Genomic DNA, 217,613 nt, shown 5'->3' with positions numbered 1-217,613 from the left:
CTTCTACGAAGACCACTGAACCCGGCGTGAACCGCTTATCCAGCGCCTGCCGGCTCATACAAACAGCCTCCTGCTGCCATAGCTTCAGGCTGTGTTGCTGCAGGCTTGCCGCTCCATACTCATACTGATCAAACAACAACATCCGCACAAAACTCTCCACGCCCAATTTGCGTTTACGTTGGATCAATCCTGTTTGAAGTGCCAACGCATTTAACTGCTGCGGTGAAAAAATGGCGCTTAACTTACCGGCTATCTCATTGATCGCTTTCAGACTCAGTTCCCTTGAAACAAACCGTTTCTTCCTCTAACACTAAGTTGACGGCTATGGTGTATACACGAACCATGGATTGGAATGTATGCTTTGGGTGGCTCTCGCAGAGATGTGTAAATCTGAATTGGCGAAGATCACCAGCCGTTTTCACTACCTCGTCTCTCTCTTATTGCATTCGAGGGTAGCCGATTATTAGCCAGCGAAACATTTATCTTTTTATTTTTTCTCACGTTGCCGCTTGAAGAAATAAAAACCTGCTTTGATCCCACTAAACAGATACTGCCCGTTTTTCAAATACCTGTCCTGCCCGCTTTCCAGGCTCTGCGCTCCCGTACTCAGGTTCAACTCCAGGTAAAACCGGTTAAAATCCCAGCCTGCACCCAACCCGTAAAACAAACCAAATTCCGATGGCCGCGCATAGTCCCCGCCGATATCATAACGCCCACCTATTTCCCCTACACCTACTTTCGGCTCTATATAAAACGCACCCATACTATATTTATAACCTGCCATTACAGGAACCAGACGCACCTGGTCATTTTTACCGGTGTTTTTATTGTCCTGGCCAAATGACAGATATCCTGCCGACAACGTCACCGATGAACGGTTGCCAAGCCCCAATTGTCCTTTTAAAAATACGCCTCCGCCAATAGCGCCTCCATCCCGCCAACTGATGCCGGCATTCGGTTCGATACTAAACGCACTTGTACCGTGCTGAGCACTTACATAAAGTACGTTGATTAACAGCAACATTAAAAGAAGCAGGTTCTTTTTCATTTTTGGTGGTTTACGTGTTATTTAATAGCTGATAACTTTTAAACCGGCAACGCTGCATCCCCATGCTGTTTCTTATCGAAACGGCAAAATTCATTACGGAAAGTACATTTCTCTATTTTTGTACCCCGCTCATGATAAACGAATCTGAAGTTGCCGCCAGGCTTGAATTAAGCAATTCCCGCATGAAAGAATTCATGTCGGTTACTACTGTCAGGCGTTACCGAAAAAACGATTTAATAGTACAACAAGGCGTTACCTGCGATTGGCTGGGCTATGTTTCCGAAGGTGCTATCCGCACTTATTGCATTACAGACGACGGCGCCGATGTCAGCTTCCTGTTGCAGGTGAACGGCGACTTTTTCGGCGATTATGAGAGTTTTATTTCGGGCAAACCATCCGACTTCAGGCTGGAAGCAATGCTGGATACCGAAGTATTGGTGTTCCATAAAGCAGGACTTCAGCAGCTGATTGACCGCGATCTTTTCTGGCTGCACTTCAGTAAAAAAACGGCCGACATCGTTTTTCTCGATGCAAAACGCCGGATCAAAGAGTTACTGTTTTATAACCCGGAACAACGTTATCACAACCTGCTTCAGAAATCTCCCGAAATTATCCGGAAAATTCCTCAGAAATATATCTCCAGTTATCTGGGTATCACTCCTCAGTCACTCAGCCGAATCCGTAAAAGAATTACTAATTAACTTAAGTGAACGTTTTTGCTACCGTACCAAAGGAATTTTGCAGCACAAAACAGCCCATGCACATGCAAATAGCCATCATCGGCGCCGGAATAGGCGGATTAACCACAGCTATCGCGTTGAAACACGCAAATATTCATTACAGGATTTATGAAGCAGCACCAGAACTCAAACCGGTTGGTGCCGGCATCATTCTCGCCAATAATGCCATGCAGGTACTGCGCCATTTCGGTGTTGACGGGAAAGTGATAAAACATGGCAACCGCATTTCCATGATCCATCTTACCCGGCCCGGTCTGAAACCTATTTCCACAACAGACCTGCACCTGTTCGAGAAAAAATTCAAGGTCTTTAACCTGGCTATTCACCGCTCCGACCTTCACAATATACTGGCCGGTGAAGCCGGTTACCAAAACATTTCACTCAACAAAAAGGTGAAAAACATCATCCCCGGGAAAAACTACCAGATTGAATTTGAAGACGGAACTACCTGCCAGCATGAATATGTAATTGCAGCCGACGGGCTGCGTTCGAAAGTCCGGACTATTTTATTCGAAGAAAATGAATTGCGCAATTCCGGACAGCTTTGCTGGCGGGGCGTGACGGATATTCCTCTCCCGGGAAAATATGAACACGAAGCCAACGAAGCCTGGGGAAAGGGTAAACGTTTCGGGTTTGTTAAGTTAAACAACAAACAGGTTTATTGGTATTTTGTACTCAATGAAGAGATGGCCGGAAACAATACCGATATCAGGCCTTTTCTCAACGATTTTCATCCGCTGGTCCGCGACATCGTGGATACAACACCGCAGGAGCGTATCAACATTGCTCCGCTTTTAGACCTTAAGCCGTTTAATAACTGGTTCAAAGAAAATCTCTGCCTGCTCGGGGATGCCGCTCATGCCACCACGCCCAATCTTGGTCAGGGTGCCTGCCAGGCCATCGAAGACGCCTATGTTTTAGGAGAATTACTGAAAAAACATTCGATCAAAAAAGCATTTGAACTTTACCCGGAACTCAGAAGAGAAAAAACACACGGGATTGTTAACGTAAGCTGGAAAATCGGCAAGCTTTCTCACCTGAAAAATCCGTTAGGCATCGCCCTCCGGAATTTTATCATGCGTACGACACCCGCCCGCATCACCAATAAACAATTAGAAAAAATTTTCACACTGAATAAATTATAACCATCACCTCAACCGGGAATTCAGCAATTCCAGTGTCAACATGCCTTTTTCATCCAGCGTGAAACAGGTTATCGAAGAGTTTTGCTGCACTAACTGCCGGTAATTACTTAATGGCATCCCCAATTTATACGCCATATACAGCCGGTTGATGCCATTGTGCGCCACCACCATGATATTACCCTGCTGGTACTTTTCCTGTACCGACCGGAAAAAGTCATCCACACGCGCTACAATTTCCGCCCCGGTCTCCCCCGTTTCTCCGGCGCGACAAGACGAAGGATCACGCAGCCAGTTATCCCAGCCCGCAGCATTTTCTGCAATAAATTCTTCTTTGGTTTTTCCTTCCCAACTACCAAAGTCCGCTTCTATGAGACGCTGGTCTTTTTCCACTTCACCACCCGATGCTATCTGCGCCGTCGTATACGCACGTTGCAGCGGCGACGAATACACATTCGCAAATTCAATTCCTTCCAGCTGATAACGGACCTCCTGCGCCTGCGCCATCCCTTTTTCCGTCAATGATATATCGGTGCGGCCGCAATAACGGTTGTTATCGGCATTCCATGCCGTTTGTCCATGACGTAACAAATAAACGGTTAACATATTCAGGGAAGTATTTTTCTTTTAGTCAATTCGTCGATAAACAGCTGGTATTTTTTTCTATACGGTTCTATCAGTGCCGGGTCTGGCTCTACTGTCAATTCCGGATGCACCATCCTGGCAGCGGCTTCTTCCAGCGACTGGAAATGTGTTTTCGATGCCGCCAGTACAGCCGCGCCCGCAGCGCCTGTTACATTTTTCATTTTCTTCACCGGTTTGTTGAGCACTGCACTGCGTATGCGCAACCAGGTATCACTGTTGCTTCCACCACCTGCCGAAAATATATTATCAATTTTTTCACCCGACAAGCGTTTGATCTGTAAGTAGGCATACCGCTCGATGAACGCCACACCTTCCATACAGGCCGCAAAGATAAGTTCCGCCGGTTGATCATCGGGCCAGAAGCCCCGCGCCCCGGGTGCCACAAACGGAAACCGCTCTCCGGGCTGCAGCAATGGCCACGCCATCACCTCCACCGGTAACAACTGTCCTGCTTTTTTTCCCAGTTCATTCAGATCCTGTCCTTCAAATAAGCGACTCACCCAGTCTGCACCCGTATTACTTGCTCCACCCGGCATCCAGTAACCCGATGGGTGACGATGATTATAGATGGCTCCGGACGGATCAATCAGTTCTTTAGCTGTTACACCTTTTATCACCAGTGTTGTACCGATAGTGGTATTCCATTGACCAGGACTCACCGCACCGGAGGCTACCTGTGATGCACATCCGTCCGTCATGCCGGTGGTGATTACCACATCTGCTTTCACCCCCCACTGTCTGGCCAACTCAGGAAGGATAAAGGCTACCGGTTCACCCGATGGTCTTACTTTTTGCAACCACAAGGGACTTATACACAATTCTTCACTGATATATGCGGGCCAGTTGTTGTTATGCAAATCGTAACCCGACTTCATCGCATTCGTATAATCCGTCACTTCATAAATACCACTCAGCCGCCCGTTGATAAAATCGGCGGCGTGAATGAATTGATGGAGTGCTTCTTTTTTTTCAGGGAAATGACGCAGGTACCAACACATCTTCGGCAGCCCGCTGGATGCATTAAAGGCCTTGTAACCTTTTACATTGCTTCGCTCCGCAATATCCTTACATCGCTTCGCTTCTTCCGCCGATCGCGGATCGCTGTACATGATCGCGGGATGAAGCGGGTTGTATTGTTTATCGATGGGAATGATAGTACCCGATGTAGACGTTACAGCAATGGCTTTCACTTGTTCCCGATCGGGCAATTGAGACAGCGCAACCGGCACCAGTCGTAGACAACTTTCCCACCATTCCACCGGCGATTGTTCTTCACGCGAGCGCCCGCTTAGCTGAAAAACTTCCTCTGCCGCGGCGTGCTGCCTGCCTGTTTCGTCCAATATCACTACCCGCGCACCTTGCGTGCCGATATCTATTCCGATAAAATATATACTGCTCATGTTTTATTTAACTGATGGCGCGGCATTGTTCACGCGCTTCTTTCCATTGCTGATAGAAGGAACGGTATTTTTCCGCTTCCCCGTTATCCGGGAGAATGCTGTCTGTTTTTTCATTTTCCGGTTGATCAGATGATACCTGCAACGCTTCATTGCACAGCAGGGCTGCACCCGCAACTGACGCCTGTTCAAAACCCGCTTTCACTCTCACCTCTTTACCCGTGATGGCAGCGATCATTGCGCGCAGCGTTTTGCTTTGCAACCCTCCGCCGCACGCCCAGATATGTGCCGCTTCATGCCCCGACACATCCGCCAGTACTTTATAATTTTCTGCTATGGAGAATGCAATATCCATCAGGGTTGCCCATACAAAGCTGCCTCTTGTTAATTCATGTGCAACGGGGACGGGGAACAGAAATCCTCCGCGGATAACAGGCTTTTTATCGCCAGCCACCAACGAGCCTAACGATGCGACACATTGTGTGTACGTACACGCATGTAACTCCTGTTCGATTACTTCATACCCTTCATTCGGATAAAATATTTCTTTCAATCGCTGATAGTTCAGTCCTGTTACACCGGCATTGGCTTCAAATACAAATCGCCCGTTCTCAATGTCGCGGCTTGTCCAGGTACGCTCCTGCTTATCCGTGATATATGTTCCTTCTAGTTTCACCACGGGTGTGGTCGTGCCGGATACGATCACCACGTCGCCAACCGAGGGGCCGGTGCTTTTGATCGCCATCTGCGTATCTCCGCCGCCTGTCACGATCTGCATGTCTTTATCGATACCCCAGGCAGTCGCCACACCGGTTTTTATTTTTCCTACCACCGATCCTGACAAACTCAATGCCGGCAACATTTTTTGATCGATGTTAAACATCGTTGCCAGCTCGGCGCTCCATTGCCCGGCCGCCACATCATACAATAATGTCTCTGATGCCTGTGAATGTTCGTATACGGCCATGCCGCTCAACTCCCAGGCCGCCCAATCGCTGATACTCAGGAAAAACGCGGTATCCTGCCATATTGCCGCTCTTTTCTCCCGTACACCAATTAATTTATACACAGAGAACAAAGAGGTCGGATACCTTCCGCTTAGTTGATAAATACGGCTTTTACCGGGGAAATGATCTTCCCATTCGCGACCGCGGTGATCGATGTTGGGCAAACCAATGAGCGCCTTGCCTGAATGATCAGTCAACACAATTCCTTCACGTTGGCTGGTGGTGGTAGCAGCCTTCAGTACCACCGGCCCTGCCTGGTCCAGCGCTTCGCGTGTGAGTGATTGCAATTGCTGCCACAATTCACCCGGCTCGAAATAAATCGATTCGGGATAATGTTCATCGCGGTAGTAACGGATATCTGCGCGTGCCACGCCTAGTATTTTTCCCGACGGGGTAACTACGGCAGACCTTACATTTCCTGTACCGATATCCAATACCAGGTATGCTTCCTGTTTTTGCATATAAAAATTTTATTACTGGATGTAGCTGGATAAAATGTCGCGATTGGCAAGGCGAAGCGCACTGTGTTGTTTATGCACAAACCAGTTTTCCAGTACTTCATTCAGTATATCAACATGATGATCTTCCACTTCATGCGTGGCACCTGCAATATGCGGCGTTGCCAGTACATTGGGCAGGTCGATGATCTTATAGTCGAGCTCATCCGGCGGCTCATTGTCAAATACATCCAGGATGGCTCCCTGGATAGCGCCGGTTGACAACACCTCGTAAAGATCTTCCCGGTTTACCACTACCGCTCTTGCGGTGTTCACGAACAAGGCATCGGGTTTCATCCGTTGCAGCAGGTGCGCATCGACCATTCCTTTGGTATCGGCTGTTACGGGCAGGTGTATGGAAACGATATCACAAGTGCTGAAGAGTTCTTCGAGATTCATTTTTTCATAACCGGGAAAGGCGCCGGCTTCTACAAACGGATCATAGAAAGCGATGCGGCAGGGATAATGCTCGACCATGCGTGCGATCAACTGCCCGATCGCTCCAAAGCCTACCATGCCGATCTTTTTTCCGGCGAGCTCATTGCCTTTAAATTGCAGGTAAGAAGTATGGGCACCATGATCCCATTGGCGGTCTTTCAACCATTGTATAGCGGGCAGGGTGCGGCGGAGAAAAGTGATGACGTTGGCAATAAACAATTCTGCTACGGCCTGCGCATTTCTTGCCGGCGTATAAAATACAGGAATGCCGTGCGCGCTTGCAGCTTCGAGCGCCACATTGGAAGGTGTACCGCGGCATACGCCGATAAACTGCAGATGCGCATTTTTATTGATCACCGTGGCAGTCACATGATCGTGTTCCGTGATGAGTGCCTCGGCTTCGGTTTCGTATAAAAGTGCCAGCAATTCTTCTTCGTTGTAGGCACGGCCATTTTCTTTCCAGGGACGATAGATCACCTCACCCAGCCCCTGCTTCACATCAAACAATCCTTTTTCATGATAAGGGGCAGTTACAAGTACTCGCATATTTCTCATTAAATATTTTAAAAAATAGTCCGCCTTCGGCGGGACTGATCAGTCAAACTTCATCGTAAACTCATTGCGCACATCTTTCTTCCAGGCAAGTGATTGTGTGGAAGGTGAGATAGCGAACAAGGGTGAGAAGGTTTTTACCTTAACAGTTTTGCCATCGGGGAAAAACTCGAAGATGCGCAGCCAGCCATCTCCTCCATTCCCGTTACGGTGACCACCACCCATCGACTGTGCGTCGAACAATACCTGGTGCACGGTTTTGCCGGAGGCATTTTTATCCTGCCGGTAACCTTCACCTGAGATGTGCCCGCAAAGCACCATTTCAATATTCGAAGCGGGCTGCACGAGTTTTTCCCATATCTGTGTGCCGTTGTTGGCAAAGGGCATTTTGATGCGGTCAGATTTCTGGATTTTATTATCGATGGCAAAAGGTTCGTAGATGATCCAGCGGATTTCACCGGATGTGCGCTGATCCTTCTCACTGAGGAATGCGTGTGTGAGTAATACGATACGATGATCTTTGTATTGTTTCATCTCCGCTACCCGTCGCGCCCAGGCCAGCACCGTATCGCGCGGACCAAACTCAACGGTGATAAAGAGATAATCCTTTCCGTTCATCGACTTCAGTTCATAAGCGGAGTTCTCAATCGTCGGCTGCCCGGCTTCATTGGTCGTGTTCTGCACGATCAGTTTGCGGTTCTGCCAGTTTTTATCAATGGAGAAAAAATCATTGAACCTGGTATTGCGGTTACCCTGGCGATCGATGCTGTAATCATGATTGCCGGTAGCCGTGATATAGGGAACTTTGCCGTCGAGACGGGAAAATGCGCGCGCTGATGTTTCCCATTGACGTTGGGCAGACTGATCACCATCTTCGCCCCGGTTGATGATATCATTTTGTTCCACGAGGTCGCCGGTGCAAACCACCATCTTGATGTTGAGCGTATCGATATTGTCCTCGATCCAGGCCATCATCATGTCGAGCACGGGCTGGTTACGGTTCCATTTAACATAGTTCTGGATATCGGGTATCATGATCATGGACCATGATCCTTTTTGTTCCAGTGCGGGTTTGCTGTATTTCTCCTGTGCAAACAGCAGATTGCCGGTAAGCAACAACAACAAAAGCCAGCTTAGTTTTTTTGTTTTCATACACTGCTTATTCGATAATCAGATCGGTTTGTAAAAAATAATGATCGCTCGGATATTTACCCTTGATAGAATCCCTGATGATGCCTGCGGCAACAGACTTCACTTTTCCACGATACCATACAAAATCGATACGGCCCTTTGAAGCTCCTTTGGGATAATTTTCTCCGTTGAATTCATGGGTAGTGTATCCGGCTTCCACTTCTCCGTGAATGGTTTCATACGCTTCTTTCCAGGCCGCGGTTTTTATAGATGCAAATACCTCACTCTCACGGCGTGCATTGAAATCGCCCGCGAGCAGCTGCGGAAAACCGGGCTGATATTGCGCGCTTTCCTCCACCACCATTTTCAGTTGGCGGATCTTTGCATTTTCGGAAACGTGATCGAGATGCAGGTTCACCACCCTGAATTCTTTGCCGGTATTGCGTTCGCGCAGTCGCACCCAGTTGGCATGCCTGGCTCTCGCGGTGTCCCATGATTTGCTGCCCGCAACTAATGGAGTTTCAGAAAGCCAGTAAGTACCGGCGCCCAGCAGTTCATATCTTTCGCGGGAAAAAAGAATGGGATTTTTGGCGATACCGTGGTACCCTGTGGTATGTTCATCCATTTCAGGGCCATCAAATCCGAGCAGTTGAAAGTTTTTAAAATATTGACGGAAGTCTTCTGCCTGCACTGTCAGCACTTCCTGCAAGGCAATGATATCAGGCTTTTTGTTTTTTATAATTTGTAAACAAATGTCTTTTCGTTGCGGCCAGCCTACTCCTTTTTCCACGTCTTCATCTAAGGCAACGCGGATGTTTGCCGTGAGCAGGCGATGATATTTTTCCTGTTTACCATCTCCTGTATTTGCCCCAAACGATGGCAGCACGGGCAATAATGCAGCGGCACTCAGGCCTTTGATAAAATTTCTTCTGGTTGAACACATAGCGCGTGAATTGTGAATCGTGATCCCGATGCTTCGGGAGTCAATCGTCAATCGTGAATAGTGAATGGTGAATAGTGAATCAACCTTACACCTTCTCCCTTACACCTTATACCTTATACCTTACACCTTCTCTCAAATAAGCGCCCTTCTCTCTCAGTTCTTCCTGCAATTTCTTTACATCGATATCTGCCGGTTGAACGCCTTCGCGGATCGCCATCTTTGCCGCGCGGCCGGCTGCTTCGCCCATGGCCATGCAGGGCGCCATCACGCGGATGGCAGACATCGCTTCATGGGAGGTGGAAATGCAACGTCCCGCAACGATCAGGTTTTTCACCTGCTGCGGAATCAGTGAGCGGTAAGGAATATCATAACAGTCGCCACACCATTCCAATGTACAGCCACCTCCCTGCGGATGATGGATATCCAGCGGATAACTCGCTACAGCGATCGCATCATCAAAATGACGGCAGGACAAGATGTCTTCACGCGTCATGGTATATTGACCTTCTATGCGTCTGGTTTCGCGGATGCCGAGGAAGGGTGCGGTTTTGAGGAAGTAAGCATTTTCAAAACCCGGCACATATTTAATCAGGTATTCCTGGATATCGTGTATCTGGTTGCGGCCTTCTATCTCGCCATGCGAGAGGCTTCCGGGATCAGTTCCGTTTACGCCATTCACCCGTGTCATGTTCACCCACACTTCTCCTTTGCGTAAACCGGTGATCAGGATCGTTCTCTCGGTTGTTAAGGTCAGTCCGTCTTCCTGCGCTTTTTTTACGAGGTTGCGCATACCTACCAATACAAACTGGTTGTTTTGTCCGAAGTATTCGGCAGGTATGAAGTCCGTGAGGTAAGTGCGTGGTTCTTCCGCAACGCTGGTACGCAATTTTTCCGTGTCTACACCGCCCAGGCAGAACATCAGTGTCGGCGGTTGTACGCCGCCTTGTTCATTGCCATACTCGCAGGGAACGCCCGCTCGGTAAGCCACGTCGGCATCACCACTACAGTCGATGATCGTTTTGGCCAGCATCACTTCGCGGCCGGCTTTGCTTTCGATGATTACGCCTTTGAGCTCGTCTTCTTCTTTCACTACGCCTGCACAGAAGGCATAAAACAAGACATCTACTTTTGCTTCGGTCAGCATTTGCAGCGCTACGGTCTTTACTGCTTCCGGCTCTACCAGGGTAAGACTCATGTGCAGCGGACAGGGACGGTGTTCACTCGAAGCCTGCACGGCTTTCAGGCGATCGATCAGTTTTTGCGGCAGCCCTTTGATGATCTGGTTTCCTTTTTGTCCCAGAAAACCCAATATCGGCAAGCCGATGGTAAGGTTACCGCCTACAAAACTTCTGCTCTCGATTAACGTAACATCGAGTCCGTCTTCCGCTGCAGCCAGCGCGGCCATGATACCTGAAGGGCCACCGCCGATCACGAGTACATCTGTTTCTTTTCTTACCGGTATCTCTCTTGCCGGCTCCGTGATGGTATTCACTGTTGTATTTTTCATCTGATCGTATTTTTATAAATTATTTCACTACCGGTTGAACCGATGGCTTTTCGGGTCGCACCATGGTCCAGAGTATCAGTATGGCGATGGGATGCAGGAAAGCCATTGCCATAAATATTTTACCTGCACCCAATGTACCCATGAACTGCCCTACGAAATAGTTGAACAACACCGCGCCCAGTGCGCCGAAACCTCCGGCGATCCCCAATACACTCGCTACATTTTTCACCGGAAAAGCCTCTGCTACCACTACACTGATGGTAAATAACCAACTCAAACAAGCGATCGCCACGATGCTGAAAACCAGCAGGGTTGACCAGGCGCTGCTTAGGTAAGGCGTAAGCGCGCAAAGCGGACTTACACAGGCAACGGTAGTGAGCATGATCTTTCTTGCACGCAAGGGAGCATAACCTTTTCTTACCAATTTATCCGACCAGGCCGAAGTGCCGATAGCGCCCAGATCTGCGAATAAAAAAGGAATCCATCCAAACATGCCTACCTGTGCCAGGGTGAGACCTGATTGCTCCTGCAAGTAGCCCGGCAGCCAGAACAAACAGAAATACCAGACCGGGTCGCTCACAAAACGGATGAGCAAAATGCCCCAGAGGCTTTTTGTTTTCCAGAGATCTTTCCATTTGAAAGCAACCTCCTCCGCAACGGGTGCTGATCCGGTGGCTTCCTGTAAAATATCTTTTGGCGGATCGCGGTATACCAGCCGCCACAAGATGGCGATGAGTAAACCGATAGCACCCATGGCGATGAAAGCCGTCTGCCAGCTATAACTTATCGCGATCCAGGCAATGACCGGCGGAGCGATGATGGCACCAATCGAACTTCCTGCTACGCAAAGGCTATTGGCCGTGGCGCGGAGTTTTCCGGGAAACCATACCGTTACCACTTTCAATTGTGCGGGAAAATTTGTCGGCTCGGCCGCGCCAAGCAATCCTCTGAAAAAACCGAACTGTCCGATCGTGCGTGAAATACCGCCACCTATACAGGCAAGCGACCAGGTGATGATGCCGAAAAACATCACCAACCGCGCACCAAAGCGGTCAACCATCCATCCCGTTACCGGATACATTACTGCGTAACAGATGGTGAATATGTTCAGAATAACAGCATAACCGCTATCATCGAGGCTGAACTCCGCCTTGAGCACCGGTTTCAGGATCGATACAATCTGCCTGTCCACGTAATTGAATACGATGGCAATGAAGATCACGGCGATGATCAGCCAACGTCTTTTCGACGGCGGCATCTTCCATCTGCTTGCTGTTATTGCTTTAATCATTGCTTATATTAATAGCCTGGATTCTGTGTCAGGTTGCGGTTGATGATCACTTCTTTTGAAGGGATCGGCCACAGGTACTGACGTGTTTTGTCGAAGTTACGTGCTACCATCAGTTTGATGAGACCGGTGCTGTGCATGGGGCCAAAATCCGGCAGCCATTCGTCATCGATTTCCGTTACCGAAGGGAAAAACCAGAGTCCGCGATCCACCACTTTTGTTTTGAGATCATTGGGATCCAGCATGCCGTAGATCGGTTTGGTCAACACCTTCTCCGCTATTCTCCAACGGATGATGTCATCGAAGCGACGGTTTTCCCAGGCCAGCTCCACTCTTCTTTCATTGCGTAAAATTTTCCTGAGTGCCGGTTGCGTAGTTGCTGTTACCGCGGGATAACGTGTCGTTTCCGTGATCGCCACTTTATAAGCGCGTGCACGTACACGGTTGATGGCATCGCGGACAGACTGATCGATCTCGTTCAATTCAATTTTTGCTTCCGCATACATCAGCAGCACATCTGCATAGCGCATGATGCGGATATCAAAATCGGAACGTTTGTCATCGGACCATTCTTCGTCTACCCCTTTTTTCAACGCAAGGCCGTTGTAAGCGGCAAACTGGTCTACGCTGCGCGTGTCTTTGTTGCTGACCAATGCGCCGGTTGCGGTGTTCTGTACACGTATGCTGTACGGGTTGGGATCATAAATAAATCCAAGGAAAGGCGTATTGAATTCCACGATGGTCATCGCACAACGCGGATCACGGTTCACAAAAGGATTACGCGGATTGTATAAGGGTGACTCATCGATCGGTAAACCGTCGGTGCAGGAGAAGGCGGCAAACAATTCCCAGGAAGGTTGCGCTACCGCACCACCGCCGGGTGTACGCGGATAGAAATTGGTCGTGGCCCAAAACTGTCCCAGTGCCAGTGATTGGGGCAGAGCAAAAATTGTTTCGTTTGAATTACGTGTTCTGGATAAGAAATATTCAGCAAAGTCGGGATGCAGGCTGTAAACGTTCAGGTCCATACAACCTTTGGCAGCATCACGCGCCATGGCCCACTCGCCCATGTAAAGCGCGGTGCGTGCCTTGAAAGCATACGCAGCACCTTTGGTCGCTCTTTTCAATTCAGACGTACTGTAACTTACCGGAAGATTGGCGATGGCATAATCGAAATCGCTGTATACCTGTTGCAATACCGTATTCTTGTCGGTACGTCCGAGGCGGAACGCCGCTTCAATATCAATGTAATCAGTATAAAAGGGCACATCACCATACAGGAAAACCAAACGGCCATAGAACACCGCGCGCATGAAACGCGCTTCAGCCGCCAGTTGTTTCAGTTTGGTTTCTGAAATCTGTCCTGCTGCGTTATCAAGACTATTAAGAATCGTGTTGGCGCGGGTAATGCCTTTATATGTATTAAGCCAGGTATCCTCTGCCAAAGTCCACTCACTGGTTACAGAACCGGCTGCAAACGCATGCACCGCCTGGCGCTGGCTCCAGTTATCAGTCATCCGTTCTGTTTCAAGATTTTGTTCAAGCCCCCAGACGTAGGTCCTGTAGAGATCGTTTAGTGCGAGTGTGATCTCCGTTTCGTCGGAATACCAGTTTTCGCTTGAACCTTCCGACAGCGGATTCAGATCCAGTTTGGTGCAGGAATTAAGGAAGCATCCTGCGAGTAGAAGAAAAAATATCTTTTTCATGATCATTAGAATTTGATGGTTACACCGAAATTGTAAGAGCTGCTGATATAAGTGCTGTAAGTGGATTCAGGATCCCATCCCTTCGGCAGATGATTGATCGAAAACAGGTCTGTTACGGAAGCAAACAGGCGAACATTGTTCAGTTTTGCTTTGCGCGACAAACGCTGCGGAATGGAATAACCCAGCATTACATTCTTCAGCCGGAAATAAGCACCGTTCACCAACCAGAAATCAGAATTCACATAGTTGTTGTTTTCGGCGGCGGTATAAGAAAGACGCGGATAACGCACCTGTTCATTTCTTTCTTTGGAATTATACACGCTCCAGTAATCACCGTCGATGATTGCCGGCGCATTGGTCCAGGCGCTGAAGAAGGGTTTTACCATTTCAGGTGTCAGGCGGGAAGTTTGTTTGCCTACGCCCTGGAAAGCCAGCGCGATATCAAACCCTCTGTATTCTGCATTGATCATACCACTGTACAGAAAACGGGGCAGTGATCCGCCGAGTGGTACGCGGTCATAATCAGGTGTGATCTTGCCATCGGGTACGCCGTTGGGACCACTGATATCGCGGTACCTGATATCACCGGGCTTAACGGATGAATACAATTTCGGAGAACCGTTCACTTCCTCCTGTGTCTGGAACAATCCGTCGGATATATAACCAAACCATTCATTGTATTCGCTGCCCATGCGGATGATCTTGGCACCATCGAGTACGATACCGCCGAGGTCGCCCATTTTGGAACGGGAATCGGAAAGATTGAAAACAAAAGAATATTTCAGGCCGCGATAACGGTCACGCCAGCCGAGTTGGAAATCCCAGCCGTTGGTAAACATCTTACCTGTATTCTGCTGAGGGTTTTCGAAGCCCATGTAATCGGGGATCTCAAGCTCCAGCAACATGTCTTTTGTTTTCTTGCGAAACACTTCGCCCGAAACAGAAAGACGGTTGTTGAGGAAACTGGCGTCCACACCGAAGTTGGTGGTTTCGGTTATTTCCCAGGTAATATCGCGGATGGCGTAGGCGAATTGTGCAGCGGTGATCGCCGACACAGCCGTATTTCCCTGGTAAAATAAAGCGTTGGAGTAACCGATAGAAGACTGGTAAGGATAATCGCCGATGCGTTCGTTGCCCAACTGTCCCCACGCAGCACGTAATTTCAGGTGAGAAAAAATGCGGTTGTTGTCCATGAATTTCTCTTCCGACACTGTCCAGCCTGCGGATATCGAAGGAAAACTTCCCCAGCGGTAATCGGGATGAAAACGGGAGGAACCGTCATAGCGGATGTTTGCCTGCAGGAAATACTTGTTGTCGTAGTCATACATCAAACGGCCGAAATAAGAGCGGTAAGCCGTTTCGCTTGCATCGCCGGTATTGTTCATGTAATCCAGCGGGCCGAGATCGAGATAAGGAAAATTAGACAAGGTATAATTGGATGCTTTCGCGCCCAGATTTTCATTGAACGAATAAAAATCTTCATAACCGGCCAGCACATTCACGCGGTGAAAACCAAACTTCTTCTGGTAATTGGCCAGTAGCTGTTTGGTAAAGGTCTTTGCATCGTTGCGTGCTTCGGAGAGGTTCGTCGCCTGGTTGCCCGCGATAAAACCGGTGAACTGTGTAGGATCGTCGGCTGCAAACACTTTGATCTGTTTTACAAAACGTTTGGCTTTGGTACTGGCAAAATAAGGCGAGAAAACACCGGTGATAGTGAGTCCTTCAACTGGTTTAAACTGAAGAGAAGCGCGTCCCGTGAATTTGTTCTGCCAGCGGTTATCAAAACCACCGTAATGCAATTCAGCGTAAGCGTTGGAACCGTTCTTCCCTTCTGCCACGCGGCCATCCGCCCATGTGGCAGCGTAGATAGGTGCATAACGCTGCGCATCCCAGATCGGATTCAGCACGGGTTGTTTGGTCATCGAATAATTATAAGCGATATCAAACTGTGCGGTGATGTATTTATTAAAATTGAACGTATTGTTCAGGCGTGTCATGACGCGTTCGAAATTGAAATAATCATACAAGGCGTCGGCGCTTTCATAATTGATCGAAGCCTGCGTTTTTACTTTATCGGTTCCGGAAGAAAAGCTGAAGTAATGGCTTTGTCGCGGCGCTGTTTTGTTCATCAGCAGGTTGCGCCAATCGGTAACGGGATAACGGTTGGGATTGGTTTTGTTGTACTCCAGCCAGTTCTCTACATCGTCCTGCGTATACAGTGCGTACTCGCCGCCGGGCGTATTGCCGGCATCGTTCCAGGTAAACTCGTTAATCATTTCGAGGTAACGCTTCACGCCTACTACTTCGGGGAACTGGGTGGCTTTTTCAAAACCGAGGTTGGCGGTGTACTCGAAAGATTGCTGACCGGTTCTGGGGCGTTTGGTAGTGACGAGGATCACACCTGCAGCGGCGCGTGCGCCATAAATGGAAGCGGAAGCCGCATCTTTCAATACAGAAATATCCTGCACGTCGTCTGCATTTACATCGTCGAGGCTGTTAACGGGCACACCGTCTACGATCACGAGCGGGGCGCTGTTACCAATGGTGGTAACGCCGCGTACCAATATCGACGCGGAAGCACCCGGCAAGGTGTTGGTGCGGGTCACCATCACGCCGGGCATCGTGCCTTGTAATGCCTGTGAAATCTGTGTGGCGTTACGGTTGGCCAGTTCGGCGCCATCGATGTTGGACACGGAACCGATGAGGTCTTTTTTCTTCGCTACACCATAGCCAATGGCTACATACTCTTCGAGGCTTTTCACATCACCCTGAAGCATGACATTAATAATGGTGTTGCCTTCGAAGGCCACCTCTTCTGTCTTTTTTCCTACGTAGGAAAAAACGAGTGTACCGGAAGTAGCGGAAGTGTTGAGCGAATAATCGCCTTTGTCATTGGTTTGCGTGTTGAGCGCGGTGCCTTTGAGATTAACGCTCACGCCGCTGATGGGCTGACCGGTTTCATCTGTTACATTTCCTTTCAATGCCGGCGTATTACCCGGCTGTGCGAAAGAAATGGATGAAAAAAGTAAAATGCCCGCCCAGAAAAGGAATAATGTCTTGAAGGCTTTTTGCCAGGCACCCGGCGGCAGGGCGACAGTGCAGTAATTTTTTTTCATAACAGCTTAGTTTTTAGTTGTTACTAATTTTCTATACCCGATAACTCCTTATTTTTTGTTTCATTTTGTTTAATAAAGAATCATTTCAGGCAAAGAAATGCTCGCCATTTAAACAAATTGTTACCAGCCAATGAACAAATCATTAGGAAAACAGGCATAGAAAAGAGCAATCGTCCCTTTTAAAGTCAAAAAAATAACTGACCTTAGCTTTCAGTAGCAACAGGGATTGGAACCAAATGTAACAAAGTTTAACTTAAATAAACAAAAAATAATAAAATAAAACCTTTTGAAAGTTCGAGGAGAAGGAATAATGCGGGCAGTTTTACCAAATAGTAAAGTCTATGTAAGACTTTTAAAATATTGAAAAATAATAACATTTTTGCTGAACCAAACTTTATCGCGTGAAAACGATTACAGATCGCCATCAATTTATTTTAAAGAAGCTCCAGGAGAAAGGAAAAGTAAGCATCCCCCAACTGGTGGATGAAATGCAGGTAAGCGGCGTTACCATCCGCAAGGACTTGAAACTGCTGGAAGAAAAGAAACTCCTGTTTCGCACGCGTGGCGGAGGTTCCGTTGACAATCCGTACGCCATCGAGCGTCCCATCAATGAAAAGGAATTTATCCGCGCCGATGAAAAGAAAAAAATCGCCGCCGCAGCGCTTGGTCTCATCGGTCAAAATGATTCCATCATCATTGGCTCGGGTACCACCGTATTTGAAGTAGCGCGCCAGCTTTATCCCGAAAAAAGAATCGTCGTCATTACACCCGCACTGAAAGTGTCGCTCGAACTTTGTAACCGTCCCAATGTAGAAGTACTGCAATTGGGCGGGCTCGTACATCAGAGCTCCTCCTCTGCTGCCGGTTCGTTTGCAGAAAAAATCCTGGACGAACTTTCCTGCGGCGTTTTATTTATCGGCGTTGACGGCATCGATCTTGAACACGGACTCAGCATTACCAACATCATGGAAGCAAGCCTGAACCAGAAAATGATCGGCCTTGCACAAACCGTAGTGGTATTGGCCGACAGTTCAAAGTTTGATCGTCGCGGGCTTGGCAAGATCTGCAACCTCGACCAGATCGATTATATTATTACCGACAGCGAAGTAAGCCGCGAAGTAGTGAACAAAATCGAGAAAGCAGGTGTAAGGGTTATTATTGCAGAATAATGCTTTAAAAAAAAACACATGTTTACCATTGACCAAATCCGGCAGGCACATAGTAAAGTGCAATCCGGCGCTGATTTCCCTTCTTATATTAAGGAGATTAAAAACCTCGGCGTAACACATTACGAAGTATACGTTGCCGATGGCCGGGCAGACTATCATGGCAATGATAACACGGCAAGCTGGCCTTCGAAATATGCGGCTTTGTCCGTCGCCAACACGCCCGACAGGGAACATTTTCTTTCCATCCTGAAAGCGCATCAGCAGGGACAATCCGATTATCCCACCTTCTGCCGGCAATGCGCGGAAACAGGTGTATACAAGTGGATCGTTTCGCTTACAGACATGACCTGTACTTATTACGACCAGGCCGGCAACCAGTTGCTGACCGAACATATTCCCGGATAAGTAAGCTCACTTGCGTTAACTTAGCAGGTGTCATGCCCGGCCTCGATACGATATTACAATACACCCTTCCGGCTACGCCCCAATGGTCGATTTTCGGCAGCGCAGATGAGTTTAATAACTTACCGGATGCGACCAAAGACCAGGTTTCCTTCCTGAATAAGAAGGCCACGGATTACCTGTCAGACCTTTTGCATACAGCCAGGCTGATTACCGGCGGTGGTTGGGAACCGTTTCAGCAAAACTTTAAAATGGTCGAGACATTTGACCAATTCTACGCTGATGATGAAAGCCGCCAATTACTAAAAAAATGGTTGTACCATCGCGGCATTCCTTTTTCCAACCAGGTATTTTTATTGCAGACAAATGAAAATGCCGTTGTCACCACGTGGAAAATGATCCTTCGTTACTCACCTTTTATTTTCCCCGGGGACGATGTGGCCATATTCGATCAAACACTTAATTGGTGTTTGTTTTTTTACCATGAAAACAAACTCTTCTTCGTCCGTGACCGCCTTTATGATCCGGCGGAAGATGAGCAACGCATGCAGGAACTGAACGAGCGCAAAAAGAAATACCCGCAGTTCCGGCATCCTTATTTTTAAAATGCAAGCCATGAGTTATCTGAACAGTGTCACTGCTCAATTAAAGTATTACAAAACACTTGCTGAAAAGGCGATGGAGCAATTGCCGGATGAAAAACTATACTGGCAATTTAACGAAGAAAGCAACAGCATTGCCACGATCGTCCGGCACATGTCGGGCAACATGATCTCCCGTTTCACCGATTTTCTGGTGAGTGACGGAGAAAAATCCTGGCGTAAGCGTGATGAGGAATTTGAAAATCCTGTTTTCACCCGCGAAGAGTTGATGACCATCTGGGAAAAGGGCTGGCAATGTGTGCTGGATACGCTGGCTACACTCGACGAATCCCATTTAGAAAACATCGTGTATATAAGAAACGAAGCACACACCGTTACCGAAGCGTTGAACAGGCAGTTGGCGCATTATCCGTATCATGTAGGCCAGATCGTGTACATAGCCAGGATGGCGGCGAATGAACGGTGGAATAGTTTGACGATACCGAGGAAGAGGTGAATGGTGAATGGTGAATGGTGAATGGTGAATGGTGAATGGTGAATCGTCAATCGTCAATCGTCAATAACGCGCCCTGAGGCTCTCGAAGGGACGTCAATCGTCAATAACGCTCCCGAGGCTTCGGGACTGAGGCCGATACTTCGGCCTCTCGAAGGGACATCAATCGTCAATAACGCTCCCTGAGGCTCTCGAAGGGACGTCAATCGTCAATAACGCTCCCTGAGGCTCTCGAAGGGGCGTCGCCAGCTGTTTCACTTACACATTTCCACATTGGCTGTTAAAACCCACCACCCTGTTCCTCCACCGACTGGCCAAAGGTCAGCAGATTATGATCGGGATCGAGGAGTGAGAACTCCATCTGTCCCCAGGGCTTGGCATGCAAATGTCCCGCCTCGGGCATGCGAATATTTCGCTCGAGCGCGCTTTCATACCAATCAATAATATTATCGGTACGGATATAGATCTGGCCGTAATTCTCCAGCGGGTTGAGGTCTTTGAATAAGAAGAAATGAATTTCTATATCATCCTTTTTCAAGATCAGGTATTCCGGATAGTCGGCTGCGCCTATGTCTTCAAATCCCAGTTTATTCAAATAAAACTCGCGCGTAACGGCTTTGTCGCGCATCGGTATTTTCGGATTAACAGCGGTAAGCATGCTGAATAGTTTGCTGAAAAGATACGATTTTCATGCCATGACAAGCCTCCCTTTGTCGCATGATGCACATCAACTGGTGTGAACGTTCATTTGCTGATATTTGGATCATGTATGTGCATCGCCGGCTCTGGTTTATCAGGCTCCTCCATACGATCATCTGGATTTTCTTCAATATAGTGATCGGATACATGTTGTACGCTGTCATCGCCAACCGTCTCGACACCTTGCTGTGGGTTTGTTATGCGCTGGTGGCCGCCGAAGGGTTGATATTATGGTTGTGCGGCTGGCAATGTCCGCTCACCCTGCTGGCCCGCAGGTATTCGCATTCGTCCAAAGATAATTTCGATATTTTCCTTCCCGTATGGCTCGCTAAATACACCAAGACTATTTATACCAGCCTGACGATGGTTATTCTTCTTTTAACATTGTATCGTGTTTTAACCTGAGCACTTTTTCAAAAAAAACTGTCTGTCGCTGTAACAAATGTGTTTCGTCGCCAACTTACTGTTTAAACAAGCAACGTTTACACCCAAAAAAGAATGAGCGATGAAAAAATGGATTTGCCTGCTGCTCGCTGCCACACTCGGCTTAACCAGCATTTGTTCCGGCCAAAAAAATAAAAAAAGTCTGCTGTGGGAAATTTCGGGCAACGGCCTGAAAGAGTCGTCCTACCTGCTGGGCACCTTTCACCTGTTATGTGAAAAGGACTTTGAATTAAAGCCAAAAGTCGTATCAACATTATCCAAAATAAAAAAATTCGTAACCGAGATCGATTACACCGATCCCAAAGAAATGCAGGCCATGGCCGCCGCTCCGAAAGCTGAAAAAACACTGACGTCGCAGCTTTCCCCTGATGAAGCAACGCACTTGAATGAAGTATTGAAATCCTATGGCACCACGCTCGCTGAAATGGACACATTTAATACACAGTCCCTTTATTCATTGCTGGCCAAAAAAGCGATTACCTGTCCGGCCACGGAAGTAAAAATGTATGAAGTGGAATTATTGCGGCTCGCATTGGCTACCGGCAAAAAAACCGGCGGGCTGGAAAAAATAGCTTACCAGATGGATGCATTGGCAAAATCGTACGACCTCAAAGAAGCAATCCGCCAGCTATCAGCAGGTGACCTGTATGAAAAGCTTACACAAAAGATGATCCGCGCATTCAAAAATGAAGACCTTCCCGAACTCGACAAACTGCTCAAAGACAAAAGACTGATGAATGACAGCCAGGAATACTGGATGCTCACCGACAGAAATCAGAACTGGGCAAGCGACATGCCCGCGATGATGCAGACGGAAAGTATTTTATTTGCAGTCGGAGCCGGTCACCTGATGGGAGAGAAAGGACTGATTGAACTGCTGCGTGCAAAAGGATATACAGTAAAACCGGTTTTCCAATAAACATAATCGACGTGGATCAACTAACAGAACAGGAGTTTTTACGACTGATAGAAAAGCACAAAGGTATTCTGCACAAAGTGGCCAGGATGTACATGGATACCCCGCAGGACCGGGAGGATCTGCACCAGGAGATCATCATCCAGCTCTGGAAGTCATGTAACAGTTTTAAAGGTAATAGTGAGTTTTCGTCGTGGATGTATCGCGTAGCCATCAACACCGCCATTTCTTATTTCAGGAAGGAAAAAAAGAGAAATGATACGGTTGCTTATGAGCAGGCCGGAGAACCGGAAAACGAAAACTACGATCCTGCCAGAGACAGGCAACTGGAAATATTTTACCAGGCCGTACAACAATTAAATCCGGTGGAGAAGGCGCTCATCTTCTATTTCATGGAAGGATTGTCGCACCGCGAAACCGCCGCCCACCTGGGTATCAGTGAAGTAAACGTCCGGGTAAAACTGAACCGGACCAAGGAAAAACTACAGCTCATCATTAAACAATCAGGTTATGAATCTTGACGAATTAAAATCCGCCTGGAACACTGAAAAGACGGACGACGTACATATCCCTTCACGTATGGAACAATTAAGAAAAGCCAATCATCCGCTCGACAAGCTGAAACGTAATATGCGCAACGAATGGTACATGCAGTTGCTGGCATTGCTGGCATTGGGGCTTGTACCGTTCTTTTCCGACCTGCACGCTTCTACTTATATAATTTATTATGCCGCTTACGCCATGTGCCTGATCGTATCTGCTTATTACCTCACCGTATTCCGCCGCTTTTATCAGCAGGTCAATCATTATACGGCGGACACCAAAGACAACCTGACGGAAATCTATTATCAATTCCGTCTGAATATGGAACGTTACCATTCATTCGGATTCCTGCTGATACCGCTGGTGCTCGTCTGGGGAAGCGCGTCCGTTTACAGCAAACTGTTGCAATCCGGGCGGGATTTCTCAACGCTTACACCCACATTAAAGTATTCGCTGCTGATTCTTGCTGTAGGAATTACTGCGCTGATGGTATTGGCCATGCCGGCATGGACCAGGTTTTATTATGGAAAATATACGCGGCAATTGAAGCAGGTGCTGGATGAATTGAAAGAAGAGTGAAACGATAATAAGTGAATAAGCCAATAAGTGAATGGCGCGCTCTGAAGTTCCCGACGGGTTACCTTTGGAATAAAAAAAGCTCCCAATGGGAGCTTTTTTTATTTCGCTTTCCAGCCATCTTTCAATCCTACCGTGCGATTGAAGACCATGCCGCTGGTGCTGCTGTCTTTGTCCAATACAAAATATCCTTTGCGGATAAATTGATACGCTTCACCAAATACGGCATTGCGCATCGCAGGTTCCATATAAGCAGCTTTCACGAGTGTCAGCGAATCGGGATTAATGTATTCTTTGAAATCACCTTCTTCTGAAGACGGGTCTTCCACACGGAAGAGCCGGTCATATAAACGCAATTCCGCTGTCACGGCATGCTTCACACTTACCCAGTGCAAGGTTCCTTTCACATTGATACCCGATGTATCTGCACCGCTTTTGCTTTCGGGGATATAAGAGCAACGAAGTTCCGTTACATGACCATCTGCATCTTTTATCACCTCATCGCAACGGATGATATAAGCGCTTTTCAGGCGCACCATTTGTCCGGGTGCGAGACGGAAATATTTCTTCGGCGGATTTTCCATAAAATCTTCGCGCTCGATATAAAGTTCATTGGAGAACGGCACTTCGCGCTCGCCACCTGCCGGATCTTCCGGGTTGTTCTCGCTGTGCAGGATCTCTTCGCCGGCATCGCCGCCGTTGTAGTTGGTGATCACCACCTTCAGCGGGTCGAACACCACCATCCGTCGCAGGGCTGTTTTATTAAGGTCTTCGCGCACGAAAAATTCCACGAGACCGAGGTCAACGCTGTTTTCACGTTTGGCAATACCTACCCTGTCACAAAACTCACGTAAAGCAGACGCCGTATAACCGCGGCGGCGCATTCCGCTGATAGTAGGCATACGCGGATCATCCCAGCCGTTTACATGCTTTTCATTCACCAGTTGAAGCAGTTTGCGCTTGCTCATCACGGTATAGGTGAGGTTACGGCGCGCAAATTCATATTGGTGCGAAGGATAAATCCCCAGTTGCTCAATAAACCAATCGTACAACTCGCGGTGAGGTACAAATTCCAGCGTACAGATCGAGTGCGTTACTTCTTCGATCGCATCACTTTGTCCGTGTGCGAAGTCATACATCGGGTAAATGCACCATTTATCGCCTGTACGGTGATGGTGTGCATGTTTGATGCGGTACATGATCGGATCGCGCATCAGCATGTTGGTGTGCGCCATATCGATCTTTGCACGCAAGGTGCGGCTGCCATCGGCAAACTCACCGTTACGCATGCGTTGAAACAGATCGAGGTTCTCTTCTATTGAACGATTGCGGTACGGGCTGTTTTTGCCGGGCTCAGTGGGCGTACCTTTCAATGTCGCGATCTCTTCGCTGGTACTGTCGTCTACATAAGCCAGTCCTTTATTGATCAGTTGAATGGCAAACCCGTAGAGCTGATCGAAGTAATCAGACGCATAGAGTTCATTTTTCCATTCAAAGCCCAGCCATCTGACATCATCCTTGATGCTTTCCACATACTCGGTGTCTTCTGTTGTAGGATTGGTATCGTCAAAACGGAGATTGGTATAACCTCCGTACTTCTTGGTAAGACCAAAGTTGAGACAGATGCTGGTAGCATGTCCGATATGAAGATAACCGTTGGGTTCGGGCGGAAAGCGCGTGACAATGCTTTTATACTTACCGCTTTTCAGGTCGTCTTCAATGATTTCCTCCAGGAAATTGAGGCTTCTTTCTTCTTTTTTAAGTTCTTCTGACATAATGCGCGAAGATACAACAGAAAATGGCATAAAAAGGCCCGCATAAAGCGGGCCCCTGGTGTGGTTTATTCTGTCAACTATGCGATATCGTGGCAAATGCCGGTTTCTTACGTTTCATAAAATTACCGATATCATCCTGGAGGTGCTTGCTTCTGAGCGACCAGAATTCCGGTGGCGGCAGAGACTCCCCTTTTCTTTTGTAGCTGACTTTCCGCGTGGTACTATCGCTCTCAAAATAAACGGCTGCATCATCGGGGCGTACCGAATGCTCCAGATCCAGTACAAGTTTGGCGGTCTGTATCTGGCGGCCATCGTTCAGTTCCAGTTTAAAACCGGCACCTGATCGGTGGATACGCCGGATCTTTCCGGCTTCAACAATTTCCAGCTCCGACGACAACGAACGCAGGCTCTCTTTCACCTGCGCAGCTCCGCTCATCTCCGGATTTTGGATCAAAACTAATTTTTTCTGTTGGTCATTGCCGGCCATTACACGTGCAGGTGCAAGGGCCAGTACGGGCATAATAAGCCCTGTCTGGTAAAGAAAATCACGACGGCGCATAACGTTGGACGATTTTTGGTAAAGAGGCCGGGACGGCTAAATACCGGCCTCTTTTATGGACGAAAAATACAATATTATTTCACAAGTTTGTACGTAGCGGATTGTCCGCCGTACACGGCACTGAGTACATAAGTACCGCTTGCCAATCCCGATACTTCGGGCAGGATCAGCGTGCTGAAGCCACGCGGTGCATCTATGCTGCGGCTTACCATCACACGGCCCGTGATATCGGTGATCCTTACCAGTACCTTGCCGGCTGCAGGCAGGTTCAATCCAAGCTGCAACTGATCACGGAATGGGTTAGGACTCACGCGCGTCAGGAAACGTGCGGCCTGGTCAGGCGTCATGATGACTACATCGCTGTACTCCACCGCACCGGAAAGACTGACGATTTTGAGGCGGTAGTACAGGCGGGCAGCACCCGTGGCATCTGTATCGAGCCACATATAATTGCGCACACTCACACCCGCGCCGCCATTGAGACGTCCGAGCGCAGTATAGTTGATACCATCCAGGCTCTTCTCTACCTCGAAATAATCGTGGTTCACTTCCGCAGCGGTCTGCCATTGCAGCAGCACATCACTTCCCTGCCAGTTGCCACTGAAGAAGTTCAGTTGCACAGGCAGCGGGTTAGAACCGGTTTGGATAATGAAACCGCTGAAGCCTGTTACATCGAATGTTACTTCCCAGCGCGATGCTGTGGCATTCCATACGATGTTGGCATCAACCGGATCGATCACGGTGCGCTGACCGGTATAAGACGCGGGCAGACCTGTTCCGTTGTTGGTCTGGCCTGCATATTTTCCTACACGCAGGTTGGCTTTGCCCGTGTTGTCTGAAGGACCTGTTGGTAATTGCGGGCCTCCGCCAACAGCGGTATTGAAGGCGTTGAATTCAGCCTGTGTGAAATAAAGCGTCACAGTACCTGTTGCAGTAGCCGCGTTGGCTGTCGGGGTGATCTCGTAGTGACGTGCCACAAAAGGCTGACCAGCCACTGTAGGTACCGAACCTTCGATCCATACTCTTGCATTGACGTTACCGGTTATCGGTGAGCCGCCCGTTGCCTGCACACGTGTTATCAATGCGCAGGACCCGCCGTAGAACAAGCCATCCGGTGGTATTGTCTGCGTTACATTCTGTGCTGTGCCGGGCAATGTTGCCACAGTAACAGTAAGCAAAGCACCAGTACTGTTTACAGACCCGCATGAGTTGGTTACCACAGCACGGTAGTAACGACCATTGAATCCGGTTACATCAGAAATAGTGAGCGTGTTAGTAGTCGCACCGCTGTATACGCCGCCATCGGTGATATTGTTCGGCGTAGTGAATCCTGCATCGGTAGCCCACTGCCATGCATAAGTTGGAGCCGGAGTACCGGTAGCAGCAACGGTAAATGTAGCCGAGCGACCTGAACAGGTAGACACGGCAGCAGGTTGTGTCCCTATTACAACCGGTGAATTTACCAGGTAGGTACATTTAGCCGATGTTGTGCCGATTGCATAAGCGGTATTCGTCAGTAGCCAGTTTGCCGGGTTATTAATGGCCGTAAGATAGGCCGACGGACAGGTAGCGCCCGCAACGGTGCAATTATATTTTCCGTTATCCGATTCAACATCGGCTACTGATATAAAAACAGCCGTATTGCCACCAGAGAGCCCCGGAGGCATGCTGCTTTCGTTGCCACCAGTAGCTGCCGGGCCGTCCCATGCGGCGGCATTGCTTGTGCCCACAATTACGTTTGCGTGCAGACCGGCGATAAAGCGGCGGGTGCCGTCGTCGTAATTACCGGCCGGGCCTCCTACCGGACCAGTCTGGTAAATCAATACCTGGTCACCTGCGGTTGAAAACTCCATATTATCGGAAGTGGCTCTGGTTGCCGGAGTTCCAAGTTGAACGGTTCCCGCCTCATCGGAATAAGCGGTCCAGGTAACAATGGGATCTACATATGTGGAAATAAAAAAAACTTCAGCTCCCTGTGCGATGCCTGCAGCGGGAACAGTCCACCGGATGGTACCTTCGGTATTAACGATAAACGCGTTGCCCGAACCACTCCACCCGCGGTCGGTGATGTAGAGCACTGTGCCGGCAGCGAGACCACCGGGCTTTAATACCACAAATGAAAAACGATCCTCACGGTTTGTCGTTCCGCCAAACTGGTTATTCGACAGATCAAGATCACTCTGGTAACTCGTAAAAGCGAGATCGCCTGCAGCCAGGTTGTTTTGAGCAATCATGTTATTGCTGAAAAACAACGACCCGCAAAGCGCCAGAAAAGACAGGTAGAATTTATTCATAAAATCAAGGTTTAGATGTGCGTTTAATAAATAGGTAGCGTCTGGTTCGCGATGGGTGGGTGGGCTTGGTTGGTTGGGGGTGTTGGTTAGTGTTCATGTTTCTCTTATGTTCTCATTCAGTTTTTTCAGTTTAATTGTTGCCCGGCTTTCATGCCGGCCTGCAACATTTGTGTGACACCTAAAAATCCCTGCGGGGTGCAGATCACCCGTACACGGATTGTTGAGTTATCGCTGCAGGCTATCGTGAGGCCGTTTGTTTCGTCAACAGTGAGGATCATTCCGGGTTTTGCGCCGGCAGTCTCCTCTTCGTTCAAAAGATCAGCACAGGGAATGCAGATCACGCTTTGTCCCCAGCGTGTGCCTGCTCCTTTATTCCAGGGATTGCAGGCATTGATCATCCGCAGTACCTGTCGGCCGGTCATCGTCTGCCAATTGATCATCAAATTTGCTGCCGATATGCGTCCGTGGTATTGAGCCATTGACTCATCCTGTGCCTGCAACGGCAGCGGATGACCACTGATCAGCATCTGTAACACCGGCCCGCAGAGCTGTGCGCCCATCATACCGAGACGTCCCATTTGCATACCAAATGTATCCGTGTCGGCGATCGGCATTTTTTGCTGCAACACAACCGGGCCCTGATCGATACCGGCTGTCATCAGGTGAAGCGTGATGCCTCCTTCCGTTTCAAACGCCAGCATTTGCGACAGCACCGGATTTACGCCACGGTAACGGGGTAACAATCCGTAGTGAAAATTGATGAACCGCTCCGGTAGCAAAGCAAGTGTTTCCGCTTGCAATACATAAGGAAAAGTCATCGCAAAAACTGCCAGCGGATGGTGTTTGGTGATCAGCGCTTTCAGTGCTTCGTGAAGCGAACGGCGACCGGCCGTCACTACCTCCGCGCCCGAATTGGCCCAACCACTTTTAACTTCGGCTGTAAACGCTGCATTATTTTCCGGCAGTACAATTGCTTTCAGCAATCGCGCCATGGTCAGTTGCTGCAATGCAGGAACAGCGATCTCATTATTACAAAGAACAATAACGCCTGGCTGGTTCATATACACAGATAAGTATTAAGCCAGCTCGAAGAAGGACTATCCGGGATCAGCTCAAGCATTTGCCGGTGACCTTCCCCGGTTTCTTCAATCGTATCCTGTACCACCAGCAAACCGTCTTCAGCAGTGCTGACGAGATAAGCGGGCCCCGTAACGGTATAATCCGGCTGCAATCGCAATGCCCCACGCGGTGAATCGATCGTTTGCGTTTGCATTTCTCTGATCACATCCGGTACACGTTTTTTTGCCTCCTGTTTTTTCCAGGCATTCATCAGCAGCAAACCAACTTCCCAACCCTGCATGGAAAAAAGATTGGGGTCTTTTGCTTTGGTCTCTTTGTAAAACGCGTTGAAGGCCCGGTTGCTTTCGTTGTCCAGCTCCGGGAACCAACCCGTGTAACCACGCAAGTTTTGTGGCAGGGGTTGATCAAACGAAAAATCTCCCGGTGTCTGATCAAACATCATCATGGAACCGTACAGTTCAAGTGCGTACGCCTTTTGCAAAGAACCGATCTGTTCAAAAAAGAAACGTGCCACGTCGCCGGAATAAGTACATAACAGGCGGTGCGGTCCGGGTTGCGTTTTGAGAAAATCCTCGAGTGGCGCAACCGAAAAGTTTTCTTTTTTAAAATGTCCGACAAAGCGGTAGACAATTTGTTTGCCTACCGCTTCCAGACCAGTTTCTATTGCATGTGAATGCTTGTAACCTCCGTCGTAGTACGAGGTACAGTTAATCACATTGGTATTATCGTCTTCAATGGTTTTACCGCATAACCTGCCGGTGAGATGTGCATATACATTGCTGTTAAGCGAATGCTGAATCACATTCCGCGGCTGATAATTCTTATCAGGATAATTGGCACCGCCATTGGTCACTACGATCAGTTTGCCGGCTGTTAAGGCCAGTGCATCGAGCATGGGCACGGTACGATGTTCGGCATATACCACTACCATATCGGCCTGGTCTTCCAGTATCAGTTTTTCGGCCCGTAGTTTTATTTCATCTTCCTTTAGTCCATACCCGATCGAATACACTGCGAACTTGCAATCAGCGAACTGATGCATATCCAGACAGGCTTTCAATCCATCGAGAAAATCAAATCCGATGGATGGGTACAGCGTAGAAGAGGGTAACAGAATTCCTATTGTTGGCATTTCCCTTTTTAGTTTCTGGCCGGGAATACCCCGAACATGCAAATAATATAGTTAATGCCCAATACCGGTTGCCTGGACGAATAGGGTATACTGTTACCAGCCTGCCCTACTACCAGCGGACTAAGCTGCAGGGGCGCCATGGCACCATTACTGGCTGTATTGTAAGCCTCTGTGTCGGTAAAAAAAGCTGGGTAAGAACCCTGCGGAGCGTCCTTGTTGCCCAGTACTGTACTTGCCGGCATAAGAATAGATCCCGCTACCGGGTGGGTATGTGCCGGCAGGTTGGCAGACGTAAGAGTCCGGTTTTCCGTACCACTCGTCTGACCTATCTGGTAAAGTGAAAGACCGGGTCCCTGTCCGGCACCTACCGGTGTCCGTCCTGACATATTGGGTAATCCGAAATTAGTAGTTCCGTTTCCTCCGTACACTGTACCGAGTATGGCAAATAAAGCTGTATTACTTTGAATAGCTATAATCTGTCCCTGGCAATATGCCCAGTTTCTGGGAGCAAAATTGCCTGCAAACATCCGGATTTCGCCTACTGTTCCTTCCATAGTTTAAAAGTTGATAAGGTTTAGTTACGTGAAGGAAATATTCCCTCGACACAAATAATAAAGTTGACGCAGAGGTACGGCTTCATGTTGTCCACCGGCACATTACCGTTACCAGCAGCAGGCACTTGCAGATTTAAGGTTGCAGGAGCCATGGTGGTATTGTTGGTGGAACCGTAAATGTTATCGCCGTTTACCGCCGGATAGTTGTTAAGCGGACTGATGAGTCTTCCGTCTTCGCTGGACACCAAAATGCCTGCGGTCCCTGTTACCGTATGCCCATGACCAGCTATATTGGCCGGCGTAACAGTATAACTCTCGACGCCTGCTACCTGGCCGAGAACATAGTTGGGCTGTCCCGGCCCCTGGCCCGGATGAAGGGCTACCCGGCTGGCCAGGTTGGGTAAATTGAATGTATTGACACCATCACCACCGTAAATAGTACCAAGCAGTGCATATAAGGCATCGTAGTTGGAAATGGACAACTGTTGTCCCTGACAGAACATCCAGCCACGCGGATTGAAGTTGCCACCAAACATGCGGACTTCTCCAAGATATCCTTCCATAAGAAATAAGTTTTTTAGTTTCTTGACGGGAATATTCCCTGCAGACAAATAATGTAGTTGATGGCCAGGTACGGAACCATGTTATTAACAGGTTGTACGCTGCCCGGACCGGCAGAAAGTGATAATACTGCGGGAGCCATCGTCACGTTGTCGTGAGAGGCATCATACTTCGTGCTCCCATCATTGCCAAAGTACGCGCTGCCGGGAGTTTCCGCATTTCCCGGGGTGCCATTGCCCATCATAGCGGCGGTTCCTGTAAGATTGCCGTGGGTGTGCGGGGGAATGTTGGTGGTTAAAAGTGTTGTTGAGGGTGTCCCTGTCGGCATGCCGAGCGTGTAACTGGTCGTACCATTACTGCCTAGTCCTACTCCGGTTCTTCCGCGGAAATCGGGCAGGGCAAAATTAGTAGTACCATTTCCACCGAAGGTGGTGCCCAACAAAGAAAAAAGCGCCTGGTTCGTGTTGATGGCCAATATCTGGCCGTTGCACATAGCCCAGGTACGGGGAGCGAAATTAGGAGCAAACATCCTGATTTCAGCCATGGTTCCTTCCATAAGCAAGGTTTGGTTTAGAGGTGATTAAAATTCGATTGAGCTCGTTTTTATAAATTTATTCCCGCAACCATCGTTGCATTGCAGGATAGGGTTCTACGTTTTTTTCCGCTGCCTGTTTTTCTTCAAAGGTCATTCCCATCCATTGCAGTAAGGGCACGCCAAAATAATAACCGTTATCAAAATTATCGGCCAGGCTGCTGCCCCCTCCTTTGTAACCGTTATCATGGAATACAAAACGCGAGTCGATACCAAGATACCGGCACGCGGCATAAGACCAGGCAATAGCCGCCAGCTCCTCTCCTTCACGGAAAGCTCTGGCAGCAATAGTATATTGATTAAGGGAATGTCTTTCAGACGAGGGAACAACTGCAATATGTCCGGCTTCGTGCAGTATATCGCCGGGGTAAAGAAGATCGGGATAGTAAACATGTATGGCGCCATCGCGAATGGCCAGGCCCGCAAGAAAACCCTCCACCGGCGTGTCGCTGGTATAAACAGGTATTCCTATTTCGTCCAGGAACTGAAGACTTGTCTCCAACTCTGTTTCAATGTTCACCATACAATAAGGTTGTTTCAAAGCTAACAAAAGTTTTGATCAGACCAAGTATTGTTGGTGAATGTTTACCGAATACAGGTGAATAACACGCCGGTGAGGGTGAATACACCCTCTTAGTTCCAAAGTGGCTTTTTGCCCGAGGGCTTGATCGAACCTTTTGGTTTGGGAGAATATTGCAAATGCTGACGTGGATCATGCTTCTGCGTCGCCTTTGCCTGCGCATGAAGATCCACGGATGGCATCGGGGTATTAGTTTCCTGTTCGCCTCCCCCGGCAGGTATCGCTTGTTCTTCAACAGCCGGAGCCATTGGCGCCTCCACTGCTGTACTTGTGCGTTTTACCGTTTTCTTCGTAGCCGCTTTCTTTTTCGGCGCTGCTTTCTTAACCGCCGTTTTCTTCTTCGGTGCAGCCTTCTTCTTTGGCGCAGCTTTTTTAGCCGCTTTCTTTACTGCTGATTTTTTAGTCGCAGTCTTTTTAGCCGCCTGTTTTCCCGGCATCGATTTTTTCTTAGCTGCTTTCTTTTTCGGCGCTGCTTTCTTGGCGGCTTTCTTAGGGGCGGCTGATTTCTTCCGCGGTGCGGCCTTCTTTACCCCTTTTGAGGCTGTTTTCTTTGCTGATTTTTTCTTTGAAGTTGCCATATGTAAGCATTTAATGGGTGAGTAATACCAAACGTATTGAGTTATACGCTTCTCTGCAAACGGGCCAAAAACCATACCAGCCAGTAATCGCCCACAAACCCATGAGGGTATGCTTTTTGTCGCTTTTTATTGATGTCTTATTTCCTCATTTAAATGTTTATTACCATGAACAATATCACTTACCAGGCCTGTATAGATGCCTGCCTTGCCTGTGTAGCAGCCTGTCGTCATTGCGCATCCGCCTGTCTTCGTGAAGACGATGTGGCGCATATGAAAGATTGTATCCAATTGGACATGGAATGTGCCACGCTTTGCGATGCAACAGCAGCCATCCTTTCCGCAAGTGGCCGGCAGGCAAAAGAAATGGCCGCACTCTGCGCCGATATCTGCGATCAATGCGGGGCCGAATGCGAACGCCATCAACACGACCATTGTAAAGCCTGTGCCGAAGCATGCCGGATCTGTGCAGAGAAATGCCGCGCAGTAACTGCGGCGGAGACGAGGACTTCCATTGCCATTCGTTAAGTTTAACCTATGAATGACTACATTCCCGTTTTCGGGTCTGCATTCCTGCAACGCGCAGAGTTGATTGCCGTCGAAGCGCATGGATCACAAAAGCGCCAATTTGAGGAAGCACCTTACTGGCGGCATCTGCAACGCGTGGCTGAAACCGTGTTGCGCTATTCGGGTAATGAATCACTCACCGCCGCCGCGCTGTTTCACGACATATTGGAGGATACGTCCTGGAACGGGCAACAACTGAAAGAAAGGATTTCAGCCATTGCTTCTCCACAACATGCCGTGCTGATCCTTGGCTGGGTAAAGGAATTGACGGATCAATTCATTAAAAGCAATTACCCCGGATGGAACCGGAAACGTCGCAAACAGGCCGAAGCTGAACGATTGTCAAACGTCAGCAGTGAAGCGCAAACCATCAAGTATGCAGACATCATGGACAACAGCCGGAGTCTTCATACAGGTGGCCAATCCTTTGCACCGAAATACCTCAGTGAAGCGCAAACCATCAAGTATGCAGACATCATGGACAACAGCCGGAGTCTTCATACAGGTGACCAATCCTTTGCACCGAAATACCTCAGTGAAGCCCTGCATCTGCTGCAGGTAATGACAAAGGGAAATACTGCTTTGCGCGCAGAAGCTTTACAGGTTGTGACACAGGAAATGACGCGGCTGAATATAATAATCCCCTCACGTTAGCTGGCATATTTTGTGAACCGTAAAAGAAAAAAGGTTATGAGATATTTACTGTCGATAATGCTATTGTGGAGTGCGCCGGCATTTGCGCAAAACATGGATGCCGCGACTGTAAAAAGAATTGTGGAAGGGAAAAATTATGTCGTGCAGGCACAGATGGTCACTTCGCGTTACGGTCCTCCAACGCCCGGCCGCTCCCTGACATCTGATTATGACTTTACCGTAACGCCAGACTCGATCATCTCCTATCTTCCTTACTTCGGCCGCGCCTATACTGCGCCAACCAATCCGGCCAACAGTGGTATCATGTTTACGTCTACCCAATACGATTATACCGCCAAAAAAAGCAAAAAAGGTTGGGAGATTACAATACGGCCCAAAGACAACCGCGACATACAGGCTGTTTTTCTCGACATATCCGATTCCGGCAATTCCCAGATACGGGTCAATAGCTATAACCGGGAGTCCATATCCTTCTCCGGCACTTTGGTGGAAAGAGATAACAATGGCAAGAAAGCTTTTTAACCAAAAGCGGTTTATTTTTGTACTATGTTAAAAACCGTGCTCCTTGCCATGTTGCTGGTCGCGCTTCGTGCGACCGCACAAGACACGCTTACTTTTGCTACGTATAATGTGAGTATGGAGGCCGAGAACTATGTCCGACGAGGCACGCCGGGCATTTCTCAAGCCATACTGCAACAACAACTGGCAACCGATACCAATTCGCAGATTCGCAATATTGCCAGCATCATCAAGTCCGTACGTCCGGATGTATTGCTGTTAAACGAATTTGATTATATAAACGAGCCTGACTCAGGCGTTGGAGCATTTATACGACATTATCTCAATACCGGCCCCGACGCGATCGACTATCCTTATTTCTTTTATGCCACGGTGAATACCGGCCAGCCAAGTCCGTATGATCTTGACAACAATGGAAAAGCAACGGGTGTTGGGTCGGATGCCTGGGGATTCGGTAATTATCCCGGCCAGTACGGTATGGCGGTGCTCTCGCGCTATCCTTTCGATACCACCATCAGAACATTCCAGCGTTTTTTATGGAAAGACATGCCCGGCGCATTGATCACTAAAAAAGCCGACAGCACTAACTGGTACACACCCGAAGCCTGGGCGCAGATGCCGCTTTCCTCCAAATCGCACTGGGACATCCCTCTTAAAGTAGGCAATACCACTATTCATATTCTGGCCAGTCATCCGACACCTCCCACATTCGACGGACCGGAAGACCGCAACGGCAAACGCAATCATGACGAAATCCGTTTTTGGAACGACTACATTTCCGGCAACGCAAAATATATTTACGATGACCGCGGTAAACATGGTGGTCTGACAGCGAAACAACGATTTGTGATACTGGGTGACCAGAATGCTTCAGCCGATGAAGGAGATGCCATCCGGGAGGGAATCGCTTCTTTACTCCGCAATCCTTTGATCAATACACAACCCTTTCCGGCCAGTGAAGGTGGTGCGGCAAGCAGACCCAACAATCCCAATGCGCGTTTTCATACGGCCTTCTGGGGTATGCGCGCCGATTATGTATTGCCTTCCTCCTACGGTTTTAAAGTAATAGGTTCCGGTGTATGGTGGCCTGTTGCCGGTCAGCCCGGAGCGCAGTGGGTAGCAAAAAGAGAAAGCTCTTCCGATCACAGATTGGTGTGGGTGAAAGCGGTTGTGAGTGAATAAGACGTAAGGTATAAGGTATAAGGCGTAAGGTAATAAGTTTTAGGTAGTAAGTACTGTTGTTGGTGTTAACACCAGCAATGGCTGCTCCCATTCACTATTGACTATTGACCATTCACGACTCACGATTGCCGCATTGATCAATTGCGCGAATAATCGAAATGCATATTACGTCCGGAGTAATGCACGAGCACCAGCGCCATGATGCAAAGTATCAGGAGCAAAGATATTTCCAGGTAAAATTTAACGACGGACTGTTTGACGATGACTTCTGATTCACGCTGCAATACATTTCCTTCCGTCGTCTGTACCTCATTCAGGTGACGCAATGCCGTAAGCGCACCGCTCAATGGATTCAGAAAATCTTCCCGTGTATTCGCCGCTTTTGCGGACTTTTCCAATGCATTGTATGCATCCAGGTGTTGCCTGAAATCCTTCCAATAACGCGTTTCCGTTGTAGTGAGATAAGTCTTCTCATAAGCGTGGATAATGGAATCCATCTGCCGGTTCCAGTTGTTGATCTGTTCAGATACCAGCGCTCCCTCCGATAAATGAAATAACTGTTTCTGGTAAAGCAGGTCATTTAACCGGAATAAATAAGTAGCGGGCATGAGGCGGTCATGATAGATAGAGGTCATGTTTTCTTCCAGATCGAGATAACTTTTTCTGCTGGAAAAGTTATTCAGCAGCATGATCACAAAAATGATAAATAGTCCGAGCAGCAAGCGGCGCTTCGACAGGGTTTGCATACCTGCTTTCATAATGGCAAATTTTTCGTTCGTCGTAAGTGAACGATCAAGATACTGCAATTTGTGCAACAAAAAGCCCCCGCGTGATGCGGGGGCCTGGTTCCATTGGAATGGATGATAGTATATGATTAATAACGTCCGTCTTTTTTATCCATGTCGCGGCCGATCAGGTAACCAACACCTGCACCAACCACACCACCGATTACACCACCGGCTGCACGGTTCTTTTTATTGACGATGGCACCTGTTGCAGCACCGGTAGCCGTACCGATTACGGCACCTTTCGCTGCTTTGCTCCAACCCTTTTTCTTTGTGGTAGCGGTTGAATTAGATGCTACGGGAGCAGCCGTACCTGCAGAACTTTTGCTGGTAGTCGTACGACGCGCAGCGGGAGCTGCTGCCTGCTGTTGCTGGTTATAATAAGCTTCAGATTCTTTTAACTCGTTAAGCATTTTCCAACGTTGGAAATCTGCAAAACCTACGGTGTCGGCATATTTAACCGCACCGGCTGTCTGATCGTCCGGCTTCGATTTGGTGTTACATGCTGCAACACCCACCGCGAGCGTAACGATGAGTAATGTTCTTTTCATGAGGGGTGTTTTTGAAGGTTTCATAAAAAATCGTTTTATACCCTAACCTTTGAAAAAACTGTGCCGGGAGAACGGGGATTGTTAAAGAAGAAGCAGATTATGACAGAAAATTTTCAGAAACAACAAGTTATTTCAGGTCTTTTTTAACACTTAAAAGTTATCTCCTGCCTCGTATTACCTTGCCTTAACTAATTGATAACTTATACGATAAGACCTATTGCACGCGAATGAGCAATTGCCTCCGCACTGTGCGTAAACAAACACACTTTTATTCCTTTTTCTTCGAGCGATTGCAATGTTTGCTCCGTTACAGGCAAGCGTCGGCTGTTGACCACACGTATATAAACCGCGTGCACACGCGATCCGTATTTTTCAGCCAGTTTGAAATAAATATCCGGATCACTTTGGGAGTTATCACCCAGTAAAACAAACCGCTGATTGGGGAAAGCCTCGAATATCCTGGCGATACGTAACAACTTCCCCTGATGTTTTGTCTTCCCTGTTTTGATGATTGCGTACCACCGCTTGATCTGGTTCAGCAGGAAAGCCCCTTCCGGTAGTTTTCTGAAACGGAAAACATCCACGAGGTAATCATAAAGATTCCACTCACTGCTCGATACATAGAAGAAAGGATTGGGTGCTTCCGGTATGGTATGGGCAGCCGATAACATGGAATAGTGCAGCGCAACATCGGGGAATATTTTGCGCGTATGCGGACTATTAAACAATAATGTTTTCATGCGCTGCCATACCGTACCGGAATGCGACACCATGATGGTATCGTCGATGTCTGAAATAAAACCGAATTGTGTTTTGTGGGGAACAAAAACCAACCCCTGCCCCACTATCCCGCCGGCATCGTCGCCGGCTTTAACCATCACCTGGTGCCATCCTGCATCTACTTCTGTATCAGATTTCCAGTCTATGCGGAAAAAACCATCCGTTTCCGTCAGCGACGAAATAACCTTTTTATTCCATTGCAACATCACTTTTATACCGGGAAGTGGCCGCACGAAAAAAAGGCGCAACATTCTCCACATATTACGTAAAGGATTGCGCACATGACTGGCAGCATATTTGGTTGAATGGTTGAAAACATGTCCGAAGATGGTCATATCATGTGTATGGCCAAAACCGTGGTAAATCTTGACGTGCGCCTTAGGCGAACGTACACGGTCAGAAACGGACGATGTATGTTTAGCATATGTCACCAGCAACTATTCGTTTACTATTTATTATCAACCCGGGTGCCGGAAATAGCGATACGGACTGGGAAGAAGCCATCAGGACTTTTTTTTCTTCCCGTAAAGAGTATGAAATCCATCTCTATCCATTTCCCAACCCTTGTGATCCGGAGCAGATCTGCACGGTGATCAGGGAGGCGAAAGCCGACCGCGTAATTGCCGTTGGCGGCGACGGTACACTGAAACTCGTAGCGGAATGCGTACACGGCACCGACACGCCCGTGGGCATTCTCCCTGCCGGCTCAGCCAATGGCATGGCAACGGAACTGGGAATACCTGCAGATCCTGAGCAGGCATTGCACACCTTGATCGAAGGCGAAATAAAGCCCATCCACCTGACAAAAGTGAATGGAGAACTTTGTATTCACCTGGCCGATATCGGCTTCAATGCTTTTGTGATAAAAAAATTCGACGAAGAGAAAAAACGCGGGCAATGGGGTTATGTAAAAGCAGCCTGGAAAGTATTGTGGCAAACGAAATACATGGAAATAAAGCTGACCACTGACAAGGAAGAAGTAGTAAGAAGAGCCGCGATGGTAGTAATAGCGAATGCCACCCAATACGGAAACGGTGTAATGATTAATCCCGAAGGCAGTTTATACGACGAACGTTTTGAAGTGGTGGTGATCCGCAAAATCTCTTTTACCGAAATATTCAAAATGCGTTTCACTCATAAAAACTTCGATCCTGCGAAGACGGAATTTTTCCAGGCAAAAGCGATTGAGATCCGGTCGCGGCACAAAGCGCATTTCCAGGTAGACGGTGAATATCGTGGTAAAACAAATACCGTGGAAGCGGTTATTCAGCCGAAGGCGTTAAAGATGATCGTACCCAAAGGGTGAATGGTGAATCGTCAATCGTCAATCGTGAATCCGCCCCTTGTCGCGTATTTTCATAAACATTACGAGTCTGATGAAGGTTCAATGCGTTCCAGGTTGATTTACACAGATGGTCATTGACCATTCACCATTGACGATTCACCATTGACGATTCACGATTGACGACTCCTTCATCGCATAAAACAAAGCGGCCGTTCCCAACGAACGGCCTGCTCTATTTACTGTTTGCTGACAGATTACATCCTTACCGTATCACGCCACAGCCGATACGACCACCCGCATTACCTGTGGGCTGGGTTTTATAATCATCCACACCACCGTGAACGATCAATGCTTTGCCCAGAATATTGGAGGTTGTATCGCCACCCAATGTCCAGCGGTCTGTTTCTACGGTGATGGAACCTTTGCCTTTACCGTCGAGCTTCACGTTGCCGATATCGCCGAGGTGGTATTCACCTTCGCCCCATTTACCGTGTTTAACATTGGTCGGGTTCCAGTGACCGTGGCTCATATTACCATGATCGCCGCAATCGCCGTGTTGATGCAGGTGAACGGCTACACTTTTATTCGCTTTGGAGGGAACGGTGATATCGAGTACCATTTTTACTTTACCGTTGTCCGCATCAAACTTGGCCGAACCGGTTAAAGTGGTATCGGGATAAGTGGCTTCTATTGTTACTTCCGCATGTTTCACCATCGCCATCGGTGCTTCAGGACCGGAAGGGTTGTGTTGCATGTGACTGGCAGTATCCGGAGAAGTAGCCAGTGAATCTTCTTTTTTATCCTTGTTGTCTGCGTCGTTGTTGCAAGCTACCAGCCAGGCACTGCCTGTGGCCATTACAACGAGAGCAAGTCTGCGGAGAGAGAAAGCTGAATGCATAAACATGGTTTTAGAATTTGTTGAAAAAGGACAGAAAAGACCTTGCAAAAACAATACCTGTTGTGTTACAGGCATTCCGATGGGGATTTGGGAAGATTTATCCCCACAATAACTACTACACGGGAGGTATAGTAACCACAGGCACCGGTTACAACTGCCCGGTGGCAGGTTATTTGTTTCCTAAACACAAACAATACTTTATGCCTTTTATAGAATCTGCCGGCGGGCGTGATCCCGTAAAACTTTATTACGAAGACTGGGGAGAAGGAAAACCAGTCGTTTTTATACATGGTTGGCCATCCAGCCATCGCATGTGGGAAAACCAGTTACTGCATTTTGCAGCCAAGGGATACAGGGTGATAGCCTATGACCGTCGTGGTTTCGGGCAATCTTTCAAACCCTGGAGTGGTTATGACTATAATCATCTGGCAGACGATCTGAAGCTGGTGCTCGACACACTGGACCTGCAGGATGTGACGCTTGTTGGCTTCTCGATGGGCGGAGGCGAAGTGGTAAGATACTGCAGCCGTCATAATGCGGCGCGTGTGAAAAAGATTGCACTCATCTCTTCCATCATTCCATTCTTATTAAAAACCGCCGATCATCCCGAAGGGATCGATCAATCGGTATTTGATGGGTTTATTGAAAAGATTATTGACGACCGTCCGGCGTTCCTGACCGGATTTGGTAAAGACTTTTTCGGGGAAACCCTGTTGCATCATCCGGTGAGCCAGCCGCTGCTCGATTGGGCACATTCATTGACCTTGCCTGCATCTCCCAAGGCCACTATCGATTGCGTCGGCTCCTTTTCTGCAACGGATTTCCGCAGTGAACTATCCGCCATAAAAGTACCCACGTTAATCATTCATGGTGACGACGACAAGATTGTTCCGCACGATATTACGAGTGAACAAACGGCGAAAGCTGTATCCGGTTCGGTGTATAAAGTATATCCCGGCGCTCCGCATGGATTGTTCATCACCCATCGCGATGAATTGAATAAGGATCTTGAGGATTTTTTAGGAACAATTTGAAAATTTGACGATAATGGTTTTAATTTTCAAATTATCAAATCTTCAAATTATCAAATTCATAAAAAAGGGCCCATGGCCCTTTTTTATTTCTCTTCGTTAATAACCGTTACGGCTTCGTGCAGGCGCGCGCGTTGACGGGCTATGCGGCGGCCACGGAAGAACATGTAAAGATTGAGAAACAGCATACAGCCCAGGTAAATGCTGAAGCCGCCAAGTTTATAACTGAGCACTTCTGTCATTTCCCTACCGGTAAGAATTTCGCCCCTTATATGCAAAATCCACAGAGCGAAGCCCATGTTGAGCAGGTAAAACCCTGTTTCAAAAAGCCGGTTGGTAGAAAGCGCAATATCTGCGCGGCCATTGAAAATATCGAGCATAAATACACGGCTGTTGCGAAAAAGGGTGCGTGCCACGTACCAGGTGAGCAGTAAAGCAACGGGAAGATAGATGAGGTAGGCGGTAACATGAAAAGAGTGTCCCATAACCGGAGATTTAGGTTGAAGAAATAGATTGTTTACGAAGGCCGATCAGGTAGATCGCGCCCATATTCAAAAAATGTATGATGCCGAGCAGAAGAAAAATACCACCGCTTCTGAAAGCGATATAGCCGATCATCTGTGGTACCGTATGAATGGCCGGCCAGCTACGTAAGGTCAGGGCAAGATGACCAAGGTTCAACAGGTAATAACCGGTGAGTAATGCCTTGTTGATGAAATTTGTGAGTGATTCATCGCCATGTAACAACCGGAGGATGTAAAGGCGGCCGTGGTGATAAAACAACCAACCGGCCCTGATCGTAACCGCACCGGTTATCAACAGATACAGCAGGTAGGTAAGCGTGTTCATAAGCGAATTGTTGCACAAAACTAATCAACAATTCTATGTTTTCAATATTTTCTGAAAGTAAAATAATAAAAATATTTTACCGCTTGTCGTCTCTTTCTTAATTTTAGAGACAAACAGTCGTTATGTCGTTATTGAATCAGCAAAAAGGAAAGGATAAGAAGAAGGCCGATAAGAAGAAAGCAGGCTCAGGTCCGCAGGGTTCGAAATTTATTCAGAAACCCGCTTCTGGTTTTGTTTCCAAGCAAGCCAATACAGGTTCGCAGCGCGGCAGTTAATAGTTGTTATTAACGTGCGCCGAACAGCAGGCTGCCTACACGTACCAGTGTGCTGCCGCTTTCTACCGCAATTCTGAAATCAGCGCTCATCCCCATCGAAAGGGTATCAAATGCCGCATAACCGGCGAGGGATTGGTATTGCACAAACAGACTGTGCAGATGCTGGAATTCCGCTCTTACAACGGCCAGGTTATCGGTAAAAGATGCCATGCCCATCATCCCCCTGATGCGTACTCCCGTGAGTGGCTGGGCTGTTGTTTGTGCCCATAGTGCTGCCAATTCAGCCGCGTCCAGGCCAAATTTCGTTTCTTCATTGGCAATATGCATTTGCAACAGGCAATCAATCTGCCGTCCCGCTCTGAGCGCTTCTTTATGAATTTCATTTAAAAGACGGTAACTGTCCACACCATGAATCAAGTGTACAAAAGGCGCGATGGAGCGCACTTTATTCCGCTGTAAATGACCGATAAAATGCCAGCGTATATCTGAGGGAAGCACAGGTTGTTTCTCCAGCAGTTCCTGTACATAATTTTCGCCGAAATCCCGTTGGCCTGCATCATAGAGGACTTTGATGTCTTCAACCGGTTTGGTTTTAGACACCGCCACGAGGGTTACGTTTTTCGGAGCGAGCTCTTCGGCGAGGTGTTGATATTGTGCGAGATTTAAAGTCAAAATTCAAAAAGAGTGAATGGTCAATCGTGAATCGTCAATGGTGGATTGTTACTACCTATTACTTAATACCTAATACTTATTACCTAACACCTCATTTCCCCTTGAGGATCGAACGGCTGATAACAATCCGCTGCACTTCACTGGTGCCTTCATAAATCTGGGTGATCTTGGCATCACGCATCAGCCTTTCCACATGGTATTCTTTTACATAACCATAACCACCATGAATCTGTACGGCTTCAACGGTCGTCCACATGGCCGTTTCGGAAGAAAATACTTTGGCCATCGACGAGCTCAGGGTGTAATCGATTTTCTCGTCTTTTTCCCATGCAGCTTTCAGGCAAAGCAAACGCGACGCTTCGATGCGTGTAGCCATATCTGCCAGTTTGAATGCGATGGCCTGGTGATTCATGATCTCAGTGCCGAATGCTTTGCGGGTTTTGGCATATTCGCGTGCAAGTTCGTAAGCGCCACTGGCAATGCCGAGTGCCTGCGAAGCAATGCCGATGCGGCCACCGGCCAATGTCTTCATCGCAAAAGTGAATCCGAATCCATCGTCACCGATACGGTTTTCTTTCGGCACTTTTACGTCCGTGAACATCACGGTATGGGTATCGCTTCCGCGGATACCGAGTTTGTTTTCTTTGGCGGCAACGGTTACCCCGGGCCAGTTTTTTTCAACGATGAGCACGTTGATGCCTTTTGATCCTTTGCTGGCATCCGTTTGCGCAATAACCAGGTATACGGAAGCCGAGCCGCCGTTGGTGATCCAGTTTTTGGTGCCATTCAGCAGATAGTGATCGCCCATGTCTTCAGCCGTTGTACGCTGGCTGGTGGCATCGCTGCCTGCTTCAGGTTCACTGAGCATGAATGCGCCAATATATAATTCACCGTCCTTCTTGCCCTGGGCCAGGGGAACGAGGTATTGCTGTTTCTGTTCTTCCGATCCGTATTGCTGCAGGCCGTAACAAACCAGGCTGTTGTTGACGCTCATGGCCACGCTCACGCTTGCATCGATTTTGGAAATTTCTTCCATGGCCAGGACGTAACTGACCGTATCCAGACCGGCCCCACCATATTTTTCCTCGACCATCATTCCCAGGAATCCGAGGTCGGCGAGTTTGCTCAATTGTTCGCGGGGGAAAAGCTGTTTCTCGTCTCTTTCGATCACACCCGGAAGGCATTCCTGGCGGGCGAAATCACGGGCAGCCTGTTGGATCATGCGTTGCTCTTCGGTCAGTTCAAATTGCATACAATCGGTTGTTTGTTAGGGGTCAAAGATAAGGGGTGACGGGGAAAATTCCCCTTCTTTCGTTGTCGAAAGCGATCCGCGGACAGACCCTCATTTTCTCATAAGTATTGTCAGTAGCGGATTTAAGGCTGTCTTCGCCTGCACACGCAGTTTTTACGGCAGGCAGGGGTCTTTTCAAAAATAGTGTATGTGCTTATTTTTAAAGCAAACCTCTTCAATGAAAATTTTGAAACCGGCAGTTCCAGGCATGTTCTTGTTTTGCCTATTGTTTATTGCGGGTTGCCTGGAACGTCCGGGGTCCGGGCGCATCAAAGAGATTGATGCAGACACGGACACCATTTCAAGCCATTTTGGAAAATGCACTGCAGATACACTGTGTAAAGGCAATCAAAACAAAAGAACAACCAGTACTAAAACGGCAGCGAATAATACTACCTGCCTGGCGATTACCAGGAAAAAAACCAGGTGCAAGCGAAGTCCCCGCGCGGGCGGATATTGCTGGCAACATGCACGATGACTTATCAAGAATCAGTATAATCGCTTCCCAAAAATCCCGGCAGCCCTTCTGCCGGGATTTATTTTGTCTTTTTCCCAACAAAAGCATCCACAGCTTGTTAAGGAGGCGGTATATGACCAATTTTTGACGTAATTTTGCCGCACATTTAATAGAAAAGGGGCGCATGAAAAAGATCCACATTATTTTGCTTGTCGCAATTGCCGCAGCAGTTGCCGTTTTGGTTAGCTTCCTCCAGGCCACCTCTACCTACGATACCGTAGCCACTGCCAGATCCAAACCCGGTAAGTTCGTGCACCTGATGGCCAGTTGGGACAAAGGTTCGCCTCTCCAGTACGATGCCATCAACAACCCCAACTTCCTGAGCTTTACCGCTATCGATACCCTCGGTGAAAAAGTAAAAGTCATTTACAACAACCCCAAGCCCGAAAACTTTGAACAGGCCCCCCGGCTGGTTATGAAAGGTAAGTATGTAAACGGCGTTTTCGAGTGCAGCAACATCCAAACAAAATGCCCGTCCAAATACAAGGAAGAAGCGGGTAGCAACAATACGCAAACCACCCAGGCCGGTTCAAACGGAGCGCAGCCCGCCTCCACACGTACGATCAGCGAACTGTCCAAATAAGTTGACATGGAAAAATACATTGGCGAGTACCTGCTTCCGGGACAGCTAGGTCATTTCTTTATTATTCTGTCCCTCGTAGCATCATTGGTAGCGACCATCGCCTATTTTATGGACGTGCGCACGGTACGCCTGAATCCCGGTACCACTTTTTCGCCCTGGCGCACGCTCGCCCGTGGAGCTTTTATCACCGAAGTCATTTCGGTTATTTCCATTTTCGCCATCCTGTTTTACATTATTCACAATCACCGTTTCGAATATTATTACGCCTGGAAACACAGCAATCTCTCCCTGGAGTTTAAATACCTCCTCGCCTGCTTTTGGGAAGGACAGGAAGGTAGTTTTCTGCTCTGGTCATTCTGGCATTGCCTGCTGGGATTGGTAGTGATCAAAACCGCGAAGTCCTGGGAGTCTTCCGTCATGACCATCATCAGCGGCGCGCAGTTCGCGCTGGCGACCATGGTGCTTGGTATCTTTTTCTTCGGCAGCAAGATCGGCACCAACCCGTTCATCCTCCTGCGCGATACCGAAGGCTTTCTCAATAACCCAGACTTCCGTGTTAATGGCGACCTCTCCGGTCCGATCATGAACAACTATCTGTCGCACATCGTGGACGGTAATGGTCTCAACCCTTTGCTGCAAAACAGATGGATGGTGATCCACCCACCCGTGCTGTTCCTTGGGTTTGCCTCTACCCTCATTCCCTTTGCTTTTGCATTGGCCGGTTTGTGGACACGCCGGATCAGCGAGTGGATCAACCAGGCTTTGCCCTGGGCGCTTTTCTCCCTCGCCGTGTTTGGTGTTGGTATTATGATGGGCGCCTGGTGGGCTTACGAATCGCTCAATTTCGGCGGCTACTGGGCCTGGGACCCTGTAGAAAACGCTTCGCTCGTGCCATGGCTGATATTGGCCGCGGGCATTCACACTTTATTGATCTACAAACACAGCGGCTACTCGCTGCGTTCAACTTATCTGTTCCTCGTCCTCACCTTCATCTTTGTGCTCTACTCCACGTTCCTGACGCGCAGTGGCATTCTCGGTGAATCATCTGTTCACGCCTTCACTGACCTGGGCATGAACGTTCAACTGTTCCTTTTTCTTTACGGATTTGTATGGCTCGCGCCGATCCTGGCAGCCAATACGTTTAATAAACGCATCATTACCTTATTCTCGGCGGCGGTACTGGGACTTGCCTGCTATTTCCTCAACATTAGCTGGCTGCCTTTGATTGCGATGCTTGGCGGCGTGATCACTTTCATGGTTTTTGTTTTCCAGCAGGTGCCTTCCGTGAAAAAAGAGGAAGAAGGTTCTTCGCGCGAATTTTGGATGTTCATCGGTTCGCTGGTATTTTTCCTCTCGGCGATGGTGATCATTTTTAAAACCTCGCTGCCGGTTTTCAATAAATTATTCGGCATCAATACCGCCGCACCGGAAGATGTGGAATACAGTTATAACCAGATACAGGTGCTGGTAGCCGTTATCATCGGCTTATTGACAGGCGCAACGCAATACCTCCGCTATCGCAATACACCCACGAAAATGTTCTGGAAGAAAATGGCCCTGCCGCTTATTCTTTCCATTATTGCTTCGGCATTGGTGCTGGCGTTTGGCAAGGTTAACTATACTCAAAAAGGGTTAGGCTTCGAGATGGAGATCTGGCTGGCCGTGGCCGCCAGTGTTTATGCCATCATCGCCAACGCCGGTTATATCTGGATCGGCATGCGCGGCAAACTGAACCTGAGCGGCGGTTCTGTGGCGCACCTCGGTTTTGGCCTGGTATTGCTGGGCATTCTGTTGTCCTCCGCGAAAAAAGAAGTGCTTTCTTATAATACCAGCGGCATTGCGGTTTCCTTTGGGGAAAAGAGCGACCAGAAACCCGGAGAAAACCTGACGCTTGTCAAAGGCATGACCATGAAAATGGGTAAGTACGATGTTACTTACCGCGGCGACTCATTGCATCCCAAAAAACCAACGCAACGTTATTTCCGCATCGATTTCCGTCAGCGTGAAACCGGTGAACAATTCACCTTATGGCCGGATGCTTTTATCAATGACAAAGAGAATGCGCTCATGTCCAGCCCGGATGCGCGTCATTACCTGAGCCACGACGTATTCGTATATGTATCTTCCATGCCCGATCCCGGAAAAAATACCGATACGTCTAAATTTGTAAGCCATGTTCGTTCCGTTGGCGATACCATCTTTTATTCAAAAGGATACATCATCCTGGAAGACCTTGCAGGAGCTGATAACATTCCGCTGGACAAACTGAGTCCGAAAGACAGTGCCTATACGGCCACCCTGCATGTGCACTCCTTTGCGCGCCAGGGTGATTACAAAAGAAACCTGCTGCTGGTGAAGCCGTTTGACAAGCCGTCTTACGCCGAGCCCGACACCGTAATGGCGGAAGGATTGATATTGCGCCTGGACGATTTAAATGGAGGTAAAGCCAATATCGGCGTACGGGAGTCCGACAATGTACTGGAGTATGTCACCCTGAAGGCTTACAAGTTCCCCTTTATCGGCGTGTTGTGGGGTGGGATCGTGATTACGGCCTTTGGTACGTTTATGAGCATGGCGCGCCGGATCCGGCTTAACCGTGCGGCACGCAATAAGACCGAAGCTGCTGCCGGTTCTTAAAATGGTTAAAAAGAACGAAAATCCGGGCCGGTTTCTCCTGCAATAACATTTGTGATGTAATTTAGTGGTGCATGCGCCCCACCCTGTCATACATGCTGCCGGTCATTCTGCTTTGTGTCACCTTAACCATAAAGGCGCAGAGTCCCCCCATTCCTCCGTTTGAAGAACGCGAAAAAAAATGGGGTCCCAATGACACCATCATCGTTGGTGCCGTATGGTATGGTTATACCGGCGATCCGGCTTCTTTCGAAATGCTCTCCTACCGCGAAGAAGAAAATATCTGGATTTCCAAACTTTCGCCCGCCCAATTGGCCCAACGCCAGGAAGAATGGACGCGTTTGCGCAGGGCTGTTCATGTTACTTATCCCTACGCCCGCGCAGCCGGTTATACGATCAATGAGATCAACCGTCAACTGGAAAATGTGAAAGACAAAAAAGCGCGTAAGGCCATCATCAAGTCGAAAGAGAAGGAACTCAAGAAACAGTTTGCTGATCCGCTTTCCAATTTATCCGTGTACCAAGGAAAAGTATTGATGAAACTCATCAACCGGCAAACGGGCAACAATTGTTACGAGATTATCAAAGAATTCAAAGGCGGGCTCAATGCCCGGATGTACCAGACCGTTGCCTTTTTCTTCGGCGGCAACCTCAAACAGCAATACGACTCAAACAACGATTCCTTTGACCGGCAGATAGAAACTTTCGTCAAAGAAATTGACGGTAGCTGGTATGGTAATTACCAACGCCGCTAATTCTCCCTATTCAGTATCTTGCAGCATGAAATTAGACATCCTCGCCATAGGCGTACACCCCGATGATGTTGAGTTGGGTTGTTCCGGTACGCTGATCAATGAAATACGCCGCGGCAAGACCGCCGGTATCGTAGATCTTACACAAGGAGAACTGGGCACACGCGGCACTGTTGAAACCCGCTACACAGAAGCAGCAGACGCTGCACGCATCATCGGTGTGGCTGTGCGCGAAAATTTAAAAATGCGTGATGGCTTTTTCCGCAACGACGAAGCACATCAGCTTCAGCTTATCCAAACCATCCGTAAATATCGTCCCGATATCATCATTGGCAACATTCTCAACGACCGCCACCCCGACCACGGCCGTGCCGGTCACCTGATCAGCGATGCCTGTTTTCTCTCAGGCCTTGCGCGCATCAGTACAAAAGACGAGCAGGGCAATGAACAGGAAAAATGGCGTCCCCGCTATTTTCTGCAATACATGCAGGACTGGTACCATGAACCCGATCTGCTCATCGACATCAGCGACTCGTTCGAACAACGGATGCAGGCCGTGCAGGCTTATGCTACCCAGTTCCACACCGCTCCCTCCGGCGAACAGGGGCCGCAGACCTATATTTCCACTCCGGACTTCCTCGACAGCATCATTGCACGGGCGCGGATGCTGGGCAAGCGAATCGGTGTGAAATATGCCGAAGGCTTCATTTCTGACAAAAAAATCGGCATCAGCAGCCTGGATGCGCTGATCCTGAACGAAACCTAATGTTAAATCGCCCTCAAAAAGGGCCTATTTATCCACTTAGTGGTCATCTATGGCGATCCCATGACGGATTTGCCACCAGAAAAGATTATCTTTGGCTATTCGCTAATCCCGTTTAATTAATTGTATTTCAAGATAAATCATGGCTAGTCCCAAATTCCCAAAGATCCAGGCTTCCTTTCATGGTGAGCTGAAAAGAAGAATCAGTGAGTATTTTTCACAAAAAGGTAAGAACCCGACGGGTAACTATAAACTGTACCTGAAAGCGGGCATATTGCTTACCGCTTTTATTGGTATCTATATTCACCTCGTTTTCTTTACGCCCGGAGTTTTATGGGGCGTATTGGAGTCCATTACCCTGGGTTGCCTGATTGCGGCGATCGGTTTCAACGTGATGCATGATGGTGCACACGGCAGCTTCAGCCGTTACAAATGGGTAAATAGTTTTGCCAGCAATGTAGCCAACTTCCTGGGTGCCAGCCAGCACATGTGGAAGACCAAGCACAATGTAATTCACCATACCTATACCAACATCCACGGTGTGGATGATGATATCGAGGCACGTCCCCTCCTGCGTCTTTGCGACGAGCAGGATCATTATAAAATTCACAAGTACCAGCACTACTATTTCTGGGCAGCTTATTCGCTGCTGTACCTGTGGTGGGTATTTGTTACCGACTACAAAAAATACTTCATGCTCAAAATCGGTTCTATTCCGCTTAAGAAAATGACCGCACAGGAGCATTTCTTCTTCTGGTTCTACAAATTCGCACACGCTGTGATCTTCGTGGTATTGCCGATCTATTTCGCCGGTGTAATTCCCTGGCTGGTTGGTTTCCTCACCATGGGTCTCGTAGCCGGTTTTGTACTCAGCATCGTATTCCAGTTGGCACATACCGTTGAACATACACATTTCCCCATGCCCAACGACGCCACTGGTAAAATGGAGGATGAGTGGGCTATTCACCAGTTGAAAACAACAGCAAACTTCGCCACCCGCAACCGTGTGGTAAGCTGGTTTGTCGGCGGATTGAATTTCCAGGTAGAGCACCATTTATTCCCCAAGATCTCTCACGTGCATTATCCTGCTATCAGCAAGATCATCCGTAAAGCCTGCGAAGAGTATGGCATCCAGTACATCGAGTATCCCCGTGTGCGTTATGCCGTAGCCTCGCACGTTTCTTTCCTGCGCCAGATGGGCCGCAAATAACCGGCTTGTTTTGCTTTGGTTAAATCTCAGATGAAAACCTTCTGAGGTGACGGATAGCCATGCAGATTTTCGTAAATTTGCGATTCAATATTTTTTAGCATGGCAAAAGTTAAAGTCGGTATCGTACAGATGAGCTGTACGGCGGATAAGGAAGCAAACCTTACTAAAGCAGTCGAACGCGTGCGCGAAGCAGCCGCCAAAGGTGCGCAGATCGTTTGTCTCCAGGAGCTGTTCACCTCATTGTATTTCTGTGATGTGGAAGACTACGCCAACTTCCAGCTTGCGGAAGCTATTCCCGGCCCTTCTACCGATCGCCTTACTGCTGTAGCCAGAGAACTGGGTGTAGTGATCATTGCTTCCCTGTTTGAAAAACGCGCAGAAGGCCTTTACCACAATACCACTGCCGTACTTGATGCCGACGGTACTTATTTGGGTAAATACCGGAAAATGCATATTCCGGACGATCCCGCTTACTACGAAAAATTCTACTTCACTCCCGGCGACCTGGGATATAAAGTTTTCAAAACAAAATTTGCCACCATCGGTGTACTCATCTGCTGGGACCAGTGGTATCCTGAAGGAGCCCGCATTACTTCACTGATGGGTGCAGAAATCCTTTTTTACCCAACCGCTATCGGCTGGGCGACTTCGCAGGATTCGCCGACCAACACGGAACAATACAATGCGTGGCAGACTATTCAACGCAGCCACTCCGTAGCAAATGGTGTACACGTGGTGAGCGTGAACCGTGTAGGGCTCGAGCAGCAGGGTGCCATGAAATTCTGGGGAGGTTCATTTATTACCAACCCATTCGGCAGCATTCTCTACCAGGCATCGCATGAAAACGAAGAAGTGCACGTGGAAGAGCTGGATCTTTCAAAAACCGATCAGTACCGCACACACTGGCCTTTCCTCCGTGATCGCCGTATCGACTCTTATCAACCTATTACCAAACGTTATATCGACGAAGGATAATCAATCCTAATAACTTGCTATGAGCGCATTATCACCTGCTTTTCCGGCCGGCGTAACACCGCGTGAGCTGGGCTACTATTTCCCCGCTGAATTTGCTCCGCATGTAGCTACGTGGCTGAGCTGGCCGCACAAAGAAGCCAGTTGGCCCGGCAAGATCAACGGAATCTATCCGGCTTATGCGCAGTTCATCAAAGAACTGACCGCAGGCGAACTGGTGCGCATCAACGTGGCGGATGACGGCATGAAGGCTTTTGCCATCGATCAGTTACAGAAAGCCAACGTAGACCTGACCAAAGTCGAATTTTTCTTTCACCCTACCAATGACGCCTGGTGCCGTGATCACGGTCCTGCCTTCCTGATCAACCCGGATGCAGAACATAAAAAGGTGATCGTCGATTGGGGCTATAATGCCTGGGGTGACAAATATCCTCCCTACGATCTCGACGATGTGATCCCTACGCGTATTGCCGAACATTTTCACCTGCCCGTATTTCATCCCGGCATCGTGATGGAAGGCGGCTCTGTTGAGTTCAATGGAAAAGGCACCCTGCTCACCTCCACGGCCTGCCTGCTCAATCCCAACCGCAATCCGCATCTCAATCAACAGCAGATCGAAAAATACCTTGCCGACTATTATGGCATTCAACAGGTGCTTTGGGTGGAGGAAGGAATCATTGGCGACGATACAGACGGGCATATCGACGATACGGTTCGTTTTGTGAACGAAGACACAGTATTGACTGTAGTTGAAAGCAACAAGCAGGATGAAAACTACGAACTGTTGCAGCAGAACCTGCGTCAGTTAAAACAAATGCGTTTGCTCAACGGACGTCAGCTAAACATCGTGGAACTGCCGATGCCGGACGCCGTGATCTGGGACGATCAGCGTCTCCCCGCTTCTTATGCTAATTTTTACATCGCTAATAAATCAGTGATCGTACCCACTTACCGTTGTGCGCAGGACGACAAGGCGCTGCAATTGATCCAGGAAGCATTTCCGGACCGCCGTGTGGTAGGTATCGATTCAACAGAGATCATCTGGGGCCTGGGAAGTTTTCATTGCCTGAGCCAGCAGGAACCAAGTGTGTAATTTGAAAATTTGATGATTTGAAAATTTGGGAATGAATAGGACGTCGCCAGCGTCACATTGTCAAATTTTCAAATTATCAAATTCGCCCTAAACACTATCCCTTAAAAACCAGTCTGTTACTGATCAAACAATTCCCGACTGCTCCGCCAAATGAAAAAGACGTAACTTGCACCCGTTTTTTTCAATACATAATCATGGTAGATTTATTGAATTACGATCCCAATGCGGTGAGTAATCCCAACAATAACATTTTCGGTCTGCCGACCGATGAAGAGACAGCCCGTTTGGTGATAGTGCCCGTGCCCTGGGAAGTGTCCGTGAGCTACGGTGCCGGTACTGCGCGCGCGCCTGAGGCCATTCTGAAAGCCTCCATGCAGGTGGATCTGTTTGACCCCGAAGTACCCGAAGGCTGGAAAAACGGCTACTATATGCGCCAGTGCGACCGTAAGGTGCTGATGAAAAGCGATTACCTGCGCAAAGAAGCCGAGTTATATATCGACTATATTTCCAAAGGACAGGAAGTAGCGGCCAACCAGTTCATGTGCAAGACCATGAGAGATGTGAACGAAGGGGGCAATTTCCTTAACCAATGGGTATACGATCAAACCAAAGCCTTGCTCGATAAAGGCAAGCTGGTGGCACTTCTCGGCGGCGATCATAGTATTTCCCTCGGCTACCTGAAAGCGATCGGTGAAAAGGAAGGCGACTACGGCATTCTCCAGATTGATGCACACTGTGATCTCCGCAAAGCGTACGAAGGTTTTAATTATTCGCACGCAAGTATCATGTACAATGCACTGGAAGAAATTCCACAGATCTCACGCATCGTGCAGGTGGGCGTACGCGATTATGGCAGCGACGAATGGGATTATTTGCGCAACAGCAACGGCAGGGTAGTCACCTATTTCGACCGCGATATCAAAAACCGTTTGTTTGAAGGAGATACCTGGAAACGCATTGCAGACGAAATCGTAAGCACACTGCCGCAAAAAGTATATGTGAGTTTCGATATAGATGGCCTGGACCGCAAATTGTGTCCGCATACGGGCACGCCGGTACCCGGCGGTTTTGAAATGGAAGAAACGTTTTATCTCTTCCGTAAAGTGATCGAAAGCGGACGCCAGCTCATCGGCTTCGATCTTTGTGAAGTAGGTATCTCCGATACGGATTGGAATGCCAACGTTGGTGCGCGCGTATTATTTAAATTATGTAACCTGCTTGTGGCCAGCAACAGCTAATTTCATGGTATGGAAAGTGGAAAGGATAAATATGAATTGGTGCTGAAGAACAACCGCGTGCGGCAATACAGGGTTTTTGCCATATTGATCATTCTGCTCAACCTCACCTTGCTGGCATTGCTCGCGTTTTATACCAGCAATCCGTCGCACAGAAGTTTTGCATTGACAGGACTGGTACTTTGCCCGCTTTCTTTTGCCGTCGCCTGGTTCATGGGACGCAGTAAAAGAAGTACGCGCAGCTGGGATCCGTTGGCCGCTTCTTTTTTCTACCTCATATTCAGCTGGGCGCTGATGACTTACTGGTTACCCGCCGCATTGAACTTTCTGCTGTTTGCTTTTTATATCATATCGCGCCGCCAGTTGATCGTGCAGGTGGCGGCTGATCATATATTTTATCCCTCCTTTCCTGCAAGAACCGTGTCGTGGAAGGAAATGAATAATGTAATACTGAAAGATGGTCTGCTGACGCTGGATTTCAAAAACAACAAAATCCTGCAGAACGAGATCGTCAACACTCCGGGTGATATTCCGGAGTCTGAATTCAATCGTTTTTGTCAGGCACGCATGAGCGCCTGATTAACTATTTAACTCATCGCATGGAATTATCCCATTCTCCCTACCTCCTGTATTCCGACGGCCAGGGAAATATATTTGAAGATACGTCGCTGTATGTGACCGGCCGGAGTGGTTGGGATGCAATGGAAGTGCCGGCAGACGAGTGGATCGAATTACCCGATGGCGGTTCATTGTATGAGCTGCCGGGACGTCGCGGCATTGGAATAGATGTGATGACCGGTGAAATGCGTCTTTGTGAAAAAGGATGGGCCGTGGCGGCCTTCATCCCTCCTGCGCATACCGGCTTTTACCTCGCGGCTTATGAAACTTCACCGGATGCGCCGACGCTTCCGTTGTTCTGCTATACCGCCGCAGGATGGTATGATGAAAAGTTTTATGTGCCTGCCATTCGCATCGAACAGGATATCCGCCAGGATTGTGAAGGGTATGACCAGCAAAAAGTACAGAAAGGTGTAGACCATTTGCTGAAAGCCTATCCGCATAATCGTCTTGTGCAACACCTTGCGAACAACTGTGCATTGACTTATCAATGCCCTGCTGCACGCAACTATTTTCTTGGAAGATGGGAATGTCCCATTCCTTCCTCGCCTGCCTGTAACGCAAACTGTGTAGGCTGCATCTCTCTTCAGCCCGATGAAGAAACGATCGTATCCACGCAGGACCGCCTGCAATTCAAACCGAGCAAGGAAGAGATTGTAGAGTTCACGGTTCCCCATCTGGAGGAAGCGCCCTTCCCGATCGTGAGTTTTGGCCAGGGTTGCGAAGGCGAACCATTGCTGATGTGGGAAACCATTCGCGAAGCCATCATTGAAATCCGGAAGCATACGCCCAAAGGCAGTATCAATATCAATACGAATGGCTCCAAGCCCGACGCCGTCCGCAAACTCTGCGAGGCAGGTCTTGATTCCATTCGTGTGAGCACCAACTCTGCACGTGCTGAAATATACATGCCTTATTACCGCCCCAACAACTACCACTTTGACGATATAGTTGAAAGCCTGAAAGTGGTTAACAGTTTCGGTGGCTGGACCTCCATTAATTATTTTGTATTCCCCGGCATGACGGATAGTGTTGCCGAGTATGAAGCCTTACGCAAATTGATTCGTGATACAGGTCTGAAGATGATTCAATGGAGAAATTTCAATATCGATCCCGATTGGTATCTTGGTAAGATCGGTGTGGGTGATACGGGTGAATGTATGGGCGTTAAACAATTACAGGAACTGATCCGCGAAGAATTCCCCGATTTAAAATACGGCTATTTCAATCCGCCGATGGAAAGGATCAAGGGAAATTATGATCTTGATTTTGCGCATCATTGAAAAATTCAAAAGTCAAAATTCAAAAGGCAAAAGTATGTGCGGCTGCAACGCAGAACTTTTTTGAGTTTTGACTTTTGAATTTTGAATTATTTATAGATCGCCACTTCACTGATACCATTGCTGCTTCTCACCCCTCTGTACATTCCCTCACTATTGAACAACAGCGCTGCATTGCCCGCTGCATCCACGCCAATCATACCGCCTTCGCCACCGATCTTTACCAGTTTATGCATCACAACCATACGCATGGCTTCTTCAAGCGTCATCCCTTTGTATTCCATCAGGCAACTTACATCGTAAGCTGCAATCGCCCGGATGAATAATTCACCGTGGCCGGTGCAACTGATCGCGCAGGTATGGTTACTGGCATACGTACCGCTGCCAATAATGGGACTGTCACCAATACGGCCCCAGCGCTTATTGGTCATACCGCCGGTGCTTGTTGCCGCGGCCACATTACCAGCATGATCACAGGCAACCGCACCTACTGTACCGAATTTCTTATCCTTTAGTTGAATGTTGTGATCGAGGGCTGTCTGTCCACTCTCCTGCGCCAGTTTCCATTGAGCATTGCGTTGTTCGGTAAAAAAATAATCAGGAGCGGCTTCGGGAATGCCGAGTGTTTTTGCCAATTCTTCTGCACCTGTTCCGGCCAGGAAAACATGTTCGGTATGTTGCATTACTGCGCGGGCAAGTTCAACAGGGTTCCGGATGCCGCGTACGCCAGCCACTGCGCCTGCCATGCCATTGCTTCCATCCATGATGGCCGCATCCATTTCATGTTCGCCGTTAAACGTAAACACGGAACCTTTCCCTGCGTTGAACAGAGGCTCGTCCTCCAGGTCTTTCACTGCAATTTCTACCGCATCCAGTGCAGTACCTTGTTTTTCCAGCACAGCATAACCTTTATCCAACGCGCGTTGTAAGGCCTGCTGATAAGCGGCTTCCAATGCCGGCGTCATGTGTTCACGAAGAATAGTACCGGCGCCGCCATGTATGGCAAGAGTGATCGTAGACATATCAATGAATTCAGCTTTCTGCTGATGGAGTTTGTTTTTTCCGGGAGAGATAATAAACAGGTATACCGAGCAACAATATTCCCAAACCAAATACTGATGTTTGCCACTGCGCGTAGATCAGTCCCACGGCCATCGTACCCGCCAGCAGGCAGTAGATAATAGGAACTACAGGATAGCCGAATGCCTTATAAGGCCGTTCTGCATCAGGACGCGTGCGGCGTAAACGGAAGATGCCGAGAATGGTGAGGATATAAAATAGTAAAGTGATAAATACAACATAGTTGAGCAGGGTTCCGTATTGTCCGCTCAGGCAAAGCAGACTTGTCCAGATACATTGTGCCCACAATGCCCAGCCCGGCACATCGTTTTTGTTGAGCTGTCCGGCCTGGCGCAGGAACAACCCGTCTTTTGCCATAGTATAATAAACGCGTGCACCACTCAGGATAAGTCCGTTGTTGCAGCCGAAGGTAGACACCATGATCATGATCGCGATGATCAGGGTACCATTGGCGCCAAAAATGTTGGTAGATACCGCGGTGGCTACCCTGTCCTGTACGGCGAAAGCAATATTGCCCGCTGCTTCGGTGGGAAATACAGCCGGAGCATCCCCTGCAGGAGGTGTCAATGGCAGCACGGATACATACATCAGGTTGGTCAATACATATACGACGGTAACGATAATGGTACCGAGGAATAAACTAAGGCCTACATTGCGTTTCGGATTGCGGATCTCGCCGGCGATGAAGGTTACGTTTTCCCAGGCCACGCTGCTGAACACGGAACCGACCATAGCTGAAGAAATCAATCCGATCGCCATCATCATGGTAGCCGGCGCCTGAAAGGCCGACCAGCCAATTTGTTTACCTGCTTCATCTTTTACGGCTTGCGTGTATTGCAGGTCGAAACCACTGCTCCAATTAAAATTCCACACATCGGCATCGGCTGCCAGCAGGAAACCAAATACAATGAGCCCGAAGATGGCGAGGAGTTTGGTGAGGGTAAAAATGCGTTGCACCAACTTCCCTTCCTTTACACCGCGCGTATTTACCCAGGTTAGAAAAATGACGAGTGCGATGGAAACCAATTGTGCGGGATAGATTTTAAATCCCCCTCCGGCATCAAAGAGCATGTTCTTTTCGTCCATGGTCAATGCGGGAATAAAATAACCGGCGAATTTACTGAAGGCTACACCTACAGCGGCGATGGTGCCCGTTTGTATGACGGTAAAGAAACTCCAGCCGTATAGAAATCCTGTTAAGGGATTATAGGCTTCTTTGAGATAAACGTATTGGCCGCCGGCTTTGGGAAACATAGAAGATAGTTCGCCATAGCTAACGGCTGCGAAGACGGTCATGATACCGGTGAGGACCCAGAGAAGAATGAGCCAACCGCCTGAACCAACGAGCCGCGTCATGTCGGCACTCACGATGAAAATGCCAGATCCGATCATGGAACCGGCTACGATCATGGTGCCGTCCAGCAGTCCCATGGACTGACGCAGAGAGGGTTGTTGGGTCATAAACAGTGTTTATGGTTCAAGATAATACATTCGTTTCATTTTTCGCCGAAGGCATTATAAACAAAAAACCTCCCGTTGCGCGGGAGGTTTTTGAAGAATATTGTATGCTCATTTACTTCTTGTCTTTACCTTTTTCGGAGCGGTACTTATCATTGAGTCCGCTGATCACATCTGCGGTGATGTTGAAAGAAGAATCTTTGTAATAGAAAATGCCGGGTTCGTCTGCGATGATATAAGTGAAGCCGCTGTTTTTGTTGTACTCAGCGATGAATTCTTCGATCTTTTTGCGCATGGTCAGGTTGCGCTGTGTCACTTTTTCGCCGTAGCTCTGCTCGAGTTGTTGTCTTTTTTGTGCGATGCTTTGCTCGGTAGCCTGGAGGTCTTCCATTGCGCGGTTGAGGTCGTCGGGTGTCATCTGACCTTTTTCCTGGCGTGCCTGGTAGCCTGAACGTTTTTCCTGGTACGATCGAACGAGGTTGTTGAGTTGAGCATTGATGCCTTCTTCCTCCTTGTTCATTTCAGCTTTTACGTCTTTCACCATTTCGCTGTGTTCCTGTACGGAGTCCATTTCAAAATAAGCGATGCGGAAAGGTTTGTTGGCGGTCGCTGAGTCTTTGTTAGGCTGACGATGTGCAGCTGCATCCTTTCTACCGGAATTAAAGAACAGGAAGAAAAGCACGCCCACTGCGATCAGTAAGACTACATTAAGAACCAGAGAGAGATTTTTCATTCAACGCTTTTTTTTGCAAGTTAACAATCAGGGGTGGCAAAGATAGGGATAATGGTCACTTTAGGAAACCCTTAACAGGTGTGGGGTGAATCGTGAATCGTCAATCGTCAATCGTGAATGGCTCAAATTGGTTTGTGTCCGCCCTTACTTATTACTTATCACTTAAAACCTTCTGCCCTACACCTTTTACCGTCTACCTTATAATAAAAAAAGGAGCAGAATAAATCTGCTCCTTGTATCGTGAAGCGAATAATCGCTTACTCTTCTTCGTCGAAGGTCATGGCTTCGCGGGTTGTTTGCAGCAATTCGTATTCTTCTTTGCTGCCCACGATCATGTTTTCGAATTCGCGGAGACCAGTACCGGCCGGGATCGGGTGACCTGTGATCACGTTCTCTTTCAGACCGAGCATTTCGTCGGTTTTGCCGTGGATGGCAGCCGAAGAAAGTACTTTGGTGGTTTCCTGGAATGATGCGGCCGAGATCCAGCTTTGTACACCAAGCGATGCTTTGGTGATACCGAGCAGGGTCGGTGAAGAGGTAGCCGCTTGTGTATCGCGGTACTCTACCGGCTTCTTGTCGTTGCGACGCAGGATAGAGTTCTCTTCGCGCAGTTCGCGGAGGCTGATGATCTGACCAGCACGGAGCTTGGTTGATTCACCCGGATCGGTTACTACCTTCTTGTCGAAGATGTAATCGTTCTCTTCCACGAACTCAAACTTATCTACCAGATCGTCCTCGAGGAAGCGGGTATCACCCGGATCCACGATGTTCACTTTACGCATCATCTGGCGCACGATCACTTCAATGTGTTTGTCATTGATCCGTACACCCTGCAGTCGGTATACTTCCTGGATCTCATTCACTACGTACTGCTGTACGGCGAATGGGCCCTGGATAGCAAGGATGTCCTGCGGAGATATCTGACCATCGCTGAGCGGAGAACCGGCTTTTACGAAGTCACCGTCCTGCGCCAGGATCTGGCGTGTGAGCGGTACCAGGTATTTTTTGGTTACACCGTCTTTTGCTTCGATCACGATCTCCCGGTTACCGCGTTTGATAGCGCCCATTCCTGCCACACCATCGATCTCGGATACAACGGCAGGGTTGCTTGGGTTACGTGCTTCAAACAATTCGGTTACACGAGGCAGACCACCCGTGATGTCACGCAGTTTACCCAACACGCGTGGAATCTTCACGAGTACTTTACCGGCTTTCACCTGTTCGCCTTCTTCTACCATGATATGGCTTCCGGTAGGCAGGTTATAAGATTTATTTTCTTTGCCTTCCACAACGATAGACGGGATCTTGGTCTTATCGCGGGTTTCGATAACCACTTTCTCACGGTGACCTGTTTGTTCGTCAGCTTCCTCGCGGTATGTAACACCTTCGATTACGTTTTCGAACTTCATGGTACCGTCGATCTCGGCAACGATAACGTTGTTATAAGGGTCCCATGTACAGATCACTTCGCCTTTGGTAATCTTCTGACCGTCTTTCACGTTCAGGGTAGAACCGTAAGGGATGTTGTTGGTAATCATCAGGCGGTCGTTCTTGGTGTCAACGATACGCACCTCACCGGTACGGCCGATAACAACCTGGATCTTGTCGCCTTCTGAATTTTCTGTGGTAACTGTACGCAGACCGTCGAACTGGATAGTACCGTCGAACTTGGCCAGCATGGTAGAGTCGGTAGCAGCAGAGCCCGCAACACCACCCACGTGGAAGGTACGGAGGGTCAACTGTGTACCTGGTTCACCGATTGACTGTGCAGCGATGATACCTGTTGCGTCGCCTCTCTGTGCCATTACACCTGAAGCCAGGTTACGGCCATAACATTTAACGCAGCATCCGCGCTTGCTTTCGCAGGTCAGTACAGAACGGATTTCTACAAATTCGATACCTGCATCTTCGATTTTACGGGCCAGTGAAGCGGTGATTTCGTCACCGGCAGCAATGATCAGTTCATCGGAAACAGGGTTATAGATATCGTGCAGCGAGGTACGACCTTCGATACGGTCGGCCAGCGGCTCGATGATGTCTTCGTTGTCTTTCAGTGCTGAAGTAGCAATACCACGGAGTGTACCGCAATCCTCTTCGGTGATTACCACGTCCTGGGCTACGTCTACGAGACGACGTGTCAGGTAACCGGCATCCGCCGTTTTAAGAGCGGTATCCGCCAGACCTTTACGGGCACCGTGCGTAGAGATAAAGTAATCCAATACGTTCAGACCGCCTTTGAAGTTGGAGAGGATCGGGTTTTCGATGATCTCGCTTCCGGTAGAACCGGATTTACGAGGCTTGGCCATCAGACCCCTGATACCGGCAAGCTGCTTGATCTGCTGTTTGGAACCACGGGCACCGGAATCCAACATCATGTATACGGAGTTGAAGCCTTGTTTGTCGGTTGCGAGCTCACGGATCAGTGTCTCGGTCAAACGTGTATCCACACGGCTCCAGATATCCACGATCTGGTTGTAACGTTCGTTGTTGGTGATGAGACCCATGTTATAGTTGTCCCATACTTCATCTACTTCACCTTTCGCATTTTCGAGCAATTGTTCTTTGATATCCGGAATGATCAGGTCATTGATAGAGAATGACAGACCACCCTGGAAGGCTGTACGGAAACCAAGTTGTTTGATATCGTCCAGGAACTTCGCCGTTTTCGGGATGTTGGTGATTTCGATGATGTCACCGATGATCTCACGGAGATTCTTCTTGGTCAGCAGGGCGTTTACAAAGCCCACTTCTACCGGTACAAACTGGTTGAAGATAACGCGGCCAACAGTGGTCTCGATGAGTTTATGTTCCAGCAGGCCGTCGGCATTACGGATATTGGCTTTCACCTTGATCCATGCGTGCAGGTCTACTTTTTTCTCGTTGTGAGCGATGATTACTTCCTCAGCAGAATAGAAAGCTTTGCCTTCGCCACGGATGGTTTCCGTTTCGTTGGTGCGTTTACCCTTGGTGATGTAGTACAGACCGAGTACCATGTCCTGTGAAGGAAGGGTAATAGGCGTACCGTTCTGCGGGTTGAGGATGTTGTGAGAAGCCAGCATCAGCAACTGTGCTTCAAGAACCGCTGCGTTGCTCAGAGGTACGTGAACCGCCATCTGGTCACCGTCAAAGTCGGCGTTGAACGCGGACGTTACGAGCGGGTGCAGCTGGATCGCTTTACCTTCGATCAGTTTAGGCTGGAAGGCCTGGATTGACAGACGGTGAAGCGTTGGGGCACGGTTGAGGAGAACCGGGTGTCCTTTCAGGATGTTTTCGAGGATATCCCAAACCACCGCTTCCTTCTTATCTACCAGTTTACGGGCAGATTTTACCGTTTTAACGATGCCTCTTTCGATCAGCTTACGGATGATAAATGGTTTGAAGAGTTCAGCTGCCATATCTTTCGGCAGACCGCACTCATGCAATTTCATTTCAGGACCTACCACGATTACGGAACGACCGGAATAGTCAACACGTTTACCGAGCAGGTTCTGACGGAAACGGCCTTGTTTGCCTTTCAGTACGTCAGACAGTGACTTCAGTGCACGGCCACCTTCGGCTTTCACCGCGTTGGATTTACGGCTGTTGTCGAACAGGCTGTCGATCGCTTCCTGCAGCATACGCTTTTCGTTACGCAGGATCACTTCGGGTGCCTTGATCTCCAGCAGACGCTTGAGACGGTTGTTACGGATGATCACACGACGGTAAAGGTCGTTGAGGTCGGAAGAAGCGAAACGGCCGCCGTCCAGGGGAACGAGCGGGCGCAGTTCCGGTGGAATAACCGGAATGTATTGCATCACCATCCACTCGGGGCGGTTGGTGATACGTGTATTGGCATCGCGGAAAGCTTCCACCACGCTCAGGCGCTTCAGGGCATCAGCTTTACGCTGTTGTGAAGTTTCGGTAGCAGCAGCATTGCGCAGATCGAAGGACAATTGGTCCAGGTCGATGCGCTGCAGCATGTCATGTACCGCTTCAGCACCCATTTTAGCAATGAATTTGTTTGCGTCGTCATCGGGCAGATACTGGTTGTCTTTCGGCAGGGTATCCAGGATGTCCAGGTATTCCTCTTCCGTCAGCAAATCACCATAATTCTGTCCTTTATCGGCACGGATACCGGGCTGGATTACCACATAACGTTCGTAGTAAATGATGGTCTCCAGTTTCTTGGAGCTCACACCCAGCAGGTAACCGATTTTGTTAGGCAGTGACTTGAAATACCAGATATGCACAACAGGTACAACAAGTTTGATGTGTCCCATTCTCTCGCGACGTACTTTCTTCTCGGTAACTTCAACACCGCAACGGTCGCAGACAATCCCTTTGTAACGGATACGCTTGTATTTACCGCAAGCACATTCGTAATCTTTTACAGGCCCGAAAATTCTCTCGCAGAACAAACCATCACGCTCAGGCTTGTAAGTACGATAGTTGATGGTTTCCGGCTTCAATACTTCACCATAGCTTCTTTCCAGGATATTATCCGGAGAAGCAAGACCGATGGTGATCTGTGAAAAAGCCGCTTTGGGACGATTTTCTTTTTTGATAGCCATATTTTGAATTAAAAAGTCAAAAGTAAAAAGTCAAAAATCAAAGGGTAAAAGTCAGTGACCGGTTGGTCACTGACTTTTACCTATGAAATGAATTAGTCGAACTTCAGATCGAGACCCAGACCGCGCAGTTCATGTACCAGTACGTTGAACGATTCAGGTACGCCTGCTCTCGGAACGTTATCACCTTTCACGATAGCCTCGTAGGTTTTCGCGCGACCGATGATATCATCTGATTTCAGGGTCAGCAATTCCTGCAGGATGTTGGAAGCACCGTAGGCTTCGAGTGCCCACACTTCCATTTCCCCGAAACGCTGGCCACCGAACTGAGCCTTACCACCAAGCGGCTGCTGGGTGATCAAGCTGTATGGTCCGATCGAACGGGCGTGCATCTTATCGTCCACCATGTGGTGCAGTTTGATCATATAGATCACACCAACGGTTGCTTTCTGGTGGAAGCGCTCTCCTGTTTCACCATCGTGCAGATAGGTGTGACCGAATTTAGGAATACCTGCTTCCGCACAATATTTCTCGATTTCTTCAGTGCTTGCACCGTCGAAGATCGGGGTGGCGAATTTCACACCCAATTGTACACCGGCCCATCCCAATACGGTTTCATAGATCTGTCCGAGGTTCATACGGCTTGGTACCCCGAGTGGGTTAAGCACGATATCAACCGGTGTTCCGTCTTCCAGGAACGGCATATCTTCTGCACGTACGATCTTGGCAACGATACCTTTGTTTCCGTGACGACCGGCCATCTTGTCCCCTACTTTCAGCTTACGCTTAACAGCCAGGTACACTTTAGCCAGTTTCAGTACACCGGCGGGCAGTTCGTCACCGATAGAGATGTTGAACTTCTCGCGTTTGTATCGACCCAGTTCTTCGTTGTACTTGATATTATAGTTGTGCAACAGGATGTTGATCTGATCATCCACTTTGGCATCGCCTGTCCATCCCAGCGGATTCATGTTGGCATAATCCAGGCCGGCCAGGTTTTTAGCAGTGAACTTGGCACCTTTACCGATCTGTACTTCACCGAAGTTGTTGGTAACACCGGTAGAAGAATGATCTTTCAGCAGGGTGGTCAGTTTGTCAAGCAATACCTGCAGCAGGTCAGCTTCGTTCTTCTCGTGAATTTTCTCGAGTTTCTCGATAGCAGCCTTTTCACGCACTTTTGCATTCTTATCCTTCTTGGCACGCTGGAAGAGTTTTTTGCCGATAACGATACCTTCCACACCGTTTGGTGCTTTCAGTGATGCGTCTTTTGCATCGCCGGCTTTGTCGCCGAAGATGGCACGGAGCAGTTTCTCTTCCGGAGTAGGATCAGATTCACCTTTAGGGGTGATCTTACCGATCAGGATATCACCTTCTTTGATCTGGGCGCCTACGCGGATGATACCGTTCTCATCGAGGTCGCGGGTAGCTTCCTCAGATACGTTTGGAATATCCGGTGTAAGTTCTTCTTCACCCAGTTTGGTGTCACGTACTTCGAGTTCATACTCGGAGATGTGCACGGAGGTGAACATATCTTCTTTCACTACACGCTCGCTGATTACGATGGCATCCTCGAAGTTGTAACCTTTCCATGGCATGAACGCCACTTTCAGGTTTTTACCGAGAGCCAGCTCGCCGGTGCGGGTAGCATATCCTTCCGTCAGGAAGTCGCCTCTTTTCACCTTCTGGCCTTTCTTCACGGCAGGCTTCAGGTTGATACAGGTTTCCTGGTTGGTTTTGATGAATTTGGTGAGGCGGTAAACGCGCAGGTCATCTTCGAAGGAAACCAGTTTCTCTTCCTCGTCGCGGTCATAGCGAACGTGAATTTCGTTGGCATCTACGAATTCAACCACACCCTCTCCTTCTGCGTGGATCTGGATACGTGCGTCGCGTGCAGCCTTGCCTTCCAGACCAGTACCTACAACAGGTACATCGGGACGCAGCAGGGGCACCGCCTGACGTTGCATGTTTGATCCCATGAGCGCACGGTTGGCGTCATCATGCTCGAGGAACGGAATCAGGGAAGCACTCAGACCAACGATCTGGTTGGGCGCAACGTCCATGTATTCCACTTCATTTTTATCGAGGATCGGGAAGTCACCTGTTTCGCGGCTTACGATACGATCTTCCAGGAAGTTTCCGTTGTCATCCAATGCGGAGTTTGCCTGGGCGATCTTGGCCGTATCTTCTTCTTCTGCACTCAGCAGTGCGAGCTGCTTCATGTTTACTTTACCGTTCTCTACTTTACGATAAGGCGTTTCGATAAAGCCCATATCGTTGATCTTTGCGTGTACGCAAAGTGTAGAGATCAGACCGATGTTTGGTCCTTCCGGTGTTTCGATGGTACACAGACGTCCGTAGTGGGAGTAGTGTACGTCACGCACCTCAAAGCCTGCACGCTCACGGCTCAGACCGCCTGGTCCGAGTGCGGAGATACGACGCTTGTGCGTGATCTCAGACAGCGGGTTGGTCTGGTCGAGGAACTGTGAAAGCTGTGATGTACCGAAGAAAGAGTTGATAACAGAGCTGAGGGTACGGGCGTTGATGAGGTCTACCGGGGTAAACACTTCATTATCGCGCACGTTCATACGCTCGCGGATGGTACGGGCCATACGGGCCAGCCCCACGCCGAATTGAGCGTACAATTGCTCACCTACCGTACGTACACGGCGATTGCTCAGGTGATCGATATCATCGATCTCAGCTTTACCGTTGGTAAGTCTTACCAGGTATTTGATGATAAGGATGATATCTTCCTTGGTCAGTACTTTTTTATCAAGCGGCTGATCGATGTTCAGCTTGCGGTTGATCTTGTAGCGTCCTACTTCACCCAGGTCATAGCGTTTGTCGCTGAAGAACAGTTTGTCGATGATACCGCGGGCGGTTTCGTTGTCCGGCGCGTCGGCACCACGCAACTGGCGGTAGATAAACTGTACCGCTTCCAGCTCGCTGTTGGAAGTGTCCTTATTGAGGGTGTTGTAGATAATCGCGTAGTCACCACCAACATCTTCGCGTTGAACGAAGACGCTTTTCACTTCCATGTCGGAGATGGTGTCGATGGCTTCTTCGTCGAGGATGGTATCGCGTTCCATAACGATCTCGTTACGTTCGATGGAAACCACTTCACCGGTATCCTCGTCAACGAAGTCTTCTACCCATGTGCGGAGTACGCGGGCAGCGAGGCGCTTGCCAACGTATTTGCCAAGGGATTTTTTATCACCCTTTACTTCGTCGGCCATGCCGAAGAGTTCGAGGATGTCTTTATCTGTTTCGTAACCGATAGCACGGAGCAGGGTGGTTACGGGGAATTTTTTCTTACGGTCGATGTAAGCGTACATCACGTTGTTGATGTCGGTAGCAAATTCCATCCACGCGCCTTTGAAGGGGATAACGCGGGCGGAATAAATCTTGGTACCGTTCGGGTGAACGGACTGACCGAAGAATACACCGGGTGAACGGTGCAACTGGCTAACGACAACACGCTCGGCTCCGTTGATCACGAAGGTACCGCGGGGAGTCATGTAAGGAATGTTACCCAGGAATACATCCTGTACGATGGTCTGAAAATCCACGTGCTCCTCGTCATTACAGCTGAGGCGAAGTTTCGCTTTCAGCGGTACGGCGTAGGTAAGACCACGCTCCATACACTCGTCAATAGAATAACGGGGAGGATCGATGAAGTAATCCAGGAATTCCAGCACAAAAATGTTGCGGGTGTCAGTAATAGGAAAGTTATCCTTGAACACACGGAAAAGGCCTTCGTTATTCCGTTTGTCAGGAGTCGTCTCTAACTGAAAAAATTCCTTAAAGGACTGAATTTGTACTTCAAGCAGATCGGGTGTTTCAGCCAGGTGCTTAATCTTACCGAAATCCACTCTTGCGTTCGCTTTTGTTGAAGACATATGCGTAAAAACCGGTTTAAATGAGTCTGGACGCGCAAACCACTTTCAGACCTTCATTTTAGAAAAAACGAAAGTAACTGATTACTAATTATTTAGAAATGGTTTGAAACGTCAAAATATATTTGGCCAAAATAAAGGACTGCAAAGGTAAGAAAATATATTTATCGGCAAAAAAAGTTTGCACACAACAATCTGGCCAAAACATCATGGTTTTCGGGCCGCCTGTTATTAATTTTCCGCAAACGGCCTTTTATGAAAAAACGATCTCCGGCCGCCTTCCTGCCCGGCTTCACGTACAAAGAACGTGTGGCCGTGTACAGTCTCCTGATTAGTATGCTGTTGCTCCTGTCGAGCCCTTCCTTTCTTCCGCCAAAGGATCCACCGCTGCGGGCTGACACAGCCTGGCTGGCGGCCGTATTGCTGCCTGACGAGCCGGAAGCAGCCACACCGGCGGAGCAATGGGCGCCCGCCCCGCTGTTCTATTTTGATCCCAATACACTTGACAGTGCCGGGTGGCTGAAGCTTGGGTTAAGAGAAAAAACGGTCCGCACGCTGATGCGTTTCCGCGCCCGTGGCGGACGTTTCCGTTCGCCGGAAGACATTGATCGCATCTATGGCTTATCTCCCGCAGATGCGGCGCGGATACGTCCCTACGTCAGCATAGCGCAAGCCGCGCCTCCTTCCCCACTTACCGGAAAAAAATCTTACAAACCTGTGCAGTTATCTGTTGATATCAACGCGGCCGACAGTGCATTGTTCGAATCATTGCCGGGTATCGGTCCGCGGCTCGCGGCCCGGATCATCAGCTTCCGCGAAAAACTCGGTGGATTCTGCCGGATAGAGCAGATCGCGGAAACCTATGGATTACCGGATTCGGTGTTCCGGAGAATACTCCCGCAACTGCGGATCGGTGAATTACGTTTGCGGCAGATCGCGGTCAATACTGCGTTGATGGAGGAATTGGCGCGGCACCCTTACATCCGGTATAAGTTGGCAAAGGCAATCGTTGCGTACCGGTCGCAGCATGGGCCCTTCCGGCAGCCCGGCGAGCTGCGGAAAATGGCGGTGATGGATGAGGAGACGATTGCGAAGCTTACACCTTACCTGCAATTGGAATAAAAAAAGCCCCCATCAAGTGGGGGCCATTTTATCTTTTGAGAGATGCGATTAAGCAACCTCTACGTCAGCACCGGCTTCTTTCAGCTTAGCTGCGATATCTTCAGCTTCTGCTTTAGATACACCTTCTTTAACGGGCTTCGGAGCTGTGTCAACCAGTTCTTTCGCTTCTTTCAGACCGAGACCAGTCAGATCTTTAACGATCTTAACTACGTTCAGTTTAGAAGCGCCACCGCTCTTCAGGATTACGTCAAATGCAGTTTTTTCTTCAGCAGCGGCTCCACCACCGTCGCCACCAGCAGCAACTACTACTGCAGCAGCAGCGGGTTCGATACCGTACTCTGATTTCAGAAAATCAGCCAGTTCTTGTACTTCTTTTACTGTCAAGCCTACCAGGCTTTCGGCTAATGCTTTTACGTCTGCCATTGTTTTGAATTTTTACCGTCTTCATCTCCGTGTTAAGGATCCGACGGCTTCTTTAAAAAAATTGTTTGTGCCTTTGTTTTATACCCTCAGGCCGGGTAGTTATATACGCAATCAGGCAAGCCTGATCATACGTCGGGGAATTACTCCGCTGTAGCGGGTGCCTCTGCTTCGGTGCTTCCGCCGGCTTGTTGCTCGTGATGGTGCAACAGGGCAGCCAGTACGCGCTTGGCAGGAGACTGAAGAAGACCGATAACTTCGCCGATGAGCTCGTTCTTGGTCTTGATCTGTGTGAGGGCTTTCAGTTGTGCATCACCTTCGTAGATGTCACCGTTGATGAAAGCGGCCTTCAGAACAGGCTTGTCGCCGTTGCTCTCCTTGCGGAAAGAACTCAGGATCAGGGCTGGTTCTTTGGGGTTTTCAGAGAACATCAGGGCAGTTACTTTGTGCAGTGAATCATAGATACCTGCATATTTTTCGCTGTCCAGCGATTCCAGTGCTTTACGGATGAGGGTGTTTTTAGCCACCTTCATCTCAACAGATTTGTCGAAGCAAGTGCGGCGCAGCTTGCCAACTTGTTCTACGCTCAGTGACTCGGTGTCAGTGATGTAGAAGTTGTTATATTGTTCGAACTTGCCTTTCAGCAGTTCAATCACTTCGTTTTTTTGATCTTTAGTCATTTTAGTAAGTTTTGACTTCGTTAAAGTTTGAAACTACTCCCCTTCTTTTGGTTGGGGAAAGCTGGTCAGCGCTTAGTGAATAAACGCTTTGGTATCTACGCTGATACCGGGGCTCATGGAGCTGGCCATGCTGATGCCTTTCAGGTAAGTACCTTTGGCAGTAGCAGGTTTTGCACGGATGATAGCATTCAGGAATTCCTGGCTGTTTTCCGCGAGTTTCTCTGGAGCAAAGCTCACACGACCGATAGAGGCGTGAATGATACCGGCTTTGTCAACTTTAAAAGCAATCTTACCACCTTTAACTTCGTTGACGGCAGCAGCTACATCATTTGTTACAGTGCCGGTCTTGGGGTTGGGCATCAGGTTACGTGGACCGAGTACTTTACCCAGTTTACCGATCTTAGGCATTACGGCAGGTGTAGCGATGATCACATCGATATCTACCCATCCGCCTTCGATTTTAGTGATGAACTCATCCAGTCCTACATAATCAGCGCCGGCTTCGTTGGCGGCAGCTTCTTTATCAGGAGTGCAGAGTACGAGTACGCGCTTTGTTTTACCGGTGCCGTGAGGGAGGGTAACAGTACCGCGGATTGCCTGGTCGGCTTTCTTGGGGTCTACACCCAGACGCACGTGCAGGTCAACAGAAGCGTCGAATTTTGTTGTGTTGATCTCTTTCACCAAAGAAGAAGCTTCTTTGAGCGAGTATGCTTTGTCAGCGTTCACTTTGGAGTTGACCGCCTTTCTTTTTTTGCTAATGAATGCCATTGTAATTCGTTTTAAAAGGTTCTAGTTAAAGCGGGAACGTATTAATTTTCCCAGGGAGCTTTCCCTTCTACGTTCAGACCCATGCTGCGGGCAGTACCGGCAACCATTTTCATGGCGCTTTCTACGGTGAAACAGTTCAGGTCGGGCATTTTGTCTTTCGCAATAGCCTCTACCTGATCCCAGCTCACTTTACCTACTTTGGCGCGGTTGCTTTCTTTGGAACCTTTCTGAATTTTAGCGGCTTCCATCAGCTGAATAGCTGCGGGAGGAGTTTTGATGACGAAATCAAAACTTTTGTCGCTGTAAACGGTGATGAGTACCGGAAGAACTTTTCCGGGTTTGTCCTGTGTGCGGGCATTGAACTGCTTACAGAATTCCATGATGTTCACACCTTTGGAACCCAGCGCAGGACCGATCGGGGGAGCCGGGTTGGCCTGGCCGCCCTTGCATTGCAGCTTTACATAGCCGCTGATTTCTTTTGCCATTTCTTTTTGATTTATTGGTTCAAGCGCCCTGGCATTATTGACCAGAGCTCCCAAATTCCTCACCCCCGGCAAAACCGGGATATCGAAAGAACTGATTGGGGGTGCAAAAGTAAGCCTGTCTGATCAGAATACCAAATTAAGGTGGAAGGCGTAAGGTGTAAGGTTTAAGGTGCTGGTTATTAAGCTGTAAGTAAAAGCCGATGTAAGTTTTGAGCAAAAAAAATCCGCTAAAACTTACATCGGCTTTACCCTTACTCGTTATTACTTAACACTTATTACTTAACACTTATAACTTAATACTTATTACTCACTACCTATCTGTACACCACTACCAACTTTGGATGCAACGTGGTATGCGTGGTATTATAGCTGGATACAAACAGACGGGATTTGTAGGCTGCTTCAGTCTGCATGCGCAATAAGAATCCATAATTCGCATTGCCGCTAACCATGCTCTGCACCATGTCTTTTACGTTCAGGTCGAGATCAAGCCGTGGCTGTGTAGTAGATGGCACTACTATCTGACCCGCAGTATTTACCGACGGCATGTTGTTTACCGTTACAGTAGAAGCCGACCAGTTGCTTGTAATCTGCTGAACAAGCATTGAATTGTCCGAACCAAAGTTCGCATCCTGGAGGTTGCCGTTGATCGTTGGACTTGGATAAGAATACAGATAAAGATTTGCACTTACTATAGTAGCGGCCGATGGAATTGTGCTCATGTCAAATTTCACGATCTCGCGGCCAATAAAGTTTCCGCCTCCTGTTGTCCAGGTCATCACAGGCAGATCAATTCCAGTGATCGTTCTGACCCAGCCCCCTTCATTCAGCAATTGCAATTCATTGGGATTGTTTGCAGGAGCAAACGTAGCGGTAGTGCTGGCCGGAGGAGCGGCTACAATAACTTTCATGGTATCAACACCTGTGGCACCGTCATTGTCCGTAACCATCAACTGGAAAATATATTCACCCTGGCGGAATCCTTTGATCTGGGTAGAAGGTGCACCCGGGTTTACGATCACCGTTTCTGCAGGGCCCGCTACCTGACTCCAGAGATAAGCCACAACCTGGCCGTCGCTGTCGGTACCTGTACCTGTTACAACGACATTGTCCTGAGGTAACACGATATTTTTGGATTGGCCGGCGTCAGCAACCGGAACTTTATTTTCATTCCCGATAAATTCGGTTTCTTTCTGACAACTAAAAGATGTGAAGATTACGGTCGAAAAGATCGTACCGATAAGGATTCGCAGTTTCATCAATGGTGGTTTGGTTAAACTTCGGCAAAGTTAGTCTAATCCCCAATATTCCTTTTCATAAAAATTAAGATGAGCACGTCTAATGCAAGCTATTACCCGACGGACTTAAAGGCTTTACCCGGAACAAAATCACTTCCTCGTTCCGCTGGTACTTATCTTTAAACGAATAGAGCACTTCGGGATTCAGTTGCCTTACGTCGGACCGGTAACCTATATAGGACTGTCCCGGTCTGAGTATCGTATCGTACTGCATGATCTGACCGCTGGAGAGATAATAATAATACGGCATCTCGTACGCGATATCGGGGATCACCGGTAGTTTACCTTCATTGATATCCACGATCTCCAGATCCATATCGAGATCGAGTGTATCAGGTTTTTTATAAAAACTGAGCGGACGGTTATCGTTGGCATCCGCTATGTTTTCCATTTCCTGGTCATATTTTATTTCGCGGGCTTCATAACGTACCGGTATCAGCACCACCGCATAGATCAGGCGCACCAGCGCAAGGCCCATGACGAAACATATAATTCCATAACGGATCGTCAACCGCCGGTAAATCACCAGGTATCCCGCCAGCAACAAGATGCATATTCCTGCCGCCACCTCGTTTACATCTTTTAAAAAAGGTAAGATGATGAGCCCCGCCAGCACCAATGCAAACAAAATAAACATATAGCGCAGCACCTTCTGCACAATCTCAGGATAACGCTCGCGGAATGAGGCATACAACCAGGTAAGAATCATCAAGGCAAAAGGTATGAACATGTACACATACCGCATCTTTGGCTTGCCGGTAAACCAGTACACCGGAATATTGAAAAGAATAAACAGTAAAGCAAAATAGACCAGCGGTGTGTGGCGAAGTTTAAGTTTTGTTTTGCGGATAAGAAAGAAAAGGAACAGCGACCACGGCAGCAGCAGCTTCAGGAATTCGGCGGGATACATCAATGTCTTTTTCCAGAGAGCCTGACGGTTCTCTCCTACTGCGGATTTATTCAACGATTCTTTCAGCAGGTTAACGAAAAATTTATCGGCCTGACCATAAAAACTATATACATAAAAATAACTTCCGACCAGCACGCCGAGTAAGGCGATGCCTGCAAAATGCGCCCAATGGAACAATATGCGCACCGATCTGTTGTAGACGCACAGTGCTGCAAGCGTGAGGCCCTGGAACAGCAGGGAAGGAAATCCTTTGGTAAGAAATCCGACTGCGCACAATGCATAAGAAAGCAGGTACATCGTGGTCCATCGCTTGTCCTGGTTGAAATAAAAAAGTGTCATGGCCTGCAGGTATACGATCAGGCTGTAGAACACATCGATCTCTCCGCCGTTGCTCAATCCCCAGAAGAAAAGATCGAGGCTGGTCATGAGAAAAAGAGAAGAAAGAACAGCGGTATAAGGGGAGATTAATTTTCTGACAAAATAATAATTGGCCAGTCCCCATGCGAGGATACTGAGCAATGAAGCGAGCCTTACAGCCAGTTCATCGGACGAACCCGTGAGTATCATGAGTCCGCTGATGATCCAGTTGTAAAGTGGTGGTTTGTTGTAATACTCCCAGCCCATGGTGGTGGGTCGGATGAAATTACCGGACTCCATCATTTCAATGGCGATGATGGCGCGTCGTGGTTCTTCGCCGTCGAGGGGAAAGTAACTGAGGTTGATGAGTACGGAGAGAACATAGCAAGCCAGGAAAATGACAAGCCAGATGCGGTCGGTTCGGGTTGATCCCTGCAGGGACGTTAATTTGTGCATAACGGTACCGGCGGAATGACAACGAGCCAACTGTTGAGGTTGGCTCGTTATGGTAAAAAGTTATTTCAGTATACTAGCTGATTTTTTCGACCTGCATATAATTCAGTTCTACAGGTGTGGATCGTCCGAAGATTTTCACGGTAACTTTCAGTTTCTTCTTCTCGTCGTTTACTTCTTCGATTACGCCGTTGAAATCGTTGAATGGTCCTTCGATGATCTTGATGGTTTCGCCAACGATGAACGGTTCGCTCATGCTTAAGCCACCGGTTTCGGTCATCTCGTCGATCTTACCGAGCATTTTATTCACTTCTGATTTGCGGAGGGCGATAGGATCGTCTTTACCGAGGAAGTGGATAACGCTGTTGGTGTTTTTGATAACGTCGCGCAGGTCGTCGTTGAGTTTGCCGTCTACGATCTCGATCATTACATAACCGGGATAATAGTTGCGTTCGCGCATGACTTTTTTGCCATTGGCAACCTTGTACACTTTCTCCACGGGCAGGAATACCTGTTTCACGATTTCACTCCAACCGCCACGGGAGATCTCTTTATCGAGGTACTCTTTAACCTTACGCTCCTTGCCGCTCACTACACGAAGCACGAACCATTTGGTTTCCTGTTCGGCAGGTTGCTGGGCATTATTGCTAGCTGTTGTTTCCATCGTCCGTTAAAAAAGGGTTTGATACAGAAAGTTTAATGCGCCGCCGGCCAGGAAGTCCATTACCCATACCAATGCTGTGATCAGCATGGTTGATACGAGTACGATCATAGTGGACTGCTGGAGTTGTGCCCATGTAGGCCAGGTCACCTTCTCGGTCAGCTCCTTGTAGCTCTCTCTGAAATAGTTTCCGATTTTGTTCATCGTTTCGATTTAAAAATCTGCGATTTAAGTCGCTCAAAAAGTAGCACGGGCACTAGGATTCGAACCCAGATCAAAGGTTTTGGAGACCTCTATACTAACCGTTGTACTATGCCCGTAGAAAGCTAAAAGCTATCCGCCATCCGGCGAACAGCTTTTAGCGTATTTCTTTGCAAATATATAGTTATTTGCGATCCTTGTTACAAGCTTGTGGCTTGTGACCGGACTTATTTCAAGATCTCAGTAACCTGTCCTGCACCTACGGTACGGCCACCTTCGCGGATCGCGAATTTCAGACCTTTTTCCATAGCGATCGGTTGGATCAGTTTAACGGTCAGGTTGGTGTTATCACCAGGCATAACCATTTCTGTTCCTGCGTTCAGTTCTACTTCACCTGTAACGTCAGTTGTACGGAAGTAGAATTGAGGACGGTATTTGTTGAAGAATGGAGTGTGACGGCCACCTTCGTCTTTGCTCAGTACGTAAACTTCGCCTTTGAAGTCCGTGTGCGGAGTGATGGAACCGGGTTTAACGATTACCATACCGCGACGGATCTGTGTTTTTTCAACACCACGGAGGAGGAGACCGGCGTTATCACCAGCTTCACCTTCGTCGAGGAGTTTGCGGAACATCTCAACACCTGTAACGGTAGAGTTCAGGGGAGACTCCTGCAGACCTACGATCTCAACAGGCTCACCAACTTTGATACGGCCACGCTCGATACGACCGGTAGCAACAGTACCACGACCAGTGATAGAGAATACGTCCTCTACGCTCATCAGGAACGGCAGATCAACCGGACGAGGAGGCAGTGGGATGTAGCTGTCAACAGCGTCCATCAGGTTTTCAATTTCTTTAACCCACTTTTCTTCACCAGCGAGGGCGCCTGTAGCGGAACCTTTGATGATTGGAGTGTTGTCGCCGTCGAAACCGCGTTTAGTCAGTTCTTCGCGAACCTCGATCTCAACCAGCTCCAGGAGCTCTTCGTCGTCAACGAGGTCAACTTTATTCAGAAACACAACCATTTTAGGTACACCTACCTGGGCAGCAAGCAGGATGTGTTCTTTTGTTTGAGGCATAGGACCGTCTGTAGCAGCCACAACTAAGATAGCACCGTCCATCTGGGCAGCACCGGTGATCATGTTTTTCACATAGTCAGCGTGACCAGGGCAGTCTACGTGTGCATAGTGACGATTAGCTGTTTCGTATTCTACGTGAGCGGTGTTGATAGTGATACCGCGCTCTTTTTCCTCAGGAGCTCCGTCGATTTCGTCATATTTTTTAGCCTGCGCCAGACCTTTCTTTGAAAGGATGTCTGTAATGGCGGCAGTCAGCGTGGTTTTACCATGGTCAACGTGGCCAATGGTACCAATGTTAACGTGAGGTTTTTCCCTCTTAAAGGTCTCTTTTGCCATTTTATCGGTTTTTAGTTGTGTTTTACCAATTATTGTTTGTGTATAATAATAAGCCAACAGTATCGTACTATTCGCTTCAATTATCACTGCTGTGTAGTTACCGGAATAAGCCACGGGCGATTATCACGGTTGACTGCGAGCCGTTAGTGAGAATCGAACTCACGACCTCTTCCCTACCAAGGAAGTGCTCTACCCCTGAGCTACAACGGCGTAGTTCAGTTTGTGAGTTACTGCTTTCGAATGCCTGCCTGATACAAAGCACCTGTCAGTGTTACAAACTGCCTGTGAGCGGGAGACCGGGCTCGAACCGGCCACCTGAAGCTTGGAAGGCTACCGCTCTACCAAATGAGCTACTCCCGCAGGAACTAATTTGATGATTTGATAATTTGAACATGTGACCATTGCAAACTATCAGACCACCCCATTAAAAGAACTTTTCCATCCGATATGCATTTTCAACTCAACACACCGGCTAATTAACTAACTGTGGGCAGAGAAGGATTCGAACCTCCGTACTCCGAAGAGAACAGATTTACAGTCTGTCGCCTTTAACCACTCGGCCATCTACCCATTCCATCAATAAACAGCGAACCGTTTACCGATTGAGCCGAAGAAGGGAGTCGAACCCCCGACCTACTGATTACAAATCAGTTGCTCTACCAACTGAGCTACTTCGGCTTATATCCTGAAAGAACTTCCGGAATTCCCGTCACTTGCGTAACAAATTATTCCGTTATTTTTTGGGAAGGCAAAGGTAAGGGAATTTGACAATTGCAAAAATTTTGATGCAGGATTTTTTTCTTTGTTTTCAAACAGTTGTGAATAAACTGTTCAAAGGCCCGCCAACACTGTATTTGCCCCACACACTTTTTTTACCTTTTTTCCAACCGGTTGCAAATTAAAGACAAAAAAAAGACTCCCGGAGGAGTCTTTTCTAAAATTCTGTCAGGCAGCTTGTTTTTCTTTCTTTCGTTTTATCTGATTGACAACGGAGTCAAGGGCAGCATCAAAAGATTCTTCAAAGGACTTACTGGTCGATTTGACAAAGAAGTTGTGCCGCGGTACATGTACACGGATTTCTGCGATCTTGTCCTTAATGGTGTGTACCACATTGTCCAGTTTTAAATATACCTGGACTTCAATGATGCGATCGTGAAACGTGCCGAGCTTTTGCAGTTTCCGCTGAACATACTCTACGAGCTTGTTGTCCGCATCAAAACGAACAGTCTGAATGTTTACATTCATAATCATCGCGTTTAATAAGTGAGACAATAATTAAAAGAGCTACCATGTTTTGAACATCTGTTCTCTGCTCTGAAGTTAGCTAATTTTCATACGGCTCCCAAGCAAAAAACGCTAATTTTTTTCCAACAATTCCACCCGCAAAAACCCGTAATCGACTCAGGCCCGGGGGTGCGCTTTGCGGTATACATCCTTCAATTTTTCGATCGTATTGTGCGTATAAACCTGCGTGGAGGCCAGGCTGCTGTGGCCCAGCAATTCCTTCACCGCATTTAACTCAGCGCCCTGATTCACAAGATGTGTGGCGAAGGTATGCCGCAGCACGTGGGGGCTTTTTTTGTCCAGCGTTGCCGCCTGCTCCAGGTGAGCCTGCACCAGCCGCTGCACATAACGCGGATACAGCTTTTTCCCCTTTTCCGTCACAAATAAGCTTTCATGCGGACCTTCAAATAGCCGACGCTTTTCCGCCATGTATTTCTTTAACTGATCCGCCATTTCACGGCTCACGGGAATGATCCGCTCCTTGTTGCCCTTGCCCAATACTTTTACCTGCAAACGCCCCGCATCCAGGTGATGCTCTTTGAGCTGGATCAACTCGCTGAGACGCATGCCGGTGGCATAAAACAAGGAAATGAGCGCATGGGCATTCAGGCTCTTCCAATCCTCCGTGTGCTGCTCCAGCGCCGTCAGCAACTGCCGGGTCTCCTCTTCTTTCACAAATACCGGTAACCGCTTACTCTTCCTGGGCACTACTACCCTTGTCAAGGGCAGTTGCGTAATATTTCCCTGGCGCAGATGATATTTGAAGAACGAACGAAGGGAAGATATTTTGCGCGCGATAGAAACCGCTTCAATACCCTCTCCCCGCAGCTCCGCCAGCCAGCTGCGCACAAATGCAGCGCTGATCTCTGTGAGGGTTACTGATCCATATCGGGTGAGCAAAAATTCGCTGAAATCGCGAAGGTCCGTGGCATAAGCCCGGATGGTGTGCGCCGAATACCTTTTTTCGAATTTAAGGTAGTCCAGGAACGGAATGATGGCATCATTAGCCGGCGCAGAAGAAGCTGTCATCTGATGAAGTTACGAAAATGCAAAAAAATAGCCGCAGGCAAAAGCCCACAGCTATTTCTTATATAACATTTAAAAGCGCTGAAAATATCAGGCTTCGATTTTTCCGCTCTGGATCTGCTGCTTGTAGATCGCTTTCAGCACCTGACCGCGACGCTTTACAGAAGGCTTCGTGAAGCTTTGACGCTCACGCAGTTGCAAAAGAACTTTTGATTTTTCAAATTTCTTCTTGTACTTCTTCAGTGCCTTGTCAATGTTTTCGCAGTCTTTAGAATCGATGATAAGCATAATTATATACCTCCTTCGGCATTTTTTTGAGACGGCAAAGATAAGCGTTTTTTATTTCCATGCAAAAAAAATCCATTTTTATCCTGCTATTTGCTCGTATGCACGGCTTTCTGGAACTTCGCGCCATGTTTACCGGTATCATTGAAACCATGGGCCGCATAGAATCCGTTGCCGAGGAAGGCAGCAACCGCACCTTCTGGGTCCGCTCTCCCCTTTCGTCTTCCTTTAAACCCGATCAAAGCGTCAGCCACAGCGGGGTGTGCCTTACCGTGGAGGAAGTCCGCGATGACCTGCACCGCGTAACCGCCATCCGCGAAACACTCGACAAAACCAATCTCGGCGACTGGCAACCTGGCCGCCTCGTCAATATCGAACGCTGTCTCCAGCTCAACGGCCGTCTCGACGGGCATTTTGTGCAGGGACACGTAGATACTACCGGCACCTGCATCACCCGGACCCCAAAAGACGGCAGCTTCGAGTTTGATATCCGTTTCCCCGAAGCATTTGCCCCGCTGGTAATCGAAAAAGGGTCCGTCTGCCTCAACGGCATCAGCCTTACCGCTTTCGCCGTTACACGTAACAGTTTTCGCGTTGCCATCATTCCTTTTACGTACGAACATACCAACCTCCAGGAGTTGAAAGAAGGCAATGTGGTGAACCTGGAGTTTGATATGATCGGTAAGTATTTGCTGAGAAGTCTGTCGTTGAGGGAGCAGGTATAAGGCGTAAGGTGGAAGGTTTAAGGTTATAGGTGAACAGCCAATTTACGGTTTAAGGTTAATTATTGCTTGCAACTAAATAGCGGGATGTTGATTAGTTAGTGAACGAACCAATACTACCATTCACGATTCACGATTCACGATTCACGATTCACGATTGACGATTGACAATTTCACCATTCACTCCTATATTTGAAGATGCCACCCACCAAAACCCATTACCCCGTGCTGGATGGCCTGCGCGGTCTGGCCATATTGCTGGTTGTCGTTTATCACAATTTCGGCTTCATTAATTATTTCTTCTTCGGATGGCTCGGCGTTGACCTGTTCTTCGTGCTGTCAGGTTTTCTTATCACCGACATCCTGATGAAAACAGTTAACCGCCCCCATTTCCTGCGCAATTTTTATATGCGGCGCGTGCTACGCATCTTCCCGCTTTATTATGGCAGTCTTGTATTATTCCTCCTCATCCTTCCCGCCTGCGGCATCCTCACCGCCCAACTCGCTTATTACCGCGACAATCAGTGGTGGTTGTGGACCTATTTGCAAAACTGGCTTTATATTTTTAAACCAACCGATGCCAATATTCTTCACCATTTCTGGTCGCTGGCCGTGGAAGAACAGTTTTATCTTATCTGGCCACTGACCATTCTCGTTCTCCGCAAGCCTTCGCGGTTGTTTGCTTTACTGGCCGTTGTACTGGTAGCAGTGGTAGTACTGCGCATCGTGGTGTGGAACTACCAGTTGGAAGAACTGGCTTATTTTAATTTTTATACGTTCTCGCGGATCGACGGTATTTGTATCGGCAGTATGCTCGCATTGCTTCGCACGATCCGGATCGATTTTCTGCGGAATTATACCGCACCGGTGGTGCTGAGCCTGGCACTCGCCAATTTTATTTTCTTTTTTATCAACCGCTATTACGGCTACACTTTTCCATTCCTCGCGTTTGTCGGTTATACGACCTTCGCAGTAATGTTTGCTTTGCTGGTAAATGAAGGGGTGGAAAATAAAAGCCGGTTGCTCCGGTTGCTTTTTGATAATGGGTTAATGAAATTTTTCGGGCGTATTTCCTACGGGCTTTATGTTTTTCACTGGCCCGTATTCATATTGACGGCCCCTTATTTTCAGGATCTTTTTACCCCCGCTTTGCCACTGGCTGAAGCGCGGATCGCCGCCTCCGTCACCGCTACTCTCGTGGGTATCGGGGTAAGCCTGATCAGCTTCCGCTATTTTGAACAGTATTTTATCCGAAAAAAGATTTCATACGAATAATCCTCCGGCTTTTTCAAGGTCTGCCAACCGGTTATTTGTATTATTGCGCACCGGCTTACAGCTATGGATATTACAGAACTCAGCAGAACAACATCCGCACAGTCATTGCGTCATCCGTGGGAGACCGCGCGTGTACGTGTTATCCGTTTTCTGCTGGGCAAAAATCACCAGCACCTTACCGATGTAGGCGCCGGCGATGCGTTCGTGATCGAAACACTCGCACAGGCCGGAGTTGCCAACCGTTATACGGCTATCGACACTGCCTATACACCGCAACTGATTCAGCAGTTACAACAACGTATTGCGGGTTTGCCTGTTGCGTTTTTGCAAACCACTTCTTCCGCACAGCCACACAGCGATGCCGCGATGCTCGCCGATGTGATCGAACATTGCGAAGATGATGCAGCCGTGCTGAATGATACCGTGCAAACTGTCCTGCAGCCTGGCGGCACGCTGTTGATAACGGTACCTGCATTCCAGGCATTGTTTTCACAACACGATCAATTATTGCTGCATTATCGCCGGTATACGCGCAAACAGCTAGTAAAACTGTGCCGCGAACAAAATCTCGAGGTTATCAGCAGCGGCTATTTTTTCTTTACCTTATTACCTCCGCGTCTTATTCGTTTGTTAGGAGAAAAAGCAGGATGGTGGAAAACAACACAATCCATCGACAATTGGAAGGGAAGCCCGGTTTTTTCTCGTATTATTTCGTCTATTTTGTGGTTCGATTTCCGGGTTAGCCATGCTTTTTCCCGTATTGGTATTCATTTGCCCGGACTCTCATGTTACTGCTTATGCAAAAAACGGCCATCATAGTTCCCTGTTATAAAGAAGCTGCGCGCCTGCAGCCGGAGATATTTGTCCGGTTCCTGCAGCAACGGTCCGATGCCGATTTTGTGATGGTCGACGATGGAAGTCCCGATAATACGGCGGAGGTATTAGCGACCCTTGCCGCCTCCGTGCCCGGCCGGATCCATATTATTTCTTTGAAACAAAACAGCGGCAAAGCTGAAGCTGTACGACAGGGATTATTGTATGCCATCAAAACACCGGATTACAGTTTTGCCGGTTATCTCGATGCAGACCTCTCTACCAGTCCCGAGGAATTTATCCGCCTGAAAGATATTCTTGCCAATGATTCGCTTGATTATGTACTCGGCTCCAGGATAAAAACCCTGCAGAGTTCTATTCAGCGCTCACAGTTCCGGCACGTAACCGGACGTTTTATTGCCACGCTTATCGATACAAAATATCGATTGGGTATTTACGATACGCAGTGCGGCGCAAAATGTTTCCGCATCGATTTGCTGCAGCAGATCATCGAACAACCTTTTACCACTAAATGGTTTTTTGATGTGGAACTGCTGTTGCGTATCCGTAATCTGCAGACAGCCTGCCGCGGTTCGGAGATCCCTTTACGTCGCTGGCATGATCCGGGCGGATCGCGCCTTTCCATCTGGAAGTCCCCTGAAGTAATGGCCGATATGTGGCGTTTGTTCAACCACTATAAACGTAACACGCATGAGTGAATTGCGCCAACGCAACCGCTATCGTCCTGATATTGCTTACCTGGCTTTGTTACTTTTGATAACAGCCATAGCGTACTGGCCGGTGAGCCTGCATATCTTCAGTTTAAAAAACGACGCACTCAATTATTTTCTGCCGGTGCGCCGGTTGGTAAGTGAATCTTTCCATAACGGACAATTATCCTTGTGGACGCCTTACCTCAATCTCGGGTATCCCCTCCACGGCGATATGCAATCCGGTGCCTGGAACTCCATCGTCCAATTGTTTTCTCTTTTCGGCCCCTATACCTTATATACGTTGCAACTGGAAACATTGCTCTATGTATTCCTGAGTGGCACGGGCATGTACTACCTGCTCAAGCATTTCAACGTGCACCCGCTGGCGAATATCATGGCTTCAGTTGCTTTTATGTTATGTGGATTCAACAGCGACTCGTGTCAGTTTCTCAACTGGATTTCCAGTGCCTCTTTCCTTCCCTATGTATTCTTGTTTTACTACCGATGCCTGGAAGAGCGTTCGATCAAACAGGGAATATATACTGCGGTAGCGCTTTATTTTCTTTTTAACTGTGCTTATCCTGCCGACTTTATCATTACTGCCTACCTGATGATCGCCATGCTGATACGTCGCATCATATTGGATTGGCGCAAGCCTATTCAATGGAAAAATCTGCTGCTTACACACGGAGCCATGATGCTGCTATTCCTCGTGTTGAGCCTGCCGGCTATTTTTTCTTTTTATCAAAGTCTCCTGCTGACCGAACGCGGCACCGGGGCTTCTTATGAGGATGTGATGAGCAATCCATTACACCCGGCTTTGCTTTCGTCTTATCTCACACCACTAGCGGTATGGAAAATGCCCGGCGTGGAAATAACCGATCCGCTCGAAAGAAATTCTTACATCGGTCTGCTGGCATTTATATTAATGCTGACGGCTTTTTTTTACCGCAAACTTCCCGCTCCCGCTTCCTTCTGTAAAGGGGCTATGCTGGTTTTCCTTTTATTCAGTTTGGGTGAAATGGGCGGCCTGCGGATCGTGGCCTATTATGTATTGCCGCTGATGGATTCTTTCCGTCATCCGGCCAATGCAAAACTTTTCACCTTGTTCTTTGGTTGCGTACTCGCAGGTTTGCTCTTCCATCAACTCATCACTTCCGGCGTAGACAAACGCTTCAAACGTGGCTGGGCGGTTTGTTTATTATTGTTGGTACTCTTGTTTGCTGTCGCCATCCTCAGTGGACCGACTTTGCTTTCTGCAAGTGGATGGGCGGCGGCCAAAGGTTCCCTGAGCGACCGCATCAAACAATTGCTGGAAAGCCTTTCGGCAGGCGATCTTATTTTACTGAACATATTGCTGCAGGTTCCCTTTCTGATCTTATTATTCCGGTTTATCCGGCAAAGGCAATTTGGTTATGCGACAACGGTCGGTATCCTGAACTGTATTGTTTTCACCATGTTGTTTCAGCCGTTTACGGTGGTAAAGAATACACGCGCGGCAGTTGTGCAGCAACGCATCAATGAAATTAAAAAAGACGGCTACCCCGTACCGGATCTGCGTTATACGCTGGCGCAAAACGGGGAAGGCAATGAGCAGTACATGCATGAGATTGGTGTACGGAATATGTACAGTAAACAGATCGGCCGCTCGGACTACCGCGTTTCGCCAAGCAATCTGCTGGTGCAAAATCAATTCTGGTTCAATGAACCATTGCGGCAACGTTTATTGCAACATCCGTTGTTATACAGTCCTGCCTTTATTTTCCCGATAGCGGATACGGCAACGCAGGCCAGGGATTCCACAGGTTTGATCGCTTTTATCGACGACATCAAGGCTCCGCTCCGTATCGACACCTCCATACAGGGAACGATCCAAATCAAAGATTTCGCGCCGCAGTCCATCCATTTTGAAACAAATGCGATTGGTGACAACTGGGGTGTGATCATGATCAACCGTCATCCGCGCTGGGAGTTGTACCGCTACGGGCAACGTGTAAAACTACTCGATGCCAACGTGGCCTTCATGGCGTTTGAAATACCACCCGGACCACAGGAATATGAATTGACGTATTATCAGACGGATCTGCAGATCGCCTGGTGGATCAGTACTGTTGTGTTGTTCTTGTTTATTGCTTTTGTTATCCTTACACGTTTGAGGAAGGCTTCAGCACCGGCGTTGGAAAATAACGATCCCGCCAGCTGAGGGCCGGCTTTTCGATGAGCCAGGTAAGCAGGATGCCCGTACCGATATTGGCCGCGGTTTTGAGCAGGAATACAGAAATTACAGGCAAGTCTCCCCGGAAAAAATATTGATTGATGAAGTTGCTGATGGCAGGGCCGGCCAACATATGCACCAGGTAAATGGCATAAGAATAACGGCCAATGAATGCCAGAGCGCGATACAATCCCTTTAACCTGGTTGCTGCCAATATTCTTTCAATCCGCCATTGAAAAATCAATCCCATCGCTAATGCCGCTCCAAACGCTGCATACAGTAAAGTAAATCCCGGTACAAGAATGAATTCATTTTCCGCCTCCATTAAAAATGCCGGCAACAAACCTGCTGCTACCACAATCAACAATGCCGGGTAATAACGGTGGACAAAATTTTTCGTTGCTTCATAATGGTAATGATAAAACCATGAAAGCAATACACCTGCCGTCAGCGAATCGATACGCAGATGCGTGGGAAAGAAATGGGTGTAAGGAGAAAAAGGCAGCCATGCATTCGTCAGCGCGCGGCCGGTAAGGCAAAGTAATATAATCAGGATACAGACCGCAGGCACCACTTTTCCTTTTACATAGCCCCGGGTCGCGGCCAGTGTCAACATTATTGCCAGCAATAAATAGAAATGTTCTTCGATCGCCAGCGACCAGGAAATGCCGATAATACCCGGATGATAGTTTTGAAAAAAGAACAGTTCAGCCAGCACCGATCCCGTTGTTACCGGTATTCCTTTCCACCAATTATAAAACAGGTAAATGATCACTACTGCATAGAACAGCGGATAGATTTTAAATGCGCGGCGCAGCAGGAATCTTCCTGCCCGCAAAGAACCATTGGCTGCATATTCGCGGAACAGCAGCCCGGAGACAAGAAATCCACTGAGTACAAAAAAGAGATCCACGCCGATCCAGCCCATGCGGGTGGTTATCTCCATAAGAGCCCCGTGACGCAGCAATACAAGGAAGATGGCTAGTCCTCTGAAAACATCGAGTAACAGGTTTCGCTGACTAACCATCTTCGCTTGCTGCTTATCGCATCAGGTACATTTTTCCGTAACCTTTATTGAAGTATTTATCGGTGTTGTCGTCTGATGATTTGTATTTATCCAGCGACTTACCATTGAGGTTGGTGATCACGCGATACAGGTACACGCCGTTTGCCAGCTTGTCGCCGTATTGATCCGTTCCATCCCATTTGAATTCTGTGATATTGCGTCCGATACGCAGGGGTCCCAATTCGTCTTTTGTGATTTCCCGCACCACTTTACCCGTGATCGTGAGGATTTGTATTCGAAGGTTCTGTGGTACTTCACTACCTGTGAGCGTAAATACAAATGCCGTTGATGTGGTAAAGGGGTTCGGATAGTTGAGCATGTTCGAGATCATCGGTTTATTGATCACCTGGAACGCCACGCGGTATTCAATATTACCGGCCGCATTCTCACTCCTGTCTTTACCACTTACGATCAGTTCATACTCACCGTCCTGCTGCAGCCATGGCTGTACAGTCACCGTAGCTGTGTTATCAGGGTTGGGTGCTTGTCCTGCCGGTGTAAAGCGGACCGTATCGGCATTATTGAAATAGTAACGGCGCAGTGAACCATCCGGATAACGGATATGCAGGTTCAGCAGGCTCGTATCGTTGAGCACCATCCAGCGTGCTTCATCTTTGAGTTTGATCAGGATGTCTGGTTTCGACGAAACGATATCCCTGTTCAGGATGTGCGTACCGTCGAAGGTTACATCCAGTAGCGGATTGAGACTATCCGGCCTTACATAAAGGTTTCTGAAAGCAAAATTGTTGAATACATGTTGCTCCGGCTGATCTTCATCGGGGTTGAAATTCACGAAGAGAATATTCTTTCCGGCGAGAGACTGGGTTGCTACGTTCACTTCCAGTTTGATGGTGTCGTTGGGCAACAGGTCTTTTTGTTTCGGTATGGGAATGATATTCTCAATGTTATTGCGGTCGGTGATCGACAGTTTGACTTTTATACTGTCAAACTGTGTCTGGCTCACGTTTTTGAAGCCGATACCGAAGCGGAAAGGTTCGCCTACATCAACCGTATCTTTTGTGGTAAAGAAAATATTGGGCGCAATGGCTCCTTCGGGTACCGGATCGTAATACAGGCGCCAGTAGTCCAGTTGATAAGGCGTCAGGTGCGAGGTATCTTTTGTATGCATATACATACGCAGATACGGATAGTCGGCTACGTCGATGGAGCTGATATCAGTGATCTGTTGTGATCTTGGAATGTTGCGGATCAGGGTATCTTCCTGACCCGAGCGGGTGATACCGATGATGTGTGCGTACACGCTGTCATCACTCGGTGTCTCCATGGAATAGCCGCCCCATTCGAATGTTTTCCATGCTTTGGAAGGGCCCATTGGCGGAGAAGAAAGTGCACCGTTGTCATCACGGCCCAGCAGTTCCGCAGAAAGAGTAACTACATCGTACACCCCATTCCCTACTATCCATTTGGGTGTAAAGCTGGGATCGTTCTTTTTATAAACAAGAATGAACGGACGCGCCCGATAGAATGAGTCAATTCCGGAAAGACCTGCATTCTTAAGATAATGATACAATGAGTTCCCCGCACCATAGATATTTTCATCAGCCTTCCAATCATCAGCCCAGGCTTGCGGGAAGCCCGGGAATGATTCGGGAGAAAGGGTAAAGTTGCGCACCACCACATACTGACCGTCGGGAACCGAATCTTTCATGAAGTTCATCATCAGCTTACGACGCTCCGGTGTATCATATCGCCATTCGAAGTTGATTTTACGGGATGGTGTACAGTTGTTACTCACACTGCCGAAACGGGCAAGACCAAGACCGCCGTTGGAAGTATTGTCCAATGTCACGTTGATCCATGGCGCCAGTGTTGCAGAATCCAATACGTTAAATACCAGCGAAGAGAACCAGCAGGTATTGGCACCAATAAGATTATCGTTCACCGAAATACCCACTGCGGTTTCCTGTACGGCTCCTGTTGCCCAGCAGCCATTGCTTGTGAATATATTGTTTACGGTAGTATTATAAACCCACTGACGTTTATCATTTAGCAGATGGGTATTGTAGTTGTTTGATTTTTCGTGCTGGAAATAATGCGACTGGTTAAAACCGGTTTCGGATCCCGGGATATATACGAAGGAAGAGCTGTTCCAAACCGGATCGCCCGTAACCGGCGTCGGGGATACGCGCCAGTAGTAAACCCTGTTGGCCGTAAACGTCATCGGTGCATCAAATTGTATCAGACCTCCCGTGCTGCTCACCGAACGGGCCACTTTGGCCGGAGAATTGAAGAGTTCCGTTGTATCCATTTCCACATTGTACTGCCGCATTTCGGCAAAAGCATTCGCAGAGGAAATACTGAATTTGATATTCTGCTGATTGACGATGGAGTATTGGTAAGGATAGATCGGACGCGCTTCATCTTCATAGATATACACATCCTTCGTTACCGTGTTATTCGATTCATATAACTCATCGATATTGTTGTCCGCATCCAGTGTAACGGTGATCTTGTTCAGTCCTTTATCTCTTGTAGGAACGATAGGCACATCGATCAGCACAGAGTCGGCATATTTGGTAAAGGCAAGCGTGTCTCTTTTAATGATCTCCGTGGTCAGGTCAGGATAGGTACGTTTTACTTCCACCACCATTTTCTTGTTGATCGACTTACCGAGGTTCACATATTTGGCATTGAGCTCAAAATGTGTTTCGGCTACTGAAATGAAAGAGGGGCTTACTTTCACCAGCGGATCTTCGATGGCATAGTCAGGTTTCTCACTGCTGTAAAAACGGATGGCAGGATCACCATGCAAAGTGAATTGTTCTACCTGGAAGCGCGCATAGAAATCGCCTGCAGGCGTAGCGGTCAGTACACGTGCAACAGCCTGGTCCATGATCTCTCCTAACGTTTTGCCGTAGTGAGTAGTGGACATAGCCGTATAATTCCACGTATTGTATACGTCGAGATAGTGCACGATACCAAGGTGCGTACTGGCAAGGAAGGCAATCGCGCCACGCTCGGGAGCCAGTACATATTTCTCCGACAAGGTTTCTTTTGTTACAAAACGCGCAGGGTTGAAATTATAGAAGTTACCTGCATTACAACCCATCACATTAAATACCGGGTATTTGCCGGCATTGTTATAGTTCATCGGGTTGTCGAGGTTGAACTCGAGTGTGCTGGAAGAAGAGTGACCGAAATAAGTCAACAGACCGATACCCTCTGTGAAAAGGTTGGCAATCCGGCTGCTGTTGAGTTGTTGTACTGCGTCTGCAGATGTCTTCACGAAACTGCTCACATTGCCCGCATAAGCTGTATCGCTGATGATATTGGCATGATTGTTCAAGGCTATCCGCAACAGGTTGCTGGTGTTGAAATCACTTGCACCTACCACATGGACCACATTTTTCATCCATGATTTATCTGCAATCGTCGGTGAGTTATAGCTATACAGTTGCTCATACTGCTTTACCTTGGTCAGGTACAGCGCTACTTCATCACCATTGATGGCAGACAAACGCCCGATTGGTGTCAGCGGAATAAAGTTACCTGGAGCAGCACTCATCAGGTTGTCAGATGCCGGCTGACCAAACGTTGGCACCAGGTTCAGCTTTTCTATATCCACATGGCTTTCAAACTGGCGGTACTGGTTATACATCACTCCTTTGCCTACCAGGAAAATACTCTTCAGCGGGCGGGTATAGTTGGCGCGTGCCCAGCGGATGAAATTGCGGACACTCAGCGGATGTTTTTTAATACCAAATGCAAACTGATCCACCAGTTCGTCGATCATGTAAAGATTGGCCACATAACCTCCGCCCTGTGCGGAACGGCGATAATTCTTATAATCTTCCACCGGCTGCGTACCACCTGTGCCGGTGAGTACATTCGGGTGTGTGATGATCAGGAAATCTCCCTGGTTGGCGGGAAGCAGGTAGTTAACAAAGTTGCGCTGCTGGAAACTGGTAATGTTGCGGATGTTGGCTGGCGCTGTGTTCATCAGTACCAGTTCACGTGCTGTGCCGGAAGGCTGCAGGAAGAAACGGATCGTGCCCGCCACAGCGGTGTTGCCTTCGTAGCGGCGGCCGTTGGTGATATCGTATAACACCGGAATGCCGGTATAAATAAAATTGGTAATCTCCAGGTAATTACCCGAAGGATTAGCGGGAAGACTGAAGGAGAAATTGGTATTGGCTCCGCCGAAATTGAATTGACGAGGATAGGTTACTTCCATCATGGCAATGTCGAGACGGTCAGGAAGCGGGGTCGCAGGAGGCAGCACGGGTTCGGTAGCGTTGGTTATCACGAGGCTCGCGCTGTTGCCGCTGATCAGCGAAACAGGAAATGTAGCGGAAAATTTCTGCGCGCTGAAAAAGTCGACGTGCTGATCGATAACCGCGTTGCCATTCAGACGCAATACCAGTCTGCGCGGATTCTCGGCATTGCCTGCGGCATTGACACGCACAGTACCGTCGGGTGCTCCGGCACCTGTATAGACAGCCAGGTTGTTGTCGGAAAAAGTGAGCGTGCCGTCACGCGGAATATCATCTGATACCCAGCCCTCCCCTTCATCGTATGAAGAAGAATAAGTGTACTCGTGTTCAACGGGAGAAGAATACCCCTGACCAATCTTGCTGCGGTAATAAATACCGGTTGTATGCATGAAGAAAGGCTCTGGTGAAACACCCGTGGGAAGATTATTGGCGGCAGGAACGAGACGAAGGTTGTTACCTGCTGTATTCACGGTAAGGAAGTACGCTGCCGTATCGGTCTGCAAACTCCATTTATCCGAAAGCTGAAAATCGGCGTTGCGGTATAATGGATTGTCGGCTTTGCCGTCGTTCATTTCGCCCCAGAACTCGATATAATCCGAAGCGCCGAGTGTACCGGTCTGAACGGATGTATATAAGGGAATTTCTTTACCATTGCGCCAGAGTTGAAACTGTGCAACAGGCGTTGTTTGCAGACCTATGCTGCCGAGCGCAGACTGACCGATCCGGTAAAGACCGGAAGCACCTACTTTGAATTTATAGTAGGTTTTGCTATAGTCGATCCACTCGTTATTGTATACCTGTGCAGATGCACTGAGGCAGCAGATAAGCAGAAATGGAAGTAAAAATCGTTTCATGAAAAAACGTTTTGTGCTTGTTGTACAGATTTAGTTTTTCTTCTTTTTATTCTTGTCCCCCGCCATATCCAGACGAAGCGAAAACACGTGGGTAAACAAGGGATTGGATTGATTGGCCAGGTTGGTGAATGCATAATCGATGGTTACGCTCTGAATGCGGAAACCAGCCCCGGCGCTTGGCTGATAGATCCACACTTTCTTTTGATTGAGCGTATCGCCATCGGCCAGCGCTTTCTGAAAATTGTTGATCCCTGCTCTCAGGAAAAATACATTGTTGAAGTTGCATTCGAGACCGATCTTGGGATCCACACTCACCGGATCGCCGATGATCACGGTATTACGTTTGCCATCGAACGTGAGATCAAAATTAGTCTCTGCCAGCAGGGTGGCTTTTTTGCTGATCCTGAATTCACGGCCGACACCCAACACGAGACGGGGCGCGGTCATTTCTGTTGACTTCACCGGAATTTCATTGTTGGTGAGGTACAACACTTCTTTTTCTCTTTCGGTAAAGCTGAATGACCAGGTGTTGAACGTGGACGTGATATCACGGCCCACCACACCGAAGCGCCATTTACCCTGATAGATTTGTAAACCTGCATCGAGACCAAAACCCCAGGCTTTGGCAAACTTGCCCACGTTGCGGTGGATCACTTTTGCATTCAGTCCGAAGTGTACTTTCTTCTTCTCCGTTTCTTTCAGCTTTTGAGAAAACGAAAGCATGAAGGCATAGTCTGCAGAAGAAAATGCCTGAATGTTATTGTAGTTAAGCGTACCGTCAGGTTCTACCAGGAACAAGGTATTCATGATATCATCTACGGCAAAACGCAGTCCTGTGATGCCGATGATGCGTTTATTATTTGCGGAGGGAAATGCAACGCTGACAAAATCATATTTGCCGATACCGGCAAAATACTCGGCGTGCATAAGATTAACCTGGGGATCGTCTTTGATGTTGACGAGACCGGCGGGGTTCCAATAACCGGCCGTACCATCTGCTACTCCGGCCACCTGTGCACCGCCCATGGATAGCCCACGCGCTCCCGCACCGATGTTGAGAAATTCATTCGAATATTTACGAAACTGAGCCCGGGAAGACAACGACACAAAAACGCAGCACAGGGTCAGGTATATACTGAAGCGGTTCATTCGGGTAATTTTCAGATAAGCGGTTATTAATTAGACAGTTTATTTGTCCTTAGGGCTGCCTGCAAAAGTAACATTTACCTTTGGAATATCATAGCCTCCTTCCTATTAAGGACGCCCGAAAACGCAGATAATGAAAAAATATTGCGCAATCGGCCGGCCTTGGCAGGGATGGCGTACTTTTGAGCCCAAATTTCGACTTAACACAATGAATCTCATAGAAGAACTACGCTGGAGAGGCATGATCCAGGATATCATGCCCGGCACCGAGGAGCAACTGCTGAAGGAAATGACCACGGCCTATATCGGGTTCGACCCCACGGCTGAAAGTCTGCATATCGGCAGCCTCGTCCCTATCCTGCTGCTGGTACACCTGCAAAAAGCCGGGCACAAACCCCTGGCACTGGTAGGTGGCGCCACCGGTATGATCGGTGACCCCAGTGGCAAAAGCGAAGAACGTAACCTGCTGGACGAGAACACACTGGCCCGCAATGTGGCCGGCATACGCGCCCAGCTTGAAAAGTTCCTCGACTTTGATGGCAGCAAACCAAACGCCGCGGAAATGGTAAACAACTACGACTGGTTCCGCGCCATTTCCTTCATCGATTTTCTGCGTGATACCGGCAAGCACATCACCGTTAACTACATGATGGCCAAGGATAGTGTGAAGAAACGCTTTGAAGGTGAAGTGGGCATCAGCTATACAGAATTTGCCTACCAGCTCATGCAGGGCTACGATTTCTACTGGCTTTACGAAAATAAAAACTGTAAACTGCAGATGGGCGGCAGTGATCAGTGGGGCAATATTACCACCGGCACCGAATTGATCCGCCGCAAGGCCGCCGGAGAAGCTTTTGCCTTCACCTGCCCGCTGATCCGCAAAGCCGACGGCACCAAATTCGGTAAAACCGAGTCCGGCAACGTCTGGCTCGATGCCTCCCGCACATCCCCTTATCAATTTTACCAGTTCTGGCTCAATGCCAGCGACAGTGATGCCGCCACCTGGCTGCCAATCTTCAGCTTCCTGGACCGCCTCACTGTCGAAGAACTGAAAAAACAACACGAAGCCGCACCCGAGCAACGTCTTCTCCAAAAGAAACTCGCCGAAGAAGTAACGTCTTTTGTACATGGCCGCGAAGAATTTGAAAAAGCCGTAGCCACCACCGAAAGACTCTTCGCCAATCAAAACGCGCCCGCCGAATCGTTAAGTCTCGAAGACCTCGAGTCAATGGAAGGTGTGGTGAAAGCATCGATCAGCCGCGACGAATTGAAAGCCGGTGTAGACGTGGTGAGTTTCCTGGCAACGACCCATGTCTTTGCCAGCAAGGGCGAAGCACGCAAACTGGTACAAGGTGGCGGAGTAAGCATCAACCGCCGCAAAGTGGAAGCTGTTACAGATGTGGTGAAAGAAGAACAGTTGTTACACGACCGTTATATACTGGTACAAAAAGGAAAGAAGAATTATTACCTGGTGGAAGCCCAGGGATAGTTTGAAAATTTTCGATAACGATTTTGAGCGCCCTGCATTCGTTTGGGGCGTTTCATATTAATGTTTGATTCGTAAACCCGCAAGATTGAGTATTCTGCAGACTAAGCGGCATCTTATCGGTGGTTCGTGAAGACACCATAAATGTTAAAAACATTTATCACCAAGAGTCACTTTTCATTTTTAAACGTAATGACGGCGTGAGGTATAAATTAGCGCCCTTGGTGGTCTCCCGACCAACTAGCATGCGTCACGTAGCTTTGATAGGTGAAGGCCAACTTCGTACATGACTCAAGGATGAGCAGGCCCGTTGGTCTGGAGACCAACGGTGGCGTGATATCGGATTGAGGGGTTTTAAAATCTTCCGAACATTTATGGCGAAGACACGAACCACGGCGGCTAACAGCCATTCACGATTGACGATTCACCATTCACCATTGACTATTCACCATTGACGATTCACCATTCACTACTGCCCATTCACGATTGACGATTGGCGATTCACCATTGACGATTCACGATTCACGTCCTCTGTGTTTTTCACGCGTTTACGGTAGTTTTTGAAAAGACTGTGCCAGCGGAGTTTAAGCACACCCAGAATGCCTTCCTTCACAATGCCTTTGTTCATTTTGGATACGCCATACGTGCGGTCCTGGAAAAGAATAGGCACTTCCCTGATCTTGAAACCAAGTTTCCATGCCGCAAATTTCATTTCAATCTGGAAAGCATATCCGACAAAGCGGATCTGATCGAGATTGATTGTTTCCAGTACTTCACGGCTGTAACACATGAATCCGGCCGTCGGATCTTTCACCGGCATCCAGGTAATGATGCGTGTATATATAGAAGCACCTTTTGATAAAGCGATACGATTAGCCGGCCAGTTGGTGACACCGCCACCTTTGGTATAACGTGAACCCACTGCCAGGTCGGCACCTCCATTTTTGCAGGCATCATACAGGCGGGGCAGGTCATTGGGGTTATGAGAGAAGTCGGCATCCATTTCAAAAATGTAAGCATAGCCGCGTGCGGTGGCCCATTTAAAGCCATGAATATAGGCTGTTCCTAAACCGAGTTTACCTTTCCGTTCTTCGATAAACAATTCACCGGGAAATTGCTGCATCATTTCCCGGACAATAGCAGCAGTGCCATCCGGCGATCCGTCATCGATCACCAGCACATGAAAATCCTGTTTCAGTCCAAAGATGGCATGAAGAATCCGGGAGATATTATCCCGCTCATTATAGGTTGGTATGACGACTAATTTCTCCAAAGGATATACTGTACGAATTTACAACAACGAAAGAGGTTCCATTGTTAAAAATTGTTCACAAAAAAGCAAGATCTTTTATGCTTTTTTCAGTTTTGTGCGGGTGAAAATTTCGGTGAGTTTCTGCTTGGTATTTTGCGGAAAATCGCCCTTCATCATCCAGTCATAGTACTGAGGCTCAGCCTTTAGTACTTCTGCTACAGACTTTCCTTTGTATTTACCGAAGTTGAAGATCTCTACCCCGTTTTCCATAATGAACCTGCGTGCGAAATCCACAATCACTTCTTCGCCGATGGTCTTATTGATGGAATCGAGTGTGGTACCGAGTTCGGGATAGCGCTCGAGTTGTGCAAGCAATATTTCGTAAGTAGCGGCGGCATCCACTTCGGCACCGTGTGCGCCTTCCAATATTTTGTTGCAATAGAAACGATAGGCCGCACTCAGGGTGCGTTGTTCCATTTTATGGAAAATATTCTGCACGTCCACCATGCGGCGTCCTTTCATTTCAAACACCACACCTGCGCGCAGAAATTCTTCGATGAGCAGTGGAATATCAAAACGGTTGGAGTTGTAACCGGCGAGATCGCAGCCGTCGAGCATTTGCTTCAGCTCCTGTGCTACCTGCCGGAACGGAGGTGCATCCTTCACCATTTCATCAGTAATCCCGTGAATGTCGGTCGACGTAGCGGGGATAGCAATTTCGGGATTGATCAGCTTGCGTTTCTGGATACGGGTGCCGTCGGGAAGTATCTTGACTACGGCAAATTCAATGATACGGTCCGTTCCGAGATTGACACCGGTTGTTTCCAGGTCAATAACAGCAAGCGGTTTGGTTAGTTGGAGCATCAATTTATGGTTTTCAGAACGGGCGTAAAGGTAAAGAAACTGACCTAGTTAACCACTTTTTTATCATGATGGCCCTTTTTTAACCGAACTTTTAATTAATACGTAGGTATATTTGCATACTATATTCTTATAATCCCACGTTTAACCAGTCAAACACGCATCATGAAAACGAAACTTTTTGCATTGGCCGCCCTGCTGACAGTTGTTATCGCAGCGACGTCCTGCTACTCTTCCAAGAAAACAGGCTGCCCCGGCAATCCCGGCACCAGCGCCCGTTTCCGTGGCTAACGTTCGTTAGACATTGATATTAATTTACTATTATCAGTCCATTATTTGACCGGATAAATTATATTTGCTCCGCAATGTTCAACAACACACATATTCATCATCATTTCTTACACAGCCGTAAGCCGTGAGATGTTTTATGTTTAATCATACTTGAAGGCTTACCAGTGGTAAGCCTTTTTTATTTGACCCGTATATCATTTTTATGGAAAAGAAAATTCGCATCGCTATTCAGAAATCAGGACGCCTGCACGACGATTCGATGCGGCTGCTCAAAGAATGTGGCATCGACGCCGGCAACAGCCGTAACCAACTCCGCGTGGCCGCCACCAATTTTCCCGCAGAGATATTTTTTCTCCGCGACGACGATATTCCCGAATACGTGCAGGACGGTGTGGCCGATATTGGCTTCGTTGGTGAAAACGTGGTGCTGGAAAAAAATAAAAAAGTCAACACCGTCGAAAAACTGGGTTTTGGTAAATGCCGGCTCTCTCTCGCCATTCCGGCCAACAAGCGCATCCGCTCCGCTGAAGACCTCGCCGGAAAAAAGATCGCCACCAGTTATCCGCATATTCTCTCCGGCTACCTGAAAAAGAAAAAGATCAAAGCCGATATTCACACCATCAGCGGCTCCGTGGAAATAGCCCCGCGTATCGGACTCGCCGATGCCATCTGCGATCTCGTAAGTTCGGGCAACACGCTTTTCTCCAACGAACTCACCGAATTGGAAACCATCCTGCAGTCAGAAGCGGTGATCATCAGCAATAACGACCTCTCTCCTGCCCTGCAGAAGATCCTGCATAAATTATTGTTCCGTATTCAATCCGTCAAACGTTCGCGCAACAATAAATATGTATTGCTGAACGCACCCAACGAAAAGCTCGATGCTATTTGCGGACTGCTTCCCGGTATGCGCAGCCCCACGGTATTGCCACTCGCAGAACCCGGCTGGAGCTCCGTACATTCCGTGATCACCGAAACCGATTTCTGGAATATCATTGAACAATTGAAACAACAGGGCGCAGAAGGCATCCTGGTTATACCGATCGAAAAAATGATCCTCTGATGATGCGTGTTTACAAATATCCCGCCGCTTCCCGCTGGCCATCTATTTTACAACGTCCCGCGCAACGCGCAGGCAACGTACAGCAAACCGTGGCAACCATCCTCGATGAGGTAAAAACCAACGGCGATAAAGCACTCCAGGTTTATGCACGCAAACTCGACAAATGGGAAGGCGGCAAGTTGGAAATATCCGCTAAAGAAATTCAAGCGGCCGCCAAACAACTTTCACCGGCATTACGCAAAGCCATTAAAACAGCAGCAGCCAATATCACCCGTTTCCACGAGGCACAGCAACTGCGGACCGAGATAATCGAAACGCAACCGGGTATCCGTTGCTGGCGCAAACGCGTGGCCATCGAACGCGTAGGTCTTTACATCCCCGGAGGTTCTGCACCGCTTTTCTCCACCGTATTAATGCTGGGCATTCCCGCACGTATCGCAGGTTGTGAAGAGATCATTCTCTGCACGCCCCCCAATGCGGATGGTACTGTTCATCCTGCCATTCTTTTTGCTGCGCAATGTTGCGGCATCACGCGCATCTTCCGCATCGGTGGCGCGCAGGCCATTGCAGCGATGGCTTATGGTACCAAAAGCGTTCCGCGTGTTTTCAAGATCTTTGGCCCCGGTAACCAATATGTAACAGCCGCCAAACAGCAGTTGCAACAGGTCGCCGCCATCGATATGCCCGCCGGCCCTTCCGAAGTATTGGTAATTGCCGACGAAACAGCCAACGCCGCCTTTGTGGCTGCAGATCTTTTGTCCCAGGCAGAACATGGCCCCGATTCACAAGTGGTGCTGGTGACAACAACGGAACAACTGATCGGGAAAGTAAAGGAAGAACTGGCCATACAATTGCAACAACTGGAACGACGGGATATCACGCGTGAAGCCCTGAAGCAAAGCCGGCTCGTGTTGGTAAAAACATTGGACGAAGCAATGGCCTTGTCCAATTATTACGCACCGGAACATTTGATTCTTGCCTGCGATAAGGCCACCACATTTGCGAATAAAGTGAAGTCTGCCGGTTCGGTTTTCATTGGCCACTATTCACCAGAGTCTGTTGGTGATTATGCAAGCGGCACCAATCACACGTTGCCAACAAGCGGATATGCCGCTATGTACAGCGGCGTCTCAGTAGAAAGTTTTTGCAAGACCATCAGCTTTCAACAGCTCAGCCGAAAAGGACTGGAAGGCATTGCCGGTACGGTGATGACCATGGCAGAAGGCGAAGGATTACAGGCACATAAAGAAGCCGTTGCAATCAGGCTCAACCGTTAATATTCTTTCAACCGTTTTATATTTTATCAGTAATGGACTCTTTTAATCTGGAAAATCTTGTCAGGAATAATATCCGTAAAATGCGGCCCTACTCTTCTGCGCGCCACGAGTTCAGCGGTGAAGCCACCGTTTTTCTCGACGCCAATGAAAACGCATTGGGCAGTCCGCTGCGGTTTGCCGTAAGCCGCGACTCATCACCGCTGAACCGCTATCCGGATCCGCTGCAACATCGCCTCAAAGAACAGATCGCCCGGATTAAAGGCATTTCGCCTTCACGCATTTTCCTGGGCAATGGCAGCGATGAAGCCATCGATCTGTTGTTCCGGATTTTTTGCGAACCGGTTACGGACAACGTGATTATTTGTCCGCCTACCTATGGCATGTATGAAGTGTGTGCTGACATCAATAATGTGAAAGTAAAAGAAGTGCCGCTTCAGTCCGATTACCAACTCGACCTCGAAGCGATTGCAGGATCGATCGATGTGTTTACCAAACTTATTTTTATCTGTTCACCCAACAACCCTACCGGTAACAGCATCTACCGCGAAGACATCGAACTATTGCTGAATAATTTCGATGGCATTGTAGTAGTTGACGAAGCCTATATCAATTATGCACGTCAACGTTCTTTCCTCCCCGAACTAACCGAGTACCCGAATCTGGTTGTATTGCAGACTTTCTCAAAAGCATGGGGGCTTGCAGGATTACGTCTTGGCATGGCCTTCGCATCGGAAGAAGTGATCCACTATTTTAACAAGGTAAAATATCCTTATAACCTTGGCGAGCACACGCAGGCGCTCGCACTCGAAGCTTTACAACAAATGGAACAGATCAACGACTGGACACGTCAGACGGTTGAACAACGCGAATGGCTGGCAAAACAATTGGCTGAACTGCCGGTAACCAAACATGTTTACCCCTCCGATGCCAACTTCCTGCTAGTGGCCATGGACAATGCCGATAAACTATTCAGTTACCTCACCGACACAGGTATCATCGTGCGCAACCGCTCCAAAGTGATCCTTTGCGACAACAGTCTTCGCATCACTGTCGGTACACCGGAAGAAAACCAACAACTACTCAACGCCTTAAAAGCATATAACGCATGAAAAAAATATTGTTCATCGATCGTGACGGTACTCTATTGAAAGAAGCACCACCGGATTACCAGGTAGATAGCTGGGAAAAGCTGGCCTTCTATCCGGATATGTTTACCTGGATGCGCCGCATTGCCCTGGAACTGGATTTTGAACTCGTAATGGTTACCAACCAGGACGGCTTAGGTACGGATAGTTTTCCTGAAAACACCTTCTGGCCTATTCATGAATTTGTGATGCAAAGCCTGGTCAACGAAGACATTCATTTCAGCGCGGTTCATATCGATAAAAGCTTTCCCGCCGACAACCTGCCTACCCGCAAGCCCGGCACCGGCATGCTAACTTCATACCTGGATAACCCCGGCTACGATATTCCCGGATCGTTTGTGATCGGCGATCGCATCACCGATGTACAACTCGCCAAAAATCTGGGTTGTAAAGCCATCTGGCTCAACAATGATCCCAACCTGGGCGCGGCAGAAGTAAACGATGACAACAACGCGTTACAGCCGTTCATCGAACTGGAAACATCGAGCTGGAAAGCCATCTATGAAAGATTGCGGCTGGGTCGTCGCGTAGCGGAGCACCGCCGCAATACACAGGAAACAAAAATCTATGTGCGCATCGACCTCGATGGCAGCGGACGTTCAGCTATCAGCACCGGTTTACCATTCTTCGATCACATGCTGGATCAATTGAGCCGCCACAGCGGAATGGACCTCACCATTCACACCAAAGGTGATCTCGAGATCGATGAACATCATACCATAGAAGATACGGCTATTGCTTTAGGCGAAACGCTGGCCAAAGCATTGGGCGACAAAAAAGGAATAGGCCGTTACGGTTTCACGTTGCCGATGGACGATTGCCTGGCACAGGTAGCACTCGACTTCAGCGGCCGCGCCTGGCTGGTCTGGGAGGCGGAATTCAAAAGAGAAAAGATCGGTGAAATGCCAACCGAAATGTTTTACCATTTCTTTAAATCATTCAGCGATGCCAGCCGCTCCAATCTGAATATTAAAGCAGAGGGGACAAACGAGCACCACAAGATCGAATCGATTTTCAAAGCACTGGCGCGCAGTGTGCGGCAAGCCATCCGCCGCGATGTGGACTACATGCAACTGCCCAGTACAAAAGGAACACTCTGATGAATATTGTTATTATAAAATACAATGCCGGCAATACGCAATCCGTGCTTTTTGCACTGGAGCGTATTGGCGCGCAGGCAACGGTTACGGATGACGAATCCCTGATTCGCAGCGCCGACCGTGTGATCTTTCCCGGCGTAGGTGAAGCGGCTACAGCCATGCAATATCTCCGCGAAAAAGGTTTGGATAAAGTAATCCCCACCCTGACACAACCGGTATTAGGCATTTGCCTCGGCATGCAATTGCTTTGCGCGCATTCGGAAGAAAGAGACACACCCTGCCTCAATATCATCCCGGTAACCGTACAAAAATTCAGCACAGCCAACGAATTGAAAGTGCCACAGATCGGCTGGAACACGATTCATCATCTGCGTTCACCGCTTTTCAATGACGTACCTGATAACAGTTATATCTACAATGTGCACGGCTACTACGCGCCTGAAAGCGCTTACGCCATCGCTCTTTGCGATTATGGCATACGTTACGCCGCCGCCCTTAACAAAGACAATTTCTACGGCATACAATTTCACGCAGAAAAAAGCGCCGCTACCGGCGAACAGATATTGAAGAACTTTTTATCCCTCTGAACATGAACGTACAGGTTGCTAAACTAGATGATGTATGGCCGTTAAGGCAGGAAGTAATGTATCCGGAACTGCCCATCGACGCGGTAAAGCTGCCCGATGATGCAGCAGGTTCACATTTTGGCATATATGAAGACAACCAGTTGCTCTCCGTTGTATCCGTATTTGAACGCAATGGTGAAATGCAATTCCGCAAACTCGCCACGCGCCGCGATAAACAGGGAAAAGGACTTGCCTGGATACTGCTGCAGCACGTGTTGAAATTGGCGGAACAGAAAAAAGTAACCCGTCTCTGGTGTAATGCGCGCCTCAGCGCCACCGGCCTGTATAAGAAAATGGGGCTGCAGCAGAGCGGAGCGCCCTGGAATAATCTCGGTCATGAGTTTGTAGTGATGGAAAGAAAATGGCGAACACAAAAGATGGAGATCATCCCTGCTATCGACATCATAGATGGTAAATGCGTAAGGCTGACGCAAGGTGACTACGAACAGAAAAAAGTATACAATGAACATCCGCTGGAAGTAGCACGTGCGTTTGAAGACGCGGGCTTAAAACGGCTGCATCTCGTTGACCTCGATGGCGCCAAAGCCAAAACAGTTAAAAACTGGAAAGTGCTGGAGGCCATCGCCGGCAAAACCAATCTGAGCATCGACTTCGGTGGCGGCATTGCCGAACTGGCAGATGTGCAGATTGTATTCAATTCCGGCGCGCACTATGCAACCGTCGGCAGCATTGCCGTAAAAAAGGAAGAAGAGTTTGCCCGTTGGTTGCTCGCATTTGGCGCGAACCGTTTTTTATTGGGAGCTGATGTAAAAGAAAAAAAGATCGCGATACACGGATGGCTGGAACAGACGGATATCGATGTAAAAGATTTTATCCGGAAATACCAGCAACGTGGTGTGCAGCAAGTATTCTGTACCGATGTAAGCAAGGACGGAAAACTGGAAGGACCATCGATTGAACTTTACAAAGAGATCATTGGTGAATTTCCGTCGCTGCATTTTATTGCGAGCGGCGGTGTGTCTTCGGCGGCCGACCTCGATGCCCTGCTGGAAGCAGGTTGTAAAGGTGTGATCATCGGAAAAGCAATTTATGAAAACCGGATCAGCCTGGCTGATCTTCAACGATACAATTGATATGCTGACCAAACGCATTATCCCGTGCCTGGATATAAAAGACGGGCGCACGGTGAAAGGGACCAATTTCGTGAACCTGCGCGATGCCGGAGATCCGGTAGAGCTTGGAGCTTTGTATGCCGCGGCTGGTGCCGACGAACTGGTGTTTCTCGATATTACAGCCACGGTAGAAAAACGCAGAACCTTGAGCGAACTCGTAAGAAAGATCGCGCGGGAGATCAATATTCCTTTTACCGTGGGCGGTGGCATCAGCAGTACCGATGAAGTGAGCCTGTTACTGGATCACGGTGCCGATAAGATTTCCGTTAATACGGCTGCTTTTAAAAATCCGGCTTTGATTTCGGCTATCGCCGATCGCTTCGGGAGTCAGTGTGTGGTGCTGGCCATCGACACCCGGCAGGAAGATGACGGCAATTGGTATGTGTATTTGCAAGGAGGGCGCACACGTACGCCGGTTCTTTGCCGTGACTGGGCAATAGAGGCCTGCCGCCTTGGTGCCGGTGAAATATTGCTAACATCGATGAACCACGATGGTACCAAACAGGGTTTCGCCTGTGAACTGACGGCTGAGATCGCCTCATCCGTATCTGTGCCGGTAATCGCCAGTGGTGGTGCAGGAACCGAAGCACATTTCGCAGAAGCTTTTACCAAAGGAAAAGCAGACGCCGCGTTGGCCGCCAGCATTTTTCACTTCCGTGAAATACAAATACCTGATCTTAAAAATTATCTTCGCCGCGAAGGAATTTCCGTGCGGCTCTGAATTAAAACTATTTAAACAAATGAACCCTGATTTTACCAAATACGCCGATGGACTGATGCCTGCCGTTGTACAAGACGTCAACTCCGGCAAGGTACTGATGCTCGGTTTTATGAACCAGGAAGCGCTTGATCAAACACGCACGGAAGGCAAAGTATGCTTTTTCAGCAGGAGCAAACAAAGGCTGTGGACCAAAGGCGAAACTTCGGGCAATTTCTTGTTGATGAAAGATATACTCCTCGATTGTGATCAGGATACTTTACTGATAAAAGCTGTTCCGGTCGGGCCTGTTTGTCATACCGGCGCGGATACTTGTTTCGAAGAAGCCAACCCCTCCTTTTCTCTTCAACAACTGGAAAATATCATCACGGACCGTTTGGCGAATCCCGATGAATCATCTTATACAACAAAGCTTTTTCAGAAAGGCATCAATAAAGTAGCACAGAAAGTAGGTGAAGAAGCGGTGGAACTGGTGATTGAAAGCAAAGACGATAATAAGGAATTGTTCCTCGGCGAAGCGGCTGATCTGCTGTATCACTACCTCATCCTGTTGCAGGCGAAACAATTCAAACTCGACGATGTGTTGCGGGTGCTGGCTGCAAGACATAAAGAAAAACAAAGGGGAACATAAGAATATGTCCCCCTAAGGCTTCATCCTGTGTAGTTGATCACTCAATTAATCAAAACCCGCACCGTTTTAAAGCGACTTTGTGTTTTGTCATAGATGTTGAGCCAATAGATGCCCGGAGTCAGCGATGCTGCCTGCGGAATAGTTTCCACCTGGTCGTGCTGGGTTACGTTCACTTGTCGTGTGAGCAACTCCTGACCTACACTATTGTGAAGTTTTAAGGTATACGATCCTTGTTCCAATCCCGTCATCTTCACGCGCATAGGCGCAGCTTTCAGCGGGTTGGGTGATACGATCACATCGCCCGGTACTTTCTCATTGAAGCGTACCATTACGATGTTGGAATAGGTATAGCGTGCGTCGTTGTCTTTTATTTTCAGGCGATAATAGTTTACGCCCATGTACGGGAATTTATCCGGGTACAGGTATTCATTGCGTTGTTCTCCTCTCGCAAATACCATCGCGATCGATTGGAAGTCCACACCATTGATACTGCGTTCCAGTTCATACCCGTTGAGGTTCATTTCGTGTGTTGACGTCCAATTCAGGTTTACAATTTTACCATTGATAGCGCCTTCAAATTCGAGCAACGAAGCCGGCAAGGTGATGTTACAATTGGTTGCAGTAAAAGTGTAAGATTTACCAAGGCCATTGTTATCGGCAGCAAAGCTGGTAAGTGTACCAAGCGTGGCGCCCAGATTCAGCAGGCCCGCACCAAAATCCAGTGAATTGCTCGAGCCGCCGATCAGCGCTCTCGAAGGTTTTGTTGGTCCCATTACGAAACCGGCATCAGATACGCTTTTGCCGATCATGGCCGTTGCGTTCACACCCAGCGTTGGCGAGGTTTCGCTGAATAACGACCAGGCCGGTGTGGTAGAATAAGTTCCTCCCGCATTACCATAATAGATGTAAGCAGATCCGCCCACTACATCTGTATTGACCAGTCCAACGGCGGTGGAGAGTGGCTCACCTACCACGAGGTCGGCAAAACCGTCGCAGTTGGCATCGCGCATGTTATCAAAGCTGCTTGCATACAACAATGACAGGTTAAGATTCTGTCCGCTGAGGATAGAAAGAATACTTGTTGAACGAGGAGAAGAAAGTACCTGGCTGGATGCAACGGGATTGGTAAATGCGCCGGTTCTGCGTGCGAATACATGCAGTTGCCCTGCTTTCACCTGGAGGTTTAACACTTGTGGCAATACACTTCCTGTGGGTGCACCCACAAGAATATTACCTGTGCGTGATCCGCTTTTATATTTTGCTCCTTTAACCTGGTAGCCAAAAAGGTTGGCTGCGTTGCTGAGAACTCCGCTGGTATTGGCCTGCAAACGTGCGACAGATGTTGTATTGATATCGGTACCTGTTCCGCTGTAAACATAAGCAGTGCCTGCCAGTACCTGGCCGCTGAGGATATCGAGCACCGTCTGTACCAACCCGCCAACACCGGCCGTCAATGCGCCGAGGTTTACACCCGCCGGAGCGCCTACTACCACGTCTTTGTGACCGTTGTTATCGAAATCGCCGGCACCATCAACACTAAAGCCAAACAGCAATCCATCTATTTGTCCGTTCAACACACCGGACAACAGCGGACCAGCTACTACCCAAAGTGTGCCACCTACAATAGGCACTGCCTGCACGAGTGAACCAACTGCTCCGTATAAACCAAGCAGCGAACCCGTTGGAGGTTCCAGTGAGCGGATAGTGGAAAACGTATTGCCTGCATCGCTCATGAAGACGAATGCGCCGCCTGTTTTGATTGAAGCTGCACCGTTGATGCGCGCGTAGGTTGGCGCACCTACGACGATTTCTCCTTTGCCGTCGCCGTTCATGTCTTCGGCTACTGCCATAGAGAAGCCAAATAATGGATTAATGGTTACCGTTGTGCTGTTGAAAAGACTACCGCCCGTGAGGTTGATACTTAAAAGCGGACTGGGATTGGTGCCGGTAAGCGGGCCACCCTGGTAAATATAAATTTTACCGACAGTTGCATTCACGACAGTACTGCCACCGACATTCACACTTGCCTGATCCAGTGGTGCGCTGATCAGCAGGTCATTTATACCGTCGCCGGTTACATCACCAGCGGTAATACTGAAACCAAACAGGCCGCCCGAAATAACAGTATTTGGTTGGAGTGTTTTGCTTGGTGCTGTAGGCAGACCGGTAGCTGATCCGAAATACAGGAACACAGCGCCGACGGAAACAAGGCTGCCGGAACCTGAAATAACATCGGCCATGGCAGGTGCGCTGATGGCCACGTCATCAAAACCATCGCCATTAACGTCGCCCACGCCTGCCACGGTGAAACCATATAAGGCCTGCACCTGCAGTGCGAGGCCGTTAAGCAGACCGGGCAGGACACCATCGGCAGAAGTAGCCCATTCCGAAGAATGGTTTAAGGGGTCTATCGTTACAGGATAAGTTGCGTCGCGGTCATCAACCCACAAAGTGAGTTTATTGCTGCGATCGTCGTAATACATTTTTGCCTTCAATTTTTTGTGATTCGCATCCCATACCACGAGATCATCATAAGCCATCTTGATGTCGTCGGTATTAGCGGGTGAATGAAAGAAAATTCGTCCATCACCTGCTGTGCGTACACCGAGGCTTGATTCTACTTCCATCTGCACTTCCAATCCGGAAGTAGCAGAGGAAGGACGGGAAGGAATAATAAAATTTTGTCGAAGGCCTTTCTTTTCGTGCACATACTCCACCATCATATTGGTATACGTATATGTCACTTTATTCTCGCCTGTCAAAGCTGGTTCTTTCAGTAATGAACCCGTGTTCAATACACGGAATCCTACTTGCCAGTAAGCTGCTTTGCCGGCTGTCATTTGTTTTACCGCATAACCTTTTTCGTCGATGCGGAAAGCCAATTGGTTATTAAGATTGACCGCGGCGTAAGTACCGCTGGCAGGAGAAGCAAATGCGATGGATGAATTTTCAAGATGTGTAACGGCATGTCCATACCAATCTTCCGAAGCAGATGCGGGTAATTTTTTGTCTTTTTTCGGGGGTTGAACAGCAGAAGGAGTTGTAGTTAAAAACGGTGACAGCTCTTGCGCGTCCACTTGTGATAGCAACGTGAACAGGCACAAGCAAACCATTGGGTAAAACTTGCGTTTCATAAATCGGGATTTTGAGTGATCAATAGATAAACAGGATTTCGAAAAAACACATGGTCTTTAGCCATGACTTGCCGGAGAAAGAAAGGGGCATGCGAGTTCCTTCAGTGAGGACCATAAAGATATACTACGGCCGGATAAGGGTACTGGCAGTTGACTTAATTCACAGACAAGGGTCAGGGTTGGCTCAGGCTATTGGGAGGTCTTTTGATAAGATATCGGTGGGTGAAGCTTCATAACAAATGTAGGATGGTACAGACGCGAAGACGTACCCTGATCAATCCAACAGATACCCTTAAACGGTCAATCTGTTTTTCTTAACAATAAATAATAGATGGAAGGTGTAAGGCGTAAGGAGGAAGGTGTAAGGTATAGGGTATAAGGTATAAGGTATAGGGTATAAGATGTAAGGCCTAAGTTGAAAGGTTCAAACAGCCGCCCGACACTTCGGGCATAAGTAGTAAGTCCTGCGTTTTAGGACGGGCTTACTTTATAGAAAGTACCCGCCCCGTGGTTCGTGTATACACGAACCATGGCATTGGATTGACCTATTGACTTATTCACTTATTCACGATTGACGCCCCTTCGAGAACCTCAGGGAGCGCTATTGACAATTCACTTGTATTCCCAGGGGATCTCCACACTGATCGTGGTGCCTTTGCCGGGCGCACTTTCAATGCTGTAATTACCGCCCATCATGCCGGCTCTTTCTTTCATGCCGAGGATGCCGTAGGTTTTGGAATGTTTGAGGCGTGAAGTATCCATGCCATTTCCATCATCGGTAATGTTCATGGCGATAGCTCCGTCGTGGTAAACAATCGTTACCACTACATGCGAAGCCTGCGCGTGGCGCGCTACGTTGGTGAGGGATTCCTGCAGTATGCGGAATAATGCGATGCGGATGCCATCCGGGAGTTCCGTATCAGGTATGTTTGAATCAAAATGCGTTTGCACACCACTGCGCTTTTCAAATTCTTTGAGGTGCCATTCCATTGCCGCGGAAAGACCGAGATCGTCCAGCAGGCTTGGGCGCAGTTCGGAAGCAATACGGCGGATACTGCCTACGGTTTCTTTCAACACATCCAGCAGTCCTTCCATTTTCTGCCGCACCAACGGACTCTCGGATTTGATTTCTGAAATCAACCAGGTGATTTCCATTTTCATCACCGTTACCTGTTGCCCGAGTTCGTCATGTATTTCACGGGCAATGGATTTGCGTTCTTCCTCACGTACCTGGTGCAGGTGATCACTGAGTTCCCGGATGGTACGGTAAGAATGCTCGAGTTCCTGCTGCGCTTCGCGTTGTTCGGTGATATTAACCATTGAACCGATCATGCGGACGGGTTCATTATGTTCGTCGAAAATAATATACCCCCTGTCGAAGATCGTCACATAACTGCCATCGGATTTAATGAAGCGGTATTCGGCCGTCCATATTTTGTCGCGGTTGATTACAGCCTGACGGATGCCGGCTGTAACACGTTCGCGGTCCTGCGGATGAATACAACTTTCCCAGAAGGAAATATGCTGATGGGTAATATTGCGTTCATAACCCAACATGGAGAAGAAGTTGTCATTCCAGGTGAGCTGTCCTGTTGCAAGCTCCCAATCCCAGATCACATCGTTCGTCGCTTTCATTACCAGGCCGTATAGTTCGCCGGCTTTCACCAGTTCTTCAATGATGCGTTTCTCTTTGGAAATATCGATCATCAGTCCTTTGAGCACCGTAGGACGGCCATCGGCTCTTTCCACGCTCACGATATCGCGCAGCCATACGGAGCGGCCGTCAGCCGCTATCATGCGGTAGGTAAATTCATAGTAATTGGTTACCTGCGAACGCGAGTGACAATAATTAATCACCCATTCGCGGTCATCGGGATGAATATGATCTTCCCAGAAATGGGATTCGTCCAACCAGGAGGACAACGGATAGCCTAACATTTTTTCCGCATGCCGGCTGACACAGCGAAAACGGTCGGCATCGGCTTCCATTTCCCATACAATACCATCTATGCTGTTGACCAATATGCGGTAATTGTCCTGCAGGCGGCTGCTTTCGAGCCGGGCCTCTTTGTCTTCCGTGATATCCTGCAGTACCAACAACCAGCCATCTTCCACCGCCCTTGCGGTAATCTTCAGCCAGATGGCGGATGGTTGCAGAAATTGTTCCCAGGTGCAGGTAGTACCAGGCGTGGTGATTGTACCGAGCTGAGCCGGTAAAGGCTCCGGTTGTCCGAGGTAACTATTAAGAAAGAAAACGGAGTTATCAGTTGTAAATGCCGAGGTCAGTTTTTGCGCTTCTGCATTCATCCATTTGAATGAACCGTCAAAGCCAACAAGGATAACCGCTTCAGGAAGTTGCTGAAGAATATCGGAAATAAAAACTGCGTCGGGTTGCATGATGCCCGCTGACCATTCACGATCCGCCATGTGTAAAGATTGATTAGGATGTCACACATCCATCCGGCTGATTAACACGGATGGTTCAGAGTCCATGGGCATTGATAAAGTTAACCAGCGAAGCAGTGTTGCGCAGGTTAAGCTTCTTGAGAATATTATAACGGTGAACTTCAACAGTTTTCAGAGAAATGTCCAGCTTCACGGCTATTTCCTTGGAAGAAAAACCATCCTTGATAAACTGAATGATGTCCAGCTCGCGGCGGGAGAGATTGTTCATGTCGGGTTGTCCCGGCTCGTCCTGGATCTCCTGCTGTGCAAGAATGTTTTTTACTTCTTCGCAAATATATTTTTTGCCGTTGTATACTTCGATGATCGCATGGATCATTTCTTCTTTGGATGAGTTTTTGGTAACATAGCCCATCGCTCCAAGCTGGATCAGCCGCTTGGCGTATGCAGGCATGCTGTGCATGGATACACCAATCACGCGCGAACCAGGTGACAATTTACGGATCTGCTTGGTGGCATCGAATCCGTTCATCGGACTCATGTTCACATCCATCAGCACAATATCGGGGCGGGTATTCCTGGAGATCTCCACGGCTTCTTCACCGCTGCCGGTAGAATCTACGACTTCAAAGCGGTCATCACTGTTAAGGATAAATGACCAGGAGTCGCGTATTAATTTGTGATCGTCAACAAGCAGTATAGTAATTTTTTCCATTTGGATATAGGGCTTATACGTTTCAGGATAGGTTTGTGTGGTCAAAAGTAAATGAAAAATACCTTAACAAGATTCAAAGCAACGACGACTGATGAAAGAAAGACAGGTGTAAGTGTTTTTACCTACAAAGTTTTACGATTTCATCTATCGTATTTTTACTTACTCCCTAATATAGTGATTTAATGGAAATTACCCATTAAAAAAGACGGTTTTCCCTCTTTTTTTTATTTGCGGTAAATGCCTAACGCGCCGTTGAGCGCCGCCATTCAAGGTGTGAAGGCAATACTCTTTTTTGTTCCCCCGGCAACAATTTTTTGCCTTCGATCAAGCGAAAAAGGATGCCGGCGGCTTCCTTCCCGATCTCATAGGCGGGTTGCACAACCGTTGTCAGCGGCGGGTTAAAGAGTGAAGCGACCGTCAGATTGGAGAAACCTGCCACACAAAGATCTTCCGGTATGTTCAATTCCATTTCTGCACACACTTCATAGGTGTCCACCGCCAGTTTCTCCACCGCCGCAAATACCGCATCGGGCCGTTGCGGACCGCTCAGGATTTTTTTCAATTGCTCACGGCTGTGGTCATCGGCAGCACTGCATTCCACAATAATGGATAAATGCTCCTTCCCTTTTTCTTTCAATGCCTGCAGATAACCATCCTGCCGGTGACGGCTGATGGAAAGATTACCGGCCATGGTAAGAAAAGCGATGCGTTCGCAACCGCTTTCGAGCAACCGGCGACAGGTCTGATAAGCCAATAATTTTTCGTCGGTGATCACCCGTGGCGCATCGATCTCATCCACTACCCGATCAAAAAATACAATGGGCAGTTCAGCTTCGCGGCAGGCTTCAAGATGGGGATAGGATTCAGCTTCGGTAACGGAGATCAGTAGTCCGTCTGCGCGTCCGTTTTGCAGCAACTGCACTACTTCGCGTTCCTGTTTACTGTTTTCATGCGTCAGGTAAATAAGTACATGATACCCTTTTTCCTGCGCCACCAGCTCGATGCCATTTATTGCCTGTGAAAAAAAGTTATTGCGGATCTCGGGCACTACCACTGCTATGGTGCGGCTTTTGGCCTGGCGGAGACTGCTGGCATGTGGGTTGGGACGAAACCCATATTTATCTGCCAGCGCTTTTACCCTCGCCTTGGTAGCAGCACTGATCTCGTGGCTGTCCCGCAGCGCTCTCGACACCGTCGACACGGCGAGATTGAGTTCCCGCGCCAGTTTTTTAAGATCAGTTCCAGCCATATCCGCAAAAATAACTATTCATCGGCTCGCAAACGTTTTCGCAAAAAAATCGACGGCCATTAATGTTTACTGTTCTTTTTGCTGCAACTTGCGGCAAGAGTGAATGGTCAATCGTGAATCGTCAATCGTGAATGGTCAATCGTGAATAAAACAGCCAGGCGATTAATTAAAACTTAATACTTATGCCCGAAGTGTCGGGCGGCTGTTTTAACCTTACGCCTTACGCCTTAGGCCGAAGCTTCGGCCCGAAGTGTCGGGCCCTACGCCTTAAACCTATAACCTAAAACTTAATACTCAATACTCCCATGTACCGCTTTCAACAAACAATGCGCTGGTTCGGACCGAATGACCCTGTAAGTCTCCAGGATATACGCCAGGCCGGATGCACGGGCATTGTATCCGCTCTCCATCATATTCCCAACGGACAAGTATGGACAAAAGAGGAAATTCTCAAACGCAAAGAAGAAATTGAAGCGGCAGGACTCTTATGGTCAGTAGTAGAAAGTATCCCCGTACACGAAGGCATCAAAACCCGCACGGGCAATTTTGAAGAATACATCATTAATTATAAGGAAAGCATCCGCAACCTGGCCGCCTGCGATATCCGCATCGTTACCTACAACTTCATGCCCGTGCTCGACTGGACGCGCACCGATCTCTCCTTCACCTGTGCCGATGGCAGCAAAGCTTTGCGTTTTGAACGCCTGGCTTATGTTGCTTTTGATGCACTCATGCTCCAGCGCCCGGGCTCAAAAGAAGAATACAGCGAAGAAGAATTGAAAAAAGCTGCCGATTACCTCGGTCAGCTAAGCGACGAAGACCGCCAGCAATTGCAACGCAACATTATTGCCGGCTTACCCGGCAGCGAAGAAAGCTTCACGCTGGCGCAATTCCAGCAGGCGCTCGATACTTACAAAGGCATTGACGCGGCCGGTTTACAACGAAACCTTATTGCGTTCCTCGGCGAGATTGCACCGGTTGCCGAACAGGAAGGCGTACTGCTGGCTATTCATCCCGACGACCCTCCTTATCCCATGTTCGGTCTGCCACGCGTGGTGAGCACACCCGGTCAGGTTTCCGCTTTGTTCAGCGCCGTTCCCTCGTCTTCCAACGGTCTTTGTTTTTGCACAGGTTCCTTCGGCGTTCGTGCAGATAATGATCTGCCCGCGATGGTGCACCAGTTTGGCGACCGTATTCATTTCGTTCACCTCCGCAGTACGCTGCGCGATGAGGAAGGCAATTTCTTCGAAGCCGACCATCTCGAAGGCGACGTTGATATGTATGAAGTGGTAAAGGCGCTGGTAGAGGTGATGCAAAAACAGGCAACCAACATTCCCATGCGTCCCGATCATGGCCACCAGATGCTCGACGACCTGAAAAAGAAAACGAACCCCGGCTACTCGGCTATCGGACGTTTACGTGGATTGGCAGAAATTCGCGGATTGGAGTTGGGCATCCGCAGAAACTTGCACGCTGATTAATTGGCCTGCGTAGCATTCAGCACGATCTGCTCCAGTTCCGCAATATCGAAAGGTTTCTGCAGCGCGTAATCTGCGCCCGCTTCCTGGGCCAGTTCCTGTATATTATTATTAGCGGTAAATAAAATCACCGGCACTCCCTTGTGTATGGGAGATCCTTTTACGATCTGTATCGCTTTTACCCCGCCGATGTCGGGGATCCAGTTGTCCATCAGGATCACATCCGGACTATGCGTGTCAATATCCTCGAGTATGCCGTTGCAGTTGTCTTTATTGATCACTTCAAAATTCCGCGCAGCGAGAATAATACTGCATACTTCCAGCAAATCCTTATCGTCGTCGTAAATAATGATTTTTTTCACGCGGTAAATATATGACAGAAGTTTTTCTTAATTTAAAGTCTCCGTCTGCCTTCGTTATTTTCCATAAACTGTTGTTTTTCTGTTCGGGTACAGAATTTGTAGGGCTAAATCCTTATTTTTATGCACTATGCTGCTAGCCTCAAAAAAAAATACACCGTAAAGGATCAGCATGATACTTATTGTCGATGACAAAGCGGAGAATATTTACTCACTGAAGGCCCTCCTCTCCATCCACTCCTTTCCCGTAGATACGGCAACAAGCGGTGAAGAGGCCCTCAAAAAAATACTGGCCAACTCGTATGCCCTCATCATCCTGGACGTTCAGATGCCGGGGATGGACGGTTTTGAGGTGGCTGAGATTTTATCGGGCTACAGCAAGTCGAAGGATATTCCCATTATCTTTCTTACGGCCGTTAACACTGATAAAAAATACATTACCCGGGGATATTCCTCGGGCGGGGTCGATTATATTACCAAACCCATCGATCCGGATATCCTGCTGCTTAAGGTGAAAACACTTTACCGGCTGTACGAGCAAAGCCGCCAGATGCAGGAAATGCATATCGACCTCGTGCAGGAAGTAGAAAACAGGAAGAAGGCAAAAAGGGAAGCCGACGAAAAAGCCGCCGAGTTCCGCTCCATTCTTGAGTCCATTCCACAGATCGCTTTTACCACTACGGCCGAAGGCGCCCTCGAATACAACAATACCCGTTGGCTCGACTATGCCGGCAGTGCCGGTGAATTCCCCCCTGTTCATGAGGAAGACGAAGATTTCCGCACCGCTCTGCTCCGCCAGATACCACGGGGTTTGCCCATCGAAATGGAGGCCCGCATCCGCCGCCGCGATGGGGGCGACTGGCGCTATCATCTCGTTCGCGTAATGCCGGTGAGAGAAAATGATAAAGTGGTGAAATGGGCCGGCACCTTTACCGACATCGAAGACCAGAAGCAGGCCGTGCAGAAAAAAGACGAATTCATCAGCATCGCCAGCCACGAACTGAAAACACCACTGACCAGCATCAAGGCTTACCTGCAGTTGCTGCAACGCGAAGCAATCGATAAAAACCCCTTGTCGCTTTATATCGATCGCACACTTACACAGGTTAAGAAACTCGACGGACTGATCGCCGAGTTACTCGATATTTCAAAACTCGAAAGCGGCAAACTGGTTTTCGACCAGACGACTTTTGATTTCGAATCCATGCTCACCACGCAGATCGAAATGTTCAAGCGCAGCTATCCCGATTACCTGATTGAACGGACAGGATTTGTACCAGTGCCCGTCTACGGCAACGAATCACGCCTGGACCAGGTAGTGACCAACTTCATCAACAACGCTATCAAGTATTCACCCGATGAACGCAAAGTGATCGTGGATGCGCGGGTGAAGGACAATGAACTCTGGCTTTCCGTTACCGACTTCGGTATCGGCATTTCGGATGTCGATCAGAAAAAACTGTTCAACAAATTTTACCGCGCGCCGCAAGCCGTGTCGAGTTTCCAGGGAATGGGAATCGGTTTGTATATCTGTGCTGAAATCATCCGGCGTCACGGCGGGCAGTATGGTGTGAACAGCGAACCGGGCAAAGGATCGACATTCTATTTTTCTATTCCGCTTAAAAAAGAAGCTTAATATGCCAACCAGCCACACGCGACGTACACTAACCGTGGGTTTCGGAATCTCACTCGCAATCCTGCTGCTGACTTCAGTAGCCTCCTTCATCAGCATCCGCAACCTTATTTATAGTGCCGGCGAGGTTAATCATACCAATACGGTATTGAAAGAACTGGAAAACGTGATTTCCTACACCAAGGATGCTGAAACCGGGCAGCGAGGCTACCTGCTCACCGGCGACTCCTCCTTTCTGACACCCTACTTCGGTGCACACGAAAGAACACAGGCATCACTCGATACGGTGAGAAGCCTGACGTCTGATAACCCCATACAACAGCGACGTGTGACAGATCTCGCCGCTATCATTACCGCGAGATTTGATTACCTGAATCGTTCGATCGTAATCAAACAAGCCGATGCTAATCAACTACGTTTAGGTAAAGCCGAAATGGACCGTGCACGCCGGCTGGTGATCCAGATGCAGGAAACAGAACAACAATTACTGATTCAACGAACAGATTCCGTACAGCGGTTCTCGGCTTTCACACCGGTACTGATCATTATTGCCGCATTGATCGCCGTGTTTACCACTGTTTACTTTTACCGAAAAGTCAGTGAAAGCTTCAGGCGTCAACGCGAGCTTACCCTGGAATTGCAGGCGAAAGACAAGGATATCACCACCCGTATCGACATCATCCAAGCACTGGCTGCACAAATTTCCAAAGGTGATTATAAAATACGTCTGAATGAAGAACAAAGCGACGGGCTCGGAAATCTTTCCTTCTCGCTGAATATGATGGCTGCGTCACTCGATCATTCCTTTACATTATTGGAAGACAAAGAATGGTTGCAGACAGGTTCCATGCAATTAAGTGAAAAAATGGCCGGTGAAAAAACAGTGATCGATCTCACCAGCGAAATACTGAATCATCTGGCGTCTTATACCAATGCACAGGCCGGCGCTTTTTATTTATTGGAAGAAAATGTGCTCACCTTCCAGAATGGTTATGCTGTAAAAGCCGATTCGATCCGGAATAAGATTGAATCCGGCAACGGCGTTACCGGACAGGCCGCTGAAAGCAAACGCACCGTTTTAGCTACTGACATACGGGAAGAAGATTTTGTGATCACCTTCGGGTTGGGCGAAGTCCGCCCCCGCAGCATTGTGGCCTTCCCGGTTATTTTCGAAGGCAGTGTAAAAGGTGTGATCGAACTCGGCGCATTCAACGACTTCACCGAACGCGACCTCCAATTGTTCAATACCATCGCGGAACCGGTAGGCATCGCACTCAATACCGCGCAGAGCCGCGCACGCCTGCAGGAATTGCTGGAAGAAACACAGGCGCAGTCTGAAGAGTTGCAAGCGCAACACAGCGAATTGGAAAACCTCAATACCGAACTCGAAGCGCAAGCTGAAAAACTCCAGGCTTCCGAAGAAGAACTCAAAGTGCAGCAGGAAGAGTTAATGGAAACCAACAGCGAACTGCAGGAACGTTCCAAATTACTGGAAGAGAAAAACGACCTCATTCTCCAGCGCAACCTCGAGATACAAAAGAAATCGGAAGAGCTTGCCCTGAGCGCCCGCTACAAGTCGGAGTTCCTCGCCAACATGTCGCACGAACTGCGCACGCCGCTCAACTCGATCCTCCTGCTCTCCCGTTTACTTGGTGAAAACAACGATGCCAATCTCAAACCTGAACAGGTTGAGTTTGCCAACGTCATTCAAAGCTCAGGCAACAGCCTGCTCATGCTCATCGACGATATCCTCGACCTGTCCAAGATCGAGTCGGGCAAAATGGAACTGGAATATGAAATGGTCCCCGTCAGCGAAATTGCGCGCGATATGCAGATGATGTTTGAACCAATGGCCCGTGAAAAAGGCGTTGAGTTCCGCATCGTGCGCGAGCAACGCGCGCCGGAGGAAATCGAAACCGATAAACTCCGCCTCGAGCAGATCATCAAAAACCTTATTTCCAACGCCATCAAGTTTACTGAAAAAGGCTCCGTGGAACTCGCTTTCTCCGCACCGGAAGAACTCAAAGGTTATCTCAACATCCGCGTAACCGATACGGGCATTGGCATTCCGCAGGAAAAACAATTACTCATCTTCGAAGCATTCCAGCAGGCCGATGGTTCCACCCGTCGCAAATACGGTGGCACTGGTCTCGGTCTGTCGATCAGCCGTCAACTGGCGCTGCTGCTGCGCGGCGATATCACTTTAACCAGCGAACATGGCAAGGGAAGTACGTTTATTCTTTCCATCCCTGTAAATCCCTCAACCGCGGAACAGGAGGAACCATTGGCACAATTACTTCCTGCCATCGAAACGGAAACAACCGAGCCGGAGGCCAACCTGCCCGAGCCGTATGAATTTATTGCCGGTCATATTCCGGCCGATATGCCCGATGACCGGGATGAAGTACAACCCGGCGACAAAGTGATGCTGATCGTGGAAGACGATACCGGTTTTGCACATGCACTGGTCGACTTTACCAGACGTAAAGGATACAAAGCCATCGTGGCCGTACGTGGCGACCATGGTGTAGAACTAGCACGCCGCTACCTGCCCGCAGGTATTCTGCTCGACATTCAGTTACCGGTCAAAAGCGGATGGGAAGTAATGGAAGAATTGAAAAAAGACAAACTCACCCGTCACATACCGGTGCATATCATGTCCTCCCATTCGGTAAAAAAACAAAGCATCAGCCTGGGAGCGATCGACTTCATCAACAAACCCGTTGCGCTCGATCAGATGAATTCGGTTTTTGAAAAAATCGAATACTACCTGAATAAAGACAACAAGCAGGTATTGATCATCGAAGACAATACCAAACATGCCGAGGCGCTCTCCTACTTCCTCAGCACACACAATATCAGCGCCCGGATATCTGCCAACATTGAAGAGGGCCTGGAAACGCTGCAGCAGAAAGAAGCGGATTGTGTGATCCTGGACATGGGCGTGCCTGACATGAATGCTTATTCAACGCTGGAAAGCCTGAAAAAAAATAAAGGACTCGAACACCTTCCCGTCATCATTTTCACAGGAAAAAGTTTGTCGCGCGGCGAAGAAATGCGTATCAAACAATATGCAGATTCGATTGTAGTAAAAACGGCGCACTCCTACCGCCGGATATTGGATGAAGTGTCCATTTTCCTGCATCTGATGGAAGAACACAAGAAAAAAGAAGGCGGTGCCCCTCCGAGGATGAAGCCATTGGCAGAAATATTGAAGGGACGTAAAGTACTGATGGCAGATGATGATGTGAGAAATATTTTCTCCCTCACACGCGTGCTGGAGCAGCACCAGATGCAGGTAGTGCCGGCCATTAACGGCAAGGAAGCGCTGGAATTGCTGAAGCGCGAGAAAGACATCGATATTGTGCTGATGGATATGATGATGCCTGAAATGGATGGTTATGAAACGATCAGCAAGATCAGGGCAAACAGTGTCTGGAAAAAACTGCCCGTCATCGCCATCACGGCCAAGGCCATGGCCGGCGACCGCGAAAAATGCATACAGGCCGGTGCCGACGATTACATTTCAAAACCCGTAGATATGGACCAGCTTGTATCCCTGCTGCGCATCTGGCTCTACGATCATTCAGCCAAAAGGAACAACTAACTACACTATGAGTAACCGTAAGATCCTCATCATCGATGATGACGCTAAGAACATTTTTGCACTGACAGCCACGCTCCGTTCGCGGGGTTACGAAAGTTCATCCGCCACCAGCGCAGAGGAGGGCATCCGGATGGCCGCCGCCGATCCGCTGACAGGTATCATATTGCTGGACATGATGATGCCCGGCACCGACGGATACCAGGCTTTGCGGATGATACGCAGCCACGAACAATTGCAAAAACTGCCCGTCATTGCCGTAACGGCGCAGGCAATGAAAGGCGATAAAGAAAAATGTCTCGAGGCCGGTGCCGATGATTATATTTCAAAACCGATAGACGTTGACCGCCTGATGGAAAGGCTCGCGCATTTTCTGGCGTGATGAATAAAAATGGAACCAACGAAGACCATATTTCTTTCGGATGAAGATATCGAGCTGCTGATAAACGATATGGCAGTTACCTATGGATACGACTTCTCCGATTACTCCAAAGCTTCGTTCAAAAGAAGGATCGAACGGCTACTCATGATCGATCACCTGTCGAGCTTCGCCGAGTTGCGTTACCGCATCCTGCATGACGAAAGTTATTTTCAACATGTGGTGGAAGAGATCAGCGTTACCGTAACCGAAATGCTGCGCGATCCGGGCTTTTACCGTATTTTAAGGGACACCGTGGTGCCGCTGCTGGCCACTTACCCTTTTATCAAAGTATGGCATGCAGGATGCGCCACCGGTGAAGAAGTTTATTCCATGGCGATCCTGCTGCAGGAAGCCGGGTTATTACACAAAACTTTATTGTATGCCACGGACATGAATCCTGCCGCGCTTGCCAAAGCCCGCAGTGGTATTTTTCCGCTGTCGCAGATGCAGCAATATTCAAAGAACTATGTAGCTTCCGGCGGTACACGCGATTTTTCCTCCTATTATACGGCAAGCTATCACCTGGCACAATTCGATCCCGCGCTCAGCGAAAAAATGATCTTTGCCACACATAATCTTGTTACGGATTTTTCGTTCAACTCATTCCAGCTGATTCTTTGCCGGAATGTGCTGATCTATTTTAATAAAAAACTGCAGGACCGGGTACTCAGTTTGTTTGATGAAAGCCTGGAGGCCAACGGTTTTCTGGCCCTGGGCACGAAAGAGTCGATTCGCTTTTCCTCGGTTGCACCGAAATACAAACAGATAGCCGGTAAGGAGAAATTATGGAAAAAGGTAAAATGACCTACCCTGCCTCGCTCGTAGCGATCGGCGGTTCCGCCGGCAGCCTGCAGGTGATACTCACCCTGCTGGATACCATCAATGCAGGATTCAGCATTCCTGTGTTACTCGTCCTTCACCGCGATCCGCAGGGGGAATCAAGACTCGAAGAGTTGCTCTCCTTCCGCTCCCACCTGGTGGTGAAGGAAGTGGAAGACAAAGACATTGTAGAACGTGGTCATCTTTATCTCTGTCCCGCAGATTATCATGTGCTGATCGAAGACGATGGCAGTTTCTCGCTCGATTATTCCGAAAAAGAACATTTTAGCCGCCCAAGTATCGACCTGGCCTTCCGCGCGGCCGCCGATGTGTACAAAGAAAAATTAGTCGGCATCCTGCTCTCCGGTGCCAATGCCGACGGAGCAGCCGGTCTCCGTTATATCAAGGAAAGAAAAGGCACTACCGTTGTGCAGCAACCGGCCGATGCGCTGGTCCGTTATATGCCCGACCAGGCACTGCAACAATCCTCCGCCGATTTTATCCTTACCGGTGCAGAACTCACCCATTTTCTCCAGCGACTTTATTATGTGTCTCCCTGAATGGAAGGCATGATTTTAGACTGAAATGTTTACCGTTAAAGAACCAAACATTCATTCTCATCATGAAGATTCCAGTTCAGTACAAAGGAAGCAGTTCCGATACCGAATTCAGCATACGTTGCCAGTCAGTGGCAGAAGCCGCTAAACTATACGCCGTTGCGCGTGGCAAACTTCTCAATGTCAATCTATGGGAACAATATGCCGGAGGCGGCGCCATCTTTCGGCTGCACGATACCGACGGTCACCGGTATCCCGGTAATGCGCGCAAACATCTTTATATAGCTATTGATATACCGGCTACACCCGGCCCCGAAGCCGGACAGGGACAGGAATGGGTAAAGATTGAATCAATCGATACACAGGAGGCGCCCGGTTATCAATACACCGTATTAACAGTACGACCCGTATCTCCGCATTTCATCAGCGGCGGTTCTACCGCGCATTTTTTCACCAGTGCCGCCACCAGTAGTTTTATCGTGTTACAGGAAAATAACAAGGTGATCGCACGCGTAAGCGGACGCAACGAAACGCCGAATACCGGCGCAAAAGCAATGCTGGATAAAATCCGGAATTTTGTATTGGGATTACTGGCCATGGCTGGAATGAACAAACCACAATGGCGAAAGCTGGTAAAAGGATTATTATCGACGGAGAAAGAGTGAAAATAGCCAAAGGCTATTACAGGCAATCAAAACGCTTCGCGTGAATATATCCCTCAGACTGCACGGGAATAACGGGAGGCTTCGACGATGGCGTCGGTACAGGAGGGGTAACCTGTTGGGCAGGTTTATTATTTTTGAGGACGTTCATCTGACGGCGCCGCCTGCGGGAGCCATCGGGTAAAACAAGCATCGGCACGTATTTCTTTTCCATAATCAAGGCTGTTAGATAAAACAAGCCGCCTAAATCATGCCGGATAACACACTATTAAAGAGCTGGTAAGAAAACCCGGGAAAATCCTGAGATATTAGTTTTTTGTCTCCCGCATCATTTCTTCAGCCATAGCATTCAACTTCATATCGAGTTCCTGCTCTTCCTGCCGGCTTGCCGTTAAGAGATCGGCAGCTTCAGTATAACCATACTTCCGGGAAATACGTGACAAATTACCATACCCGGCGATTTTGTAATGCAATAGCTGATGAGCAGTACCGATCAAAGCCAATTCACGGAAATGGGCATCATTATTTTTTTCCTGACGTAGTTTACTGATTTCCTGATCTATGTCTTCCAGCATCCCACAGGAGCCCTTCTCCATTGGTGTTTCGGTAATCTTGAATATATGTTCGAGCCGCGCCAGGTGATCGTTGGTAATGGTACGCGCATCCAGCAATAAAAGCGACAATTCGGCACTCATACAGGATTTGCGTAATTCGCCCAGTGTATGCGGCAGCAATTGTTCAGCAGAATACATATCCTTCAGTGTACGCTGAAACAACTGCATGATCGGAGAACCAGCAGCTGAAGTCATTGTAATAATTTTTTAATCCACTTATTATAGGGAAAATAGCGGGCCAGATTTCCCGCCCCGGAGGTGTTGCGCTGATTCCCCACTTTGTCAAACATTATTTACACAATGCGGGTAACAAAAGCTGGAAAACGGCAGAACGGGCGGTTATAAAAAATTGTTCCGCTACAGGACCTTTACAAATATTTGTCGGAGTTTCAGCCAACCCAATCAATGCAAGACGTTGCCCCGCAGGTGATAGCACCAATATTCCTTCATCCGTCGCGAATAATATATTGTCATTTACATCCACCACCATTCCATCCCCGTTTTGTTTTGCGAGTATACGCCGCTCCGTAATGCCGCCTTTCGGGGTAAGCGTATAGCGGTAAAATCGCGCTTCATCCGGATGATTACTACCGAGATACAGATATTTTTCATCGTTGGAAAAAGCGAGCCCATTCGGATATTTTAAGTCAGCCGAAAGCAGATCGATCTTCCCGTTGCGGTAGCAATAAAGTCCGCCAACCGGTTGAAAGTGTTCTTTGTGCAACACCTGCTCCTTGAGGCCATAAGGCGGATCGGTGAAGTAAATCACCCCATCAGACCGTACAGCGATATCATTGGGACTATTAAAAGGTTTTTGCTGAAAGTCACTGATCAGCGGCTCGGGATCATTCTCTCCATCCCAACTTGCAATGGCATGATTGCCATGCTGGCAAATCAGCAACTGTCCTGTTTTGTCGAAGGCCAATGCGTTGGAGCCCACCTGGTCCGACAACCATTCCTTTCCTTCTCCATTCCAGCCGCTTTTCTCGAGAAACACTTCCATCTCTCCGTCTTCGGTCATCCTGTAAATACGATTTGCGGGGGTGTCGCTGAACAGCAGGTAGCCCGAAGGATGCCAAACCGGCCCTTCGGTGAATTCGAATTTTTTGCCCAATTGTTTTACTTCGGCTCCCTCATAAGGAGCGCCTTTCTCTTCAAAAATGTCGGTCTTGATTTTCATAATTAAATATATTTTCAACGCCTTTGCCCCTGACGTAGCTTTGCATGAACCCTGCTGCTTTTCACTCAAAGCCGCAAAGAAATTAAGTCGCCAAGATCATTCACTTACTCACCATTGACGATTCACCATTCACCATTCACGATTGACGATTGACGATTCACGATTGACGATCACGGCTCCGTGAAAAAATGCAATGTCTCTTCCCGTACCCACACTGCTACGGCTCCGTCTCCCACATAAAACTCTGCCATTCCATGTTCGTCGATGGTAATCTTGCCGGCTTCGGGATTGCAGATATCGATAAATGTCTTGCCTGCATGCCGTTTCCCCACTTCCATTTTCTTATTTCCCGCCGATCCGTTGGTGATGACTACTGCACAGCCCGAATGTTCCCGGTCATCGACACCTTCGCGCGTCCAGCCGATCGTGTTTCCATGATCGAAATAATCACGTTGAAAACCGTAGGCCAGGTGGCAGCGTGTCCGCATCATTTTTTCCACGCAGGTAACACCCTGCAACTCGATGTAGATTTCCTTGTCGTCCTGGTAGTCTACATATTTCGCATCGTATAAGGCCGGATAAAAAACACAGGGAATACCCTGTTCGCGTAGTAAGATGAGGGCATACGCATGCGGCTGAAACCATTGCTGTACGGGCATTTGCAGCGACTGCAAAGGCTGTGTGTCGTGATTATCGACAAAGGTTACGCTGCGCGCCGGATTGATGCCGAGCAAACTGTGATGGAGAATATTGCGCATATCATAGTCATTGCCCTGCTCGGAAGCTTCATGAAAATTCATATGAAGTGGCACGTCGAACAACTGCACGCGACCTTCGGTTACCTCAATATAATGATTGAGTTTTTCCGGATCGTTGCGCCAATATTCGGCTACGCAAAACAACTCTTTACCTGCCACACCGCGAACGTGATCCAGCCATTCATTGTAAAAAGTATAAGGCATATGTTTCACCGCATCCAGCCGGAATCCATCAACATTGGTGGTTTTCAAATACCACTCACCCCAATGTTTTAATTCCTCCCGTACATAAGGATTGCGGAATTCGATATCGGCGCCCATCAGATAATCATAGTTTCCTTTTTCATCTTCGAGCATCTCGTCCCACTCGCCGTGTGTATGTTCATTAAGAATGACAAAAATGCTGTCTGCCGAAGTATCTACACCGGTGAAACAATTTTTATCCCATTTAAAAGAAGAGTATTTATCTCCCCTGCCGGGAAAGGTATATTTCGTATGCGCATCGATATCATGAGGTTCACCGATCTTTTCCATACGATTTTCGGGATCTACCTGTTGCACCCGTACTTTCTCGGTTTCGTCACCACCATGCATGTGGTTCAATACCACGTCTGCCAATACCTGGATGCCGTTTTCATGAAAGGCTTTGATAGCCTCGAGGTATTCATCCTTTGTGCCATAACGTGTACGGACTGTTCCTTTCTGATCGAATTCCCCCAGGTCATAGATATCGTATACAGCATATCCCGGGTCATTTTGTCCCTGGGCCGATTTAAAGGCAGGTGGCAGCCACACGTGCGTTACCCCAAGTGATGCCAGGTGCGGCGCTTTTTCGCGGGCATGTTGCCAGAGATTTCCTTCGGGAGAATAATACCAGTGGAAGAACTGGAATAAGGTTATGTTTTGCATAATATCAGTTGGTAGCCTGTTGATTTAATTGTTGTAGGGACATGGGAACCATCAGAGAAATTTCTTTCTCTTTCAGGTGGTCCATGATATGAAAAATAGCATCGTGCCGGGCGACCATATAACCAGGCGGCGCATGATTATCTATCCAATACCATACCGCCACCTTTATTGCGTTTTCCCTGAAGTCGTTGAAATAAATCTCGGGATCGCGGCCCGGAAACAAATAATGAAGTTTGGCCATTGCCTTCATTATCGCTTCCCGGAAAGCACGCAGATCAGTGGCCGAATCGATGAAAAACTCAAGTTCGATACGCCGTTCACGCGTCAGCGAATAATTGATCAACGGTTTCTGTATGATATCGCGGTTGGGAATCATGAGGTGCAGTCCGGAAAAGGTACGGATAGTAGTCGAACGCAACTGGATATCTTCCACATTACCGATAAAATCGTTGGTTTTGATCGTATGCCCGATATCGAACGGTTTCTTGATGGCGATATAAACACCGGATATAAAGTTGGAGGTAATATCCTGAAAGGCAAACCCGAGAATGATACCAATGATGCCTGCACCAGCCAGTAAAGACGAAACGGCTTTGTTTAATTGCAGAATATCGAGTGCAATAAACAAACCTGTCAGCAGCACCGCCAATTGTACGATCACCGCAAACAACCGCGCGACCGACGATTTTCCTGAGAAACGCTGTACCAGCCTGAATACACCTCTTCTTACCAGCCGGCCACAGCCCACCGCTACCAAAAAGATCAGCAGCGCCAGCAATATTTCCGGTAACATGTCCATAAATGAACGCCACCAGGAAACCGTCTTGTTATAAAACACATCGGTCCAGTGTTCCATCTCTTCTGTTTTTATTCATACATGTCATAGGTCACTTTTATCTGACGGCGTACTTCGTCCATTACTTCGAGCAGCATCAAACTGAATGCATGCGGCATTTGTTCACTTTCGTTTTTTCCCGCATGCAGGCAACGAAGCACTTCGCTTGTCTCATAGTGAAGCCCATGTCCCTCCCAGCTGCACGGATAAACTATTTTCCCTTGTCCATATACTTCTACTTCAATACCCGTGGCCTTTTCATACCAGGGATCCAGGATTTTGATCACGCCCTTCTCTCCTGTTATTTCAGCGGGCAGATCCGTATTGGCACGCAGCGAAGACTCCAGCACGGCATGTTGTCCGCTGCGGTAATGCAGCAGCATAGAACATTCTTCATCGATACCTTCTTCCGTCAACGTACCGATCGCTTTAATGGTATCGGGTTTACCGAATAGTAACAAAGACAGGAAAACCGGGTAAATGCCCAGATCAAGCAGCGAACCGCCGCCGAGTTCCGGATCGAAATAACGATTGTCGGGATCGCGGGGAGCTTTGTACCGCATCGACGCTTTTACCGTCGTTATTTTACCGATCACACCATCATTGATCAGTTCCAGTACCCTGGTGATGCTGGGCAGGAAGCGGATCCACATCCCTTCCATCAGGAAACGGCCTTTTTCTTTGGAAAGCTGCACCAGTTGCGTGCACTGTTCGCGATTGATGGTCATTGGTTTTTCGCAAAGCACATGTATGCCTTTTTCCAGGAATGCCATTGCCTGCGCGTGATGCAACGTATGCGGACTGGCCACATAGGCAACGTCGGCTTTTACATGGAGCAGCAGTTCATCCATGTCGGTATAGTAAGCCGGTATTTGATGCTGCTCCGCAAATTCTTTGGTGCTTTCTTCTGAATGACCAAGCACGGCTACCACTTCCTGTGGCACGCCCGTCAATGACAGATCGCGGATGAAACTGTGCGCGATGCTGCCCGTTCCGCTGATGATCCATTTAACCGGTTGATGCATATTTTTTTTATTTGTCAAAGGAGTTTTCTTCCATTAACATGCCACAGATGCCAGCATCTGCCTATTGTAGCAACGACAATACATTCGTCGTCTTCTGGCTTTATGAACAATTTGTGTTGGGGAAATAAATACACAAGATCAGGTTACATTCCGGAGCGCGAGGTAACGCGCGTAACCATCGGCATAAACACCGTGGCGACTTTCATCCGGATGAATGATCTTTTCATCGAGGATAAAACTGGCAGCTTCGTCCCAACTGCCGCGCAACCCGAGTGCATACAGTGCGGTAAAAATAGCGCCCATCGCTGATGCTTCAGGATTGGAAGGGACATTTACCCGCAGGCCGGTGATATCAGCCAGCAGCTGCACCCATTCGGCCGACTGAGTAAATCCACCCGAGGCGATCAGTTCAGTAACCACGTATTCATTGCTGCGCAATGCCTGCGATACTTCATGTAATCCATAACAAATACCTTCTACTATCGCGCGAACAAAATGTGCCCGGGTGTGATAAGCACGGAGGCCGGCAAAACTGCCGCTGATCTTTGCATCCCATACGGGAAATCTTTCTCCCTGCAGATAAGGTACGCAAAGCAAGCCGTCGCTGCCCGGAGCAATTGATTCGATTTCTTTTAATAAATCTTCAACCGGTTTATCGAATAAACCCGACAACCATTCGATGGCCAGGCCGCCATTGTTGATTGCACCTCCGGTAATCCAGGTATTTTCATCGAGCAGGTAAAAAAACAGTTGCCCCTTGCGGTCTGGCTTGTATCCTTCATGCAGCAGCCGTAATGCACCGCTGGTGCCGATCGTAACGGCTGCGCGGCCTTTGCCTACAGCGCCTGCACCAAGGTTCGCCATGGCGCCATCACTGCCGCCGATGATCAGTTTTACAGGTTCATTGTTGACGGACAGAAGAAGTTTATCGCCGGTGCATATATAAGTAACAGGTACAGGCTCGGCCAATCGTTCGGCTTTAATGCCTGCGAGTTCCAGCGCTTCAGGATCCCATTGCAGACGCTGCGAGTCGAACAAGCCCGTTGCTGAAGCCATGGAATAATCGACAAGCCAGTCACCAGTGAGATGATAAAAAAGAAATTCCTTGAAAGAGACAAAACGCGCGGCACGTTCAAAAAGCGCCGGTTCATTTTCACGGAACCAGATCAGTTTGCACAGGGGCGACATCGGGTGCAGCGGCGTGCCGGTTCGATGATACAGTTGCTCAACCGAAACGGTATTTTTCAACTCATCGGCCTGAGCGGTGCTGCGTATATCTGCCCATGTCAGCATCGGTGTAAGCGCACGTCCGTATTCGTCCGTTAGCAATAAACTGTGCATGGCCGTGCTGAAAGAAATAGCCAGCACCTGGTGCGTTTTTGCCGCTTCATCGAGCGCTATGTTGCAAAGATCGATAACGTCGCGGAAAATTTCTTCCGGTGACTGTTCATGAAACCCGGCAACAGGTTGCGAAGTGGTTACGGATCTTTTTAGCACGGAAAGCGTTTTTCCCGACGTGGTTGCCGTTACAACTTTTATATGTGTGGTACCGATATCCGCTCCCAGTATAACATCCATATTTATTATTACACAAAAAATGTACCCCGCGCAAAGTGGAATTATTACCCCCGGCCGACTGGCTGGTTTTTTGCGGTTTACTGCCTGACAACAAACCTCGATCTATGAGCACTGCATTTCCCATTGTATCCTGGGGCAACGGCACCAATATATATGAAGTCAATATCCGGCAATATACCCACGAAGGTACTTTTCGTGCCTTCATCGAACACATTCCCAGATTGTGCCGCATGAACGTGGAAATTCTCTGGCTGATGCCGGTAACACCGATCAGTGTAGAAAAAAGACAGGGCTCCTGGGGCAGTTATTACGCAGCCAGTTCCTACACCGATATTGATCCGCTCTATGGTTCTGCAGACGATTTCCGCGAACTGATCCGCAGTGCGCATGCCTGCGGCATGAAAGTAATCATCGATTGGGTAGCGAACCATACCGGCTATGATCATCAATGGACCATGCAATATCCCGACTGGTACCGAAAAGACGACGCAGGTAATTTTACCGGCCTCTACGGTTGGGTCGATGTGATCGACCTGAATTATGAAGTACCCGAACTCCGCCGCGAGATGATACGTGCCATGCAACATTGGATCCGCGAGTATGATATCGACGGTTTCCGTTGCGATATGGCACGCACCGTACCCCTTGATTTTTGGGTAGAAGCAAGGGCAGAATGCGATACTTTAAAAGAATTGTTCTGGCTGGCAGAATGTGAAATCCTCGAATACCACGAAGCCTTTGATGCCACCTACGGATGGGAGGCCATGCGCGCCGCCGATAAATACATGGCAGGTGAAGAAGGCGCCACACTCGCCAACGTGATACAGCTATTGGGTAACTATACCCGCTACCCGGTCGGCTCAAGAAAATTATTGTTTACCTCCAACCATGATGAGAACACGTACCACGGTACCGAGTATGAAAAATACGGAACCGCCGCACTTGCATGGGCCGTGTTCTCCTGTACATGGCCCGGCATTCCGCTGATCTATTCCGGTCAGGAAAAACCCAATAAAAAACGGCTTGCTTTTTTTGAAAAAGACGAGATCGACTGGTCAGGAGAAATAGAACTGGAAAGTTTTTATACTACTTTGCTCGGTTTACGTAAACACAATCTTGCATTGGAAGAAAGTGCCTCGGTATTGATATTACCTTCAGGGCACAACGATGTATTGGCTTACCTGTGCCGGCGCCAGAAAGACAAAGTACTGGTGTTGCTCAATTTCAGCAAAGAACAGGCAACCTTTACCATCGATCATCCGGCTATTCCGGATACGTATACCGATCTGTTTACACAGGCAACAAGAGCCATTTCGCGCAAAGCGAGTTTCTCGCTCAACGCAGGAGAATACCTCGTTTATCATATCACACATCCGGAGAGCAATACAAACGTTTGAGGTCTTGTCGGGTTGATTTTTATAGTAAATTCGCCAACCCGGTTACCGGGCCATCAATCCAAGACAGACATATGAACGGAACGCCTTCTTTTTCCCTGGACAAAAAAGTAATTATTGTAACCGGTGCTACCGGCGTGCTTGGTGAAGCCTTTGTGGAATCGATCGCCGCCAGCGGTGGACGCGTGGTCCTGATCGGACGTAATACGCAAACAGGCGAAGAAAGAGCCGCACGCATCCGCGAAAAAGGTGGCGAAGCTTTTTTTGCCGCTGCCGATGTATTGGACAAAGAAGCGCTGATCAACATACGTGAAGAAGTACTGGCCAAATGGGGCAGCATCGATGGCCTGGTGAATGCGGCCGGAGGCAATTTACCGGAAGCCGTGATCGGGCCTGATGCAGATATTTTCGACATCAATATCGACGGATTGAAAAAAGCGTTCGACCTGAACTTATTCGGAACGCTGTTGCCCGTAAGTGTATTTGGACCAGCGCTGCAGCAATCCGGCAATGGCAGCATCGTGAACATTTCGTCGATGGCTGCGCAAACGGCCATCACGCGCGTACTTGGTTATTCAATGGCCAAAGCAGCCATCGATAACTACACAAGATTCATGTGTGTGGAAACGGCAAAGCGGTACGGTACGCGTTTACGGGTGAATGCCATTGCACCAGGCTTTTTCATCACCCATCAGAACAGGGCGCTGCTCACCAATCCTGATGGCAGTTATACCGCGCGTGGCGAAGCAGTGATCCGCAATACTCCCTTCAACCGGTTTGGAGCGCCGGAAGAACTGAACGGTGCATTGATTTGGTTATTGAGTGATGCATCGTCGTTTGTAAGCGGTGAAGTGATCTGCATCGATGGCGGCTTTCATATTTATTCAGGCGTTTAAACTTTTCCCCGATGTTATTAAAAGAAACCTGGCGCTGGTTCGGCCCCTCCGATCCTGTAACGCTTCCGCAAATAATGCAGACCGGTGCGGCCGGTATCGTAACCGCACTGCATCATATTCCGCACGGCGAGGTATGGCCGCTGGAAGAAATCATCAAAAGAAAAGAAACGGTAGAAGCGGCAGGATTCAGCTGGGACGTGGTAGAAAGTGTGACCATTCACGAATCGATCAAAACGAGATCGGGCAACTACCAGCAGTACATCGATCAATATAAACAGACGATCCGTAATCTCGCCAAGGCTGGCATACCCGTACTTACGTACAACTTCATGCCGGTAAACGACTGGACGCGTACCGATCTGGCCTATAAAATGCGCGACGGATCGCTGGCACTTTATTTTAACTGGTCGGACCTGGCGGTATTTGATATTTACCTGCTCAAACGCGCGAATGCGGAAGCAGCTTATCCGGACGCCATTGTGGAAGAAGCGGCACGTAAAATAAAAACATACACCCAGGCCCAACTTGACGAGCTCGCAGGCATCATCATGTTTGGCATACCGGGTGAAGAAAAGCAAACGATCGCACAGATGCGGGAGAAACTCGCCGTGTACAATGAAATCGATCATGCTGCTTTGCGGAGCAACCTGCAATATTTTTTACAGGAAATAGCTCCGGTGGCTGCAGAGGAAGGTATCCGTCTGGCGATCCATCCTGACGATCCTCCATTCGATATTCTTGGACTGCCGCGCATCGTGAGTACGGCATCCGACCTTGATTTTATATTGAATGCGGAAAAATCGGAAAGCAACGGTATTTGTTTTTGTACGGGATCGCTTGGCGCTAATCCGAAAAACAATTTGCCTGAGATGGCAAAAGCCGTTGGTAAAAAAATTCATTTCGTTCACCTGCGCAATACCCGCCGCGACGAAGCCGGCAATTTCTTCGAAGCCGATCACCTCGACGGCGACACCGATATGTACGCGACCATTAAAGAGATTTTAAAAATACAACAGGAGGTTCCGCATATCATTCCCTTCCGTCCCGATCACGGCCATCAGATGTTGGACGATATGGGCAAACAAAACAATCCGGGTTATTCGTGTATCGGTCGTATGAGAGGGCTGGCCGAATTGAGAGGACTGCAGTTGGGAATTTATGAAGGATTAAGGCATAAGGCCTAAGGTTATAGGCGTAAGGCCCGACACTTCGGGCCGAAGCTTCGGCCTAAGGTTAAAAACAGCCGTTATAAGTAATAAGTTTTAAGTTAAGAGCCTGGCTGTTTTATTCACCATTGACGATTCACTATTCACTATTCACCATTCACGATTCACCATTCACGATTCACGAAAAAAAAACAGCCTCCTGGAAAGGAAGCCGTGTATACACTAACTGCTTAATGAGAAAAACTTGCCGCAAAAGTAGCGGGCTTCAATGATGTGTGCTAATAATGCAGATGATGAAATTATTAAGCCTTCACCGGACCACCCCAATACAATCTCGTTTCATACTCCATTTTCACAAAGCCATTCTCGTTGTGCGCCACAAATAACTGCACAAGACTTGAGATCATCGTATCATAAGTGGAATAACCCGGCAACGGTGCCTGCGATGACGACAACAGCTGCCCCTTCAGTCCGTCGAAGTCCAGCCACTGCACATTCGGAAATGTCTGCAATTGCATTTCTTCCGGTTCGAAGAATGTTTCCAATATTTCCTTGTCCATTTCATTGTTCACCCGTCCCTCAATCGCAAAATCTACTTTCAACTCGTTGTAGGCCTGCAAAAACGGTGAATTGTTCATGCGGATATTCCAAGCCAGCACACGATGCCCGCCCGGACGAAGAATACGCGCAAATTCCTGTTTGGTCAGCACCGGATCCATCCAGTGAAAGGCCTGTGCTACGGTAATCAGGTCAACAGATGAATCCTCCAGGCCTGTTTCTTCGGCCGCATGCTGCAAACTCTGAAAACCGGGGTAATGCCCGAGTTTGCGCACACCTGCCTGCCGCATTTCCTCATTCGGCTCCACACAGGTCACATTATAACCTCTTTTTAATAGTTGCTCTGCAAATAATCCGGTTCCCGAACCAATATCGGCAATAGTTTGCCCGCTGTGAAGTCCCAACTTTTCCTCAAAAAAATCCACAACTGCGGAAGGATAAGAGGGACGATAACGTACGTAGTTCTCTACACGATTAGAAAAGCGGGTGGTAGGCTGGTTTAGCACGCTATACGTGTTCATAATAGTGATTGTTCTTTTTTCTGCCGTGTTTCCTCCGGCAAAGCTCTGTTTTTTAATCGACGGTTTGTATCATTCATCAAAACTTAACCTGTTTTTCAAGAATGATACCGGATTAATAAAGAGGCATATTACTTGTGCTATCTGGTCAACACCGCAGATGAACAAATCATTATCACTGCGATGAGTTCCGCAACGGTTATCAACGCTGTATTAGTTTTATGCGTAACATGAATATAGCTGTTCCTATTCGTACACTTTCGTACGCGTCCAGGGTATGGTTGCTTATCCTGGGCTTTTCCCTGCTTCGTTTTTTATTGGCCAGTATGATGGAACTCGGCAACGACGAAAGCTATTATTGGTTGTACAGCAAACAGTTGCAGTGGAATTATTTCGATCACCCCCCGCTCGTTGCCATTGGTATCCGCATCTTTACGTTTAATCTTTTGCTGGAGGAACAGGAACTATTTGTGCGCCTCAGCAGCATCGTCAGTTGTGCGCTTGCTTCCTGGTTTGTGTATAAAGCCGTAACGCAGATCAGCTCCCAGCGCGCAGGGTGGTTTGCCGTTATCCTTTACAATATTTCTTTTTACACCAGCCTCGTTGCCGGTGTACTGGTAATGCCCGATTCTCCACAACTACTGTGGTGGACTTTCTCCATGTGGATGCTGGCCCGCATCTGGACCAATGACCGCGACTGGAAAAGCTGGTTGTTATTGGGATTGGGTTCCGGGCTTTGCATCATGAGCAAGGTACACGGTATTTTTATCTGGACCGGCATTGGTATGTTTGCCGTCTTCTCCGGCAGAAAGTGGCTCCGGCTCCCGCAATTCTATGCCGCGGCACTCCTGGCTATCCTCATTGCCAGTCCGTTGCTGTTCTGGAATATTCATTATGATTTTATCACCTGGCGTTTTCATAGCGAACGCGTAGACATTGCGCACGCCGTGCAGCAGAAAGATGGATTCTGGACCGAACTGCTGGGACAGATACTCCTCAACAATCCCATCAATTTTGTACTGATGACGATGGCGGTGTATGCATCGTGGACGCAACGTGGCGCCACACACCCGGTGATCAAGCTCTACCACTATATAGGCGTGCCCATGGCCGCGGTCTTTTTGTTTATCTCTGTGTTCAGGGATATCTGGCCGCACTGGAGCGGGCCCGCTTATACGACCCTGATACCTGTAACCGCGATCTGGCTCGCAGCGCGCAGCCGCCAGGCTTTCCCGACTTCTCTGCGGATCGGCACGCTGCTCTTTGTACTTTTTACCATCAGTTGGCCATTGATCGTCGAATTTTATCCCGGCACCTTCGGCAGCAAGGAACGGTTTCAACAAGGAAAAGGTGATGTATCACTCGATCGTTATGGCTGGGAAGAGGCCGGCCAGCGCTTTGAGGCTTTTTATTTGGCGGAACAACGGTCGGGTAAAATGCCGCCCGGAACGCCCGTGGTCTGTTCCTCCTGGTGGGGCGCCCATTTTGAATACTATTTCTGTAATCCCGCCGGTATCCCGGTAATCGGGCTGGGACGGATCGCAGACCTGCATCAGTACAGCTGGCTCAATGCGACCCGGCTGCGGCAAACAAATCTCCGGCAAGCCTACTGCATTGTTGCCTCCATCGAATACGCCGAAAAAGAGCACCGGTTGTCTGATTATTATAATAAGGTAGAACTGGCGGAAACCATCCCCGTATACCGCAACGGGCAACTCGCGCAGCTCTTTTATGTTTACCGCCTGAGCGGATGGAAACAGGTTCCTTTCGAAGAGCCCGCCCCCGGTAAAACCTCCCGCTACGCGTCGGTTCCGGCTTCCTGCGGACCTGTGGCGATCGCTAAAACCCGGAAAATGTTGAAATAAGGCGCCAGCCTCCTAAATTTGCAACTGCATTGCCCAATGGCAGGCAAATCACCCCATTAGCGCCTGAAACTGTTTGTATGCCCGAATTATCACTCGTCATTACCGTTTTCAACGAAGAAGAAAATATCCGCCCGCTTTTAGCGAAGATCAGGGAAGACCTCGGCACCGCCGACTATGAAGTAATACTGGTCGATGACGGCTCTACCGACAAAACAGTGGCGCAGATCCGCGAACACATGGACGACCGCGTGCTACTGGTAGAGCTTCGCAAAAATTACGGGCAAAGCACCGCCATGATGGCCGGTATCGATCATACCTCGGGCAAATATGTAGCCCTGCTCGATGGCGACCTGCAAAACGACCCGTCGGATGTGCTGCCCATGCTAGAACTGCTCATCCGCGAAGATTGGGATGTGGTGGCCGGCAACCGCAAAAACAGGCAGGACGGTTTCATCCTGCGCAAATTTCCCAGCCGCATCGCCAACGCGCTGATCCGCCGCATGACCGGCGTTTACATCCGCGACTATGGTTGCACACTGAAAGTATTCAAACGCGAAATAGCCACGGAACTCGGTTTGTATGGCGAATTGCACCGTTTCATTCCCGTATTGGCCAAACTGCAGGGCGCACGCATCACACAGGTTGATGTAAAACACCACCCGCGCCAATTTGGAAAAAGTAAATACGGCATCAACAGAACCTTTAAGGTAATGTCGGATTTGTTGCTGATGGTGTTCTTCCGTAAATACATGCAAAAGCCGATGCACCTCTTCGGAACAATCGGATTTATCAGCTTCGGATTGGGTATTCTGATCAACCTGTACCTGTTCATACTGAAAATATTGGGTCACGAGATCGGCGGAAAGCCCATGCTCATACTGGGGTTGATCTTATTGCTGGGCGGCATTCAGATGATCACGATCGGGCTGATTGCAGAGATCAGCATGCGTACTTACTATGAATCGCAGCATAAGAAAACTTATGCTGTGCGCCATCTCTATACCGCACAGGGAAAGACCGGCCCGAAACCGGTTGCCGATACTGTTTTGTAAAAACCAGAAATATTTTCCATGACGAACCCGCTGCAACAAAAACGGGAATACCGTATCCTGTTTCTATTCATGGCAGGATGGTTCCTGGTCAATAGTCTGCAGGCTGCACTCTCCGGCATCGACGGAGACGAAGCCTATTACTGGATGCTGTCTCAGCACCTCGGCTTTGGTTATTTCGACCACCCTCCTTTTGTGACGCTGCTGATGCGCATGGGCGAAACGTTTGGTCATGGCCCTTTCTTCACGAGGCTGGGAACGGTATTGGTGACAACATTGAGTATCGGTATCATTTATGCAGGTTTACCGCAACGATTGAGGTCGGTGAAATGGTATCTCCCCTTATTTGCAGCAACGCTCATCTTTAACGTTTATAGTTTCATCGCCACGCCGGATGCTCCGCTTTTTTTCTTTACAGCCATCTTTTTTTATGCTTATGGAAAATACCTGCAGCGGGCTTCCACCGGGGCGATTCTGCTCACAGCACTGGCCATAGCAGGAATGTTTTACAGCAAGTATCACGGTATATTGCCGGTGTTCTTCGTGTTATTGTCCAACCTCCGTTTGCTGACGCGCGGATCATTCTGGATGATCGTGTTGCTGGTGATCCTTTTATTTCTGCCGCATCTTTACTGGCAATATTCGCACGACTGGCCGACTGTCCGCTTTCATTTGGTGGAAAGAGCCACGCATATTTATAAAATAAAATACACCACGGCTTATATTTCCGGGCAGTTGCTGATATGGGGACCATTGATTTCGCTGCTGTTTTACTTCAAGTTGTTCCGGTTGAAAAAAGAAGACCTGCTCGGTCGCGCTCATCAATTTACTTTCCTTGGCACGCTGGCTTTTTTTCTTTTTTCTTCCTTTAAAAATAATGTGCAGCCGCACTGGACCCTGGTTGGCGGTGTCTCGTTCGTTTATCTTTTTCTCCAGATACTGGACCGCGGTACCGACAAATTACGTCGCATCTTTTTACGCCTGGCTATCGCGAATATTATACTCATCGTTATTGCCAGAATTTTGTTTCTTATTCCCGGTTCACCGGTTGCGAAGATCAAACACTATAAACCTTTCTTCCAGGCAAAAGCCTGGGCAGATACCATCTATCATAAAGCTGGTTCAACGCCCGTGATCTTCCCGAACAGTTATGCCTTCCCTTCCCTGTACCGGTTTTATCATCCCGATGTGACCACGATCGGTTATAATACCAAGAGTTACCGCAAAACACATTACGACCTGATTGCCGCCGATCAGCAATTGAACAACAAAGAAGTCTGGATCTACCGCGACGGTGATACCAGCAGCGCCAATATTAACGTGGCATCAGCGTTCCGCCCGGGTACGCTTGAAAGAGTAGATAGCTTTATAGCCGTAAGTACATTGAAGTTGACCCCGCTGAATCTGCCCAAAGAAGCAAAAGCAGGCTCACGTATTTCAGTTACCATAGAGCTGGCAAACGAAAGCCGGCAGACATTCAGCAACCGCGATCAACATTTACAGTTTGACTATTCATTCTCGCGTTATTCTTATCAGTTTGAAAATTCGCCACAGAGCTTCACCATTGCGGATAGCATTATTACGCCGGGCTATCGCAAACAATTTACCATTGAAGTGCAGATTCCTTCAGATCCCGGCACGCACCGGTTCCTGTTGTCGGTTGTCAATGGAAGTTTGCAGGGAAATTTCGCCAGCCCTTATTATCCGGTCAGGGTTCAGTAACGACGGGCGTTTCGGTCGCGGCCGTTTTCTTTTCGGGTTGAAATAAAAATATGGCAGCGGAAAGCGAAAGGATTGCAGAAAGGCAATAGAAGCAAAGACTGATCGACACACATAAAGCTTCGTTCAGTCCGAGTTGACCGGCTACCCAGACAATAGCGACTTCCCTGGCGCCTAATCCGCCTACACTGAAGGGAAACAGGGTAGCCAGCGACGACACAAGAAAGCTGAACATATAAGGCAGGTACTCGTCGGTAACACCTAATGCACGCAGTATAAAGATCACCGCTACCAATTGGCAGCCCTGCACACCCAGCGCCAGCAAATGTGTGCGGATGAAACGCGCGCTGTGATCACGGAAGAAACGGCGCAACACCCAATAGTAAGCAGCCGTTCCTGCGAAGAAGGCAATGGTTGCATACAAAGCATACTCCCTGAAAACAGGCAATGTCAACCCCATCAGCACCAGCAAACCGCCAAGCGCCCACAATCCGGCCAACCGATCGAAAAATACGGCGCTGAACACTTCTTTCGCAGGACGATTGTGTTCACGTTTGACCTTGAGAATTTTATAACCGTCGCCGCCGATGCCACCGGGAAGAAACAAGTTGTAAAACATTCCCAGCAGGTAAAGCCGCACATTGTAACCAAGCGTGAGATTGAGCCGGATGTTTTTGAAAAAATTAAGCAGCCGGAAAGAAGAAATAACCTGTGATACAACAAATACCAGGAACGCAACCACCAGCCACCACACATTGGCTTTCTTCCAGAAAACCAGCAGTGCCTGGAGATCCACTTTTGTATACACAAGCCAGAGTGCCGCTACCGTAAAAGCGATCTTGAGGAATAACTTGAGATAAGATTTCAGGCGGCTGTTCATATTTTATCAACCCTTTCAGGGTTCAATTTTGACAAGATAATATTTTTCAAAAGTCTGCGGCCTCGTTTCCGGCTTCAGGAATTTCAGGCTCAGGCGCGTAACGCGGAAATGATCTCTTTCGATCACCTCCCCCACTTTCAGTCCGGACGCACGGATCGATTCCAGTCCGGGTGTACTGGTAAAATACCAACGTTCCTTATCCACCGAAGCGGGCAATGTACTGTCGATGGCGGTTAAATGTTTTGTATAAAAATCAAAGGTGAAACTATGCGCCTGGTAAAAACGCAGTTCGTCCAGCGGAATCTGCTGTTCTTTCGCTACTCTGGCCAGTTGCGTACCGCCCTGGTAGTTCATGATGGCAGGATAAAAGTTCCCCGATAATAAAATATTGACAAGCGCGGCAACGCCCACGCTCACAGATATTAGTTTCACCAGCGCAGGTCCGCGCAGGAAGCTCACACAGGCCAATAAGGCAACCGCTGCCAGCAAAGCGATCCACCAGTTGTGAAGCGGAAAGAACCAGCCATTTACCACCACGAGCAGCACCACCAGTAGTAAAGCGATGCCCGCCTGTATGCCCCATAATATCTTCAATGTTTTATCGCGGTTGCGTTCCGCCAGATTGAGCAGGCGCGCCGCCACGAGAATAGCAAAGAATGGAAACAGGATATTGAGATAATGTGGCAACTGGAATTTTGACAGGGAAATCAATATAAAGATGAGGATGCAGGTGGCCGTCGTTAATCCTTCCTGTCCTTTTATATAGCGGAAGCCTGTTTGAATCAGTTCCTTCAGCCGCGCGCCTGCCGCATAATACGCCAATATCGACCAGGGCAGGAATGCCCACAGCATGGTGTGCAGGTAAAAGAAATAATCACGTTTGCCCCCACCCCAGCTTTTCCCATCGAGGCGTTCGATGTTTTGTCCCCAGAGAATGAATTTGATACCGGAGATATTGGTCATACCGCGGATCACTTTTTCAGGATGGCGGTCGAATTGCAGGTAGTAACAGTACACAACAGGCAGCATGAATACCGCGGTCATCAGTGCCACGAGTAGCCAGCGCGGATGAAAGATTTGTCTGAAGGCACGTTGGTAGAGCAGGTAAAAGAAAATCGCAACGCCCGGCATTACGATACCAACCAGTCCTTTGGTGGAAAAGCCCAGCGCCATGAACAAGGCGGCGAGAACGGGGTGATACCATTTACGGCTGTGTACTGTTTCCAACAATTGCCATACGGCCAGGATCATGCAGCTCGTCAGGATAGCGTCCATCCTTACATCCATGCAGGCGAGGATAAACGCCTGTGCCGATCCGAGTATCAGTGCCGCCAGCCGGCCGGTGTCGCGGTTGTACAAACGCGTACCGAGACGATAAGTAGCCCAGATGCCTGCAAGCGAAAAAAGCAATGAAGGAATTTTATAGGCCACGGTGGTCACACCGAACACATAATAACTCAATGCGGACAACCAGAAAAGTAAATGCGGCTTGTCGAGGTAATCACGTCCTTTGTCTACCAGGTCTACGAAATTGTCGTGCTGGTACATATGCAGCGCTATATTGGCATGATGCGCCGCATCGCTGTCCATCAACGGCACAAAGAGACCGATCACGTACGCCACCGCCAGCAATCCCCACAAAACGGTATAACGGGAAGAAGACAAAGAAGTAGTTGGCATAAGCTGTAAAAACTGATGATCCCGGGCAGTGCGGGAAAGCTGCAAGGTAGTACAAATTTGAAAAGTGCATGCCATTGCCTTATCCGTTACGACCATTGGCAAACCCGGTTTTTATTCCTGGCCTGCAGGTGGTAATTTTCCTGTGAGTCCACGCCGTCTATCACACAGCAATTCACACATGAAAAAAACAACAGCAGGCACCAGCCTTGCCGGTGAATATCTTATGGACGGCCCCCGTGGGGTTCATACCGGAATACGGCTCAGCAACGATCATCATTTCCTTTTCTTCTACTCCCAGGCCGGAGTGGAGCGAACGGCCCGCGGATCCTGGTATCAACAGGACGAAAACACCATTGTGCTGGATACCGGCACTCCGCCCGGCGACGACTTTGCATTGACAGAAGAGCGTCTTCTATACGGCAGCGATATCCGCGTAGGTGTGCAGGCCGAAAACCCCGTATTGCATACACACGTGCTTTGCCGGATCGAAGGTGGTGGCCGCTCGCAGCAACAGCGTGGCTCGCGCAACGGCGTGTTCACCTTTTCTCCTCAATCTGTAGAGTCTATTACACTCATATTTGATTACTGCCCGGAGAAGAAAACGGTTTTCAAACCCCTTCATGCCTTTAATCAATTCGACTTCCACTTCCAGCCCTGGATCATGGATGTATATTTCCGCCACTGGCAATTGCAACTTCACGAAAGGTTGCTGAAAGGTTCGCACCCGCTGCTGGACGGAAATCAATGGTCTTTCAAACCGGCCGGCTGAAACAAACTGACCGTTCGGTAACCCGAAGCGGCTGTTCGCTAAGAGCATTGGGAATGATTTGCAGAAAGAACTTTCTTTATAACACTAAGACTGTCGTTACTAACCGAAACTGCCTTCAAAGATATTCTTCTCATGCTCGGCAGTACCCTGGATCACCAACCAGTAATATATCCATATTGCTGGTTTTTTTATTTATGGGTATGCGATTTGGATAAATGACTATATGAAACGCTTTATCCACAACAACGGTCTGGCAATCGTTTTTATACTCCTGTTCCTTTTATCACTGGGTGGTCAGTTTGTAACCGGTTATCACGAACATAACAAAGAGCGGGAAGAAGAAGGCATGACCCTGCTTTCGCCGGGAGCATATGTGCAATCGGGACATTTTATCCAGGCAACATTCGAAAATTGGGAAAGTGAATTCCTGCAAATGGCGTTGTTTGTCGTACTCACCATTTCCTTACGTCAAAAAGGCTCTTCGGAATCCAAAAAGCTGGAAGGCAAAGAAGAAGTGGACCGCGAACCTTCGGCCAAAAGGCCGGGTGCTCCCTGGCCGGTACGGCGCGGCGGCTGGATACTTTTTTTATATAAACATTCCCTGAGCATTATACTGGTGCTGCTCTTTCTCGCTTCGTTTGCCCTGCACTTTCATGGCAGCATGATGGATGAAAATGAACTACGCACCCATAAGGGACTGCCACCCGAAAATATAACGGGTTACCTGGCAGACAGCCGGTTCTGGTTTGAATCCTTTCAAAACTGGCAAAGCGAATTTCTTTCGGTAGCGGCGATTGTGGTACTTTCTATCTACTTCCGGCAAAAAGGTTCACCCCAATCCAAGCCCGTTGATGCGCCGCATGCTGAAACAGGCGAATAACCTGATGGCACGATTCATGTTTTTTTATTAAAAAATGAAAACGTGGATATCATCATTGAAACACCGGCCCACAGCAATGTAAAATATACGTACGATAATAACCGCCGGGCGTTCCGGCTAAAAAAAGTACTGGCGCACGGGCTGAGTTTTCCGTTTGACTTCGGGTTCATCCCCGACACCATCGCTGAAGACGGTGATCCGCTCGATGTAATGGTTTTGTCGGAGTTCACCACATTTCCCGGATGTGTGGTAGATGCGAGACTGATCGGATGTTTATTAGCAGAACAGGGAACAGGCGAACACCTCATCGCCAATCACCGTTACCTGGCGGTGACGGAAATATCGCGGCAATTTGAAAACGTTCAAAGCATAGAAGAACTACCGGAAGAGCTGCTCCGGCAGATCGAACAATTCTTTATCGCTTATATCACCGCCGAAGGAAAAGAACTGCGGATTACCGGTCAGTTGAATGCAGCGCAAGCCGTTGTCTTATCTGAACGCCATAGCAAAATCAACTCAACTAACGGTACAATTACCGGTATTCCCCTAAGTAAAAGTTTATAGAAATGATAAACGACCATTTGCTTAATCCCATCAGGGATCATCTTATTCAGGAACAGGAAACCCTCGCTGTTGCCGAAAGTGTTACGAGCGGTCTGCTGCAATTCATGTTTTCGCAGGTAGACGAAGCCAGCCGTTTTTACGAAGGCGGCATCACGGTTTACAACCTCCAACAAAAAATCCGGCAACTCGCCGTTGATCCCGTTCACGCACGTCAGACAAACTGTGTATCGGAAAAAGTAGCGGAGCAGATGGCAAAACATGTAGCACGATTATTTAGCAGTAACTGGGGCATTGGAATAACAGGTTATGCGTCGCCTGTGCCCGAAGGCAATAACAAAGTATACGCCTATCTGGCCATTGCACATGGAAAAGAAATCTGCTACAAAGGCAGACTGGAGGCGCCTGAAGAAAATGCAATGGCCGCGAATCAAAATTATTATGCGAAAGCGGCGCTAACCAAACTGCTGATGTGTCTTGAGCAGGTTGTCAGTTAAAAATTATTACTCATTAAAACACAACGATCATGGCAAAGTATTCAAAAAAAGCCGGCGACAAAGTGGGCCGGGCTATTCACGAACAGAAACAGGGAACATTAAAAAGCGGTTCCGGGAAAAAAGTAACAAGCCGCAAGCAGGCAATTGCAATCGGCTTATCTGAAGCGCGTGAGGAAGGTGCTAAAGTGCCGGCGAAAAAAACCGCACGCAAGAAAACTGCTACAAAGAAAAAGGCAGCTCCCAAAAAGAAAGCGGCAGCAAAGAAAGGAACGGCAGCCAAAAAAAGAACGCCCGCAAAAAAGAAAAGTAACCCGCGTAAAAAAACAGCAAACAGGAAAAAAACGGCAACAAAATCCTAAAGCGTTAACACAGGCGTTAAAACGCATCCGGGAAAACCCTGATATATCAAAAATATCCCTGCTTTGGCATAGTATTCGACTTTCGGAAAATGCCTGTATGGATAAAATATTTACGATAGCATTTAATTTCCCGCTTGAAGACAGCAGCTATGTGTTAGCGTTGGAAGCCACGGTGGAACAGATAGCAAGTGATCCTGTTTATCGCGTATATGATTTCAGAATCGCCGGCAAAAAAGCGGGGATGCCTTTGTTGCCACCGCAGGAAATAAAACCGGTTCCCTTATCCGCGGATGCCACAAAAAAGATATGGGTGCATAAAGATTCGGAAAAAGAATCAGCCATAAGTGGAGTATTGGGGAGAGCGATTGAAGCAGATCGCTGATTGAAAAAGCTGTGCGGCAAATGATTAAAAAGAAATTAGAAAAAGGCACAGCTTTTGCCTTACTACCATTAAACCCTCATACTATGGACAGTAAAGACAAAAAAGGAAAACAAGATAGTTTACGGGTAGATAGCAATGACCCAAATGAGGTAGCCTATCTGCACAGGCAATTTCCTGACAAGCATAAACAAACTATTGTAGATGCAATCAAGGTTGCCGGCCCGATGCGTGAAAACATCATGCGTTACCTCGAAGGAAAAGCATAATCAGATCCGTACTATAACATGGAAGAGCTGGCATTGCCGGCTCTTTTTTTATTATTGGAATGGGGTACTTACTTTCGCATTTATTATGAAACAAGCCATCCGACTGTTACTCCTCCTGCTATTATTTTCGTCCTGCCTTTACAATCCCCGTCGAGAACCAAAGCCGGTTAGCAGCATTGTTAAAGTAACAGTCAGTCAACCGGAAGCCATGGATATAGCGAGCCGAATTGAAGAAGCGGTTAATAACAATAACGCCAACGCTTACTTATCACTATTTGATCCGCAATTCGTGGCTAACGAAGTAAATCTTATGCACACAACGAAACTTAGCGCTGAAGACGTAAGCGCGCTGCTTCCGTCCGTAGTAGATACCAGCTTCCTGGGTCCGTCCCGTTATAAGGGGCACTATCAGTTTGTAAAACGTGAAATCCGCGACAGTCTGCAAATGCTGGTTTTCCGTATGTATACACCTGGGTTCGTAGACTATCATCTTTATGTGTTGAATAAACGCGAAAACAATCCTTGTCTTATAGAGGTATTTAGTTTTCTAAACAACAGTTCGTTAACCAAACGACTGGCAGCAATTTTTCGCGCCAAAACACAAGGTGCAAATAACGAGCTGCAATACATAGTGAAAGAAAACAAGATTAACAGTATGTTGATCGAACGCCGGTATGAAGAGGCCTATACAAACGTATGGGAACTGTTATCCAACGATACGTCGCGGAAAGCCTCAATAGACCTTTTGCTCCGTACGCTTTGTTACGTCGATCCTTCACAAGCTGCAAAAGAATGGGAGGGAGTTACGGCTACACAGGCATCGGACTACCTGCTCAATCTTGTAATTGGAGAAAAGACAGGAGATTACAGCCGGGCGCACAGGTGTATTACTGTGTTACATCAGATATTCGGCGATTCGTTCCTCGATTTCTACAGCGGACGCTTGTACCGTGGGCAAAAAAACTACGCAGACGCAATTGGAGCGTTAACCAATTTATATGAGCAGTTCCCGCTTTTTGATGATGGCATACTGGAGTTGATCCGTGCTTATTATGAAAGCGGCAATTCTGCGGAAGTCAATAGATGGATTAAAGTTTACAAAGAGACGCTGGATGCCGACCAGGGAAAACTGAAGATTCTGATCGCGGAAAAACTAAGGCGATAAATCAATAGGTAATGGTAAAACGACCATTGTTGATTTTTGACTTTTTAAGTTGTTTATATAAATAATAAAAGCCGGAAAAAAATCCGGCTTTTAAAGACGATCTTCCTGCTCAGAGCTTTGGACGAGGAGGGTCGTTCAGGGTCTTCAATGGTATAGATTTAAATTCTTTTGTCGGAACGAGTCCGGCTTTTCATCGATGATGGATTCTCTCTTTCTGATTACTAAAGTACCTTAGAAAATTATCAAAAAGGAGAAAAACACCCCCTTTTTCATCAATTTTTACGATTTGCCGTTATTTTTCGATCCTTGATAATGATGTTTTTACGATAAATAAGTACTTCCATGTAGCCATTTCTTCGGTTTACAGCTACGTCCTTTTCACCCTCCTACCGGATCGTGAATTCACCTTTCTGACGGATGTCCTCAGAAGAGCTTCCGATAAACACTTCATAAGTCCCCTCCGGCACGTTCCATTTCATGTTTTGATCCAGGATCGACAGGTCATCCGGCTGCAGCGTAAATTGTACGGTTTTGGTTTGCCCGGGCTCGAGGCTGATGCGCTCGAATCCACGCAACTGCGTTACATAGGTAATCACATTGGTGATCGGATGTTTTACATACAATTGAACTACTTCATCACCCTTGCGTGAACCGGTATTCGTCACCTTTACTTCCACGTTCACGATAGCCTGCGAATGCAATTGCTGCGGCGATACTTTTATTCCTTCATATTTAAACGTTGTGTAACTCAGTCCAAACCCAAACGGATAAAGCGCACCATTTGCTCTCGTAAAACCGGCCCCATTTCTTCCTTTCGGCGGCTGATCGGCATGTGATCCGGGTTTGAACGGAAAGTTGAACTCGATCTGTCCGGTTGACTTCGGATAGGTCATGGTGAGTTTGCCTCCGGGATTGTAATCACCAAACAAAGCTTCCGCAATCGCCCGGCCTGCAGACGGACCGGGAAACCCTGTATGCAAAATGGCTGGTACATATTTCTGCGCCCAGTTGATCGTTAACGGCTGACCCGTGGCTACAACCAACACCACTGGTTTACCCGTGGCATACAGTGCCTGCAACAGTTGCTCCTGGCGGCCCGGAAGATCCAATGAGGTACGCGACAAACCTTCACCCACGGTCTTTTCATCTTCACCCAGCACGGCAATGATAATATCCGACTCATTGGCACGTGCCACTGCCTGCGCTATGCTGGCCTGGTCTTCTTTGCTCAATGGCGCATCGATGATCTCCGTTTCAGGCCATCCTTCGTTGGTCACTTCACATCCTTTTTCATAGATTATTTCTGCCCGGTTTCCGACCAATGCTTTCACACCTGCCAATACCGATGTTACCGGATTATTGGAAGGGCCATAGCGGCTGATCGTATATTTCGTGGCATCGGCCAGCGGACCGGCAACGAGTATCTTTTTATACCCTTCTTTTTTTAAGGGCAACAGGTTGTTCTCGTTCTTCAGCAATACAAGCAACTCCCTGTTCATTTCATGTGAGAAGGCTTCGTCTTTTGCCGTGTGTACCAATTTGTCGGCTGCAGCAGGATCGGCAACGTAGGGCTGGTTGAAAAGTCCGACCATGAACTTCACGCGCAGTACGTCGCGCACACGATCGTCCACTACTTTAATGGATAATTTTCCTTCGCGCACCAGTTCGCGGATATTGTTGATATAGGCATCCGGCGGATCGAAATTGGTCCATACGTTCAGGCCCGCTTCTACGGCCTGACGTGTGGCTTCTTTGAAATCTTTCGCTACGCGGTGTTTTTCATAAATGTATTCTACCGCGCGGCTGTCGGATACTACATATCCCCTGAAGCCATATTGCTGACGTAATAATTCCGTAAGGAAATAATAACTACCGGTTACCGGCACGCCGTCCCAATCGTTGTAACTGCTCATCACACCGAGCGGCGCAGCTTCCTGTATCACTTTTTTAAACGGATAGAGATACAACTGGTGCATCTCGCGGGGAGCCACATGCGGATCGGTACGTGCTTCTCCGTCGCGGCCACCTTTTGGTACGCTGTATACAGCGAAGTGCTTGATCGTTGCCGCTACACCCTGGCTTTGTATACCAAGCGTCATGGCCTTGCCCAGTTCGGCAATCAGATAGGGATCTTCGCCGTAACATTCCACATTGCGTCCCCAGCGCTGATCACGTGCGGGATCCAGAATGGGTGCGTACACGTTGGTGTAGCCCAGTGCTTTTGCTTCGCGGCCTACGATCTCGCCGGCCTGACGGACCATTTGTTTATTCCAGGTAGCGCCAATCGAAATAGGTGCAGGCAGAGAAGTAGCCCGGTCATGCGTTAAACCGTGAATGCCTTCATTGGTAAAGTCTACCGGAATACCTAGGCGGGTTTCTTCCACAAACCATTTTTGCACCGTATTGATCGCACGCGCATGTTTGCTGAAAGGGAACGAATGTTCCGACGTTGCATGCGGATTAAAAGGCAGGCTGTTCAGGTGCTCGTCGATATTGGCGATGCCATCTTTCCAGATAGCCGTCTTCCAGGCGGCGGTAGGCAGTTCATCTTTCAGCACACGTCCATAACCATATAAGGTTGCCATCTGACAGGTCTTTTCCTCCAGCGTCATTTGCGACAGCAGGTCTTCTACTCTTTTGTCAACAGACTGTGTCGTGTCTTCAAAAATGTCTTTCTTTCCATTCTTGTTAAAATCGATCCATCCCTTCTGGTAGATGGTTTTTTGCTGCGCAAAACTGAAGGTCGCAGTGAAGCAGGCCACAGCGGGCAAAATCCATTTCATACAACTATATTTAAAATCCGAAAAATCAAATCAGAACTTAGCCGGCTTCATCTTCGGCGTCACCCAATGGATCAATAACCAAGCAAGTAAAAAGGACAGCCCGCAGAAAATAAAAATAATATTATACCCGGCCGTGATGTTGTTGATCGACTTGTAATAATCGAGGATACCGCCGATCATCATGGGGAACAGCACACCACCAACAGCACCGGCCATTCCGCCGATACCGATCACGGAACTTACCGCTTTCTTTGGCATCATATCCGACACGATGGTAAAGATGTTGGCACTCCACGCAGCATTGCCGGCAATGGCTAAAGCGATCAGCGCAACCACCGTCCACATATCATCCGTATAACGTGTAGCGATAATCGGTAACACGGCTAACGCAGAAACAAACAACGCGATCTTGCGTGCTTTATAAACAGGCCAGCCTTTTTTGATAAGTTTGGAAGATAGATACCCCCCGCCTACTGCGCCGATTGTGGCACCGAAATAAACAAGGATCAGCGGAAGGTTCGGTTTCTTCAGATCCAAATGAAATGTACTGGAGAAATAGGAAGGCAACCAGAAGGCAAAGAAGTACCAGATAGGATCGGTGAAAAATTTACCAATGATAAACGCCCATGTTTGTTTCATGCCGAACAAACGGAACCATTTCACCGGTGCCTCCGGTGTATCTGTCTCCGGTTCTGCCTCGTTATCGCTACGGATATAAGCCAGTTCTTCTGCTTTGAGCTTGCGGTGTTTCTCCGGTATCTCGTAAAAGAAACGCCAGGCTATCAGCCATAAAAATCCGATAGCACCGGTAATGATGAAGGCTGCCTGCCAGCCGTAAGCGCTCAATAAAAGCGGAATGATCACGGGTGCCAGTAATGCACCGATATTCGATCCCGAATCGAAAAATCCTGTGGCGAGTGCTCTTTCTTTTTTCGGAAACCATTCCGTTACTGTTTTAACAGCAGCAGGAAAATTACCCGACTCTCCCAGTCCGAGCAAAGCACGCACGAATCCAAAACCAAAAGTAGTGCGTACCAATGCATGCGCCATTGCGGCAATACTCCACAAGGTAATCGATACGGTATAACCGATCTTACTGCCGATGCGGTCGATCAACCGGCCAAATAATAACAGACCGCCGGCATAAGCCGCGGTGAAGGCCATTACGATGTGGCTGTAATCCGTTTCGGTCCAGCCAAACTCCTGCTCCAGTGTGGGTTTGAGATAACCCACCACCTGGCGGTCGAGGTAGTTGATCGTTGTGGCGAAAAAAAGCAGGCTGCATACAACCCATCTGTAGTTTCCCGGTTTTTTCTCTTGCATAAAAAGCAGTTTAATTAGTTACGAACGCACAGGAGAAGGTTGTTTCAATCCTGTGAAACTATAATAAATCAGGAATACATACACCGGAATCAATATCCAATAGGCTAATTGATTACCGGATACGCCTGTGAGCCATCCATATAACAGTGGTAACAGCGCACCTCCCGCGATACCCATGATCAGCACGGCGGAGCCGCGTGCCAACTGCGCGCCTGTCAAACCTCTGAGCGCCTGCGGCCAGATCGCCGGCCACAGCATCGCATTTCCCAAACCCAGCAAAGCCACACATACGATCGAATATTTGCCGGGCAATACCAGGATCAGCACCACCAATCCCAAACCCAGCCACGACGACCAGTAGAATGCTTTTTGCTGTGAAATGAAACGCGGAATGGCGAGTATGCCCGCTATATATCCTACCATCATGCAGGCAAGTGTGTACGAGGCTAATGTTTTTGACGTATTGAGGTCGATGCCCTGGTACAATCCGTAATTGCCGATGGTATCACCTGCCAATACTTCCGCTCCCACTGCGCAGAAAATCGCCAGGAATCCGGTTGTCATCGCCAACGTGATACCAGATGGTTGTGCAGGTTTGTCCGCAGAACGTAGTACGGTTTCTTCTTCCTGTTTGATTTCGGGTAAATGCGCAAAGCGGATCAAAATTGCTAATATCAATAATATACCGGCAATGATGCAATAAGGTACGATCACATCACGCGCCAGTTCGTCCAGTCTTATTTTTTTTGCCGCCGGATCCATCACCGCCAGTTGTTCAATGAGCCCTTCCGAGTTGCTCAGGATGATGCTGCCCATGATCAACGGTGCTAATATGCCCGCCACTTTATTACACACCCCCATCATACTGATGCGGCGTGCCGCTGTGCGTGCGGGGCCCAACAGGGTGATATAAGGATTAACGGCCGTCTGCAGCAAAGTAAGTCCGGCACCCGTGAGAAATAATCCTCCCAGGAAGATGCCGTAGTTGCGTACCAACGCTGCGGGAATAAATAATAAACAGCCCGCCGCCATTGTACCCAGACCAATGCTCATGCCTTTCACCATACCGCTTCTTTTGAGTATGCCGCTGGACGGAATGGCCATTACCGTATAGGAAATATAGAAGGCAAATGTTACGAGATAGGCCTGCCATTCTTCAAGTTCACAGGCAATCTTCAGGTAAGGTATCAGCGTGGCGTTGATCCAGGAGATAAATCCGAATATAAAAAAGAAACCGCCGATCAGTATGATGTTACGGACCGGGGCTTCGTTGTTGTTTGTCAATTCGTTGTTTGTGGTGGCCATCTTAGTTGTTTAAATGGTCGATCGCTGCTTGTACGCTGCCATATTTCAAGAGCAATGCTTTTGCTTCCTCGTAATCGGTGAGCCCCGAACGTTGCATCAGCATTTGCGTACCGCGGTCGGTCAGTTTATCGTTACTGATCTGCATGTGTACCATCTGGTTGTCCCTTACCCGGCCGATGCGGATCATGGCCGCGGTTGAGATCATGTTCAATACCATCTTCTGAGCGGTGCCGCTTTTCATGCGTGTGCTGCCCGTTACAAATTCAGGACCGACGATCACTTCAACCGGATAATCCGCGTGTGCGGCTACCGGCGATCCGGGATTGCAAACGATACAGCCTGTCGGCACGCCGGTCCTGCGGCAGGATTCCAGGGCACCAACTACATAAGGTGTGGTGCCGCTTGCCGCAATACCGATCACGATATCGCGGGAACTGATCGCATAACCCAGCAGGTCGTGCCAGCCGGTTTCATAGCTATCTTCCGCATCTTCAATACCGAAACGCAAAGCAGCATCGCCTCCTGCCATCAGGCCATTGACAATACCTGCATCTACACCATAAGTCGGCGGACACTCGCTTGCATCAAGCACACCGAGCCTGCCGCTTGTACCGGCACCGATATAAAACAAACGGCCGCCGTTGTGCAATTGTGTTGCCACAGCGTCTGCCAGTTTTGCAATACGCGGTAATTCTTTTTGCACAGCCAGCGCAACCGTCTGGTCTTCTTCGTTGATATGTTGTACAATCTCTTCCGTACTCATCTGTTCGAGATGACGGTAACGGGATGGTTGCTCTGTTACTTTCGCATTGCTCATGAGATTGTATTTAGAAATGGCTGGTTGTATCTTTTCTTCAGCAGCTCCATCATGTAACAATTGATGTTCCATTGGTCTGCCAGCGGGTTGCCGTCTTTCGGATTGGATGGCATATAAGGTGCCGGGCCAAACTCGGGAACAAAGATCAATTCCTTTCTTTTGCTCTTAACGGCTGCTGCCACCACGCGGTCCCACCAATGAATATGTTTGGCTACCGCTTCTCCGTATACCGGTGAACGCGGGTCCGCGATCTGTGGTCCCTGTGTGTAGCCAACACGCGCGTGTACATGTCGTGTGCGTTCGATCGCATCGGCGATGGTGGCAGACTGATCTTCCAACCAGAATTCAGCCACCGTCACCCAATGTGATATATCGAGTGTGAAGCGCAGATCAGGCAATCGCTCCATATAATCCGCCGCTACATGCGCTGCAAAGGCAAAACGGCCGCGATGCGTTTCATGATAGATGGCTATACCCGATTGTACGGATAACTCCGTTGCCAGGTTGATCAGTTCTTCGTTTTGTTCCAATGAAAACCAGTCACGGCCGGTATGCGAATTGATATACAACGGCCCTGCGGCAATGAGATCATCTAAATGTTCGCGGTAGGCAGTTTTATGCGTGGAAAAATCGGCATCCATGGTCTGCCAGTGTTGTCCTACCCATTGCAGGCCTTCGGCTTTCAGTGCATCGAGCATGGTGCGCAGTTCCTGCCGGGCAACGGGTACATCCGTTTCCACCCCTTCATATCCTGCGGTACGCACCTGGGCGGCCCACTTGTACCAATCGGTACCGGCGGCGCCCCAGCGTGTACAAAAAAAGCGTATGGTCGTCATAAGGCTGTTGCGGTCATAGCGGGATCAAATAATAAAGGATAAAACTGTCCTTCCATTTTTTGCCCTTTTTCAATATTGGGTGTGTTCGGCAGGAGTTCACCTGCGGAATTGGATTCGGTGCCGTCCGCAAATACATTCAATACAAATGCGCGGCGTGCGTGTCCGGACTTATTAGCATAAGAACCATGCACCATCAACGGATGATGAAAGCTGGCATGTCCTTTTTTCAATTCGATGGGAATGGGCTTGAACTGTGTTTTTTGTTCATCGGTCAGGTAATCCATTAGTCCTTCCATGTCTCCGGCGAGCTCGGGTTTATCGAGCAGGCCCCAATGCTGACTGTAAGGTACATAATACAGGCAGCCGTTTTCGGTAGTGGCATCATCCAAACCTACCCAGCAGGTAAGGTGTTGCAGCGGCACTGTTCTGGTCCAATAAGAATAATCCTGGTGCCAGGCCACTACTCCACCGTGCAGTGCCGGTTTGCAAAAAAGCTGATCATGCCAGAAGCGTACGGCACGGTCGTCGAGCAATTGACTGGCCGCCATTACGAAAGCCGGGTTCCACAGTATATCATGAAACCCCTTTGTAATGCGCCAGGCACCTAATGCGTGAAACAAAACGGCATTGGGATCTGCCGATTCATTGGAAGCAAACTGGTAGAACAAAGCATTTCCCGGGTGAGCCGGATCGGCGATGTTTGCCAGTTCGCTCAGCAACCGTTCGATCTGCCATTCTTCCAGTAGTTTGATATTACTAACGTAACCATACTCCCGGTAAAATTCAACTTGTTCTTTGCTGAGGCGATACTGTTCCCATTCGGCTTTTGAATTGGGCCAGCGGAACATATCAGATACCAGTTGATGAAAGCGTGAAAGGTCACCGTTGATCGCAACTGTTTGCATATGTTGTGAATTGTGAATGGTGAATCGTGAATCGTCAATCGTGAATCGTCAATCGTCAATCGTCAATCGTCAATCGTGATTCGTCAATCGTCAATCGTCAATCGTGAATGGTTTCGCACCTATTACTTAAAACTTACTACTTATAACGGCTGTTTTTACCTTAGGCCGAAGCTTCGGCCCGAAGTGTCGGGCCTTACACCTTAAGCCTTACACCTTCCTCCAGGTACATCGCCGCACTTTCCTTGTCGAGAAACAACTCTGCGTGTTCGTGTTTGCGGAGAATGGTGCTCGGATACAATTCAGTAATGGCATCGGTAAGCGTATGGTACACGGCCTGTGCTTTGCTCGTACCGGGCACCATGCAATAAATGTAACGGGCAGCCAGCAATGCGGGAATGGTTAAAGTATAAGCAAAAGAAGGCACGTCGGGTACGGCAGCAAAACAGCCTTCGTTGACCTGTTGCTGTTTACATGCTTCGTCGAGGTCCACGATTTTTACCGCATGCGGATCGTCGAAATGCGCCACGTGCGGATCATTAAAGGCGAGGTGGGTATTTTCCCCGATACCCATGCATGTAATGTCTACGGGATGTTGCTGCAGCAAGGCGGCATAACGCGCACACTCGGCAGCTTTGTCTGTTGCCTGTCCGTCGATATAATATACTTCGCGGAAAGCAACTTTGTCAAATAAACGTTCTCTTAAAAAATAACCGAACAATTGTGGCGCACCCGCGGGCAGCCCTGTATACTCGTCCATATGGAAAGCATTCACACGGTTCCACTCAACGGGTTGTTGTATCAGTACTTTCAGAAATTCTTCCTGTGAAGCAGCGGCGGCAAAGATGATGTTCACTTCTTCCTGCTGCTGCAATAGTTCGCGGATCGTGGCAGCAGCTTTGAGTGCTGCATCTTTTCCCATTTCTTCCCTGCTTCCGTAAACTTTTACTTTCAACTGATCTACTGCAAAATCTCTCATGGTATTCTTTTTTTCCTATTCGTGTATTCCTTGCTTACACGTTAATTGATTTACATTTTCCCGTTGACCTGCTCAGGGTAATGTGTTGACTTTTGAATGTTGACTGTCGATAAGCAAGCGAATCGTTATAGGCATATCTCTGCACGGCAACGAGGCCGTACGGGTAAAAAGTCCGGGAACCGGAGTTCCCGGGACTGATTATATTAGAATCTGAACTTCACACCTGCACGACCCCAGAAGGAGTAGTACTGATTTCTGTAAATGCGGTTGCGTTCACCGAAGTATTCGATCTGCGGAGCGTTGGTCAGGTTCTGTGCTTCAGCATAGACTGTAAAGCGTTTGCTGATGCGGTAAGAAGTGTTGGCATCGATCTGCACACGTGCAGCACGTATAACATCCTGGTCGTCGTCTCCGCCAAGGCTTACAGTATAAGAACCGTTGTAGTTCACGTTGCCCTGGATGCTGAATCCTTTATAGGCGAAAGAGAGCGATCCGTTGGCGGTATGTGTAGCCTGACCGGGCAGGCGGATATCCTTACGGAATTGTGCGTCTGCATTTGAATGCGTGTAAGTATAGTTGGCCAGAATCGAAATTCCTTTCAGTGCACCAGGCAGGAACGTAAGGTTAGCCTGCGCATTCAATTCCAAACCAAATACATCAGCAGCATCACCGTTAAGGGTACGGAAAAGTCTCCAACCCTGGTACAGGTTTGCGTTTTCGAACTCATCGCCTTCGATCGTAGTAACACTGGCATACTGGAACTTCTCCACTTTTTTGTAGAACAGGCCTGCAGAAAGGATACCCAGGTTAGACAGGTATTTTTCATACATCAGGTCTACGTTAGTTGCGAAAGCCGGCTTCAGTTCGGGATTGCCGTCTGTTACCGTCTGGCTCAGGATGCTCGTTACACGGCCGGGTACCAGGTCCACAAAATTGGGACGTGAGTAACCATAAGTCAGTGCCGCGCGGATCAGGGAACTTTTGTTCAGATCATATTTACCCTGGATGTTGGGCAGGAAACGAACGTAATCGGTTTGTTTGCGTGTGCGTGTGGTAGACAACCAAACACCGTTGGCATCTTCTGCCACGATATTACCCTGGTAATCCACGTCTGTTTTCTCTACGCGCAGACCACCGAGTAACATGAAGCGGTTGAACTGTATACGGTTCATTACATATCCTGATGTAACGGTTTCAACCGCGTCATAGAAATACGTATCGATCATTTTACGCGTACCGGCCATATCCTGCGTGAAACGTGTGTTCTGGTTGTTCTCGAAGAAAGCGATGGTTTTGTCGCGATCTGCACCAAGGCCGAAATTGTTGTTACCGTCGAGCAGGTCGGCAGATACTTCAGGTTTGCCGGTGAAATTGGTCAGACGTCCGTCTGCGGCCACACCGGAATAGTTGCTCACCAGTGCGGTCTCCGGGCGCCAGCGGCTATTGTGCATGCGCTTCACTTTGAAACCGGTCTGGAAAGTAGCAGAGTTCTTGCCGATTTTATAAGGAAGAGAGGCATTGATGCGCCCAACCGCGTTTTTACCTTCGGTATTCCAGTAGTCACGTTCTACTGTATTGTAGGTATAAAGTGATGCGTTATTTTTCCAGTCCACTCCTCCCGGTTTCAGGAAGTCGCTGTGAATATCAGCAATCTCCAGGGCAATATTACCGGTAATGAAATTGTAGGTGCCTGAAATATTTTCGAAAGAAGAGTTGCTCATGAAAACACCCGCATCCAGTTTCACACGGCCGATTTTTGTTTCACCGGAAATATTGAAGTTGAGGTTGCTGTTATCTTCCGTAGCGGCCTTGATCTCATTGTAACCACGGCCACGGGTGGTGGTATACAAACCGGTAGTCTGGTTGTAAGTGGTATTGGCCGTTTGCATACGTGTACGTTTGCGGTAGCGCGTCAGTTCATTGAAGTGATCGCTGTACATCACGTTGGCCACGATATTGGTAACGGGGCTGAAATTATAATCAATGGTAGCAGAGGCACCCCGGCGTGTCCGCAGGTTCTCTACATAGAGCAGGCGCACATCCGTAGGAAAATAAATCTGGCCTTTGCCATCTCCGAAGTCTTTTGCCTGCCATACTTCAGAACGCTGGTCATCGTATCCGTTTTTGGTACGGTACCAGCTGCCTGTTACCATTACACCGAGACGTCCGTTAGGATTTTGTGCATTGGCAAAAAAACGTTTGCCTGCAGTAACGTTACCGATACCGTTGAGGCTTCCGCGCAGGTCGTTGTAGCCCAAACCTGCGTCGAGCGTGAATTTTGTTTTCAGCGAAGTGGCGGTAGGCGACTTCATGTTAATGGCACCGGCGATGGCGTCACCATCCAGGTCGGGTGTTAATGTTTTCACCACTTCCATCGAAGCAAGCACGTTCACCGGAATAACGTCCAGTTCAGCGTTACGTTGTCCGCCTTCCTGTGTACCCATGATTTGTTCACCGTTCACGTTGATGTTGGTGAAGTTGCCTGGCGTACCACGAAGTTGAACCGTAGAACCTTCACCGCTGGTATTGCGTCCGATGGTCACGCCCGGGAGACGCTGCATGGCTTCCGCCACGTTGAGATCCGGATAACGGCCTATCAGGTCGGCAGAAATAACCTGTTTGATATTATCGGCATTCCGTTGCTGGTTCAGCGCTTTGCCCTGTCCTTCACGAACGGAAGTCATAGTCACCCCTTTCAGGCTGACCATCGTAGATTCAAGTTTTACATCGTTGGTGACAGTCTGGCCGGCTTTCACCTCCACTTCCAACTGGCTTTCTTTGTAGCCCATGTAGTTGATCACGAGCGTGTACTTGCCCGCTTTCACGCTCAACAATTCGAAATTACCGGAGAGGTCGGTCGTCACCCCCCTGGTGGTACCCTTAATGGATACGGAGGCACCTGGCAGTGTGGTACCATCGGTATCTGTGATTTGTCCTTTGATGTTACCGTTTCCCGACTGGGCGGCAGCAAAAAAGGGAAGAGAAAGTGCTACCAGCAGCAGCGGTAACAGCAATCGCAGACTAGCTTTTTTCATACACAGTTGTTTTTAATAATAAATAGATGTGGACGTTTTGGTTGGCTTATAGTTGTTTAAAATTCTTGTAGTCGACAAGGAAACGCAGCGCGAATGACGTACCGATATCACGGTTGGTCAGCCATACTTTTCCTTTTTTGAAACGGATACGTGTTTCGATAACAGCACCGCGCAGATTCACGTCAGGATGTTCCTGGCCATAGCGGTTATTGATCACCCATTCGGCTGAACGCTCGATGTGCTGGTCAAATTCCTTATACCCTTCTTTTGAAAGACCGATCCATACGATACCCGCAAGAGATGTGGCGGAACCGGTAACGGAACCTTTGTCCGGGGCGCGGCCATTGGTATAATTATCATAAAAAATAGTTCCGTCTTTTTGTTGTGCTTTAGCAAAAGTGCGGGCGGTCTTTGCCGCGGCCTCGAGGTATTTACGGTCGCCGGTGAGTTTGAATGCCTCGATCAGCGATTCGGCATACCACAACGAAAAACGCGGATGGAAAGAATGAACGTCGGCGAAGTTGGGCATGAACTGCATCCACACACCTTCGGGGCCTTGCTTTTCAATCAGGCTGTTGCATAGGTTGATATAAGCATCCCTGAATTTCTTTTCACCGGAAAATTCGAAAGCTTCTTTGAAAAGATACCCTTCGGTATTCGGACGGGATACATTGATCAATTGCTGATCTTTCTTATCCATCTTCTTCCAGAACGGGCTGTACTCTTTCAATACTTCACCGGTTTTGGCATCGATGTTATCATAACAAACACCTTTCTCCGGATAATACATGTTGGCCAGCATCCATGAAGCGGCATTGGTCGCCACGCGTGCATATTTTTTATCGCCGGTAACGCGGGACAACTCATAAATACCGGGTGTGCCGTCGGAAACGGTGGCGAAAACGATGAAATCATCACCGAGTGCATCTCCGTGAATGGCATTGACCATACCCTTCAGTTTCGGATGATCTTTGATTTCGAGGCTTGCCCAATAATCGCCTCCTTTTTTGGCAGAAGCGAGATATTCCTGGTTGCCGGTAGCTTTATATGCCTGCAGTAAGGCCAGCACGGCCTGACCTGTATGCCAGGGTACTTCGTAAGGATACCATTTGCCTTCGGTCATATTATAATCGCAGCGGGACTTTCCTTCGCTATCGAGTAATACGTCTTTGATGTAAACTGCCGTTTCGTTAATGGCGCGTGTCACCTCTTCTTTCTTCACCTGGGCATCAGCAACAGGCGATGCCGCAACAAGCAATCCGGTCAGCCAGCATGCCAGTAAATTAGTCCGCTTCATATGTTTTGATTTTAGCATTCAGTTGATATTTGTGTTTGTGGTTCGTCACTTTGATCTGGTCATCCAGCCGGAAGGTAAACATCCACGGACGATCTTCCGCTTTGTTGAGTTTTATCAGCAGGTGGTTGACGCCGGCGGTTAAGGGCAAACGAATCATCTGCTCATCCGCTTTGCCTTCCGTGCGCAGGATTTTCACACCGTTGCAGAAAACTTCCGCGGGTTGTGCCGCTCCAAGATAAGCGTTGACCGTTTCCGCATTGGTGGTCGTGATAGAGCAATAAGCATACACCGCAGCCCCTTTGGGAGCATTGAACCACGCATCGAGGTCGGTGATACCTCCTTCGGTGGAAGAATATTTCTGCCAGCGGTAATTTTTGCCTTTGAAGGTGGTGAAATCGCCCGGAGACGGAGGCTTATTATATTCCTCGTTTTCAGCGTACAAAAATTCCGGTAACGTACCCGGAACACCGGCAAAAAAACCGGTCAGCATCCAGTTTTTGAAAAAGAACTGGTTCGTAACACGGATATCCAATGTCAGCGAAGAGGCCGTGGGCAAAACGCTGCTGTTGTTTTTTACCAACGCTTGCAAAGATTGCTGCAGTGTTTCCAGTGCCGCAATTTTGCGATCGTAAGGAAGGCAGGCCGTATCCAGCCAATGCGGTTGGTTTTCCTGCAGCCAGGCTTTCCGGAAGCCGGCCCGTAAACGGCGGTACTCCGTCAGCAGGTCGCTGGTGACGGCGATACTCTTTTTCAATTCAGCAGCACGCTGCACGCCGCTGGCCGGTAAGGCCTGGTAGGATTGCACGATGCGGGCAATGCCCAGGCGTGTCTGCATCATGATGCGGTACTGATCGATGGAATAAAGTAGGGTACGGATATCAGTCTCGTTCAAACGGGGTTTCGCATCCTTCAGCGTATGTTTTGCCGAATCGAGAATGGCAAGCGCTTCAGGCGCGGAGTCATTGTTCAGTATTAATTGTTTACCGGGCTGTGGAAGTATTTTTTGCTGCCACAGTTGATCGTTGAGATTATAGGTCAGCGGCAACGAACGCAGTTCCATTAACTGAAATAAAGCCTTTACATAACGTCCATCCGACATGCCATAAGCGATGTCTTCAAAGCGTTTGTTGAAAGTGGATTTTTCCAATGGCGCGGCATTCCAGCTTTTTTCTGCCGCGACATATATGCCATACCAATCGCCGGAGAAAAGATAAGTGCCCCCATCGTCCCATACGGTTGTTAAAACGCCCATTGCTCCTTTTGCTTTTCCCTCGGAAGCAAAACCATCGATATTGGCGCGGGCCATTACCATGTCCGGAAACATCCGGTATGAATTCAATACACCGGGGCACACCACATATTGCAAACCACGGCGTACAAATGGATCGATCCAATTGGCATAAGAAGATTTCTCTCCATATTCCCACGTGAGGTAGATCACGTCTTTAGGTAACATATCCAATACTTCTTCGTGCTCGAGCGCTATATCGCCCCACATCATCAGTTGCTTGCCTTTTTTCTTAACCACATCATAGAGAAATTTCAGGTGGTCGGCATAGAAACGCGCAGCACCCACACTATCGATATATGGCTTGGAGCGGCCTTTTGTGAGATCAAATGTTTCATCGCAGTTAACATTGAAATAAGGAGAACTGAATGCGTCGCATAATTCGCCTATCACATTTTCGAGGAACTGTTTTGCGCGCGGATCCAATGGAGAAATGAGTGTGGAGGTCTCTCCCATCGAACGGTATTGCGGCAGGGCCAGTATTTTTTCAAAATGACCGAACGACTGAAAACTGCCAACCAGTTGCATATTGTAGTCACGTGCGTAAGCAGACAGTTCTTTTATTTGCGCGATGGTGAATTTTCCCTGCGCCGGTGCAAAGTCGGGGTGCGACAATGGCTGCACCACATGTTCTATATAAAAAGAAAGATTGTTGATCTTGAGTTCTGCCATCCGGCGGATCTGTTCTTTTACATAATCAACGGTAGAGACAGGGCCGCGACTGATATCGTCATAAACTGCGCGATGCGCAAAGTCCGGCCAGTCGGCTATTACAATTTCTTTGTCCCAGCCACTACGTGTAAGCTGTCGCAGGGATTGAATGCCATAAAACAATCCTTTGCCGGTGTAGGCGGCAAGCATACGCCGGCCGTCCTTGTTGATCAGCACATAGCCTTCGTCACCCAGCGGGTGTCTGGCATAATCGATCACCGCTGTTACCTGCGCATCGAAGGCGGCGTCTTTGCCCAGGAGGCCAACGGTAAAGGCTGCCTGCGTACCCGTCTTCTTTCCACTTTGCCAATGGCGGTTTAACCATTGAGTGGTATCGGTGGATACGTTTTTAAAAACGAAACGGAAGTTGGGGGAAAACAAAGCATTGCCCTGTGAGGACTGAATATACTGTGGCTTGGGCAGTACCGGCAACTCGCGCGCATGGCACACAGCCGCCAACAACAGCAAGATACACAGCAAGCTATTTCTGCTAATAATCATTCGGGGTCCAGGCCTTTTTAACTACAAGAGAATATATATCGGACGGAAAGAAAGTTCGCTTCAAGGTTATGGCAAGCCTTCACAAAACGCAGCTTCTTTACCCTCTTCAATCGTTAGTAACACTAATATAGAGCAATTTCCGGTAACGTACCCGGAAATTTCAAAAAAATATAATTTTTTCTTAATCTCCCTCTCAAAGCAGCACATTTACCATCACGGATGTCTCGTTATTCAACTTCGTAATTTCGTTATCCGTCGTCTCAATTTTTATGGTCAGCCTGTGGTGGCCGCGGATCAGTTCAAACGGAAAATTCCCTTCATGAATACGTGGCACCAGGTCCAAAGGTGCAGCCAGTACGGCTATTTGTTGCTGCCCGATTTCTTTCCCATCGGCAAGCAGGATCACCTTTACATTACGCGCTTCTTTACTGCCGATATTATGTATACGATAATATACCGCCTTATCTGTAAAGCTCACATCACGCGGCGCAATGGCTATATCGGCAAGATTTCTGGAAACATGGCTATTGAAAAATTCAACCGGCTTAACCGTAACGCGATAACCGCGCCGGGCCTGCAACGAAAGACGTGTCGCTTCCATTTGCTCATTAACGATCAGTTCCTGTTCTTTCGTATCTGAGATGTTACCTGTTTTATCTTCTGTGCTTATGCTTACGGTATACCGCCCGGGTTTCAGCCGCCAGGTTTGCATTACCACGTCTTTGGCCGCATCGAAGTTGTACAGGGAGATATGCAAACTGGTATCCGTTGCATCCCGCACAAATACAGACACATTCGTTCCCGTATTCTTCCAGCTCACCGCCATGCCGGGAAATTCATATCCCGCACCGAAGTGGCCTGTATACATCCCCATCAGTACATTACTGCCTTTCACGTAAATACGATCCGTAAACAAGGCTTCGCTTGTTTGCAAAGGGAAATTATAGCGCAGTGATTCCAGTACATCGTTCAGTCCTTTTTCCAACCAGGTCACATCACCATCGGTTGTATATTTATTGAACGCCTGACCATACCGGTTAACAAGTTTGGTGTAAAGCGTATCGCCCGTCAATTGCAAAGCCATCGAAAATAATTTCGACATCGGGTGCAATACGGGATTATCCTCATGCCCTCCCCTGTTCAACTGGTAACGTACCCATTGTTCGGAGCCTGGCTCACCGGCTGTGGCAGGCACCGGCTCATTCATCCACTTGGCTAGTAAGGCCGTTGGTTGCAGGTATTGTTTATCGCCCGTCAATGAATACATACCCAGCATATGATACAACAGTTCGTTGACGTGCGAAAGGTGGTCCCATTGATAGTAATCATAGCTAAGCCCCGGCTCATACCATTTATCGCTGTAGCCGCCGATGCGGTCATCACGATAACGGATGGCAGAAGGCAGTACTCCTGCTGGTTTTCCATTACCCGCCCGGGCAGCATCTTCGATCCATGCCTTGCACCATTCTCCAAATAATTGCAGCATCCTCGGATGCTGGCTATACCAGGTTGCCCAGAGACCCGGAAGTACGGCTCTGGCATTCAGCGCCACATCCACATCGAAAGGAAGGCTGTCCAATACTTTGCTGGCAGATAAATAATACGATTTGAAATGACGGTGCCCTGTTTCATTAACGGATGTCCATACATTCTGGAAATGCTGCATACTGATCAGACAACGTTCCACATATTCGGGATCGCCGTACTGCACCATAAACATACCGGGATGTGTATCGCGAAAAAGTTCTGCCGCATGTTCCACATCATCGATACGCCGTGCAAAGCCGCGATCCATGGCATCGCTGTTCCAGACACCATCGGCCAACCGCGTATAGCCCAGTCGTGCGAGGCTGTCGTCGGCTCCGAGTACGGCTGGTAACCACCAGCGCAGTATCTCCACATCATCCCCATACTTTCCACCGAGTTCACCATTAGGCGTCTGCCTTTGTGTTACCCACCATTCGATCAATTTCAGCATACGGGTCATGGCTTCGCGTTGCGCTACCGCCCATGAGGGGGCATCGCTTTTGTCCAAAGCCACATTGCTGTTGGCGATCTTTTCACCACGGTACATTTTCAGCACTGTGTGATCCGGATATTTTTCCTGGAGTTCATTGAAATATTTTTTCGCAAGCTTCTCCAGATCATCGTAACCCGATTCGAGATCGAGCCAGTAATACACACGCGCGAGCAGGTAAGTTGCACGGTCATGTAAGGGATGGTTCTCATCTGCCGTGATCGCAGCCAACAGATCGGCTGCGGCGAAACAACGGTGTATGGCACTCATGCCGGTTTTCTTCGATGCCCACGACCAACCACCGCCACTCACATAGCTACAGGCAAGCAGATAACGGCGGCAATCCTGCAACAGGTTATATTGAACTGTAGAAGTGGTGTCCCCGGCCTTTTCCCAGTTGGCGACCTGTTGCTGCACATCGAGCGTATCCGTTTCGAGTGGCGTGGTAAATTTCATGGCAGGCCAGCGCATAACGGGTTTCAATTCGATCGCGCAGACAGACGCCCGTTTGCCATTTACTGCTACAATTACTTTTCCATCGCGCACCTTTACTTTATGAGCAACTGTTCTGAAGGCCAGGCGCTCCCAGGGCAACTGTATCGTATCCGGCCATCTTTCTTCATTTACGGCTATCGTCATCGTTGAGGTATCGATAAGCCGGCCGGAACCTGCGATCACGGTTAACCAGTAATCACCGTTGGTTACATCTGCACGAAAGACCAGGCTGTCGGCGCCGTAAACGCCGTTGCTGTAAAGAGGCGAGGATAATTTTTTATTGGTGCTGTCGGAATAACCGGCGGTTGCCGTCAACCATCCCCAGCCACGCGCTGCCGTATATTGTTGCGAAGGATCGACACGCTGGTAACGTTCTGCCGGTACCGTACCCGGAGCGCCCATGTCAAAAGAATAATTGATGTTATTCTTTTGCTGTGAGCAGGAGATGCAACTCAGCAGCATTACGTTTAATATGATGATAAGTCCTTTCATTTTTCCAATCTTGCTATCTCCAGTCCGGCGGTGATCACCGCGCCCAGACCGCGCGGATCGTTATCGATCGTTTTTCTTTTTTCATAAAAGGAAACATCTTCACCAATCTCCGTCCCCTGGCAAATACCTTTAACCACCCCTTGTTCATTTATTTGCGAAGCAACATAACTCCATGCTTTTTTTGCGGGTACGGCAAAAGAGGCAGGTAACCATCCTTTCCGCACGCCTCTCGCCATGGCAAGGGCAAACAATGCCGTGCAGGATGTTTCTTTATAAGATTCTTTTTTGTTGAGTACCTGATGCCAACTCCCGTCTGTGTCCTGGTAGCGGAGCAGCGATTGCATGTGTGCTGTATAAAGTTTGAGTACCGCCTTGTATTGCGGGTGTTTGGGCGACAGGTTATCGAGCAGTTCCGCCATTGCCCAGGCCACCCAGCCGTTGGCCCTGCCCCAGAAGACGCCTGAAGGTTTACCGGTGGCCTGAAACCATCCATGGTAATACAAGCCGGTTTGCGGATCCCTGATGTAACGCGCAAAGCCCAGGACTTGCCGGATGGCTTCATTGCGATAGGTATCGTCATTGGTGAGCTTTTGCATGCCCAGCAGGAACGGCACGCTCATAAACAGATCATCCGCCCACACCGTGTACGCAACCGGTTCGGGACGGCAGAATATACCATCGGCCAAACGCGGTTGCCGGTTCATGATAAAAGCATTCAGCTTATCGAGTAAGGCGCGATTCCGCTGATCCGCGCCGTTTGCAAAAAGAGGTAAAGCCGGTGCGCCTGCGTCGTCGAGCATGGAACTGCGGAAGATGCGATGATAGCTACCACGGTAGGCAAATAATGAATCATATTGCCAGCGGAAATAATCGAGGTTGTTCAGCACATTATCGGTGTACCGGTTTCCGTATCCGGTGTAACTGCTGTCTTTCAAAAATTCTCCCAGGCGCTGAATACTCCACACCAATGCGCCGTGTGAATAATGCCAGTCGGAATACGGATCGCGGCGATACGCCGCGTTGCTGTCGGTATCCAGCCCGGCAAGGTAAAACTGCGGTGCGAGTTGCCAGGCATTTTTGCCAGAGGGCGGGTACGCTACCAGATTATCAACAGGCCCGGCCATCAACCAACCGGCGGGTTGCGTTGTTGCACGAACATTATTATCAATATCACCTGCCTCCGTAATCCAACGGAAAAACAGGACCGGTGCAACACCCGTTCTTTTTGCATTCAAACTAAACTTATTGCTACCGGCTTTCAACCGCACATGAATAACCGTATCGAATTGAAACCGGTTGTAGGCATATTCATAAGGTTTGAAGGCAATACCGTCACTTTGTTCATAAACCAATGCCCCATCATGGTAAAGGCTAAACGGCATGCCGCTGCTGATGCCCAGCATGAAACTTCCATCTTTATCAGTAATGAATACAGTTTCCGCCACCGCCTGCTGTCCCGGTGTCAATGCCAGTGACCTGAAATCAACAACCTGCATACCGAGTACGTCGGGACGGGGCACGCGGCTAAAACTGAACCGCGTGTCACGGATCACTTTGTCAGCCACGCGCTGCACCACTTGAAGGGCAGACTGCGCACCGGCATAAGTGCCGCACAACAGCAGTATCATGCAAGCGATATACCTGTTAAGTTTCATACGGCTTATTTTCAGAGACGTTTATTATCGACCATTACGTTGGTGGTATTGTTGTCACGCACGACAAAACGTACGGCACGCAGCCGGTTGGTCAACCCTTCAATCCTGCCTGCGTTCGTGATGGTTCCTTCCGCAGATCTGGCAATGGCAACCGCAGCCGGTGCAGTGGATGAGTTCTGGATGTCCAGCCCTGTCAATTGAAAACGCTGCACGCGATCGAGCATGATGCCGGGGCGTTGTTCTGTTCCTTTGTGACGCAAAACGATGTTGTGTAATTGTATATCTTTTGCATAACGGACATACAGGCCATACGAAGGTAATTTACCGAAAATGGTCGCTTCCGGATAATCTTCTTCACGTTCGGGTACAACGGCAGAGAATGGTTTAGCGGCGATATCGCTGCCGGAAGTTTCGATGGTGATATTGCTCAGGGTGATATCTTCTACAGGCACTTTCTCCAATCCGGAGATCGAACACCCGATCGTGTCGGCACCCCGGGCGATGATATCTGAAATACGGATATGACGGATGCGGCCGATTGACGGAGCAGCAGCCGTATCGCTGAACTTACGTGCGCGGTTTCCGAGGCGGATAAAGATCGGCACCTGCGGTCCTTCGATGATGAGGTTGCTGATGGTGATATTTTCCATGATGCCGCCATCCACTACTTCCAGTGCAAGTCCGCTTATACCATCCGGTTTACCGTAGATGGTCTGGCGTTGTGCCGAAGGACGGATCACGCAATTGCTGACGGTTACATTGCGGAAACCGCCCGTAGATTCCGTACCAAACTTAATACCGTTGCAATGGCTGCTGACGATGCAATTGGTAATGGTAATATTTTCTGAAATACGCGGAGACGTACTTTTTATGGTAATGCCGTCATCATCTGAATCACCGGTTACATTGGTGATAGTTACATTCCTGCTGCCATCGATATCGATCATATCATTGTTCTTATTGGAATGATTCCAGATATGAATACCGTCGATCAATACAAATTCGCAACCGAGATAATGCTGCATCCAGAAGGCAGAATTGCGCAGGCTCACATCTCTTACGGTGATGTTTTTACTACCGGCGAACCATAAGAGATATGGACGGTTTTTATAACGATCCGGTTTTTTAATGGTGTTAACAACAAAGCGGGCGCCTTGTCCGTCTATCGTACCTTTTCCTTCGATGGTAACATTTTCCTGTCCTTTACAAAAGATCAGCGCCTGCTTTGCCCATTGGTCGCCGTAAAAGGGAATACCCGGATCCTGGTAAGGATATTTTGATGCATCAGCCTGGCCCAGCAAAACGGCTCCAGCAGACAAATGCAAGGTTGCGTTGCTTTTGAGATAAAGTGTTGCGCTCAGAAAGGTGCCGGTCGGAAAAAAAACTTTACCGCCGGTTTTAGCGCTGCTGTCGATCGCACGCTGAATAGCGGCGGTGTTATCGGTTGTACCGTCACCGACGGCACCGAAACGCGTGACATCGTAAAGCGGTTGCGCATTCAGCAAATAAGGCACAAAGAAACCTAGTACAAAAAAAGTTCGTCGTAACAAAGACAGGCAATTCAATCGCATGACTGGTTGATTAATTCATTAAAGAATACGCGGTCAGTTGTTCCTCCAGCCACTGTGCTGAACGGAGGTAAGCCGCTTTAATATCTGTAATCGGTGTTTCGGCACCGCCAACATCAATTCCATAGTGTCCATTAAAACCGATCGCTTTCAGGGTAGAGAAAAAACTATCCCAATGAATCGATCCTTCGCCCGGCACGAGGTGTTCAACGCGCGTGCCGCGATTGTCCGATAGATGCACATAACCGATGCGGTTGCGCAAACGCAGCAGACTGATGACGAGGTTATCGCGAAAGAAAAACTGGTTGGCGGTATCGAGGTTGAAAAGCAGGTTGTCTGCGTTTACCTTGTCGGCGAAATGCAGGAAAGAATCTGTATTGGTAATCATGCTTCCTTCACAGGGATGCAGGTGATAATCGAGTCCGTAATGTTCTGCAATAGAGCAGGCCTGTTGATACGTGCGGGTCAAACGCAGTTCGTACTCATCCCAGGAAAAACCGGCTGGCAGGCCGAGTGACGCAAGGTATTTATCGTCGTAATGTCTTTTAACCGGCGCTTCGGCCGGAAACTCCAGCGGCAGCAACGGGCCGTTATCCAGTACGGCGGTAGCGCCCAATGACCTGGCGGTTTCGCATCCCATCTCAAAAAAAGCCAAGGCCTCTTTTTGTCTTTCAGGATCGGCAGAAGCCAGCGCAGGTAACACCACGCAATAAACGGGAATGGTACACCCCAGTTCTTTTACCTTATCAGCAAGTTGTTTGCGGTGTTTGTGCTGATAAAGGATATTGTCACCACCGATGCCTTCCAACTCCAGGGAGTTGAAACCCATGCCGGCCATTTCTTCCAGATGTGCATTGGTTTTGCTTACATCGGGAGGATAGCCGTAACGCGTGATCGGATAGAGATACGCGCAGGTAATGGAAGAAGAAAAACGTACAGGCATGGCAGACAATTTAACAGGAAGACATGAAAATAGACAATTTCCGGGTACGTACACGTTTTTTAACAAAAAAAATCACATTTCGGCTATAACATAGCGTACTAAAGCGTTATAGGCATCTATGTCCGGTGATATGATCAGCTCTACCGGCCATGCCCGTAAGGACGGATATGGTGTCCAATAATTCGCTGCATGTTCTCCCGAAACCAATGTGGCATTTCCTTCGGTAATCTGCAACCGCAGTTTTTTATTTCCATAATCCAGTATCACTGTTTTTGCATCCTGTTGTATCACTTTCAGCCGGCCACCGGTAATAAATGGTTCAACGATACGAACCGTACGGCGTGCATCATGCCAGGTGATCTCCACTTTTTTCTCGAGCGCTTTGTCCGAGAATGTATAATGAAGCCCATACCCTATTCCACCGGTGAGAAAATTTTTATCTTTTAATTCGCCGAAAGCGGAAACATAAAATGTCTTGTTGACCTGTTTGGCGGTGAGTCTTGCATCGTACTCGTACAGGTTGGTAAAATAACCGAGGCTGTCTGTGTATTCAATGCGTGGTGTAAGCGACACAACACCCGGCGCTTCGGGAAAGCTCATGGGCTCGGGGCGCGTGTATACGGTAGGACTGGAAGCCTGCAGAAAATCATTTCCTTCCAGCCAGAGATGGCTGATAGCGCCGCCTGCGGGGCGATACATATACTTGCCTTTCGTGCCCGCGGGATCTTTATAGCGGTAAGCCGTGATTGTCGCCATCATGGTACGTGTCCGCACCTGCACCACATCGAGTGACGGAAAATATTTCATCCAGCCTGTGCTGTCAGCAGGCAGTGCTGCGGCGTTGCGGGCCGGCGCATTGTCCCATTCATAGGCCATGGCTAAATTTTTTGCTTTAGCAAAAGTTGGATAAATACACGGCGGTTTATTAAACAACTCATCGTATTGCAATCCGAAGCCCAGCAATCCATCTTTGGTAAAATGCCTGCGGAGAAATTCCAGGTTGCGCATGGCCGCTGTTGCATAACGCGGATCTTCTTTAGCCATCAGGCTAAACAAGGCCTGGCATCCATCGGAAGTAGCACTGCCATAACCTGTCCATTTATTGGACCGGATACCCCAGGAAGCATCGAGGGCACCGTTGGGATAAATAAAATATAAATGTTGCTGCAGCGACGTTTGCACCCGATTGTATACAAATGTGTCGTTGGTCAGTTTGGCATACAGGCCAAGCCCCCACAACGACATTTCCATGTTGTACCCGAGATCGATGCCCATTTTATTTCCATAGCTTTTCCCTCCTTCTCCATATAAAAATCCGTCTTCATCCATTTTGGCAATGGTGCGGCGTGCCAGTTCTTTTGCGCGATTGGTAAAGCTTGTGTCGTTCAGTACCAATCCGGCTTTCGCCAATGTGGCGGTAGTGGTGGCGACATAATTTATCGAGGCAAACTCCGGGCGCATCACGCGGTGCAGGAATGCGGCCGCTGCACGCATGGATTGTTGCCATGCTTGTTTTTCCTGCGATGAAAACCCTGTTTGTAATTTTTCGTAAGAAAGCAGCAGCATCAGCAATTGATCCGTGGTGGTACCTGTCCATTCTTCGGGCGTTTCTTTCCAGCTTCCATCTTTTTGTTGCTGACGGAATAACCAGGCCGCGGCCAGCTTTGCCGATTGGAGATAGTGTTTGTCTTTGGTAATGAAATAGGATACCGTCAAAGGAAATACAGCTTCTGCTGCGCGTGTGTGCCAGACCTGGCAGTGCTCGCACCAGATGCCGCCGTATTCGGGTTGCCGGCTGTTGCGTTGTTGCAACTGAACCAATTTCGCGGATAACCGCTCAAGTGTGTTGGCGTATTCAGCGGAGGGATGAATCGTTTGAGCCTGAAGGGTTGTTGAAAGAAATAAAGAAAGAAGTAGTTGCTTCATAAGGCAAATTCAAAAGCGTGAATGGTGAATCGTGAATGGTGAATCGTCAATCGTGAATCGTCAATCGTGAATCGTCAATCGTGAATCGTGAATCGTCAATCGTCAATAAAAAGCCGCAGCCTGTCGGGCCTTACACCTTACTACCTTACGCCTTATGCCTTTTACCTTATGCCTTAATTCCTGTAAAACCGATGATTCTCCCTTGTAATAATATCTATCGGCATCAGGTAATTTTTCTCAATCGGATTTGAGTATACAAGATGCTGGAATAAAGTCATGATCCCTTTATATCCCTGCTCCTGCGGCTTTTCGCAGATCAGGAAGTCGATCGTGCCTTTATCCAGGTGTTCGACGTTGTCCGTGGTAAAGTCATATCCGATCAGTACAATATCTTTCAGCCCCGCCTGTTCCAGGTAGCGTGCTACCAGTGATACGCGTGAGTTGGTAACATAAATGGCAGCAATGTCCTGTTCCTTCTTCAGCAAACGATCGAGTTTGCGCGATACGGCGGCATAATCCGTTTCCGTGGTATCGAATGTCACCAGTTGGTTTTGGAGACTATTATTCTGAAAATAAGCCCGGAAGCCGTCTTCTTTGCGCAGGATGGCATAGTTATTATCAATCTCCCGGGCGATTTTGGCAATCAGTACTTTTTGTTTGCGGCGTATGCCATAGTTGATCAGCTGTGCTGCGAGATAGCCACTCTGGAAAATCTCTGCACCGATATAGCAGAGGCAATCGTATCCGGGAATATCGGAATTGATCAATACGTATGGTGTTCCGGCCTTACGTGTTTTCTCGATGAGGTTGACAGATTCATCGGGAAAGATGGGCGTAAACAAAATACCGTCCGGTGCAGATTTAATGATCTTTTTCACCTGCGTTGCGAAAGAGCGTTGATCGTTCTGATCAAAAAAATATCGTTCGATCTCTATGCCGTATTGTTTGATCTCTGTTTCCGCCTGGTTGATTCCTTCGAGCGGTGCCTGCCAGAATTCCGTTTCGCTGGAAGCTGTAGGCAGCAGCACCGCCAGCCGCAAAGTACCGCGGGAAGCAAGTGCCAGCCTTCGTGCCAGTACATTCGGCTGGTAGTTGAGCTTGCGGATGATCTCCTGAATTTTGTTCTTGGTCTTCTGGGAAACACCTTCGCGGTTGTGTATCACCCGGTCAACCGTGGCTATTGAAACATTGGCAAGACGGGCTATTTCCTTCACTCCTCCGGATGCCTTGTCGTTATTATTCTTCTTCATAAGATTCACAGTCTAAGAAGAACAAATCTACTGTTATTTAGGCATAAGGCGAAAGGCGTAAGGTTTAGGGGCATAAGTTATAAATAGATTTCCGCGCCTTTGCTCCCTATACGCCTTTGCGTGCATACTGCTGCTTTTCACGCAAAGCTGCAAAGAAATTAAGTCGCCAAGATCATTCACTCTTTTTTTTATATCCCGATGCTTCGGGAAGTAAATCTTCCAATCAACTCCTCACCTCTCTCTCACCGGTATGATCAAATCCTTTTTCTCTTTCATAAGCCACCATTGATGCCGGGCGGAAATTGGTGATGAATGCGCGGCGGCGGCGATCGGTACTGTTGCCGCGGCTGTAATGCAGGGTGCCGCCGTGATGCCACACACAGGAACCCGCCTTCAGGGGAACCGCTACTCCTTCCGATTCGCTGGCGTCGCATTCGAGCGCGCCACCTCCTTTACCGGCCGGTCTGTGTTCGCGTACAGGTAACAGGTGGGAACCGGGTACGTACCACATACATCCGTTATCCGCATCACAATCATCCAGAGCCACCCAGCAACTGGCCGCTCTTTTATCGGGCATCGCGATCCAGTACGAACAATCCTGGTGCCATGGTGTAGGCGTATTGGTAAATGGCGCCTTATCGATCAGCATATCAAAATCCAGGGCCATGTCATCCCCCAATAATTGCTGCGACAACTTCAACGCTTTATGATGCATGGGCTGATCGGCTATTTCCGGCAATATCCTGCTGGGCAACATGATCTGGGTAATGCGTTCACGCACGGGGGCCGTACCATCGTCCACAAAACCACCCAGGTCGGAACGGAACTTACCCGCATCCACTTCGTTGTTCAGGAAACGTTCGTATACATCACGATAGTAAGTGACCTCCTCGGCGGTGAGCATGTTTTCAATCACCAGGAAACCCTGTTCCTCAAAAAGCTTTACCTGCGCCGGATTCAATTCGATCATATGGATTGAGTTGTGTTGTTTTCAAAACTAAGATTGTACATTTAGAAAAACTTTCCGGTTTATACCACAGTACTATTTTATACATGCCGAAAATCACCCCACTCGATATCACTTCAACCGGCGAACGCCGCATATTGGATTTCCGCCGCCGCGGATGGAAGGACGTATTGGTGGCAGGAAAATATCAATACCGCCGTACACGTGAAGCGCTGGCAGCACACCAGCACAAGGATATGCTGGAGATCGTTTATTGCAGCAAAGGCGAACAAGTATATGAAGTGGGTGGACGACTACACAAAGTAAAAGGTGGCGAATGCTTTGTAACGCATCCCGGTGAATGGCATGGAACGGGCACCTACCCGGAAGGCAAAGGTGAACTGTATTGGATCATCCTGCGTGTGCCTGAGAAAGGAAATCGTTTCCTGCAATTTGAAAACAAATCGGCACAGGCGTGGGCGCAGCAACTGAAACAGCTTCCGCGACACTTCAAAGCGCCACCACGATTGAAAACGTTGCTCGATGAAGTATTCACGCTATTTGATCAGGACCGTTCAGCCTTTAACCATATCGAATTGCAACTGGCATTGGCAACCGTATTACAATCCGTGATCAAAAGTGCGGCCAGCCGCCCTACGCGTAAACGCTCTGCACGGCTGTCGCAGGTGGACAGCTACATACGTCAGCATCCGGATGAGTGGATCACCTTGCAGCAACTCGCGGATCATACAGGATTATCGCTTTCACGTTTCAAAGCCTGGTTCAAAGAAGAAGCCGGGGTAACACCGCTGGATTATATCATGAAGTTCAAGATCGAACATGCCCGGCAGTTGCTGAGAAAAACAGCGATGCCGATTGCAGCGATCGCATTTGAAACAGGTTTTCAGAATGCGCAGTATTTTGCAACCGTGTTCAGGAAATACATGGGAATGACGCCGAGCGTGATGCGGAAGCAATCGTGAATCGTCAATCGTCAATCGTGAATCGTCAATCGTCAATCGTGAATCGTCAATCGTCAATCGTGAATGGTGAATTAAACATCCCGCAGTTGCGGGACTGGTTCGCGTATACATGAACCAAGGCTGTTATACTTACTACTTATTACTTACTACTTATTACTTACTACTTATTACTTATTGCCCTCCATGTCCCAGCCACTTCAACGGTGAATACGTATCGCCTATACATGCTTTCAGCAGTTCCGCAGAAACAGTTTCGAAATTTTCGCTGTTACTCAGCATGATCAAGGCGATCCCTTTTTCAGGGAAGGCTACAGCATAATTCTGATTGGCCTCTCCATGGCCGGTATGGAAAAATCCTTTCCCGTAAGGCGATTGGAATAATCCGATACCCAGACCCCAGGCCAGTTTGATGGCATCGTTTTCATTGGTCAGGCTATCGCGCAAGGGACCGAAGCCTCGTTTGCTTTTGACAAAAATTTGAGGTGATAATAGTTGCTGATAAGAAGATTTTTTAAGGCCCTGCTCTTTCATCAGGTTGATCATAAAACGGGCATAATCTTGTGCCGTTGTGGTCATCGATCCCGCAGCGCGGCTGCTTTCGCGTCTTTCAGAACCGTATTTCTTGCCGTCTTTGAAATAAGCAAAGGAAAAATTGTCTTCAAATGAATGCTCCCATATCATACTTGTGCGAGGCATCTGTAGTGGCGCAAATACTTCTTCACGTGCAATATCCTCCAGCTTTCTGCCGGTATGCTCTTCGATCATGAAACCAAGCAGGTTAATGCCTTCGTTAGAGTAATAGAATTTTTCGCCGGGTTTTGCGATCAGGTTGGTCTTGTCCCCATACAACTGGCGCAATACAGGCAGGCCGGCACTATGGCTTAACAGCATCCGGGGAGTAATGCGATTGAAAGCGGCCGTATCATCTGCCAGGTCTTTCCATTTCGGGTATTCTGCTATCGGCTTTTTCAGGTAATCGCGTACAGGTTTGTCAAGGCTGAATATCCCTTTCTCCGCCAGGCGCATAAAAATATAACCGCTGACCGGTTTGGTGAGCGAAGCTGCGTACATAACCGTACTGTCGTTAAGCTTCTGTTGATTTTCGAGGTCCTTGAATCCGAAACTTTCCGTCCATATTATTTTATTGTCATTGACGATAGCGACCTGAAGTCCCGCCAGCTTTGCACTGTCGACAATCTGCTGCACTCTTTTTTGGATAATGGTTGATGAAACGGTCTTGCCATTTAGCTGTTTGATACTGGTTGCCTTTTGCGAAAAAACGGGGAGCAGGAGAAAAGAGCAAACGATTGTCAGTAATAGTCGCATGTCGGTTGGTTTGGCAGTTGACGAGATGAAAGCAGGATTAGTTGCCGGCAAGACAAAAATGGTGAATCGTACATCACCGGTTTCCTCATTCTGGCTACAACATTCCGTGATTCGGCTACAAAGATCATCCTGTTGTTCCGGAATTTTGCCGTATAAATTCTAAATAAAAAATTATGCAGACAAATGCAAACAAAGTAGCACTGGTTACAGGAGCCAATACCGGTGTTGGTTTCCAGATCGCCAGGGCGCTGGCCGGAAACGAATATACGGTTTACGTGGGTGCCAGAAAGCTGGAAAAAGGAACGGCGGCCGTTGCTGAAATTGGCGGAAAGTCGAAAGCCATTCAATTAGACATTACCGATCCCCAATCCATCCGCGCAGCGGTAACCAGAATAGAAAACGAATCCGGTCATCTCACGCTGCTGGTCAACAACGCCGCCATTTCTCATGCCGGACAACCCGGGCGCACGATGGAGGCCGTACTCGCAGCTCAGCGCGCAAGTATCGCTTCCTTAACAGAGATGAAAACAGTATGGGAAACGAATGTGTTTGGCACCCTGGCCGTAACACAGGCTTTTTTACCCTTATTGCGTAAGGCTGCAGGCGCCCGGATCGTAACCGTATCCAGCGCATTGGGATCCCTGACATTGAATGCCAGCCCGGAAAATCCTTACCGCTCAGCTTTCGATGCCGTTTACGGCGCATCCAAAACTGCCCTCAATGGCGTGTTTCTTTCCCTGGCCAATGAACTGGAAAGCGAAAACATCAAAGTTCATCTCGTAAGTCCCGGTTTTACCGCTACGGCATTGAACAATTTCCAGGGAACCGATACAGTAGAAGAAGGTTCTCTTGAACCCATCAGGGTAGCATTAGCAGAAGATATTCCGACAGGTAGTTTTACAGGGCCGCGTCATTATGCAGGTGCCGGCAATATCGTACCCTGGTAACATCGACTCCATTACAAACCTGTGGCTGTTTCCAGCCACAGGTTTAAGTATATTTAGTATATGAAAAACAAGAACGAAAAACTGGTCCGGTTTATCTCGATATCGGAAAGCCACGAGGCTTTTGGTTTGCCCAAACCGCAACATCCGTTGATCAGTCTGATCCATTTTAATGAGAAAAATCCGTTCAATACGGGCATGGCTCCTATTTATGATGTGCTCAGTTTTTACAAGATCACGTTCATTACGCATAATGCCGGCAGACTAAAATACGGACGGGATTATTATGATTATAATGAAGGGAGCATGCTGTTCCTTGCCCCTAATCAACTGGTGGGCAGCACAGATTATAACAGCAAGACTTACTGTTATATTTTACTCATTCATCCTGATTTTTTATTAGGGCATCCGCTGGCAACGAAGATCAGGCAATACGGTTACTTTGCGTATTCAGCCAATGAAGCACTGCATTTATCCGACTCCGAGAGAAAAACCATTCTTTCGATTTACGAAAATATGGAACAGGAACTCAACAGCCGCGTGGATGAATTTAGCCAGGAGGTGATGATTGCCCAGATAGAATTGCTGCTGAGTTATGTCAACCGTTTTTATAAACGCCAATTTATTACGCGGAAAGTGGTGAACGATGATATACTGCAAAAAACGGAAACGATCTTAGATGATTACTTCAACAACCTGCGCTCCCTGCAGCAGGGATTACCTACGGTGCAATTCCTGTCGCAACAACTGAACCTGTCACCCGGTTATCTAAGCGACATGCTCCGCTCACTTATCGGATTGAATGCCCAGCAATACATCCATGAAAAACTGATCGGCAAAGCGAAAGAAAGGCTTACCGCTACCAAACTAAGCGTGGCTGAAATCGCCTATGAGCTGGGGTTTGAACATTCGCAAAGTTTCAGCAAACTTTTCAAAAACAAAACAAATCAATCTCCGTTGGAGTTCCGGGACTCGTTTAACTAAAATACAGAAAAGACAAAATCAGAAATGCTATGCGCATTTCTTAGGTCGCCAACAACGACAATGCCTCCTACCTGCAGGCATAAGTGGCAAGCAGTATGCTTTCACCTTTTACTATACTGTAAAAACCGGTCAACCTTCCACATTCATAATATTCATAGAATACTCTAAGGGAGAGATCGCTTTCAAAAGCCATTTCCGGCGACCACGATAAGCGATTTCGTAACTTAGCCGGCAGTATGATTAAAGAAGATATCCTGGCCGCGTACGAGGCGATGGCGGAGAAATATAACGAACTGATCGACCATAAACCGCACAATGCGTATTATGATCGCCCCAACACTTTGAAGTTGCTGCCGGAGGTGGCAGGAAAGATTGTTCTTGATGCGGCCTGCGGCCCCGGCAAGTATGCCGAGATCCTGATGGAGAAGGGTGCCCAAGTGATCGGTTTCGATCTCAGTCCCCGGATGGTGCAGCTTGCAAAGGAAAGAAATGGAAGCAACGGGCAGTTTTTCGTTCACGACCTGGCCCAACCAATGGAGATGATACAAACCGGTTCCTGTGATGTAGTACTCTGCGCGCTGGCGATGCATTATGTTGAGGACTGGACCAATACCATCAGGGAATTCCACCGGGTATTAAAGCCCGGTGGCATGGTCGTCATTTCGATCGAGCATCCTTTTTTTGAGTATACCTATTTCATGTCGAAAGAATATTTTTCCGTGGAGCATGTTAAGGCCACGTGGAGCGGGTTTGGAAAAAAAATCGAAATGAACAGCTTCAGGCGGTCGCTGCAGGAATGTATCACGCCTTTTACTTCGAATGGATTCTATATCAGTGAACTTATCGAGCCAAGACCGGTGGAGGAATTTGAAAAACTGGATCCCAGGCATTACAAGGAGCTGAATACATTTCCTGCATTCATGTGCATGAGCGCTGTTAAGACAACTTGATGCCCGCATGAATTGAGCACGATCAAAAGGCATTAAAAGCACAGCTTTAAGCGCAAAAAAAAAAGAGGACAAAAGACGCTAACGCATTTTTGTCCTCTCTGGTGGAGGTGACCGGGTTCGAACCGGTGTCCAAACGTATTCCCCAAAAGCTTTCTACATGCTTATTTCATCTATTAATTGTCGGCGATCAGCAGGAAATGAACAAACCAACTGATCACTTAGCTATGGGTCTTAGATAACCTTTACAGCTTCCGGTTATCGCAGCCTGTTTTGTTTTTAAGTCGGCGGCGGGGCATGGTAACAGACCAACCGGCCCGGCGGCCCTAATGACTATCTAATCACTGATTAGGCAGCCATGGCATACTGAGTATTGCCATTTGAAGTTTGAATATTCAGATTTACGTGCTAATTATCCAACGCACGACATGCTTACACTTTCAAAGACCTACGCTGTCAAAGCCAAACACCCCCTTTTGGTAGATGTCAGAGATGCGAAGTTAACATTAAATGTGAAAATGTGCAGATGTGAAAATGTGAAAATTAAAATACACATTTACACATGGCCCCTGCCAGAGGCAGGGCATATTTACACATTTCAGATTTATCTGAATAATCTGAATATATCCAGTCCTATCGCATAGGCCATCAGTCCCAGCAACAACACCATGCCAACCAACTGCGCATATTCCATGAACTTATCACTGGGCTTACGGCCGGTGATCATTTCCACTAACGTAAATAACGCGTGACCACCGTCCAGAGCGGGGATTGGTAAAATATTCATAAACGCAAGGATGATCGAGAACAACGCCGTCATGGTCCAGAAACGCTGCCAGTCCCACTCACCGCCAAATGTTTTGCCGATGCTGATCACACTGCCCAGGTTCTCATTCACCTTGTGTTGCTTGGATACAAACAATAAACGGATTCCTTCAATGTATTCACCCAAACGCTCGATGCCCATGTTAATCCCGGCAGGGATGGATTCAAAGAAGCCATATTCAATCTTCTCATAGCCGAGAATATCGTAGAAACGTTTAAACAGGGGAAGTCCGGTTCCTTCTTTCGCATCAAATGTGAAGCTGGCATTGACCGTATCGCGGCCATTGCGCAGGAAGGTCAGGTTTACGGGACCACTCTGCAGCTTGTTCAGTATTTTATTCGCTTCATCGTTATACGTAACAGCAGTATCGTTTACCGCGATCAACTGATCGTCGGCTTGTACTTTTCCGCTGATGTATTTTGCCTTTTCATCATTCCCTACTTTCGGCATGTAGCGCGCGGTTACAAAACCTCTCATCTGGTTTTTGTTCAGCTTGCTCAGGAAGCCGTCAGGCAGTTTGATGGTAGTGTCTTTGCCATTGCGAAGCACACCGAGCACCGGGTCCTGGCTGAAGTAAATATCTTTTGAGAGCGTGTTATAATATTCAACCGGCTTACCGTTCACAGAAGTGATCAGGTCACCTGTGCGCAATCCGGCAGACACGGCCAGCGAATCCGCTACCAGGCCGTATTTCAGGTTTTTATTCGGTACGCGTTCCTCGCCCCATACAAACAAGATCATGGCAAATAATACCAGCGCCAGGATAAAGTTGATGATTACACCTGCCAGCATGATGATCAGGCGCTGCCAGGCTGGCTTCGCCCGAAACTCGTAAGGCTCCGGTGGCAGTTTCATCTGCTCTTTGTCCATGCTCTCGTCGATCATGCCCGAGATTTTTACATACCCGCCCAGGGGGATCCAGCCGAGCCCGTACTCCGTGTCACCGATCTTCTTTTTCCAAAGTGAGAACCAGGGATTGAAGAACAGGTAGAATTTTTCCACCCGGCATCCAAACCATTTCGCTGTAAGGAAATGTCCGAGCTCGTGCAGAACAATGAGTATGGAAAACGCCAGGATAAACTGTCCGAGGTTGGCCGCAAAGGCAGACCAGTTAAAGGCTAATAAGGTCATGTGTGAGTGATATAGTTTTTTATAACGGGGCAAATATCCGGTAATTCTCAGATACTCTGCATCCCGGGCTAAAGTTTTGCGTTGAATGGCAAATTCCCCGTTTATAAGGGCTGATTCTTAACAATTCTGCAAGATTTCGGTTCAAAGCTGAACGATATCCGCCGCCATGGTCCGGGCTTCGCCGTCGCTTTCAAAATATTCCTGCAAAGTTGGTTTTTCGATAAAAGGTACGCGGTTCATCACTTTTTCGATCACATCGGTCATTTCGAGGAAACCGAGCCGGTTGCGCAGGAAGGCAAACACGGCGATCTCGTTGGCGGCATTCATGATACAGGGCAGGTTACCGCCTTTCTCCAATGCTTCCATGGCCAATGCCAGGTTGCGGAATGTTTTCAGATCGGCTTCTTCAAATGTGAGCGTGTTGATCTTTTTGAAATCAAAGCGCGGAAAATCGCTGGGTATACGTTGAGGAAATGATAAAGCATATTGAATCGGCAGTTTCATATCGGGCAGGCCCATCTGGGCTTTGATGCTACCGTCTTCGAACTGCACCATGCTGTGAATGATGCTTTGCGGATGCACCAGCACCTGTATCTGATCAGGCTCGAGATTGAACAACCATTTAGCTTCGATCATCTCCAGTCCCTTGTTCATTAACGTGGCCGAGTCGATCGTGATCTTTGCGCCCATGCTCCAGTTGGGATGTTGCAGCGCGTGTTCGCGCTTCACATTTACCAGGTAGTTGGGTTTGCGTCCGAGAAATGGGCCGCCGGAAGCGGTAAGAATGATCTTCTCAATGCGGTTGCGCGTTTCCCCGACGAGGCATTGAAAAATAGCCGAGTGTTCGGAGTCGACAGGAATGATGGGCACGCGGTACTCCACGGCTTTCTGCATGACAATATCACCGGCTACTACTAATGTTTCTTTGTTTGCCAACCCGATGGCTTTGCCATGTTCGATCGCTTTCAATGTTGGGCGAAGACCGGCATATCCGACGATAGCTGCGAGCATCAGGTCATAACAATCCATGCAGGCTACTTCTTCCAGTGCTTTTTCACCGGCAAAGACTTTTACATCCGTAGCAGCCAGCGCCTGTTTTACTTCGTTGTATTTTTTCTCATCGCCGATCACAACGATGTTGGGGTTGAATTGCAGCGCCTGTTCGATCAGCAGTTCGGCATTGTTTTGTGCCGTCAGCACTTCTGCCGAAAATTTATCGGGGTGCGCTTTGATCACATCGAGGGTCTGCGTTCCGATGGAACCTGTAGAGCCGTAGATGGCTATTCTTTTGATATGGAGCGTCTCGTTCATCGAGTTGTAAGTTCAAGTCAAAATTCAAAAATCAAAATTCAAAAAGGTAAGAGGCGATCAATTAGTCGTTGCTCCGTCTTTTTCACGCAAAGCAGCACAAGGAGCAAAGCAAGCCAAAGCAACCCTGGCTATTTATTCACCATTCACCATTCACTATTCACTATTCACCATTCACTATTCCTCAAACCCTGCCAGCAAATCCGCTATCTTCCGGTCGTTGCTCAGGCGGGGCACTTTGTTCTGGCCGCCGAGTTTACCGATTGATTTCATATAATCAATGAACCCATTGCGGCGGACGGGCGTCAGTTTGAGTGGTTTGAGAATATTGCCGGTGATCAGGTCATCGTAATAAACATTCTTCTTCCGGAGGTTGTCGTCCAGTTTGCGGGCGAATGCTTCCAGGTTATCGGGTTTATTTTCAAATTCGATAAACCATTCGTGGTAAGAACGACCGGCATCCTCGCTTACAAAAGGCGCCACCGTGAACTCACGGATATGGATGTTCTCTTCCTCGGCTGCTTTCAGCAAACTGTATTCCACTTCTTCACCAATCACATGTTCTCCAAACGCAGAAATGAAATGTTTGGTACGTCCCGTTACCACAAGGCGGTACGGATCCACGGAAACAAACTTCACTGTATCTCCGATATTGTATCCCCATAAACCTGCGTTGCTGTTGATGATCAGCGCGTAGTTCTCTCCCACTTTTACATCGCGGAGGGAAAGGCGGGTGGGATTTTCCTGGTGTATTTCAGCAGCGGGAACAAATTCGAAGAAAATACCACTGTCCGTATTCAGCAAAAGTCCTTCCTGCTCCTGCGAATCCTGGAAGGCAAAGAACCCTTCCGATGCGGGAAAGGTTTCGATACCATCTACTTTTTTGCCGATGCTGTCAAACAGTTTGGCTTTGTAGGGATCGAAGTTTACGCCGCCGTACACCATTACGGAGAAATGCGGGAAGATGTCTTTTATTTTTTTGCCGGTGCGTTTATTCAGTTCGTCGAAATACATCTGCATCCATGGCGGAATGCCACTGATGAGTGTCATGTCTTTGTTGATGGTTTCGTCTACGATGCGGTTGAGTTTGGTTTCCCAATCTTCGATGCAATTGGTTTCGTAAGACGGCAACTGGTTGGTGCGCAGGTAGCGTGGTATGTGATGGTTCACGATGCCGCTGAGTCGTCCTGTGGGGATGTCGCTTACTCTTTCGAGCACGGGGGAGCCGGACAGGAAGATCATTTTACCGTTGGCAAAAAGAGAATTACCCGTTTCTGCCATATAACACAACAATGCGTTGCGGGCGGAGTTGATATGGTTGGAAATTGAGTCTTTGGTAATGGGGATGTATTTGGTACCGCTGGTGGTGCCGGATGTTTTGGCGAAGTAAATGGGGCGGCCTTTCCAGAGAACATTGTGTTTGCCTTCTTTGATCATATCAATAAAAGGACGCATTTGTTCGTAATCCAGTACCGGTACTGCCTGCCGGAATTCGTCGTAGCTGCCCACCTGTCCCAGTCCATGCTGTTTTCCGTACTCGGTATTCCGGCCGGTTTTGATCAGCATTTTTAAAATATTTTCCTGGTCGGCGACGGCTGTATGCATTCCCTTGCGGATACCTTTATATACATAGGAAGCAAAGGGTTTTGCTAAAAACGATTTGATTTTCATTACTTTATTTTTCTGCCGCGGGTCAATACCAGGTCACCCGGCACGGTGGTGAGGGGTGTTTGCCCGGCCTGTCAAAGCTAACAAAGATACAGGATGAAGGACCAAAAGACTTAAATTTGCCGGATCAAACTTTGTTTTTATTGGCGGGTTAAAATTTTCTCCTTACCTTTGCCGTCCTAATTTTCAGACTATGTTAGCAGTAATAAAAGTTGCCGGTCAGCAATTCAAAGTAGAAAAAGACCAGACCTTATTCGTTCCGCGCCTTGAAGGCAATGCCGGAGACAAACTCGATCTGGAAGTGTTGCTGGTTGACGCCGGTGGCAAACTTACAGTAGGTACTGAAGCGAATGCGAAGGTAACCGCCGAGATCCTGGATCATGTGAAAGGTGAAACTGTGATCGCCTACAAACAGAAAAGAAGAAAAGGCTTTCACAAAAAGAAAGGTCACCGTACTGCTTATACCAAAATCAAGGTAACAGCAATAGCCTGATCATCCGGACAATCGTTGCCTGTATAAAAACGGGCGGATAAAAAATATAACATTCTAAACAACGTAAATCATGGCACATAAGAAAGGTGAAGGTAGTGTTAAGAACGGCCGCGACTCCCGCAGCAAACGCCTGGGTGTAAAAATTTTCGGTGGTCAACCTGCCATTTCCGGTAACATCATCGTACGTCAGCGTGGTACTGTTTACCATCCCGGTAAGAACGTAGGTGTTGGTAAAGACTTTACTCTGTTTGCTCTCAGCGACGGTGTTGTTGAGTTCCGCAAAGGTGCAAAAGACAGAACTTTTGTTTCTGTTCTTGCTGCACAAGCAGAAGCTTAAGCTTTCCAGTTCCCATTTTTTGTGGAAAAAAATTTGGGTAGTATAAAATAATTATTATTTTTACTAACGATAACCCATTCTACTAAACATTAAATTCACAAAAAATGGCAACTAAGAAAAAAGCTGCTCCAAAAAAAGCAGCTAAGAAAGCAGCCCCAAAGAAAGCAGCTAAAAAAGCGGCTCCAAAGAAAGCAGCTAAAAAAGCAGCTCCAAAGAAAGCAGCTAAAAAAGCGGCTCCTAAAAAAGCAGCTAAGAAAGCAGCTCCTAAGAAAGCAGCTAAAAAGAAATAATTTTTTATTTCTTTTCAAGTTTATAGAGTCTCCGAAAGGAGACTTTTTTTATTCCCCTCCCACTCCTCTTTTCCCTTATTATTATCTTGCAGTCATGGATAACGCCGCTATTGCCGATCAGTTCAGCCTGCTCTCCCGCCTCCTGGATATCCACGGAGAGAATTCTTTCAAGTCGAAGACTTATTCCATCGCCGCCTTCTACATTGAAAAAATTCCCGCCCCACTCGCTGTTACCGACAGAAGCCAGTTTGCCGGTATGAAAGGCATCGGCGACAGCGTTGCCCGCAAGATCATTGAACTACTTGACACCGGTCGCCTGCAGGTACTCGATGAATTGATCGCGGCTACCCCCGCCGGCGTAATCGAGCTCATGCAGATCAAAGGTCTCGGTCCGAAAAAGATTCATACCATCTGGAAAGAGATGGGCATTCAATCCATCGGTGAACTGCAATACGCCTGCAACGAAAACCGCCTTACTCTTTACAAAGGTTTCGGCGCCAAAACACAAGCAAATGTTTTAGCCGCCATAGATTTTTATCTCGCCTCGCAAGGTCATTTCCTTTACGCGCAGCTCGATGAAATTTATCCGCAGGTGAAAGGCTACCTGGAAAATCTTTTCGGTGCGACCAACGTGCGCCCCACGGGCGCTTACCGCCGTCAGTCATTGACCATCGAAGAACTCGAGTTTGTGGTAGACGAAACCAACGAGAACGTTAAACCCAAATTCGAAACAGCTTATCCGCCTGAATTGCTCGAAGACAATCCCGGCAGTTTACTTTACCAGCTTCGCAATGGCCTCCGTTTGCGTTTGTACACAGGTAAAGGAGATCTTGTACGCCGTCAGTTTATGACTACCGGCGCGCCGGCTTTCACGGAACAATTCCTGATTGACTATCCTTCGCTCTCGTTTAATTATGCTGATCCTGCGGCTACCGATGACTCCGTTTTTACGGAAGCCGGCATTGCAACTATTCCTGCCTGCCTGCGTGAAGCACCGTATATCATCGCGCGTGCGCAACAAGACAATCTGCCCGTACTTATCCAGCCTTCCGATATCAAAGGCATCATTCACAATCACAGCAATTGGAGTGATGGCACCGACACGATTGAAGACATGGCGAAAGATTTGATCCGCCGCGGTATGGAATACCTTGTCATTTCCGATCACTCCCGCTCTGCTGCTTACGCAAATGGCTTAACGGAAGAACGGATCCGCGAACAGCACCGCTACATCGACCAGCTCAACGAACAACTGGCACCGTTTCGCATTTTCAAAAGTATAGAGTGTGATATCCTCAACGATGGCAGCCTGGATTATTCCGACGAAGTATTAAACACGTTTGATCTGGTAATCGCTTCCGTGCACAGCAATCTGCAGATGTCGCAGGAAAAGGCCATGAGCCGCCTGCTGAAGGCGATCAGTCATCCCGCCACCACCATTCTCGGTCACATGACGGGCCGCCTGTTGCTCAGTCGCAACGGTTATCCGCTGGATCACCGCGCGATCATCGATGCCTGTGCCGAACATAAAGTAGTAATTGAATTGAATGCACATCCCCGCCGTCTCGATATCGACTGGCAATGGATTCCCTATGCGATAGAAAAAGGTGTGCTGCTCTCGATCAACCCCGATGCGCACTTCATCAAAGGTTTCGACGATATACGCTACGGCGTGCTCGCCGCACAGAAAGGCGGACTGACAGCCGCAAACAACCTGAGCAGTTTTACAAGAAAAGAGCTGGAGGAGTATTTGAGGAATGTGAAAATGTGATCCGCCTGTGGCGGAATGTGTAAATACGAAAATGCGTGTATTCATTTACACATTTACATATTTTCACATTTACACATTTCCTTCCTCCGGTAATTCCACAAAGAAAGTAGTCCCCACACCCACTTTTGTTTCAAACCAGATATTGCCGTGCGCCTGCTCTACAATGCCTTTTGACATGGCGAGACCCAGGCCCGTGCCGGATGTTTTGGTAGTGAAGTTGGGAACAAAAATATTGGAATGCATTTCTTCCGGAATGCCTTCGCCATTGTCGCTGATACTGATCAGTACCATACCGTTGCTGCGTTTCTCTTCGATCGTTATTTCACAAATCGGCCGCTCTTTGGCCGCGTCCATTGCATTGACCAATAAGTTGGTGAACAAGCGGTTCATCTGCGTTTTGTCTGCCCCAATGCGCACCGGCCCCTGCAACTTGTGCCAGGTAAAGGATACAGCCGAATTGGAGCTATACAGGTCTTTTAAAGAGCCGATGATCTCATGCAGATCGAACAGTTCAACTTTTGTATTGCCGATATTGGCAAACTGCGAGAAGTCCGCCGCAATCTTCGCCAGGTGATCGATTTGTTCCACCAATGTGTTCGCTACATTGCCCGTAAGCTTGCGCACATCCGGGTGATCGCCGTCAATGGCTTTCTGCAGGTACTGCAGACTCAGCTTCATCGGTGTGAGCGGGTTTTTGATCTCGTGTGCTACCTGCCGCGCCATTTCCCTCCACGCACCTTCGCGTTCAGTTTTAGCCAGCATTGTTGCACTCTGCTCCAGTTTCGACACCATCTTGTTGTATTCCGTTACCAGTTCACCGATTTCGTCATCACGGTTCCACTGGATCATTTCATTTTCAGTACTGAGGTTTACCTCACGCATTTTCTCGCTGATCAGCGAGAACGACCGGGTGATCCTGTTGGTAATGAACAAAGCGATCAATCCCGCGATCAGGAAGATGAACGCGTTGAGGTTGATGATCGTGACCAGGAAGTTGGATATCTCCTGGTTCAGTTCCAATTGCGACGTAAAATACGGGATGCCCAGGTACGCATATACTTTTCCATCATCATCGCGCACCGGTGCATAGATGCTCATGTAAGAGAGGTTCGACACCCGTTCTTTCTGCACATGTTGTTTCTGCCGCAAGCGGCTCAGGTGATAGTAGGCCAGCGGATCTATTTTCGTACTCAGTACTCCTTTCGTATATACATCACGCTGCGAAGACACCACCAGGTTGCCGTCCAGGTCAAATACGTTCACGTCCACCCCGTGAATATCGGATACTTCTTCAACCAGCCGCTGTAATCCCGTTACACCCGTTGAATCCAGCCCGAAGAATGAATTACGGAAATGAACACCGGAGTAAGCCTTCTTCTGCATTTCATTGACCATGATATTCATCGTCCGGCTGAGTTTGTCGCTGTTGTTGCGCTCGTAGCGGCGGATGAAAAACGAGATGGTTGCCACCCCGATGATGATGAAGGAAAAGACGCTGACAAAAATGAATGTATTGTGTACCTGCACGCGTATGCTCGTCTGGAAAATACGCCGCGCATCTTTTAACTGATACCCTGTTTTAAAGATGAAAGACAATATCTGCACAATCGCCACCAGGAAAAGGAAGCTGCAGAATATGTAAGAGAACAGCGTAATGGATTCGATAAATGTATCTTTCTTCCGCACCATCACCACTACTTTGTCATTGCTCACGCGGTACCACAGCTCATTGTACTCGCCGTTGTTACGGCTTTCCACTTCTTCACTCGGTACCTGGTCCTGCACCAGTGACGTGGCAAAGGGATAGTTGCTCGACGATGACAATAATTGTTTATTGCCGTATACCGCATAAAAATAGATCGGTGATGTTTCCGCACTTGTCTGCCGGAACTGCCGGAACATTTCCGGGAAAAGCCCGTCGTTGCTGTATTTCTTGGGATTGGATACGATAAAGAAGTAACCCATCAGCCGTCCCACGCTATCCGTTATTTTTCGCTCGGTGATGTAAGCGAATTTATCAAAGCCCGTTTCGTAATAAAAAAGATCGGGTACATCGGTGGGCCTTGACTGCACCGTTACGATGGTGTTCATCGCTTCATAACTGGTGTTATCGGCATTGCCGAGGGGATAACCTTCGGCATCATAGGCATAAAGACGTGTATCGTATTTATCCAGATAACCCGAGTAGTTGCTGGTAATGATACTGTCACGCAGATAATCATTTTCCGCACTGTCGGTAAACCGGTGAAAGTTTTCTTCCAGGAAGTCATTGTCCAGGTAAGTAATGGCAATGCTCATCAACCGTTCGCTGGAAGGATCGGTACGCACGGCCATTTTTTCTGCATAGAATTTACGGCGCTGCCATTCGGCCAGTTCATTTTCCTTGAGCATAATAGCGGCAATCGATACGGAGAAAATGAATATCCAGAGTACGATACCCGCAATATTGAAACGGATGCGGTACACTACCAGTCCCTGGCGGCTTACCAGCCAGGTATAACCTATCAGCCAGAGCAGCACCGGCAAATAGAACAATACCTCGCGGTGACCGGAACGGATGGTCAGGTATACCAGTCCTGTAAAGGCAATGGCTATATAGATGAGGAACTGCCGCCCCTTGAACACCACCACCAGCACACGGAACAATAACTGCGTGAAATAATAATACGAAAGCGAAAGGCAGGCCAGGATAATGAACCCGACTACCGTATAAGAACTCAGGCTGTAAAAGTCGGTTACGTCAAACGATATTTTCGAATCCGCCACAATGCTGCGGATCACCGAAGCGATTACAAAGGTGGAATAAATCAGCAGGCTCAGGGCTACGAGTCCTACCGCCCATTTACGCCATACCGGCCAGCCCTCCGTGGAGAAACGAACCGTATGCAGTTTGGACCAGCTATAGATCATCACCCAACACAACATCACTGCATTGATCAGCAGGTCACCCAACGACCGCTGGATCATATTGGAACCATAGATCGCGGGATCAAACAATTCAAACTGGCGGAGGTTGAAGAGTGCAGGCCATTGGTAAAACAGCAATCGTATAAACAACAGGGATATCGTGAGTACGCCGATAGCTATTCGTTTGCGTCTTCGCCAGGCAAACCATTCCGCCATCCTGAAAACAAAAAACAAGAGGAAGAACATGCCGCCGAAACGCAGTGCGATGGTTACATTGTCGTTATACGGAATGTTATTGGCCATTCGCTTATCCAGGTAGAACAATGTACCGCCTTTGCGGTCCTTCACGACAAAATCCGTTGCCTGCGAACTGATGGCCACGCGTTTGTCCGCCGTTTCGCTGAAGGTGAAATGTTGAGGAAGATATTCGGTGGTGATAAAGAAAGAGGAACGTACCAGCACCATGGCGTACGCTACCAGCCCGGGTTGATGCGGAATGGTTTTCCGGACGATATAATAATAGCCGTTGGAAAGTTTGCGGAAATATTCGCCGTCTTTTTTTTCACGGATTTCAGCGGGGGGAAGAATGAGTTGCTCGTTCCAGAAACGAAGATTCGCTACCCCTTCGGCCTGGCGGTAAAGGAAAAAGCCATATCCTTTGCCCACCAATACGTCGAGTTCGCGTTTGGTTTCGCGCCGGTTGGAAAGCCGGTTTACCAATGCCGAATCATTCACTACGCGATCAAAGTCGTTGGCATAATTGTGCAGGAATGTTTCAGCCGTGCGTACCTGCACGGCTACAGCCGTTCTGTTGCTGTAAATTTTATTGAAAACAAAGGACAGGGTAAATAGCAGCACGGCGGCGAGCAGCAGTAATCCCTCCCTGTAAAAGGTATGAAGCAGCCGGTATTTCACTCTTGCTTTTGTTGTTTTACGGTGGTCCAGATGGCATCCATCTCTTCCAGGGATAGCTGACGGAGGTCTTTCCCGTTGCCCAAGGCTATTTTTTCCATCTCAGTAAACCGGTGGATAAACTTTTTATTGGTTCGTTCCAATGCATTTTCCGCATCTACCTGCAAAAATCGTGCATAATTGATCAATGAAAAGATCAGGTCGCCGAACTCTTCCTCGGTTCGGGCATGGTCCGGACCGCCGGCTACTTCGCGCAGCTCGGCCATTTCTTCTTCCACCTTTTCCCATACCTGGTCTTTGTTCTCCCATTCAAATCCCACCTGACGGGCTTTTTCCTGCAGGCGCATCGCTTTTACCGTAGCCGGCAATGAACGCGGAACGCCTTCCAGCACCGACTTCTTGCCTTCTTTCAGCTTGAGCTTTTCCCAGTTCTTTTTTACTTCGTCGGCGTCCGCCACCTGGATCTTCTCGCCTTTTTCATTGCCATAGATATGTGGATGACGCGATATCAGCTTTTCACAAATACCATTGAGCACTTCTTCCATGGTGAACTTTTCCTGCTCACGACCGATTTTGGCATAGAACACAATGTGCAGCATCAGGTCGCCGAGCTCTTCGCGGATACCTTTCCAATCCGATTCCGTGATCGCATCGGCCAGTTCGAATGTTTCTTCGATGGTCATCTGCCGGAGCGACTGAATGGTTTGTTTGCGGTCCCAAGGGCATTGTTCGCGGAGCTCATCCATGATACGGATCAGCCGCAGAAATGAATCACTGAGTGAAGCGCTCATATCGGTAAGTTTTATTTAACAGTCAATGTAGAATAAGAAAGAAAAACAGCCAGCAACAATACCGCCATCACCGCCGCCGATAAAAACACCAGCATGAATTTGCTGATTGTTTTGCCCCAGGATTGCGCATAAAAATTACGCATCGCTTTCAACAAGTATACGATAACAGACAGGTACAAACCCACTGTTATATATCCAAGGAAACCCCAGCCCGTGACGCTTTGCAGGGAGCTGACCAGCTCGGTGAAAAACAACAACACAAAACAAAATATATACAAATGCAGGGTGAATATGCCATGATCGACCGCCGTAAATTGTTTTCGCCTGATGTAGACCAGTTTCAGGATCAACATGAACAACGGCAAAGACACAAACAGCATATAGGGCACGCGGTGCAAGACTTCCGAATTTAATTTTTCGGTAAGCACTTCGGGATCGTCGCCGTATTTTTCATTCAGGGAAACGAATTTCCGGTTGAACACACGTTCCAGCCATCCATCACGTTTTGCGCGGGGCAGCGATGCCTGAATAGAATCATAGGCCGCCACACTTTTATACTTTCTTAAACCAAACGACATCCCTTCGTTTCTGAGTTTGATGATCGCATTTTGAAATTCTTCGGGACTTATTACGCGTGAAGTGTCTTCCAGCAGTGCAATCCGTTCTTTCAGATCGGTACGGGTTGTATCGGTTTCAAGTACCTGTCTGTAACCTTCCGCGAGTTCGAGCCGGTCCATGGTTTTCAGTTTTCCCGAACCGATATTGATCATCGAGCCGTGACCTGCAAAAAAAGTAAAATAGATCAGGAAAAAAACTGCAGAGGTAAGCAGGTACATCCGCACCGGATGCAGGTACCGCGTTCTCCGTCCGCGCATGTATTCGGCAGTCAGAAAACCAGGTTTACGGATCAGTAATCCAACCGTTTTAAAGAATTTACCTTCAAAGTGAAAGATATCCGCCACAAAATGTGAGGATACGGCCCAAAAGCTTTCGCGTGGTTCTACGTTTTCCTGCCCGCATTCCTGGCAAAAGCGTCCCTGAACATAGGCTCCACAATTCAGACAGTTCCGTTCTTTCCGGAGAGGACTGTGCGACATACTAAAGTTTTCTTAAATAAATATTGCAAATATACACGGAGACGCCCCCCTTTTACGTTTACTGGCTAATTTGGCTAATTTTGACAAAAGAACCTAACCGGATGAAATATCTTTTCAGCATTTTACTATCCTTATCCCTGTATTCGCTCAAAGCGCAGTTTTACTACAATGATGTGATCGGTACGGTTGAAACCAATGCCCGTATGAGCCTGCTTGTGAGCCAGCAGATTGGTTCAATAACGGCCACCGGCTTTGACGAACGTGGCGCTAAAAACACCGACTTCAACGAATGGCAGGAAATTGGCGACAATGGCCGGTTGATGAAAGTGACCACCCGCAACAAGTTCGACAAGAATACCGTCTATTATCGTTTTGATGCACAACAACGTCTCCTCTCTGTAACGGATTCCACCAATACCGGTTATACCCAAACGCTTTACACTTACCAGGCCAACAATAACTACCCACTATCTGTTAAAACAACCACCAGTGACAAGTCGCAGGAGTTTGATGACACCGAAACACACCTGTGGGAGTATGGTGCAGACGGATTGCCCGAAAAAATGTGGAGAATAAAAAACAGCGCTGATACAACCGAATTCCGGTTTGGCAGGGACGAAAAGGGCAAAGTTGCGGACGAACAGCTTTACAGGAGGGGAAAAAAGTTTGGCGACCCTATTTATTATTATTATACAGACAACGGAATGCTTTCAGACATTGTCAGGTATGACAAGTATGAAAAAATGCTTTTACCGGAGACGCTCTTTGAATACGATGCAGCAGGAAGATTAGCGCAAAAGATGGTAGTCACTTCCAACAGAACGCGTGATTACATGATCTGGCGCTATGCTTATAATACTGCAGGTCTGCGTACCAAAGAAGTATTGTTTGATAAAAATAAAAAACAGACGGGCCGCATCGACTACGCCTACTCTCCGGCGAAATAGTTTTTTACGATTGCTTCAGAAAAGGCTTTTTGATAACAGCTTTGCTGTTATCGTGAATTGGACATGCATTGACTTATGATAAAAAGAACCATAACCACGCTGCTCCTGCTGTGCAGCACACTGGTCGTTTTTTCCCAGGAAAAATTTACCATCAGCGGTACCATCACCTCCAAAGCGAAAGGTGAAACATTGATCGGCGCTTCCATAAAGGCCGGCAACCAGGGCGTAACCAGTAATGAATACGGCTTCTTCTCGCTTACGCTGGACAAAGGCAGCCATACGATCGAAGTATCTGCGGTCGGTATGCAAACCTATACCGAAACCATTACCCTGGAAAAAGACACGCGACTCAACATCGCACTCGAAGACGAAATTAAAAGTCTCGAAGGCGTAACCGTATCTGCGCAGACAAGGGGTCGTAGTATCACCAACCCGCAGATGGGCGTGGAGAAATTGTCGACCAAAGACATCAAAAACATTCCGGTCTTATTTGGTGAAAAAGACATTCTCAAAACCATCCAGTTGCTGCCCGGCATCAAATCTGCCGGCGAAGGCAACAGCGGTTTTTATGTACGTGGTGGCGCCGTAGACCAGAACCTCATCCTGCTGGATGAAGCGCCGGTATACAACGCCTCCCACCTGCTGGGCTTTTTTTCCACCTTTAACTCCGATGCGATCAAAGACATGACCGTTTACAAAGGCGGGATGCCCGCTCAATACGGTGGCCGCCTTTCATCCGTATTGGATATTAAAATGAATGACGGTAACAACCAGGACTATAACGTGAGCGGAGGACTCGGACTCATCTCGGCCAAACTCAACGTGGAAGGACCGATCCAGAAAGGCAAATCATCTTTCCTGGTAACAGGCCGCCGCACCTACGCGGATGTATTCCTGAAGCTGTCAAACGATTCGTCCATTAACCGCAACACACTTTACTTCTACGACCTGAACGCCAAACTGAACTACCAGCTGGGCGATAAAGACCGGCTTTACCTGTCTGGTTATTTTGGTAAAGATGTGCTGGGCATCGGTGAAACATTTGGCATCGACTGGGGTAACTCTACGGGCACGCTGCGCTGGAATCACATTTACAATGCAAAACTGTTTTCCAACACTTCGCTTATTTACAGCAACTACCAGTATAACATCGGCATCCGCAGCGGCGGCGACGACTTCGACATCCTGTCACGCATCCGCGACTGGAACATCAAACATGAGTACCAATGGTATACCAACAGCCGTAATAACTGGCGGTTTGGACTGAACAGCATTTACCATAACATCCTTCCCGGTGAAGTAAAAGCATCTGCTACGTCAAGCGTCAACTCTTCCGCGTTGCAAAAACGTTATTCATGGGAAAATGCGCTTTACCTGACCAATACCTGGAAAGCATCCGACAAGATCAACCTGACTTACGGCATGCGTCTTTCCTCCTTCAGTATCCTGGGAGAAGGTGATTTCTATAATATAGATGACGAAGGCAGAGTGCTCGACACTATGAGCTACTCAAAGGGAGAATTTGTAAAAACCTATTTCTACCTCGAGCCGCGCCTCGCTGCCAGCTATGTGTTCAACCCGCGCACCTCATTGAAAGCCTCGTATGTGCGCAATACGCAAAGCCTGCACCTGATCTCCAACTCTACCTCCTCCAACCCTACGGATAAATGGATCGCGAGCACCAATATCATCAAACCCGAAATCGCCGACCAGGTATCGCTGGGTTTCTACCGCGATCTGTTCAACAATAATTATGAGTTGAGCGTGGAAGCCTATTACAAATCCATGCAGAACCAGATTGACTACCGTGACGGAGCAGACGTATTCGCCAACAACGATGCGATCGAATCACAATTATTGTATGGAAAAGGCCGCGCTTACGGTATTGAATGGTTGCTGCGCAAAAAAACAGGCAGACTCACCGGCTGGCTCAGCTATACCTTATCCAAAACGGAAAAAAAGATCAACGGTATCAACAACGACCGATGGTACAACGCCCGCCAGGACCGCACACATGATGTAGCCATCGTAGGTACATACCAGCTCAGCCGCAAATGGACCGTATCGGCCACCTGGGTGTTCTATACGGGTGACGCCGTCACTTTCCCCGCCGGTAAATACCGCGTAAACGACCAGACTGTTTTCTATTATACTGATCGCAACGGCTACCGCATGCCCGACTATCACCGCCTCGATATCGGTGCCAACTGGACGCTGAAACAAACAAAGAAAAGAACCTCTGAACTGAGTTTCAGTTTATACAATGCCTACGGAAGGGAAAATGCTTACATCATCGACTTCCGTGATGCGGAAAACGATCCGAACAAAACAGAAGCCGTTCGCTACGCTTTGTTCAAATTCATTCCTTCCATTTCCTACAACTTTAAATTCTGATAACATGCGTATTCAATCATATACAACAAAGTTGCTCACGGGAATAGGAAGCTTACTGATGCTGAGCCTGTTCAGTTCCTGCGAAAAAGTGATCGACCTCAACCTCAACAGTGCGGAAAAGAAATATGTGGTAGAAGCCGTGCTGAGCGATATTCCGGGCCAGGCCAAAGTATTGCTGACGCAAACCAAAGACTTCGACGAAGACAACACCTTTCCCGGTATCTCCGGTGCCACCGTGACCATTACTGAAAATGGTGGCGGCACCACCACACTGGCGCCAACATCGCCCGGTGTATACGAAGCCCCTGCATTGACGGGTGTTTCGGGCCGCAGTTATACTTTGCGGGTTACCGCACCTACCGGCGAAGTGTTCACCGCCGTGTCCACCATGCCGCAAAAAGTGCTGATGGATACGATCTACGCAACCGATGAATTTTTCTTCGGGGAAAATATGAAAGTGGTCAATGTGGATCATCCCGATCCCGTGGGACTGGGCAACAGCTATCGTTATATACAATATATAAATGGCGAAAGAAAAACGGCGATCCAGATCCGCAACGATGATTACAGCGATGGCAGAAGGATCAACTCAAAGCTGTTCGACTTTGACGACGACGATGATGATGAGGATAAACTGAAAAGCGGCGACCAGGTAAGGATCGACTTTCTTTGCATCGATCCTGCTATATATAAATACTGGTTCAGCCTGATCCGCAGTGCAACAGGCGGTAACCAGCAGGCAACGCCTGCGAATCCTGTGTCCAATATGCAAGGCGGCGCACTCGGATATTTCAGCGCGCACACCTTCCACAGCAAAACTATGATCGTTCCTTAGGATCAGCGGTTAATGGAAACGGGGCGGCTGAAATTAAACGCCTCCGTTTTTAGAAAATCGGTAAAGGATTGTTCATTGCCGAAACGGGCATCCGATTTTTCCCAGGCAGCATAAAAGCGGAATACGGCTTTGTTGCCGGGAAATTTCACCGTGTAAGTATTCAACACGTCACTACCTGCATTGGGTGTAACACCAAAATCTGCGGCGGTACCTTTTCCGACTAAAATGGCGAGGCCCAGTTTGTCGTTGTTTTCCGATTGCCTGCCAAAAGTATAAAGCACGGAGACATCGGGTGTGTCCACTCTTTTCGCAGGAAGATCGTAAAGATTCACTATACCCGTCACCAGTTCATCACCTTCACGCGCACCGTTGAGCGTAACCCTGCTCTCATAAAAATATTGTCCGGCCCAGATATGAATTTCTTCCGTCAACGACATAGTACCGGTACGGCCGGGCACCTGCCAGGCCGGATAATGCATCCTGAAAATTGCCCGTAACGGACCATCGGCTACCTTTTCGTACTTAACCGGTCCCATCGATAAACCACCAAGACGCAACAAGGTATCGCGGCCGTTTACATTTGATAAATGCACCGCCAGCGCACCGGCGCCGAGCGATTTGCCTACTTTCAAAATATCCATACCCCAATCCGACAAATGATGATAGCTATTGGCAGGGTTGGTTCCTACTTCATCGAGTACCATACGGGGTGTGGTCTTTCCCCAAATGTCTTTGCAATTGCGTCCATCAAAATAAAAACGGAAGCCAACCTTATCGTTTTCCCAGGCGGGACCTTCTGTGAGAAACGGCGGTAATTTTTCTTTGGTGAAATCAGTCGGCTGCTGGCCGGCGGGAATGCTATCCGTTTGCAGATCGGGACCGAATGTACCATCACTTAATTTTCTCTTTTGGCGTACGTGTGCACGTACAACGGCTTTGATCGTTGCGGGCGCATCGGAAGGCTGAAGTTTCCATTCATTTTTCTCCCCGGCAGCGGGCGATAACATAAAAGCGATTTCATCCCACACACCGTCGTGGTCGAGGTCGTCGTGTTGCACCAATACCGGAGGGCCGGCCTGTCCGGGACGGGTAATGATGATGTATTTCTCCGGTGATAATTTTCCGGTGAAACGCTGCACCTGTGCGCGTGTCAAAACAATGAGTTCGTCTTTCTTGTCCTGATCAGTTGCATTGGTCAATTGTAATGATTGCCGCGGTGCGGAACAAGCAGTTATGGCCAATGCGATAATTCCTGTGCTATAACGAATAAGATTCTTCATACAAATTACTATTTAAGGTTCAACATGGAACCAGTCGAAATCGGCATAACCACCGTTGCGTGCTTCAGCCGGTCCATTACAAAAAATACCAACACGCGCACCGATCCATTTACCTTCTCTGGCTTTGAAAACATTGCCCAATGGCGCAAAGGTCGTGCCGTCCTCGCTGTAACTGAATAAACAATCACCACCCTCTTTTACCTGTACGCGTAGCCAGACCCATCCACCGTTGATGAGATGTTCGGCTTGTTTTATCTCCGCCTGTCCTTTCTCCGCATCCTTACACAGCATTTGTGAAAGCAGGTAACCGTTTCCACTGCGCCGAATGCTGATATAACCATAATCAAGTCCCATCACGAGCAGACCTGCCTGTTTGCCGTTGCTATCGGCTACCAGACGTAATTTGGTGGTGACGGTGAAAGCCGGAGCAGGAAACTTTTGCAACAATAAATTCGGCACCTGCCACATATTAATACTCCCGGCAGGACGACGCAAAGCGAACAAACGCAGATAGCCGGAAGGAGGCAATTGCGCCCACCAGGTGATTTGCGGATTGGCATTCCATTGCCACTGCAAACCCAACTGCGCTGTATTGAACTCATCCGATTCGGGAGGTGTATATGTTGTATTGATTTTGGAAACAGGCTTTTTGTACAGGAGTACCGGTTCACCTTTCCCATCGCCGTCGGCATCTGCACCGATCACGGGCCAATTGTTTTTCCAGCTCATCGGCTGCAGGTGTACCACGCGCCCATACACACCTTTGTCCTGGAAATGCAGGAACCATGACTGCCCTGATGGCGTTTCAACCCAGGCACCCTGGTGAGGTCCGTTCACGGGAGAACGGCCCTGGTCCATCACGATCTTTTCTTCATAAGGGCCGTAAATATTTTTTGATCGTAAAACAAGTTGCCAGCCCGTAGCCACGCCGCCAGCCGGCGCAAAGATGTAATAATAACCATTGCGTTTATAAAACTTTGGGCCTTCCAATGTCGGATGCGCATCGTGGCCATCAAATACATGACGGCCGTCGCCGGTTACTTTTTTCCCATCGGCCGTTAAAGGACTTACTGTCAAAAGACTATTCACCTGTGCGCGGCTTGCAGCCCAACCATAAATGAGATAGGCTTTGCCGTCATCGTCCCACAACGGACAAGGATCGATAATACCCTTTCCCGGCAATACCAATTCCGGCGCAGACCAGGGACCTTCGGCATGTTTTGCCGTGACCACGTAAATACCAAAATCAGGATCGGGATAATAAATATAAAACAAGCCTTTATGATAACGGATAGCGGGCGCCCACACGCCTTCTCCGTTACGCACTTCATTGAAATGCTCCACTGGTATTTGTCTTGGCAATGCATAACCGATCAATTGCCAGTTTACGAGATCGGCCGATTTCAAAACGGGCAATCCGGGCGTACAATTGAAACTGGAAGCGGTCATATAGTAATAGTCGCCCACACGCACAGCATCGGGATCAGAATAATCTGCGTGCAGCACGGGATTTTTATATTGTCCGTTACCCTGATCGGAGACCCAGGTTTTAGACAGTGTTGTTTGCGCGTAAGATGTAAAAGCGCAGCAACACAACAGGAAAAAGAAGACAATTGCTTTCAAGGCAGGAAATTTTAGGATCAATCCGCGTAAATATAATGTCTTCGGTTGAAACCGCCGTCTTGAGGCGTGGGGAAGGCCTAAGGTAGAAGGCTTAGGGTGTAAGGTTTTGCTCCTTATGCGTCTTTGCGTGAGAGGGCGCTGCTTTTCACGCAAAGAGAGATTAAGGCGCAGAGATGATTCATGCGCTTCGCCATTCACTATTCACCATTCACCATTCACTATTCACCATTCACTATTGTAACTCACTCTCCCGCTCCGTATACAGCTCCAGCAACCGCAATTGGTTGGCTGCGCGATGATAATTATGATGCGGATATTTTTCACCGTAATAACGATCATTCAACAGGTAATCGGTGAGAAAACGGATGGCTTGCATATACAGCATGAAGCGGCCGGCGAAGTAAATATACCCATGTTCGGTTGGGGTGAGCAGGTTGCCCATTTCAGCTAAATATCCCTGCACGATTCCCTTGTAAACGTCGGGACGGACTGCCAGTTTATCGAGGTCACGCTCCTCCTCTCCTGCGGGAGAAAGATAGGTGCGGAACATATCGCCGAGATCGCTGATAAAATAACCGGGCATCACCGTATCCAGGTCGATCACGGCAAGTCCTTTACCCTGCTCATCCAGTAAAACATTGCTGATCTTGGTATCGTGGTGTGTTACGCGCAGGAGGCAAGCAGGATTGGCAACGAATGCGTGATACTGTTGCTCGATATCGCTGTGTTGCTGCAACGCGGCTATCAAAGAAGATGCTTTTGCAAGACGGGCGGAATCACCCTCCCGTAAAGCATTACGGAAAACCTCGCAGCGATGACCCAGGTCATGAAACAGCGGCAGCGTTATATGAAGCTGATCGACATTCATATCATGAAGCTGCCGCGTAAAAAGACCGAACTGACGCGCCGCTTCATATGCCTGCTCCGGTGTATCGATTGAGTTGAGACTATGTCCTCCGTGGATAAAATGGAAAAGCCGGTATACCTGTCCGTTTAATTGCAGCAGATCGCCGTTATCGGGCGCAGCAACCGGTTGAAGAAAAGGTTGTGTAATCTTTTTGGAAGAAAGATGATCGCTGATGCTGCGGATATTTTCTGCAACGGCTTGCGGATTGGTAAAGATGGAGGTATTGAGTTGTTGCAAAACATACTTGTTCTCAGCCGTTGTTATCAGCCATGTACCGTGAATTAATCCATTGCTTAATGACGCGGTGGTAAGAACAGGAGAACCGATACCAAACGCTTGTAAAATGATCGCCTTATCGTTCATAACATTAAAAATCGTCGTTGAGTGCAAAAACCGGTTTGCGATGCATCCATTGTCCGCCGGTGAAATCGGGGAACTCCACGGTCTGATTACCGAGTTCGACCGACGTTTCACTCAGTGGTGTGATGGCGCTCCAGGCTGCCGCGTCGTATACATCCATTGGTACGGGTAATTTTCTTTTGGCTGCTTCTACAAAAGCGTGGATCACAAAAAAATCCATCCCTCCGTGACCGGCGCCTTCTGTATCGCCCGCATACCTTGCCCATAAAGGGTGGTCGTATTTATCGAGCCACTCTTTCTGCGGATCCCATTGATGTGGTTTGGCAGATTTCCCTTCAATATAAATCCCTTTGTTCACATCCATCCAGATTCCTTCTGTGCCCTGCACCCGAAAACCTAAAGAGTAAGGCCTTGGCAGATTGGTATCGTGTTGCAGTAATATCGTTTCGCCATTGGCGCAATTGATGTGGGTAGTGACGATATCGCCGAGGCGGAAATTTACGGAAGCATTCGGATGTGCCGCACCACCCTTTTTCACAATATAATTGTGCAGGCCGCGGCTCTTGGTGGAAAAAGAATTCAGTGTAAGAAAACGGTTACCGCGATTGATGCCGATATAATGCGCAACGGGGCCGATGCCGTGTGTGGGATACAGATCACCATTGCGATGCACGGAATGATCCGTACGCCAGCGGGCTTCGGACCAGCCTTTTTCACCAAACTCCACGCCGCCGCCGTAAGGTTGTTTGCCATCGTTGAATTTCACCTCGCGCAGATCGTGCTGGTAGCCTGCCTGCAAATGCATCAATTCACCAAACAGCCCCTGCCGTACCATGTTGAGTATGGCCATCACATCGCGGCGATAACAAACATTTTCCAGCATCATTACCTGTCCGCCGGTTCTCTCCGCGGCACGTACTACATCCCAATGATCTTCCAGGGTAATGCCGAGGACCACTTCGGTGCCTACATACGCAATACCGGCATCGAGTGCTCCGATGATCATGGGTTTGTGCCATTCCCATGGTGTGCTGATGATCACTGCATCGAGTTTATTTTTATCGAGCATTTTCTTCCAGGCGTTCTCGTCGCCGGTATAAACCGTGGGTTGCTTGCGACCGCTCTTGCTGATGCGTGCTTTCGCGTCGTCGAGCATGCGTGGTTCGATATCGCAGATAGCAACGAGTTCCACGTCCTTGCGGCGCAATAAAAGGTCGAGATGATTCTGACCGCGGAGACCCGTGCCGATCAATCCCACTCGCAGTAAAGGAGCGGCATTGTTGCCATAAAGATTCGTAAGAGAAGCAAGGCCGATAGAGGCGGCCGTTAATCCGGTATTCCGGACAAATTCGCGTCTGTTCATAACAGCAGTTTTGTAAACCAGGTAATGGAGAAATGAAAATAATCAATCCTTGCGTGAGAATGGTATGCAAACGATTGTCTGAAATAGTGTGCTTTAGGGTTTTACATCTTTCACGCAACGAAAACCGGTATGCATAATAGCATTATCGGGAGGTGTGTACATTCTTCTGCTAACACGATAGCCGGAGCAGTAAGTATGGTGGCAAAGAAAGCTGCCGCCGCGGATTACTTTGTCTTTGGCTGGCGTCGCAGGCCCCTGCGGATTGACGGCTATACTGTCCTGCAGTTGGTCATAATACCTGGCATCGTACCAATCACTGCACCACTCCCATACATTACCGGCCATGTCGTACAGACCATAGCCGTTGGGCGGATACTGTGCAACAGGTGCAGTAAAAATATATCCGTCGGCCTTTGTATTACGCGAAGGAAAATCGCCCTCCCATATATTGGCTTTTGCAGGGCCGGTATCAGGAGACCGGCTTCCCCAGGGATAAACCGCATCGCGGATTCCGCCGCGGGCGGCGTATTCCCATTCGGCTTCTGTTGGCAGGCGCTTACCGGCCCAGGTGCAATAGGCGTTGGCATCTTCCCAGCTTATATGCACAACGGGATGAAAATCTTTTCCTGAGAGGTCGCTGCCGGGGCCGGATGGATGTTGCCAGTTGGCACCTGTTATCCATTGCCAACCACGGTCGGGTTGAAAGACCATGGCACCAGGTTGTTCGTCCGGGTTGGTGGGTTGACGTTCCGCGGTGGTGATGTAACCAGTGGCGTTGACAAAAGCGGCGAAAGACTGGTTGGTTACTTCGGTTGTGTCTATCCAGAAACCGGAAAGGGTAACCTGGTGTGGAGGATAATCATCGGCTCCTGCTTCGTCGTCGGTGGCTCCCATAACAAAGGTGCCGCCGGGTACGTATCTCATTCCTGCGTGTTTTTGCGGCAGGGAATCGATGCGGGAGAAGCCGGAGAAAGGCATAAGTAAAAGAAAAACGAGGACAAAAGCACGCATGAATAGCGAATATACAATTGAGTTTAGTATTTTTACCAGGTGAGCACTGTGCTGAATTAGTTTTTTACCAGTTACATTTACTAAACCAACCCCCCACTGCCGTGTCCAGAACCTGATGCCTGCCCTCTGGCTAAGGCATGGTCGCGTAGCGTGCGGAAACATCTTTAATCCAAGATGCCGACAATCCTTATTGCCGAAGACCACAGCGTGGTTCGTATGGGTACTGCTATGCTGATCAGGGAACAGTATCCTGAAGCGGTCATCCGCGAAGCCGAAACATTCGACGAAGTCGTGGAAATCCTTGCCAAAGAATCGCTTGATCTGCTGCTGCTGGATATTCATATTCCGGGTGGCGACAATCTTCAGATGGTGGAAGCCGTTAAACTTCGTCAGCCCAATCTTCCGATTTTAATCTTCTCTGCATATGATGAGCAGTTGTATGCCATCCGTTACCTGAAATCGGGTGCACAGGGTTATCTCAAAAAAACGGCGCCGCCCGATGAAATAAAAGCAGCCATCAGCAAAGTATTAAACGGAGAAAAATACATCAGTAAAATTGTGCAGGAGCAGTTGGTGGAACAATTGCTCGATCCTTCAAAAAAACAGGAAGGGCTTTCGTCGCTTTCCAACCGGGAGGTGGAAGTAATGCAATTGTTGGTGAAGGGTGCGTCACCCGCAGAGATTAAGTCGACGTTGAATATTCATGATTCAACGATCAGTACTTATAAGGCAAAAATTTTTGAGAAGCTGAATGTGACGAATGTGATCGAGCTGGCGGAGAAGGTAAGACTGATGGATCCGCAGAAGATGAAGAAATCCTGAGATCTTTTTTTGAATAGTCTGATGATCCCCCGTCGCCGGGGGATTTTCTTTGTAACACATTCCTTTCCCTGCTGCAGCGGGAGCTCACGCGCTGCATTTTTATTATTATCTTTAAGTTGCGCCGCCCCGTTTTGATTAACTTATTCTGTGATAATGACGCAAGCTGAGATTATAGCGCTCCGGGAAAGACTGATGGCATTGGAGAAAGAAAACGCACGCCTGCGGCAACTTCCCCTTGCAACCGAGCGTGCAGCAAAGGTTCCCGCGGACCTGGCCCCGCTATTCGACCAGGCACAACAAACGGTAGCCGACTATTTCCGTCACCTGAAGATGGATCCTGCCAAAGGCACAATAGAGATCAACGATCAACGGTATGTGCTGGTACGTGCGGCCGCTTTTTCCAAAGGGTTCATGGAAACCATTCAGCATCTTTACGCAGATAAAGGAACCGCGGGTGCTTTTGCCATCGGCAGGAATTTTCTCTTCGATTACGCACATGTCATTGGCATCGAAGACGCGCGGAATTTTCATGCAAGCATGCATTTATCAGACCCGGTCAAACGCATGTCCGCAGGTCCCGTCCATTTTGCATTTTCCGGATGGGCATTTGTCGACATCCTGCCGGAAAGTTCACCCACGCCCGACAATGATTTTTACCTGCACTATCGCCATCCTTACTCCTTTGAAGCCGATTCATGGGTGAGGGATGGCAAGCGTGCCGACGAACCCGTATGCATCATGAATGCCGGCTACTCCTCCGGCTGGTGTGAAGAAAGCTTCGGCATGGCGTTGACCGCCGTGGAAATAAAATGTATTGCGAAAGGCGATGAATGCTGCCAGTTCATCATGGCCCCGCCCGACCGTATCCAGGAGCATCTTGCACGCTATCTTGACAAAGGCGACAATGAAATAAATAAAACAGAAACCGTTTCCATCCCAACCTTTTTCGAGCGCAAACAGTTGGAGGAAGAACGCGAACGTTCGCGTATACTGGCGGAGGAATCAGCAAAAGCCAAGTCCGATTTCATTGCTAATATCAGCCATGAGCTGCGCACCCCGCTCTCTGCCATCATCGGCTTTACCGACCTGTTGCGCAAAACATCCCTGGATGCCACACAAAAGGACTACCTCGACGCAATCGGACTATCGGGAAAAAATCTTTTATCGATCATCAACAATGTGCTCGATCTTTCGAGAATTGATTCGGGAAAATTTCCATTGGAAAAAACGGTATTCGATGTTGGCGAACTCCTGCATTCGGTTTACACGATGCTCTCTTCGTCTGCGACCGTCAAAGGCCTGGCATTCGATTATCATGTCGATCCGGCCATCAGTTTTACCGTTGTGGGTGACCCGGTACGCCTCACGCAGATATTGACCAACCTGATCGGTAACGCCGTGAAGTTTACCAACGACGGGCAGATAGCGGTCACCTGTCTGCTGCTGAAAGAAAGTCACGATGATGTTGTACTGCAATTCAACGTAACAGATACAGGCATCGGCATTCCTGCTGAAAAACTTGAACACATCTTCGAACGCTTTATGCAGGCCGACACACAGATCACGCGTGAATATGGCGGCACCGGTCTTGGTCTCTCTATCACCCGTCAATTGGTGGAACTGCTGGGCGGCAGCATTACTGTGCAAAGCAGACCCGGGAAAACCGAATTCTCATTTTCCCTGCCGTATCAAAAAACCAATGCGTCGCCGGAAAAACCAACGGTCCATACACAAACGGAGCATGCCGCCACCAGCCCGGGCAGAATCTTGGTTGCCGACGACAATTCCATGAACCGGAAACTGGCTTCGGTCCTCCTTCAGCAAAATGGACTGGAGCCATTACAGGCCGAAAGCGGAATGCAGGCACTGGATCTGCTCCGTAAATACTCATTCGATGTGATACTGATGGATATACAAATGCCGGTGATGGATGGCTACGAAACTGCCCGCTGCATTCGCGAAATGGGTCTGCGTACGCCGATCATTGCCATGACAGCGCATGCATTTGCGGGCGAGAAAGAAAAATGTATTGGTGCGGGCATGAACGATTATATTCCCAAACCTTTCAACGAAAAAATATTACTGGAAAAAATTGCGCGGTGGCAAAAAGCAGATGCGGCAACGGAAACACTGGCCGATCTCTCTTTTCTGAGAAGCCAGACCCGCGATAACACAGCTTTCATTGCGCAACTGACCCTTGAATTTTGCAGCCAGACGCCGGAAGAGCTGACCCGTTTGAAAAAAGCGATTGATCATACCTTGTACGAAGAGATCTATCAATCCGCACATTCTCTACGCAACGCCATTTCTCTTTTCGGCCTGGAAAGATGGATCGGTGAAGAATTAATCAGCCTCGAGCGTCAGGCCAGGCAACAGGCACCGGCAAACCAACTGCAATCTCTTTTTCGGAAAATAAACAGCACCTGTTTGCAGGCGATCAGCGAATTGAATCAGACTAACCGCTGACCGATCAGCGTCATAAACTCTTCTTTTTTCTTCGGAGAAATAGCGATCATCGCATCGTCACTCATGACCGCATATCCGCCATCCGTACGGATCATTTTTTTCACCTCTTTCAGGTTGATGATATAAGAATTATGAAGGCGGAAAAAGCCATGTTCCGTCAACATCATTTCATATTCTTTGAGATTTTTGCTCACCATCAGTTGCAAACCGTCTTTCATAAAAAAAGTGGTATAGGGACCTTTAGCTTCGAGCCGGATGATCTTATTGAGTGGTACGAATTCCATGCCTTCTGAAGTGGAAAGACTGATGGAGAAATCCTCTCCTTGCGGCCGCCTGATATTGCGCAGCAGTAACTCAAGATTGGCATGCTGCTCTTTTGTTTGTATTGCCTCAATCGCGCGGGCAACGGCTTGTTGTAATTCCTCCGTACCGATAGGTTTTAAAATATAATCCACCGCGCTGCAGCGGATAGCTTTTATGGCGTAGTGATCGAAGGCCGTGGTAAAAATTACCTGGAAAGAAAACTGCGGCCGCACCCGTTCCAATACTTCAAAGCCGGTAGCGGTCTGCAACTCGATATCCATAAAAACAATTTCCGGCTTAAGCGATTGTATCATCGCAACCGCATCATCCGCGCCCGACGCACTTCCCGCCAGCTCGAGGTCCGGGCAGAATTCGGTGATCAGTTTGGATAGAAAATGTCTGTTCAACTGTTCATCTTCCACAATAACAGCTTTGTATTTCATCGTTCACGTATTATTGGTAATGGTTTGATCGCTTTCAAATAATGGCTGTGGTATTTCCAGTTCTGCAATGGTGGCCTGCGGATCGCTGAGTTCCCGCAATCGCTGGTAAATTTTCTTCTTTGATTGTTTGTTGAATAATTGCAACCGTCTTTCAAGAATATTGCCGGTACCATTGACCAGGCCTTTACGCTGATCCAGTGCTTTTGCCGACGACCGGGGCAATCCGTTATCGGTTACGGATACTTTCAGTGTGCCGTTGCTGCGTTCAAAACTTATATCCAGTTGTCCCGTTTCGCCTTCGGGCAGGTTGAGCATTCCTTTATACAAAGCATCTTCGACCAGGGACAGACTGATCAGGGGCAACACCGCAGAATCCCTCGAGTTTTTGTCGAGCCGGATGGCATACCGGAAACGATCCTTGAAACGGTATTGTTCCAGCCACAAATATTCTTCCAGTAGTCCGGCTTCCTTTTCCGCATCCACGCTCAGGCTGTCGCCGTACTCGATGATCTTACGCAGGAAGGAAGAAAAACGGTTCATGTAGGTGAGTGTGGCGCTCTTATCATCTCCCATTACAAAATACTGAATGGAATTAAGTGAGTTGAAAAGGAAATGCGGATTCAGCCGTGACTGCAATATTTTAAGCTGCAGCATCTTATTCATTTCATTGATCTGGTCACGCTGCCGGATGATCTCCTCATTGTGTGTCCTGAGCTGGCGGTTGAGTTTTTGTTTGGTGCGGAACCGGCTGTACAGAACAGCGGCCAGCAAGGCAACCGACACCAGTATGATCAGCATAATATTCCTGTAGGACCGGTGCTGCTGGGCTTCAACAGCCGTATCCATCAGGCGGCGTGTCACGATTTCCTTTTCAAGAGATACGAGGTCAAGTTTGCCTTCCTCTTCCCCATCATGCCCGGCGTGCATGGTATCAAACACGAGGTCTTTTACACGTGAACCCAGGTATTTGGCAACCGTATTACCTGCCTTCTGTCTGAAATCAGGTGAGGAAAAATATTCATCGATCAACGGCTTCCAATCCGAACCTTTCGGCATTACTGCTGCAAAGCCCTGCCGGTTGGTGGCCAGCACCATTTGCCTTTTTACCTTGATTCCTTTCTGAAGTGCCACGATGTAAATGGAGAGCGGCACGTAACCAAAGCTCCTTTCATTTGCTTCGATTTCTTTTAATACATCATAGTCGATGGCCACATTCACTACGGGCAGCTCTTTGTGAAAATTGTTCTTCAACAGCGTTACGTCTTCCGCCATCGTGGTATTGGGCTGCGTGTAGGCCGTCATTTCCCGCAGGCGTGCCGTAAATTCCTGGGCGGTGGCATACATGGGTTCCCGGTTATTCGTAACCAGCACGTTTACGTCAGGCATATAGGGCAGGCTGAAATCTACCTCTTTCATCCGTTCCGGTGTAATAGAATAATAAGACCAGCCAAAGAGGCCGCAACCCCGGCCGTTTTTCACCTTGTAATAAATGCTGTCGAAAGACCCGGCTTTTTTCCACTCCACACGCAGGTCTGCGTTGTAGTGTTTTTTTATGTAGGCCTGGAAGCTTTCCATTATTTCAAACTCAACACCCAGCAGGCGATTGTCTTTACCTGTATAAATGAATGGTTCTATTTCGTCCCAAAGAGCTGTAACGGTGCCATAGCCCCTGGTGCGCACTGTTTGCCAAGAGTCACCGGTGCATATCTGCGCATCCGCAAGCACACTGCTGATAAGGAAGGTGGCGATCAATATCCAACGCATGGCGGCTGTTTTAGGTGATCCGATAAAACAAATATGCGTAAAAAAACATGAAAGCGGCTTCCGACTTAATGAAAAAGGGGTTTGGATTAACGGATGCAATCATGGCACAACCTATTGGCTTTTAAGGGCTATCACGGCACTTTTTTGCTGCCGGTAAAAAAGGAGTAACGATTAATTCAAATGACTGTTTCGTTAAACTACCAGCATCTCCGGCGCTCCGGCCCGGTACTTTAGCAGCATCAAAAAACATTAACCATGAAACATATTGCAATTATTGGTGCAGGGCTCAGCGGACTGGTAACAGCCAAAGTGTTTTTGCAGAAAGGTTATAAAGTAACTGTGTTTGAAAAAGCCGGTGACCTTGGCGGTGTATGGGAAGCCAGCCGGTTATACCATGGTGTGGCCACGCAAACGACAAGGGATGAATATGCTTTTTCCGATTTCCCGATGCCTGCTGACTATCCGATGTGGCCATCGGGTGCGCAGGTACAGCTTTATCTCCGGGATTATGCAGCACACTTCCAGGTACTGTCCTGTATACGGTTCCATACTATTGTCAACAACCTCAGTTACCGGCATAAGTGTTGGCATGTCAGTTATACCGATCTGAAAACCGATACAGGGGAACAGCAGAAATTTGACTTTGCCGCTGTATGTGCCGGCACCTTTCACAAACCTTATATACCGGAGTTCAGCGGTCAGGAGGAATTCATCCGCGGGGGTGGGCAGATTCTTCACTCCAGCCAGATCAGGGATTCTTCTTTACTGAAAGGAAAAAAAGTGGCCGTGCTGGGCTTTGCCAAATCGGCGACAGATATTGCCACGCTTGCGGCAGATGAGGCGGCCGGCTGTACACTGATCTACCGGAAAGCTCAATGGAAAGTGCCGCGTTATTTCGGTAACAAGATCAATATGCGCTACCTGTTGTTCTCGCGCTTATCGGAAGCATTCTTTGATTCGCCGCGCAAATCGGCAGGTCAGCGCCTGCTGCATACGCTTGGACGCCCGCTGGTATGGGCGCAATGGCGGGGACTGGAAGCTTTACTTAAAATGCAGTTCTCACTCAAAGCCTGCGATATGGTGCCGGCCCACCGCATCGAAGACCAGATCAGTTGCAGTCTCGGTGTGGCACCGGTAGGGTTTTATGAGAAAGTACGTAAAGGAACGATCGAAGCCAGGCGTGCAGAGATCGCCCGCCTGGAGGCCAGCAAGATAGTATTGAATAATGGTGATGCCATCGAAGCCGATTTATTGGTGTGTGGCACCGGCTTCACTCAGGAATTGCCCTTCCTCGAAACTAAATGGCGTGAAAAAGTTATTCAGCAGCATGCTTATCATCTTTATCGCAACATCGTTCACCCGGATGTGCCGGCGATGGGTTTCATTGGTTACAATTCCAGTTTGTTTACCACGCTTACCTCAGAAGTGGCGGCGCATTGGCTGGCCTGTTATGCGGAAGGTCAATTACGGCCGGTGACAAAAGAAGCAATGCAGGACGAAATAAACTATATGCATGTCTGGAGAAAACAATCAAGACCCGTATCTGCTGAATTCAGCGGCACCTGTATTGCGCCGTTCAACTACCTGCATCTCGACATGCTGATGAAAGACATGGGTCTGCGAACGAAACTCACGCGTTCGCCACATGAATATTTCAAGCCGATCAACCCTGCCGACTACCGGCGGCTTCTCAAGCCGGTGTCTGGTTATATCTGGCAACCGAAATTCATCCGGCCGGTAACACCTGAAGAACACACGGCAGAACTATTCTGAAATTTCAAAATCACAAACAACACATATGAAACGACTATTGACCGTACTGCTAATGGCAGCGGGATGGCAGGCTGCATCCCAAAATGTAAAACCGGGCTTTAAGGCCGCGGTGCAAATGAATACGTTTACGGGTTACGAAACCGTGTATGATAAATTCTCCGGTACTAAACCGGGATGGCTGGCCGGGCCAACGATTGAATTTAGCTTATCCGGAACGTTTGCTATTCAGTCGGGATTGCTGTTCTCGACGCAAGGCGGCGATCTGGGGCCTTATGTTATTAATATTTATGCCATGCAGTTGCCGGCCGTGGCGGTGTATCGCCGGCAGCGATTCTTTATTGGCGCAGGGCCCGTACTCTCCTACGGTCTTCACGGCAGGTTTGAAGGAGGAGACGACTGGAATGAATCGAGAGATTTGTATGAGGACGGCAGCGCATTGCCAATGAAAAGACTGGATGTGCAAGCGCAGGTGACGATGGGTTTCGATCTGTCGGAAAAATTTCAACTCGGTAGTTTTTACAACAAGAGTTTATTGAATACCAGCAACCACACAGACGATCCTGCATTCAAAACCAGGCTCGACTCTTACGGTATTTCACTCAACTATATTTTCTAATACTCAATAAAAGACAATGAAAAAATACCTGACAATAATCATAGCCATATTTTTTGCAACAGTTCTTCACGCACAGAAAATCCGGTATGGCGTGGAAGCGGGAATCAATACCGGTTATCTAAACCTCAAAGGCGATGATGGCATAGAAAATAACAGTACAGGCTGGCAGGGTGGCTTTACAGCACTCATCCCTGTTGGAAAGCAACTGGCTCTTCAACCAAAAATGTTGCTGGTACAACGCAATACGCGGGTGTCTTACGGCCGTTTTGATCTCAAATTCCTGGAAGTACCCGTTTGCCTGGTATATTCCAAAGATGGATTTACGGCTGGTGCAGGCGCAGGCCTGGTGTATGGCGTAAGCGCGAAAGCCCGCTATAAATACGAAGATGAATCATCAATTTATAGTCTGTATGAACCAAATGAATCCGAAATCATTCTTCGACGGGCGGGCATAACGGCCAATGTGACGATGGGATACATTTTTCCGAACGGCATTGCTGTGAATGCTCACTTCTCGCCGGTGCTGAACGATCTGCAGAAAGACGGTTATGTGGAAAGTATCTATTCGAAGACGATCGGATTCTCGGTAGGTTATTATTTTCGTTAAGGCTGGTTTAGATATAGTGTTTATTATGCAACAAATCCCTGGCCTCGTGCCGGGGATTTTTGTCTCGTTAAAGTAGCGGGATGCTAAACGATGCCATTTATAGCGATAAAGAAAAGCCGGAATGTAGATTTCCGGCTTATTCATTTGAAATCTATTCAGATTATTTACGTGCATTCAGGTTGACCAACAACTGATCCAGCCTTTCAAGCGTTGACATCATTCCTTCTTCCATACCCATTTGGATGGTTGTTTCGAGGTCGGCCAGTGATTTATAGGTCACTACTGTTTCCACCAATGTATTTTCTTCTTTATCGGTGAAAGTCACCAGCCATTCCGCACGGGGAAGATCGTTGTTGATCTCTCCTGCTTCATTGCTGAAAGCGTCCAATGCCGTATAAAAATCGACAGGACTGATCTTCACATACTCTGTATAACCCCAATATTCGGTTCCGTTGGGTTCTACCATGGCATAATGCCAGTGGCCGCCATCGCGAAAATCCATTGATTTGGTTTTGGTGGTCAAAGGTGCGGGAGCAAACCATTGATTCAATAGCTCGCTTTTGGTATAACAATCCCATACGAGACGGCGGCCTGCCGCGAATTCACGCCTTACGGTCAGCGTCTTCTTTTCTTTGTCGGTAATGAAATCAAACTGCAAATGACTGTTCATTATTTTTTCTTTTTAATAGTTGATAAGAGTTGATCAAGTTGCTGAAAGCGCGTCTCCCAGATCTTTCTGAATTGCTCCATCCATTTGTCCACCTCTTTCATTTTATCAATCTCCAATTGATAATAAATTTCACGGCCCTGCTGTTCCTGTTTCACCAGGTCGCATTCGGTTAAAATTCTCAGGTGTTTGGAAATAGCCTGACGTGTCATGTCGAAATGTTCGGCAATGGCATTGGGTGTCATGGCCTGCACGGCAATCAGGGTGATGATTCCTCTCCTGGTGGGGTCTGCAATAGCTTGAAAAATATCCCTTCGCACGAAAATGATTTATTTACTGATTAAGGGCAGGTATTTGTGGCGGTTATCAATGATAGCCCAGGTAATAACAGCGATGATGGCAAATACAATTGGCAGCCCGGAAGGCGCGAAATAAATATTCGTCAGCAGGATGCCGCTTAACACAGGAATGATCACCAGCACGCCGAGTGCTCTTGTTCTGGGAAAAATAAGCAGTATGCCGCCAATCAATTCCGCCGCTCCCACGAGTGGCATCAGCCAGCTTATCTCCATAAAAGCCATTCCCGCCCTGACCATCTTCTCGGGCATGTCTTTAGGCACCGGCATGTAATGAAAGAACTTGTCAAGGCCTGCGTTGATAAACATCAGGCCTGTGAGCAGGCACAGGACAAAAAGAATTTTCTTTTGCATAGTAGTTTTGTTTTAATGGTAAACCGTTCGGTTGCAAATATAAGTGCAACTGTTTGGTTTCGCAAAAAAATACTGCGTTAAATTATGCCAGCAGCAACCCGCCGGTTTGCAGAATAAGATGGTTCCCGTTATCTTTGGTTAAACCGGTTGGCACTGAGAGGAATATTTACCATAGCAACTAAGGCGATCTTTTATTTAATGTTAGTCACACAGTCTTCCCTGTTTATGGTATTCCCGGTTATTCAGCAATCCTCCAGACAGGCGGAGTTCACCAACGAAATGAGTTCCTACGATGACTACTTGATTGAAAACTGCCTGGGAATTCCTGATCCCAGTCCTGCAGATGAATCAGATGATGCGGAACGTGTATTACAAATTGTACGGACAGAAGCATTTGACTGCCGGTATTCACTGAACGATTTTTTTAACTCCGTCGCTTCCCAAAAGCCCAACACCCTGCTCAAAACCCGGTTACTGATGCCGGTAGCCGAAGTTATTGTCCAACCTCCTCAGGCTTTATGCGTTTAACCGGTCCCCGGTTTTTACCTATGAACTGTTTCGCCACGCTGTTAGTGACGCCATCTTATTTACTTATTTAAAGCCTTGTAATGGACAATATTTTTGGAGCGGATCCTATTCCTTATTCACATTTGATCAACCTGGAAAAGCAATCAGGAGATATCATTGTTTATGCCATACCTGTGATGTTTGTGCTGACATTAGTCGAGATATGGTATTCATGGCGTAGTAATAAAAAGAACTATAGTGGCAAAGAAAGTTTTGGATCGTTATTGGTGGGCTTAGGTAATGTGGCCATTAATGTAGTGGCGAAGATGGGGTTGATCTATGCAGCCGTTTTTATGTACAACCTCGTGCCCTGGCGAATGACGCTGAACTGGTGGACGATCATCCCTTGTTTGTTAATCTATGATTTCTGTAGTTACTGGGCGCACAGGATTTCTCATTTTAATCGTTTTTTCTGGGCTACGCATATCGTTCATCACACGGCTGAAAACTATAACCTGACCGTATCGTTCAGATTGAGCTGGGTTCAGCATTTCAAAATCTTCTTTTTCCTGCCTGTTGCCTTAGCCGGTTTTCATCCGGTTGTATTTTTCCTGGTTAACCAGATAGGCGTATTATTTCAATTCTGGCAACACACCGAACACATTGGCAAGTTTCCCTCCATCATTGAAAAACTGATTGTAACGCCTTCCAACCACCGGGTGCATCATGGTTCCAACGAGCGGTACCTGGACAAAAATTTCGGGGTGATGTTCATTATCTGGGACAAACTTTTCAAAACCTACCAGATAGAGGATGAAAAGCCAAACTACGGGATTACGAAAAAAATCAACAGCACGGTGAACCCGCTCTACCTCAACTTTCATGAATATGGCGACATCATCAATGATGTAAAAAAAGCGAAAGGCTTCCGGCAAAAACTTTTCCAGCTCTTCGGAAGTCCTTCCGCCGTTGACAAGGCTAATAAACTGAAGCAGGCGGAAACGGAGGCAAAAATGGAAGCCGCCAATCGTGCATGATTTTTCGGCGACTTTATTACTTCTGGAAAGAAAGTTGATAGTTCTATAGCAGGAAATTTATCGCTCCATGAATACCCCAACCAGCAGCCAGTGTTTTGTTTGCGGCAAAGAAATGCCCTATAGCCCCCGTTACCCGGAAAGGTTATGTGAAGCGTGTATGAAAATGGCTGTGAATGAAAAGGGCGAAAAGTTATCCTTCTATAACGAGGCTATGTCCGGCGGGTTTATTTCTTACAACGAATCAACCAAAACGAACGGAGAGGAACATATCTGCTATATAAAAGGATATGAATGTTACGCCAAAGAAGCCTATATGGGCGGGATCGTAATCGTTCCGACGGAGAAGGGCAAAGAGAAAAAAATTAACCGGCAAAAACAAAACAGCAAGATCAGGAATGTAGCCATCCTTATTTCGGCTATACTTGGACCCGCCGCGATATGGGGTGCTTATTCCATTAGCCGGGACGGGTACTTCAATAACGGTTTTACGTTACTTGATGTGTTGATGATTACTGGAAGTATTAGTTTATTTCTCTTTATCAGCCTGACACTGTACCGGTATAAAATTTTTCTATGGCTGGCAGGATTGCTGTATGCGGCCACCGGATACTATACCTCTTACTACTATGGTTATAGAAATGATGCCTTTCTGGGTGCTGTTGCGATAATAGGCACGACAAGTGCGGCCCTGTTGCTTAACTATTTACTGTTCAGTACAGGTTATATTGGTAACAAAATGAAATCCTTTCAAGGGGGTAAGCAGCGGGGAAACGCAGCATGGATATTGCTGATCATTATCCCTGTATTACTGCTTATCGCTGGTCATATTTTTATTTCCATTAAGGGAGAAGAGAGAGTGGACAAAATAATCGAAACCGCGCCCTCCGCCACTACCCTTGCTACCGTAAAAGAGGTCAGGGAATACAAAACAATCACCCGGCACAGAAGGAACAACGTGCATAACGATGCACTATTGCAATACACCGTAAACGGTGATACGTTTTACAGAATGCTGGATAATAGAGGTACCCTTTACACAGCAGGTTCAACACTCGAAATAAAATATGTTGTTGACGATCCATATATGATCAGGGTGATGAAAGCTGATTAAACAGGACCAGATACAAACTTCGATTTCTTTTTTTTGCTCTCCGGGATATCAGGATGAGAAATTGATGGAGCAGCGCCAGCATTTTCCCAAAACAAAAAAGCCTCTCGTTTCAGAGAAGCTTTTTGTGCCCAAGACTGGATTCGAACCAGCACGCCGTTTCCAGCGCTACCACCTCAAGGTAGTGCGTCTACCAATTTCGCCACCTGGGCTTAAGGGGATGCAAATATACGTTTTCCGCTTTAATTTCAGCAAATCAATCTTTTTTTTCTGCGGGTTTCGGGTCCACTCCTTTATTCAATATGATACGGAACGTAGTGCCTTTGCCCAATTCCGAATGTTTGATGAACAGTTGTCCTTTGTGGTATTGCTCGATGATGCGTTTGCACAAACTCAATCCAAGCCCCCACCCTCTTTTCTTCGTGGTAAATCCGGGCTTGAACACTTTCGCAATATTCTTCCGCGTAATGCCTTTGCCCGAATCTGTCACATCTATGATTACCGTTTCCTTTTCTTCGCGGATGTCCACGTCAATCGATCCTTTACCATCCATCGCATCCAGCGCATTCTTCAGCAGATTTTCAATCACCCAGTCGAATAAGGGCCCTGATATGCGGACCGGCAATTCAGTCAGCCCATGCGTTTCGATACTAAAACTCACTTTTCCGGGCGCTCTTTTGCGGATATAGTCCACCATGTTATTTACCTGGCGGATGAGATCCATGCGCTCGAGCTGCGGTGTGCTGCCGATTTTACCAAAACGGTCGCTCACCAAGCGCAGGCGGTTCACATCTTTTTCCAGTTCCTGTACGATGCGGGCATTTTCGGGTTGATCTTTCATCATTTCCACCCAGCCTTCCAGCGATGAAACAGGCGTACCCAGTTGGTGTGCGGTTTCTTTCGCCATCCCCGCCCATACCTGGTTCTGCACTGAGCGGTAACTGCTGCGCAACGACAAAATGGTCAGTAAAATGAACAGAGCAACGATCACGAGCTGCACAATCGGATAATAAGTGACCTGTCCCAGCAGCGGTGTATGTCCGAAATAATAGCGATTGACTTTTGAAGAATCAACCGGATCTATATAAAGGATCGGTGAGTTGATGGACTTGAGTTGCTGTAATTCTTTTTTAAGAAAAAGCGGATCATTCTCAACGGCCGCTGAATCGAGATTGACATAGTTGGTAATGCTGTCCTTCTCGTCGGTCTCGATGATCGGAATATCGTGGTTATCGGAAATGATCTTGAATGCCAGCCGCACATCGGTACTCGCCGGATTCAGCAACGATTTACTCGCCTCTACCCACTGCTCGACTTTGGTCCGCTCTTCCGCGGCGATCTTCCGCGAGAGGTACTGCGAATAAAAAATGGTTCCCGTCACGATGCAGATCGCGATCAGTGCAAGCCCGGTGCGCAGGTTGAGGAATTGCTGAAACATGGTTCGAAGATAGGAGCTAATTTGAGGATTTGATAATTTGAAAATTAGGTAATATCGACCCAATCGATGAGCCACAACTCATTTTCAAATCATCAAATTTTCAAATTATCAAATTAGCATCTATATCTTTGGCTCCCTTATGCAACCACCTCTCGTAGCTGTAGTAATCCTTAACTGGAATGGCCGTCGTCACCTGGAGCAGTTTCTGCCTTCGGTGATGGCTGCGAGCTATGGCAATCAGCGGGTGATTGTGGCAGATAATGGCTCTACCGATGATTCAATCGCGTTTCTCCGCGAACGCTATCCTGCTATACGCATCATCGAACTCGGGCGGAATTATGGCTTTGCCGGCGGTTACAACCGTGCGTTGAAACAGGTAGACGCTCCTTACTATATATTATTGAATTCGGATGTGGAAGTAACACCGGGCTGGATCGAACCGATGGTGCAACTGCTGGAAAGCGATCAACAGATTGGCGCCTGTCAGCCCAAGCTGCGGGCCTATCATCACCCGGAATTATTTGAATACGCCGGTGCGGCAGGCGGCTGGCTGGACCGCTATGGTTATCCGTTTGCCCGCGGGCGCATCTTCGATATATGTGAAGTAGACCGGGGACAATATGATAAAACGGTCCCGGTGTTCTGGGCCAGCGGAGCGGCCTTGTTTATCCGTTCGGCGGTGTTTCATAGCGCAGGCGGTTTTGATGAATATTTCTTTGCGCACCAGGAAGAAATCGATCTCTGCTGGCGGGTACAATTGGCGGGTCACCGCGTATTTGCATGTCCGGCATCTGTGGTATACCATGTGGGCGGAGGTACGTTGCCGCGGGGTAATTCAAGAAAAACCTACCTCAACTTCCGGAACAACCGGATCATGCTGTCGAAAAATCTGTCCTGGCAGGAAAAGCTGTGGGTAATGCCGTTCAGGTATATGCTGGATGCGGTGTCGGCATGGAAAGGACTGCTGACCGGAGATGGCGGTTATTTTGTGGCAATTGTGCGGGCGCATATGTCGTATGTGAAATGGCGTTTGTTCAAAAGGCACCTGAGTGTGTTTCCCAAAGAGCGTGGCCGGCCGGTGGAAGGACGGTTCAAAGGCAACCTGGTGTGGCTGCATTTTGTGAAAAAGAAAAAAATCTTTGCAGAAATTGTTAAAAAAGAGGCGTGATTATTCGTTGAACCTCTTATTTTTGCACCATAAATTTAGGGTATGGCTCATACGGAAGAATATCAACATGAATTAGAGAAAATCCAGGATCGTGACTTTGCTCATAACTGGGTATCTTCTTCTGCTTTTATATTTTATTTGAGCGTGGCATGCATTGTTGCGTTTTCGTTTGGCGGTTGTTATCAACTGTATACGAAGCGTTACCACAAGCAGAATGTGACTATTCAGGAGAGCACTTTGTACACGCCGAAGTACAAGTAAAAAATAAAAAAACTTCGTAAAAAGTTTTTTAGAAAGTAACAAACTCCTATTTTTGCAACCCCTTAGTTCTTTGGCCGCCAATAGTTGATTAGTTGATGATTGGCAGTTAGTTATGCGGAAGTAGCTCATTTGGTAGAGCACGACCTTGCCAAGGTCGGGGTGGCCGGTTCGAGCCCGGTCTTCCGCTCTAAGATCCCGCTTCGGCGGGATTTTTTTTGACTGGTAGTAATTCATCAGTCTGTAGCCCTGGTGGTGAAATTGGTACCCCGAAGCTTCGGGGACGCAGTCCCGAAATGTCGGGATTAAAATCCTGCAACCAACGACTAAACAGGGAAGTTCTTTTCATAACATTACCACTGCCCTGGTGGTGAAATTGGTACCCCGAAGCTTCGGGGACGCAGGCCCGAAATGTCAGGATTAAAATCCTGCAACCAACGACTAAACAGGGAAGTTCTTTTCATAACATTACCACTGCCCTGGTGGTGAAATTGGTAGACACGCAGGACTTAAAATCCTGTTTGCAGCAATGCAAGTGCCGGTTCGACCCCGGCCTGGGGCACAAGCTTTAAAACCTTCCCTCGCAGCAATGCGGGGGTTTGTTTTATTATCTACTCACACTTCTTCCTTCCAGAAGGTCTAAAAATCAAACAATGGACTTTTCTGTGTATATCCTCTTTTCCGAAAAACTTGGGAAGTTTTATATCGGCACAACCGATAATGTTGACAAAAGATTACTGGAACATAACACTGGCAAGTATAAAACAGCTTTCAGCACAAAAGGAGTTCCATGGACTTTGTTCATGGACATACCATGTAGTTCAAGTAAGCAGGCTTACGATTTGGAGGCGTTCATTAAGAAAATGAAATCAGCCAACTTTGTCCGCAGGTTGAAGAATCAACCGGAAATAATTTCGTCTGTGTTGGAAAAACTAGAGAGCCATAAAAGGTAAACACGCAGCCCCGAGGCTTCGGGGTTAAAATCCTGTTTGCAGCAATGCAAGTGCCAGTTCTACCCCGTCCCGAACCTTCGTCCCGAACCTTCGGGATGGGGCACAAGCTTTGAAACCTTTCCTCGCAGCAATGCGGGGGTTTGTTGTTTTATCTATAGTTTACGCAGCCCGAAGTCACGTCCTCAAATAGCCCGTGGTTCGTGTATACACCATAGCCGTCAACTTAGTGTTAGAGGAAGAAACGGTTTGTTTCAAGGGAACTGAGTCTGAAAGCGATCAATGAGATAGCCGGTAAGTTAAGCGCCATTTTTTCACCGCAGCAGTTAAATGCGTTGGCACTTCAAACAGGATTGATCCAACGTAAACGCAAATTGGGCGTGGAGAGTTTTGTGCGGATGTTGTTGTTTGATCAGTATGAGTATGGAGCGGCAAGCCTGCAGCAACACAGCCTGAAGCTATGGCAGCAGGAGGCTGTTTGTATGAGCCGGCAGGCGCTGGATAAGCGGTTCACGCCGGGTTCAGTGGTCTTCGT

At 48.3% G+C, this 217,613-nt stretch carries 189 protein-coding genes, 8 tRNA genes and 1 other RNA gene; 88 read left to right on the top strand and 110 right to left on the bottom strand.

What is annotated here, in order from left to right:
* The coding region (locus tag H608_RS0106400) for a hypothetical protein (protein WP_028786946.1) at window positions 1-205 on the bottom strand (205 nt) is incomplete at its 3' end.
* Window positions 206-487: 282 nt separating this feature from the next.
* Window positions 488-1,048 carry an outer membrane beta-barrel protein gene (locus H608_RS0106395; RefSeq protein ID WP_155990071.1) on the bottom strand — a complete coding sequence of 187 codons (561 nt, stop codon included), beginning with the start codon at window positions 1,046-1,048 and terminating at the stop codon, window positions 488-490.
* 131 nt (window positions 1,049-1,179) lie between these two features.
* Between H608_RS0106395 and H608_RS0106390 the strand changes: the two genes are divergently transcribed.
* Together H608_RS0106390 and H608_RS0106385 are read left to right on the top strand one after the other, a co-directional pair.
* A complete protein-coding gene (locus H608_RS0106390; RefSeq protein ID WP_211227037.1) occupies window positions 1,180-1,749 on the top strand; it encodes a Crp/Fnr family transcriptional regulator in 570 nt (189 codons plus the stop codon).
* A 62-nt stretch (window positions 1,750-1,811) separates the two neighbouring features.
* Window positions 1,812-2,933, top strand: a complete 1,122-nt coding sequence (locus H608_RS0106385) for an FAD-dependent monooxygenase (RefSeq protein WP_028786943.1) — start codon at window positions 1,812-1,814, stop codon at window positions 2,931-2,933.
* Window positions 2,934-2,936: 3 nt separating this feature from the next.
* On the opposite strand, the gene H608_RS0106380 is transcribed toward H608_RS0106385, so the two are convergent.
* The 10 genes from H608_RS0106380 to H608_RS21480 form a co-directional block, all read right to left on the bottom strand.
* Window positions 2,937-3,536: a histidine phosphatase family protein gene (locus tag H608_RS0106380; RefSeq protein WP_028786942.1), complete on the bottom strand. Its 600-nt coding sequence runs from the start codon at window positions 3,534-3,536 to the stop codon at window positions 2,937-2,939.
* A gap of 2 nt (window positions 3,537-3,538) precedes the next feature.
* On the bottom strand, window positions 3,539-4,975 hold the full coding sequence (locus H608_RS0106375; protein ID WP_028786941.1) for an FGGY-family carbohydrate kinase: 1,437 nt from the start codon (window positions 4,973-4,975) through the stop codon (window positions 3,539-3,541).
* A 7-nt stretch (window positions 4,976-4,982) separates the two neighbouring features.
* Complete coding sequence (locus tag H608_RS0106370) at window positions 4,983-6,440, bottom strand: FGGY-family carbohydrate kinase (protein ID WP_028786940.1); 1,458 nt, start codon at window positions 6,438-6,440, stop codon at window positions 4,983-4,985.
* Between the two features lie 12 nt (window positions 6,441-6,452).
* A complete protein-coding gene (locus tag H608_RS0106365) occupies window positions 6,453-7,460 on the bottom strand; it encodes a 2-hydroxyacid dehydrogenase (protein WP_028786939.1) in 1,008 nt (335 codons plus the stop codon).
* Between the two features lie 48 nt (window positions 7,461-7,508).
* Window positions 7,509-8,618: a metallophosphoesterase gene (locus H608_RS0106360; protein ID WP_028786938.1), complete on the bottom strand. Its 1,110-nt coding sequence runs from the start codon at window positions 8,616-8,618 to the stop codon at window positions 7,509-7,511.
* Between the two features lie 7 nt (window positions 8,619-8,625).
* The gene (locus tag H608_RS0106355; RefSeq protein WP_028786937.1) at window positions 8,626-9,540 is read right to left on the bottom strand and encodes an endonuclease/exonuclease/phosphatase family protein; all 915 of its coding nucleotides are present in this window, start codon (window positions 9,538-9,540) and stop codon (window positions 8,626-8,628) included.
* A gap of 106 nt (window positions 9,541-9,646) precedes the next feature.
* Window positions 9,647-11,047 (bottom strand): FAD-dependent oxidoreductase, encoded by a 1,401-nt coding sequence (locus H608_RS0106350; protein ID WP_028786936.1) that lies wholly within the window; start codon window positions 11,045-11,047, stop codon window positions 9,647-9,649.
* A 19-nt stretch (window positions 11,048-11,066) separates the two neighbouring features.
* Window positions 11,067-12,338, bottom strand: coding sequence for an MFS transporter (locus tag H608_RS0106345; protein WP_245565728.1), 1,272 nt, complete (start codon window positions 12,336-12,338; stop codon window positions 11,067-11,069).
* An 8-nt stretch (window positions 12,339-12,346) separates the two neighbouring features.
* Complete coding sequence (locus H608_RS0106340; protein WP_028786934.1) at window positions 12,347-14,041, bottom strand: RagB/SusD family nutrient uptake outer membrane protein; 1,695 nt, start codon at window positions 14,039-14,041, stop codon at window positions 12,347-12,349.
* 5 nt (window positions 14,042-14,046) lie between these two features.
* Complete coding sequence (locus H608_RS21480) at window positions 14,047-17,157, bottom strand: SusC/RagA family TonB-linked outer membrane protein (protein ID WP_081658808.1); 3,111 nt, start codon at window positions 17,155-17,157, stop codon at window positions 14,047-14,049.
* A gap of 401 nt (window positions 17,158-17,558) precedes the next feature.
* Between H608_RS21480 and H608_RS0106330 the strand changes: the two genes are divergently transcribed.
* Genes H608_RS0106330 through H608_RS21475 form a run of 4 tightly spaced genes read left to right on the top strand, consistent with a single transcriptional unit; the run spans window position 17,559 to window position 19,826 of the window.
* Window positions 17,559-18,326, top strand: a complete 768-nt coding sequence (locus tag H608_RS0106330) for a DeoR/GlpR family DNA-binding transcription regulator (protein ID WP_028786933.1) — start codon at window positions 17,559-17,561, stop codon at window positions 18,324-18,326.
* Window positions 18,327-18,344: 18 nt separating this feature from the next.
* A complete protein-coding gene (locus H608_RS0106325; protein WP_028786932.1) occupies window positions 18,345-18,731 on the top strand; it encodes a DUF1398 domain-containing protein in 387 nt (128 codons plus the stop codon).
* A gap of 32 nt (window positions 18,732-18,763) precedes the next feature.
* Window positions 18,764-19,333: a hypothetical protein gene (locus H608_RS0106320; RefSeq protein ID WP_028786931.1), complete on the top strand. Its 570-nt coding sequence runs from the start codon at window positions 18,764-18,766 to the stop codon at window positions 19,331-19,333.
* Between the two features lie 10 nt (window positions 19,334-19,343).
* Window positions 19,344-19,826, top strand: a complete 483-nt coding sequence (locus tag H608_RS21475; protein ID WP_245565727.1) for a DUF1572 family protein — start codon at window positions 19,344-19,346, stop codon at window positions 19,824-19,826.
* Between the two features lie 277 nt (window positions 19,827-20,103).
* On the opposite strand, the gene H608_RS0106310 is transcribed toward H608_RS21475, so the two are convergent.
* Window positions 20,104-20,481, bottom strand: a complete 378-nt coding sequence (locus tag H608_RS0106310; protein ID WP_028786930.1) for a bleomycin resistance protein — start codon at window positions 20,479-20,481, stop codon at window positions 20,104-20,106.
* A gap of 59 nt (window positions 20,482-20,540) precedes the next feature.
* Here H608_RS0106310 and H608_RS0106305 point away from each other — a divergent pair, with 59 nt between their 5' ends.
* The 4 genes from H608_RS0106305 (at window position 20,541) to H608_RS0106290 (ending at window position 23,004) form a co-directional block, all read left to right on the top strand.
* On the top strand, window positions 20,541-20,927 hold the full coding sequence (locus H608_RS0106305; protein WP_211227035.1) for a hypothetical protein: 387 nt from the start codon (window positions 20,541-20,543) through the stop codon (window positions 20,925-20,927).
* A 100-nt stretch (window positions 20,928-21,027) separates the two neighbouring features.
* Window positions 21,028-21,885, top strand: a complete 858-nt coding sequence (locus H608_RS0106300) for a TraB/GumN family protein (RefSeq protein WP_028786928.1) — start codon at window positions 21,028-21,030, stop codon at window positions 21,883-21,885.
* An 11-nt stretch (window positions 21,886-21,896) separates the two neighbouring features.
* Complete coding sequence (locus H608_RS0106295; protein ID WP_028786927.1) at window positions 21,897-22,403, top strand: RNA polymerase sigma factor; 507 nt, start codon at window positions 21,897-21,899, stop codon at window positions 22,401-22,403.
* A complete protein-coding gene (locus H608_RS0106290; protein WP_028786926.1) occupies window positions 22,393-23,004 on the top strand; it encodes a hypothetical protein in 612 nt (203 codons plus the stop codon). The genes H608_RS0106295 and H608_RS0106290 overlap by 11 nt, the downstream gene beginning before the upstream one ends.
* 98 nt (window positions 23,005-23,102) lie before the next feature.
* On the opposite strand, the gene H608_RS0106285 is transcribed toward H608_RS0106290, so the two are convergent.
* The 10 genes from H608_RS0106285 to H608_RS24620 form a co-directional block, all read right to left on the bottom strand.
* Window positions 23,103-24,776 carry a glutamine--tRNA ligase/YqeY domain fusion protein gene (locus H608_RS0106285; protein WP_028786925.1) on the bottom strand — a complete coding sequence of 558 codons (1,674 nt, stop codon included), beginning with the start codon at window positions 24,774-24,776 and terminating at the stop codon, window positions 23,103-23,105.
* Between the two features lie 73 nt (window positions 24,777-24,849).
* Complete coding sequence (locus H608_RS0106280) at window positions 24,850-25,335, bottom strand: hypothetical protein (protein ID WP_155990070.1); 486 nt, start codon at window positions 25,333-25,335, stop codon at window positions 24,850-24,852.
* 74 nt (window positions 25,336-25,409) lie between these two features.
* On the bottom strand, window positions 25,410-27,629 hold the full coding sequence (locus tag H608_RS0106275; RefSeq protein WP_028786923.1) for a T9SS type A sorting domain-containing protein: 2,220 nt from the start codon (window positions 27,627-27,629) through the stop codon (window positions 25,410-25,412).
* Window positions 27,630-27,754: 125 nt separating this feature from the next.
* Window positions 27,755-28,690, bottom strand: a complete 936-nt coding sequence (locus H608_RS0106270; protein WP_038007399.1) for a methionyl-tRNA formyltransferase — start codon at window positions 28,688-28,690, stop codon at window positions 27,755-27,757.
* Window positions 28,687-29,841, bottom strand: a complete 1,155-nt coding sequence (locus H608_RS0106265; protein WP_071836922.1) for an ABC transporter substrate-binding protein — start codon at window positions 29,839-29,841, stop codon at window positions 28,687-28,689. Before H608_RS0106265 ends, H608_RS0106270 begins: the two co-directional genes overlap by 4 nt.
* Before the next feature lie 8 nt (window positions 29,842-29,849).
* Complete coding sequence (locus H608_RS0106260) at window positions 29,850-30,395, bottom strand: phage tail protein (RefSeq protein WP_028786920.1); 546 nt, start codon at window positions 30,393-30,395, stop codon at window positions 29,850-29,852.
* A 20-nt stretch (window positions 30,396-30,415) separates the two neighbouring features.
* The gene (locus H608_RS0106255) at window positions 30,416-30,958 is read right to left on the bottom strand and encodes a phage tail protein (protein WP_028786919.1); all 543 of its coding nucleotides are present in this window, start codon (window positions 30,956-30,958) and stop codon (window positions 30,416-30,418) included.
* A 14-nt stretch (window positions 30,959-30,972) separates the two neighbouring features.
* The gene (locus H608_RS0106250) at window positions 30,973-31,512 is read right to left on the bottom strand and encodes a phage tail protein (RefSeq protein ID WP_028786918.1); all 540 of its coding nucleotides are present in this window, start codon (window positions 31,510-31,512) and stop codon (window positions 30,973-30,975) included.
* Window positions 31,513-31,567: 55 nt separating this feature from the next.
* Entirely contained in the window at window positions 31,568-32,071 is a 504-nt protein-coding gene (locus tag H608_RS0106245) for a hypothetical protein (RefSeq protein ID WP_038007396.1), read from the bottom strand.
* Window positions 32,072-32,181: 110 nt separating this feature from the next.
* Window positions 32,182-32,781 carry a hypothetical protein gene (locus H608_RS24620; protein ID WP_211227033.1) on the bottom strand — a complete coding sequence of 200 codons (600 nt, stop codon included), beginning with the start codon at window positions 32,779-32,781 and terminating at the stop codon, window positions 32,182-32,184.
* A gap of 90 nt (window positions 32,782-32,871) precedes the next feature.
* Here H608_RS24620 and H608_RS24015 point away from each other — a divergent pair, with 90 nt between their 5' ends.
* Genes H608_RS24015 through H608_RS0106220 form a run of 4 tightly spaced genes read left to right on the top strand, consistent with a single transcriptional unit; the run spans window position 32,872 to window position 35,625 of the window.
* Window positions 32,872-33,231 (top strand): four-helix bundle copper-binding protein, encoded by a 360-nt coding sequence (locus H608_RS24015; protein ID WP_071836925.1) that lies wholly within the window; start codon window positions 32,872-32,874, stop codon window positions 33,229-33,231.
* Between the two features lie 9 nt (window positions 33,232-33,240).
* A complete protein-coding gene (locus H608_RS23465; RefSeq protein WP_051268089.1) occupies window positions 33,241-33,924 on the top strand; it encodes an HD domain-containing protein in 684 nt (227 codons plus the stop codon).
* Between the two features lie 36 nt (window positions 33,925-33,960).
* Complete coding sequence (locus tag H608_RS0106225; RefSeq protein WP_028786916.1) at window positions 33,961-34,446, top strand: DUF4251 domain-containing protein; 486 nt, start codon at window positions 33,961-33,963, stop codon at window positions 34,444-34,446.
* 24 nt (window positions 34,447-34,470) lie between these two features.
* Complete coding sequence (locus H608_RS0106220) at window positions 34,471-35,625, top strand: endonuclease/exonuclease/phosphatase family protein (RefSeq protein ID WP_028786915.1); 1,155 nt, start codon at window positions 34,471-34,473, stop codon at window positions 35,623-35,625.
* Between the two features lie 137 nt (window positions 35,626-35,762).
* Here the strand turns inward: H608_RS0106220 and H608_RS0106215 are convergent, their stop codons facing one another.
* From H608_RS0106215 to H608_RS0106205, 3 genes are all read right to left on the bottom strand, one after another.
* Window positions 35,763-36,383: an MCP four helix bundle domain-containing protein gene (locus H608_RS0106215; RefSeq protein WP_155990069.1), complete on the bottom strand. Its 621-nt coding sequence runs from the start codon at window positions 36,381-36,383 to the stop codon at window positions 35,763-35,765.
* Between the two features lie 116 nt (window positions 36,384-36,499).
* Window positions 36,500-36,961 (bottom strand): glycine zipper domain-containing protein, encoded by a 462-nt coding sequence (locus tag H608_RS24010; RefSeq protein ID WP_028786913.1) that lies wholly within the window; start codon window positions 36,959-36,961, stop codon window positions 36,500-36,502.
* A 200-nt stretch (window positions 36,962-37,161) separates the two neighbouring features.
* Window positions 37,162-38,076 (bottom strand): App1 family protein phosphatidate phosphatase, encoded by a 915-nt coding sequence (locus tag H608_RS0106205; protein WP_051268087.1) that lies wholly within the window; start codon window positions 38,074-38,076, stop codon window positions 37,162-37,164.
* Window positions 38,077-38,165: 89 nt separating this feature from the next.
* On the opposite strand from H608_RS0106205, the gene H608_RS0106200 reads away from it, so the two are divergent.
* Window positions 38,166-39,047, top strand: a complete 882-nt coding sequence (locus H608_RS0106200; RefSeq protein WP_028786912.1) for a diacylglycerol/lipid kinase family protein — start codon at window positions 38,166-38,168, stop codon at window positions 39,045-39,047.
* 241 nt (window positions 39,048-39,288) lie between these two features.
* Here H608_RS0106200 and H608_RS0106195 read toward each other — a convergent pair whose 3' ends face one another.
* Complete coding sequence (locus H608_RS0106195) at window positions 39,289-39,924, bottom strand: superoxide dismutase family protein (RefSeq protein WP_038007475.1); 636 nt, start codon at window positions 39,922-39,924, stop codon at window positions 39,289-39,291.
* Between the two features lie 200 nt (window positions 39,925-40,124).
* On the opposite strand from H608_RS0106195, the gene H608_RS0106190 reads away from it, so the two are divergent.
* Window positions 40,125-40,958 carry an alpha/beta fold hydrolase gene (locus tag H608_RS0106190; protein WP_028786910.1) on the top strand — a complete coding sequence of 278 codons (834 nt, stop codon included), beginning with the start codon at window positions 40,125-40,127 and terminating at the stop codon, window positions 40,956-40,958.
* A gap of 83 nt (window positions 40,959-41,041) precedes the next feature.
* On the opposite strand, the gene H608_RS0106185 is transcribed toward H608_RS0106190, so the two are convergent.
* Together H608_RS0106185 and H608_RS0106180 are read right to left on the bottom strand one after the other, a co-directional pair.
* Window positions 41,042-41,440 (bottom strand): hypothetical protein, encoded by a 399-nt coding sequence (locus H608_RS0106185; RefSeq protein WP_028786909.1) that lies wholly within the window; start codon window positions 41,438-41,440, stop codon window positions 41,042-41,044.
* A 10-nt stretch (window positions 41,441-41,450) separates the two neighbouring features.
* The gene (locus H608_RS0106180; protein ID WP_028786908.1) at window positions 41,451-41,804 is read right to left on the bottom strand and encodes a hypothetical protein; all 354 of its coding nucleotides are present in this window, start codon (window positions 41,802-41,804) and stop codon (window positions 41,451-41,453) included.
* Window positions 41,805-41,926: 122 nt separating this feature from the next.
* Between H608_RS0106180 and H608_RS24560 the strand changes: the two genes are divergently transcribed.
* Window positions 41,927-42,079 carry a hypothetical protein gene (locus H608_RS24560; RefSeq protein WP_169395515.1) on the top strand — a complete coding sequence of 51 codons (153 nt, stop codon included), beginning with the start codon at window positions 41,927-41,929 and terminating at the stop codon, window positions 42,077-42,079.
* A gap of 9 nt (window positions 42,080-42,088) precedes the next feature.
* Here the strand turns inward: H608_RS24560 and H608_RS0106170 are convergent, their stop codons facing one another.
* Together H608_RS0106170 and H608_RS0106165 are read right to left on the bottom strand one after the other, a co-directional pair.
* Complete coding sequence (locus H608_RS0106170; protein ID WP_028786907.1) at window positions 42,089-42,751, bottom strand: YggS family pyridoxal phosphate-dependent enzyme; 663 nt, start codon at window positions 42,749-42,751, stop codon at window positions 42,089-42,091.
* Window positions 42,752-42,842: 91 nt separating this feature from the next.
* Complete coding sequence (locus H608_RS0106165; RefSeq protein WP_028786906.1) at window positions 42,843-44,003, bottom strand: acyl-CoA dehydrogenase family protein; 1,161 nt, start codon at window positions 44,001-44,003, stop codon at window positions 42,843-42,845.
* Between the two features lie 680 nt (window positions 44,004-44,683).
* Between H608_RS0106165 and H608_RS21460 the strand changes: the two genes are divergently transcribed.
* The 10 genes from H608_RS21460 (at window position 44,684) to H608_RS0106110 (ending at window position 55,702) form a co-directional block, all read left to right on the top strand.
* On the top strand, window positions 44,684-45,142 hold the full coding sequence (locus H608_RS21460; RefSeq protein WP_071836920.1) for a cytochrome c maturation protein CcmE domain-containing protein: 459 nt from the start codon (window positions 44,684-44,686) through the stop codon (window positions 45,140-45,142).
* A 6-nt stretch (window positions 45,143-45,148) separates the two neighbouring features.
* Window positions 45,149-47,779, top strand: a complete 2,631-nt coding sequence (ccsA, locus tag H608_RS0106150) for a cytochrome c biogenesis protein CcsA (protein ID WP_028786904.1) — start codon at window positions 45,149-45,151, stop codon at window positions 47,777-47,779.
* Between the two features lie 71 nt (window positions 47,780-47,850).
* Window positions 47,851-48,531 carry a DUF4294 domain-containing protein gene (locus H608_RS0106145; protein WP_028786903.1) on the top strand — a complete coding sequence of 227 codons (681 nt, stop codon included), beginning with the start codon at window positions 47,851-47,853 and terminating at the stop codon, window positions 48,529-48,531.
* A 25-nt stretch (window positions 48,532-48,556) separates the two neighbouring features.
* Window positions 48,557-49,294 (top strand): bacillithiol biosynthesis deacetylase BshB1, encoded by a 738-nt coding sequence (bshB1, locus tag H608_RS0106140; RefSeq protein ID WP_028786902.1) that lies wholly within the window; start codon window positions 48,557-48,559, stop codon window positions 49,292-49,294.
* A 139-nt stretch (window positions 49,295-49,433) separates the two neighbouring features.
* On the top strand, window positions 49,434-50,501 hold the full coding sequence (locus H608_RS0106135) for a fatty acid desaturase family protein (RefSeq protein ID WP_028786901.1): 1,068 nt from the start codon (window positions 49,434-49,436) through the stop codon (window positions 50,499-50,501).
* A gap of 99 nt (window positions 50,502-50,600) precedes the next feature.
* On the top strand, window positions 50,601-51,476 hold the full coding sequence (locus H608_RS0106130) for a carbon-nitrogen hydrolase (RefSeq protein ID WP_028786900.1): 876 nt from the start codon (window positions 50,601-50,603) through the stop codon (window positions 51,474-51,476).
* A 19-nt stretch (window positions 51,477-51,495) separates the two neighbouring features.
* Complete coding sequence (locus H608_RS0106125) at window positions 51,496-52,566, top strand: agmatine deiminase family protein (protein ID WP_028786899.1); 1,071 nt, start codon at window positions 51,496-51,498, stop codon at window positions 52,564-52,566.
* Between the two features lie 194 nt (window positions 52,567-52,760).
* A complete protein-coding gene (locus H608_RS0106120) occupies window positions 52,761-53,804 on the top strand; it encodes an agmatinase family protein (protein WP_028786898.1) in 1,044 nt (347 codons plus the stop codon).
* A gap of 9 nt (window positions 53,805-53,813) precedes the next feature.
* Window positions 53,814-54,380: a hypothetical protein gene (locus H608_RS0106115; protein WP_028786897.1), complete on the top strand. Its 567-nt coding sequence runs from the start codon at window positions 53,814-53,816 to the stop codon at window positions 54,378-54,380.
* A 20-nt stretch (window positions 54,381-54,400) separates the two neighbouring features.
* The gene (locus H608_RS0106110) at window positions 54,401-55,702 is read left to right on the top strand and encodes a radical SAM family protein (protein WP_028786896.1); all 1,302 of its coding nucleotides are present in this window, start codon (window positions 54,401-54,403) and stop codon (window positions 55,700-55,702) included.
* Between the two features lie 86 nt (window positions 55,703-55,788).
* Here H608_RS0106110 and H608_RS0106105 read toward each other — a convergent pair whose 3' ends face one another.
* From H608_RS0106105 to rpoB, 5 genes are all read right to left on the bottom strand, one after another.
* Window positions 55,789-56,721, bottom strand: a complete 933-nt coding sequence (locus H608_RS0106105; protein WP_028786895.1) for an isoaspartyl peptidase/L-asparaginase family protein — start codon at window positions 56,719-56,721, stop codon at window positions 55,789-55,791.
* A 10-nt stretch (window positions 56,722-56,731) separates the two neighbouring features.
* On the bottom strand, window positions 56,732-58,240 hold the full coding sequence (locus tag H608_RS0106100) for an APC family permease (protein ID WP_028786894.1): 1,509 nt from the start codon (window positions 58,238-58,240) through the stop codon (window positions 56,732-56,734).
* A 112-nt stretch (window positions 58,241-58,352) separates the two neighbouring features.
* Window positions 58,353-58,970: an OmpH/Skp family outer membrane protein gene (locus H608_RS0106095; protein WP_028786893.1), complete on the bottom strand. Its 618-nt coding sequence runs from the start codon at window positions 58,968-58,970 to the stop codon at window positions 58,353-58,355.
* 257 nt (window positions 58,971-59,227) lie between these two features.
* Window positions 59,228-63,520 carry a DNA-directed RNA polymerase subunit beta' gene (rpoC, locus tag H608_RS0106090; protein WP_028786892.1) on the bottom strand — a complete coding sequence of 1,431 codons (4,293 nt, stop codon included), beginning with the start codon at window positions 63,518-63,520 and terminating at the stop codon, window positions 59,228-59,230.
* Window positions 63,521-63,612: 92 nt separating this feature from the next.
* Window positions 63,613-67,416, bottom strand: a complete 3,804-nt coding sequence (gene rpoB, locus H608_RS0106085) for a DNA-directed RNA polymerase subunit beta (protein WP_028786891.1) — start codon at window positions 67,414-67,416, stop codon at window positions 63,613-63,615.
* A gap of 252 nt (window positions 67,417-67,668) precedes the next feature.
* Between rpoB and H608_RS0106080 the strand changes: the two genes are divergently transcribed.
* Entirely contained in the window at window positions 67,669-68,535 is an 867-nt protein-coding gene (locus tag H608_RS0106080; RefSeq protein ID WP_028786890.1) for a ComEA family DNA-binding protein, read from the top strand.
* Window positions 68,536-68,583: 48 nt separating this feature from the next.
* Here H608_RS0106080 and rplL read toward each other — a convergent pair whose 3' ends face one another.
* The 17 genes from rplL to rpsU form a co-directional block, all read right to left on the bottom strand.
* Window positions 68,584-68,958 carry a 50S ribosomal protein L7/L12 gene (gene rplL, locus H608_RS0106075; RefSeq protein ID WP_028786889.1) on the bottom strand — a complete coding sequence of 125 codons (375 nt, stop codon included), beginning with the start codon at window positions 68,956-68,958 and terminating at the stop codon, window positions 68,584-68,586.
* A 140-nt stretch (window positions 68,959-69,098) separates the two neighbouring features.
* Window positions 69,099-69,635 carry a 50S ribosomal protein L10 gene (gene rplJ, locus H608_RS0106070; RefSeq protein WP_028786888.1) on the bottom strand — a complete coding sequence of 179 codons (537 nt, stop codon included), beginning with the start codon at window positions 69,633-69,635 and terminating at the stop codon, window positions 69,099-69,101.
* Window positions 69,636-69,707: 72 nt separating this feature from the next.
* Window positions 69,708-70,403 (bottom strand): 50S ribosomal protein L1, encoded by a 696-nt coding sequence (gene rplA / locus H608_RS0106065; protein ID WP_028786887.1) that lies wholly within the window; start codon window positions 70,401-70,403, stop codon window positions 69,708-69,710.
* A 41-nt stretch (window positions 70,404-70,444) separates the two neighbouring features.
* Entirely contained in the window at window positions 70,445-70,888 is a 444-nt protein-coding gene (rplK, locus tag H608_RS0106060; RefSeq protein ID WP_028786886.1) for a 50S ribosomal protein L11, read from the bottom strand.
* A gap of 314 nt (window positions 70,889-71,202) precedes the next feature.
* The gene (locus H608_RS0106055; RefSeq protein ID WP_028786885.1) at window positions 71,203-72,147 is read right to left on the bottom strand and encodes a DNRLRE domain-containing protein; all 945 of its coding nucleotides are present in this window, start codon (window positions 72,145-72,147) and stop codon (window positions 71,203-71,205) included.
* A 79-nt stretch (window positions 72,148-72,226) separates the two neighbouring features.
* Window positions 72,227-73,909 (bottom strand): glycosyltransferase family 39 protein, encoded by a 1,683-nt coding sequence (locus H608_RS0106050; protein ID WP_028786884.1) that lies wholly within the window; start codon window positions 73,907-73,909, stop codon window positions 72,227-72,229.
* 73 nt (window positions 73,910-73,982) lie between these two features.
* On the bottom strand, window positions 73,983-74,570 hold the full coding sequence (gene nusG / locus H608_RS0106045) for a transcription termination/antitermination protein NusG (protein ID WP_028786883.1): 588 nt from the start codon (window positions 74,568-74,570) through the stop codon (window positions 73,983-73,985).
* Between the two features lie 6 nt (window positions 74,571-74,576).
* Window positions 74,577-74,771, bottom strand: coding sequence for a preprotein translocase subunit SecE (gene secE / locus H608_RS0106040; protein WP_028786882.1), 195 nt, complete (start codon window positions 74,769-74,771; stop codon window positions 74,577-74,579).
* A 44-nt stretch (window positions 74,772-74,815) separates the two neighbouring features.
* Window positions 74,816-74,887 (bottom strand) — tRNA-Trp (locus H608_RS0106035).
* Window positions 74,888-74,995: 108 nt separating this feature from the next.
* Complete coding sequence (gene tuf / locus H608_RS0106030) at window positions 74,996-76,183, bottom strand: elongation factor Tu (RefSeq protein ID WP_028786881.1); 1,188 nt, start codon at window positions 76,181-76,183, stop codon at window positions 74,996-74,998.
* A 138-nt stretch (window positions 76,184-76,321) separates the two neighbouring features.
* Window positions 76,322-76,393, bottom strand: a tRNA-Thr gene (locus H608_RS0106025).
* Between the two features lie 77 nt (window positions 76,394-76,470).
* A tRNA-Gly gene (locus H608_RS0106020) sits at window positions 76,471-76,543 on the bottom strand.
* 127 nt (window positions 76,544-76,670) lie between these two features.
* Window positions 76,671-76,753: transfer RNA gene (locus H608_RS0106015), tRNA-Tyr, on the bottom strand.
* A gap of 35 nt (window positions 76,754-76,788) precedes the next feature.
* Window positions 76,789-76,861 (bottom strand) — tRNA-Thr (locus tag H608_RS0106010).
* A 267-nt stretch (window positions 76,862-77,128) separates the two neighbouring features.
* A complete protein-coding gene (locus H608_RS0106005; RefSeq protein WP_028786880.1) occupies window positions 77,129-77,428 on the bottom strand; it encodes an HPF/RaiA family ribosome-associated protein in 300 nt (99 codons plus the stop codon).
* Between the two features lie 156 nt (window positions 77,429-77,584).
* On the bottom strand, window positions 77,585-78,496 hold the full coding sequence (locus H608_RS0106000) for a tyrosine-type recombinase/integrase (RefSeq protein WP_051268086.1): 912 nt from the start codon (window positions 78,494-78,496) through the stop codon (window positions 77,585-77,587).
* A gap of 87 nt (window positions 78,497-78,583) precedes the next feature.
* Window positions 78,584-78,781, bottom strand: a complete 198-nt coding sequence (gene rpsU / locus H608_RS0105995; protein ID WP_028786878.1) for a 30S ribosomal protein S21 — start codon at window positions 78,779-78,781, stop codon at window positions 78,584-78,586.
* A gap of 59 nt (window positions 78,782-78,840) precedes the next feature.
* Here rpsU and H608_RS0105990 point away from each other — a divergent pair, with 59 nt between their 5' ends.
* The 5 genes from H608_RS0105990 to H608_RS0105970 all read left to right on the top strand — a co-directional run bounded on the left by H608_RS0105990 (window position 78,841) and on the right by H608_RS0105970 (window position 84,504).
* Complete coding sequence (locus H608_RS0105990; RefSeq protein ID WP_245565726.1) at window positions 78,841-79,503, top strand: riboflavin synthase; 663 nt, start codon at window positions 78,841-78,843, stop codon at window positions 79,501-79,503.
* A gap of 195 nt (window positions 79,504-79,698) precedes the next feature.
* On the top strand, window positions 79,699-80,775 hold the full coding sequence (locus tag H608_RS0105985; protein WP_028786876.1) for an acyltransferase family protein: 1,077 nt from the start codon (window positions 79,699-79,701) through the stop codon (window positions 80,773-80,775).
* A gap of 63 nt (window positions 80,776-80,838) precedes the next feature.
* Window positions 80,839-81,594, top strand: a complete 756-nt coding sequence (locus H608_RS0105980; RefSeq protein WP_028786875.1) for a class I SAM-dependent methyltransferase — start codon at window positions 80,839-80,841, stop codon at window positions 81,592-81,594.
* On the top strand, window positions 81,573-82,307 hold the full coding sequence (locus H608_RS0105975) for a glycosyltransferase (protein ID WP_028786874.1): 735 nt from the start codon (window positions 81,573-81,575) through the stop codon (window positions 82,305-82,307). The genes H608_RS0105980 and H608_RS0105975 overlap by 22 nt, the downstream gene beginning before the upstream one ends.
* On the top strand, window positions 82,300-84,504 hold the full coding sequence (locus H608_RS0105970) for a glycosyltransferase family protein (protein WP_028786873.1): 2,205 nt from the start codon (window positions 82,300-82,302) through the stop codon (window positions 84,502-84,504). Before H608_RS0105975 ends, H608_RS0105970 begins: the two co-directional genes overlap by 8 nt.
* Here H608_RS0105970 and H608_RS0105965 read toward each other — a convergent pair.
* From H608_RS0105965 to H608_RS0105955, 3 genes are read right to left on the bottom strand one after another with little or no spacing between them, the layout of a single operon-like run.
* Complete coding sequence (locus H608_RS0105965; protein ID WP_071836919.1) at window positions 84,446-85,543, bottom strand: acyltransferase family protein; 1,098 nt, start codon at window positions 85,541-85,543, stop codon at window positions 84,446-84,448. The two genes, H608_RS0105970 and H608_RS0105965, sit on opposite strands and share 59 nt — an antisense overlap.
* Window positions 85,544-85,556: 13 nt before the next feature.
* Window positions 85,557-90,671 carry a putative type IX secretion system sortase PorU2 gene (porU2, locus tag H608_RS0105960; RefSeq protein ID WP_028786871.1) on the bottom strand — a complete coding sequence of 1,705 codons (5,115 nt, stop codon included), beginning with the start codon at window positions 90,669-90,671 and terminating at the stop codon, window positions 85,557-85,559.
* Between the two features lie 30 nt (window positions 90,672-90,701).
* Complete coding sequence (locus H608_RS0105955) at window positions 90,702-91,820, bottom strand: putative type IX sorting system protein PorV2 (protein WP_028786870.1); 1,119 nt, start codon at window positions 91,818-91,820, stop codon at window positions 90,702-90,704.
* Window positions 91,821-92,025: 205 nt separating this feature from the next.
* On the opposite strand from H608_RS0105955, the gene tyrS reads away from it, so the two are divergent.
* Window positions 92,026-93,306, top strand: coding sequence for a tyrosine--tRNA ligase (gene tyrS, locus H608_RS0105950; RefSeq protein WP_028786869.1), 1,281 nt, complete (start codon window positions 92,026-92,028; stop codon window positions 93,304-93,306).
* Window positions 93,307-93,772: 466 nt separating this feature from the next.
* On the opposite strand, the gene H608_RS21455 is transcribed toward tyrS, so the two are convergent.
* Window positions 93,773-94,576: a polyprenol monophosphomannose synthase gene (locus H608_RS21455; RefSeq protein ID WP_051268085.1), complete on the bottom strand. Its 804-nt coding sequence runs from the start codon at window positions 94,574-94,576 to the stop codon at window positions 93,773-93,775.
* Between the two features lie 75 nt (window positions 94,577-94,651).
* Entirely contained in the window at window positions 94,652-95,419 is a 768-nt protein-coding gene (locus H608_RS0105940) for a 3'-5' exonuclease (RefSeq protein ID WP_155990068.1), read from the bottom strand.
* A gap of 162 nt (window positions 95,420-95,581) precedes the next feature.
* Here H608_RS0105940 and H608_RS24815 point away from each other — a divergent pair, with 162 nt between their 5' ends.
* The 9 genes from H608_RS24815 to hisIE all read left to right on the top strand — a co-directional run bounded on the left by H608_RS24815 (window position 95,582) and on the right by hisIE (window position 103,400).
* On the top strand, window positions 95,582-95,707 hold the full coding sequence (locus tag H608_RS24815; RefSeq protein WP_281169166.1) for a hypothetical protein: 126 nt from the start codon (window positions 95,582-95,584) through the stop codon (window positions 95,705-95,707).
* Between the two features lie 202 nt (window positions 95,708-95,909).
* Entirely contained in the window at window positions 95,910-96,770 is an 861-nt protein-coding gene (hisG, locus tag H608_RS0105930; RefSeq protein ID WP_028786867.1) for an ATP phosphoribosyltransferase, read from the top strand.
* Window positions 96,770-98,047, top strand: coding sequence for a histidinol dehydrogenase (gene hisD, locus H608_RS0105925; protein WP_245565725.1), 1,278 nt, complete (start codon window positions 96,770-96,772; stop codon window positions 98,045-98,047). Before hisG ends, hisD begins: the two co-directional genes overlap by 1 nt.
* Window positions 98,048-98,079: 32 nt before the next feature.
* A complete protein-coding gene (gene hisC, locus H608_RS0105920; RefSeq protein ID WP_028786865.1) occupies window positions 98,080-99,156 on the top strand; it encodes a histidinol-phosphate transaminase in 1,077 nt (358 codons plus the stop codon).
* The gene (hisB, locus tag H608_RS0105915; RefSeq protein ID WP_028786864.1) at window positions 99,153-100,292 is read left to right on the top strand and encodes a bifunctional histidinol-phosphatase/imidazoleglycerol-phosphate dehydratase HisB; all 1,140 of its coding nucleotides are present in this window, start codon (window positions 99,153-99,155) and stop codon (window positions 100,290-100,292) included. The genes hisC and hisB overlap by 4 nt, the downstream gene beginning before the upstream one ends.
* Complete coding sequence (hisH, locus tag H608_RS0105910; protein ID WP_028786863.1) at window positions 100,292-100,879, top strand: imidazole glycerol phosphate synthase subunit HisH; 588 nt, start codon at window positions 100,292-100,294, stop codon at window positions 100,877-100,879. Before hisB ends, hisH begins: the two co-directional genes overlap by 1 nt.
* 2 nt (window positions 100,880-100,881) lie before the next feature.
* Complete coding sequence (gene hisA / locus H608_RS24005) at window positions 100,882-102,012, top strand: 1-(5-phosphoribosyl)-5-[(5-phosphoribosylamino)methylideneamino]imidazole-4-carboxamide isomerase (protein WP_071836918.1); 1,131 nt, start codon at window positions 100,882-100,884, stop codon at window positions 102,010-102,012.
* Window positions 101,969-102,772 carry an imidazole glycerol phosphate synthase subunit HisF gene (hisF, locus tag H608_RS0105900; RefSeq protein ID WP_425425976.1) on the top strand — a complete coding sequence of 268 codons (804 nt, stop codon included), beginning with the start codon at window positions 101,969-101,971 and terminating at the stop codon, window positions 102,770-102,772. The genes hisA and hisF overlap by 44 nt, the downstream gene beginning before the upstream one ends.
* 19 nt (window positions 102,773-102,791) lie before the next feature.
* Window positions 102,792-103,400: a bifunctional phosphoribosyl-AMP cyclohydrolase/phosphoribosyl-ATP diphosphatase HisIE gene (gene hisIE / locus H608_RS0105895; RefSeq protein WP_028786860.1), complete on the top strand. Its 609-nt coding sequence runs from the start codon at window positions 102,792-102,794 to the stop codon at window positions 103,398-103,400.
* A 41-nt stretch (window positions 103,401-103,441) separates the two neighbouring features.
* Here hisIE and H608_RS0105890 read toward each other — a convergent pair whose 3' ends face one another.
* From H608_RS0105890 to H608_RS0105875, 4 genes are all read right to left on the bottom strand, one after another.
* The gene (locus tag H608_RS0105890; RefSeq protein WP_081658805.1) at window positions 103,442-106,534 is read right to left on the bottom strand and encodes an integrin alpha; all 3,093 of its coding nucleotides are present in this window, start codon (window positions 106,532-106,534) and stop codon (window positions 103,442-103,444) included.
* 612 nt (window positions 106,535-107,146) lie between these two features.
* Window positions 107,147-108,961: a PAS domain-containing sensor histidine kinase gene (locus H608_RS0105885; RefSeq protein ID WP_028786858.1), complete on the bottom strand. Its 1,815-nt coding sequence runs from the start codon at window positions 108,959-108,961 to the stop codon at window positions 107,147-107,149.
* Window positions 108,962-109,016: 55 nt separating this feature from the next.
* Entirely contained in the window at window positions 109,017-109,652 is a 636-nt protein-coding gene (locus H608_RS0105880; RefSeq protein ID WP_028786857.1) for a response regulator, read from the bottom strand.
* A gap of 241 nt (window positions 109,653-109,893) precedes the next feature.
* A complete protein-coding gene (locus H608_RS0105875) occupies window positions 109,894-110,901 on the bottom strand; it encodes a LacI family DNA-binding transcriptional regulator (RefSeq protein WP_028786856.1) in 1,008 nt (335 codons plus the stop codon).
* A 305-nt stretch (window positions 110,902-111,206) separates the two neighbouring features.
* Here H608_RS0105875 and uxuA (H608_RS0105870) point away from each other — a divergent pair, with 305 nt between their 5' ends.
* Window positions 111,207-112,382, top strand: a complete 1,176-nt coding sequence (gene uxuA, locus H608_RS0105870; RefSeq protein WP_028786855.1) for a mannonate dehydratase — start codon at window positions 111,207-111,209, stop codon at window positions 112,380-112,382.
* On the opposite strand, the gene H608_RS0105865 is transcribed toward uxuA (H608_RS0105870), so the two are convergent.
* Window positions 112,379-112,741: a response regulator gene (locus H608_RS0105865; RefSeq protein WP_038007386.1), complete on the bottom strand. Its 363-nt coding sequence runs from the start codon at window positions 112,739-112,741 to the stop codon at window positions 112,379-112,381. The genes uxuA (H608_RS0105870) and H608_RS0105865 overlap by 4 nt on opposite strands.
* A gap of 169 nt (window positions 112,742-112,910) precedes the next feature.
* Between H608_RS0105865 and H608_RS0105855 the strand changes: the two genes are divergently transcribed.
* The 6 genes from H608_RS0105855 (at window position 112,911) to H608_RS21450 (ending at window position 120,437) form a co-directional block, all read left to right on the top strand.
* On the top strand, window positions 112,911-114,374 hold the full coding sequence (locus H608_RS0105855; protein ID WP_028786853.1) for an ATP-binding response regulator: 1,464 nt from the start codon (window positions 112,911-112,913) through the stop codon (window positions 114,372-114,374).
* A gap of 1 nt (window position 114,375) precedes the next feature.
* Window positions 114,376-117,978 (top strand): response regulator, encoded by a 3,603-nt coding sequence (locus H608_RS0105850; protein ID WP_028786852.1) that lies wholly within the window; start codon window positions 114,376-114,378, stop codon window positions 117,976-117,978.
* Window positions 117,979-117,985: 7 nt separating this feature from the next.
* Window positions 117,986-118,357: a response regulator gene (locus H608_RS0105845; protein ID WP_028786851.1), complete on the top strand. Its 372-nt coding sequence runs from the start codon at window positions 117,986-117,988 to the stop codon at window positions 118,355-118,357.
* Between the two features lie 9 nt (window positions 118,358-118,366).
* Window positions 118,367-119,200 carry a CheR family methyltransferase gene (locus H608_RS0105840; protein ID WP_038007382.1) on the top strand — a complete coding sequence of 278 codons (834 nt, stop codon included), beginning with the start codon at window positions 118,367-118,369 and terminating at the stop codon, window positions 119,198-119,200.
* Window positions 119,182-119,775, top strand: coding sequence for a chemotaxis protein CheB (locus tag H608_RS0105835; protein WP_028786849.1), 594 nt, complete (start codon window positions 119,182-119,184; stop codon window positions 119,773-119,775). Before H608_RS0105840 ends, H608_RS0105835 begins: the two co-directional genes overlap by 19 nt.
* Window positions 119,776-119,837: 62 nt before the next feature.
* The gene (locus H608_RS21450; protein WP_051268083.1) at window positions 119,838-120,437 is read left to right on the top strand and encodes a hypothetical protein; all 600 of its coding nucleotides are present in this window, start codon (window positions 119,838-119,840) and stop codon (window positions 120,435-120,437) included.
* A 16-nt stretch (window positions 120,438-120,453) separates the two neighbouring features.
* On the opposite strand, the gene H608_RS24330 is transcribed toward H608_RS21450, so the two are convergent.
* The 7 genes from H608_RS24330 to H608_RS0105795 all read right to left on the bottom strand — a co-directional run bounded on the left by H608_RS24330 (window position 120,454) and on the right by H608_RS0105795 (window position 127,333).
* Window positions 120,454-120,648 (bottom strand): hypothetical protein, encoded by a 195-nt coding sequence (locus H608_RS24330; RefSeq protein WP_155990067.1) that lies wholly within the window; start codon window positions 120,646-120,648, stop codon window positions 120,454-120,456.
* 94 nt (window positions 120,649-120,742) lie between these two features.
* A complete protein-coding gene (locus H608_RS0105825; protein WP_028786848.1) occupies window positions 120,743-121,243 on the bottom strand; it encodes a DUF892 family protein in 501 nt (166 codons plus the stop codon).
* A 94-nt stretch (window positions 121,244-121,337) separates the two neighbouring features.
* Complete coding sequence (locus H608_RS21445) at window positions 121,338-122,228, bottom strand: SMP-30/gluconolactonase/LRE family protein (protein WP_051268082.1); 891 nt, start codon at window positions 122,226-122,228, stop codon at window positions 121,338-121,340.
* A gap of 170 nt (window positions 122,229-122,398) precedes the next feature.
* Window positions 122,399-123,895: an alpha-amylase gene (locus H608_RS0105810; RefSeq protein WP_028786847.1), complete on the bottom strand. Its 1,497-nt coding sequence runs from the start codon at window positions 123,893-123,895 to the stop codon at window positions 122,399-122,401.
* A gap of 4 nt (window positions 123,896-123,899) precedes the next feature.
* On the bottom strand, window positions 123,900-124,751 hold the full coding sequence (locus tag H608_RS21440) for a mechanosensitive ion channel family protein (protein ID WP_071836917.1): 852 nt from the start codon (window positions 124,749-124,751) through the stop codon (window positions 123,900-123,902).
* 11 nt (window positions 124,752-124,762) lie between these two features.
* Window positions 124,763-125,755: a Gfo/Idh/MocA family protein gene (locus H608_RS0105800; protein ID WP_028786846.1), complete on the bottom strand. Its 993-nt coding sequence runs from the start codon at window positions 125,753-125,755 to the stop codon at window positions 124,763-124,765.
* Between the two features lie 138 nt (window positions 125,756-125,893).
* The gene (locus tag H608_RS0105795) at window positions 125,894-127,333 is read right to left on the bottom strand and encodes a gluconokinase (RefSeq protein WP_028786845.1); all 1,440 of its coding nucleotides are present in this window, start codon (window positions 127,331-127,333) and stop codon (window positions 125,894-125,896) included.
* A gap of 104 nt (window positions 127,334-127,437) precedes the next feature.
* On the opposite strand from H608_RS0105795, the gene H608_RS0105790 reads away from it, so the two are divergent.
* The 3 genes from H608_RS0105790 (at window position 127,438) to uxuA (H608_RS0105780) (ending at window position 130,807) form a co-directional block, all read left to right on the top strand.
* Entirely contained in the window at window positions 127,438-128,730 is a 1,293-nt protein-coding gene (locus tag H608_RS0105790; RefSeq protein ID WP_028786844.1) for an alpha-amylase family glycosyl hydrolase, read from the top strand.
* A 71-nt stretch (window positions 128,731-128,801) separates the two neighbouring features.
* On the top strand, window positions 128,802-129,623 hold the full coding sequence (locus H608_RS0105785; RefSeq protein ID WP_028786843.1) for an SDR family oxidoreductase: 822 nt from the start codon (window positions 128,802-128,804) through the stop codon (window positions 129,621-129,623).
* An 11-nt stretch (window positions 129,624-129,634) separates the two neighbouring features.
* Window positions 129,635-130,807 carry a mannonate dehydratase gene (gene uxuA, locus H608_RS0105780; RefSeq protein WP_028786842.1) on the top strand — a complete coding sequence of 391 codons (1,173 nt, stop codon included), beginning with the start codon at window positions 129,635-129,637 and terminating at the stop codon, window positions 130,805-130,807.
* 284 nt (window positions 130,808-131,091) lie between these two features.
* Here uxuA (H608_RS0105780) and H608_RS0105775 read toward each other — a convergent pair whose 3' ends face one another.
* Window positions 131,092-131,868: a class I SAM-dependent methyltransferase gene (locus H608_RS0105775; protein ID WP_071836916.1), complete on the bottom strand. Its 777-nt coding sequence runs from the start codon at window positions 131,866-131,868 to the stop codon at window positions 131,092-131,094.
* A gap of 227 nt (window positions 131,869-132,095) precedes the next feature.
* Here H608_RS0105775 and H608_RS0105770 point away from each other — a divergent pair, with 227 nt between their 5' ends.
* From H608_RS0105770 to H608_RS21435, 3 genes are all read left to right on the top strand, one after another.
* Window positions 132,096-133,730 carry an ArnT family glycosyltransferase gene (locus H608_RS0105770; RefSeq protein WP_162142845.1) on the top strand — a complete coding sequence of 545 codons (1,635 nt, stop codon included), beginning with the start codon at window positions 132,096-132,098 and terminating at the stop codon, window positions 133,728-133,730.
* A gap of 77 nt (window positions 133,731-133,807) precedes the next feature.
* Window positions 133,808-134,782 (top strand): glycosyltransferase family 2 protein, encoded by a 975-nt coding sequence (locus H608_RS0105765; protein ID WP_028786839.1) that lies wholly within the window; start codon window positions 133,808-133,810, stop codon window positions 134,780-134,782.
* A gap of 18 nt (window positions 134,783-134,800) precedes the next feature.
* Entirely contained in the window at window positions 134,801-136,501 is a 1,701-nt protein-coding gene (locus tag H608_RS21435; RefSeq protein WP_051268079.1) for a glycosyltransferase family 39 protein, read from the top strand.
* Here H608_RS21435 and H608_RS0105755 read toward each other — a convergent pair.
* Together H608_RS0105755 and H608_RS0105750 are read right to left on the bottom strand one after the other, a co-directional pair.
* Window positions 136,488-137,378 carry a lysylphosphatidylglycerol synthase transmembrane domain-containing protein gene (locus H608_RS0105755; RefSeq protein ID WP_028786838.1) on the bottom strand — a complete coding sequence of 297 codons (891 nt, stop codon included), beginning with the start codon at window positions 137,376-137,378 and terminating at the stop codon, window positions 136,488-136,490. The genes H608_RS21435 and H608_RS0105755 overlap by 14 nt on opposite strands.
* A 15-nt stretch (window positions 137,379-137,393) precedes the next feature.
* Window positions 137,394-139,103 carry an ArnT family glycosyltransferase gene (locus H608_RS0105750; protein WP_162142844.1) on the bottom strand — a complete coding sequence of 570 codons (1,710 nt, stop codon included), beginning with the start codon at window positions 139,101-139,103 and terminating at the stop codon, window positions 137,394-137,396.
* A gap of 133 nt (window positions 139,104-139,236) precedes the next feature.
* Here H608_RS0105750 and H608_RS0105745 point away from each other — a divergent pair, with 133 nt between their 5' ends.
* From H608_RS0105745 to H608_RS0105710, 8 genes are all read left to right on the top strand, one after another.
* A complete protein-coding gene (locus tag H608_RS0105745; RefSeq protein WP_081658802.1) occupies window positions 139,237-139,827 on the top strand; it encodes a hypothetical protein in 591 nt (196 codons plus the stop codon).
* A 223-nt stretch (window positions 139,828-140,050) separates the two neighbouring features.
* Window positions 140,051-140,707 (top strand): DUF6766 family protein, encoded by a 657-nt coding sequence (locus H608_RS0105740; protein WP_028786835.1) that lies wholly within the window; start codon window positions 140,051-140,053, stop codon window positions 140,705-140,707.
* 42 nt (window positions 140,708-140,749) lie between these two features.
* The gene (locus H608_RS21430; protein ID WP_051268078.1) at window positions 140,750-141,271 is read left to right on the top strand and encodes an inorganic diphosphatase; all 522 of its coding nucleotides are present in this window, start codon (window positions 140,750-140,752) and stop codon (window positions 141,269-141,271) included.
* 2 nt (window positions 141,272-141,273) lie between these two features.
* A complete protein-coding gene (locus H608_RS0105730; protein WP_038007378.1) occupies window positions 141,274-141,765 on the top strand; it encodes a CinA family protein in 492 nt (163 codons plus the stop codon).
* Window positions 141,766-141,794: 29 nt separating this feature from the next.
* Entirely contained in the window at window positions 141,795-142,124 is a 330-nt protein-coding gene (locus tag H608_RS21425) for a DUF6496 domain-containing protein (RefSeq protein ID WP_038007376.1), read from the top strand.
* A gap of 97 nt (window positions 142,125-142,221) precedes the next feature.
* Window positions 142,222-142,506: a hypothetical protein gene (locus H608_RS0105720; RefSeq protein WP_028786833.1), complete on the top strand. Its 285-nt coding sequence runs from the start codon at window positions 142,222-142,224 to the stop codon at window positions 142,504-142,506.
* A gap of 20 nt (window positions 142,507-142,526) precedes the next feature.
* The gene (locus H608_RS0105715; protein WP_081658800.1) at window positions 142,527-142,772 is read left to right on the top strand and encodes a DUF3606 domain-containing protein; all 246 of its coding nucleotides are present in this window, start codon (window positions 142,527-142,529) and stop codon (window positions 142,770-142,772) included.
* A gap of 208 nt (window positions 142,773-142,980) precedes the next feature.
* The gene (locus H608_RS0105710; protein WP_028786831.1) at window positions 142,981-143,937 is read left to right on the top strand and encodes a tetratricopeptide repeat protein; all 957 of its coding nucleotides are present in this window, start codon (window positions 142,981-142,983) and stop codon (window positions 143,935-143,937) included.
* Window positions 143,938-144,323: 386 nt separating this feature from the next.
* On the opposite strand, the gene H608_RS0105705 is transcribed toward H608_RS0105710, so the two are convergent.
* The 17 genes from H608_RS0105705 to H608_RS21410 all read right to left on the bottom strand — a co-directional run bounded on the left by H608_RS0105705 (window position 144,324) and on the right by H608_RS21410 (window position 171,030).
* Window positions 144,324-146,720, bottom strand: coding sequence for a glycoside hydrolase family 3 N-terminal domain-containing protein (locus H608_RS0105705; RefSeq protein WP_051268077.1), 2,397 nt, complete (start codon window positions 146,718-146,720; stop codon window positions 144,324-144,326).
* 30 nt (window positions 146,721-146,750) lie between these two features.
* Window positions 146,751-148,043: an MFS transporter gene (locus tag H608_RS0105700; RefSeq protein WP_028786829.1), complete on the bottom strand. Its 1,293-nt coding sequence runs from the start codon at window positions 148,041-148,043 to the stop codon at window positions 146,751-146,753.
* A gap of 18 nt (window positions 148,044-148,061) precedes the next feature.
* Window positions 148,062-149,348, bottom strand: a complete 1,287-nt coding sequence (gluP, locus tag H608_RS0105695) for a glucose/galactose MFS transporter (RefSeq protein WP_051268076.1) — start codon at window positions 149,346-149,348, stop codon at window positions 148,062-148,064.
* Window position 149,349: 1 nt separating this feature from the next.
* The gene (gene murQ / locus H608_RS0105690) at window positions 149,350-150,237 is read right to left on the bottom strand and encodes an N-acetylmuramic acid 6-phosphate etherase (RefSeq protein WP_342664839.1); all 888 of its coding nucleotides are present in this window, start codon (window positions 150,235-150,237) and stop codon (window positions 149,350-149,352) included.
* Window positions 150,162-151,001: a sugar phosphate isomerase/epimerase family protein gene (locus H608_RS0105685; RefSeq protein ID WP_028786826.1), complete on the bottom strand. Its 840-nt coding sequence runs from the start codon at window positions 150,999-151,001 to the stop codon at window positions 150,162-150,164. Before H608_RS0105685 ends, murQ begins: the two co-directional genes overlap by 76 nt.
* Window positions 150,998-151,906 carry a phytanoyl-CoA dioxygenase family protein gene (locus tag H608_RS0105680; protein ID WP_028786825.1) on the bottom strand — a complete coding sequence of 303 codons (909 nt, stop codon included), beginning with the start codon at window positions 151,904-151,906 and terminating at the stop codon, window positions 150,998-151,000. The genes H608_RS0105685 and H608_RS0105680 overlap by 4 nt, the downstream gene beginning before the upstream one ends.
* Before the next feature lie 193 nt (window positions 151,907-152,099).
* The gene (locus H608_RS0105675) at window positions 152,100-152,882 is read right to left on the bottom strand and encodes a glucosamine-6-phosphate deaminase (RefSeq protein ID WP_028786824.1); all 783 of its coding nucleotides are present in this window, start codon (window positions 152,880-152,882) and stop codon (window positions 152,100-152,102) included.
* 203 nt (window positions 152,883-153,085) lie between these two features.
* A complete protein-coding gene (locus tag H608_RS0105670) occupies window positions 153,086-155,917 on the bottom strand; it encodes a TonB-dependent receptor (RefSeq protein WP_028786823.1) in 2,832 nt (943 codons plus the stop codon).
* A gap of 46 nt (window positions 155,918-155,963) precedes the next feature.
* Window positions 155,964-157,214, bottom strand: a complete 1,251-nt coding sequence (locus H608_RS0105665; protein WP_028786822.1) for a glycoside hydrolase family protein — start codon at window positions 157,212-157,214, stop codon at window positions 155,964-155,966.
* Window positions 157,201-159,714 (bottom strand): family 20 glycosylhydrolase, encoded by a 2,514-nt coding sequence (locus H608_RS0105660; RefSeq protein WP_028786821.1) that lies wholly within the window; start codon window positions 159,712-159,714, stop codon window positions 157,201-157,203. The genes H608_RS0105665 and H608_RS0105660 overlap by 14 nt, the downstream gene beginning before the upstream one ends.
* Window positions 159,715-159,907: 193 nt before the next feature.
* Window positions 159,908-162,718 carry a tetratricopeptide repeat protein gene (locus H608_RS0105655; RefSeq protein ID WP_028786820.1) on the bottom strand — a complete coding sequence of 937 codons (2,811 nt, stop codon included), beginning with the start codon at window positions 162,716-162,718 and terminating at the stop codon, window positions 159,908-159,910.
* Window positions 162,715-164,373: a glycoside hydrolase family 88/105 protein gene (locus H608_RS23455; protein ID WP_081658799.1), complete on the bottom strand. Its 1,659-nt coding sequence runs from the start codon at window positions 164,371-164,373 to the stop codon at window positions 162,715-162,717. Before H608_RS23455 ends, H608_RS0105655 begins: the two co-directional genes overlap by 4 nt.
* Before the next feature lie 11 nt (window positions 164,374-164,384).
* Window positions 164,385-165,923 carry a glycoside hydrolase family 28 protein gene (locus H608_RS21415; protein ID WP_211227031.1) on the bottom strand — a complete coding sequence of 513 codons (1,539 nt, stop codon included), beginning with the start codon at window positions 165,921-165,923 and terminating at the stop codon, window positions 164,385-164,387.
* Window positions 165,924-165,954: 31 nt separating this feature from the next.
* A complete protein-coding gene (locus H608_RS0105640) occupies window positions 165,955-166,884 on the bottom strand; it encodes a sugar phosphate isomerase/epimerase family protein (protein WP_028786819.1) in 930 nt (309 codons plus the stop codon).
* Between the two features lie 72 nt (window positions 166,885-166,956).
* Entirely contained in the window at window positions 166,957-168,810 is a 1,854-nt protein-coding gene (locus H608_RS0105635) for an ulvan lysase-like protein (RefSeq protein WP_028786818.1), read from the bottom strand.
* A gap of 173 nt (window positions 168,811-168,983) precedes the next feature.
* The gene (locus tag H608_RS0105630) at window positions 168,984-170,060 is read right to left on the bottom strand and encodes a LacI family DNA-binding transcriptional regulator (RefSeq protein ID WP_028786817.1); all 1,077 of its coding nucleotides are present in this window, start codon (window positions 170,058-170,060) and stop codon (window positions 168,984-168,986) included.
* A 223-nt stretch (window positions 170,061-170,283) separates the two neighbouring features.
* The gene (locus tag H608_RS21410; protein ID WP_071836915.1) at window positions 170,284-171,030 is read right to left on the bottom strand and encodes a phytanoyl-CoA dioxygenase family protein; all 747 of its coding nucleotides are present in this window, start codon (window positions 171,028-171,030) and stop codon (window positions 170,284-170,286) included.
* Between the two features lie 83 nt (window positions 171,031-171,113).
* Between H608_RS21410 and H608_RS0105620 the strand changes: the two genes are divergently transcribed.
* The gene (locus tag H608_RS0105620; protein WP_028786815.1) at window positions 171,114-171,989 is read left to right on the top strand and encodes an AraC family transcriptional regulator; all 876 of its coding nucleotides are present in this window, start codon (window positions 171,114-171,116) and stop codon (window positions 171,987-171,989) included.
* 171 nt (window positions 171,990-172,160) lie between these two features.
* On the opposite strand, the gene H608_RS0105615 is transcribed toward H608_RS0105620, so the two are convergent.
* On the bottom strand, window positions 172,161-173,315 hold the full coding sequence (locus H608_RS0105615; protein WP_155990065.1) for a serine hydrolase domain-containing protein: 1,155 nt from the start codon (window positions 173,313-173,315) through the stop codon (window positions 172,161-172,163).
* A 173-nt stretch (window positions 173,316-173,488) separates the two neighbouring features.
* On the opposite strand from H608_RS0105615, the gene H608_RS0105610 reads away from it, so the two are divergent.
* From H608_RS0105610 to H608_RS0105600, 3 genes are all read left to right on the top strand, one after another.
* The gene (locus H608_RS0105610; RefSeq protein WP_028786813.1) at window positions 173,489-174,262 is read left to right on the top strand and encodes an SDR family NAD(P)-dependent oxidoreductase; all 774 of its coding nucleotides are present in this window, start codon (window positions 173,489-173,491) and stop codon (window positions 174,260-174,262) included.
* 60 nt (window positions 174,263-174,322) lie between these two features.
* Complete coding sequence (locus H608_RS0105605; RefSeq protein ID WP_028786812.1) at window positions 174,323-175,243, top strand: helix-turn-helix domain-containing protein; 921 nt, start codon at window positions 174,323-174,325, stop codon at window positions 175,241-175,243.
* A 236-nt stretch (window positions 175,244-175,479) separates the two neighbouring features.
* Window positions 175,480-176,193, top strand: coding sequence for a class I SAM-dependent methyltransferase (locus H608_RS0105600; protein WP_028786811.1), 714 nt, complete (start codon window positions 175,480-175,482; stop codon window positions 176,191-176,193).
* Between the two features lie 99 nt (window positions 176,194-176,292).
* Here H608_RS0105600 and ssrA read toward each other — a convergent pair.
* From ssrA to H608_RS0105585, 4 genes are all read right to left on the bottom strand, one after another.
* Window positions 176,293-176,664, bottom strand: a transfer-messenger RNA (tmRNA) gene (ssrA, locus tag H608_RS24000).
* A 130-nt stretch (window positions 176,665-176,794) separates the two neighbouring features.
* The gene (rseP, locus tag H608_RS0105595) at window positions 176,795-178,147 is read right to left on the bottom strand and encodes an RIP metalloprotease RseP (RefSeq protein WP_028786810.1); all 1,353 of its coding nucleotides are present in this window, start codon (window positions 178,145-178,147) and stop codon (window positions 176,795-176,797) included.
* A 141-nt stretch (window positions 178,148-178,288) separates the two neighbouring features.
* The gene (locus H608_RS0105590) at window positions 178,289-179,458 is read right to left on the bottom strand and encodes a 1-deoxy-D-xylulose-5-phosphate reductoisomerase (RefSeq protein WP_028786809.1); all 1,170 of its coding nucleotides are present in this window, start codon (window positions 179,456-179,458) and stop codon (window positions 178,289-178,291) included.
* A gap of 174 nt (window positions 179,459-179,632) precedes the next feature.
* Window positions 179,633-181,126, bottom strand: a complete 1,494-nt coding sequence (locus H608_RS0105585; RefSeq protein WP_028786808.1) for a GH3 auxin-responsive promoter family protein — start codon at window positions 181,124-181,126, stop codon at window positions 179,633-179,635.
* Window positions 181,127-181,316: 190 nt separating this feature from the next.
* On the opposite strand from H608_RS0105585, the gene rplU reads away from it, so the two are divergent.
* The 4 genes from rplU (at window position 181,317) to H608_RS0105565 (ending at window position 184,014) form a co-directional block, all read left to right on the top strand.
* Window positions 181,317-181,616, top strand: a complete 300-nt coding sequence (gene rplU, locus H608_RS0105580) for a 50S ribosomal protein L21 (RefSeq protein WP_028786807.1) — start codon at window positions 181,317-181,319, stop codon at window positions 181,614-181,616.
* A 70-nt stretch (window positions 181,617-181,686) separates the two neighbouring features.
* Window positions 181,687-181,953, top strand: coding sequence for a 50S ribosomal protein L27 (gene rpmA / locus H608_RS0105575; RefSeq protein ID WP_028786806.1), 267 nt, complete (start codon window positions 181,687-181,689; stop codon window positions 181,951-181,953).
* Window positions 181,954-182,057: 104 nt separating this feature from the next.
* Window positions 182,058-182,243 (top strand): hypothetical protein, encoded by a 186-nt coding sequence (locus H608_RS21405; protein ID WP_038007428.1) that lies wholly within the window; start codon window positions 182,058-182,060, stop codon window positions 182,241-182,243.
* A gap of 94 nt (window positions 182,244-182,337) precedes the next feature.
* Window positions 182,338-184,014 (top strand): DNA polymerase/3'-5' exonuclease PolX, encoded by a 1,677-nt coding sequence (locus H608_RS0105565; RefSeq protein ID WP_028786805.1) that lies wholly within the window; start codon window positions 182,338-182,340, stop codon window positions 184,012-184,014.
* 69 nt (window positions 184,015-184,083) lie between these two features.
* Here the strand turns inward: H608_RS0105565 and H608_RS0105560 are convergent, their stop codons facing one another.
* Genes H608_RS0105560 through H608_RS0105550 form a run of 3 tightly spaced genes read right to left on the bottom strand, consistent with a single transcriptional unit; the run spans window position 184,084 to window position 189,721 of the window.
* Window positions 184,084-187,836, bottom strand: coding sequence for a sensor histidine kinase (locus tag H608_RS0105560; RefSeq protein WP_028786804.1), 3,753 nt, complete (start codon window positions 187,834-187,836; stop codon window positions 184,084-184,086).
* A complete protein-coding gene (gene mazG / locus H608_RS0105555) occupies window positions 187,833-188,624 on the bottom strand; it encodes a nucleoside triphosphate pyrophosphohydrolase (protein ID WP_028786803.1) in 792 nt (263 codons plus the stop codon). Before mazG ends, H608_RS0105560 begins: the two co-directional genes overlap by 4 nt.
* Before the next feature lie 11 nt (window positions 188,625-188,635).
* Entirely contained in the window at window positions 188,636-189,721 is a 1,086-nt protein-coding gene (locus tag H608_RS0105550) for a DUF3667 domain-containing protein (protein WP_028786802.1), read from the bottom strand.
* Window positions 189,722-189,822: 101 nt separating this feature from the next.
* Here H608_RS0105550 and H608_RS0105545 point away from each other — a divergent pair, with 101 nt between their 5' ends.
* From H608_RS0105545 to H608_RS0105535, 3 genes are all read left to right on the top strand, one after another.
* Entirely contained in the window at window positions 189,823-190,668 is an 846-nt protein-coding gene (locus H608_RS0105545) for an adaptor protein MecA (protein WP_028786801.1), read from the top strand.
* Window positions 190,669-190,743: 75 nt separating this feature from the next.
* Window positions 190,744-193,062 (top strand): TonB-dependent receptor, encoded by a 2,319-nt coding sequence (locus tag H608_RS0105540; protein ID WP_028786800.1) that lies wholly within the window; start codon window positions 190,744-190,746, stop codon window positions 193,060-193,062.
* A 4-nt stretch (window positions 193,063-193,066) separates the two neighbouring features.
* Complete coding sequence (locus H608_RS0105535) at window positions 193,067-193,897, top strand: DUF4249 domain-containing protein (RefSeq protein WP_245565724.1); 831 nt, start codon at window positions 193,067-193,069, stop codon at window positions 193,895-193,897.
* Between the two features lie 2 nt (window positions 193,898-193,899).
* Here H608_RS0105535 and H608_RS0105530 read toward each other — a convergent pair whose 3' ends face one another.
* The 5 genes from H608_RS0105530 to H608_RS21400 form a co-directional block, all read right to left on the bottom strand.
* Window positions 193,900-195,177 carry a DUF4861 domain-containing protein gene (locus H608_RS0105530; RefSeq protein ID WP_051268072.1) on the bottom strand — a complete coding sequence of 426 codons (1,278 nt, stop codon included), beginning with the start codon at window positions 195,175-195,177 and terminating at the stop codon, window positions 193,900-193,902.
* 12 nt (window positions 195,178-195,189) lie between these two features.
* The gene (locus tag H608_RS0105525; RefSeq protein ID WP_038007422.1) at window positions 195,190-196,800 is read right to left on the bottom strand and encodes a glycoside hydrolase family 43 protein; all 1,611 of its coding nucleotides are present in this window, start codon (window positions 196,798-196,800) and stop codon (window positions 195,190-195,192) included.
* A 232-nt stretch (window positions 196,801-197,032) separates the two neighbouring features.
* Window positions 197,033-198,070, bottom strand: a complete 1,038-nt coding sequence (locus H608_RS0105520; protein ID WP_028786796.1) for a phosphotransferase enzyme family protein — start codon at window positions 198,068-198,070, stop codon at window positions 197,033-197,035.
* Window positions 198,071-198,074: 4 nt separating this feature from the next.
* Window positions 198,075-199,430, bottom strand: a complete 1,356-nt coding sequence (locus H608_RS0105515; RefSeq protein WP_028786795.1) for a Gfo/Idh/MocA family protein — start codon at window positions 199,428-199,430, stop codon at window positions 198,075-198,077.
* Between the two features lie 93 nt (window positions 199,431-199,523).
* Entirely contained in the window at window positions 199,524-200,441 is a 918-nt protein-coding gene (locus H608_RS21400; protein ID WP_071836914.1) for a formylglycine-generating enzyme family protein, read from the bottom strand.
* Between the two features lie 174 nt (window positions 200,442-200,615).
* On the opposite strand from H608_RS21400, the gene H608_RS0105505 reads away from it, so the two are divergent.
* Together H608_RS0105505 and H608_RS23450 are read left to right on the top strand one after the other, a co-directional pair.
* Complete coding sequence (locus H608_RS0105505) at window positions 200,616-201,263, top strand: response regulator transcription factor (protein WP_028786794.1); 648 nt, start codon at window positions 200,616-200,618, stop codon at window positions 201,261-201,263.
* Between the two features lie 153 nt (window positions 201,264-201,416).
* Window positions 201,417-203,729 carry an ATP-binding protein gene (locus tag H608_RS23450; RefSeq protein WP_051268069.1) on the top strand — a complete coding sequence of 771 codons (2,313 nt, stop codon included), beginning with the start codon at window positions 201,417-201,419 and terminating at the stop codon, window positions 203,727-203,729.
* Here the strand turns inward: H608_RS23450 and H608_RS0105495 are convergent.
* Window positions 203,714-204,475, bottom strand: coding sequence for a LytR/AlgR family response regulator transcription factor (locus H608_RS0105495; protein WP_028786793.1), 762 nt, complete (start codon window positions 204,473-204,475; stop codon window positions 203,714-203,716). The two genes, H608_RS23450 and H608_RS0105495, sit on opposite strands and share 16 nt — an antisense overlap.
* Window positions 204,476-204,478: 3 nt before the next feature.
* Entirely contained in the window at window positions 204,479-206,239 is a 1,761-nt protein-coding gene (locus tag H608_RS0105490) for a histidine kinase (RefSeq protein WP_028786792.1), read from the bottom strand.
* Between the two features lie 255 nt (window positions 206,240-206,494).
* Between H608_RS0105490 and H608_RS21390 the strand changes: the two genes are divergently transcribed.
* Genes H608_RS21390 through H608_RS0105475 form a run of 3 tightly spaced genes read left to right on the top strand, consistent with a single transcriptional unit; the run spans window position 206,495 to window position 209,235 of the window.
* Window positions 206,495-208,012 (top strand): flavin-containing monooxygenase, encoded by a 1,518-nt coding sequence (locus H608_RS21390; RefSeq protein ID WP_051268068.1) that lies wholly within the window; start codon window positions 206,495-206,497, stop codon window positions 208,010-208,012.
* A 25-nt stretch (window positions 208,013-208,037) separates the two neighbouring features.
* Entirely contained in the window at window positions 208,038-208,628 is a 591-nt protein-coding gene (locus H608_RS0105480; protein WP_081658797.1) for an outer membrane beta-barrel protein, read from the top strand.
* Between the two features lie 16 nt (window positions 208,629-208,644).
* Complete coding sequence (locus H608_RS0105475; RefSeq protein WP_028786790.1) at window positions 208,645-209,235, top strand: outer membrane beta-barrel protein; 591 nt, start codon at window positions 208,645-208,647, stop codon at window positions 209,233-209,235.
* A gap of 160 nt (window positions 209,236-209,395) precedes the next feature.
* On the opposite strand, the gene H608_RS0105470 is transcribed toward H608_RS0105475, so the two are convergent.
* The 3 genes from H608_RS0105470 to H608_RS0105460 are packed head-to-tail and all read right to left on the bottom strand — an operon-like array spanning window position 209,396 to window position 210,612.
* Entirely contained in the window at window positions 209,396-209,905 is a 510-nt protein-coding gene (locus tag H608_RS0105470) for an SRPBCC family protein (protein ID WP_028786789.1), read from the bottom strand.
* A complete protein-coding gene (locus H608_RS0105465; RefSeq protein WP_028786788.1) occupies window positions 209,905-210,222 on the bottom strand; it encodes an ArsR/SmtB family transcription factor in 318 nt (105 codons plus the stop codon). Before H608_RS0105465 ends, H608_RS0105470 begins: the two co-directional genes overlap by 1 nt.
* Before the next feature lie 9 nt (window positions 210,223-210,231).
* Window positions 210,232-210,612 (bottom strand): DoxX family membrane protein, encoded by a 381-nt coding sequence (locus H608_RS0105460; protein WP_028786787.1) that lies wholly within the window; start codon window positions 210,610-210,612, stop codon window positions 210,232-210,234.
* 198 nt (window positions 210,613-210,810) lie between these two features.
* Between H608_RS0105460 and H608_RS0105455 the strand changes: the two genes are divergently transcribed.
* From H608_RS0105455 to H608_RS21385, 3 genes are all read left to right on the top strand, one after another.
* A complete protein-coding gene (locus H608_RS0105455) occupies window positions 210,811-211,140 on the top strand; it encodes a hypothetical protein (protein ID WP_155990064.1) in 330 nt (109 codons plus the stop codon).
* An 80-nt stretch (window positions 211,141-211,220) separates the two neighbouring features.
* Window positions 211,221-212,156, top strand: a complete 936-nt coding sequence (locus H608_RS0105450) for a sterol desaturase family protein (protein ID WP_051268067.1) — start codon at window positions 211,221-211,223, stop codon at window positions 212,154-212,156.
* Window positions 212,157-212,223: 67 nt separating this feature from the next.
* Window positions 212,224-213,267, top strand: a complete 1,044-nt coding sequence (locus H608_RS21385; protein ID WP_155990063.1) for a hypothetical protein — start codon at window positions 212,224-212,226, stop codon at window positions 213,265-213,267.
* A gap of 125 nt (window positions 213,268-213,392) precedes the next feature.
* Here H608_RS21385 and H608_RS0105440 read toward each other — a convergent pair.
* Together H608_RS0105440 and H608_RS21380 are read right to left on the bottom strand one after the other, a co-directional pair.
* Window positions 213,393-213,476: transfer RNA gene (locus H608_RS0105440), tRNA-Leu, on the bottom strand.
* Between the two features lie 44 nt (window positions 213,477-213,520).
* A complete protein-coding gene (locus H608_RS21380; RefSeq protein ID WP_051268066.1) occupies window positions 213,521-214,702 on the bottom strand; it encodes a sensor histidine kinase in 1,182 nt (393 codons plus the stop codon).
* 139 nt (window positions 214,703-214,841) lie between these two features.
* On the opposite strand from H608_RS21380, the gene H608_RS0105430 reads away from it, so the two are divergent.
* From H608_RS0105430 to H608_RS21375, 5 genes are all read left to right on the top strand, one after another.
* Window positions 214,842-215,870: a glycosyltransferase family 2 protein gene (locus H608_RS0105430; RefSeq protein ID WP_028786784.1), complete on the top strand. Its 1,029-nt coding sequence runs from the start codon at window positions 214,842-214,844 to the stop codon at window positions 215,868-215,870.
* A gap of 375 nt (window positions 215,871-216,245) precedes the next feature.
* A tRNA-Gly gene (locus H608_RS0105420) sits at window positions 216,246-216,318 on the top strand.
* A 286-nt stretch (window positions 216,319-216,604) separates the two neighbouring features.
* Window positions 216,605-216,690, top strand: a tRNA-Leu gene (locus H608_RS0105415).
* Window positions 216,691-216,781: 91 nt separating this feature from the next.
* A complete protein-coding gene (locus tag H608_RS24915; protein ID WP_028786782.1) occupies window positions 216,782-217,081 on the top strand; it encodes a GIY-YIG nuclease family protein in 300 nt (99 codons plus the stop codon).
* Between the two features lie 332 nt (window positions 217,082-217,413).
* Window positions 217,414-217,613, top strand: a 200-nt coding sequence (locus H608_RS21375) for a hypothetical protein (protein ID WP_038007365.1), incomplete at its 3' end; no start/stop codon positions are given.

The organism is Terrimonas ferruginea DSM 30193 (genome assembly GCF_000425585.1).
Lineage (GTDB): Bacteria > Bacteroidota > Bacteroidia > Chitinophagales > Chitinophagaceae > Terrimonas > Terrimonas ferruginea.
This window is presented reverse-complemented; position numbering and strand designations above follow the sequence as displayed.

Excerpts from the sequence above, each read along its gene's own strand:
- H608_RS0106395 (WP_155990071.1), bottom strand. The coding sequence starts at position 1,048 with ATGAAAAAGAACCTGCTTCTTTTAATGTTGCTGTTAATCAACGTACTT.
- H608_RS0106390 (WP_211227037.1), top strand. The coding sequence starts at position 1,180 with ATGATAAACGAATCTGAAGTTGCCGCCAGGCTTGAATTAAGCAATTCC.
- H608_RS0106385 (WP_028786943.1), top strand. The coding sequence starts at position 1,812 with ATGCAAATAGCCATCATCGGCGCCGGAATAGGCGGATTAACCACAGCT.
- H608_RS0106380 (WP_028786942.1), bottom strand. The coding sequence starts at position 3,536 with ATGTTAACCGTTTATTTGTTACGTCATGGACAAACGGCATGGAATGCC.
- H608_RS0106375 (WP_028786941.1), bottom strand. The coding sequence starts at position 4,975 with ATGAGCAGTATATATTTTATCGGAATAGATATCGGCACGCAAGGTGCG.
- H608_RS0106370 (WP_028786940.1), bottom strand. The coding sequence starts at position 6,440 with ATGCAAAAACAGGAAGCATACCTGGTATTGGATATCGGTACAGGAAAT.
- H608_RS0106365 (WP_028786939.1), bottom strand. The coding sequence starts at position 7,460 with ATGCGAGTACTTGTAACTGCCCCTTATCATGAAAAAGGATTGTTTGAT.
- H608_RS0106360 (WP_028786938.1), bottom strand. The coding sequence starts at position 8,618 with ATGAAAACAAAAAAACTAAGCTGGCTTTTGTTGTTGTTGCTTACCGGC.
- H608_RS0106355 (WP_028786937.1), bottom strand. The coding sequence starts at position 9,540 with ATGTGTTCAACCAGAAGAAATTTTATCAAAGGCCTGAGTGCCGCTGCA.
- H608_RS0106350 (WP_028786936.1), bottom strand. The coding sequence starts at position 11,047 with ATGAAAAATACAACAGTGAATACCATCACGGAGCCGGCAAGAGAGATA.
- H608_RS0106345 (WP_245565728.1), bottom strand. The coding sequence starts at position 12,338 with ATGATTAAAGCAATAACAGCAAGCAGATGGAAGATGCCGCCGTCGAAA.
- H608_RS0106340 (WP_028786934.1), bottom strand. The coding sequence starts at position 14,041 with ATGAAAAAGATATTTTTTCTTCTACTCGCAGGATGCTTCCTTAATTCC.
- H608_RS21480 (WP_081658808.1), bottom strand. The coding sequence starts at position 17,157 with ATGAAAAAAAATTACTGCACTGTCGCCCTGCCGCCGGGTGCCTGGCAA.
- H608_RS0106325 (WP_028786932.1), top strand. The coding sequence starts at position 18,345 with ATGTTTACCATTGACCAAATCCGGCAGGCACATAGTAAAGTGCAATCC.
- H608_RS0106320 (WP_028786931.1), top strand. The coding sequence starts at position 18,764 with ATGCCCGGCCTCGATACGATATTACAATACACCCTTCCGGCTACGCCC.
- H608_RS21475 (WP_245565727.1), top strand. The coding sequence starts at position 19,344 with ATGAGTTATCTGAACAGTGTCACTGCTCAATTAAAGTATTACAAAACA.
- H608_RS0106310 (WP_028786930.1), bottom strand. The coding sequence starts at position 20,481 with ATGCTTACCGCTGTTAATCCGAAAATACCGATGCGCGACAAAGCCGTT.
- H608_RS0106305 (WP_211227035.1), top strand. The coding sequence starts at position 20,541 with ATGATGCACATCAACTGGTGTGAACGTTCATTTGCTGATATTTGGATC.
- H608_RS0106300 (WP_028786928.1), top strand. The coding sequence starts at position 21,028 with ATGAAAAAATGGATTTGCCTGCTGCTCGCTGCCACACTCGGCTTAACC.
- H608_RS0106290 (WP_028786926.1), top strand. The coding sequence starts at position 22,393 with ATGAATCTTGACGAATTAAAATCCGCCTGGAACACTGAAAAGACGGAC.
- H608_RS0106285 (WP_028786925.1), bottom strand. The coding sequence starts at position 24,776 with ATGTCAGAAGAACTTAAAAAAGAAGAAAGAAGCCTCAATTTCCTGGAG.
- H608_RS0106280 (WP_155990070.1), bottom strand. The coding sequence starts at position 25,335 with ATGCGCCGTCGTGATTTTCTTTACCAGACAGGGCTTATTATGCCCGTA.
- H608_RS0106275 (WP_028786923.1), bottom strand. The coding sequence starts at position 27,629 with ATGAATAAATTCTACCTGTCTTTTCTGGCGCTTTGCGGGTCGTTGTTT.
- H608_RS0106270 (WP_038007399.1), bottom strand. The coding sequence starts at position 28,690 with ATGAACCAGCCAGGCGTTATTGTTCTTTGTAATAATGAGATCGCTGTT.
- H608_RS0106265 (WP_071836922.1), bottom strand. The coding sequence starts at position 29,841 with ATGCCAACAATAGGAATTCTGTTACCCTCTTCTACGCTGTACCCATCC.
- H608_RS0106260 (WP_028786920.1), bottom strand. The coding sequence starts at position 30,395 with ATGGAAGGAACAGTAGGCGAAATCCGGATGTTTGCAGGCAATTTTGCT.
- H608_RS0106255 (WP_028786919.1), bottom strand. The coding sequence starts at position 30,958 with ATGGAAGGATATCTTGGAGAAGTCCGCATGTTTGGTGGCAACTTCAAT.
- H608_RS0106250 (WP_028786918.1), bottom strand. The coding sequence starts at position 31,512 with ATGGAAGGAACCATGGCTGAAATCAGGATGTTTGCTCCTAATTTCGCT.
- H608_RS0106245 (WP_038007396.1), bottom strand. The coding sequence starts at position 32,071 with ATGGTGAACATTGAAACAGAGTTGGAGACAAGTCTTCAGTTCCTGGAC.
- H608_RS24620 (WP_211227033.1), bottom strand. The coding sequence starts at position 32,781 with ATGGTTTTTGGCCCGTTTGCAGAGAAGCGTATAACTCAATACGTTTGG.
- H608_RS24015 (WP_071836925.1), top strand. The coding sequence starts at position 32,872 with ATGAACAATATCACTTACCAGGCCTGTATAGATGCCTGCCTTGCCTGT.
- H608_RS23465 (WP_051268089.1), top strand. The coding sequence starts at position 33,241 with ATGAATGACTACATTCCCGTTTTCGGGTCTGCATTCCTGCAACGCGCA.
- H608_RS0106225 (WP_028786916.1), top strand. The coding sequence starts at position 33,961 with ATGAGATATTTACTGTCGATAATGCTATTGTGGAGTGCGCCGGCATTT.
- H608_RS0106220 (WP_028786915.1), top strand. The coding sequence starts at position 34,471 with ATGTTAAAAACCGTGCTCCTTGCCATGTTGCTGGTCGCGCTTCGTGCG.
- H608_RS0106215 (WP_155990069.1), bottom strand. The coding sequence starts at position 36,383 with ATGAAAGCAGGTATGCAAACCCTGTCGAAGCGCCGCTTGCTGCTCGGA.
- H608_RS24010 (WP_028786913.1), bottom strand. The coding sequence starts at position 36,961 with ATGAAAAGAACATTACTCATCGTTACGCTCGCGGTGGGTGTTGCAGCA.
- H608_RS0106205 (WP_051268087.1), bottom strand. The coding sequence starts at position 38,076 with ATGACCATCTTCGGACATGTTTTCAACCATTCAACCAAATATGCTGCC.
- H608_RS0106200 (WP_028786912.1), top strand. The coding sequence starts at position 38,166 with ATGTCACCAGCAACTATTCGTTTACTATTTATTATCAACCCGGGTGCC.
- H608_RS0106195 (WP_038007475.1), bottom strand. The coding sequence starts at position 39,924 with ATGCATTCAGCTTTCTCTCTCCGCAGACTTGCTCTCGTTGTAATGGCC.
- H608_RS0106190 (WP_028786910.1), top strand. The coding sequence starts at position 40,125 with ATGCCTTTTATAGAATCTGCCGGCGGGCGTGATCCCGTAAAACTTTAT.
- H608_RS0106185 (WP_028786909.1), bottom strand. The coding sequence starts at position 41,440 with ATGGGACACTCTTTTCATGTTACCGCCTACCTCATCTATCTTCCCGTT.
- H608_RS0106180 (WP_028786908.1), bottom strand. The coding sequence starts at position 41,804 with ATGAACACGCTTACCTACCTGCTGTATCTGTTGATAACCGGTGCGGTT.
- H608_RS24560 (WP_169395515.1), top strand. The coding sequence starts at position 41,927 with ATGTCGTTATTGAATCAGCAAAAAGGAAAGGATAAGAAGAAGGCCGAT.
- H608_RS0106165 (WP_028786906.1), bottom strand. The coding sequence starts at position 44,003 with ATGCAATTTGAACTGACCGAAGAGCAACGCATGATCCAACAGGCTGCC.
- H608_RS21460 (WP_071836920.1), top strand. The coding sequence starts at position 44,684 with ATGAAAAAGATCCACATTATTTTGCTTGTCGCAATTGCCGCAGCAGTT.
- ccsA (WP_028786904.1), top strand. The coding sequence starts at position 45,149 with ATGGAAAAATACATTGGCGAGTACCTGCTTCCGGGACAGCTAGGTCAT.
- H608_RS0106145 (WP_028786903.1), top strand. The coding sequence starts at position 47,851 with ATGCGCCCCACCCTGTCATACATGCTGCCGGTCATTCTGCTTTGTGTC.
- bshB1 (WP_028786902.1), top strand. The coding sequence starts at position 48,557 with ATGAAATTAGACATCCTCGCCATAGGCGTACACCCCGATGATGTTGAG.
- H608_RS0106135 (WP_028786901.1), top strand. The coding sequence starts at position 49,434 with ATGGCTAGTCCCAAATTCCCAAAGATCCAGGCTTCCTTTCATGGTGAG.
- H608_RS0106130 (WP_028786900.1), top strand. The coding sequence starts at position 50,601 with ATGGCAAAAGTTAAAGTCGGTATCGTACAGATGAGCTGTACGGCGGAT.
- H608_RS0106125 (WP_028786899.1), top strand. The coding sequence starts at position 51,496 with ATGAGCGCATTATCACCTGCTTTTCCGGCCGGCGTAACACCGCGTGAG.
- H608_RS0106120 (WP_028786898.1), top strand. The coding sequence starts at position 52,761 with ATGGTAGATTTATTGAATTACGATCCCAATGCGGTGAGTAATCCCAAC.
- H608_RS0106115 (WP_028786897.1), top strand. The coding sequence starts at position 53,814 with ATGGAAAGTGGAAAGGATAAATATGAATTGGTGCTGAAGAACAACCGC.
- H608_RS0106110 (WP_028786896.1), top strand. The coding sequence starts at position 54,401 with ATGGAATTATCCCATTCTCCCTACCTCCTGTATTCCGACGGCCAGGGA.
- H608_RS0106105 (WP_028786895.1), bottom strand. The coding sequence starts at position 56,721 with ATGTCTACGATCACTCTTGCCATACATGGCGGCGCCGGTACTATTCTT.
- H608_RS0106100 (WP_028786894.1), bottom strand. The coding sequence starts at position 58,240 with ATGACCCAACAACCCTCTCTGCGTCAGTCCATGGGACTGCTGGACGGC.
- H608_RS0106095 (WP_028786893.1), bottom strand. The coding sequence starts at position 58,970 with ATGAAAAATCTCTCTCTGGTTCTTAATGTAGTCTTACTGATCGCAGTG.
- rpoC (WP_028786892.1), bottom strand. The coding sequence starts at position 63,520 with ATGGCTATCAAAAAAGAAAATCGTCCCAAAGCGGCTTTTTCACAGATC.
- rpoB (WP_028786891.1), bottom strand. The coding sequence starts at position 67,416 with ATGTCTTCAACAAAAGCGAACGCAAGAGTGGATTTCGGTAAGATTAAG.
- H608_RS0106080 (WP_028786890.1), top strand. The coding sequence starts at position 67,669 with ATGAAAAAACGATCTCCGGCCGCCTTCCTGCCCGGCTTCACGTACAAA.
- rplL (WP_028786889.1), bottom strand. The coding sequence starts at position 68,958 with ATGGCAGACGTAAAAGCATTAGCCGAAAGCCTGGTAGGCTTGACAGTA.
- rplJ (WP_028786888.1), bottom strand. The coding sequence starts at position 69,635 with ATGACTAAAGATCAAAAAAACGAAGTGATTGAACTGCTGAAAGGCAAG.
- rplA (WP_028786887.1), bottom strand. The coding sequence starts at position 70,403 with ATGGCATTCATTAGCAAAAAAAGAAAGGCGGTCAACTCCAAAGTGAAC.
- rplK (WP_028786886.1), bottom strand. The coding sequence starts at position 70,888 with ATGGCAAAAGAAATCAGCGGCTATGTAAAGCTGCAATGCAAGGGCGGC.
- H608_RS0106055 (WP_028786885.1), bottom strand. The coding sequence starts at position 72,147 with ATGAAACTGCGAATCCTTATCGGTACGATCTTTTCGACCGTAATCTTC.
- H608_RS0106050 (WP_028786884.1), bottom strand. The coding sequence starts at position 73,909 with ATGCACAAATTAACGTCCCTGCAGGGATCAACCCGAACCGACCGCATC.
- nusG (WP_028786883.1), bottom strand. The coding sequence starts at position 74,570 with ATGGAAACAACAGCTAGCAATAATGCCCAGCAACCTGCCGAACAGGAA.
- secE (WP_028786882.1), bottom strand. The coding sequence starts at position 74,771 with ATGAACAAAATCGGAAACTATTTCAGAGAGAGCTACAAGGAGCTGACC.
- tuf (WP_028786881.1), bottom strand. The coding sequence starts at position 76,183 with ATGGCAAAAGAGACCTTTAAGAGGGAAAAACCTCACGTTAACATTGGT.
- H608_RS0106005 (WP_028786880.1), bottom strand. The coding sequence starts at position 77,428 with ATGAATGTAAACATTCAGACTGTTCGTTTTGATGCGGACAACAAGCTC.
- H608_RS0106000 (WP_051268086.1), bottom strand. The coding sequence starts at position 78,496 with ATGACAGCTTCTTCTGCGCCGGCTAATGATGCCATCATTCCGTTCCTG.
- rpsU (WP_028786878.1), bottom strand. The coding sequence starts at position 78,781 with ATGCTTATCATCGATTCTAAAGACTGCGAAAACATTGACAAGGCACTG.
- H608_RS0105990 (WP_245565726.1), top strand. The coding sequence starts at position 78,841 with ATGCAAAAAAAATCCATTTTTATCCTGCTATTTGCTCGTATGCACGGC.
- H608_RS0105985 (WP_028786876.1), top strand. The coding sequence starts at position 79,699 with ATGCCACCCACCAAAACCCATTACCCCGTGCTGGATGGCCTGCGCGGT.
- H608_RS0105980 (WP_028786875.1), top strand. The coding sequence starts at position 80,839 with ATGGATATTACAGAACTCAGCAGAACAACATCCGCACAGTCATTGCGT.
- H608_RS0105975 (WP_028786874.1), top strand. The coding sequence starts at position 81,573 with ATGCAAAAAACGGCCATCATAGTTCCCTGTTATAAAGAAGCTGCGCGC.
- H608_RS0105970 (WP_028786873.1), top strand. The coding sequence starts at position 82,300 with ATGAGTGAATTGCGCCAACGCAACCGCTATCGTCCTGATATTGCTTAC.
- H608_RS0105965 (WP_071836919.1), bottom strand. The coding sequence starts at position 85,543 with ATGGTTAGTCAGCGAAACCTGTTACTCGATGTTTTCAGAGGACTAGCC.
- porU2 (WP_028786871.1), bottom strand. The coding sequence starts at position 90,671 with ATGAAACGATTTTTACTTCCATTTCTGCTTATCTGCTGCCTCAGTGCA.
- H608_RS0105955 (WP_028786870.1), bottom strand. The coding sequence starts at position 91,820 with ATGAACCGCTTCAGTATATACCTGACCCTGTGCTGCGTTTTTGTGTCG.
- tyrS (WP_028786869.1), top strand. The coding sequence starts at position 92,026 with ATGAATCTCATAGAAGAACTACGCTGGAGAGGCATGATCCAGGATATC.
- H608_RS0105940 (WP_155990068.1), bottom strand. The coding sequence starts at position 95,419 with ATGCTCCAACTAACCAAACCGCTTGCTGTTATTGACCTGGAAACAACC.
- H608_RS24815 (WP_281169166.1), top strand. The coding sequence starts at position 95,582 with ATGAAAACGAAACTTTTTGCATTGGCCGCCCTGCTGACAGTTGTTATC.
- hisG (WP_028786867.1), top strand. The coding sequence starts at position 95,910 with ATGGAAAAGAAAATTCGCATCGCTATTCAGAAATCAGGACGCCTGCAC.
- hisD (WP_245565725.1), top strand. The coding sequence starts at position 96,770 with ATGATGCGTGTTTACAAATATCCCGCCGCTTCCCGCTGGCCATCTATT.
- hisC (WP_028786865.1), top strand. The coding sequence starts at position 98,080 with ATGGACTCTTTTAATCTGGAAAATCTTGTCAGGAATAATATCCGTAAA.
- hisB (WP_028786864.1), top strand. The coding sequence starts at position 99,153 with ATGAAAAAAATATTGTTCATCGATCGTGACGGTACTCTATTGAAAGAA.
- hisH (WP_028786863.1), top strand. The coding sequence starts at position 100,292 with ATGAATATTGTTATTATAAAATACAATGCCGGCAATACGCAATCCGTG.
- hisA (WP_071836918.1), top strand. The coding sequence starts at position 100,882 with ATGAACGTACAGGTTGCTAAACTAGATGATGTATGGCCGTTAAGGCAG.
- hisF (WP_425425976.1), top strand. The coding sequence starts at position 101,969 with ATGAAAACCGGATCAGCCTGGCTGATCTTCAACGATACAATTGATATG.
- hisIE (WP_028786860.1), top strand. The coding sequence starts at position 102,792 with ATGAACCCTGATTTTACCAAATACGCCGATGGACTGATGCCTGCCGTT.
- H608_RS0105890 (WP_081658805.1), bottom strand. The coding sequence starts at position 106,534 with ATGAAACGCAAGTTTTACCCAATGGTTTGCTTGTGCCTGTTCACGTTG.
- H608_RS0105885 (WP_028786858.1), bottom strand. The coding sequence starts at position 108,961 with ATGGCGGATCGTGAATGGTCAGCGGGCATCATGCAACCCGACGCAGTT.
- H608_RS0105880 (WP_028786857.1), bottom strand. The coding sequence starts at position 109,652 with ATGGAAAAAATTACTATACTGCTTGTTGACGATCACAAATTAATACGC.
- H608_RS0105875 (WP_028786856.1), bottom strand. The coding sequence starts at position 110,901 with ATGGCTGGAACTGATCTTAAAAAACTGGCGCGGGAACTCAATCTCGCC.
- uxuA (WP_028786855.1), top strand. The coding sequence starts at position 111,207 with ATGTACCGCTTTCAACAAACAATGCGCTGGTTCGGACCGAATGACCCT.
- H608_RS0105855 (WP_028786853.1), top strand. The coding sequence starts at position 112,911 with ATGATACTTATTGTCGATGACAAAGCGGAGAATATTTACTCACTGAAG.
- H608_RS0105850 (WP_028786852.1), top strand. The coding sequence starts at position 114,376 with ATGCCAACCAGCCACACGCGACGTACACTAACCGTGGGTTTCGGAATC.
- H608_RS0105845 (WP_028786851.1), top strand. The coding sequence starts at position 117,986 with ATGAGTAACCGTAAGATCCTCATCATCGATGATGACGCTAAGAACATT.
- H608_RS0105840 (WP_038007382.1), top strand. The coding sequence starts at position 118,367 with ATGGAACCAACGAAGACCATATTTCTTTCGGATGAAGATATCGAGCTG.
- H608_RS0105835 (WP_028786849.1), top strand. The coding sequence starts at position 119,182 with ATGGAAAAAGGTAAAATGACCTACCCTGCCTCGCTCGTAGCGATCGGC.
- H608_RS21450 (WP_051268083.1), top strand. The coding sequence starts at position 119,838 with ATGAAGATTCCAGTTCAGTACAAAGGAAGCAGTTCCGATACCGAATTC.
- H608_RS24330 (WP_155990067.1), bottom strand. The coding sequence starts at position 120,648 with ATGGAAAAGAAATACGTGCCGATGCTTGTTTTACCCGATGGCTCCCGC.
- H608_RS0105825 (WP_028786848.1), bottom strand. The coding sequence starts at position 121,243 with ATGACTTCAGCTGCTGGTTCTCCGATCATGCAGTTGTTTCAGCGTACA.
- H608_RS21445 (WP_051268082.1), bottom strand. The coding sequence starts at position 122,228 with ATGAAAATCAAGACCGACATTTTTGAAGAGAAAGGCGCTCCTTATGAG.
- H608_RS0105810 (WP_028786847.1), bottom strand. The coding sequence starts at position 123,895 with ATGCAAAACATAACCTTATTCCAGTTCTTCCACTGGTATTATTCTCCC.
- H608_RS21440 (WP_071836917.1), bottom strand. The coding sequence starts at position 124,751 with ATGGAACACTGGACCGATGTGTTTTATAACAAGACGGTTTCCTGGTGG.
- H608_RS0105800 (WP_028786846.1), bottom strand. The coding sequence starts at position 125,755 with ATGCATCAACCGGTTAAATGGATCATCAGCGGAACGGGCAGCATCGCG.
- H608_RS0105795 (WP_028786845.1), bottom strand. The coding sequence starts at position 127,333 with ATGGATGTTATACTGGGAGCGGATATCGGTACCACACATATAAAAGTT.
- H608_RS0105790 (WP_028786844.1), top strand. The coding sequence starts at position 127,438 with ATGAGCACTGCATTTCCCATTGTATCCTGGGGCAACGGCACCAATATA.
- H608_RS0105785 (WP_028786843.1), top strand. The coding sequence starts at position 128,802 with ATGAACGGAACGCCTTCTTTTTCCCTGGACAAAAAAGTAATTATTGTA.
- uxuA (WP_028786842.1), top strand. The coding sequence starts at position 129,635 with ATGTTATTAAAAGAAACCTGGCGCTGGTTCGGCCCCTCCGATCCTGTA.
- H608_RS0105775 (WP_071836916.1), bottom strand. The coding sequence starts at position 131,868 with ATGAACACGTATAGCGTGCTAAACCAGCCTACCACCCGCTTTTCTAAT.
- H608_RS0105770 (WP_162142845.1), top strand. The coding sequence starts at position 132,096 with ATGAATATAGCTGTTCCTATTCGTACACTTTCGTACGCGTCCAGGGTA.
- H608_RS0105765 (WP_028786839.1), top strand. The coding sequence starts at position 133,808 with ATGCCCGAATTATCACTCGTCATTACCGTTTTCAACGAAGAAGAAAAT.
- H608_RS21435 (WP_051268079.1), top strand. The coding sequence starts at position 134,801 with ATGACGAACCCGCTGCAACAAAAACGGGAATACCGTATCCTGTTTCTA.
- H608_RS0105755 (WP_028786838.1), bottom strand. The coding sequence starts at position 137,378 with ATGAACAGCCGCCTGAAATCTTATCTCAAGTTATTCCTCAAGATCGCT.
- H608_RS0105745 (WP_081658802.1), top strand. The coding sequence starts at position 139,237 with ATGAAAAAAACAACAGCAGGCACCAGCCTTGCCGGTGAATATCTTATG.
- H608_RS0105740 (WP_028786835.1), top strand. The coding sequence starts at position 140,051 with ATGAAACGCTTTATCCACAACAACGGTCTGGCAATCGTTTTTATACTC.
- H608_RS0105730 (WP_038007378.1), top strand. The coding sequence starts at position 141,274 with ATGATAAACGACCATTTGCTTAATCCCATCAGGGATCATCTTATTCAG.
- H608_RS21425 (WP_038007376.1), top strand. The coding sequence starts at position 141,795 with ATGGCAAAGTATTCAAAAAAAGCCGGCGACAAAGTGGGCCGGGCTATT.
- H608_RS0105720 (WP_028786833.1), top strand. The coding sequence starts at position 142,222 with ATGGATAAAATATTTACGATAGCATTTAATTTCCCGCTTGAAGACAGC.
- H608_RS0105715 (WP_081658800.1), top strand. The coding sequence starts at position 142,527 with ATGATTAAAAAGAAATTAGAAAAAGGCACAGCTTTTGCCTTACTACCA.
- H608_RS0105710 (WP_028786831.1), top strand. The coding sequence starts at position 142,981 with ATGGATATAGCGAGCCGAATTGAAGAAGCGGTTAATAACAATAACGCC.
- H608_RS0105705 (WP_051268077.1), bottom strand. The coding sequence starts at position 146,720 with ATGAAATGGATTTTGCCCGCTGTGGCCTGCTTCACTGCGACCTTCAGT.
- H608_RS0105700 (WP_028786829.1), bottom strand. The coding sequence starts at position 148,043 with ATGCAAGAGAAAAAACCGGGAAACTACAGATGGGTTGTATGCAGCCTG.
- gluP (WP_051268076.1), bottom strand. The coding sequence starts at position 149,348 with ATGGCCACCACAAACAACGAATTGACAAACAACAACGAAGCCCCGGTC.
- murQ (WP_342664839.1), bottom strand. The coding sequence starts at position 150,237 with ATGGAACATCAATTGTTACATGATGGAGCTGCTGAAGAAAAGATACAA.
- H608_RS0105685 (WP_028786826.1), bottom strand. The coding sequence starts at position 151,001 with ATGACGACCATACGCTTTTTTTGTACACGCTGGGGCGCCGCCGGTACC.
- H608_RS0105680 (WP_028786825.1), bottom strand. The coding sequence starts at position 151,906 with ATGCAAACAGTTGCGATCAACGGTGACCTTTCACGCTTTCATCAACTG.
- H608_RS0105675 (WP_028786824.1), bottom strand. The coding sequence starts at position 152,882 with ATGAGAGATTTTGCAGTAGATCAGTTGAAAGTAAAAGTTTACGGAAGC.
- H608_RS0105670 (WP_028786823.1), bottom strand. The coding sequence starts at position 155,917 with ATGAAAAAAGCTAGTCTGCGATTGCTGTTACCGCTGCTGCTGGTAGCA.
- H608_RS0105665 (WP_028786822.1), bottom strand. The coding sequence starts at position 157,214 with ATGAAGCGGACTAATTTACTGGCATGCTGGCTGACCGGATTGCTTGTT.
- H608_RS0105660 (WP_028786821.1), bottom strand. The coding sequence starts at position 159,714 with ATGATTATTAGCAGAAATAGCTTGCTGTGTATCTTGCTGTTGTTGGCG.
- H608_RS0105655 (WP_028786820.1), bottom strand. The coding sequence starts at position 162,718 with ATGAAAGGACTTATCATCATATTAAACGTAATGCTGCTGAGTTGCATC.
- H608_RS23455 (WP_081658799.1), bottom strand. The coding sequence starts at position 164,373 with ATGAAACTTAACAGGTATATCGCTTGCATGATACTGCTGTTGTGCGGC.
- H608_RS0105640 (WP_028786819.1), bottom strand. The coding sequence starts at position 166,884 with ATGCCTGTACGTTTTTCTTCTTCCATTACCTGCGCGTATCTCTATCCG.
- H608_RS0105635 (WP_028786818.1), bottom strand. The coding sequence starts at position 168,810 with ATGAAGCAACTACTTCTTTCTTTATTTCTTTCAACAACCCTTCAGGCT.
- H608_RS0105630 (WP_028786817.1), bottom strand. The coding sequence starts at position 170,060 with ATGAAGAAGAATAATAACGACAAGGCATCCGGAGGAGTGAAGGAAATA.
- H608_RS21410 (WP_071836915.1), bottom strand. The coding sequence starts at position 171,030 with ATGATCGAATTGAATCCGGCGCAGGTAAAGCTTTTTGAGGAACAGGGT.
- H608_RS0105620 (WP_028786815.1), top strand. The coding sequence starts at position 171,114 with ATGCCGAAAATCACCCCACTCGATATCACTTCAACCGGCGAACGCCGC.
- H608_RS0105615 (WP_155990065.1), bottom strand. The coding sequence starts at position 173,315 with ATGCGACTATTACTGACAATCGTTTGCTCTTTTCTCCTGCTCCCCGTT.
- H608_RS0105610 (WP_028786813.1), top strand. The coding sequence starts at position 173,489 with ATGCAGACAAATGCAAACAAAGTAGCACTGGTTACAGGAGCCAATACC.
- H608_RS0105605 (WP_028786812.1), top strand. The coding sequence starts at position 174,323 with ATGAAAAACAAGAACGAAAAACTGGTCCGGTTTATCTCGATATCGGAA.
- H608_RS0105600 (WP_028786811.1), top strand. The coding sequence starts at position 175,480 with ATGATTAAAGAAGATATCCTGGCCGCGTACGAGGCGATGGCGGAGAAA.
- rseP (WP_028786810.1), bottom strand. The coding sequence starts at position 178,147 with ATGACCTTATTAGCCTTTAACTGGTCTGCCTTTGCGGCCAACCTCGGA.
- H608_RS0105590 (WP_028786809.1), bottom strand. The coding sequence starts at position 179,458 with ATGAACGAGACGCTCCATATCAAAAGAATAGCCATCTACGGCTCTACA.
- H608_RS0105585 (WP_028786808.1), bottom strand. The coding sequence starts at position 181,126 with ATGAAAATCAAATCGTTTTTAGCAAAACCCTTTGCTTCCTATGTATAT.
- rplU (WP_028786807.1), top strand. The coding sequence starts at position 181,317 with ATGTTAGCAGTAATAAAAGTTGCCGGTCAGCAATTCAAAGTAGAAAAA.
- rpmA (WP_028786806.1), top strand. The coding sequence starts at position 181,687 with ATGGCACATAAGAAAGGTGAAGGTAGTGTTAAGAACGGCCGCGACTCC.
- H608_RS21405 (WP_038007428.1), top strand. The coding sequence starts at position 182,058 with ATGGCAACTAAGAAAAAAGCTGCTCCAAAAAAAGCAGCTAAGAAAGCA.
- H608_RS0105565 (WP_028786805.1), top strand. The coding sequence starts at position 182,338 with ATGGATAACGCCGCTATTGCCGATCAGTTCAGCCTGCTCTCCCGCCTC.
- mazG (WP_028786803.1), bottom strand. The coding sequence starts at position 188,624 with ATGAGCGCTTCACTCAGTGATTCATTTCTGCGGCTGATCCGTATCATG.
- H608_RS0105550 (WP_028786802.1), bottom strand. The coding sequence starts at position 189,721 with ATGTCGCACAGTCCTCTCCGGAAAGAACGGAACTGTCTGAATTGTGGA.
- H608_RS0105545 (WP_028786801.1), top strand. The coding sequence starts at position 189,823 with ATGAAATATCTTTTCAGCATTTTACTATCCTTATCCCTGTATTCGCTC.
- H608_RS0105540 (WP_028786800.1), top strand. The coding sequence starts at position 190,744 with ATGATAAAAAGAACCATAACCACGCTGCTCCTGCTGTGCAGCACACTG.
- H608_RS0105535 (WP_245565724.1), top strand. The coding sequence starts at position 193,067 with ATGCGTATTCAATCATATACAACAAAGTTGCTCACGGGAATAGGAAGC.
- H608_RS0105530 (WP_051268072.1), bottom strand. The coding sequence starts at position 195,177 with ATGAAGAATCTTATTCGTTATAGCACAGGAATTATCGCATTGGCCATA.
- H608_RS0105520 (WP_028786796.1), bottom strand. The coding sequence starts at position 198,070 with ATGAACGATAAGGCGATCATTTTACAAGCGTTTGGTATCGGTTCTCCT.
- H608_RS0105515 (WP_028786795.1), bottom strand. The coding sequence starts at position 199,430 with ATGAACAGACGCGAATTTGTCCGGAATACCGGATTAACGGCCGCCTCT.
- H608_RS21400 (WP_071836914.1), bottom strand. The coding sequence starts at position 200,441 with ATGCGTGCTTTTGTCCTCGTTTTTCTTTTACTTATGCCTTTCTCCGGC.
- H608_RS0105505 (WP_028786794.1), top strand. The coding sequence starts at position 200,616 with ATGCCGACAATCCTTATTGCCGAAGACCACAGCGTGGTTCGTATGGGT.
- H608_RS23450 (WP_051268069.1), top strand. The coding sequence starts at position 201,417 with ATGACGCAAGCTGAGATTATAGCGCTCCGGGAAAGACTGATGGCATTG.
- H608_RS0105495 (WP_028786793.1), bottom strand. The coding sequence starts at position 204,475 with ATGAAATACAAAGCTGTTATTGTGGAAGATGAACAGTTGAACAGACAT.
- H608_RS0105490 (WP_028786792.1), bottom strand. The coding sequence starts at position 206,239 with ATGCGTTGGATATTGATCGCCACCTTCCTTATCAGCAGTGTGCTTGCG.
- H608_RS21390 (WP_051268068.1), top strand. The coding sequence starts at position 206,495 with ATGAAACATATTGCAATTATTGGTGCAGGGCTCAGCGGACTGGTAACA.
- H608_RS0105480 (WP_081658797.1), top strand. The coding sequence starts at position 208,038 with ATGAAACGACTATTGACCGTACTGCTAATGGCAGCGGGATGGCAGGCT.
- H608_RS0105475 (WP_028786790.1), top strand. The coding sequence starts at position 208,645 with ATGAAAAAATACCTGACAATAATCATAGCCATATTTTTTGCAACAGTT.
- H608_RS0105470 (WP_028786789.1), bottom strand. The coding sequence starts at position 209,905 with ATGAACAGTCATTTGCAGTTTGATTTCATTACCGACAAAGAAAAGAAG.
- H608_RS0105460 (WP_028786787.1), bottom strand. The coding sequence starts at position 210,612 with ATGCAAAAGAAAATTCTTTTTGTCCTGTGCCTGCTCACAGGCCTGATG.
- H608_RS0105455 (WP_155990064.1), top strand. The coding sequence starts at position 210,811 with ATGTTAGTCACACAGTCTTCCCTGTTTATGGTATTCCCGGTTATTCAG.
- H608_RS0105450 (WP_051268067.1), top strand. The coding sequence starts at position 211,221 with ATGGACAATATTTTTGGAGCGGATCCTATTCCTTATTCACATTTGATC.
- H608_RS21385 (WP_155990063.1), top strand. The coding sequence starts at position 212,224 with ATGAATACCCCAACCAGCAGCCAGTGTTTTGTTTGCGGCAAAGAAATG.
- H608_RS21380 (WP_051268066.1), bottom strand. The coding sequence starts at position 214,702 with ATGTTTCAGCAATTCCTCAACCTGCGCACCGGGCTTGCACTGATCGCG.
- H608_RS0105430 (WP_028786784.1), top strand. The coding sequence starts at position 214,842 with ATGCAACCACCTCTCGTAGCTGTAGTAATCCTTAACTGGAATGGCCGT.
- H608_RS24915 (WP_028786782.1), top strand. The coding sequence starts at position 216,782 with ATGGACTTTTCTGTGTATATCCTCTTTTCCGAAAAACTTGGGAAGTTT.